We start from the raw sequence: 230,686 nt of genomic DNA, 5'->3' as shown, positions 1-230,686 counted from the left end.
TTTACTGTTGGTCTGGATTGGATTTGGAGTCATTGACATTTTATTTAAACAAATGGCAAAAACAGGCGAAGCATTTTCTTTAACCCTATTGATTACCTTTATTAGTGCAGGTTGTGTAATGTTTATTACTTTATTATTAAAGCGTACACAATGGCATATTCCTAGTGTGTTAGTTGGTTTGCTATTAGGAACATTGAACTTTGGTAATATTCTATTTTATTTAAAAGCACATCAAGCGATGAAAGATGACCCCACTCTTGTATTTACAGGAATGAATTTAGGAGTGATTTGTTTAGGAACGTTAGTTGGAGCATTGTTATTCAAAGAAAGAGTGCATAAAGCCAACTATATGGGGGTGTGTGTAGCGATTATCGCAATTATTTGTCTATTTTATTGGCGATAAATACAAATATATTCACCAACAAGCGGTAAGATTAGCCTAAAAAAATGTAATAGGCAGAGATTAATTTTATATAGAACGTCATACAAAGGGGCAGAGAAATGAAAAATCTGAAATATTATGGGCAGAATTATGTAAATTGGGTCTTGCGGTTAGGTAAGGTAAAGGCTGCATTATTTGGTTTTTTCATTCTTTCGTTATCTGCAATTATTTTACAATCTGTGTTAAGTTTACTATTTACAGGGGAAGTTCCGCATAGTGATATTTTTCGTTCTATCGTATTTGGTTTAATTTCTGCCCCTTTTACCCTCTATTTTTTTAATCTAGTTGTAGAAAAATTAGAACGCTCTCGTATTCGTTTAGAAACCTCATTAAAAGATCTTTCACTTTTGCGTGAACATGATGCACGACTGAATGTTGAATTGGATCAGACAGCCTCATTTTTACGCTCATTTTTTAATGCTTCCCCTGATTTAGTTTTTTATCGTGATGATAAGGGGCGATTTTTAGGCTGTAATAGAGCAATGGAATTATTAACAGGAAAATCCGAAACAGAGCTAATAAATTTAACTCCTCACGATATTTATTCACCTGAAACAGCTAATTTAATTTTATCAACGGACAGCGACACTTTCATTAGTAATACGGGTGTTACTTATGAGCAGTGGATTCGCTATCCAAATGGTAAATTAGCCTGTTTTGAAATTCGTAAAGTGCCGTATTACGATCAGATAAAAGATCTACACTGTATTATGGGCTTTGGACGAGATGTTACCGAACGCAAACGTTATCAATCTGTGATAGAGAAAAATAGTCGAGATAAAACAACATTAATGGCAACGATCAGCCACGAATTACGAACGCCGTTAAATGGAATTATTGGTTTAAGTCAGATTCTACTAGAAGGCGAAATATCCGAACAACAACGAGATTATTTAAAAACCATTAACATTAGTGCTGTGTCTTTAGGGCATATCTTTAGCGATATTATTGACTTAGAAAAAATAGACAGTCGGCGGATTGAGTTATTTCGTTCGGAAATAGAGTTTTCACAGGTGATTAGCAATATTAGTCATTTTGCGAATTTAATGGCGGGACAGAAGAATATCCATTTTCATATCCATTATGATCAAGACTTACCGCATTTTATTTATGTTGATAATGCCCGTTTAAGCCAAATCTTATGGAATTTGGTCAGTAATGCCGTCAAATTTACTCCCGCAGGGGGAGATATTTATCTAAATGTAAAACGTAAGGATAATGATCATTTCAGTTTTGAACTACGAGATACAGGCATTGGTATTCAAAAAAGTGAACAGCGTAAAATTTTTGCGATGTTCTACCAAGCAGAAAATAGTCAAGGTAAAAAAGCCGCAGGTAGTGGCATTGGGTTAGCCATTTCAAAGCGGATTGCTAAACTAATGGGGGGAGATTTAACGGTTGAGAGCGAATTAAACCAAGGCTCAACTTTTACTTTGACCATTCAAGCCAATGAAGTTGCACCACAAAATGTGGTAGCGTTAAATCGGCACGCATTGCGAGTGTTGTTAGTAGAAGATATTGAAGTCAATATAGTTGTTGCTAAGGCTATGTTGGCTAAATTTGGGTGTGAAGTTGATGTGGCAATGAGTGGTGCAAGGGCTTTTGAGCTATTTGAGGAAAATAGTTATGATTTAATTTTATTGGATATTCAATTACCTGATACAACAGGATTTGAAATTGCACAGCAACTACGAAAACGTTATGAAGAAGGAAAGGTCGATTATTTACCGCTATTGGTCGCATTGACCGCAAATATTATTCAAACTAAAGCTGAATATGAACAGCAAGGTATGGACGATGTATTACGTAAGCCTCTTTCACTAGAAGCATTAGCGAGATGCTTAAATTATTATTTTGATGAGGGATTTTTGGAAAATTCTTTTGAAAATCGACCGCTTGCTGAATTTATTTCCGAGCAGGATTTACCTTTTGACTGTTTAATGCTTGGTGAACTCGTAGATGTAATGGGGGTAAATGCCGTGTTAGCAAATTTAGAGCTTTTTGCGCAACTAATGCCTGATTATCTCAATAATTTGCAGGCTTATTTTCAGCAGTGGCAACAAGGAAACATAGATGATGAACGGCAGCGAAAAATCATTGTAGACGAGGCTCATAAAATTAAAGGTGCATTTGCTTCAGTTGGATTAAAACGATTGCAACAGATTGCTCAACTTGCTCAAACAGATAATGGCATTTTCTGGGCAGAGAATATTGAACATTGGGTAGCACAATTACATCATTGGCAGGAAGATTTACAACAGGCAACTTTATGGATAAAAGAGGTAAAAAATGACAAATAATCGTGTTAATCTCACCGCTTGTAATCCTTCGCTTTATATTGGTGTAATGTCTGGAACGAGCCTTGATGGAGTCGATATTGCGTTAATGGATTTTAGCCAATCACCAAAATTATTGAAGGCAGAAGTGATGCCAATACCAGAAGATCTACGAGGTGAACTCTCCCAATTAGTTAAATCAGGTGAAGTAACTTTACAAAAATTAGGTGAGCTTGATCATCGTTTAGGTCTTCTCTACGCTAATAGCATTAACCAGTTTCTTAAAAAGCATAATGTGCTACCCGAGAACATTCGAGCTATTGGTTGCCACGGACAAACAATTTGGCACGCACCACAGGGATATTTTCCTTTTACAATGCAATTAGGTGATATGAATCTGGTTGCGGCAAAAACGAGAATTACCGTTGTTGGCGATTTTCGTCGTAAAGATATGGCATTTGGCGGTCAAGGAGCTCCGCTTGTACCTGCTTTTCATCAAGCATTATTCGCTGATCCAAAACGGATTGTTGCAGTGGTAAATATTGGTGGGATAAGTAATGTATCATTATTGATCCCTAACCAAAATGTAATTGGCTATGATATTGGGGCTGGCAATACGTTATTAGACAGTTGGATCGAAAAGCATCAGGGAAAGCCGTTTGATAAAGATGCAGAATGGGCAAAGCAGGGCAATATGAAACGTGAATTATTAGCGGAACTGTTAGATGATCCTTTTTTCACACTGTTACCACCTAAAAGTACAGGACGTGAGCAGTTTAATTTGTCGTGGCTCGAAAAAAAACTTGCTAAAGTTACCGCTTGTAATGGCGAAGTGTTACAGGCCGTTGATGTACAAACTACTTTAGTGGAATTTACTGCTCAAAGTATTGCAAATGATTTAACAAAAATAGTTAGTCAGCTGAATTTACCTTGTTTATTGCTTGTTTGTGGTGGAGGGGCAAGAAATCCGTTATTGATGGAACGAATAAAAGCGTTGATGCCAAATTGGTCTGTTAGTACAACTACTCAATATGGTATAAATGCAGATGATGTGGAATCTGCAGCGTTTGCGTGGTTAGCTTATCAACGTATGAATAGCTTAGCAGGGAATGTGCCAAGTGTTACAGGTGCGACACAAGCGGTCAGTTTAGGGGCAATTTTTCCTTACCCTTAATTTCCTTTGATTTCAAATTTTTCAAATATAGCGAGATATAAAAATGGCAGAGCAGAACCTACTTGATAGTTTAGCCCAATTAATTACAGAGCAGAGAAATCCAAGTTCAATGCAGATAGATAAAATGTCAGCATTAGAATTGGTTACGTTAATAAATCGTGAAGATAAGCACGTTGCTGTGGCTGTTGAAAAATGTTTGCCGTATATTGCCCAAGCTGTTGAGAAAATTGTTCAGGCATTTCAGACTGGTGGACGGTTAATTTATATTGGCGCAGGGACAAGTGGCCGTCTTGGCGTGTTAGATGCATCAGAATGTCCACCGACTTTTGGGGTTTCTTCTGATATGGTAAAAGGTATTATCGCAGGTGGAGAAAGTGCCTTGCGTAACCCTGTTGAAGGTGCTGAAGATAATAGAAATGCAGGCGTTTTAGATTTACAAGCGGTGAGTTTTTCAGAGAAAGATGTATTAGTTGGTATAGCGGCTAGTGGGCGTACGCCCTATGTAATTGGGGCATTGGAATATGCAAATCAGATTGGAGCAGTGACTGTTTCGATTGCGAGCAATCCAAATTCTGAAATGAGCCAAATTGCAAGTATTGCAATTGAAACCGTAGTTGGCGCAGAAGTATTAACTGGATCAAGTCGCTTAAAATCAGGAACAGCACAAAAATTGGTGTTAAATATGCTCACTACGGCAAGTATGATTTTAATGGGTAAATGCTATCAAAATTTAATGGTTGATGTACAAGCAAGTAATCAAAAATTAGTTGCTCGAGCAATCAGTATTGTGATGCAAGCAACTGATTGCTCTAGAGAAACGGCAGAAATGGCCCTTAATGAAGCGAATAATAGTGCAAAACTGGCGATTTTGATGATTTTAGCTGGTTTAGATAAATCTTCAGCACAACAACTATTAGCTGAAAAACAGGGACATTTACAACGAGCTCTCTAGTTTTTCGCTCTTTTCTTATTAAGATAAGGGTTAAAGGGTTTGCTTTAACCCTTTTTCAACAGCCGAGAGCATTCCTCGTAGTAAATTAAGCTCATTGGTTTCTAGTTCAGCGCGCTGATATAAACGGCGGAGTTTAAGCATTACAGCATCATTGCGGATAAAGCCAAGCTCTCTATATAATTTTTCAGTATGTTGAAAAAAATATTCTACGGACTCAGCGGTTGGATAATCGACAAGTGGTGAGTCTAGCTCATTTTTGTGCATTGCTTGCAGATTAAGCCACGCCATTCTCAGCTCATAGCTTACTAATTGTACGGCCATTGCTAAGTTGAGTGAACCATATTCAGGATTGGTTGGTATATGTAGGTGATAATGGCATTTCAATAATTCTTCATTCGTTAGCCCAACTCTCTCTCGTCCAAAAACAATAGCAACTTTTCCTTGTTTAGCTCGTGTAATGGATAATTCCCCACACTGTCTAGGTTCTATTAAAGTGCTTTGTAAGTGGCGATGCCTAGCACTTGTGCCAATAACTAGCTGGCAATCGGCAATGGCACTATCAAAATCAGCAAAAATGGGAAGATTTTCTAAGAGATCTTTGGCTCCTGCTGATAGTGCTATTGCTTGTTCATCAACAGTTTGTTTAGGAGCAACTAATCGTAAATTATGTAATCCCATTGTTTTCATTGCCCGAGCAGTTGAACCTATATTGCCACTGTGTGAGGTTTCAATAAGGATAATTTGAATGTTATCAAGTATATTCATTTTTAGTGAGATTATGCCTATTCAGTATTAAGAAATTGGGTAGAAGTTTAGCATAGATTTATATAAGTTATTATTTGAAGACTGTAAACGAGGGTGATAAACTGAATTTCATTTTTATGGGGGAAAGCAATGCAATTTAAGAAATTAAGTACGGTCGCAATGTGTTGTTTAACAACACTATTTGCAACTCATACAGTACAGGCTGAAGGTAAATTGACCGTTTATTGCACGGTACAAAAAAATGTATGTGAACATATTACTAAAAAGTTTTCGGAAAAATATAATGTAGAGACCCAGTTTATTCACGGTGGAACGGGAACGATTTTTGGAAGAATTAAAGCCGAAAGCGCAAATCCACAGGCTGATTTTTGGTATGGCGGCACGTTAGAGCCTCATTTGCAGGCAGGGCAGTTAGGGTTATTAGAGCCATATCGGTCCCCTAAACAAGCGGAAACTTTAGCCCAATTTAAGCCATTAATTGATAGCCAGAAAGGAGAATTTACTTCCCTTGTCTATTTACTTGTGCTTGGTTTTGGTGTGAATACTGAAAAATTAAAAACATTAGGTGTCGATATGCCTAAAAAATGGGAAGATTTACTTAATCCTCGTTTAAAAGGAGAAGTACAGTTACCTGATCCTCGTAGCTCTGGCACAACATATACGATTATGGCAACGTTAATTCAATTGTGGGGAGAAGAAAAGGCATTTGCTTTTTTAAAACAGCTTGATAAAAATGTTTCACAGTATGTTAAAAGCAATTTAGTAACAGCAAATTTATCTCGTGGTGAGAGTGCGGTAACCGTTGGATTTGTGCATAGCTATGCCACCGAAAAAGAGAAAGGTGCATCGGTTGAAGCTGTATTGCCTGAAGATGGAGTAGGTTATGCTTTAGGTGGCGCAAGTATTTTAAAGGGGGCTCGCCATTTAGATAATGCAAAATTGTTTATGGATTGGGTGCTATCTAAAGAAGCTCAAGAAATTCCGTGGCGAGAATATGGCGTTTATCAAATTCCAACAAATAGCACCGCAGAGGTTTCTGATAAATCAGTTGTACTCAATAAAGTAAAATTAATTGATTGGGACTATGATCGTTTTGGTAATAGTGATGAAGGTAAGCGATTAATTGATAAATGGTTACTTGAGATAAAACTTGCTAAGTAGTCTATAAGTAATAGCACGATAAAAATCCCCTAAATGGGGATTTTTATTTTTTAGTTATTAGGCTATTTTTTCAAAAGCTTGGCGGATATCTGTAAGGATATCTTTAATATCTTCAATGCCACAAGAAATACGGATTACCCCTGCTGAAATACCTACATTATCCAATTCATCATCAGAAAGCTGGCGATGAGTTGAAGTGGCAGGGTGTAAAGCGCAGGTACGAATATCGGCAACGTGAACTTCACGAGAAATTAATGTCAGTGAATCTAACCATTTAGCAGCTTGTTCTTTTCCTCCTTTAATTTCAAAAGCAATCACGCCACATAACCCTTTTGGTAAATATTTTTGTTTTAAATCATAATCGGGTGAAGTGGTTAGCCCTGGATAATCTACTCTAATGACTTGTGGTTGAGTTGCTAAAAATTCAGCAACTTGCTGCCCATTGCTGTAGTGGCGATCCATTCTTACTGGTAGGGTTTCGATACCAAGGTTAAGTAAAAAGCTATTTTGAGGAGATGGTGTTGCTCCTAAGTCTCGCATTAGTTGTACTCGAGCTTTAACAAGATATGCGATTTTTCCAAAGGTTTCGGTGTAAATTAAGCCGTGGTAGCTAGCATCTGGGGTGCTTAGCTGTGGAAATTTACCATTTTCCCAATTAAAGTTTCCACCATCAATAATTACGCCTCCCATTGCAACGGCGTGTCCATCTAAATATTTTGATGTGCTATGAATGACAATATTTGCACCAAATTCAAGTGGACGGCAGAAATAAGGCGTGGCGAAAGTATTATCAATAATCAGTGGTGCTTGTGCTAGTTTGGCAAATTGAGCAAACTTTTCAATATCTAAAACACGCAGAGCAGGGTTTGCAATAGTTTCGGCAAATATAGCTTTTGTATTTGGGCGAATTGCTTTTTTTAGTTCATCTAAGGGAAGTGTCTGATCGACAAAAGTCACTTCGATTCCCATTTTTTTAAAGGTGTTAGCAAATAAATTGTAAGAGCCACCATAAATATAGCTTGATGAGATAAAATGATCGCCTGTTTCTAAAATATTGAGCAGAGCATAGAATACCGCAGATTGACCTGATGCCGTACACATTGCGGCTATTCCGCCCTCAATCATTGCTAATTTTTCTTCTACTGCATTCGTTGTAGGATTTGATAAGCGAGTATAAAAATAGCCCGTAGATTTTAAGTCAAATAATTGTCCAATCTCTTCTGATGAGTCATAAGTGAACGTCGTGCTTTGTACAATGGGTTGAACTCGAGGTTCACCATTTTTCGGTTTATAGCCTGCGTGTAAGCATTGTGTCGCGAACTCCATTGTTATTTCCTTATAATAATTTTAGGTTAAAGATGATAATAAGCGGTTAGAACTAAGCATTTTTTGCAAAAAATGTAAGTAACTCACCGCTTATCAGATGATTATTTCACGTTATTTTGTGAGATAAAGATTTCGGATAAAGTAGGTGCCTTGTGGGCTTTTTCCTTCGTATCCTTGTAATTTCGGGTTTTTAATGAAAAGCCCTGCATAATGATAAATAGCCACAAAAGGGTGATGTTTGCCTAGTTCTTCTTCTGCTTGAGCATAAAGATCAGCTCGTTCTTCTTCTGTTTTCGCATAGTAGGAATCATTGATAAGCTTATCAAATTTTTCACTTTTAAAGCCAATTTTGTTCTGTTCGCTGTTAGAAAGATAGTAAGTTAAAAACGTGGTTGCTTCATTATAATCAGCACTCCAGGCGGCAAAAGCGAGTTGGTAATTTTTCTGCGATTTGGTATCTAAGAATGTTTTCCATTCCATATTTTTTATAGAAATATCTACCATACCATCTAAATTTTTCTTCCAAATTGAAGTCGCGGCAATAGCGATGCTTTTTAGTCCTTCATTTGTATTATAAAGAAGCTCAGTTTTTAGTGGATTTGCTTTGCTATATCCAGCTTCACGTAGTAATTTTTTAGCTTCTTCATTGCGTTGGGCTTGTGTCCACTGTGCATATTCAGGTTGTTTAATCTTTTCACCTCCCCGAATGTAGCTTGGCGTGAAGCGGTAGGTTGGCATTTGGCCAAAATTAAGTACTTTATTAGTGATGATTTCTCGTTCCATTCCTAGATCGAGAGCTTTTCTTACTCTAATATCATTTAGTGGTGGTTTAGATAAATTCATCTCATAGGTAAAAGTGCTTAATTTACGGGTATTATAAATTTGAGAATCGTACTCTTTGCGGAATTTTGGATCTTTATAAAGCGTTGACGGAATGAAAGCTATGTCCAAATCACCTGAACGATAGCGTGCGATACCCGATGTTTCATTAAGGATCAAGAAGGTCGCTTTATCAATTACTGTTTCTGTATTGTTCCAATAAGTCGGGTTACGCTCAAGTTCAAGTTTTTCATTTAAGACTCGATGAGCAATTTTATATGCCCCATTTCCGATAAAATGTTCAGGAAGCGTCCAATTTTCTCCGTATTTCTCAACAGTTGCACGGTGAACAGGATAGAGAGAGGCGTGTTGTGTGAGCTCTGCAGCATAAGGAACTGGAGCGGTAAGGGTTAATTGAAGCGTGTAATCATCAACTGCTTTAACACCAAGCTCCGTAGGCGATTTTTTTCCAGCAACCACATCAGCTACATTTTCTAGTTTCATAAATTCAAGGTAAGTTGCATAAGGTGATGCTGTTTTTGGATCAGCAAGCCGTTGCCACGCATAGACAAAATCGTGAGCAGTAACAGGATCACCATTTGACCATTTTGCATTATGGCGCAAATAAAATGTTAGGGTTTTAAAATCAGGAGAGAATTCCCATCGTTCAGCAACTCCGGGAATAATATTATCAAGGTCATCTGTATTTACTAAACCTTCAAGCAGTTGGCGGGCGATTAAACTTTCTCCTGTTCCTTCCATTTTTTGCGGATCAAGGGTTGAGGCCTCTGCTGTAACTTGAATATTCACTTCTTGCTTATCGGCAAGGGGTACATTATTTGGAACTTTTGCACTAAATGCATTAGGAATGAGTGTCAATAAAATTGTACTACTGAATAGGGCACGTTTCATAAAACGCTGAGGTGTGGTGATGAGATGTTGCATAAATTTTTCCTATAATATGTTGTTATTGGACGCTTTTTATACATACAGAAATTAAAGAGTGTTGTAAAGTTTTCGTCCTGTTTTATAGAATATTTTTGTAGAGTTTGAGAGGTAGTTAACATTTTTGCAAAAAATCGGGGAAAACTACCGCTTGTTATTCCCCCGATTTAATACGTTGTTTAATTTAGAATAAGTAATTATTCAAAGAATTAACAAATTTCTCTTGCGCCTCGATTATCAACTTTACAGATATGAATAAACCCTTCATTCGTTTGTAAATAGTGGTTTTCAAGGTAGGTTGAAAGTTTTTGAGCTTGCTCCAAATTCGGCGCAATAGCAAAAATAGTTGGCCCTGAACCTGAAATACCAACAGCTAGTGCGCCGAGATCCTTACAGCCTTGACGAATTTCAGGGAAATTAGGGAGCAGAGCTTCACGGTATGGCTCGGCGACTAAATCTTTCATCATTAGCGCTGCCAGCTGTGCTTGTTGTGAATGGCAGGCGTGTACAAAACTACCTAAATAGCGTGCTTGAGAAATAACATCTTGACGAGTATAGCTTTTCGGCAAAATTGCACGAGCTTCAGCGGTTGAAACTTCAATACCAGGGTAGGCAAGTACCCAATACCAGTTATCAAAAAATGGTAAAGGCTGACTAATATTACCAAGAGATTGAGTCATAAGTTGCAATCCACCTAAATAACAAGGCGCAACATTATCATAGTGAATTGAGCCGGAGATACGTCCTTCTAATTCTCCCATCATTTCAAGTAATTCCATCGTTGAGAAAGGGGTTTGATGAAATTGATTTAATGCGACAAGAGTTGCAACAATGGAACAAGCACTTGAGCCAAGCCCCGAGCCGATAGGCATATTTTTCTCAAGGGTTAAACGTAGGTTTTTGACTGTTTTGCCTTGTAGTGTTAAACGTTCACTAAATAAGACATAGGCTTGGTAAACAATATTCTTATGGGGTTCTTTCGGTAATTTACGCACGAAATACCCCGCATTTTCTAATTCAAATGGTGTAGAGCAATCTTCAATTTGAACGACATCACCGAGTAATGACCCGTCTATTGGAGAAATTGCAACGCCTAATGAATCAAATCCAACACTTAAGTTAGCGCTTGACGCTGGAGCATAAATACGGAGTACCATTAGTTTGTTCCTCCGTGTAATGTACGGAGAATATCTGCGAAAATACCTGCTGCTGTAACGTTGTTACCCGCTCCGTAACCCCGTAATAGAAGTGGAATAGGCGTATAATAGCGAGTATAAAACGCTAACGCATTTTCACCATTTTTGACTTTATACAGTGGATCATCACCACCTACGGATTTTATTGAAACTGTACATTTACCATTTTCGATAGTGCCAACATAGCGTAAAACCTGATTACAAGCGGTGGCTTCTTGTACTTTTTTTGCAAATTCACTATCTAGCTCTGGCAACATTGCGAGAAATTCTTCTGTCGTTTTTCCGTTTGCAAAGTCTATTGGTAGAATACCTTCAACATTGATATCGTTAAGCTCTAAAGGTAAACCAATCTCACGAGCAAGGATCAATAATTTTCGAGCAACATCTTGCCCCGATAAATCATCTCGAGGATCTGGCTCAGTAAATCCTTTTTCTTTCGCAATGAGCGTTGCTTCTGATAGGCTTAAACCTTCTTCTAATTTACCAAAAATGAATGAGAGAGAACCTGAAAGAATACCTTCAAATTTTTCAACTTCATCACCTGCGGCTAATAAATTTTGTAAGTTTTCAATTACAGGTAACCCAGCACCAACATTAGTTTCATAGAGAAATTTATGTTGGCTTTGACGGGCGTATTCTCGCATTTCTTGGTAATAATCATAGCTTGAGGTATTGGCTTTTTTATTCGGAGTAACAACATGAAACCCCTCTCTTAATGCTCTTGCATATAAATTGGCAACGGATTGCGCTGTTGTACAATCTACAAAAACAGGGTTTACAACATGGTGTAATTTAATAAAAGAGAGTAATACGTCAAAGTCAGATGGCTGGGTTGCATTATCTAGATCGACACGCCAATTTTCTAGGGATAGCCCTTGTGCATTGAGCAACATTTTGTTGGAATTGGCTAATGCACAAACACGGATCTCAATATCTTTTTTAGCCAAATATTCTTTCTGATGTTTAATTTGTTCGATAAGTTCTCCGCCAACACCACCAACACCAACGAGAAAAACATCAACGAATTTTTTATTATTAAATAATGTGTTATGTGTTGATTTCACAGCTTCAATCGCTTTATTTAATGGTACTACAGCAGAAATAGAACGTTCAGATGAACCTTGTGCAATCGCAATAATACTGATATTTGCTTGTGCTAGTGCTGAGAAAAAGCGAGCAGCAATACCTTTAGAGGTTTTCATTCCATCACCGACTACGGAAATAACAGAAAGATCTTTCATTACACCGATAGGGTCTAATTGATTATCTTTTAATTCTTGTGAAAATTCGGTATTTAATGCTAAGAGAGCTTTATCCGCAGATTTGACTGGCACACAAAAGCTAATACTGTATTCTGAAGAAGATTGGGTAATTAAAATGACGGAAATACCCGCTTGCGACATTGTTGAAAATACTCGAGCAGCCATTCCAACCATACCTTGCATACCTGATCCTGATACATTAAACATTGCAATATTATCTAGGTTAGTAATCCCCTTTACTTTTAAATTATCGGTAGCAAGGTTGCCATCAATAATAGTGCCTTTGGCATCTGGATTATGGGTGTTTTTGATTAAACAAGGAATGTTTAAGGGAACAAGTGGGCCGATAGTACGAGGGTGAATAACTTTTGCACCGAAATAGGACAGTTCCATTGCTTCTTGGTAACTCATTGATTCTAAACAGAGCGCATCGGGAACTAAACGGGGATCGCAGGTATAAACACCATCAACATCTGTCCAGATTTCACATACCTCAGCATTTAAACAAGCGGCTAAACAAGCGGCTGAATAGTCTGAACCATTACGCCCAAGTAAAACTAATTCTCCCTGTTCATTACCTGCAGTAAATCCTGCCATCAGTATAATATTTGTTTTGGGAATAGATTGGGCATCAATACGTTTGGTTGATTCTGCAATATCAACAGAAGATTCTAAATAATGCCCGTGGGCTAATAATTTTTCAACAGGATTAATCTGAGTAACCTCATAGCCTTTTGCTTCAAACCACGCTTTCATTAGTGCAATAGAGAGTTTTTCTCCACGGCTATGCACGGTTGCACCAATATTATCAGGGCAGAATTGTTTGATTGAGGCATCGTTGGCAATTTCACAGATTTGTTGAAGTTCATTGTTAATAAATTGAGTAATATTTTCTCGATCAAACTTAGGGTTTTCATTATATAACCCCGTAATAATTTGATTAAAAATAGCGGTGGCTTCGTCTAAATTAGCTTGATATGGCTCGCCAGCTTTGGCTTTATCCACAATCGCAACTAGATGGTTAGTAATTTTGGCTGGAGCAGATAGTACACCTGCGGCTTGAGAGCTTAAATGGGCTTTTTCAATAATGTTTGCCGCTTGAATAAAACGTTCTGCATTGGCTAAAGATGTTCCGCCAAATTTGAGTACTCGCATAAGGTTCTCCTGAAAATTTGTGATAATTTGTAAAAAATGTATAAAAAAACCCGCTTGTATAAGCGGGTTTGTATCAGTTCTGTTTTTTAGCTACGAACACCCGCATTATGTGGCAACATAATGGTCATCATCGTAGTAATAATTTTAGTTGAGTAGGGCATTCACGTTCTCTTTTTATATTAAGGTTGAGCTAAAAACGTTCAGAAGAATGTGCGAAAATGATTTTTTTGTCAATGAATTTTTAGCAAAAATTTACAAAATTAGTTAAAGAATTTATATTATCTTTAACAATATAGAGTAAAAGCAAATTATATTGAGATAGATCAAAAAAAAGTATATTCATTCTTGATTTTTTGATAGGATAACGCTGAGTTTTTACTCAAATTCTACATATTATTTTTGAGGATTTAAAAAATGGCATACACATTACCTGAATTAGGTTACGCATACGATGCGTTAGAACCGCATTTTGATGCAAAAACAATGGAAATTCATTATACAAAGCATCACCAAGCCTATATTAATAATGCAAATGCAGCGTTAGAAGCCTATCCTGAATTACTTGCAAAATGCCCAGGCGCATTATTAAAAGATTTATCACAAGTGCCTGAAGATAAGCGAGTTGCGGTACGTAATAACTTAGGTGGTCACGTTAATCATACTTTTTTCTGGAAAAGTTTAAAGAAAGGAACAACTTTAAAAGGTGAGTTAAAATCAGCAATTGAGCGTGATTTTGGTTCATTCGAAGCTTTCCAAGCCGAATTTGAGAAAGCAGCAACAAGCCGTTTTGGCTCTGGTTGGGCGTGGCTTGTATTAGAAAATGGTAAATTATCTATTGTTTCAACCGCTAACCAAGACAATCCTATGATGGGTAAAGATGTTGCTGGTGTATCAGGCTATCCAATTATTGGATTAGATGTGTGGGAACATTCTTATTACTTAAACTACCAGAACCGTCGTCCAGATTATATTAAAGCCTATTGGAATGTTGTGGACTGGGACGAAGCAGAACGCCGTTATGAAAGTAAATTAGCGGATTGTGGTTGCCAAAAATAAGCATTAAGCGATAAATAATTGTAATAAAATGGTGGCCTGTCCACCATTTTTTATACGTAAAATTTTTGTCAAAATAACCGCTTGATGTTAATCATCATAGCCTAATTCACTAGAAACTAATTCATCTTCACTGCCTGCAATCACTTTCTTTTCATCGGCCCATTCCCCTAGATCAATGAGCTGGCAACGTTTACTACAAAACGGGCGATAATGGCTTTCTGGTGACCAAATAACCTCTTTTTCACACGTTGGACAATTTACAATAGTCATTTTATTTCCTTTCTATTTTTTGTTGAGCAAATGTTAGATAACGTTGGTGTAGCTCTGCAACTTGCTGGGTAAGATGTTTGAGATTTTGTTCAAGCGGTAAGTTATTTTCGATAATATCATCGGCAAATTGTAACCGAGTATGGCGATCGACTTGAGAATTCATTATGTTTTGAATAATTTCAATATTGCTATGATCTCGTTTACTTGCTCGAGCAAGTTGAATATCTGGGGTAACGTCAATAACTAAAACACGATCACATAATGGCGTGAGCTTATTTTCAATTAACAAGGGAACAACCCAAAGTGCATAAGGGCTAGAAATTTCAGCCAGCTGTTGTTGCATTTCAGAACGAATAGCAGGATGAAGTAAATTATTTAGCCACGCTTTTTCCTGCTCGGACTGAAAAATAATTTGGCGTAACGCTGATCTGTCCAATTCCCCTTCTGTGGTGAGTATGTTGTTATCAAAATGTTCCACAATTTGTTGCAAAAGTGGTGAGCCTTTTTCAACGACTTGGCGAGCAACAATATCTGCATCAACTATTGGCACACCAAGTTCTGCAAAGAGATCGGCGATAGTGCTTTTTCCGCTACCAATACCGCCAGTTAAACCAACTATATAACTCATAAATTTCCTTCTATTTTTTGTATTTTCATCGGTGAGTTATTTTACGCTATTTATAAAAAATGAAAAAATCTCACCACGAGTTTTCCGCTTTCTCTATGAGCGTGTTAAAATTCCTACAATTTTGAATAAAATATAAGGGAATCTTATGGCTAAACAAAATCTTCTCAATGCACAAGGTGAGCGAATTGCAATTGTGTCTGGATTAAGAACGCCTTTTGTACAATGTGATTCACAATTTAAATCATCTTATGCAACAGATTTAGGAACAATGGTAACTAATGAATTGTTAAGTCGATTAGCACTTGAACGGGATCAAATTGATCAGCTTGTATTTGGACAAGTTATTCAACAACCCGATATTCCAAACCCTGCTAGGGAAATTGCATTGGCACTAAATATGCCTTATTTACAGGCGTATACGTTAAGTAGCTCTTGCCTTTCAGGATTGCAAGCATTGGTAAATGTGGCAGGCAGTATTATTAGTGGCTCTATTTCAGCAGGTATTGCTGGGGGAACAGATTCTATCTCTAATGCGCCTTTTAGTATTAGTCCAAGAGTTATTCATAAACTTCGTACTATTTTCAGTACATCGAGTTTTGAGAAAAAATTTGAGTTGCTTCGGCAATTATCGTGGCGTGATTTGAAGCCACAAGGTATTGATTTAAAAGATTATATGACTCAAATGTCGGTTGCTGATATCTCTGAACAAACGGCACAAAAATATCATATTACCCGAGAGGAACAAGATGAATTTGCTCGTTATTCTAATCAGAAAGCCTCAGATGCGTGGAAATTAGGGTTATTAAAAGCGGAGGTAATGCAATCTTTCCCTCGTCCTTATACGGATTTTGTTGTTTGTGATACGTTAATTGAAAAAGCAACGCATAAACCTTACTACGAACAGTTTTCCCCATTAAGCAATAAAGGTTATGCAACGGTAACAGAGGCAAATATTTCTCGTCCAGTTGATGGTGCAGCAGCAGTGTTACTAATGCGTGAAAATAAAGTGAAAGAGCTTGGGCTAGAACCTTTAGGTTATATTCGAAGTTATGCGATTACGGGGAACGATATTTGGCAAAATATGTTTATGGGATCTGCGATTTCTAGCCATTTAGCCCTTGAACGTGCTAATGTAAGTTTACAAGATATAGATTTAATTGATATTCACGAAACTTCAGCAAGCCAAATGTTAATGAATATGCGTTTGTTTGAAAGTGAGGAATTTGCAAAAAATGAGCTAAATCGTACCGCTTGTATTGGTGAAATCGATCCAGATAAGCTCAACCACTTGGGTGGGTCAATTGCTTTTGGTAATCCTAGAGCGGTAACCAGTTTACGGATTGTTATTCAATCTTTAAATGCCTTGAAACGTAAAGGCGGTGGGTTATCTTTAGTTGCCTCAAGTGGTTTAGGTGGGCTAGGTTCAGCAATGGTATTAGAAAGTGAATAAGGAAAGCATAATGACAGAACAACAACTCTCTTCATTTACCGTAGAAATTGATGAAAATCGGATTGCGATTGTGCGGATCAATGTAACTGATGAGCCGACTAACACGCTGTCTGAGCAGTTTTTTTCTGATTTGCGTGATGTGCTTGGTACGATTTTGTATCAACAGGCACGGGGCGTTATCTTTATGTCTAGCAAATCTAAATGTTTTATCAATGGCTATAAATTAAGTACATTGCGTAGTAAAACTGATGCTCAGCTAAAAGCAATTTCTCAAGACGCACAAGCAGTAATGCGTGAAATTAATGCGCTTAAAATGCCTGTAATCGCTGCGATTGATGGGGCTTGTTTTGGCTTTGGTTTAGAGTTAATTCTAGCGTGTGATTATCGTATTGCGAGTGAAGAAAGCCATACTGTTTTTGCAATGCCACAAGTTCGTTCAGGAATATTACCTTTTGCGGGAGGAACACAACGTTTGCCTCGTTTAGTTGGCTTGCCAAATGCGATCACAATGTTGGTTTCTGGCGATAAAATGACGGTAGAAAATGCATTAAAGCAAGGGTTAATTGATAATCTTGTGCCAGCAAGTAATCTCTTTGAAACAGCATATCAGCTTTTAATCAATAATGGCGTGCAAAAAATAAACTATAAACAACCGCTTACGCTGTCAAATAAATGGCGGAAAAATTTATGGGGGAATACTTTTTTCCGCCAACGCTATCTTGATTATGTAGAAAATCAAGTATGGAGTAAAACGTTTGGAAACTATCCTGCAGTCATCAAATTATTGGAATTACTGAAAGAGCCTCATTTCAAAGTAGGGCTTACAATGGAGCAAGAAGCATTAGTTGAGCTAATGGCGACAGAACAAGCTCAAGTGCTAATGAATTTGAAACAGACAGAACAAGAAATGAAGCAGAGTTATCAACACCGTGCTCAAGTGCGTGATGTGATGCAAGTGAGTGTGTTAGGTAGTGGCTATATGGGAGCAGGGATTGCTTATCTTACAGCAAATAATGCACAGGTACTGGTGCGTATTAAAGATATTCACCCTAAAGGTATTCAAAAAGCGTTACAAACTTGTTACGGTTTGATGCAAAAAGAGGTGAGTAAAGGAAAACTTTCGCACGGCGAGATGATTCAGCGAATGAATTTAATTACAGGCGGAGATCGCTTAGTCGCAGCGAAAACAACAGATTTAATTATTGAAGCGGTTTATGAAGATCTGGAATTAAAACAGCAGATGGTGAGAGAAAGTGAGCAATATTATCGTCCAGATACTATTTTTGCTACGAATACCTCTACCTTTTCTATCCGAGATATTGCTTCTGTTGCACAGCGACCTGAAAATATTATTGGTTTACATTACTTTAGCCCTGTAACTAAGTGCAAAATGGTAGAAATTATTCCGCACGAAAAAACGTGTGAGAATACCATTGCAACGGCAATTCATTTCGCTATTCAGCAAGGAAAAGTACCACTTCTAGTGGCAGATCGAGAAGGTTTTTTCATCAACCGTATTTTAACGCCATTTTTACTGGAAGCTATTCAATGTATTGTAGATGGTGAGGGGATTGAATTTATTGATCGCTCTTTGCAGGAGTTTGGCTTTAAACTCGGGCCTTTAGCGATGATTGATGATATAGGACTTGATGTAATTGTGAAATCTAATGCTGCAATGGTAAGAGAATTAGGTAATCGTTTTACTCTGCCTGAAAGCGTACAATTATTGATTGATAATGATCGTCAAGGTAGTAAAAATAATCGTGGTTTTTATCTCTACGATTCCGCAGGACAGCGTACTCAGGAAGATAAAAGTATTTATCATGTGATGGAAACGATTATGCATAATGAAATGGAAGCAGAAGATATTGCCCGCCGCTGTGTATTAAGAATGATCAATGAAGCCTGTTGGTGTCTGCAAGATAATGTGATTCAATCAAAAGATGAAGGTAATGTAGCATCGGTATTAGGTTTTGACTTCCCAGATTTCCGAGGTGGTATTTATGCCTATATTGATAAGGTAGGGGCAAAAGCGATTGTCGCCCAGTTAAATAAACATCGCCAGCTTTATGGTGATCGTTTTACACCTTGTGAGTGGTTGATTGAACGAGCAAAAGCAGAGTAATTATTTAGCTAACATTGTGAATAACAATGTTAGCTATTTGAAATAAGAGGAAAAAATAGATGAAATTATCAACAATAGCTGTTTCTGTCATTGTTGGGCTTGGCGTTGTAGTAACGGGTGGAAGTTGGTACAGTGGTAAACAATTTGAACAGTACTCTAGCAAGTTGCCCGCAGAAATTAATGAACAATTAGCCTTGTTAAAGTCTATCTATGATATAGATGCAAAGGTAAAAAATATTAAATTAGATCGCCATTTGTTTAGTTCTGATATTAGTTATGAGATTGAAACCATAACAATGGATAAAACGGATGTTTTTCAAGGGAAAGGCACGGTTTATCACGGACCATTACCATTAAATCAGGTTGTAAAAGGCAATTTGATTCCAACGGCAGTGAGTATTGAAACCAATGTTATCGCACCTGAACGGTTGAAAGAGATATTTAGCTCGTTAGATTTTCTTTCTACAACATTCAATATTGGTTATCAAGAGTCCATTTCTGGAAATATCGTGGTTAAACCCTATCACATAACCAATGCGTTAAATATAGAGCAAAAAGCTGATGGCATAACAAGTGATTTTAAGATTGATAAATCGGGCAATGGGTATGCCGAAATTCATACGCCGTTATTAAATTCCAGTAATTCAAAATCAAATCAACGTATTGATCTTGAACAGGCTAATATCCATTTGAATTGGGAGAAAAAATCGGATTATCCTTATTTGGCAAATTTTGATGTAGGGGTTAAGGCTAAATCCTATAAGGTTTCACCGATTAACCCAATGGAAAATAGTATTAAGGTTGGTTTTAGTGATGTGAATTACACGGCAGATTCAAAATTAAATAAGAATGTTTATGACAGTACGGGTAAGATGTCTGCAAAATTAGATATTGCATCCCAAAATAGCCAGCAATCTTTTGGACTGTTGAAATTAGATACATTCTCTTCATTTGATGCAAAAGCAATTAATGAATTAGTTGCTTATATAATAGGGAATAAAACGCTAGCACCTGAAAATATGTTAGTTCTTAGTAAAACAGTAATGGAACGCCCTCTGAAAATTCATATCAATAATTTCTCTCTTGAAAATGAGAAAGGTAAAAATGAGCTGGCTTTGATTCTCAATAGTGATAATTTAGAGAGCGATGTTCAGAAGTTCAATCAAATTATAAAGTTATTTAAACAATCGTCATTTTCCATGAAATTGAATATTTCGGCATTGGAGCAGCTTCTTACACAGCTATATTCCCTTCATCCAAAATCAAATGGTACCCCAGAGATTATAGCAAAAGAGAAGCTCAATGAATTGCTTTATAATGCGAAAGCCAGTGAATTGGCGGTGGTTGATCCTGAAAATATTCAAGTAACGTTGGAAATTGATGGCGGTAAAGTCAAATTAAATGGCAAAGAAGTACCTGAGAAAAAAGTTGAAATGGCTATCGTGATGATAATGTTTGGGCTAAGTGGAATGGGTAAATAATAAAAAAGCTGATGAAGAGATTCATCAGCTTTTTTATCGTTACCAACCAAGTGCTTGATGAGCGGTTTGATTACGCAAAAATCTGTTTTGATTAAGCATAGCGAGCCCTAAATTACGTCCAATTTGTAACGGTAGCAGATCGCAACTAAATAACGAGATTAAACCGCTTGTAGCGGTGATAATTCGTTGTTGATCGGCTTGTCGTTGTTGTTCGAATTGGCTTAATAGAGCGTAGTTACCAATATCTTGTTGTTGATTAAACACATTGCTAACGAGCTGAGTTAGCTGATAAATATCCCGCATTCCGAGATTAAATCCTTGCCCTGCTACGGGGTGTAATAATTGGGCAGCATTACCGACAATCGCTAGCCGATGATGAATATGAGATTCTGCCTTTTGCAAAGAAAGTGGATAAACAAACCGCTTGCTAGCCTGTAAAAAACGTCCTAATTTCCAGCCAAACTGACGTTGTAATGCTGATAAAAACTGTTCATCAGATAATGCAATGATTTCATTTGGATCTTTCACACACCATACTAATGACATTACATTTTCCTGTAACGGCAATAAGGCAAAAGGGCCTTCTGCGGTAAAACGTTCAAAAGCACGGCTATTATGTGCTTCACTTACCCTTACATTGGCAGTGATCGCCGACTGAGCGTAGGATTTTTCCGTCAGTGTAGCGATGCCACATTGCTCTGCAAGTTGTGAATGAATGCCGTCTGCGGCAATCATCAATGAACAATCAAGGCAAATTTTACTTGCAAGGGTGAGTGAGCATTTTTGTTGAGAGCGTTCAATTTTAACCACTTGATCAGGGCAGAATAGTGTAATATTGGGTTGTTGAGAAATTAAGCTAGCGAGGGTTTTGCCAAGCGTGGCGAGTTCAACCACAGCCCCAAGTTGAGGGATATTCAGTTCATCGGCAGAAAGTACAGTTTTACCAAAATGGTGTTGATCAGACACATAAATTTGTTGAATAGGCGTAGCTAATTGGCAAATTATTTCCTTTAAATGACCGCTTGATGTGGTTGCAAGCGGTCGGATATTAGCAAGTTTTTGTAAACTACCTTGGGCTAATGCGATTGCTCTTGCATCAAATCCACCCTGTTTTTCATAATTAGGTATGTTTTTTTCTACAATAGCGATTTGCATTTTGTGATGAGTAGCAGAACTGAGTGCCAAAGCTAAAATTGAGCCAGTTACCGCTCCGCCGACAATCACAACATCAACTTGTTTTCGCATAAATTTCTCTTTTGCACCTATTTCACGTCAATTAGGGCTTTATTGGCATCGGCAACACATAATCGACCTACGGGGAATAATTCTGTATTAGCATTTTTTGCAATTTGTTTCACTAATTCAACCGCTTGTGGTTGTACGGCAATTAACAATCCGCCGGAGGTTTGTGGATCGCACAAAATGGCTTTTTGTTCATCATTTAAAGGAGAAATTAAATGGCCATAGCTGTCAAAATTGCGTTCAGTTCCACCGGGTACAGCCCCTTGTTTAATATAGTCTTTTACATTATTTAAGGTTTTAATTTGGCTAAAATCAACTTCAGCTCGTAAATGAGAACCTTGGCAAATTTCGCTTAAATGCCCCAATAAACCAAACCCGGTAACGTCTGTCATTGCGGTAATTTCAGGGATTTTTGCAAATTCAGCACCGACCAAATTCATTTGACACATTACATCACGGGCGAGATTTTTATCTTCAGGACGTAATTTTCCTTGTTTTTCAGCGGTCGTCAAAATTCCAATACCGAGCGGTTTAGTTAAAAATAATTCACAGCCATCAACGGCAGAAGCATTTTTTTTCACATTTTCCGTTGGAACAATGCCTGTTACCGCAAGCCCAAAAATTGGCTCTGGGGAATCAATAGAGTGTCCGCCAGCTAGAGCAATACCCGCTTGTTGGCAAGCAAATCGTCCACCTTCCACAATTTTTTGAGCAACTTCGGCTGGTAATTTGTTGATTGGAAAACCTAAAATAGCGATCGCCATAATTGGTTTTCCTCCCATTGCGAAAATATCGCTAATGGCATTTGTAGCGGCGATGCGTCCAAAATCAAAGGGATCATCAACAATAGGCATAAAAAAATCAGTAGTGCTAACAATTCCAACCCCGCCACCAATATCATAGACCGCAGCATCATCTTTGGTTTCATTACCTACTAATAAATTTGGATCAATAAATTTTGCTTGTTCTGTATGCAAAATTTGTTCTAGTATCTTTGGTGAAATTTTACAACCACAGCCAGCACCGTGGCTGTATTGTGTTAAGCGAATAGACGTTTCCATTGTTATCCTTAAGCGTAAAACTAAATAAATATAAAATTAGGGAGATTTTACTCCGATTTTTGAATATCAGCATTATTTCTATTAAAGATAATTAGTTGATTAGCAAAAAATTTGTAGAAATTAGCGCTTGTACTTTCTAATTTAGCCTACTTATGGAATATGCTATAATTTATTCTCTTTTTATCTTGAAGATGTTATGCCAGTAATCAATCAATCTAGCCTTGTGCCATATAGTGCTGAACAGATGTATCGGCTTGTTAATAATTATGAATCATACCCGCAATTTCTTTCTGGGTGCATTGGAGCAAAAACGTTAAGCCTTGGGGAAAATCAATTAAACGCTGAATTAGTTATTCAAAAATTGGGCATTAGCCAGCGATTTAGCACTCACAATACAATGCTTCCAAATGAAAAAATTACAATGGAGTTGATTGATGGGCCATTTCGTTATTTAAAAGGCGCTTGGACATTTCAACCATTTGATGAACAAAGTTGTAAAATTGCATTACAGCTTGAATTTGAATTTTCTAGCCCAATGATTGCGATGGTGTTTGGTAAAATTTTTAATGAATTAACGCTAAAAATGGTTAATGCGTTTAAACAGCGAGCAAAGGAAATTTATGGAAACGAATATTGATAAAAAAATTGTGGTAGAAGTTGTTTATGCCTATCCAGAAAAATATTTTCTAAAAAAAGTGTATTTAGATGAAGTAACGTCTATTCAAAATGTGATTGTACAGTCAGGTGTGCTTGAAAAATATACAGAGATAGACCTGCGACAAAATAAAATTGGTATATTTAGCCGCCCGATCAAATTGACCGATTTGGTTGAAAATGGCGATAGAATTGAGATTTATCGCCCGTTAATAGCAGATCCGAAAGAAATTCGCCGTCAGCGGGCAGAACAGCAGAAAAAAGCATCATAAGTTATGATGAATGGTAGCCTTGTAACAAAGCCACCCAATGTTCATCGTTAAATAGAATACCCAAACGTGCTTTTTCTTTATTGAAAGAGCGAAGCAGACGATCTAAATTCTGTTGTTTCCACTCATCACCTGCTTGAATTTTACATTTGTCAAAATCGATCAACCAAAAAGAATGTTGTTTATCCAATAAAATATTATGAATATTGAGATCGGCGTGATGGACTTGCCGTTGATGTAATTGGCGGATTAATTTGCCGAGTTGTTGATATTGTGTAAGAGAGAGCGTTTGTGTTTGTAATATTTGGCTAAGATCCCGAGTGTTTTCAATTTTTTCAATTAAAATATCAGCCTGATAACAGCCATATTTTCGAGTAATTTTAAATGCAATGGGGCGAGGCACAGGCAATTCCCATTCACGTAGCTGTTGTAACAGTGCAAATTCTTGAGCTGCTCGAGTTTGTGTAAATGAGCGGAAGAGATAGTGATCTTTAATGAATTTCCCAAATAATCCGCCACGATAGTAGTGGCGAAGTACACTATTTACCCCTAATTCTGTTTGGGTATCAAGAAACCAAGTAGTTCCTCTACCAATCGAAGATCCTAACAAGCGGTCAGATTTTGCAAAATCTTTGCAATTCAAGAGCTGTTCAACAAAATGTTGTTGTGCCTGTGGTACAAATTGAGCGTTAAATTGATAGTATGCCATTGTTTATTTCCTAAATATAATCAGCAAATTTTACACGATTTTAGAGAGTGAATCAGTAAAATTGAGAAGACATAAATCGAACTTTAGGAAATAACAATCTAAATTTGACCGCCTGTTTTTTATTTTTTAATCAAACACTCACAATGCTCATTTTAGGACCAAAAGGCTCAAAGTGGATTTGGTTTTCTGTCCAACCATTTTCTTTTAATTTCTCGATGATAGTTTCCATAAAATTAATTGAACCACACAGGTAGATATCTGCATTTTGAGGTAAATGTTGTTTGATAAAACTACTATCTATACGATCCATTTTCTCAGTATAAATAATGTGAGAAACCGCATTTTCTGCTTGTTGTAGTAGAGCTTCAGATTCTAGTTTAAAGGCGTGGTTTTCTTCATTAAAACAAGAGTGTACCCAATAAATTGGACGAGCAGGGTTTTGTTTCACTTGCTGTTCTAACATTGAGATAATAGGAGTTACGCCCACCCCGCCACTGAATAAAACTAATGGCTTATTATTTTCAGTTAATAAAAAATCGCCAGCGGGCGCTGTAAAATGTAGTGTATCGCCGATCTGAATATGATCGTGTAAATAGTGTGAAACAAGGCCTTTTTGATCGCCTTCTCCTTCTCGTTTTACCGCAAATTTTAAACCATTAGTTGTATCTATTGAACAAATTGAGTAATGGCGTAAAGCAAGGTTTTCTTCACCTTCTGGCTGCACTTGTACAGTAATATATTGGCCAGCCTCGATTTTTGGTAGGGAGAAATCACTTTTAACGGTAAATTCTACAATATTATCTGATACTGCTCTTTTGTTAATTACCTCAAAAGGTTTGAATCCTTCCCAGCCAGCAGCATCATACATAGATTGTTCGACTTGAATAAACACATCAGCAATTACCCCATAGGCTTTTGCCCACGCATCAATAATAGCAGGTGTAGCCGCATCTCCAAGCACTTCTTTAATTGCTCTTAATAAGTTTTCTCCTACGATAGGGTAGTGCTCTGCTTTAATTTCTAGCGCTCGGTGTTTATGCCCAATTTGAATAACATGAGGCAGAATATCCGCTAAGTTATCAATATGTTTAGCGGCAGCAAGTACTGTGCTTGCTAACGCTAGCGGTTGTCGTCCCTGTTTTTGGTTGGTTTTATTAAAAATATTCAATAGTTCTGGATGAGCGGCAAACATATTTTTATAAAATACTTGAGTGATGGTCGAACCGTGTTGTTCTAAAACGGGAATGGTTGCTTTAATAATATCTTTCGTTTGTTGATCTAACATAATGACCTCAATTTAATAAAAATGTAAACGGAATGCTTATTTTCTGCTATTAAAGCGTTAAATAACAGTTTAACTTTACTATGGCTTGATCTATATCAATAGTACACAGATCTGGGAAAAAGCGTGCCAAATTTGGGTTAAGATATATTTATTTAATTTTGTGATCCGTTTCATATTTTCTTTATGCTGTTTTAGTTATACTTTTATCAGATTGAATAATGAAAAGGAAGCTATTATGTCCCAATCTTTGCCCCATAGTGAATTACCTCACCGTCGTTTTAACCCATTGAAAAATCAGTGGGTTTTAGTTTCCCCTCATCGAGCAAAACGTCCGTGGCAAGGACAACAAGAAATACTTACACAGGATGAGAAACCCAGCTATGATCCGGATTGTTATCTTTGCCCGAGTAATAAACGGATTACAGGGGAAAATAACCCGAATTATGTTGAGCCTTTTGTATTTAAAAACGATTTTTCTGCTCTCTTACCAGAGATATCTTGCTTACCGCAATCAGACGAGCCACTTTTCAAGTTGGATTCAGTGCAGGGAGAAAGCTATGTTATCTGCTTTTCGCCTGATCATAGCAAAACGTTACCTTTGCTAACGTCTTACGAGATTGAAAAAATTATTCAAACTTGGCAAGGGTATGTGGAAAAATTAGGGAAAAACTATCAATGGGTGCAACTATTTGAAAATAAAGGGGAGATGATGGGCTGTTCTAACCCTCACCCTCACGGTCAAATTTGGGCCAGTGATTTTATTCCGAATGAAATTCTAACTGAAGATCAATGTCAAAAAGACTATTTTGAACAGTATGGTTCGCCTCTATTGATTGATTATGCCCAGAAAGAGCTGAAATTTAAAGAGAGAATAGTAGTAGAAACCGAAGATTGGCTTGCCGTTGTGCCTTTTTGGGCGAGTTGGCCATTTGAAACATTATTATTACCGAAAGAGAAACGATTTACCAATATTACGCAATTAAATCAAGCAGAGCGATCTGACTTGGCGTTAGCGTTAAAACAGCTGACAACTCGCTATGATAATTTGTTTAATATCAGTTTTCCTTATTCAATGGGGTTTCATTTTGCACCATTACATCAAGAAGATAATACGCATTGGCAGTTGCACGCTCATTTTTATCCGCCATTATTACGCTCAGCGACTGTTCGTAAGTTTATGGTTGGCTATGAAATGTTAGCAGAAGCACAGCGAGATTTAACCCCCGAGCAAGCTGCTGAGAGATTACGAGTGGTAAGCGGTGAGATCCACTATAAATTTGCAAAGGATAAATAATGACCCCAATTCAACATTCTCAAACACAATTTGAACAGCACTTCGGCTATGCTTCGCAACAAACGGTTTTTGCTCCAGGTCGTGTGAATATTATTGGTGAACATACGGATTACAATGATGGATTTGTAATGCCTTGTGCGATTAACTATGGAATGGCTGTGAGTTTTAGTCCTCGTTCAGATTCCATTTGGCGAGTGTGTGCGATAGATATTGGGCAGACGGACGCTTTTGATCTTAAAAGACCGATCATAAAAAGTGAAGATAAATGGAAAAATTATGTTCGGGGTGTTGTTAAGTTACTTCAAGAACGTTGCCCTGAATTTACTCACGGAGCAGATATAGCAATGAGTAGTGATGTGCCAATGTCAGCAGGGTTAAGTTCGTCAGCTGCACTTGAGGTCGCAATTGCGAAAACTTGCCAAGCACTTGGTAATTTATCGTTAAATTTAAAAGATCTAGCCTTGATTGGACAAGAAGCCGAGAACAAATTTGTTGGAGCTAATTGTGGCAATATGGATCAGCTTACGTCGGCATTAGGGCAAGAAGATCATTTTATTATGATTGATTGTCGAACACTTGAAATAAAGCCAACGCTTGTGCCACAAGGTTATTCTATTGTGGTTATCAATTCAAATGTTAAGCATGATTTGGTCAGTGGTGAATATAATGACCGCAGGCAAGAGTGCGAAAGAGCTGCAAAATTCTTTGGAGTCAGGGCATTGAGAGATGTTAGTTTCGAACAATTTATGGAACGAGCAACAGAATTACAACAAGCGGATAGATTAGCGTATAAACGTGCAAAACATGTAATAAGTGAAAACAAAAGAGTGCTGGAAGCTGTAACAGCGTTGAATAGTGGAGATATACAAACATTAGGGGATTTAATGGCAAATTCCCATCATTCAATGCGTGATGATTTCGAGATTACTACCCCTGAAATTGACTATTTAGTAGAACTCGCACAAAGTGTCATTGGTAAAAACGGTGGGGCAAGAATGACTGGTGGCGGTTTTGGTGGCTGTGTTGTTTGTTTTGTTGAAAATGAAAAAGTAGAAAGGTTACGTAATTTAGTTGCTAAAAATTATCAGAAGCAGACGGGCATTCAAGAAACATTCTATATTTGTACGGCAAATAATGGTGTTCATCTCGTTGAATAAGTTATGAATATTTATACGCTTGAGAACGATTTTTTACGAATTAAACTAATAGATTTCGGGGCGAGCTGGCTTTCTTGTCAAGTTAAATTTGCGAATGAAGAACGTGAAGTATTAGTGACGACAAACGTAGAAAATTGGCATAAACAGACCGCTTACTTTGGGGCAACCATTGGGCGTTATGCTAATCGCATTGAAAATGGGCGATACTACCTAAATGGTGAGATGTTTAATTTAACCCCAAATAATGGAAAACATACCTTACATGGTGGGGTTATTGGAGCAGATAAGCAGGTATGGGCGGTGGATTTTTTCGATACACAAGCGGTCAGATTTGCCAAAATATTTGCTGATGGTGAGGAAGGTTTTGGCGGAGAAGTTACTGCTACGGTTGAATACCGTTTAAATGGTAATCAAGTGGAGATAGAGTTTAATGCGGTTAGCCAGCAAGATACGCCTTTGTGTTTAACGAACCACGCTTATTTTAATCTTTCGGGTGAAAAGACCATTCATCAACACTTTTTACAGCTCAATGCCAACTATTTTTTACCTGTAACGGCGGAAGCTATTCCAACGGGGCAAATAAAATCCGTTGAAAAAACGAGCTTTGATTTTCGAGTTGGAAAATTGATCGGACGTGATCTCTTAGCCGATCACGAACAAAAACAAGTGAAAGGCTATGATCACGCTTTTTTACTTCATTCTTCAAAACCGTCTTTAGGGCAAATTAAGAGCAAAAAAGATTTTAATCTTACCGCTTGTGACCCAAATGCAATAGTTCAAGCGGGTAATCTTCGTTTATCGTTATATACGACTAAACCTGCTTTGCAACTATATACAGGGAATTGGCTAGGCGGGCAACCTGATTTACAGGGAAATGCTTATGTTGATTATGCAGGGATTGCTTTAGAACCTGAATATTTGCCCGATACGCCAAATCGTTCTCAATGGTGGAAATTTGGCGGAATATCAAGAGCTAATGAGCCTTATTATGCTTTAACGTATTATAAGTTTGACGTAGTAGAATAGTCCGCAGATTAAATAAGAGAATAAATTGAATTGCCTTTCATTTTAACGGGAAAGGCAATATTTATTAGTTAATCAAGTAAAAATGGGTCGTCCCAGATTTCTTCCATAAATTCCATAAACTTATTACGTTCTTCATTACGGAAACCGCTTATTTCCATTCCTGATGAGCTAGAAAAGCGAACTTTAACATACACATCAGCAAATTTTTCTTCAATTCTCTCTGGTAGAACTTTGGCTAACCGTTCCATCATTTGAGCTTGTTCGGCTAATTTTTTACTGTCTCGCTCTTTAACAAAGCGAATATCAACTGTTCTCATAGTTATCCCCTTTTATGAACTGGTTTTAAATACAGTGTATAAAAACCTACGATAACTGTCAATAAACACAGTATTTTCATACAAAAAAATCCCCCTAAGAAGTTTTAGGGGGATTGTAAGCGGGGAGTTTAAACAAATTATTGTTGTTCGAGTTGGTGAATAATACTATGTGGATTAGAGAGTAGCCCTGTTTTGCTATAAATACCTAATTTTGAACGAGTATCGGTAATATCTAGATTCCGCATTGTGAGCTGACCAATACGGTCGGCAGGTGAGAATGGGGCATTTTCAACTTTTTCCATACTTAAACGTTCTGCTTCATAAGTGAGATTTGGTGATTCTGTATTGAGAATTGAAAAATCATTACCTCGGCGTAGTTCAAGGGTAACTGTTCCTGTAATCGCTTTTGCTACCCAGCGTTGTGCGGTTTCTCGCAACATTAAGGCCTGCGGATCGAACCAACGTCCTTGATAAAGCAATCTGCCTAAGCGTAATCCGTTAATGCGATATTGCTCGATGGTGTCTTCATTATGAATACCTGTTATGAGACGTTCGTAGCCAATGTGTAGTAGAGCCATTCCCGGTGCTTCATAAATTCCACGGCTTTTAGCTTCAATAATACGATTTTCAATTTGATCGCTCATTCCTAAGCCGTGTCGTCCGCCAATTTGATTTGCTTCTAATATTAAATCAACTAATGAATCAAACCGTTTGTGATTAAGTGCAACGGGAACTCCTTCTTCAAAGGTGATTGAAACAGTTTCAGGTTTGATCTCAAGAGATTGATCCCAAAAGGCAACGCCCATAATTGGCTTGACAATATTGATGCCTGTACTGAGTGATTCTAGATCTTTTGCTTCGTGAGTTGCACCTAGCATATTTGAATCGGTTGAATAGGCTTTTTCGACCGACATTTTATATTCAAAACCATTGGCGATAAGGAATTCTGACATTTCATAGCGACCGCCCAATTCGTCAATAAAGGCTTGATCTAACCACGGCTTGTAGATTTTTAGTTGTGGGTTCGTTAATAAACCGTAGCGGTAAAAGCGTTCAATATCATTTCCTTTAAAAGTTGAGCCATCGCCCCAAATATTGACATCATCTTCTTTCATCGCAGAAACTAACATTGTTCCTGTTACAGCACGCCCAAGAGGTGTTGTATTGAAATAGGGAATGCCTCCAGTTGAAATATGAAATGCACCACATTGAATAGCGACAACGCCTTCGTGGGCAAGTTGTGTTCGACAGTCAATTAAACGAGCATTTTCTGCCCCATATTCAAGGGCTTTTTTGGGAATAGCAGTATAATCATCTTCATCAGGTTGCCCTAAATTAGCAGTATAGGCGTAGGGTACAGCACCTTTTTGACGCATCCAAAGTAAAGCTGCACTGGTGTCTAATCCTCCTGAAAAAGCGATTCCAACTTTTTGTCCGATGGGAAGTGTTTCTAAAATTGTTGTTGACATAAGGTATTCCTGAAATTGAGTAGTTGAATTGAAATGATAAAAGAATAAACGAAAACAGTTATTTTTGAAAAGGATTGTAGTGAAATTTTTATAAATTTAAAGCCTAAATTCCTAGAGAATTAAGATATTACCCCTTAAAATAAGAAAATTTTGAATAAATATGGGCTAGAAATGGAAAAAATTCTTGTAGTTCGCAACGATAAAATTGGGGATTTTATGGTTGCGTGGCCAGCGTTTGCAATGTTAAGACAATCGCTCCCACAAACAAAAATTGTAGCGTTAGTGCCGACATATACTGCACCATTGGCAGAGATTTGTCCCTATATTGATGAAATTATTATAGATAGTGAGAACCGAGCAGATAAAGATGAAAATCAGCGTGTGTTACAAGCGGTAAGATCCGAGCATTTTTTTGCCATAATCAGTTTCGTATCTGATTGGTATAATGCTAAATTGGCGTGGCAAAGTGGGATTAGCTATCGGCTTGCACCAGCCACTAAGCTATTCCAATTTTTATATAATCATCGTTTGACGCAACGGCGTTCTCGTTCAGAAAAAGCGGAATCAGAATATAATTTAGATCTTGTTCGTCAGTTTTTGCGAGATAACCATATTCCGATTGTTGAGCCTAAAGCACCGTTTTTAGTTATTCCGCCAGAAATAAAAATAGAGCAAAAGCAAAAATTGGTAGAGCAATTAGGGCTTGAACTCACTAAAAAATGGGTGTTTGTACATAGTAGTACAGGTGGATCGGCAACAAATTTATCGTTAGCCCAATATGCAGATTTAATAAAAGGAATTTTGACAAATTTTGATTGTCAAGTCGTTTTAACCGCAGGGAAAAATGAAGAAGAACGGGCTAGAGAATTAGCGAAGTTAGTTGATGATAATAATGTGATTATCTATGATAAAAATCAGGGCTTAACTGATTTTAGCTATTCATTAGCGTGTGCCGATCTGTTTATTTCAGGTTCAACAGGACCATTACATATTTGTGGGGCATTGAATATCCCGACAGTCGGGTTTTACCCAAGCCGTCTATCTGCAATTCCTCGTCGTTGGAAACCCATTAACGAAGTCGATAAGCATATTGCTTTTTGTCCGCCAACGGGTAAAGCAACAGAAAAAAATCTCACGCTGATTTCGATTGAAAATGCGTTAGGTGAGATTATTCCTTTTATTGAGCGTATGTGGAGCAAAAATTAAGGCTTGCGTGTTCTGTTCCATAAATCGGCATATTTTACGAATGTAGAATGTGCCGATAAAATTGCTAAAAGAAAACCTTGTTTACCATCAAGAAAGCCTGCTTTGAGCAGATACATTTTACTAAAAGTTGCGATAGCGTGTGTTACACCTTGAAAGAGTGTGGCCGTTTTACCTGCATTGGCTCGTTGAATTGCCCATGCTTGAGCGTAACTGGCTGATTTGACTAAATAGTGATGAATATTTTTATAAGTGAAATGCTGTAAATCACCCGTTAATTTTTTCACTTTGGTATCTTTAGAATAGTGAACTTTCTCATGAACTAATTCATCGCCATAGTTTGCCAAATTAGTGGGGTATAATCGTACAACATAATCAGGATACCAGCCTGAGTGTCGTATTTCCCGCCCAAAGACTTCGCTTAATCGCCCAATTTTATAAACAGTGTTATTTTCGTTGGAACGAACCGCTTCTAAAATAGATGTTTTAAGTTCTGGGGTAACCCGTTCATCAGCATCTAGCCATAAAACATAGTCACTGGTTACATAGCGTTGTGCGAGTTGGCGTTGTTTCCCAAAACCTTGCCAATCAGTATTTTGATACCATTTTGCACCATAGCCTAAAGCAATCTGTTGTGTGTCATCTTGACTGCCACTATCTAGAATTATAATTTCATCGACCCAGTCTTTGACGCAATCTAAGCATTGAGCGAGATCTTGTGCTTCATTTTTAACAATCATTGCGACACTTAATGTTGGCATAGAAATTCCTTGGTTAGTTTCGGTAAATAAAGGCGATTAGAAATTGTAGAATAAAATAAGGGTTATTTTAGCATACTCAAATGTTACTTTAAAAATTTGCCTATTTATGCTATTTTCCACCGCAAATTTATTATTATTTTTTATTTAACGAAGGCAAATTGAATGTCGATTACATTAACAACCAAACAAAAACAATATCTTAAAAGTTTAGCGCATCATTTAAGCCCAGTAGTAATGCTTGGTGCAAATGGCTTAACGGAAGGTGTATTAGCGGAAATTGATGGGGCATTAACCCATCACGAACTTATCAAAGTAAAAATTGCTGGGGCAGATCGTGAAGTAAAACAGCTTATTATTGATGCGATTGTTCGTGAAACAAAGGCAACAGCAGTTCAAGCGATTGGCCATATTTTAGTGCTTTATCGCCCAAGCGATGATAAGAAAATTAGCTTACCAAAAGCCACTAAATCTATCTAAAATACGTTTTAAAATCCCCTTCTATTTAGAAGGGGAACTTTTATCTATGCAAATAATTTCTAATAAGTGAGCAGATTATGCTAAAAAAACTCTCTTTTTTCACGTTTTTAATGTTACTTGTGCCATTGATTACTTGGATTAGCCAGTGGAAATGGACAGTAGCAATGAATTATCATCTTTTTGATGGCGATTATTATTTATGGCTTTTAACTGAAACAGGCTCAACTCCTTATGCGTTAATTACCTGCGTACTTTTTATGCTTTGGATTATGTGGCTTACTCGTAAACGTTATTCGTGGCTATTAGTTGGCTTTATTTGTGCTACATCTGTGGTGGGGACACAAATTATCAAAGAAGGGGCAAAAGCTATCTTTAAAGAACCTCGACCATTTGTAACAGAAATGTTTCAAGGACAGACAGAACAATTTTATCAATTACCAAAAGCAATGCAGTATCAACAAGTTATGAAAAATATAACAGTTGATAATGCACCTATTATTGCACATCAAGCCGATGAATTAGGCTATTCTTTCCCGTCGGGGCATACTATTTTTGCCGTTTCTTGGTTATTAGTTTTTGCTGGTTTCTTATTTGGTTTGCGTGGACAAGCGGTTGTTTTCGCACAACTTTTTGCTATCCTGTGGGCTAGTTTAGTGTTAATCAGTCGTTTACGCTTAGGAATGCACTATCCGATTGATCTATTTGTTAGCTCGCTCATTGCGTGGGCGTTCCACCTTGTACTGTTTGGATGGGTTGTTCCGTATTTAGCAAATTGGGCGTTGTTTAACAAACGGAGAGCGTAATGAACTATTATTATGGCTTAGATATTGGTGGCACAAAAATTGAGTTGGCAGTATTTAACGATCGGCTCGAAAAATTATATAGTGAACGTGTACCTACGCCTCAAACCAGCTATGAGGCGTGGTTAGATACGATTGAAATGTTGGTGTGTAAGGCAGATACAAAATTTAACACTAAAGGTTATGTTGGGCTAGGCATACCTGGTTTTGTTAATCGAGAAACTGGCGTCGCTGAAATTAGTAATATCCGAGTCTCAGATGGCAAAACGATTATCCAGGATTTGAATGAGCGTTTAGGGCGAGAAATACGAGTAGAAAACGATGCAAATTGTTTTGCACTATCGGAGGCGTGGGATGAAAGCAACCAACAGTATCCAACGGTATTGGGCTTAATTCTTGGTACAGGTTTTGGTGGAGGAATTGTCTTTAATGGCAAAATTCATTCGGGTAAAATTGGAATGGCAGGCGAAGTGGGGCATATTCAGCTCAATTATCATGCATTGAAATTATTAGGTTGGGATAAAGCCCCAATTTACCCGTGTGGTTGTGGTAATCAAGCTTGTTTAGATACTTATCTTTCTGGCAGAGGTTTTGAGCTACTTTATCGGGATTTGGTTGGTGAAGAAATCGATGCAAAAACGATTATTACTCGGTTTTATCAAGGCGAGCCACAAGCAGTTAAATTTGTAGAACTTTTTGTTGAATTGATGGCAATTAGTATTGGTAATCTCATTACTATTTTTGATCCAGATATGATTGTTTTTGGTGGCGGTTTGTCAAATTTTGAGCATATTTATAAGGCTCTGCCTATGGCATTGCCAAAACATTTAATGAATTCAGCAAAAGTACCAGTAATTAAACAGGCAATTTATGGGGATTCAGGCGGTGTGCGTGGTGCAGCGGCGTTATTTTTGAACTAAATAAGTTTTAAACTAAATCAATGGGCGTTTGTCCATTTTTTATGGAGTTAAAATGATTAAAATTACCCCTATTTCGGCGTTAGCGGATAACTATATTTGGCTATTACAGCAAGGCACAAAGGCAATAATTTTTGATCCATCAGAAAGTGAGCCAGTGTTAGATTTTATTACCAAAAATCAGTTGGAACTCACCGCTTGTTTACTTACTCATAATCATTCCGATCATACGAATGGGGTAGAAGGGTTACGAGCAAAATTTCCTGAACTAACCGTAATTGGGCCGCAGGAAACAGCGGTATTTAATACCCAATGTGTTGAACCGAAACAACAATTTTATCTACTTGATTTACGCTTTGAGGTAATCAAAAGTGCAGGACATACCGCTGGGCATATTAGTTATTTAGTGGATAACCAATGGCTATTTTGTGGCGATTCTTTATTTTCTGGTGGTTGTGGACGGGTATTTACAGGCGATTATCAAGCCCAATATGAGGCTTTACAACAATTTAAACAGCTACCCGATGAAATTCAAGTTTTTCCTGCTCACGAATATACGCAAAGCAATCTCAAATTTGCTGCAACTGTAATACTAGATCAGCCGATATTATTGGCGTACCAAGCACGAGTGGATCTATTGCGTGAACAAGGGAAAGTAACACTTCCAACAACGATTGGATTAGAAAAGCAAGTAAATCCATTTATTCAAGCGGGCAGTTTATCGGAGTTTATTACATTACGTCAGCAGAAAGATATTTTTTAAAATCTACCGTAAACCATTTTTCTATTCTATTTCACTCTAGTTGCCATTATGGTATAGTTCATCTATTTTGCATTACGCATTATTAATTAAGTGAGAGCCTGTGAATTTTGATCCGAACAATATGCCTGAACACGTTGCGATAATTATGGACGGTAACGGTCGCTGGGCGAAACAGCAGGGAAAATTGCGTATATTTGGACACCAAAACGGTGTAAAAGCGGTGAGATCTGCAGTTAATTTTGCTGCAAAACATCACATTAAGGTTTTAACCTTGTATGCTTTTAGTAGTGAGAATTGGAATCGCCCAGAAGCAGAAGTTTCTGCATTAATGGCATTATTTATGAAAGCCTTAGATTCTGAAGTAAAAAAATTACATAAAAATAATATTCGCTTGAATATCATTGGCAATAAATCCCTTTTTAGTGATCGTTTGCAACAGAAGATTAAAGAATCAGAAATGCTTACGGCAAATAATACAGGACTGATATTAAATATCGCTGCAAATTATGGTGGTTATTGGGATATTGTGAATGCCGCCCAAACCCTTGCTAGGCAGGTAAAACAGAGCGAAATTACTGTAGAAGATATAGATCCTGAACGTTTTCAACAAGCATTAGCAACAGGTATGCAACCGCAGGTAGATCTGCTGATTCGAACGAGTGGCGAACAGCGGATCAGTAATTTTTTATTATGGCAAATTGCCTATGCAGAGCTATTTTTTAGCCCTGTTTTATGGCCTGAGTTTGATGAAAAAAGTTTTAGTGAAGCCATTGTTGCTTATCAACAACGTGATCGCCGTTTTGGTGGTTGTTAAAAAGGAAAATTAAATGCTTAAACAACGAATTTTATCTGCGGTTGTGATGATTGCCGTTACTTTGATTGCTTTATTCTGGCTTTCTCCCTTACCATTTACTTTAGCCTTAGCTGCAATTATTGTGTTAGGAATGTGGGAATGGGCGCAATTTGTCGGTTTTAAACGTCCGATAGCAAGAGTAATTGTTGCTCTAGTTACTTTAGCATTATTAATTTTTCCGATTATGGCGAGTACAGATTATATTCAATCTACCCGTTTTTTGACTGATGAAACTATTCCTTTACTATTTTTAGGCGGAGTTTGGTGGCTTATTGCGATTGTGTTGGTGGTGAGTTATCCAAAATCAGCCTCTATTTGGAGTAAATCAAGTTCAACGAAATTTATTTTTGGATTTTGTACATTAATTCCATTTTTTATTAGCACATTAGCCTTACGTTTCTATCACTATAATTTTGACCCTTATCAAGGGACTTATTTGTTGCTTTATGTGTTTTTATTGGTTTGGGGGGCAGATTCTGGTGCATTTTTTGTTGGAAGAACAATTGGCAAACATAAACTAGCACCGAAAGTTTCCCCTGGTAAATCGTGGGAAGGGGCAATTGGCGGAGTGATTACTTCAGCTCTTATTGCTGTTATCTTTTTAAGTGTAACGCCAGATAATGTGTTTGGTAGAACAGTTGAAACTGTGCCTTTTATTATTTTATCAATGGTGACTGTTATTATTTCTGCGTTGGGTGATCTCTCTGAAAGTATGTTTAAGCGTCAAGCAGGGATTAAAGATAGTAGTAATTTAATTCCTGGGCACGGTGGTATTCTTGATCGTATTGATAGTTTGACGGCGGCATTGCCAATATTTGCAATTGGATTCTTCTTTCTATTATAAGGGATATTGATGACTTCAATTTTAGCGTTTTTTCTGCTTATTTGCGTGCTAGTTTTTGTACACGAATATGGGCATTTTTGGGCAGCTCGCCGTTGTAATGTGAAGGTTATTCGCTTTTCAATTGGCTTTGGCAAGGTGCTATGGCAGAAAAAAGATAAGCAAGGTACAGAATTTGCCTTTTCCTTAATTCCATTAGGTGGATACGTGCAAATGTACAATGGCGAGACTGAATTTCAGTTTCCACCAGAGCAGTCACTTAATAATAAAACGGTATTACAGCGTGCTTTTATTGTTTTAGCTGGACCTATGGCAAATTTTTTATTTGCCATAGTGGCATATTGGGTTGTTTTTGTTGCAGGAATTTCAACGATTAAACCTGTTATAAGTTCCGTTATACCAAATACTATTGCAGCACAAGCAGGCTTTGAGCCTGAATTTCAAATTACTGAGGTATCAGGAAAAACAGTAAGGAATTGGGAAGAAGTTACGCTTGCCTTGATTGGTCATATTGGCGAAAAACAAGTTGAGATAGCAGGGCATTTAGTTGATAAAAATGTTATTCATTCACGCTTTGTAAATTTAGCTGGTTGGGATATTGATGCTAATCGAGAAAATCCGATTACAGCATTAGGCATTCGTCCTAAAATGTTTGAGATTGAACCTCAAGTTAAGCAAGTTGTTGAAGGATCACCCGCAGAAAAAGCGGGAATATTAGCTGATGATAAAATTATATCTATCAATTCAGAGCCTTTTGATTGGTATTTTTTACTGCAACAAGTGAAAAAAGGCGAATTTTTAGAATTAGTTGTTGAACGTTCTGGGGCGCAAAAAAGTTTTAACATTCAACCAGTAAAATCAGAAGACGGTAAACGTTATGTTATTGGTATCGTACCAAGCTATCAGCCGATGATGGATAAGTATCGAACCGAATTAAAGTATGATATGCTAACTGCTATTGGCAAGAGTCTCGAAAAAGTTGGCTCGTTAATTCACTCAATTTTACAATTTATCGGAAAATTATTAACGGGTGGACTTTCTTTAGATAATATGGGTGGCCCCATTTCAATGGCGAAAGGGGCTGGTGCAACTGCAGAAATTGGTTGGGTTTACTATATTGGGTTTATGGCACTCATTAGTGTCAATTTAGGAGTAATGAATTTATTTCCTATTTTACCCCTTGATGGCGGTTTGTTGCTTTTATTAGCTGGAGAAGCAATTTTAGGTAAGCCATTACCAGAAAAAATGCGTATGGTATTTCAGCAATTAGGCTTTGTTTTTATCGTTGGTTTAATGGCATTTGCCTTGCTAAATGATTTAATTCACTTTTAATCTGACGACAAGCGGTCAGATATTCCGAATAATTTGACAAATAGGATTATTTCAAATGAAAAAATTTTTACTTTCAACCTTATTGATTGCCAACGGTGTTGTGGCAGCCCCATTTGTGGTGAAAGATATCCGTATTGATGGTGTTCAAGCTGATGTTGGCTCAACAATTATTCCAACATTACCTGTGAAGGTTGGGCAAAAAGCAACTGATAATGATGTAGCAAATGTTGTTCGTCAGCTTTTCTTACAAAACCGCTTTGAAGATGTAAGAGCGGAGCGTGAAGGAAATACGCTAGTTATTAAAGTAAAAGAGTTGCCGATTATCAATAATGTTACGATTGAAGGTAATTCAGCTATTCCTAAAGATCCCCTTGAGCAGAATTTGAAGGCGAATTTAATTACGCGTGGCGAATTGTATGATGCTGCAAAATTAGAGGGGTTTAAACAAGGTCTCTTAGAGCATTATCGTTCTATTGGTCGCTATAATGCACAAATTGAAACTTCAGCAACACAAGCAGAAAATGGTAGTGTTAATATTAAATTAGCGATTAAAGAAAATGATGTTGCTTATGTGAAAAGTACTGATTTTGTAGGTAATCAAGTGTTTAGTTCGAAAGAATTAACAAAACAACTTGATATTCAACCAAATACTGCGTGGTGGAATATTTTCCAAAGTAGCCGTTTTGAACAACCAGTTTATAATCAAGATCAAGAGAATTTACGCAATTTTTATATGAATCGAGGTTACGCTAAATTTAATATTGAAGATGCAATAGTTAAATTTAGTGAGGATAAAAAAGATGTGGCGCTCACTTATAAATTGCACGAGGGCGAGCAGTATAATATTAGTGAGATCCGAATTGTAGGGAATACTGCTAGAATGGATACACAACTGAATGCCTTACTAAAAGACTTCAAACCGGGGCAACAATTCCGCCGTGATGATTTAGTTAAAATTGAAGAAGGTATTAAAGATGTGCTTGGAGACAGTGGATACGCTTCAGCTAAGGTAGATATTCACCCAATTTTTGATGATGCGAATAAAACTGTACGCATTAATTACGTTGTTGATGCAGGCTCAAGAATTTATGTGCGTAAAATCCGTTTTGAGGGGAATGATGTTACTGCAGATTCAACTTTACGCCGTGAAATGCGTCAACAAGAGGCTACTTGGTTATCAACCAGTTTAGCGAATTTAGGTAAGGCTCGTTTAGAACGTACGGGGTTCTTTGACACAGTCGAATTAACGTTTCCTCCAGTGCAAAATGTGTCTGATCAAGTTGATTTATTATATAAAATCAAAGAGCGTAATACAGGAAGTATCAACTTCGGGATTGGTTATGGCTCGGAGCAAGGCTTTAGCTATCAAGCAGGTATTAAACAAGATAACTTCTTGGGTATGGGATCATCAATTAGCTTAAATGGAACTCGTAATGACTATGGTAATACAATTAACTTAGGCTATACCGAACCTTATTTTACTAAAGATGGCGTAAGCCTTGGTGGGAATGTATTCTATGAAGATTACGATAACTCAAAAAGTGATACCGCTTCAAGCTATAAACGACGCACTTATGGATTAAATGGCACGTTAGGTTTCCCTGTTGATGAAAATAACTCTTATTATTTAGGATTGGGTTATGTGCATGATGTGATTAAAAATGCACAACGGGAATTTAACCGTGAGTTATATGTGAAATCAATGAATATTCCGATTGATCCAGCAACTAATTATTACAGTAAAATCAAAGCAGATGATTTTGATTTCTCTTTTGGTTGGAATTTTAATAGTTTAAACCGTGGATTTTTACCAACAGAAGGTTCATCTGCTAATATCGGTGGGCGTGTAACTATTCCTGGTTCAGATAATAAATATTATAAATTGAGTGCAGATTTTAGAAATTATCTCCCACTTAATCGTGAACATAAATGGATTATTTCAACCCGAGCTGGTGTTGCTTATGCAAATGGGTTTGGTGGAAAAGGTTTACCGTTCTATCAAAATTATACAGCAGGTGGCATCGGCTCTTTACGTGGTTTCTCTTATGGTGCTATTGGTCCAAAAGCAATTTATTTAAGGGACAATAAAGACGGAAGTAAAGAGTTCTTAGGTGCAAGTAATGATGTTGTTGGTGGTAACGCAATGGCAACGGCGAGCTTAGAATTGATTACACCAACCCCGTTTGTGAGCGAGAAACATCAAAACAATGTTAGAACGTCACTCTTTGTTGATGCAGCAACGGTTTGGAATACTAAGTGGAAAGCGAAACCTATATTAGATAATAAACAGTACGATTACTCATCTTTAGAGAATTTTAAAGATTACAAACGAGTACGTGCATCAGCGGGTGTGGCTTTCCAATGGAATTCACCAATTGGCCCATTATTATTCTCTTATGCTAAACCACTTAAAAAATATCAAGGTGATGAAATTGAACAATTCCAATTTAGTATTGGTGGTTCTTTCTAATCTAATTGATTAACTTATCTAAGCGGTGAGATAAGCAAAAAATTTGTCAATCTGACCGCTTGTAATTCACTAATTATTTATTAAAGGATATTCAATGAAAAATGTATTCAAATTAGCTGCGGTAGCTGCTGCATTTACATTCTCTGCAAACTTAGCTAATGCTGATGATAAAATTGCTTTTGCAGATCCGGGTTATTTATTACAAAACCACCCTGCAATGGTTGCAGCTGCTGAGAAAATTGAAAAAACTATGGCAGACGCTAGAGGTAAATTTGCTGATGAAGAAAAGAAATTATCAGCGGAAGATAAAGCATTAAATGATGAATATAAAAAAATTGAAACAGATGCGAAAAAATTACAGCAAGAGCAATCAAGCGTAGAAGCATCAATCAAGAAAAAAATCGCAGCATTAGAAAAAGATGCACCGAGGCTTCGCTCAAAAGAGATCCAAGCACGTCAAACAGCTATTCAAAATGAGCAAAAAGCATTCCAAGGAAAAGTAGCAGCAATTCAAAAACGTGAAGCGGCATTTAAGAAGAAAGCTGAAACGTTCCAGAAAAAAGTAGCTGAGTTGCAAGCAAAAATGCAAAAAGCAGCACAAGCTGAAAATGCAGTAGATACCGTTGAAATTCAGAAAAAAGCAGTTGATGATATTAATGCAGCAATTAAAACCGTTGCAGATTCAAAAGGTTATACCATTGTATTACCTGCTGCGGCACTTTATGTGAAGGATGAAAATGCAAATATTACAGAAGCGATCTTAGCAGAAGTAAAAGCAAAACAGCCTACGGTAGAAACTAAACCAGCAAATGAAAAAGCTGCGGATACGCCAAAAATAGAAGATGCAGCGAAATCTGCAACGACAGAGCAAAAATAATAATGAACTCTTTCCGTCTAAAACAATTAGCGGAGCAAATCGGCGGTACTCTGCGGGGTAACGCCGATTTAGTTATTTCAAGTATCGCTCCGTTAGAGAAAGCTGAAAGTGAGCAGATCACTTTTATCTCAAATGCAAAATATCGCTCACAATTAGCCGCTTGTAAAGCAGGAGCAGTTATTGTAAGTGAGTCAGATGTCGAATTTTGTCGTGCAGATCAAAATTTGATTATTACATCTAATCCTTATTTAGCCTATGCATTATTATCACAGTATATGGATACAACCCCAAAGCCTGCTGAAAATATTGCTCCAACGGCGGTTATTTCACCTGATGCGGTAATTGGGCAAAATGTATCTATTGGACCAAATGCTGTGATCGAAAGCGGTGTGGAACTTGCCGATGATGTCATCATTGGTGCAGGCTGTTTCATTGGAAAGAATAGCAAAATTGGGGCGAGGACTAAAATTTGGGCAAATGTAGCTATTTACCATAATGTTCAAATAGGTATGGATTGTTTAATTCAGTCTTCAGCTGTTATTGGCAGTGATGGCTTTGGTTATGCAAATGATAAAGGGCAGTGGATTAAGATCCCACAAACAGGTGGCGTAATTATTGGAAATCGGGTTGAAATTGGCGCTTGTACTTGTATTGATAGAGGTGCACTTGATCCAACCGTTATTGAAGATAATGTGATTATTGATAACCTTTGCCAAATTGCTCACAATGTTCATATCGGTTTTGGTACAGCTGTAGCAGGTGGTGTGATTATGGCAGGGAGTTTGAAAATTGGACGATTCTGTCAAATCGGTGGGGCAAGTGTCATTAATGGTCATATGGAAATTTGTGATGGAGCTATCATTACTGGAATGGGAATGGTAATGCGTCCAATTACGGAGAAAGGGATTTATTCATCGGGTATTCCACTCCAAACAAATAAAGAATGGCGTAAAACAGCCACATTGACAATGAATATTGATAAGATCAATGAGCGTTTAAAAGCCGTTGAAAAACAGTTAAAAAGTTAAATTATAGTTGATTGAAGAGGGACTTACTGTGTCAGAACTTAGTGAAGTAAGCAAAATAGTTGAGATTGAAGAAATTATGCGTTTATTGCCACATCGTTATCCATTTTTAATGGTTGATCGTGTGCTGGATTTTGAAGAAGGGAAATGGCTTACTGCTATCAAAAATGTGAGTGTCAATGAACCTTGCTTTACAGGACACTTTCCTGAAAAACCGATTTTCCCTGGCGTTTTAATTTTAGAATCATTAGCACAGGCAATGGGCATTTTAGCATTTAAAACTCAGGAATTAGAAAAAGGTTCACTTTTCTATTTTGCGGGTATTGATAATGCTCGTTTTAAAAAACCAGTTGTACCGGGTGATCAAATGGAGTTGCGTGTTGAAGTTCTAAAGGAAGTGCGAGGTGTTACACGTTTTACTGGTATTGCATCAGTAGATGGTAAGGTGGTATGTGAAGCGGAGCTGATGTGTGCCCGTAAATAATCTTATTTATAAGGAAAATTACTATGCAACTTATTGATCCTTCAGCAAAAATTAGCCCACTTGCAGTGATTGAAGAGGGAGTTATTGTTGGTAAAAATGTTGAGATAGGTCCGTTTTGTGTGATCGGTAAAGGTGTTAAAATTGGGGCTGGCACAAAAATTCATTCTCATGTTGTGATCCAAGGTGATACTGAAATTGGGGAAGATAATCAGATTTTCCAATTTGCAAGTATTGGTGAAATTAACCAAGATCTTAAATACCGTGGTGAGCCAACTAAAACGATTATTGGTGATCGAAATCGTATTCGTGAAAGTGTTACTATTCACCGTGGAACAGTACAAGGCGGGGGAATAACTAAAATTGGCAATGATAATTTATTTATGATTAATTGTCATATCGCTCACGATTGTTCTATTGGTAATCATTGTATTATTGCAAATAATGGTACGCTTGCAGGGCATGTTACGTTAGATGATTTTGTGATTGTAGGTGGAATGTCAGCTATTCACCAATTTGTTGTTATTGGTTCTCACGTTATGTTAGGCGGTGGTTCAATGGTGAGTCAAGATGTTCCGCCTTATGTTGTAGCACAAGGTAATCACGCACAGCCATTTGGGGTTAATTTAGAAGGGTTAAAACGCCGAGGTTTTGAAAAAGCCACAATGCACGCTATTCGTAATGTATATAAACTTATTTACCGCAGTGGCAAAACATTGGAAGAGGCGATTGTTGAAATTGAGCAGTACGCTAAAACAGAAGCAGCAATTAGCCTGTTTTTAGATTTCTTCAAGCGTTCTACTCGGGGTATTATCCGTTAGAATAAGAAACAATAATTACATTAGTTACGTTGAACAAGCGGTTAGTTTTCTCCTAAAATTTACATTTGTAAAATAGGAGAAGATCTGACCGCTTGCGTTTATAAAATTCCAGAAAGGAGGAAGAATTGTCGATAGGCTTCTACTTTTTTAGAAAAACTGAGTGGGTAAGCTCTTGACGTTGATGGTAAACGATACAGTTTGAGTTGAAAATTATTGTAGTGATAGTCAATCCATTCATTAGTTTTGGGCGCTTTCGTTTTAGTAGGGAGCATATTTAGCAGAATATCCGTTGCTTTTCCACCTGTGGTAAATAGCCATTGGCAATTTGGGATTTGTGGTAATATAGTATTCAAATTAACTGCTTCTACAACCTTTAAATATTTATCAGACGCATTGTTATGTTCTCTAATGGCTTTATTTACCGTAGGGCAAAGAGCAATGCCTTTCTGTTGTATAAATTGTGATATTTTTGCAGAGTCGAACTGCTTTTCATCTTTTATTTGGAAATGTAGTGGATTACTGAAAAAAATTTCACCATAGATTCGCCACATATCATTTTGGAAATTAGGATAATAAAAATTCATACATCGTTTTTCTGCAGCAGGCGGGAAAGTTCCCATCATCATTACGGTTGTATTCGGTGGGAGTAAGGGGGGAAATGGGTGCTCTTCGATAAATTCAGACATACAATAAAGTAAGCGATAAAATAAAGCCGTATTTTACACTGAAAATACGGCTTTTATATAGGCTAAACGTTAAATTACGTTATATTTAAAGAGCTTTTAAAATATCATCAACACGTTCTTTTGCATCACCAAATAGCATTTGTGTATTTTCTTTAAAGAACAGTGGATTTTGTACCCCTGCATAGCCTACTGCCATTGAGCGTTTAAAGACAATTACATTGTCAGCATTCCAAACTTCTAACACAGGCATTCCCGCAATAGGACTATTAGGATCGTCCATTGCGGCTGGATTGACGGTATCATTTGCACCGATAACTAGCACTACATCAGTATTGGAAAAATCATCATTGATTTCGTCCATTTCTAGCACAATGTCATAAGGCACTTTTGCTTCAGCGAGGAGTACATTCATATGCCCAGGTAAGCGACCAGCTACGGGGTGAATACCAAAACGTACATTGATCCCACGTTCACGCAATTTTTGTGTGATTTCTGCCACAGGATATTGAGCTTGAGCAACCGCCATTCCGTAGCCTGGAGTGATAATAACTGAGCTGGCATTTTTTAACATTTCAGCGACTTCTTCTGCCGTTGTTTCTCGGTGTTCACCTTGTTCTGTTTCACTGCTCACAACCACATCATTACCAAATCCACCTGCAATTACGCTGATAAATGAGCGGTTCATTGCTTTACACATAATGTAAGAGAGGATTGCACCTGATGAACCAACTAATGCCCCTGTTACGATGAGTAGGTCATTATTGAGCATAAAACCAGCCGCCGCTGCCGCCCAACCTGAATAAGAATTTAGCATTGAAACTACTACGGGCATATCAGCTCCACCAATTGAGGCAACTAAATGCCAGCCAAAAGCAAGAGCAATTATCGTCATCACTAATACGGGGAAGATATTGTCTGGATGATTGATAAAAACAATCATCAATAACGCTGAAATAATAATAGCAATTAAATTTAATTTATGACGGTGAGGTAGCATTAAGGCTTTGGAATTTATTTTACCACTGAGTTTTCCAAAGGCAACAATAGACCCCGTGAAGGTTACTGCACCAATAAAGATCCCTAAAAAGACTTCAACATTGTGAATTGTTTGTAAAGTTGTATTATCAATGTGATGTAATCCATAGCTGTTAAAACCAACGAGAACTGCAGCAAGCCCGACAAAACTATGCAAAATTGCAACAAGCTCTGGCATTTCTGTCATCTCTACTTTGAGTGCTTTACGAACGCCAATAAATCCGCCAATTGCCATTGCAATTAAGATCCAAATTGTTCCTTGTGATTCAGGGCCAAAAATGGTGGTAATAAGAGCGATGGTCATACCAGAAATACCGTACCAACACCCAGCTTTTGCAGTTTCATGTTTGGATAATCCTGCCAAACTCATAATAAATAGAAGGGCTGCAATAATGTATGCAGCTTGTACTAAACCTAAAGACATTTTTTACTCCTTAACCTTTTCTGAACATAGCAAGCATACGTTGAGTAACTTTAAAGCCACCGAAAATATTGATACTCGCCACTAAAATTGCAATGAAAGCAAGTAGGCTGATAAATAAGCCTCCCTGAGCAATTTGTAGTAATGCACCGACAATAATAATACCAGAAATAGCGTTAGTTACTGCCATAAGTGGGGTATGCAGAGCGTGGCTTACATTCCAAACAACATAATAGCCAACAACACACGAGAGTACAAATACCGTGAAATGAGATAAAAATTCAGATGGAGCAACAGACATAATAAGTAAGAATAGTAAGCCAATCGTTGCCATTACGCCGTATTTAATACGAGGATCAGCAATTTTTTCTTCTTTTTTAACCGCTTGCGTTGCTTTTATCGTTTGTTGTGGCTGAGCCGATACTTGAATTGGTGGGGCTGGGAAGGTGATTTCCCCTTGGCGAATGACGGTAACGCCACGCAATACCACATCATCAAAATTAATATCAATGTTGCCGTCTTTCTCTTTGGTAAGAAGTTTAAGAAGATTTACTAAATTTGTGCCGTAAAGTTGAGAGGATTGGGCAGGTAAACGGCTTGGTAAGTCAGTATAACCGATAATTTTTACTTGATTATCGGTAATAACAACTTCTCCCGCTTTAGTTAGCTCACAATTACCTCCTGTGGCGGCAGCAAGATCAACAATGACTGAGCCAGGCTTCATTGACTCAACCATTTCTTTAGTAATAAGTCGAGGGGCTGGCTTTCCAGGAATGAGAGCGGTTGTAATAATAATATCAACATCTTTTGCTTGTTCAGCGTATAACGCTAAAGCACGTTTGTTGAATTCTTCAGACATTACTTTGGCATAGCCATCACCACTTCCGCCTTCTTCTTTGAAATCGATTTCTAAAAATTCAGCACCCATACTTTGTACTTGTTCTTTTACTTCTGGACGAGAGTCAAAAGATCGTACAATCGCACCTAAGCTATTTGCTGCTCCAATTGCAGCTAACCCCGCAACGCCTGCACCGATTACAAGGACTTTAGCTGGAGGAACTTTACCCGCAGCAGTAATTTGTCCTGTAAAAAAGCGGCCAAATTCGTGGGCTGCTTCAACAACCGCACGATACCCCGCAATGTTTGCCATTGAGCTAAGAGCATCAAGAGATTGAGCCCGTGAAATACGGGGAACACAATCCATTGCAAGTACGTTAATATTTTTTGCCGATAATTTTTCCATTAACGTTGGATTTTGTGCAGGCCAAACAAAGCTAATTAAGGTAGCCCCTTCTTTTAATAGCGTAATTTCATCATCAGTTGGGGGATTGACTTTGAATATAATATCAGCATTCCAAACCGCTTGTTGATTACCAATAGTTGCTCCAGCCTGAGCATAAGCAGTATCTTCAAAGCTAGCGTTAAACCCTGCATTATGTTCAACAATAACATCGAAACCTAATTTAAGAATTTGCTCAACAGTCTTGGGCGTTGCCGCCACTCTACTTTCGTTAGCGAGCAGTTCTTTAGGAATACCAATTAGCATAAAGACTCCTTTAAAATAGTATGATAATAAAATATGGGAAAAGAAAATATTTCTTGTTACATATAGTTATAACTTTATCATTTATTGTTATTTATGGGAAAAGAATTTCTAATGATGAGCAAGATTATTATTTATGAGAAGTAATTTGACAAAATTTATTGTCAATTCACCGCTTAACCTTGATTTATTGAAATAAATCTTTGTTGTTTCAGGCTTTTTTGCTATATTTACGCACAATTTTCTCAGTTATCACTGAACATGTCATAAAGACATTATTGAATTTTATTTTTCTTACGGATTTTAGCTATGTTTAAAAAATTTCTAGGGCTTTTTTCAAATGATCTTTCTATTGATCTCGGTACAGCAAATACGCTTATTTATGTAAAAGGGCAAGGTATTGTGCTTGATGAACCTTCGGTAGTTGCTGTTCGTCAAGATCGTATGGGGACATCAAAAAGTATTGCCGCAGTTGGAATTAACGCCAAATCGATGTTAGGGCGTACGCCAAAAAGTATTACAGCAATTCGCCCAATGAAAGATGGTGTGATTGCTGATTTCCATGTGACAGAAAAAATGTTGCAACATTTTATTAAGCAGGTACATAGTAATAATTTTATGCGTCCTAGCCCTCGAGTACTCATTTGTGTACCAGCAGGTGCTACCCAAGTAGAACGTAAAGCGATTAAAGAGTCTGCAATGCGAGCAGGAGCTAGAGAGGTTCACTTAATTGAAGAACCGATGGCAGCTGCGATTGGGGCAGGACTACCTGTTGCTGAGGCTGCTGGTTCAATGGTAATTGATATTGGTGGTGGCACAACGGAAGTGGCTGTATTATCACTGAATGGCATTGTGCATTCGTCATCAGTACGGATTGGTGGTGATAAATTTGATGAAGCGATTATTGCTTATGTTCGCCGTCATTACGGTTCAGCGATTGGTGAAACAACGGCAGAACGTATTAAACAAGAAATTGCCACGGCTTATCTGCAAAATGAAGATGAAATACGAACAATGGAAGTACATGGACATAACCTTGCAGAAGGTGCACCAAGAACTTTCACATTAACGTCTAAAGAAGTATTGGAAGCAATTGAACAGCCGTTAACTGGCATTGTTGAAGCGGTAAAAGCGGTATTAGAACAATGCCCACCTGAATTAGCCGCAGATATTTTTGAACGAGGAATGGTATTAACAGGCGGCGGTGCTTTAATGCAAAACCTTGATGTATTACTTTCAAATGCAACAGGGGTACCTGTGATTGTTGCAGAAGACCCACTTACTTGTGTTGCTCGTGGTGGTGGTAAGGCACTTGATATGATTGATATGCACGGTGGTGATGTATTTAGTGATGATATTTAATTATCATATAATTTATTGAGATAGCTTGAAATGGACAATCTGAATTAGAGTTGTCCATTTTACTTTTTCATTAATCTCTTTTTTCAGCTAGTTTCCAGATAAAAAATGAAACCAATTTTTGCTAAAGTCCCTTCCCTTGGTGTCCGTCTTTTTGCAGCAATGACACTTTCTATTGCCTGCATCTTTTTAGATGGGCGAAGCTCTGCAATGTTACAAGTGCGTAATGTACTTGAGACAGCGGTCAGTGGCTTATACTATTTTGCAAATACACCGAGAGTCGTGTTAGATGGTGTCAGTAATAATTTTATTGATAGCCAAAAATTGAAAATCGAAAATCAAGCATTACGCCAGCAATTACGTGAACAAAGTGCAGATTTATTACTGCTTAATCAGTTAAAAGTGGAAAATCAGCGTTTACGCTTATTACTTAGCTCACCCTTAAGACAAGATGAATATAAAAAAGTAGCGGAAGTGCTTACTGCAGAAATGGATGCATATCGCCAACAAATTGTAATCAATCAAGGAAAAGCTGATGGTGCTTTTGTTGGCCAGCCTGTTATTGATGAGCGAGGGGTCGTTGGGCAAGTTATTTCAGTGGGTGAAAATAGTAGCCGAGTGTTAATGCTAACAGATGTGACTCATGCTATTCCTGTACAAGTATTACGCAATGATGTTCGAGGTATTGCAAGTGGGACAGGGCATAATGAAGAATTAATTTTAGATCATCTTCCTCGTACTGTAGATATTGCAAAAGGTGATGTTTTGGTTACCTCTGGGTTAGGGGGGAATTTCCCTGAAGGTTATCCGGTTGCTGTGGTTGAAACAGTTGTGAATAATGGGGCGAGCCATTTTGCTCGAGCAACTGCACGTCCACTTGCTTCATTAGAACGTTTGCGTTATTTATTACTATTGTGGCCAACGGGGGAAGACTCTCGTAAAACGCAGAAAATCTCTCCACAAGATGTTCGTAATGTGGTAGAAGAGCGTCGTCAAAGTTTAAACCGATTAGACCGCTTGAAATCAATTAAAAAAGTAAAAATAAATGAAGAACAAGAAAAGCAGCCACCAGTAGAAGCGGTTGATGAAATACCAGAAACTGAAAATCAAATGGGAGTAGAGCAGTGAAACAAAATACCATTTTTCAATTTCTTATATTAGTGCTGATTTTTATTGTTGCATTTGTATTAGAAATTATGCCTTGGCCCGCAGGTTTTCAAGCATTACGCCCAGCTTGGGTTGTATTAGTACTTATTTATTGGGCGTTAGCGTTACCGAGCAAAATTAGTGTTGGCACAGCATTTGTTGCAGGGATTGTTTGGGATGTTATTTTAGGGTCAATTTTAGGGGTGCACGCCTTAGTTTTATCTATTGCAATTTACTTTGTAGCAAAACATCATCTAATTTTACGCAATCTATCACTTTGGTTACAAGGAATATTGGTTGTTTTTTATGTTAGCTTAATTCGTTTCTCAATTTTCTTCGTTGAATTGATCTTACACGGTGCTGAATTCAATTCACAAGAACTTTTTGGAGCATTAATTAGCGGTATTTTATGGCCTTGGGTCTTTTTATTAATGCGTCATATTCGCCGAGGTTTACAACTACGTTAATGAGCACATTTTCTTTTGATTTTTCAACCGATTTTCGACCGCTTTCTGCCAAAATGCGTCCACGGCACTTAGATGAATATATTGGGCAATCTCATCTTATTGGTATTGGAAAGCCCTTACGCCGTGCAATAGAATCAGGGCATAGCCATTCAATGATTCTTTGGGGGCCCCCTGGCACAGGTAAAACAACTTTAGCAGAAATTATTGCCTCAGAATTAGAGGCAGAAGTTGAGCGGCTTTCTGCGGTAACTAGTGGAATAAAAGAGATCAGAGAAGCGATTGAACGGGCAAAAATAAATTACCAAACAGGGAGACGAACTCTACTTTTTGTTGATGAAGCTCACCGTTTTAATAAAAGCCAGCAAGATGCGTTTTTACCCTATATTGAAGACGGGACAATTATTTTTGTTGGAGCGACAACAGAAAATCCTTCATTTGAATTAAATAACGCTTTGCTTTCACGCACTCGAATTTATATTCTCAAGCCTTTACAAGCGGTCGATATCATAAAAGTTTTGCAAAATGCTTTAACAGATAAAACACGGGGTTTAGGCAATGAAACGATTATTTTACAAGATGATGTATTAGCTCTATTAGCCGATTATGTGAATGGCGATGCTCGTTTTGCCTTAAACTGTTTAGAACTGATGTCAGATATGGCAGAGCTCCTTCCCGAAGGAAAAGTATTTAATCGACAGCTTTTAACAGAAGTGCTAGGTGAACGGCAAGCTCGCTTTGATAAAGGGGGCGATCGCTATTATGATCTTATTTCGGCATTGCATAAATCTGTGCGAGGATCATCTCCTGATGGAGCATTATATTGGTATGCTCGAATTTTAACGGCAGGGGGAGACCCATTATATGTTGCAAGACGATTATTGGCGATTGCTTCTGAAGATGTGGGGAATGCAGATCCTAGAGGTATGCAAATTGCCTTATCTGCGTGGGATTGTTATACCCGAGTTGGGGCGGCTGAAGGGGAAAGAGCGATTGCCCAAGCGATTGTTTATCTTGCCGTTGCGCCGAAAAGTAATGCAGTTTATACAGCGTTTAATATGGCAAAAGAGCTAGTAAAAGAAGCAAAAGATTATGATGTGCCAGAGCATTTACGCAATGCCCCAACGAAATTGATGGAATCATTAGGGTATGGTAAAGAGTATCGTTATGCACATAATGAACTGAATGCTTATGCTGCTGGGGAAAATTATTTTCCACCAGAGTTGAAAGATACACAATTTTATTTCCCAACGGAGAGGGGAATGGAAAAACAGATTAAAGAAAAATTAGCGTGGTTAAAAGAACAAGATCAAGCCAGTGATTTGAAACGATATTCATAATTTGACTTATCATTGATAAATGTAACAAACGGTGTCTATCAATAATCTATTTAAATAAACCGATGTAAATCAGTGAGTAATCAGAAAACAGGGTTTTACGCACAGTAATTTATGACATTAAAGAATAAAATTGAGCAGACATTTAGCCCAACAGGTACATTGAGCCAAAATATTCGTGGTTTTTTGCCACGTCAAGCTCAAATTGAAATGGCACAAGCGGTTGGTCGAGCCGTAAAATTTTCCAAAAGTGCCGTTGTTGAAGCGGGGACTGGGACGGGGAAGACATTTGCTTATCTTGTGCCTGCACTGCTTTCGGGGAAAAAAACAATTATTTCTACTGGATCTAAAAACCTACAAGATCAGCTTTTTAGCCGAGATCTGCCAACAATTCAAAAGGCTTTAAAATATAAGGGAAATGTTGCATTATTGAAAGGGCGAGCCAATTATCTCTGTTTAGAACGATTAGATAAACTGATTGCATTGGGGGTTTTAGGCGATAAATCGGTGTTGTCAGATTTGGGTAAGGTGCGTAAATGGCAGACATCAACAGCAAGCGGTGATTTAAGCGAATGTATTACGATTGCAGAAGATAGCCCACTTCTTCCGCAGTTAGTGAGTACCACTGAAAACTGTTTAGGAGTAGATTGCCCAAGTTACAAGGAATGCTATGTGGTTCAGGCTCGTAGGCGAGCAATGGAGGCTGATCTTGTTGTGGTTAATCACCATTTATTTTGTGCGGATATGGCCGTAAAAGAAAGTGGTTTTGGTGAATTGATCCCTGAAGCAGAGCTGGTTATTTTTGATGAAGCTCATCAGCTTCCTGATATTGCAAGCCAATATTTTGGGCAGTCGCTAACCTCTCGCCAGTTATTTGATCTTAGTAAAGACTGTACACTTGTTTACCGTTCAGAACTTAAAGATCTCGCTCAATTAGGCAAAGCGGCAGATTTATTGCAAAAAGTTGTACAAGATTTTCGTTTACTCTTAGGTGAAAATTCACAGCGAGGTAATTTGCGTGAATTATTTCAAAATATAAATGTTGTAGAAGGCTTGCAGAAACTGAATGAAACGCTTGATTTCCTAAAAGACGTGATTAAAAAATCCCTTGGGCGATCGGAAACATTAGATAAAATTTTTGAACGAGTCACAGAAATTAAAGACTTGCTAAAAAAATTAAGTGATACGACTGTTGTTGGATTTTGCTACTGGTTTGAAGCAAATGGGCGTTCTTTTGGCTTACATATAACCCCATTAACTGTTGCTGATAAATTTGGGGAGCAACTCAAACATCAGCAAATCGGTTGGGTTTTTACTTCAGCAACATTGGAAGTAAATGGAAAGTTTGATCATTTTTGCCAACGGCTTGGTATTGAAAATGCAGAACAGATGGTGCTACAAAGTCCTTTTGATTATCAAAAGCAGTCTTTACTTTGCGTTCCTCGTTATTTACCTGATAGCAATCGGGCATATACGGTTACCGAGTTAGGAAAGCGCCTTCAGCCCGTAATTGAAGCGAATAAAGGGCGTTGTTTTCTTCTCTGCACCTCTTATTTTATGATGCGTGGATTAGCAGATTTTTTACGAGAACATAGCTCGCTAAGTGTTCTCTTACAAGGTGAAACGAGCAAGACTCGCTTACTTGAAAAATTTGTATCTGAACCGAATAGTGTGTTAGTTGCTACTCAAAGTTTTTGGGAAGGAATTGATGTAAGAGGAGATAAGCTATCGCTAGTCATTATTGATAAGCTCCCTTTCGCAGCGCCAGATGATCCACTATTAAAAGCGAGAATGGAAGATTGTCGTTTACAAGGCGGCGATCCTTTTAATGACATTCAAATCCCTGAAGCCGTGATTACTTTAAAACAAGGCGTTGGGCGGTTAATTCGTGATGTAACGGATAGAGGTGTGGTTATTATTTGTGATTCTCGTTTAGTGATGAGAAATTATGGTGCAACATTTTTGAAAAGCCTTCCCCCTTCATCTCGAACGAGAGACTTAAATAAAGTGATGAATTTTTTACAAACAAGCGGTTAGATTAGTATAAATTTTTGCAAAAATATTTGTTATTTAACCGCTTGTTATTGTCTGATATCTAACTTAGATAAATTTTGAATAGTGGCAATTATCTTTAAAATTGCCAATCTTACTTGATGGATACCTAAAATATGGCAAAACATTCTTTTTCTATTGATGAGCTGACAAAAGATCAGTCCACAATGCAGACATTTAAACGATTATGGCCAATGATCTCGCCGTTTAAATTAGGAATTTTAGTGGCGATGGTTGCAATGATATTGAATGCTGCATCAGACGCTTATTTAATTACGATGCTAAAACCACTTATTGATGAGGGGTTCGGAGGGAATTCTGATCGCCATTTTCTAAAAATAATGGCATTTGTCGTGATTGGATTGATTTTTGCTAGAGGTATAACGAGTTTTATTTCGAGTTATTGCTTGGCGTGGGTGTCGGGCAAGGTTGTAATGACAATGCGTCAAAAGGTATTTAAACATTTGATGTTTATGCCAGTTACCTTTTTTGACCAAAATTCATCAGGAAAATTGCTCTCTCGTATTACCTATGATTCAGAACAAGTTGCGTCTTCTTCTGCAAGCGCATTGCAAAGTGTTGTGAGGGAAGGGGTCTATATTCTCTTTTTAATTACTACAATGTTTTATTATAGCTGGCGTTTATCTCTTGTTCTTTTTTTAGTCGGTCCAGTTATTGCAGTATTAATTCGCTTGGTTTCTAAACGTTTTCGTATGCTAAGTCGTAATATGCAGGAATCAATGGGAAGTATGACAGAAAGTGCAGAGCAAATGTTAAGAGGGCATAAAGTTGTACTCTCATTTGGTGGGCAAGAGGTGGAAGAGACCCGTTTTAATCGTACGAGTAATGATATGCGCCGTAAAGGAATGAAAATGGTGGCGGCATCTGCAATTTCTGATCCTATTATTCAAATTATTGCGTCTTTTGCGTTAGCGGTGGTACTTTTTGTGGCAGGATCGCCAGATATTATTGGTGATAGTTTAACCGCAGGGGAGTTCGCAGCTGTGATTGGTGCGCTAATGGGGATTTTACGCCCACTGAAAACACTCACAAATGTGAATGCGCAATTTCAACGAGGAATGGCTGCTTGCCAAACGTTATTCACACTCTTTGATGTACCAACGGAAAAAAATACGGGAGCGTATCAAGTCAAACGAGCAAAAGGTGATATTCGTTTTGATAATGTTACTTTTACCTATTTTGGTAAAGATACCCCTGCGTTAAAACATCTCTCTTTTGAGCTACCAGCAGGTAAAACATTAGCATTAGTTGGGCGTTCGGGTTCAGGTAAATCAACAATTGCTAATCTTATTACCCGTTTTTATGATGTAGATTCAGGTAATATCTATCTTGATGATATATCAATTTCAGACTATACCCTAAATAATTTACGTGAACAGTGTGCGATTGTATCGCAACAGGTGCATTTATTTAATGATACAATTGCGAATAATATTGCGTATGCTGCACAAGAAAAATATAGTCGAGAACAGATTATCAATGCAGCAAAAGCTGCTTATGCAATGGAATTTATTGAGAAAATGCCACTGGGCTTAGATACGATCATTGGAGAAAATGGCGTGAGCCTTTCTGGTGGTCAGCGTCAGCGATTAGCAATTGCTCGAGCGTTATTACGAAATTCACCTGTATTGGTGCTTGATGAAGCAACTTCAGCGTTAGATACGGAATCAGAACGAGCTATTCAGTCTGCATTAGAGGAATTACAAAAAGATCGTACTGTTTTAGTGATTGCCCATCGTCTATCAACCATTGAAAAAGCTGATGAAATTTTAGTTATTGAGCAAGGTGAAATTGTAGAGCGAGGAGCCCATTTAGAGTTGCTTGAGAAATGCGGGGCTTATAAGCAGTTATATAGCTTGCAATTTGGGGAATAATTATTAGTAAAAGACCGCTTATAAGCGGTCTTTTTTATATTATTTTTTGTAATAGGTTACCAACCTTTTACCATTCCACCTTTGAAGACTTCATCAGCTTTATTGAAAACTTCATCAGATTGATAGGCGTTGATAAAATCTTTTATTGCTGGATTGTCTTTGTTATCAATACGAGAAACAATTAAATTCACATAAGGCGAATCTTTATCTTCAACGAAAATTCCATCTTTATTTGGGGTTAAGCCAATTTGACCTGCATAGGTCGTATTGATAATAGAGAAAGTTACATCATCTAATGTTCGTGGTAATAATGGTGCTTCGATCTCTTGTATCTCTAAATTTTTAGGATTTTCAATAATATCTACCGTAGTAGAAAGCAGATTATTGCTATCTTTAAGTTTAATTAACCCTTGTTTTTCTAATAAAAGTAGTGAACGTCCCAAGTTTGTTGGATCATTTGGCAGAGCAATTTTATCACCGTCTTTTAATTCAGAAATAGATTTAATTTTCTTTGAGTAAGCGGCAATCGGATAAACAAAGGTATTACCAACAGGCGTAAGTTTATAGCCTTTATCTGCAATTTGTTTATCTAAATACGGTTTATGTTGAAAAACATTGATGTCTAAATCGCCTTTATTCAATGCTTCATTAGGGGTTGCATAATCAGTAAAAATAACCAGTTCGACATTACGATGATATTTTTCTTTTGCAACTTTTGCTGCAACTTCCATTACTTCGTGTTCAGGCCCCGAAATAACACCTACTTTAAGTTTGTCTTGTTTTTCATTACAAGCAGTAAGCGCAAGAGTAGAAAGGGTAATAATCCCAAAGAGTTGTTTTAGTTTCATTTTTTGTACCTTTTTTGTGTGAATTTAAATTGCCAACTTCTCTAGCTGGCAAAATCAGGGTGAAATCTGCCCGCTTGTATTACTAGCTTTTGTCTTATCTCAAACATTACTCGTTAAGCTCTGTAAGTTTTATTTTTCGCTTACTAATGGCTCTATATTAAGTAACTCATCAAAGTAAAATTTACATCTATCTATATGTGCCTTATTTTTGATTGAATAGTTCTTGTTGTGTTTATGTAATTAAAATAATTATGAGCTAACGATGATCGTAACGTTTAGCTAGATTATCACCAATTTTTTGGCTAATCATCACAATGGCAACGATGATGATCGTTGCGATCCATTTTACATAGATCATATTGCGATGTTCGCCATAGCTGATAGCAAGATTACCTAAACCACCGCCACCTACAGCACCAGCCATTGCAGAATAGCCAATAAGGGAAACGAGAGTGAGCGTAATACTGTTAATTAAAATGGGTAGAGATTCAGGTAGATAAAATTTCGTTACAACTTGCCAGTTTGTTGCCCCCATTGATTTAGCAGCTTCAGTTAAGCCGTTAGGGATTTCTAATAGTGCATTAGCGGTTAAACGAGCAAAAAAAGGAATAGCGGTAATGCTAAGAGGCACAATTGCTGCAGTTGTACCTAGTGTTGTTCCCACAATTAAGCGTGTAACGGGTAACAGCACAACAAGTAAAATAATGAAAGGTACAGATCGTCCAATATTGATAATGACATCAAGGACTTGGTGTAGTGGTTTATTCTCTAAAATCTCTCCTTTACCTGTTAAAAATGCAACAAAGCCAATAGGCAGACCAATGACAACAGCCATTAACGTAGCAATAAATCCCATATAGAGTGTTTCTAATGTGGAAAGGCCGACTAGCTCCCACATTTTTGGTGTTAATTCATTAAGAAAATCAGCCCACATAACCTAGTACCTCAACTTTTACATTATTATCAATTAAATAAAATTTTGCTTCAGCAATGCTATCTGTATTACCTTCTACTTCAGCGATAACAAAGCCGAATTTTACTCCTCCAGCGTAATCAATTTGCGACATCAAAATACTAAAATCAATATTAAATTTTTTCGCTACATAGGAAAGTAGTGGTGCATCAACTGAACGTCCAGTAAATTCAAATTTAATGATTGGATAGCTATTTTCCGTAGGAATTGAAGATAGTTGGCTTGTATATTCTTCAGGCAATTCAAAATGAAAAGTAGATTGAATAAAGCGTTGTGCTAATTCCGTCTTTGGATTTGAAAAAATTTCACTGACTGAACCGCTTTCAACTAAACGCCCTTGATCAATAACAGCCACACGATCACAAATGCGTTTGACTACGTCCATTTCGTGGGTGATCAGTAAAATAGTTAAACCTAATCGCTGATTGATCTCTTTAAGTAATTGCAGGATCGATTGTGTTGTTGCAGGATCAAGTGCACTGGTGGCTTCATCACAGAGTAGTACTTTTGGATTGCTTGCTAAAGCACGGGCAATTGCAACACGTTGTTTTTGTCCTCCAGAAAGATTACTTGGGTAGGCATTACGTTTATCGGCTAATCCAACTAACTCTAATAATTCATTTACTTTTTTCTCGATAACTGCTTTATTTGTGTTGCTTAACTCTAAAGCTAGGGCAACATTATCAAACACGGTACGAGAAGAGAGTAAATTAAAGTGTTGGAAAATCATCGTAATACTGCGGCGAGCTAAAATTAGCTCTTTTTCAGACATTGTTGTGAGATCTTTTCCATCAACAATAACTTGCCCGATAGTTGGGCGTTCTAATAAATTTACGCAACGAATTAGGGTGCTTTTCCCTGCTCCTGATGAGCCTATTACCCCATATATTGTGCCTTTTGGAACATCTAGGGTTACATTATCAAGTGCAGTAATTTTCTGCCCTTTAACCTCAAATTGTTTGCTGATTTGCTTGAGTTGAATCATCACGCTATCCATATCTTTAAAAATTATCGTCTTATTTTAGACGTCTAGATTGCTGTGTCAATCATATAAATCTGTTTTTTTGAATAAATTAGCCATAGTGAATCGTATAAAGCAAAACAAGCGGTGTTTTCTTATAAAAAAGTGTAAAATTACGATAGCTTGACTTTTCGTACTTGCTCTCTATCATTGCTACTTTATTATTTTCTTACTCACTAAAGGTAAGAATAGGAGAGTAAATGAACGCAGAAATTCATCAATATTTAACGGCATTAGAAAATGCAATGAAAGAACATAATGTATGGGAAGCAGCCGCGCCTAGTGCAGAAGCGTTAGAAAGCACCGAACCATTTAGTGTTAATACGCTTTCGCCAACACAATGGCTACAATGGATTTTTATTCCACGAATGAAAGCATTATTAGAGGCAGGTAGTGAACTACCTCGTAATTTTACGGTTACCCACTATTTGGAAGAGTCTTTAAAAGATGAAAAATATTTAGCTGCGTTACATTCCCCGTTAGCGAAATTAGAACAACTATTAAAAGATGCCTAATGCTTGATATTTTATACCGAGATGATGAATTAGTCGCAATCAATAAACCTGCAGGAATGTTGGTTCATCGCAGTTGGCTTGATAAGCACGAGACCGTATTTGCAATGCAAACATTGCGAGATCAGATCGGTCAGCATGTTTTCCCTATTCATCGGCTAGATCGTCCAACCTCTGGTGTGCTACTTTTTGCTTTAAATAGTGAAACTGCTCGTGTAATGAGCCAGCAATTTGAACAACATCAAATTCAAAAGCAGTATTTGGCTGTGGTTCGAGGTTATTTATTAGGAAGTGGGCGAGTGGATTATCCTCTCAAGGTGCAATTAGATAAAATTGCAGATAAATTTGCCCAAGAAAAAGAAGCTCAATCGGCCGTAACGGATTATCAATTTTTAGCGAATGTTGAAATGCCTTACTCATCGGGAAAATTTACAACAGCTCGTTATTCATTGGTTCAGCTTTCACCTTTAACAGGGCGAAAGCATCAACTTCGCCGTCATTTAAAACACCTTTTTCACCCTATTATGGGGGATACAAAATATGGTGATTTACATCAAAATCGGGCATTAACTGAAAATGTTGGGGTAACACGACTATTTTTGCACGCTAATCAGCTGCAGTTTATTCACCCGAAGCGGTTGCAAAAAATGGAGATAAAAGCACCGCTTGATCTACAATGGCAAATACTTTTTAAACAATTTAATTGGCATTTCCCACAATTTATAAATGGATAGGTACAGGTATGGATGAGAGGTTATTAACACTCACACACGAACAGCAACAACAAGCCGTAGAAAAAATTCAACAGTTAATGCAACAGGGTATGAGTAGCGGAGAAGCGATTGCAACTGTAACAAAAGCTTTGCGAGAAGCTCATCAGCTAAATAACGATAAAATTAAAGGTCAAAAATAGGGTGTATACCCTATTTTATATTTAGCGATAAAATTCATTTAGCTGTTTAATATTTTTTAATAAATAATTACTGCTTAAAAGATAATTTTCGCCTAATTCTGATAATGATTGCTGGGTTATTTGTTGATATTTTTTGATTAAAATATCATTTGGATATAAACGAATGAAGTCAGCAAGGATCTGGCTAAATTGATATTGTTCAATCATACTTAATTTCTTCGGATTGCAAGCGGTTAATTTTTCAATTTCTTTGTCAATTTTTTCAGCGTTACCAATAAAATATCCTCGCTGTGCTTTACTTAAACTACTTAACCACATACCATCTTTTTTAGGCATTTCATTTAATAATTGAAAGAGCTGGTGAATATTACCTTTTTTTAATTCAAATTCTATTTCACAAATAGTATCTTCACAATATTTATTTTTAACTAAGCCTTGATCTAAGGCAATTTCAATTTCTGCATTTTGATAATGAATTAGCCATTTATACCTGAGAAAATTCGTACTAAATAACGGAAATAGTGGTGTATTAATAATAGATTGATCTGCAAATTGTAAATTATAGTGAGAAACTAACCGCTTGAAGTCAGGTTTATTATCCGCCAATGTTAAATTATATTCTGGGCGAATATGTAGCCCACCGACAATATCCCCTTTCATTTTTAATGTTAATTGATGGTGGTTATTCTTAGTGCGAACACGCAACCCCATTTGATGTTTTTCAAAATACATATTTTGTGAATCAAAATAGGTATTTTCTAAATTTTCTTCATCATAGTGAATAATATTTTGATTTTGTATCCATTGTGTAATAATTGGAATGTTCTTAGGTGATAACATTATTTTTAATTCAATTTCATCTTGCATTTTGTACTCGTTATTATTATGTTTTAATACCTTAAATAACAAAACACCTATTTTGTAAATAGGCTTTATGTTATTCTATGAACAATTCTATATTAGGTCAAATTTAATATGTTTACTCATATACAAAATAAGCTTCATAAATTTGTACAGCGTGGTTTGGATAACCATTTACGTTTGGCTGTAACAGGGCTAAGTCGTAGTGGTAAAACAGCATTTATTACCAGTTTGGTTGATCAATTATTGCATATTAATGCAAGTAGCAATAATAGCCATTTAAGTTTGTTTATGGCTGCAAGGAATGGGCAGATTTTATCGGTAAAACGGGTTGAACAATATGATTTAACTGTTCCTCGCTTTGAATATGATAAAAATCGAGCAGGCTTTGAAAATGATCCACCTGAATGGTCTGCTTCAACCACTGGGATCAGCGAAATCCGTTTGGCAATTCGTTATCAACGGCAACATAGCCTGTTAAGACATCTCAAAGAAACTGCAACGCTTTATTTAGATATTTTTGATTACCCCGGTGAATGGTTGTTAGATTTGCCCTTGTTGTCACAATCTTTTAAAGAGTGGTCAAAAGCACAAGAGCTTGTGCATAAAGGCGAGCGAGCAGAACTAGCGAAAAAATGGTTTGAACAGGTGAAAAATCTGGATTTAACTGCTAAAGCAGATGCAAACCAATTAGCAAAATTAAGTGAAGATTACACCGCTTATCTGTTTGAGTGTAAAGCTATGGGAATGCAATATATTCAACCTGGGCGGTTTGTATTGCCGAATAGTGAACGTGGTGCACCTGTTTACCAATTTTTTCCATTGCTGTGGTTAAATGAAGAAGAATGGGAGCGTCTTGAAAAAAGTGATAAAGAGAGTATTTTCCATACATTAAAAACACGTTATCAGCATTATCAACAAAAAATTGTGAAACCTTTTTATGAAGATTATTTTTCACAATTTGATCGTCAGGTGATTTTAGCAGATTGTTTAACACCACTAAATCATAGCCAGCAAGCGTTTATTGAGATGAAAATTGGCTTACAGCAACTATTTAAACATTTTCATTATGGTAATCGTTCTTTATTTAGTCGTTTATTTTCATCTAATATTGATAAATTGTTATTTATAGCAACTAAAGCGGATCACATTACAACAGATCAATTACCGAATTTAGAAAGTTTAATGCGTCAATTAGTGCAGGAAGGCGGACGTTATGCAGATTTTGAGGGGATAAATACAAATTATCAGGCGATTGCTGCGGTAAGAGCTACCGATTCAGTAATTGCTACCCAAGATGGACAATCATTTAAAGCTATTCAAGGTGTGCGTTCTTCTGATAAAAAGCGAGTTACGCTTTATCCTGGTAGCGTGCCAAGTCGATTACCTGATTCAAATTATTGGCAACATAATAAATTTGAATTTGACCAATTTGAACCCAAAAAAATTGAATTTGGTGAAAGTATTCCACATTTGAGAATGGATTCTGTTTTACAATTTCTATTGGCAGATATGTTTGATTAACCATTTGAATAAATGGAAAATAGCTAACAATAAAATTGTCTGATTACACCGTTTGTATGGTTCAAAATCACGCTTATTTAAGGTACAATCCCTACAATTATAAAAAAATAAATTAGAATTATGAGTAAAAAACCAAAAGTTGCCGCAAATACAATTGCGCTGAATAAACGTGCAAGGCACGAATATTTCATTGAAGATGAAGTTGAAGCAGGGTTAGAATTGCAAGGCTGGGAAGTTAAAGCATTGCGTGCAGGTAAAGCAAATATTGGTGATAGCTATGTAATTTTTCGTAATGGTGAAGCCTATTTATTTGGGGCAATGATTACCCCTTTAAATGTGGCATCAACTCATATTATTGCTGATCCTACTCGTACCCGTAAATTATTATTGAATAAACGTGAATTAGATTCGTTATTTGGTAAAGTAAACCGTGATGGGTTTACGGTTGTTGCTCTTTCTTTATATTGGAAACAGGCATGGGCAAAAGTAAAAATTGGATTAGCGAAAGGCAAAAAATTACACGATAAGCGTGAAGATGTAAAAGAGCGTGAATGGCAAGTTGCAAAACAGCGCATTATGAAACATTCAAACCGATAACAAGCGGGCTGATTTTATATATTTTTGTAAAAGGATAATAACAAATGATTGATCAAAATCTACTGCGTACAGATTTAGCGGAAATTGCGGAAATTCTAAGCACAAAACGTAAATTTATGTTAGATGTAGAGCGAGTAACTGCATTGGAAGAACAGCGTAAAGTGCTACAAGTAAAAACAGAAACATTACAAGCAGAACGTAATAGCCGTTCTAAAAATATTGGAGCAGCTAAAGCCCGTGGAGAAGATATTTCTGCTTTATTAGCTGAAGTTGATTCAATGGGCAATGAATTAGAAATGGCTAAAGTTGAGCTAGATAAAGTACAAGCACAAATTCGTGAATTATTGCTTTCTGTACCGAATCTACCAGCGAGTGAAGTTCCTATTGGGAAAGATGATAGTGAAAATGTAGAAATTTCTCGTTGGGGAACGCCTCGTCAGTTTGATTTTGAAGTAAAAGATCACGTCGCGTTAGGCGAACAGTTATCAGGCTTAGATTTTGCTGCTGGGGTAAAATTAGCAGGTAGCCGTTTTGTGGTAATGAAAGATAAAATTGCCCGTTTACACCGTGCGTTATCACAATTTATGTTAGATTTACATACAGAACAGCACGGTTATGTTGAAACCTATGTACCGTATTTAGTAAATCACGATACTCTTTATGGAACAGGGCAGTTACCGAAATTTGGCGAAGATCTTTTCCATACTAAGCCATTAGAAGGGCAAGATCCAAATGCAGTTCAGAAACCTTTTGCATTAATTCCAACTGCAGAAGTTCCCGTTACTAATTTAGTTCGTGATGAAATTTTAGATGAAGAATCCTTACCATTAAAATTAACTGCACATACCCCATGTTTTCGTGCAGAAGCAGGATCTTATGGCCGTGATACCCGTGGGCTAATTCGTATGCATCAATTTGATAAAGTTGAGTTAGTACAAATCGTTGAGCCAGAGAAATCAATGGAAGCGTTAGAAGAATTAACCCAGCATGCAGAAAAAGTATTACAATTATTGAACCTACCGTATCGTAAAATGTTACTTTGTTCAGGAGATATGGGATTTAGTGCAGCAAAAACTTATGATTTAGAAGTTTGGTTGCCAGCTCAAAATACTTATCGTGAAATTTCCTCTTGTTCAAATATGTGGGATTTCCAAGCTCGTAGAATGTCTGCCCGTTATAAGGCGAAGGGGGATAAAAAAACACGTTTAGTCCATACTTTAAATGGGTCAGGTTTAGCTGTTGGGCGTACTTTAGTCGCAATTTTAGAAAATTATCAGAATGCAGACGGCTCAATTACTATTCCAGAAGTGCTTAGACCTTATATGGCAGGACTTGAGGTTATTAAGTAATATTATACTGTCTGGTAATTGATTAGTTTTAAAAGCTGAATGGAAACATTCAGCTTTTTTATTGATTATTCAGAATTTGGTTAGATTATAGCTAAATAAATTTAGAAGATATAAAAATGTGATCTAGCTAACTTTTTTTACTTTTATTGTAAGTTATACTAATTTAATTGATATATCTCTTAGTAGTACAATTTTAAGGAATAGTTATGGCAGTATTTAAAGAAGCACCCGATCTTCCTGTTACTAAAACACCAGAAGAAATAGATAAAAGTTACCGCTATTGGCGATTGCATTTGATGATTGTGAGCTATGTAGGCTACGCTGTTTTCTATTTTACCCGTAAAGGATTTAATTTTGTAATGCCGACAATGTTGGCAGATTTAGGTCTACAAAAAGCAGACATTGGTATAATGGGAACGGCTTTTTATTTAACTTATGGGCTTTCAAAATTTTTGTCTGGAGTTATTGGTGATCGTTCTAACCCACGCTATTTTATGGGATTAGGTTTAATGGCAACTGGTGTCGTTAATATTCTGTTTGGTATGAGTTCATCTATTTTTGTTTTTGTAACGCTTTGGATGATCAATGCATTCTTTCAAGGCTGGGGTTGGCCACCGTGTTCAAAAATTTTAAATACCTGGTATTCACGTAATGAACGGGGCTTGTGGTGGGCAATTTGGAATACTTCCCACAATTTAGGAGGAGCATTGATCCCACTGATAGCAGGAGCAGTTACGCTAGCTTGGGGCTGGCGATATGGAATGATTATTCCAGGTATTATTGCGATTGTAATTGGTTTAGGGTTATGCATTTTACTAAGAGATAAACCATCATCAATGGGGCTTCCAACAGTTGGTGAATGGCGTAATGATGTGGCAGAGAAAGCTCACGAAAGTGAAGGTGTTGGCTTATCTACCTTAGAAATTTTAAAAACCTATGTATTTAAAAATAAAATTATCTGGGCATTAGCAATTTCATACGCACTGGTTTACATTATTCGAACAGGGATTAACGACTGGGGCAATTTATACTTAACAGAAATGCACGGTTATAATTTACTAGAAGCGAATGCGACGGTAAGTTTTTTTGAAGTAGGCGGATTTCTTGGTGCCTTATTTGCAGGCTGGGGATCGGACAAATTTTTCAAAGGTAACCGTACACAAATGAACATTATCTATGTGGTAGGAATTATTGCAGTTGCATTAGCACTTTGGGTCTTGCCAAGCCATAGTAGTGTATTGATGTCTTGTTTATTCTTCTTAATGGGTTTTTTCATTTTTGGGCCACAATTTTTAATTGCAATGGCAGCCGCAGAAAATTCTCATAAATATGCTTCAGGAGCTTCAACAGGTTTTGTAAGTTTATTTGCTTATATCGGAGCAGCTGTTGCAGGACTACCACTTTCATTAGTGATCGAACACTTTAAATGGAATGGCTTTTTTGGCACATTGTTTGCAATTTCACTCAGCTGTGCATTGTTACTTGCTTTAGTTTATGTAATGCAATTTAGGAAGAACCGTTTGAAATAATCTGGATTAACTAAGAGGACGGAGAATTTGGTCTCCGTTCTCTTAGGAAATTGAATGATGATTTATAAATACAAGCGGTTAGTTCTTAACAAAATTTACTGTAAGTGTTATAAACCAGCTTTCAGGCTTGCTTCAATGAATCGGTCTAAATCACCGTCTAGTACAGCTTGAGTATTTCGATTTTCAACGCCTGTGCGTAAATCTTTGATACGTGAATCATCTAAAACATAAGAGCGAATTTGGCTTCCCCAACCTATATCTGATTTTGTATCTTCAAGAGCTTGTTTATCCGCATTTTTCTTTTGTAATTCAAGTTCATAGAGTTTAGCTCGAAGCTGTTTCATTGCCTGATCTTTATTTTTATGTTGAGAACGTTCATTTTGGCATTGTACGACAATGCCTGATGGCATATGTGTGATTCGTACTGCAGATTCCGTTGTATTAACGTGTTGTCCGCCTGCACCTGATGCACGATAAACATCAATCCGTAGATCGGCAGGGTTGATCTCAATATCAATATTGTCATCAATTTCAGGGTAAACAAAAGCTGCACTAAAAGAGGTATGTCGTCTATTGTTTGAATCAAAAGGGCTTTTTCGAACTAAACGGTGAATACCTGTTTCTGTACGTAACCAACCGAAAGCGTAGTTTCCAGAAACTTTCACAGTTGCTGATTTTATTCCTGCGACATCGCCATCAGATACTTCCATTAATTCTGCTTTAAAGCCTTTGCTTTCAGCCCAACGAAGGTACATTCGTAGTAGCATTTCTGTCCAGTCTTGTGCTTCTGTTCCTCCAGAACCTGATTGTAAATCAATATAGCAATCAGAGGCATCGTGTTGTCCGCTGAACATTCGTTGAAATTCTAATGAAGCCAGTTTTTCTTCTAGTTGATTGGCTTCTTGTTGAGCTTCTAAAAAAGTTTCTTCATCTTCTGCTTCAACGGCAAGCTCAATTAAGCCTTCGACATCTTCAATGCCTTGTTCAAGGCTTTTAATGGTATTTACGATATTTTCTAATGCAACTCGTTCTTTGCCAAAGGCCTGGGCTTTTTCAGGATCGTTCCAAATATCAGGTTGTTCTAATTCTGCATTGACTTCTTCTAAGCGTTCAACTTTAGTATTAAAGTCAAAGATACCCCCGAAGGGTGGCTGTGCGTTCTAAAATATCGGCTAATTGGGTTTTAAGTGGATTAAGTTCAAACATTATTATTCCTTATTTAATAAAGTGGGCAGATAATTTGGATTATTATAGCTAACTTAGATTTAAATCTAAAAGAAAATAGCGGTTATATTAAGGTTTAGTATCTTAAAGAAGATAAGAGATTTGTTTTTTTCTTCAAGTAACGTAAAATCAATATGCTTTAACTTGTGTTAGTGAGGAAAATCATGAAAAAAATGTATCGTCGTTTGTTCGGAATGGGATTACTTTGTTTGGGAGTAGCTGGATGTAGTTCAAGTAATCCTGATGTATTACGTCATATTGTGATGGATAAATGTGTACCAAATTCAATGAATACAAATTCACCAAAACCGTGTGCAGAGGTGAATACAGAAAAAGGTTATGTGGTATTAAAAGATTTAAATGGACCATTACAATATTTAATTATGCCAACGGCTAAATTAGATGGCATGGAAAGCCCGGAATTACTTAATAAAACAACTACAAACTTTTTGTGGAAAGCGTGGCAATCTCGCCATTTTATGAGTGAAAAATTAGGAAAGCCAATTCCTGAAAATGTAGTGTCATTAACCATAAATTCAGCTTATGCAAGGACTCAAAATCACCTACATATTCATCTTTCTTGTACTGCTTCAGACGTTCAAACTACGTTATTACAGCAAGAGAAGCAGATTGGTACGCAGTGGAAGGAATTGTCCACCAAATTAAAAGGAGAATACTATATGGCTCGCCGTATTACAGCTAAGGAATTTGAGCAGAAAAGCCCTTTCTTGTGGCTAACGGATATACCTAATGCAAGCGGTGAGATGGGCAAATATTCTGTAGCGGTAACACCTGCAAGTAATGGTGATTTTATTTTACTTGCAACTAAGCACCAATGGTTGCCGTTCAATAAAGCAGCAAGCGAAGATCTACAAGATCATAGCTGTAAATTGTTAGGACTGTAATTAAAATATAAAAAATATCCACCTGATAATTTTTCAAGGTGGATATTTTTATTAGATTAATGTTTTTTTGCCCATTCTAAAAAACGTTTTTGTGTTTCTTTATCTGCTTGTTGAAACCAGTATTGGAGTTGCTGTTCAACAATATTTTCACCTTGTACCACGACTTTCCCTTTTGCGGTATTGCCTACTTGTAATGGCATTACTGCTGGCATTGTTGTTGTAGCAAATTGTTTTACCGCTGCAGCACCGTCTCCTGAATTGTAAGCGGTAAGATTGCCTAAAATATTTGCATTTGGCATAAAGCCTTCGCCTTTTAAGTAATCCTGTTTATAGGATAATTCTTTGCCAGAGACCGTTTTTACGGTAAATGTTGGATTTTCTTTAAATTTTTCAATATCAAAACGGTTATGGAAAGTTGGAGTTGAAATTTGAATATTTTCTTGGCTACCATTAAAGGTTAGCACGATAGGCGAAGACTCAAAGAATGCAGTGTCAGAGCCTGATTGGTAAATATTTGATACAGTCAGTACGATTTGATGAGTTTTTTCATCAGTAATTTGCATTGTACTTTTCTTTTTGAATTTTTGGCCGTCAAAGGCAAGGATATCAATATTTGATGAATGGGTAACTGTGCCAGCTAATGCAGAATTTGCGAGAGCAAATGGGATAATTGCTAATGCAATTTTTGCTAATTTCATAAATAACTCCAGAGAATAGTCATAGTAATTGCGTATATCCTATGCTAAATTTTTGTAAATAGAAAGCAACGAATAAGTTGTGATGTCGATTTTTTATCTATTTTGTGATAATTTCAGCGAGATTTAATTTTTGTGGAGTGTTTGAGTAGATTATGAGTGATGATCAGCAGAGTATAAATTCGCCAGAAAGAAAATCCTTTCTGAAATCCTTATTTAGTGGCGTGTTTCAGCAAGAGCCCAAAAATCGTGAAGATTTGGTCGAGGTTATTCGAGATTCAGCTGAAAATGAATTGATTGATAGTGATACTAAGGAAATGATTGAAGGGGTAATGGAAATTTCCGAATTACGTGTGCGTGATATTATGATTCCCCGCCCACAAATTGTGTTTATTGACGCAAGCCAACCGTTAGATACCTGTGTGGACATTATTGTCGATTCTGCCCATTCTCGTTTCCCTGTGATTTGTGATGGAAAAGATACCATTGAGGGAATTTTGCTTGCTAAAGATTTATTAAAATATCTCCGTTCAGATTCAGAGCCATTTGAAATGGCAGAAATCTTACGTCCCGCCGTAATTGTCCCAGAGAGTAAGCGGGTGGATAGAATGTTAAAAGAGTTTCGTTCTGAGCGTTTTCATATGGCGATTGTAGTTGATGAATTTGGGGCTGTTTCTGGGTTAGTTACAATTGAGGATATTTTAGAGCAGATAGTTGGTGATATTGAAGATGAGTTTGATGAAGCAGAAGTTGAACCTATTCGCCAACTATCACGGCATACCTATGCGGTTTTAGCATTAACCGATATTGAACGTTTTAACCAGCAATTTGCGACTCATTTTGATGATGAAGAAGTGGATACCGTTGGCGGTTTAGTGATGCAAGCCTTTGGGTATTTACCAACTAGAGGCGAGCAAATTGAATTAGATGGTGTTGTGTTTAAAATTACTTCAGCAGATAGTCGTCGCTTAATTCAATTGCGAGTTACCTTTAGTGATGAGCAATTAAGCCGAATGGAAAGAAAAGAGCATAAAGAAACAATGAGCGAATAATGGAAAATGTAAAAAAATCAACGCATCTCACCGCTTGTGTTTGTTATACCATAGCCTTAATTTCAGGGGGAATCGGGATTTTTGCGTATTCTCCATTTGATTATTGGATTGTTGCTTTTCTCTCTGCGAGTGGATTAATTTGGTTATCAACGTTTCCAATAAAAAGAATTGCGTTAGTTGGGACGTTTTTATGGGCAGTGAGCTATTTTGCTATTGGGGTAAATTGGGTTCACGTTAGTATGATCCAATTTGGTGGTGTACCAGAAATTGCCAGTTATTTTATTGTATTAGCATTAGCGATTTATTTAGCCTTATACCCGTTACTTTTTACCTATCTTGCTCAACGTTTTAAGGTAAAAAATCCATGGTTATTAGCCTCAATTTTTACCTTAACAGAATATCTGCGAGGCGTTGTCTTTACAGGCTTTCCGTGGTTGCAATTTGGATATTCACAAATAGATTCACCTTTTTTCAATTTGGCTACGCTATTTGGTGTGGAAGGGCTAACGTTCTTTGTGATCGTGGTAAGCGGTTATTTGGTGCAAATATTTTACCAATTAGCAAAAAAACACTGTGATCGCACCGCTTGTATTATATGTCTTGTAGTGTTAATTGGCGCTTTTACCACTCGTTATTTCCAATCAGTTCAGATTGATAGTGATAAAACACCAATTAAAATAACACTCATTCAAGGCAATATTGAGCAAAAAATTAAATGGAATCCTGAATATTTGTCTTCAATAATTATGGGTTATTACGATCTACTACAACAAAGCCTAGGAAAAAGTGATGTGGTGATTTTACCGGAATCGGCTATTCCTGCCATTGAAGAAAATATTGAAATGCCATTAAGTATGTTTGATAAATTGGCAAAAGAGAAGGGAAGTAAAATTATTATTGGAACGTTGTTTCAATCTCATCAGAGAGAGCTTTATAATAGCGCTGTATTATTAGGGGAAACATTGAAATATTCTGCGGAGCATTCTCCCCGTTATTATAAACATCACCTTGTCCCTTTTGGCGAATATGTGCCATTTGGTCATTTACTTGATTGGCTAAGAGAAGTTTTTATCTTACCCATTAATTTATCTCAAGGCTCATTTATTCAGCCAGCACTGAAAGTAAATGATAGAAAATTTAATTTAGCGATTTGCTATGAAATTATTTTTGGCGATCAAGTACAGCAGAACCAGAAAATTCAACAATCCGATTATTTATTAACAATTTCAAATGATGCGTGGTTTGGAGAAAGTAGTGGTCCTTGGCAGCATTTCCAAATGGCACGAATGAGAGCTTTAGAGTTAGGAAAGCCATTGGTAAGAGCAACAAATACAGGTGTCACCGCATTTGTTAATTTTGATGGGAAGGTTATTTCAATGCTACCACAATTTGAAGTAGGAACGCTAACCGAACAAATTTTGACAACAAAAGGTGAAACAGTGTATGGACAATTTGGTCGTAGCTTACTTTATGGGTTGTGTTGGCTAATTAGTATTTTTGCGATAGCGTGGAAGGGAATTAGAAAAGATCTCAATAATAAATAATTATGATTGTATGAAATTTATTCTCTTATGTATTAAAGCTGAACTTTTTCAAAAATTTAAACACTAAAGAGACGTGTATTGAGGAAGATACCGTGTTAAAGAAGTTAGGAGAACTCAAATAGATGAGTGAACAGATAACCGATCAAGCATTGGTTGAACGTGCACAACAAGGCGATAAAAAAGCATTTAATTTACTAGTCGTTCGTTATCAAAATAGAGTAGCTGGTTTGCTTACTCGTTATGTCGCCCGAGATGATATTCCTGATATTGTACAAGAATCTTTTATTAAGGCATATCGTTCGTTAGCATCATTTCGTGGGGAAAGTGCGTTTTATACATGGTTATACCGTATTGCAGTAAATACTGCAAAAAACCACTTAACTGCATTAGGTCGAAGACCGCCGAAAGAAGATATTCTTGCTGAAGATGCTGAAAGTTATGATAGTGGAATACATTTACGTGAGACAGATACACCTGAAAATATGATGTTATCTGAAGAATTAAGGCGTATTGTATTTGATACAATCGAAAGTTTACCCGATGAATTAAAAAGTGCTATTACCTTACGAGAAATTGAAGGGTTGAGCTATGAAGAAATTGCAGAGGTTATGCAATGTCCTGTAGGAACAGTACGTTCACGTATTTTTCGGGCTAGGGAAGCAATAGATTTGAAAATTAATCCATTGATACAACAGGATTAAATTTATAATACAGAATCATAAAATTGGAGTAATTTATGCAACATAAAGAAGCACTCTCTGCCTATATGGACGGATATAATATCAATGGAGAGTTTACCGATACATTGTGTAAGAGTGATGAGTTAAAGCAGGCTTGGGGAAATTATCATACTATTCGTAGTGTAATGCGTAATGAAGCATTGTTATTAGGGAATGATTTCTCAGCTAAAATGGAAATGTTGCTTGAAAATGAACAGATTGAACAAGTAACGCAACCAGAAAAACGGGGTATGTTACTCAAATTGAAAAAATGGAGTACGCCATTAATGCAAGCAGGTATTGCTGCTTCTGTTTGTTTGGTTGCTGTGATTGGTGTTAATGTTATGCAAGGCAGTGCTGATGAAGTAGCACAAACAGAACAACCTGTTTTGCAAACCTTGCCATTTAGTAATTCAGTTCAGCAGGTAAGTTATAATGTGCCAGAGAAAGAGCAGCCAACCGCTGAGCAATTAGAGTATCAACAACATCGAATTAATGCGTTGTTGCAAAATCATGGGTTACAACTGCGTGCAGTTGAAAAAACTGAAGAAACAGTAAATCCAAAACAAGAACCAATATCAGAAGTAAAAGAGAATCAACAGCCTAATCTTCAGTAAGATATAATGAATAGTTGAGATAAATTTTCAAAATCCCATTATGCTTTTTAGCATAATGGGATTTATACTATATGGGGGAGTATAATTTAGAATGGGAGAAAGTAATTACGAGCTGGACAACATTATTTTATATATTATTTGTTATTAATACGACTTGTCTGTTTATTCGTCACATTTTTAATGTGGAATGTTCATTTTCATCGGCTACACCATCACATTTAATTGCAAATGCCTTATTGCCTTTTATTAGGGTATGTATGAGTTGCGTCATTATTATATATACAAAAATAGAGAAAAAATTAAATAAGATTGGATAAAAATACCCATTACGTTACTGAGTGTAATGGGTATTGTTTTTTGAGGGGGATTATTCAGCCGTTGTTTCGCTTTCTACGACTTCATCATTTTCTATTTCGCAGATACGTTCAAGGCTTACCACTTTTTCATTGTCAGCGGTACGAATAATTCTCACCCCTTGGGTATTACGCCCTACAAGGCTTACTTCATTCACCCGAGTTCTAACGAGCGTGCCAGCATCGGTAATCAGCATAATTTGATCGTTATCTTCTACCTGAACTGCCGCAACAACTTTACCATTACGTTCATTGACTTTAATTGATACAACGCCTTTGGTATTGCGGGATTTTGCAGGATATTCCACTAATTTAGTCCGTTTGCCGTAACCATTTTGAGTAATTGTTAGAATTTCTCCTTCATTATTTGGAATAACCAATGAAACAACTTTGTCTGTATTAAGATCGATATTAGCTTCTTCATTTTCTTCAGTTTCAATAATATCAGCTTCAATATCTTCAACTTGTTCAGGCATTTCAGTGGTAGCAAGTTTCATACCTCGCACCCCTGTTGCGATACGCCCCATTCCACGCACTCCTGCTTCGCTAAAGCGAACGACTCGACCTTGTGCAGAGAATAGCATTATTTCACTTTCTCCATTGGTAATATCAACCCCAATAAGTTCATCACCTTCACGAAGTTTTAACGCAATCAGACCGCTTGATCGTACATTACTAAACGCATCTAACGAGACTTTTTTCACAACACCGCTTGCGGTTGCCATAAAAATAAATTTATCGGCAGAAAACTCTCCTTTAGGTATAGGTAGAATAGCGGTAATACGCTCATTTTCTTCCTTAACTAACGGTAAAATATTCACAATTGGCGTGCCTCTTGCACCACGGCTAGCAAGCGGTAGTTGATATACTCTTAGCTGATATAATCGACCACGGGTTGAAAAGCATAAAATCGTATCGTGGGTATTCGCAACTAATAAGCGCTCAATGAAATCGTCCTCTTTCATTTTCGTTGCTGATTTACCTTTACCACCACGGCGTTGGGCTTCATATTCAGTTAATGGCTGATATTTTACATAGCCTGAGTGAGAAAGGGTAACAACCACATCTTCTTGGGCAATTAAATCTTCTAAATTGATATCACCTGATGCTGATGTAATTTCAGTTCGGCGTTCATCACCAAATTCGGCTTTCACTTTTTCTAATTCTTCACGAATTACTGCCATCAAGCGGTCAGGATCGTTTAAAATATATAAAAGCCCACCAATGGTAACTAAAATTTCTTGATATTCTGATAAGATTTTTTCGTGTTCTAAACCCGTTAAGCGATGTAAGCGAAGCTCCAAAATAGCTCGAGCTTGTGCTTCCGATAAATAATATTCATTGTTATGCACGCCACACTCAGCAGGCAGCTCATCAGGTCGTGCTGTATCAACCCCTGCTGCTTCAAGCATTGGTGCAACATTGCCTAATGCCCACGCACGAGCGAGTAAACCTTCACGAGCTTCATCGGCAGTTTTTGATTGACGGATTAGCTCAATAACTGGATCAATATTGGCTAACGCAATGGCTAAACCTTCTAAAATATGAGCACGTTCTCGTGCTTTTCTTAATTCAAAAATAGTACGGCGAGTAACAACTTCACGGCGGTGTAACACAAATGCTTTAATCACTTGTTTTAAATTGAGCAATTTGGGCTGGCCGTGATCAAGTGCAACCATATTGATCCCAAAAGTAACTTGCATTTGGGTAAGTGAGTACAGGTTATTTAGTACCACTTCGCCAACGGCATCACGTTTTAGTTCAATGACAATGCGTAGCCCGTCTTTATCAGACTCATCACGCAATTCACTAATACCTTCAATTTTTTTATCTTTAACTAATTCTGCAATTTTCTCAATTAAACGAGCTTTATTTACCTGATAAGGAATTTCCGTAACAATAATTTGCTCACGTCCGTTTGCTTTTGTTTCTACACTGGCTTTAGCACGTACATAAACTTTGCCACGCCCTGTTCGGTAAGCATCTTCAATACCTTTACGCCCATTGATTATAGCGGCAGTGGGGAAATCAGGGCCGGGAATATAATGCATAAGTTCATCAATCGTGATTTGATCGTTTTCAATATATGCCAAGCAGCCATCTAATACTTCATTTAAATTATGTGGAGGGATGTTCGTTGCCATACCAACGGCAATACCTGATGAGCCATTGACAAGCAAGGCAGGAATTTTAGTTGGAAGTACGTCTGGGATCATCTCTTTGCCATCATAGTTTGGCGAGAAATCAACGGTTTCTTTATCTAAATCTGTGAGTAATTCCTGCGTGATTTTCCGCATTCTAACTTCGGTATAACGCATTGCTGCTGGAGCATCGCCATCAATTGAACCAAAGTTTCCTTGCCCATCAACTAACATATAGCGTAGCGAAAATGGCTGTGCCATACGCACGATAGTGTCATAAACGGCAGCATCACCGTGGGGGTGATATTTACCAATTACATCACCGACAACACGAGCAGATTTGACATAAGGCTTATTTGAAGTATTTCCGCTTTGATCCATTGAGAATAACACACGGCGGTGGACAGGTTTTAACCCATCACGAACATCAGGCAAGGCACGTCCTACAATAACTGACATTGCATAGTCGAGATAAGAAGTCTTCAGTTCTTCTTCAATACTGATGGGGGTAATATCTTTGGCTAATTCGCTCATTGAAATTTCCTAATCACGTTGGCAAAATTCCCGCTTTTTTTCGGGAGAAAATATAGAGTGAGTATAGCATAAAAGGCTTAACTTCGGGGGAATTTATCAAAACAAGCGGTCTGTTTTACTGATCATTTTGCAAATCACTTGGCGTTTGATTTTTCGTTGGGTTTATTCGAAAGGCTAGCTTAAAATAGTAAAACGACTCTAAATAAGCAAAAAATCATAGAATTTAACCGCTTGTACTGTAATAATCTATGTGATTGTGGTTGATATAATGGGAGAGAAAGTGAAAAAAATTGAAGAGCTAACCGAAAGGCAACGTGAAATTTGCTTAAATAGCGGAACCGAATATCCCTTTACAGGGAAATTTTTAGATGAACATCGTATTGGTACTTACCGTTGTGTACGTTGTCATAACCCGTTATTTCGTTCCGATACGAAATTTGATGCGGGTTGTGGTTGGCCGAGTTTTTATCAAACGATTTCAGAAAATTCGTTACGCTATTTAGATGATTATAGTTTAGGACGACACCGTACTGAAATTCGTTGTGGGCATTGTGATGCACATATGGGGCACGTTTTTCCAGATGGACCTCCACCAACGGGCTTACGTTTTTGTCTCAATTCAGTCGCATTAAATTTTAAATGGGACGAAACGGGCGAAGAGATTGACGGATAGATAGACAGCTGTTACATAAAATGCCTTTATAACGAGATCAAGTATTAAAGGCATTTTATGTATTTCACTGCAAAAAATAAGCTAAATTAACCGCTTGTTGTTAGAAACTTGAATTAGGTTGAGCTAAAAATTCAATTTCTTCTGGGGTTGATGTGCGGTTTAAAATAGCGTTACGGTGAGGATATCGCCCAAAACGATCAATAATTTCTTTATGACGAATTTCATAATCAAAGGTGTAATCATCTTCTAATGTACTGAATAATTCTACTGCTTGGGCGTGAATTTTAGCCGATTCCGAGTGCATATACGGCATAAGTAAAAATTTGCGTTTGATAAGTGGTAGGCTTTCATACTCAGGCTGTTTCAAGGCTTCTTGGGCGAGGGCAAGTGCTATAGGATCTTGAGCAAAAGCACGAGGCGTATCTCGCCATAAATTGCGTGAAAATTGGTCAAGTACGATGATTTCAGCTAAACGTCCTTCAATTGTTTTTCTCCAATCAACTAATTCCCCTTTCGCTGCAGATTCTGCTAAGTTTTCAAAACGTTTATGAATTAAATTATCTAATTCATCACTTTTTCCAAACCAGTCTTTATTTGTCAGTTCTTCAAACCAAAAGTGGATAATATCTTGTGGGCTAATCATTATTGTTCCTGTTTAAATTGTGTGATAGCAGATTGGCGGCGTTTTGTTAGCTCTTTGCGTATGGCAGCGCCTGTAAAGCCGTCGTGAATAATATCTTGTACTTGAATATTGCGAGCAATACGATACAAGTTTTTTGCATAATCTGCTTGTGGATATAAGCAATGTTCAAAACCTAAACGTCCTTTGGCATCGGCTTCGCAGGCAAGTAAAAAATCAAAGAAGCGTTCAGGCTTACGCCAAACATCTAGTTTATCAAATAATTTAATGACAGTTTCTGGGCGTAGCTCGGTAATTCTATGACAATGGGTATGAAATTCTGTAACTAATTTTGCAAATTCTTTAGTATGAGAAGGTACTTTTAGTCGCTGGGCTAACATTTCCGTAGGGTGAATACCTTTTTGTTCGTGTCCATAATGATGAGGTAAAATATCTGTTGGTGTTAAGGCTTTTCCAAGATCATGACATAACGCCGCAAACAATAAACTTTCAGGATCACTCGCTTGTGGTGCTAATTTTTTGGCTTGCTCCACAACCATTAGGGTATGCAATCCCGAATCAATTTCAGGGTGATGCTTTGCTGGCTGAGGTATGCCAAAAAGCGCATCAATTTCGGGAAAAAGTACTTGTAATGCACCAACGTTGCGTAATACTTGGAAATAGATATGGGGGGAATCAGTTGCAAAGGCTTTTTGTGTCTCCAACCAAACCCGTTCAGCGGTGAGATGTTTCAGTTCTCCACAAGCGGTCATTTCCTGCATCAATTTTACGGTCTCAGGAGCAATATGAAAGCCAAGCGTATGAAAACGAGCGGCAAAGCGAGCGACTCTCAATACTCTTAACGGATCTTCGCTAAATGCAGGAGAAATATGGCGTAAAAGTCGTTGGTCGATATCTGCTTGTCCGCCATAAAAATCGTGAATTTTCCCGTCTTGGCTTTGAGCGAGAGCATTGATGGTAAGATCACGGCGACGTAAATCTTGTTCTAGGGTAACATCGGGTGAAAATTCACAAATAAATCCGTTATAACCAGATCCTTGTTTACGTTCCGTACGAGCCAACGCATATTCTGCTTTTGTTTCTGGGTGAAGAAAAACAGGAAAATCGCTTCCAACCTGTTGATAGCCTTGAGCCAGCATTGCTTGGGGAGTTGAGCCAACGACTAGCCAATCTTGATCTTTCACGGGAAGTCCGAGTAGTTTATCTCGAACTGCACCGCCCACTAAATAAACTTCTATTTTGGGGAAGGCTGTGTTGTTATTCATTATGCAATTCTCTCTTTAAATCCACCTAACTCTTCACTTAATTTTTCAGTGAATAGCTTTAATTCTTCGATCATTAGTAGAAAGTCGGCATCAAATCGTTGGGCAATATCTTCTTTGAGAATATCGTCATTTTTTTCACGAATATCATCGGCAAATTTTAAGCGAGAGAGCGTTCCGTCTTCGTTTAAAATAAAAGAAAAGTGATTTTCCCAATCCAATGCTAATTTAGTCACTACTTTTCCAGCGTCTAAGTGGGTAGTAATTTCATCACTTTCTAAATCTTGGCGTTTACAGCGAATAATGCTATCTGTTTCAAAAGATTTAAGTTCAGCCTCTTCTAATAGGGTAAGCCAGTGCGGTATTTGATTGCCATTTAACCATTGTGTCATCGCTTCAAACGGTGGTTTTGCAAAGGAAACTGGCACAACAGGTAATGAGCCAAGTGTTTTACGTAATAAAGCTAGGGCATCTTCTGCTCGTTTGCTGGAGCTGGTATCAATATAGATTAACTGATTTTCAAGATCGAGCCAAAGAGCAGTAAATTGGTGTTTGCTAAATGCTCGGGGAAGTAGGGTTGCAACCACTTCATCTTTAATTGCCTGTTTTTCTGTTTTACGTAATTTTCGTTGCTCTTTTTGTTCTAAAAGTTCAATGCGGGAGTCAGTCTCTTTTTTGATGACGGGCGCAGGTAGTATTTTTTCTTCTTTATGGGAAACTAATAGAAATTGTTGTCCGAGGGTAAAATGGTGCAAATCACTGCTAGTGAGTGGGTTAGACCAGCCAAATTTACTGAGATCACCTTGTTGGCAAGGGGTAAATTTATTTTGTACTAATTGTTGTTCAAATTCGCTACTGGATAAATTAAGTGGCGTAGTTAAACGGTAGATCATTATATTTTTGAACCAAAACATTGGGTAATCCTTTTTGATGGCGTAGAATAGGGTATATTTTACGCTATTTATGCCGAGGGCTAAAGTCGTGTAATCTGTAAGATATTATCGTAATTTAAACGTTAAATGATTGGGAGAAACTATGCAACATAAAAAAATCGCCTTTATTGGAGCAGGAAATATGGCATTTGCAATTATTTCTGGTTTGGTTAAAAGTGGGTATCCTACCAATTTAATCAGTGCGAATAATAAAAGTAACCAAATTCGCCGTGAACAATTAGGTTCAATGGGAATCATTGTTGATCTTAGTCAGCGTGAAGCGGTGGAACAAGCTGATTTAATTATTTTAGCAGTTAAGCCACAACTAATGGCAGAAGTGTGTGCAGAATTTAGTGATATTGATTTGAGCAAAAAATGGGTGCTATCTGTCGCAGCAGGTATTTCGGTTACACGTTTAGAACAGTTGTTGCCGAGTGCAAAAAATATTATACGGGCAATGCCTAATACGCCTTCATTGATTGGACAGGGAATTTCAGGATTATTTGCAAAAAAATCGGTGGATCGAACCGCTTGTGAGTTTATTGAAAGCTTGATGACTTTTGTGGGTGAATGTTATTGGGTGGATACCGAAGAAAGAATGAATGCCATTATTGCGATAACAGGTAGTAGCCCTGCTTATTTTTTTAAATTTATGGAAGCAATGCAGCAAACAGCAATAAAAATGGGGTTGAGTGAAAAAGATGCTCGCTTTTTAGTACAAAATGTAGCAGCAGGGGCAACACAAATGGTTGTGGCAAATCCTAATGTATCGTTAGCAACATTGAGAGAAAATGTTACCTCCAAAGGAGGAACAACCGCACAGGCATTGGCAGTTTTCGATCATTATCAGCTAGATAAAGTTGTTGATGAGGCAATGTATGCGGTAATACAACGAGCAAAAGAGATGGAACAGTCATTATGATGAAATTAACCCCTTTTCAATGGTCATCATTTAATTTTTTCGGCTTTTATTGTGCTTTTGGGGTGTTGTTGCCATTCCTGCCTGTTTGGTTGAAGTATCACGGATATGATACCGAACAAATTGGGCTATTGATTGCATTGGGCTATTTATTTCGTTTTGTAGGAGCAATGTTTTTTTCTCGCCGAGTAAATAACCCTAATCAACTCATTCCATTAAACCGTTTTTTAACGTGGGCAACAGTGGGGGCGGTTTTGTTGATGATGTGGGCTGTTCCTTCGATTTGGCTGTTTTTACCCGTGATTGCCCTTTTCCATATCTTTAATGGTGGATCAATGCCAATAGCGGATACCATTGCAGCAACTTGGCATCAACAAATTGGTTTGGATTATGGCAGAACACGGTTATTTGGTTCTATTGCCTTTGTTGTTGGTTCTATTTCAACGGGGTATTTAGTTGGTTGGCTCGGGCAAAATGCGATTATCGGTATTTTAATGGGATGGCTTGTTTTTCTTGGCACAGGTATTTTATTTAGCCCAACACAAAAATTTAAGTATGTCGAAAAGCCGTTGAATAATAATCGTGATGAAATGGGCTATTGGCAGTTATTGCGTGTGCTTACTACATTGAGAATGTTAGTTGCAATTTCTCTTATTCAAGCCTCTCACGCTGTTTATTATGCTTATAGCACACTTTATTGGACAAGTAATGGCATCTCAACAGAAAATACCAGTTTATTATGGGCTGTAGCAGTTGCGGGTGAAATTACCTTTTTCTTTTTTGCTAATAAATTGTGCAAGGCGTGGCGTACTCACTATTTAATTATGTTATCTGCGCTAGGTGCAGTTATTCGATGGTCTTTATTGGCATCAACTAACTCTTTTATAATTTTAGTTTTGGCTCAATTACTACATGCCATTTCTTATGGAATGGGGCATTATGCAATGATTCGTTATATTGCAACACAGCCCGTTGCTTATACAGCTAAATTACAAGCCCTTTATTTTAGCATAGCAAGTTGTGTGGTAATGGCATTGTTTACGTTTATGGCTGGACAATTGTACCAATTCTCACCAGTTTGGAGTTTTGGTCTTATGGCAATTTTAGCTTTCCCCGCACTATTTATTGTGCCAAAACGGTTTGAAAGTAGAATTGAATAATATGGACGTAGTGATAGACAAGCGGTGGGTTTCCACCGCTTTTTTGTTTCGTATAAATTTAAAATGAAAGCTATAGAAATGATTCGTTAAATCGCATAGCCTAAAGCATAGAATGCAACAAGAACGATGGCAATAATGACTGTACCGATATTTAATTTTCTAAATTCACCCGCAAGAATACGTCCAATAACAAGCACTGCAAAACCTAACATAATGCCTGTTACGATATTTGCAGTAAGCACAATAAAGACTGCACAAACTAGCCCTGCCATTGCACCAACAAAATCATTAAAATCTAATTTAGAGACATTGCTCAACATCAATAACCCAACATACATTAGTGCTGGTGCAGTGGCATAATTCGGTACAAGGAAAGCAAGTGGTTGGAAAAAGAGCATAAGGAGAAACAGTGCTCCAACTACCACAGCAGTTAAGCCCGTTTTACCTCCAACGGCTGTACCTGCTGCGGATTCTATATAAACTGCTGCAGGTGCAGTGCCGAATAATCCTGAAAGTAAGCTACTTAAAGAATCAGAAGTTAAAGCCCGTCCGCCATTGATAATTTGCCCGTGTTGATCGAGTAAATTTGCTTGTCCAGCAACGGCACGAATTGTCCCTGTGGCATCAAAAATTGCAGTCATTACTAAAGCAAAGACAACGGGTAATATGGACGTATTTAATGCTCCCATAATATCTAAATTTAAGAATTGGGAATGCTCACCAAAAGTTGGTAACTTAAATAAAGAGCCATTAAAGGTTACTTGGGGATCAAAAGTTAAGCCTAATAAGGTGATTGTAATAATAACCCATAAAATAGAGCCTTTTATTTTTAGCCGTTCTAACCCGATAATAGCGGCTAAACCAAGTAGCGACATTATGGTGGGAAAAGAGATAAATTCCCCCATTTTTATTGGTATTCCAGATGAATTCCCCACAACTAATCCAATTCCATTTGTTGCAATAAGCAGTAAAAATAAACCGATTCCAATACCCGCTCCGTGAGCAATGCTGGCTGGTAAGTTGCGTAAAATCCAGCTACGAATTCCTGTGATAGAAACAAGAGTAAAAACAATACCCATTAAGAAGATTGCTCCGAGTGCAATAGGAATACTAATTCCTTGTCCCAATACTAGGCTAAATGCGGTAAACGCTGTTAAAGAAATAGCACAACCGATTGCCATTGGAACGTTTGCCCAAAGACCAATGAGTATAGAGCCAAGCCCTGCAACTAAACAGGTAGCGATAAAAACAGAATCAGAGGGAAAACCTGCGGTGCTGAGCATATTAGGGACAACAATCACGGAATAGACCATTGCAAGAAAAGTGGTTAAACCAGCAATGATTTCTTGTTTAATTGTTGAGTTACGCTGTTTGATTTGAAAGAAAGCGGATAGAGCCATTATCAAAAACCTCAGATAAGTTATAGGTGATGTGAGAATAGAAATTGTATCGAAGTCAATGATGATAAGCAAACGTTTGCGTAATTGTTTTTCACATTAGTGTAGGGGGAATTTAAGCCTCCGTATTACCATTTTTTATATTTAGGGTTCACAAATTCAATGCCTTGGTTTTTGTAATGGATTTTTTCAAGTTGGAGTAAAAAACGTTTAGCGGGTAAACCGCCTCCAAAGCCAGTTAATGTTTGATTTTTTCCCAGTACTCGATGACAGGGAATTAAAATTGAAATAGGGTTACGACCTACCGCATTACCAACAGCTCGCATTGCATTAGGTTTACCGAGTTGGCTAGCGATTTCACCATAGCTAGTTGTTGCACCGTAGGGAATTTGGCGGAGAATTGCCCAGACTGAATGTTGAAAAGCAGTTCCTTTTGGCGTAAGGAAATCTAATGTTTTAAAATCAATTTGTTCACCCGCAAAATAGCGGTCTAATACATCGGCTGTTTTGCAAAAAATTTGCCAAATCTGACCGCTTGTTATTTCGGCTTTTTGCCAATCTTTTAAATCAGTTGTGGCTTGTTCTGGTTCAAATTCAATGCCTATTAGCCCTGTTAGATCGGCGATACATAGTAGTTTTCCGATAGGCGATGAATAAAAATGATAGTAAATATTTGACATTAGTTGTATTCCTTAGAAGTAAATTAGAAATAAAAAAGGCGTATAAATGGAAGTTTACACGCCTTTTTTATAAAGTTAAGCCTTAGAATTTATAATTTAAATTTAAACCATAAAGGTTTGCTTTTGATTTGACTTTAAATTCGGCTAATCCGTCTTCGTTAAACGTATTTTTGCTACCTCGAAGATGTGAATAACCTAAATCAGCAGAGAAATTTTGGGTAAAACGTACAGTTGCTCCCACAGAATACCAGGTACGATCTGTATCTGGGATAGAAATAGATGGGCTGACAGTACTTGCACTTTCATCAAAAGAGATACCTGAACGCAATGTTAGCTTTTCATTAACATCGTATGAAGCACCAATAGCAATGCGTGAAGCATCATTAAAGTTTTCGTGTTTAGCAAAGAGTGGGTTATTATCTGAGCCATAAGCATTTAAACTTTTGAATTTACTCCAATCGGTACGTTTATAACTATAATTTACGGCAAATTTATCAGTCAGTTTATGATAACCAGAAATTTCCCAGTAAGCAGGAAGAATTAGGGATAATTGACCTGGAATAGATGCACCACCTGTAATGGTATCAACAACACCAGGGATTGTGATTGGTAAAGTGTTTGAATATTTACCATTGAAATTCAGTTTGATTTGTGAATGGTAAGCAAAGCCTAAACGGTGATTTTCATTGATTTCATAGAGTAAGCCTGCATTCCAGCCAAATGCCCATTTATCACCTTTGAGTTTATGAAGCATTTCACTTTCTTCTAATGAGGCATAAGTACGAGCTAAATTACCCGCTTGTGTCGCTAATTGAGCTAATTGTTGGGCTTTTTCACCCGCTGCTTTAGCTTGAGTTAATTGACCGTTAGCCGCTAATTTTTGAGCAGCTAAACCAGCTTCTTGTGCAGCAGCTTTGGCTTGTAATGCTTTTTGTTGGGCTTGAAGAGCTGCACCTTTACCAATTAAACCTAAGCGACGCTCTAATGTAGCTTTAGCGTGAACGGCATCTATTCCAGCACCAATGCTGAAACCGTATCCTAAATTATAAGCCCCACTTAAATTAAGATTGACAGCAGAAAGCTCAGTTCTTCCACCAAAAAAGCCCGCACTATAATTTGGGGAGAATTCAGATTTTAATCCATAATTTACATTAACGCCTCCACCGATGACAAAGCGATCATTTACAGGCGCAACAATGTATGCATTAGGGATAATGATATTTGGCACGATATTTTTTTGTGAAGCATCAATACCATTTTTTAATTTACCATCAATATCAATATCAGTATCAACTAAAATACCGCCTGCTGAGATTTCAACTTGTTTAAATTTTGTCATTAAGGCTGGATTTGTTGCGACAACGGTTGCATCATCAGCAGTGGCAGCAGCGCCTGCAAATGCCATACCTAAACCAGATGTTGAATTTTCAGCAAGCTGGAAGGCAGCGGCAAAACTACCAGCAGATGAGAAGGTAACTATAGATGCAATTAGCGTTTTAGTAAATTTTGTCATAAGATAATCCTTAATAAATAATAGGGAAGCAAGCGGTCAGATTATTGTAAGTTTTGTACTGCCGAATGAATTATTAGCAAACATAAGTAAAGATTTTACGAACCAAACTCCATTGGTGCAATGAAATTTAAAGTGTTCCGACCAGTTCGATAACCAAATGTAAGCGAGGTTTGCGGTTAGTGTTTAAGGGGAGTACAATAGACAACGATATATTTCATATAAGCTATTTTTTAATTAAATAATACGCATTTATGTTAGATTTAGATGAGAACTATTTTTAATAAGATAGTTTTTGACGATAAAAACTATCTTATTTATTTGTTAAACCTTTTGAAAATAGTTGGAAAATACTTGACTGAATTAGTCGGGTACAGCAAAATTCATTATACTTTTTTAGTAGTCAGGTTTGGCATTTTTAACCAGCATATTTTTAGCAAAGGTTGGGGTATGAAATTAACGTCAAGAGGACGCTATGCAGTTACAGCAATTCTAGACATTGCCTTACACGGTAAATCTTTACCTGTTAGTTTAATGGATATTTCTGAGCGTCAAGCAATTTCTCTCTCTTATTTAGAGCAACTTTTTGCACAATTACGTAGAGAAGGTATTGTTCAAAGTGTCAGAGGTCCCGGCGGTGGTTATCAATTAGGCAAAGCCGTAGATGAAATTACCGTGGGAATGATTGTTTCTGCTGTAAATGAAAGTGTGGATCTTTCTAAGTGCAAGGGAAGTGGGAATTGCACAAATAATAGTCAGTGTTTGACTCATTCGTTATGGGAACGATTAGAAACACAAATAGAAGGTTTTTTACATAACATCACGTTAGCAGATTTAGTTGAAGAGCATCGTGATCATGATTGTGATAAATCCCATTGTCACGATCACCAACACTAAATTAAAACGCATTTTGCGTTAATTATTTGCCTTAATTTTAGGAGTAACAATGAAATTACCAATTTATTTGGATTATGCAGCAACTTGCCCAGTTGATGAGCGTGTTGCAAAAAAAATGATGGATTATATGACTAAGGACGGTATCTTTGGTAATCCAGCTTCTCGTTCACATAAATTTGGTTGGGAAGCAGAAGAAGCAGTTGATATTGCTCGTAACCAAATTGCAGAATTAATCGGTGCAGACGCTCGTGAAATCGTATTTACGTCAGGTGCAACAGAGTCTGATAACCTTGCAATTAAAGGGGCTGCACATTTTTATCAAACTAAAGGTAAACATATTATTACCGTTAAGACTGAGCATAAAGCTGTTTTAGATACTTGCCGTCAATTAGAGCGTGAAGGGTTTGAAATTACTTATTTAGAACCAGAAGATAATGGCTTAATTGATTTAGCAAAATTTGAAGCTGCTATCCGTCCAGATACGATTTTAGTATCAGTTATGCACGTTAATAACGAAATTGGTGTTATCCAACCTATTGCGGAAATTGGTAAAATCTGCCGTAGCAAAAAAATTATTTTCCACGTTGATGCAACTCAATCAGTCGGTAAAGTGCCTGTAAATGTTCACGAATTAAATGTGGATTTAATGTCTTTCTCAAGCCATAAATTATACGGACCAAAAGGTATTGGTGGTTTATATGTATGTCGTAAACCACGTGTACGTTTAGAAGCGATTATTCACGGTGGTGGTCATGAGCGTGGTATGCGTTCAGGTACATTACCTGTTCATCAAATTGTGGGTATGGGTGAAGCCTATCGTATTGCTAAAGAAGAGATGGCAAGTGAAATGGCTCGTATTAAAACGTTGCGTGATCGTTTGTATAATGGCTTCAAAGATATGGAAGAAGTATATGTAAATGGTACGATGGAAGAAGGTAAACGTGTAGATAACAATTTAAACATTAGTTTTAACTTTGTTGAAGGTGAGTCTATGATGATGTCATTACGTGATATTGCGGTATCATCAGGTTCTGCTTGTACTTCTGCAAGTTTAGAGCCATCTTATGTACTACGTTCAATTGGTCGTAATGATGAATTAGCTCATAGCTCAATTCGTTTTTCATTAGGTCGTTGGACGACCGAAGAAGAAATTGATCATACGATTGAAATTGTGAAAAAAGCGGTTGAAAAATTACGTGAACTTTCACCACTTTGGGAAATGTTCAAAGATGGCGTTGATTTAGATGCAATCGAGTGGAATCATCATTAATCAATCAGTGAATGTACATTGGTCTTTAACATTAAAACCAAGTACGTTCTTATTAAAAATAAGAGGAATTTAACAATGGCATATAGCGATAAAGTAATTGATCACTACGAAAATCCACGTAATGTGGGAACTTTTGATAAAGAAGCAGGTGATATTGGTACGGGAATGGTTGGTGCACCTGCATGTGGTGATATCTTACGTTTACAAATTAAAGTAAACGATGCAGGTATTATTGAAGATGCACGTTTTAAAGCATACGGTTGTGGTTCTGCGATCGCATCAAGTTCTTTAATTACTGAATGGGTAAAAGGTAAATCTCTTGATGAAGCAGCACAAATTAAAAATAGTGATATTGCTGAAGAACTTGAACTTCCGCCAGTAAAAGTTCACTGTTCAATTCTTGCAGAAGATGCAATTAAAGCAGCAATCGCAGATTACAAAGAGAAAAACGCTAAATAATCTATGATAAGCGATGAGCTTGATTCAATATATTGCAACTGTAATACTGAAGAAAGCTTATCGCTTAATTATAATCATTTTTAAAGTATATAATAACGGTATATTTTAAAAATGGTTATTCATTGAAGAATAAGATGTAAGGAGAAAAAATGAGTATAACCCTAACAGAAACCGCAGCAGATAGAGTGCGTACTTTTTTAGATAATCGTGGTAAAGGAATTGGTTTGCGTTTAGGTGTTAAAACATCAGGCTGTTCTGGGTTAGCTTACGTACTTGAATTTGTTGATATTCTAAATGAAGATGATCGAGTGTTTGAGCAACATGGTGTTAAAATTATTGTAGATGAAAAAAGTTTAGTTTATTTAGCTGGTACGGAATTAGACTATGTAAAAGAAGGGTTAAATGAAGGTTTTAAATATACCAACCCAAATGTAAAAAATGAATGTGGTTGTGGCGAAAGCTTCAATGTTTAGGAGAGAAAATGTCAAATCCATTTGCCCTGTTTGATTTACCCGTTCAATTTAAACTTGATATCAATTTATTGTCTGAACGTTATTTAGCCTTACAAAAATCTCTTCATCCTGATAATTTTTCAGCGCATTCAGCTCAAGAGCAACGTTTAGCGGTTCAGAAATCAGCAGAAATAAATGATGCGTTACATATTTTGAAAGATCCTTTACTAAGGACTGAAGCGATTATTCAATATCATACAAATGAACAACAAGATATTGAGAAAAAAAGTACTCGAGATATGGCTTTTCTAATGCAACAACTCGAATGGCGTGAAGCGTTAGAAAATATTGAAAATACAAAAAATGAAACTAAACTTACCGCTTTTATTCAAGAAATAGAACAACAGCAAAAAATAATTTTACAGCAACTCGAACAAGCGTTAGAACAACAACAATGGGAGGAAGCTCTTGTTATTAACGATCAGTTTCGTTTTATTAAGAAATTATTCGTAGAAATTGAGCGAGTAGAAGAAAAATTATTTGCTTTTTAACAGAAGGCAATAGATAAAATTTATATTTTGAATATACATTTCTTAGATCAAATATTAACATCTCTAGTTTCTGTTAAACATACTATTAAAAATAGATATAATAAATTTATTTTCATACTAAAATATATTTTCTTATATTATTAGTTTTATAATCATTTAGATTGGAATAACATTATTACACAGCACAAATAATATAAATGAAAACATTAGATGAATTAGTTGAGAAAAATAGTCCCGCTTGGAATGTAATTAAAACGTGGTTTAAAACGGCTAAAAACCAGTATGAAATTTTATCACCTGATGTTGAGAATGCGGGTAAAGAATTAGTTGGAATGCAACTTTCTACCGCAACACCATTAGGAACAATGATCTTTTATACGGGAGGAGTGTTAATAGACTATGGTTGGTTACGCATTTTAGGATCAGGTAATGAACAGCTTCCACGAGGTTTTTTTGATTGGAATTTTGGTAAAACCTTCGAAGAATCAGGAGAACGTCCATTTCATTTATTGATTGCAGATGATGTTATTGGGGGTTATTTTGCTATCAATGGGGGTGGTTTAGGTGATCAGGTTGGTCTAGTTTATTATTATCATCCTAAAAAATTAAAATGGGAAAGTATTGGGTTAAATTACTCTCAATTTCTTGGTTGGGCGTTAAATACAGATTTAGAAAGCTTTTATCAAAATTTACGTTGGAATGGTTGGCAAAATGATATTAAACAGATAAAAGGCCATCAGGTTATTCAACTAGAAACAAAAGCAATTCAGCCGATAGAACGGCATTATCAAAATATATTTGCACCAGAGAACTTAGGCTATTCAGTAAATTAAATTTTAAATGTAATTTAAGGTTTAACGATATATTAATAACAATTATTATTTTCTTCCTATTTATTTAGTGGTTTTAGGTGGAAATTGATAAATAGAGAGATAAATTAAATGGCATTACTTCAAATTGCAGAGCCGGGACAAACAGCCGCACCACATCAACATAAATTAGCAGTGGGAATTGATTTAGGGACAACAAATTCGTTAGTGGCAACAGTGCGTAGTGGTCAAGCACAAGTATTGTGTGATGAACAAAATCGAGCGTTAGTACCGTCAGTAGTGCATTACACAAAAACACAAAAAAATGTAGGTGTTGAAGCTTTTGCACAGGCAAAGCAAGATCCACATAATACGGTTGTTTCAGTCAAACGTTTGATCGGACGTAGCTTAGATGATGTTAAACAACGTTACCCAAATTTACCGTATCAATTTATTGCGAGTGAAAATAATTTACCCCTAATTCAAACGATACAAGGGAATAAAAGCCCTGTTGAAATTTCGGCAGATATATTGAGCCATTTGAATGAATTAGCTGAAAAAAGCTTAGGTGGCGAACTTTCAGGTGTGGTGATTACTGTGCCTGCTTATTTTGATGATGCTCAACGTCAAAGCACTAAAGATGCAGCTCGTCTTGCGGGGCTTACTGTTCTACGTTTATTAAATGAGCCAACGGCAGCGGCGATTGCTTACGGGTTAGATAGTCAGCAAGAAGGTATTATTGCGGTTTATGACTTAGGTGGCGGAACGTTTGATATTTCTATTTTACGTTTAAGCCGAGGTGTATTTGAAGTTTTAGCAACAGGTGGTGATACAGCGTTAGGTGGTGATGATTTCGACCATTTAATCGCAGATTGGATTATTCAGCAATCGGGCGCAAAAATTGAAAATGCCAGCCAACAGCGTGAGTTGCTTACCCTTGCAAGCCAGATAAAAATTAATCTTTCGCAAGCGGTTAGTTTACCAATTAATTTTGCGGGTTGGTCTGGCGAAATTAACCGAGTGCAATTTAATGAGCTAATCCAACCGCTTGTAAAACGTTCATTGATGACTTGTCGCCGTACATTAAAAGATGCTGGCGTTGAGCTTAATGATGTGCAAGAAGTTGTGATGGTGGGTGGTTCAACTCGTGTACCTTTAGTGCGTGAACAAGTGGGTGAGTTTTTTGGTAGAACACCATTAACATCTATTGATCCTGATCGAGTTGTTGCACTTGGAGCGGCTATTCAAGCTGATATTTTAGCTGGGAATAAACCTGATTCAGAAATGTTATTGCTCGATGTTGTGCCATTATCTTTAGGAATTGAAACAATGGGAGGCTTAGTTGAGAAAATTATTCCTCGAAATACTACAATTCCAGTGGCCAAAGCCCAAGAATTTACTACCTTCAAAGATGGGCAAACTGCAATGACAGTACATGTTGTGCAGGGCGAGCGTGAATTAGTTGATGATTGTCGTTCACTTGGGCGTTTTACCTTACGGGGTATTCCACCAATGGTTGCAGGAGCAGCACATATTCGTGTTACTTATCAAGTTGATGCAGACGGTTTATTAAGTGTTACCGCAATGGAAAAATCAACTAAAGTTCAAGCCTCGATTCAAATTAAACCGTCTTATGGATTAACTGATGAAGAAGTTACTGAAATGATTCGTTCATCAATGAATAATGCTCAACAAGATATAAAAGCTCGTCAATTAGCAGAAGCTCGAGTTGATGCTGATAGAGTGATTGATAGTGTAATTATTGCATTGCAAGAGCATGGTGAAGAATTATTGTCTGACAGTGAGTTTAAACAGATTGAAGCAGAGCTTGCAAGACTAATTGAATTGAAAAAAACAACAGACTATCAAGCTATCTTGCAGGGAATTAAAAATGTAGATGTTGCAACCCAGAATTTTGCAGCAAAACGAATGAATTTGTCTATTCAAAAAGCATTAGCGGGTAAAGCCGTTGATGAAATTATTAACTAAGAGGATGTTATGCCAAAAATAGTTTTTCTTCCGAATGAAGAATTTTGCCCAGAGGGTATGGTTATTGAAGCAGAAACTGGAGCGAATTTACTTGAAGTTGCTCATGATGCAGGGGTAGAGATTCACCATGCCTGTGATTGTTCTTGTGCTTGTACGACTTGCCACGTTGTTATTCGTGAAGGCTATGATTCACTTAATGAGAGTTCAGAGCAAGAAGAAGATATGCTTGATAAGGCTTGGGGTTTAGAAATTGATAGCCGTCTTTCTTGCCAGTGTATTGTTGGAACGGAAGATTTAATTGTTGAAATTCCAAAATATAATTTAAACCACGCAAATGAGGCAGCACACTAATGAAATGGACAGATGTGAGAATGATTGCAGAGAATCTGTATGATATGAATCCAGAGTTAGATCCAACCACGGTTCGTTTTACAGATATGCACCAATGGATTGTTGAAATGGAAGATTTTGATGATGATCCAGAAGCATCAAATGAACATATTTTAGAAGCAATTTTAACAATTTGGTTAGAAGAATATGAATAAAAAATGGGCGGAAGCCCATTTTTTACCTCTTAATATGGCTGATATTCGTTATTTTATTTCAGCAATAGCATTTAAAATCCGTTTATCTGAAATAGGGTATTTTGTACCAAGTTGTTGAGCAAAAAGGCTTACCCGTAGTTCTTCAATCATATAACGAATATTTGTTATATCATCAGAAATAGGTTTAGATTTTGGCAGTTTTGCTAACAGCTGTTGATAGGTCTGTTGAACGTGTTCAACCCTTAGCATTTTTGCTCGATCTGTATTTGTATCGACAACTAATTTATCTAGTCGCTTATCAATAGCGGTTAGATAACGCAATAAATCTGCTAAACGAGCTGATCCTGTTTGTACCACAAAATTTGGATAAATTAGCCCATTTAATTGTGCTTTTATATCAGACAATGCAAATGCCATTGTGAAATCAAGTTTGCCTTTAATGCGTTTATTGATTTCAAAGGCAAGGGTTAAGATTTTTTCAACTTGTAGGGCAATTTGTACGGTTTTTTCGTTAAGATGTTGGCGAACGAACTCTCTTAATTCGTTGAACTTTTCTTCGTCCCAGACAAATCCACCAAATTCTTGAATTAACTCATCAACGGAACAGGCAATGCAATCATCAATTAAATCTAACACTTTGCCAAATGGAGCGAAATATAGCCCAAGTTTTGCTTTGTTTGGTAGTTTTTCGTGTAAATATTTAATGGGGGAGGGAACATTTAACAGGATTAAGCGGCGTAAGCCTGCTTGCATTGCTCGTTGTTGTTCAAATTCTGTTTCATACAATTTAATACCAACAGATTCTTTTTCATCGGTAATTGCAGGATAGGCTTTAACACTAAAGTGGCGTTTTTTCTGCTCAAATACTTGTGGTAATTCAGAAAAATTCCACAAATGTACGCCTGTTTGTTCAATTCCATCATCAGCAACTGCAGATAATGTAGTTTGAACTTGATCTTTTAAGTTAAATTTTAATTCATCAAGGTTATCACTTTCGGCAATTTTCTCCCCTTTTTCACCAATAACTCGGAAAACCATTTTTAAGTGTGTGGGTAGCTGTGTTATATCCCATTGTTCGGGTTCAACTAATACACCTGTCATTCGGCGAAGTTCATAACTTAAACTGTCTAACAAAGGTTTAGAGAGTGGTTCAACTTTTGCTAAAAACGCATCAGCATAGTTTGGAGCAGGTACAAAATTTCGGCGAAGTTGTTTTGGTAACATTTTAATAAGGCTAACGACTAACTCGTGGCGTAGTCCTGGAATTTGCCAATCAAATCCTTCGGGTTCAACTTGATTGAGTAGTGGCAGGGGAATATGCACCGTTACACCATCAGCTTCCTTTCCGATTTCAAATTGATAGCTTAATTTTAGTTTTAGATCTCGCTGATACCAAAAGTTTGGGAAATCCAGCTCGCTGACTTGATGAGCATTTTCATTGATTAAGAATGATTTTTCAAGGTTGAGTATATCTGGATTTTGCTGGCTAGCTATTTTCCACCAACTATCAAAATGTTTGCTTGAAACAACATCAGTTCCAATCCTTTGATCGTAAAATTCAAATAGAACTTGCTCATCGACCAAAATATCACGGCGACGAGATTTATGTTCCAGTTCTTCAACTTCTTTAATCAAGCGGTTGTTTTCTTTGAAAAATTTGTAATGAGCGTGCCATTCCCCTTCAACTAATGCTGAACGAATAAAAATTTCACGGCTAATCAGAGGATCGATTTTGCCATAATTTTGTAAACGATTAACCACAATCGGAATACCGTAAAGTGATACTTTTTCATATGCCATTACCGCCCCTTTTGATTTCGCCCAGTGCGGTTCGCTGTAGCTGGCTTTAGTTAGATGTGTGGCAATAGGTTCAATCCATTCAGGCTCAATTCTAGCAACCATTCTGCCCCAAAGTTTGCTGGTTTCCACTAATTCTGCTGCCATTACCCATTTGGGCTGTTTCTTGAAAAGCACAGAATTTGGAAAAATGGCAAAATGGGCATTTCTAGCACCTAAATAGACCATTTTTTCGTTATCTTTTAGACCGATATGAGATAGTAATCCTGTTAATAAAGCAGTATGAATTTGCTGATAATTTGCATTTTCAGTATTGATTCGTAGCCCCATTTCTCGTACGGTTAGTCTGAGTTGATAGTAAACATCTTGCCATTCTCGAATTCGTAAATAATTTAGAAAGTCTTTTTGGCAGAGGCGGCGGAACTGATTTTTAGTTAAATTTTTCTGTTCAGTTTGGATAAATTGCCATAAATTAACAAAAGCTAAGAAATCAGAATCTTTATCGGCAAAACGGCGATGTTTTTCATCTGAGGCTTGCTGTTTATCTTGCGGACGTTCACGAGGATCCTGAATTGAAAGTGCCGACACTATCATCATCACTTCGTGTAAGCAACCATTGTGGTGTGCCTCAATGACCATTCGGGCTAAACGTGGATCAACAGGCAATTGAGCAAGTTGTCGCCCAATATCGGTGAGTATTTTACGAGAAGTTGTTTTGTCTTTATTGCTAACAGTTCTTATTGCTTCTAATTCTTCTAATAATTTAATACCGTCTTGAATATGTTTATGATCTGGTGCATCGACAAATGGAAAAGCGGAAATATCACTTAAGCCAAGCGCAGTCATTTGCAAAATGACTGAAGCTAAATTGGTGCGTAAAATTTCAGGATCAGTAAATTTAGGGCGACCGTTGAAGTCTTCTTCGGAATACAAGCGAATACAGATCCCTTCTGAAATTCGCCCACAGCGTCCTTTTCGTTGATTGGCGGACGCTTGTGAAATAGGTTCTATTGGTAGCCGTTGTACTTTCGTTCGGTAACTGTAACGAGAAATTCGGGCTGTTCCTGTATCAATTACATATTTAATATTTGGGATCGTTAAGGACGTTTCTGCTACATTGGTTGCTAAAATAATCCGATTGAGATTACTTGGATGAAATATACGTTGCTGTTCTTGAGCAGATAAGCGGGCGTAAAGAGGAAGAATTTCAGTATGACGAAGTTCTTGTTTTTCAAGTATTTCGGCAGTATCACGAATTTCTCGTTCACCATTCATAAAGATCAAAATATCGCCTCGCCCTTCTGCTTGTAGTTCGTTTACAGCATTGAGAATACCTTGAAGCTGATCTTGATCCTCATCTTCAATAATTGGACGATAACGTACTTCCACAGGGTAAGTTCTACCAGAGACTTCAATAATTGGCGCATTATTGAAATGTTTGGAAAAACGTTCTACATCAATCGTTGCAGAGGTAATAATAACTTTTAAATCAGGACGTTTGGGTAAAATTTGTTTGAGATAACCGAGAATAAAATCGTTATTAAGGCTACGTTCGTGAGCTTCATCAATAATGATAGTATCGTACTGATTGAGATAACGATCGTGCTGAATTTCAGCAAGTAAAATCCCGTCTGTCATCAATTTAACTAAGGTATTATCGTTGATTTGATCGTTAAAGCGAACTTTGTAACCAATCGTTGATCCTAGCTCACAATGGAGCTCTTCAGCAATACGAGTAGAGACTGAACGAGCTGCAATTCGGCGAGGTTGTGTATGCCCAATCAATCCTTTTACGCCCCGCCCCAGTTCCAAGCACATTTTGGGTAACTGAGTTGTCTTACCTGAACCAGTTTCTCCTGCAATGATAACAACTTGATTTTCTTCAATTAATTTTAAAATTTCACCACGGCGTATAGAAACAGGGAGATCTGGATATTCAATATCTAGCTGAGCTAATTGTTGTTGGCGTGTAAAATAATAGGCTTGGCAAGCGGTGAGATCTTGCTCAATTTCTGCTATCACTTTTTGACGATTATTCTCATTTTTAATATGAGAAAGCCCTCGAATACGTCCATTTAAACGGCGATTATCAAGGATTGTGAGATTTTGTAGTTGGCTGAGTAAAACTTGTTGTTCCGCAGTAAGCGGTGTGTTTTTATGATTTTTTTGTATTTTTTTCATCAAACTTTTCCTATCAGTAAGGATAAAATTCCTGCAGCAATCAATGGACCGACTGGCACACCTTTTAAGAATGCAACACCGAAAATTGTGCCGAGTAGTAAACCTGTAACTAATACAGGCTGAGAGGTCATTAGGCTAATGCCTCGTCCTCCTAGCCAAGCCACAGCAACGCCTGCAATAATTGCAATGAACATTTTCCAATTCAAAAAAGTAGTGAGAGAAGGCATTGCAATTTTTCCTGAAACTAAAGGGCTGAGTACGCCTATGGTTAGGATAATAATGCCAATCTTTAGGCCATATTTGTCGATAACGGGTAAATATTGTGAAAGCAGAGTTTGTTGCATTATGAGTAAAATTGCCGCAGAAATAGTAATAGCACTGTTTTGGCTAAATAAGCCAAGAAGAATTAAAATGACAAGTAAAAGGGCAATTGTATTAAATTGTAAAGACATAAGCGATTAGTTTTGAATGAATTTTGCAAAAGCATATGGAAGGAAAAAGGAAAGCAGGGCTTTCCTTTTATAATCGAAATTGTGTAAATTATGCTGATACCATAACCATTGCAGGGCGAATGACTCGACCGTGCAGAGTGTAGCCTTTTTGTAAAACGCTACTAATGTGATTTGCCTCAATTCCTTCTGCTGGCTGCATTGAAATTGCTTGGTGGAGTTCTGGATCAAAAACTTCTCCCACATTGCCAACAGCATCAATACTAAAATTAGCTAATGTTGAAACTAGCCCTTTATGGGTAAGTTCAACACCTTCTGCTAGGGCTTTGACGCTTTCATCAGCGCCTTCAAGGGTCTGTAAGCCTCGCTCAAGATTATCAACAACATTCAGCAACTCTTTAGCAAATTTTTCGAGTGCAAATTTATGAGCTTTTTCGATATCTTGTTCAGTACGTCGGCGAATATTCTCAATTTCTGCTCTTGCTCGCAATGCAATTTCTTGCTCACGTTTATCTGCTTCAGCGATATAGTTTTCTAACTCTTGAATACGAGCAAGGGCATCAGCAAGCGGGTCGTTTTCATTATTTTTTGCTAAATCGTCTTGAGTTTGCTCTGTTACGATCTCTTCTGCAGGGGCTTGATTTATCTCTTGTTCCGCTTGTTCTTTTTCTACTTGATTGGTCATTTTTAATCCTTCTAAATATTGTCAAAAATTATGAGCAAAATTTTGCTAAAAAGCCCGACTAATATAGCGACAAATTGGGGGATTTCAAGGTATAAATCGTGATTTTCCTGCAAAATCTATTTTATTCAGGTGAGTTTTCGTTATAATCAACAACAAATATTTTAAATATATAAAAGGATAATTTTTTATGATGCGTTCTCATTATTGCGGAAGTTTAAACCGTTCTAACGTTGGTGAGCAAGTTACATTAAGTGGCTGGGTTCATCGTGTGCGAAATCTTGGTCGTTTTATTTTTATGCAAATTCGAGATCGTGAAGGTATTATTCAGGTATTTGTTGATGAAAAAGATGAAGCCGTGTTTGCTATTGCATCTGCTTTACGTGCAGAAGCCTGTGTGCAGATTAAAGGCGAAGTTATTGCTCGTGATGAACAGCAGATCAATACTGAAATGGCTACAGGTGAAATTGAAGTCTTAGTAAAAGATATTTTGGTATATAACAATGCAGAAGTACTACCATTAGATTTCAACCAAAATAATACAGAAGAACAACGTTTGAAATACCGTTATTTAGATCTTCGCCGTCCTGAAATGGCAGAACGCTTAAAAACTCGGGCTAAAATTACCAGTTTTGTTCGTCGTTATATGGACGAAAATGGCTTTTTAGATATTGAAACCCCAATGCTAACAAAAGCAACACCTGAAGGTGCTAGAGATTATCTTGTGCCGAGCCGTGTTCATAAAGGAAAATTTTATGCTCTCCCACAATCCCCACAACTCTTTAAACAGTTATTGATGATGTCGGGATTTGATCGTTATTATCAAATTGTGAAATGTTTCCGTGATGAAGATTTGAGAGCTGATCGTCAGCCTGAATTTACTCAAATTGATGTGGAGACAACATTTATGACAGCTCCTGAGGTGCGAGGGTTGATGGAAAAAATGATTCGTGGGTTGTGGCAAGATCGTTTAAACGTGGATTTAGGTGAATTTCCACAAATGACGTTTGCTGAAGCAATGCGTCGTTTTGGTTCGGATAAACCTGATTTACGAAATCCATTGGAATTAGTTGATGTAGCTGATCTATTAAAAACGGTAGAGTTTAAAGTATTTAGTGATCCTGCTAATAGCCCAGAAGGACGTGTAGCCGTACTTCGTGTGCCAAATGGTGCAGTCCTTACTCGTAAACAAATTGATGAATATACCCAATTTGTTGGAATTTATGGAGCAAAAGGTTTAGCTTGGCTGAAAGTTAATGATCTTAATGCAGGTTTAGAGGGGATTCAAAGCCCTGTGGCAAAATTCTTAAATGAGGCGATTATTACAGCATTACTTGAGCGTGTGCAGGCACAAACAGGTGATATTATTTTCTTTGGAGCAGATAGTGAGAAAGTGGTTACCGATGCAATGGGAGCATTACGTTTGAAAGTAGGGCGTGATCTTAATTTAACAGATCTGACCGCTTGGAAACCGCTTTGGGTGGTAGATTTCCCAATGTTTGAAAAAGATGACGAGGGGAATTGGTCGGCAATGCATCACCCATTTACTGCACCGAAAGATCTTAGCCCAGAAGAGTTGTTAGCTGATCCAAAAGGGGCGGTAGCGAATGCTTATGATATGGTCATTAATGGCTATGAAGTAGGTGGAGGATCTGTGCGAATTTTTGATCCTAAAATGCAACAAACGGTATTTAATATTTTAGGAATAAATGAAGAGGAGCAAAAAGAAAAATTTGGGTTCCTGCTTGATGCGTTAAAATTTGGCACACCACCGCACGCAGGTTTAGCCTTTGGATTAGACCGCTTAACGATGCTGATTACAGGAACGGAAAATATCCGTGATGTGATTGCCTTCCCGAAAACAACGGCGGCAGCTTGTTTAATGACTGAAGCACCAAGTTTTGGTAATCCTAAAGCCTTAGCGGAATTAGCGATTAAAGTGACTACGCCAGAATAGTATGAAATAATAAAAATGCCAGCAATGCTGGCATTTTTATTGGCTTCAAGCGGTTGGATTTTGGGAATATTTGCAACTGATTAGAACGTTACATTTAACCCTGCCATAAAGTTGCGGCCCATTTGCGGTAAGTCTGCTAAGAATGAGGCATGTGAATAGATCTTTTGATTCAAGATATTATCAACCTTTAAGAATACTTTCCAATCAGTATTACCTACAGGTTTCTGATAGCCCATACCTAGATTAAGCATATGATGTCCTTTTGTTGGATTCTCAAAATCAGATGTTTTATTTTGTTTGAATACACGATAGTATTCTAAGGAAGCAGAGTAATTTGCGGTAAAGTCAGCGTTAATTCTTGTTCCTAAGCGAGCTGGTGGAACACGAGGAGCATTACGATCTGCTTGTGGAATCAGTTCATTCGGACCTTTAAAATACGCTGCTGGACCAGGAATATCTGGAATATTGACCAGTTTTCCTCTTACATAATCACCAAAGAGTGAAAGGCGATAAATTGGTGTCGCTTGGTAATTTATTTCGCCTTCGATACCATAGAATTTTGCCCCAGACTGCATATAACGATTTAAACGTACGTCTTTGAAAGATTCAATTGATTTTCCACCTCGGCCTGCATTTAAGGTTTTTGCATAAATATAATTTTTAAAATCATTGCGGTAAACGCTTATTTTATAATCAACTTCATTCCCCGTATAACCTAATGCAAGCTCAATGTTATTTGAACGTTCTTTACGCAAATTTTTATTCCCAATTTCAAAAGCATTAGTTGCTAAATGTTTACCATGAGCATAAAGTTCTTGGGTTGTTGGTAATCGCTCTTGGTGAGATGCGATAATTGAGAATGTATGATCGGGTGCAAAATTCCATGTGGCAGAACCTGAGTAGGAATGTGCTGTTTCACGATGTGGCGCAAGTGAGGGTAATGGTGTATCCATATAATTACGTTCGTTGATCAGATCCATATCATATTTAATTTTGGCGACTTGTCGTTCAATACGACTGCCAATTTCAAAACTAAGATCTTTCCATTTCCATTGTTCAATCGCAAAGGCGCTCATACGGTTAGCCTTATTATTGATCAATAATTCTTGGTGTAATAATTCAGGTTTTGCTCCTGTAGCACTACTTTTTTGTGAAAGATATTGTACTCCCCAAACTCCTTTTATATTGTAAATTGGTTTATGTACCAGTTCGATTCTAGCGTTTTCTCCATTATTTTTAAAAAATCCAGATACAAAGTTTCCATCTTTTTCAGAGTGTTTATAATCAACGTGGCTTAAGGTTGTTCTTAGCGTATCAAAACCCACAAAAGGTTGGTCAATTTCCGCTCTGAAATCATAGCGTTTAGAATGGAGGTCAATCCACGGATTACCATGTTCATGTTCGGCATGTTGATGTCCACGATGAATGCCACAACCTAAACCAGGATTGTTGTAATCGACGTCAGCCTCATCAAGAAGATGTGGATAGAGTTGTAAATAGTTATGGGTGATTAATTTACTTGGTGTAATAATATCCGCATGGCAATGTTCATATTCATGATTATGTGCAGGTAAGCCATATTTATCTTGTCTATCTGTAAAGGCGAAGCCCACATAGCTATTATCTTTTATCCACGAAAGCCCTATACTCCCTACATTAGAATCTGCCCAACTATCATTGATCCGATTAAGCTCTGTAGATTTTGGTACTTTATAGTCCGTTGATTTCCGGTTTAGTCCTTCTAGATGCACTGCAAATTGTTGCCCGAGTGCGAATGTTACGCCACTTGAGATAATTTTTTCTCGGTTATTTGTTCCATAGCGAATGCCGACTTCCCCTTCATAACCATTTTCGGGAATAGTAGTTGGAATTTTATCATCGATTACATTAACAATACCTGCAATGTTACCAGAGCTATATAACAGTGTTGGCGCACCACGAATAATTTCTATTTGCTTTGATAAAATACTATCGACAGTGATCGCATGGTCAGGCGACATCGTAGACATATCGATAGTTTCAGCATTATTTTGTAGAACCTTAATCCGATTTCCTTCTTGACCACGAATAACTGGTGCACTTGCACCACCACCAAATTGGTTAGAGTGAATGCCAATTTGATTAGATAGTGCTTCTCCAAGTGTACTCGAACGGCTTTTTAAGGTTTTTCCATCAATAATCTGATCGCTTGCTTTTAAATTAGTATTGAGTAAATCAGAGCTAGTTTTTAGTGGGCTAACGATGACATTAATCGTATCTAATTGTACGCTCTGTTCTGCAAAAACTAGGGTAGGAAAAGCGACTAATGTTGCTAGTATAGACTTCTTTGTACGAAACATTTTTACCTCTTTAAATAACCATAATATGTTTATGGTTAAATAGCATAAAGCAAAATTCACATAGCCACAATAAAAATATGGATTTTTATTAAATTATAGGGAAATAGATGATATTTATCTGCTTTTTACTTATAATATCTTCCTTAAAAAGAATATTTAGGAATTATGTCGTATAAGAATAATCAGTCAGTGCTAGTCATCATCTATGCGAAATCTACGCAACGAGTGCTGATGTTACAGCGGGTAGATGATCCAGAATTTTGGCAATCAGTTACGGGGACAATTGAAAAGGGAGAACGCCCTTTTGAAACAGCGCTTAGGGAGGTGAAAGAAGAGACAGGGATTGATGTATTTGCTCAGAATTTATCACTTTATGATTGTAAGAAAAGCGTTGAGTTTGAGATTTTTGCTCAATTCCGCTATAAATACGCCCCGAATATTCGTTATGCTACAGAGCATTGGTTTTTGCTCCCATTAGAGCAAGAGATTATACCCGTGTTAAGCGAACACCTCGCTTTTCAATGGCTAAACGTAGAACAAGCGGTGAGATTAACAAAATCACCTAATAATGCACTGGCGATTCAACAATATTTAGCAGAGACAAATTAATAAATAATTTACATTGTTTATGATAGCGGTGTAAATTTAGTAATTTTAACTTTTAGATTAGATAGGAAATAAAAATGGCAGGTCATAGTAAGTGGGCTAATATTAAGCACCGTAAAGCAGCGCAAGATGCACAGCGTGGTAAAATTTTTACTAAATTAATTCGTGAGTTAGTTACCGCAGCAAAATTAGGTGGAGCAGATGTTAATGCAAATCCTCGTTTGCGTACTGCTGTTGATAAGGCTCTAGCTAGTAATATGACACGTGATACAATCAACCGTGCGATTGAGCGTGGTGTTGGCGGTGGTGATGATACTAACATGGAAACCAAAGTTTATGAAGGCTATGGTCCAGGTGGTACAGCCGTAATGGTTGAATGTTTGAGTGATAATGCAAACCGTACTATTTCACAAGTTCGTCCAAGTTTTACTAAATGTGGTGGTAACTTAGGCACAGAAGGATCGGTTGGCTACTTGTTTAGTAAAAAAGGGCTAATTCTTATTGCAAATGCAGATGAAGATAGTCTAATGGAAGCCGCAATTGATGCGGGAGCAGATGATATTCAGCCACAAGAAGACGGTAGTTTTGAAATTTATACCGCTTGGGAAGATCTTGGTCGTGTTCGTGATGGTATTGAGCAGGCAGGATTTAAAATTGAATCAGCGGATGTTACAATGATTCCATCAACAACAGTCGATCTAGATGCAGAGACTGCGCCTAAGTTATTGAAATTAATTGATATGTTAGAAGATTGTGATGATGTACAAAATGTTTATCACAACGGTGAAATTAGTGACGAAATCGCTGCAATGTTATAAATTTTTTCATACAAATGAGAACTTCTTTATTTGTATGAAGTCAAAGTAGTGCAATATAAATTGCATATTATTATTTTCATTATTAAAAATTAAGGTAATCTATGAAATTAACTAAAATTTTTGCAGCTTTAGTGGTTGCTGGAGCATTAGCAGCGTGTAACGAAACATCAAACCCTGTAACAAGTGCGGTAAATGGTGTTAAAGATGTAGCAAGTTCAGCAGCTAATGGCGTAAAAGAAGCAGCGACTAGTGCAACTAATGCAGTAACTACTGCAGTTGAGAATACAGCAAATAGTGCAAAACAAATGGTTTCATCTCAACCTACATTTGAAACAGCTGCATATTACTGTGATGTTGAAGGTAAGAAAAACCAAGTAGTTTCAGTAACATATGCATTTGTTGATGGAAAAGTAGATTCAGCAACAGTAAGCATTCACAAAAAAGTAGTTGGTCAAGAAATGAAATTTGACAGTGCTTATAAAGATGGTACTCGTTTTGTTGAAGGTAACAAAGTTTGGAGTTTAGACTACGGTTTCTCTGCTGCAACAGTAGGTAAAACTGTACCAGTGATGTTTACAGACAATAATAAAATTTTAGCGAAAAGCTGCCAAGTTATTGCAAGATAATTAGTTTTTCGGTTGATAAACAAAATGGATCTGCGTTTATGTAGATCCATTTCTTTTTTGAGAAAATGAATGCCAATTATTTTAGGAATAGATCCTGGCTCACGAGTTACGGGTTATGGTGTTATTCGCCAAACAGGACGGCAGTTAGAATATCTTGGTAGTGGGGCAATTCGAACTGCCGTTGATGATTTACCTACTAGACTAAAGCGTATTTATGCAGGTGTTACAGAAATCATTATACAGTTTCAGCCAGATATGTTTGCCATTGAACAAGTTTTTATGGCGAAGAACCCTGATTCAGCTTTAAAGTTGGGGCAAGCTAGGGGAACAGCGATTGTATCTGCGGTAAATCACAATTTACCCGTTTTTGAATATGCTGCTCGTTTAGTAAAACAGACAGTGGTAGGCATAGGCTCTGCGGATAAAATCCAAGTGCAAGATATGGTTACTCGTATTTTACAGCTTTCAGCGAAACCGCAGGCTGATGCGGCTGATGCACTCGCTATTGCGATTACTCACGCCCATTCTATTCAACATTCGTTGAGTGTAGCAAAACAGAGTGCTCAGGCTGTCAGTAGCGAGAAAGAGCAGACATTGGCACTGCTGAAAACACGTTATAGCCGTGGACGTTTTCGGTTAAAAGGCTAAAAAATTGTCTAAATTGCAGCGGTTACGATAATTTCTACTTTCCAATTTGGATTAGCAAGTCTAGCCTCTACTGCTGCACGGGGTGGTGCATTATCTTTTGCGACCCATTCGTCCCAGGCCCTATTCATTTCGTCAAACTCTAACATATTAGCCACAAAAATCTGTGCCATCAGAATACGGCTTTTATCTGTACCTGCTTGTGCTAGCCATTTGTCTATTTCAGCTAATACTTGTTTGGTTTGTCCATACATATCTTGTGAATCATCTTCAGGGATTTGCCCTGCGAGGTAGGCAACATTATTGTAAATTGCCATTTCGGATAAGCGATCGCCAACTTGAAAGCGTTTAATCATAACAATTTTCTCTAGTAATAGATAAATAAATAAAAAGACAAGCGGTTAGAAAAGCAAAATTTTTACAAATTTTATGAGAAACTAACCGCTTGTATTATAACTTTGATAGCCTATTCGACTTTTACAATCCAACCTTCTGGTGCAGGAATTTCACCAAATTGAATACCAACAAGTTCATCATATAAACGTCTAGTGATTGGGCCGACTTCTTTTTCTGAGTAAAAAATGTGGAAGTTATCGCCATACTGAATACCGCCAATAGGGGTAATAACAGCAGCCGTTCCACAAGCTCCTGCTTCAGTAAATTTATCAAGCTGATTGATATAAACATCGCCTTCAATGGTTTCTAATCCTAAACGTTCTTTGGCAAGGTAGAGTAAAGAATATTTAGTAATACTCGGTAAAATAGAAGGGGAAAGTGGAGTGATAAATTGATTATTAGCGGTAATCCCAAAGAAGTTTGCAGCACCGACTTCTTCAATTTTTGTATGAGTTGTTGGATCAAGGTAGATGCAGTCAGCAAAATGACGATCGTGAGCAATTTTTCCAGGATAAAGGCTTGCGGCATAATTTCCACCGACTTTAGCAGCACCTGTACCAGCAGGCGCTGCACGGTCAAATTCAGAGACAAGGAAATTAGATGGAGCTAGCCCCCCTTTAAAATAAGCCCCAACGGGACAGCAAAATACACAGAAAATAAATTCTGGTGCGGATCGTACACCAATGTTTTCACCAACGCCAATGACAAAAGGGCGTAAATAGAGTGCTGCACCTGTTCCATAAGGGGCAAGCCATTCATTATTAGCTTTTACAACTTCTTTACAAGCTCGGATAAAAAGTTCTGTAGGAACTTGGGGCATCAACAGGCGATCGCAACTACGTTGCATTCTTTCTGCGTTTTGATCTGGTCGAAATAGGTTGATTGAGCCGTCTTTACAGCGGTAGGCTTTTAAGCCTTCAAAGCATTGTTGTCCATAGTGAAGGGCTGTTGAACCTTCGTGAATAGTAAGATGATTATCGGTAGAAAGTTCCCCCTCGTTCCATTGCCCATCTTTCCAACGTGCAATAAAACGGTAATCGGTTTTAATATAGCTAAATCCAAGATTTTGCCAATCAATATCTTTTGCCATTGTTGTGTTCCTTTTTATTTTATAATAGTAAATTAATAAATTTTTAATAAAAGTATCAAAACTTTACCTAAACTAATATAGATTGAAAAGGGGAAAAGTAAAAAAATTCGATAAAAAGTGGGTTTTATTGGCGAGAAAATAGGAGTTCTGATAGTATAATAGGTATCGAATGTAAAAAAACCGCCCAAGTGGGCGGCGTTAAACCAAATGGTTCAAAATATACAGGAAGTGAAACGAATAACTTACGTTATTCTAGCCTAGTTACCTAGACTAATATGCAAACACAACATCATACTTAAATTCACATAATTGCAGAGCAACTACGCACTATCCATCTAAGTACGAGCAAAATTCTAAAGATGTTTGACCAGTTTCACAAACGATATTTTTTAATTTTATTTATCAAAAAAAATAATGTTGTTAATATGTTAATAGCATTTTACAGAGATTATGAGTCATAAAAAATTACCCCCACTTAATGCATTAAAAGCATTTGAATCTGCAGCTCGCCATTTAAATTTTACTAAAGCGGCGGAAGAGTTATTTGTTACACAAGCGGCTGTTAGTCATCAAATTAAATTATTGGAAGATTTTCTTAATGTACAGTTATTCCATCGCCGTAATCGATTGTTGGAATTAACTGAACTAGGATCGCAATATTTTGATGAGATCCGACCGCTATTAGGGCAAATGGCAACGGCAACTGAACGGATTCGTTTAAAAAATGGGCGTCAAATTTTAACAATTAGTGTGCCACAAACATTTGGAATGCACTGGCTTGTTCCACGTTTGAACGATTTTCATAAAAAATTTCCTGATATTGAAGTTCGAATTAAAGGTGTGGATCAAGATGAAGGGTTGTTAGGAAAAGAGATAGATGTTGCAATTTATTATGGATCAGGAAATTGGCAGAATGTAGAATCGGTTCGTTTAACGGAATCACCTTTAGTTATTTTGGCATCGCCTAAATTTTTAGAAAAAAATCCATTAAATAAGCCTGAAGATCTGATCGGTAAAACACTATTGCACGTTTTTAGTCGTAATAAATGGAAAAGAGTCGTAGAAAATTTTGGTTTACAAGAGCAAATAGATGTTGATGAAATAGGATCGCTATTTAGCCATACATTTATGGCATTGCAAGCAACGATGCATCAGCAGGGAGTTGCAGTTGCTAATAAATTGATTGCACAGCACGAATTAGAGCAGGGTAATCTTGTTGAACCTTTCCCTACAGGGCTAAACGATGAAAAATCGTTCTATGTGGTTTATCCGCCTAAAGCAATAGATGAGAGTGAAAAAGTAAAATATTTCGTACAATGGATTATTGAAGAAATGCAGAAAAATCATTAATTTGTTTAGCAAAATAAAAAAGCATTTTGATTAAAATGCTTTTTTAATTTAATCGGTTTAAGTGCAATGAAATCGGCTGACAAGCGGTCGCTTTAGATAATTTTTTCGCATTTACTTGAGAATAAACAGGAGAGGTAAATGAAATATCAATGGGTGTTATTTGATGCAGATGAAACATTATTTTCCTTTAATTCGTATTTAGGGTTAAAAGCGATATTTTCTCGAGAAAATATAGATTTTAGTATTGAAGATTATAATGCTTTTCAAGCGGTAAACCAGCCTCTTTGGGTACAGTATCAAAATAAAGAAATTACGGCTGAAGAATTGCAACGTATAAGGTTTGAGAAATTATCGCAAAAAACGGGAAAAGATCCGAGGGTATTAAATCAAGAGTTAATGGAAGAAATGGCGGTAGTTAGCCAACCCCTTGAACATGTTCAAACAATGTTAGAAGCATTATCTCATAAGGTAAAAATGGCGATTATTTCAAATGGGTTTGAGTCATTACAGCACAAGCGGTTAGTTAATACGAATACCTTGCATTTTTTTGATATTGTAATGACATCTGAACGAGCGGGTATAGCTAAGCCCGATCCTCTTATTTTTGAAGCGGTATTTGATCAAATGGGTAAGGTTGATCTGAATCGTGTATTGATGGTGGGGGATACGTTGAGTTCAGATATTCAAGGAGGGATTAATGTTGGAATTGATACTTGTTGGTATAATCCTGAAGAAAAGTTGAATGAATTAAATATAAAGCCAACGTATGAAATTCGTTCAATGCTAGAGCTGATTGATATTGTTGATAATAAAGTTAAACCATAATGCAACCAAATGCGAAATATAGAGTCCAATTAATGGCTATCTATTCAGGCCTCGTTTAATGATATCTATAAAGGAAAAGTAATGAAGTTTTTACATAAAATTGCCGTATTAGTCGCAATATCTTTTGGTTCTTTAGCTAACGTATGGGCTGAAGATTTTAATATAAAATACAATACTAATTATTTAATGCCGTCTTATGTTCATTTTAAGAATGATGGTAAGCAGTACTCCATTCAATCAAAAATTAATGTGCCGTTTTATAACATTGTATTTACAGCAAAAGGTTATGAAAAAGACAATCAATTTCATCTATTAAGCTATCGGGATACTAGAAATGGTAAAAATTATGCACTAGCAGAGATTGACTCAAAACGTATTCAATATGGAAAAGTTAAAGAGCCATTGAAACAAGAAACATTGGTATTACCAACCTTTGACTTATTTAGTTTAGCGTTCCAATTAAGTTATTATGATAAATTGCCATTAAATTTTCAAACGACCAATGGTAAAAAATTATATCCAGCAAAAAATGTTGTGCTAAATCGAACGAAAAAGATAGTGAAATTAAAAGGAAACAGCGTAGAAGAAGTGACCTATAAATTTAAAACAGATAATAAAAATATTATCGTAAAAAAATGGGTAGGTGAGAAATTTCCTCGTTATATTTCATATAGTCGTGATGGCGATAATTATGAATTAACATTTGATGAATTTGTTAAATAATTGAGTGTTCTGTAAAACTTTTGCTGGGGTGCTTTGTAAATAAATATCTTTTTTATGTAAAAATAACTTGTTTTTTTGCTGGCATTAAATGATAATAGTTATTATTTAATGATAGTAAGGATGAGTTATGTTTCAAAAGAATTACTTAGCAGTGGTTATTGCATCAGTATGCTCTGTCGCTACAGTTTCAGCAGAAAGTGAAGTAATATTACCTGAAATTAAAGTAGTTGTTTCATCGGATGATATACAAGTAGATTCGATGAAAGTTACTAAAACAGAGATTGAACGTAAGCAGCCTCGTGATTTAAAAGCATTATTTGCCGATCAATTAGATGTGCAAGTAAATGATTTACAAGGTTCTCGTTCTGGTAATGCCGGTATTAATATTCGTGGTCTAGAGGGTAACCGTGTTGGAATGACGATTGATGGTGTACCGTTACCTGAAGCACAAGACAACAAATTATTCGTTACATTTGGACAAGATGTTGGTTCTGGTAATACTATTGAACCAATGGCATTACGTTCAGCGACTGTAACATACAGTGGTTCAAATAATTCTCTTTCAGGTAGTGTGGGCTTTGCAACCCTTGAACCTAGTGATTTGATCAAAAATGGCAATGTTGGTGGCTTTGTTGCAACAGGTTATGATAGTGTTGATAATTCGGTATATGGCTCAGTAGGTGGAGCAGCGAAAAATGATCGTTATGAGGGGCTTGTTGTTGCCACAGGGCGTTTTGGCCATGAAACAGAAAATAAAGGTACCGTAGGTGGTGAAGGTCCTGCTCGTACTAAAGCAGACCCTGCAGATTATAAAAATAACTATGTATTAGTTAAAAATGCTTATCAAGTTAATGATGAAAATAAGTTAAAATTAACCTTTGAACATCAACAAAAAATAAAAGATTCGGATGTCCTTTCTAGTGCTGTTTTAAATAGTAGAACTGGTCCTGTTCCTGCTATGTTTAATACCGATGAAAGTCGCCGTGCGCGTGTTTCTTTAGAACATGAATATATCAGCGATACAGGTATTGTACAAGAAGCTAATACGCATATTTATTATCAAAATGCGAATACATTAGGCTATCGTAATAAACCAACAAAACGTACAGAGAATAGTGCTGTTAAAGATCAGTCTATTGGGGTTAGCTCTGATTTAGTTTCAAAAATTGATACAGCTATTCCTCAATCATTACATTATGGTTTTTCTTACCAGTATAGTCGTTTAAAAAATGATATTAATTGTCCAGAATGTAGTCATCCTCCATATTCTACGTTTATCATTGATCCATCAGCAGACATTAAACAACATAAGACACACCTTTATTTAGAAGATGAAATTACGCTAGGGGATGTTGTTATCACCCCACATGTTGGTGTATTAAACTATCGTTCAAATCCATCTAAATCAGGTCATCAACAAGCTGCTTCTGAGCTTATTGAAGTTAAAAACCAAAATCATACAGTTTTCTTACCAAAATTTGCGATTAACTGGAAAGTTTTAGACGCTTTCGAACCTTACTTCCAATATTCTCGTGGCGTTAAAACACCATCTTCACAAGAATTAACATCATCATTTGGACACTCAGGCTCCTACTTCCTTCCGAATGGACAAGCTGGGCAGTATAAATATGCGTTAGTTGGTAACCCGAATTTACGTCCAGAGCTAGCTGATAATTTTAGCTTAGGGATTAAAGGTAGAAATGATGCTGTCCAGTATAATGTGTCAGGTTATTACAACAAATATCGTAATTTTATTACAACAGTAAATGAAAATACGGCTGGATATAGCCCACTAATGCAATATGCTAATTTAGAAAAAGCTAAAATTTATGGTGTAACCGCAGATGCTAAAGTGCGTGTTTACGGTGATTTCTTTGTTTCTGGTGGCGTTGCGTATAGTAAAGGTACTTCACAAAATAGTGGTGAAAAGGCTCCGATCAATACTATTCAACCATTAAAACTTAAAGCAGGTTTAGGTTATGAAGGTGAGACATTTGGTGCAGACATTCGCTTGACTCATGTTAGTGTGAAGAAAGATAAGGATATTAACATTCCAGCTCAAGAAACGAATCCTCATAGTTCAGCGTTCTATAATCCAACTCGCACAGTTAATTTGGTTGATTTAGGCGTTTATTGGAAACCAGTGACGAACTTAATGTTTACCGCAAATTTGAATAATGTATTTAATAAAAAATACTGGAATTGGGCAGACGTATCTCGCTTTGCTGTACAAAAATCTTCTGGCGGTGCTGGTGATACTAGTATGATCTTAAATAAAGATAATGCAGATAGATATTCTGCACCAGGACGTAATTTCAATGTTGGTTTACGTTATGAGTTTTAATTAATCCTCACTTAATATAAAAGGCTTTCAACTAGAAATTGAAAGCCTTTTTATTTTACGGGACACTTGTGCAAGCGATTAGTTTATAAAAATTTTTGCTAGCTATACTTCTATTGCTTAACTTGCATATTTTCATAAAAATAAACCGCTTGTTCTATTCATTCCTAGATAACTAATTCACCAACAATACTACGAGTTTCGATCCGTACTTCTTTTAATTTAACTTTAACAGCTTGTCCTATCTGATACCGCTTTTCACCATTGATAAATAAGGCAATATGTTCAGGGTTAAATTGCATTTCATCTTTATTTGGGTGTATCGTTGAAAATGGCACAAAGAGCGATGCCCCATTTTCTAAGATCTTGACTCGAATACCGCCTCGAGAAACATCGTGAATTTCACCTTCAAATTCGATATTCTCTGCAACTTTTGGCGATAAATAGCAAGCATAGAGCCAGTCAGCAATATCTCGTTCGACCATTCTATTTTGTTTACGAGCTTCTTGTAAACGGTCCAAAATGTTTTCTTCTACGGGGGTAATCTGCTGATTGAGTAAAATCTGTTTAATCAGGCGATGATTGACCATATCACCATATTTACGAATAGGCGAAGTCCACGTTGCATAATGGCTAATACCAAGCCCTAAATGTGGAGCCGAACTATTTTTAAATTCCGCAAAAGTGAGATAACGGCGTAACCGCATTTCTAAGAAATTTTCACTAAATTGGTCAATATCTCTACGCATTTCGCAATAGCCTTCTAACGTTGCTAAGCGTTCTGGGGCGTAGCGTTCGCTAAGTTCTGAACGATTTTGATCGGTCGCAAGGGTATCTAATAGAAAAGTTTTTGCATTTTCTAAGTTTTTCGGATCAAAGCCTAAATGCGTATTAAAAATACCTGTTTGAGCATATTTTTCTAAATATTGTGCAGCACAAATGTTGGATAAAATCATTGATTCTTCAATGATCTGATTAGCTATACGGCGGTATTCAACATGAATATTTTTGACTGAGCCGTCTTCATTGAGCTCAAAGGAATAGTCCCCTTGTTCTTTAAATAACAAGGCATTTTTTTTACGCCAATCAATGCGAGCGAGAGTAAATTGATGTAGCCAATCAATCTGCTGTTTTTCATTTTGGTTGGTTGGTTGCCACGCATTAGGTTGCTGTTCAAGATAGTCAGAAACAGCGTTATAAGCAAGTTTTGCTTTTGATTCTACCCAAGCAGAGCTGAATGTTGCTTCTTTTAATACATTTCCTGCAAGATCTGTTTCAATATAAGCAACGAGTGCAGGGCGTTTTTCATTTGGTACGAGAGAGCAGAGTTCATCAGATAATTCTCTTGGCAACATTGGAATGTTAAATCCAGGTAGATAATTAGTAAAGCAACGTTGGCGTGCTGACTTTTCAATCTCAGAATTAATAGGAATATAAGCGGTTGGATCAGCAATAGCGACAACTAAACGCCAACCTGTTTGATCCCCATTTTGCTCAACTGGCTCAATATAAAGCGCATCGTCCATATCTTGCGTACTCGGTGAATCAATAGTTGTGAAGTAGAGAGATGAAAGATCTTCTCGTTCTAGTTCATCGTGAAGTTGATAGCTTTCTTCACTTTTTACAGGCTCACGAGGTTGCTCGTGGCGAGCTAATGTTACCCACCACGGAGCAAAATTATCCTCAGCTTTACAAATTAATTGGGTTACTTGTGCAAATAAAAAACGATCATCTCGAAGTGGATGAGTTTTTAATTTTGCCACAACCCAATCATTTTCAGATAATGGATCAGTGATACTTTTGTGGGTATTAGCAGAAATCAAATTTTTAATATTTGGGTGATCGACCGCTAATAGAAGTTTTCCATCTTTATTGAATTTTACTCGAGCAATAAAACGTTCAAGCATTGGCTCAATTAGTGAGTCAATTTCAACTTGAGCTTTATCACCTTCTCGTTTTACTACTGCTTTTACTTTATCGCCGTGCATTACTTTTTTCATCTCGGGAGGCGAAATAAAAAAGCTCTCTTTATCGCACTCTAAAAAACCATAACTTTTATCAGAGGCTTTAACGACACCTTCTACATATTCTTTATTTGCTTCAATTTGTTGTTTAAGTTGAGCTAAAAGAGGATTATTTTGAAACATCTAGTTTATCCAAATTGGAATGAGTAAAAAATAATAAAATCCAACCGCTTGTAAAATATAGCTATTATATTTTTGCTAAATCTTACAAAATGTTGGATCTATTATCGAAATAAAACAGAACATATTGTAATGTTCTGTTGTGATTAACATTATTCAGCGTCAATATCGCCCATAGCTACAACACTAAAGCCTGCATCAACGTGTACAATTTCCCCTGTAATTCCACCTGCAAGATCAGAACATAGGAAAGCCGCTGAATTACCGACATCTTCGATGGTTACCGTACGGCGTAATGGGGCAGTTTTTTCAAAATTAGATAACATTTTTTTGAAATCTTTAATACCAGAAGCTGCTAATGTACGGATTGGACCAGCAGAAATCGCATTAACACGGATATCTTCTTTACCTAAGTCTGCTGCCATTACACGAGTACTCGCCTCAAGAGAAGCTTTTGCTAAGCACATCACATTGTAATTAGGAATGGCTCTTTCAGCCCCTAAATAAGTTAATGTTAAAAGTGCAGATTTAGGATTTAACATTGGACGAGCGGCTTGAGCCATTGCGACAAAACTATATGCACTAATATCGTGAGCAATACGGAAGCCCTCACGAGTTGCTGCATTGACATAATCGCCTTCAAGTTGATCGGCTGGCGCAAAACCGATTGAATGAACAAAGCCGTCAAATTTTTCCCAAGATTTAGCGAGTTCTGTAAAACAGTTTGTAATACTTTCATCGGTTGCAACATCCATTGGTATTACAATATCGGAACCAAATTCTTTTGCAAATTCTTCTACGCGTCCTTTTAATTTGTCATTTAAATAGGTGAAAGCTAATTCTGCACCTTCACGTTTCATTGCCATTGCAATGCCATAAGCGATTGAACGGTTGCTAGCTAATCCGGTAATTAAAATACGTTTACCCGTTAAAAATCCCATAATTGTTCCTTATACTTTTAAAAATTGATGCCCACGATGAGCCAAATGAGAGAATTATAGCGAAATTTTGATAAAGCGTGAAATACAAGCGGTCTGATCAGTGCAATTTTTTGCAAATTTCAGTTTTTTAGTGAAAAATTTTATTTTTTCCTTGAAATCAAGCATTTCAGACTTATTATACTGAAGCAAAATAAGAGGAATAGATAATGGGTAAAAAACGCAGTGCGAGTTCATCGAGGTGGCTTGCAGAACATTTTAAAGATCAGTTTGTGCAGAAGGCACATAAACAGAAATTGCGTTCTCGAGCATATTTCAAATTAGATGAAATTCAACAAAGTGATCGATTGTTTAAACACGGAATGACGGTGGTAGATCTGGGGGCAGCTCCAGGTGGTTGGTCGCAATATGTTGTAACCCAAATTGGGAATAAAGGGCGAGTGATTGCGTGTGATATTTTAGAAATGAACCCAATTGCAGGGGTTGATTTTTTACAGGGTGATTTTCGTGAAGAAAATGTCTTGAACGCCTTACTTGAGCGAGTAGGGGAAGAGAAGGTTGATGTTGTGATGTCTGATATGGCGCCTAATTTTAGTGGAATGCCATCAGTAGATATTCCCCGAGCGATGTATTTAGTGGAATTAGCGTTAGATATGTGTCGCCAAGTATTAGCACTAAAAGGCAGTTTTGTTGTCAAAGTGTTCCAAGGAGAAGGATTTGATGATTATTTACGAGAAATTCGTTCGCTGTTTAATGTAGTGAAAGTGCGTAAACCAGAGGCTTCTCGTGGGCGTTCTCGTGAAGTTTATATTGTTGCTACGGGTTATAAAGGATAATTAGCAAAAGAGTGCAATTTGTAGTACTCTTTCACTCTGTAATCTTAAATGAGATTTTAGTTAATAAAAAGAGGTAGAACCTTGAACGATATGTTTAAAAATATTTTGCTTTGGGTGGTTGTTGGCATCGTGTTAATCACCGCTTTCCAAGGCTTTAATGGAAGTTTCAGTAGCGCAAATAATGTTGAATACTCCACATTTATCAATGATTTAAAAGAAAATCGCTTAAAAGAAGTGAATTTTCAAAGCAACAGTGAGGTTATTTCGGTTGTCAAAACAAATGGCACAGAATACCAAACGATAATGCCAATTTATGATAAAAATCTATTAGATGATTTACTGAATAAAAATGTTACAGTTGCGGGACAGCCTGCAGAGCATCGTGGATTATTATCACAGATTTTCATATCTTGGTTTCCAATGGTTCTGCTTATTGGTTTTTGGCTATTTTATATGCGTCAAATGCAAGGTGGCGGACGTGGTGGTGCGATGAGCTTTGGTAAAAGCAAAGCAAAAATGCTTGCACCAGACCAAATTAAAACAAGATTTTCTGATGTAGCTGGGTGTGATGAAGCAAAAGAAGAAGTAGAAGAAGTTGTTGATTTTTTGCGTGATCCTACAAAATTCCAAAAACTAGGCGGGCGTATTCCAAAAGGAATTTTAATGGTAGGTCCACCGGGAACAGGGAAAACTTTATTAGCTAAAGCGATTGCAGGTGAAGCAAAAGTACCATTTTTTACGATGGCAGGTTCAGATTTTGTTGAAATGTTTGTGGGGGTTGGAGCATCTCGTGTGCGGGATCTCTTTGAGCAGGCAAAGAAAAATGCACCTTGTATTATTTTTATTGATGAAATTGATGCAGTTGGACGTAAACGTGGTGGTGCAGGCTTTAGCGGAGGACATGATGAGCGTGAGCAAACATTAAACCAAATGCTCGTTGAAATGGACGGTTTTGAAGGATCTGAAGGGGTAATTATTATTGCTGCGACAAACCGTGCAGATGTATTAGATAATGCTTTAACTCGTCCAGGGCGTTTTGACCGCCAAGTTATGGTTGGATTACCTGATGTAAAAGGGCGTGAGCAAATTTTGAAAGTGCATATGCGTAAAGTTCCTCTTGCGCCAGATGTTGATCCAATGATTATTGCTCGTGGTACACCAGGCTATTCTGGCGCTCAGTTGGCAAATTTAGTGAACGAAGCGGCTCTATTTTCCGCACGATCGAATCAGCGTGTAGTAACAATGAATGATTTTGAAAAGGCAAAAGATAAAATCAATATGGGGCCAGAGCGTCGTTCAATGATTATGACGGAAGAACAGAAAATTTCGACCGCATATCACGAGGCAGGACATGCAATTATTGGTTATTTAATGCCAGAACATGATCCTGTTCATAAAGTAACAATTATTCCTCGTGGACGAGCATTAGGCGTAACCTTCTTCTTACCAGAAGGAGATAAAGTGAGTATCAGTCAGAAGCAGTTAGAAGGCAAATTGGCAAGTACTTACGGTGGGCGTTTAGCTGAAGAGTTGATTTATGGTAAAGAAAATATTTCGACAGGTGCATCAAGTGATATTCAAGTTGCCTCCAGCATTGCACGTAGAATGGTAACTGAATGGGGCTTTTCTGAAAATCTTGGTCCAATCTTATATAAAGAAGAAGAAGGATTTGGTGCGCCAAAAGTTGTTTCAGAAGCAACGGCAGAGAAAATTGATGAAGAAGTTCGTAAAATTATTGACCGTAATTATGAACGGGCAAGAAAAGTTTTAACGGATAATATTGATATTTTGCATGCAATGAAAGATGCGTTGATGAAATATGAAACGATTGATATGCCACAGATTAAAAATTTAATGGAGCGTAAGCCTGTTGGAGAGCCAGCTGGCTGGAAAGAGGGAGATGATACACCACCTTCAGGAAAGCCAACAGAAATGCAAGATTCTGAGGGCAACCAGGAGAAAGAAGAGAAAGATTTAGATACTTCTGTAGCAGATAATCAGGCTGATATTAAGTAATCTGTCTATATTCCTAATATTGAAAACCGAGCAAATGCTCGGTTTTTTATTACCTAAAATTGCAAAAATTTATAAATCTATCCGCTTGGTAATGTTTACAATACAAACATGTAATATTATATTTGCACTACGTGTAATAATAAATTTACAATGAGTTTTGTTATTATTATAATAAACGAAATTTGATTGATAGAGGTCTGTATGAAAAATAAAACGTTAGGCAGTACGCTGATTGTTGCAGGAACGACTATTGGTGGTGGAATGCTAGCAATGCCACTTACTTCAGCGGGGATTGGATTCGGTTTTACAATGATTCTACTTGTTGGGCTTTGGTTATTATTATGTTTTAGTGCTTTATTATTTGTAGAACTGTATCAAAATGCTGACAGTGATGCGGGAATTGGTACTTTGGCAGAAAAATATTATGGTACATTTGGACGGGTAATTTCCACGGCTGTATTGATTGTTTTTCTCTATGCAATTTTATCGGCTTATGTTTCTGGCGGTAGCTCATTATTGAGCGCATTTTTACCAACAATTGTTGATGAACAAACTACGGTGCGAGTTGCAGGTATCCTGTTTACCCTTGTTTTTGGCGCTTTCATTATTAGTGGAACGACAAGCGTTGATGCGATTAACCGTATTTTGTTTGCTACAAAAATTTTAATGTTTTTGGCGGTACTTGGGTTATTGCTACCAAAAGTTTCTGTGGAAAATTTACTTGAAATTCCAATTGATAATTTCTTATTGATTTCAGCAAGCCCGATTTTTTTCACTGCATTTGGCTTTCACGGTTCAATTCCGAGTTTGAATAAATATTTAGAGGGAAATGTTAAAGCCTTGCGGATCTCAATTTTAGCTGGAACAGCTATTCCACTGATTGCTTATATTTTATGGCAGTTAGCTACTCACGGAGTGTTAAATCAAACAGAATTTTTGCAAATTATTGAGAAAAACCCAACGCTTAATGGATTAGCTGAAGCAATGGGACAAGCCACAGGTAGTGCGGTTATTAGTGTAGCTATACGTATTTTCTCCGCATTGGCTTTAATTACTTCATTTTTAGGGGTGGCATTAGGTTTGTTTGAGGCGCTAGAAGATCTCTTTAAGCGGGTGAATATCAACGCAAATAGAATGACATTTGGTATGCTAACATTTCTCCCCCCAATGTTGTTTGCATTTTTCTACCCGCAAGGCTTCATTACGGCTTTAGGCTATGCAGGGCAAATGTTTGCGTTTTATGCTATTGTTTTACCGATTGCAATGGTTTACAAAATGCGTCGTCAATTACCTAATTTACCTTACCGAGTAAAAGGCGGTATGCTTTCATTATGGGGGGCGTTAATTATTGGTATATTGATTGTAATTGTGCCATTTTTAGTTGAACGAGGAATTTTGCCACAAGTTATTGGCTAATTTGTAAAAATTGATAAAAACTAACCGCTTGAGGCAACTTCAAGCGGTTTTTATATTCTAATGAAAGAACAGATTTTTTAAAGATAAGAGAAAAATAGTATGTGGAAAAAAACGGTGTTTGCTACGTTGTTTATTCATACGGTTGTATTTGCGGAAGAAACAATATCAAATGATGTAATGCAGTCTAGTATGAATATAGAACAAGCGAAACAGCAATGGCAGTTACAGCAAAAACTTGCTTATAAAACATTACTGAAACAGCGAGAGAATTTTTTGCAGTTAGAATCGCTGTTGGCTGAAGCCGAGCGTCAAAATAAAGTAACACCAGATTTACTTGAATTAGCTGAGCAACTTTATGATCCAAATTATCCGCTGATTGCAGAAAGTGATTGGGCAATATTAAAAGCGAAATTAGCCAGTGAGGCAGGAAAAAATCCTGAGAAGGTTAAAGAATGGATTACTACATTTTCCACTAAATACCCTGATATTGCTAAGCGTAATAAATTAGCTCAGCGGTTATTTCCTTTGTATTACGAACAACAACAATTTGCAGCATTGATTGATTATGCAAAACAGGTTACTCCTGATGTAAATAATCAGTGCCGTTTATTCTCTGCTCAATTTCAGCTTTTAGCGGAACAGCTTGAAATTAACCCTGAAGTAGAACAAATAGAGCATTCGGCACAAAATATAGAACAATCAGAACAAATGAGTGATTTATTGATGCAATTCGATAAATTTTGGTTGCAGAATGGGAAATTATCACAGGAATGTCAAAATATCGAAGCTTACTGGCGAGATAAAGGATTTAAAACTGATGAAAAAGTACGAGCTAAAGCGGTCAGATTATTTGAAAAAAATGCAAAAGCTGATTTAGAAGCATTGATCGTTAATGCAAATCCAGCTATGGCAGAATGGCTTAATGGCGTGAAAGGATTATTACTTTCTGTGAAAGAATTGCAAAATTTTGCTGAAAATCAACCGCTAGAGCCACAAAATAAAGCAATTTTGTTAATTGCATTCCCTCGTTTTGTCAAAACCTTATCAGAGCAGACAGAAAATGCTAATTTTTCTCTATATCAACAATGGGCAGAGCGTTGGCAGTTATCAAATGAGGAAATAAAAGTATGGAAAACAGCCTTTATTAGCCGATTATTTGATAATGAAAATCCAATTTTTCAGCTTTGGCGTGATGAGCAAATTAAGCAGTTAAAAATAGATAATTTAACAGAACGCCGTTTAAGAATGGCGATTTGGCAAAAAACAAGCTTACAAGAATGGCTACCACTACTTTCAGATGAGAGTAAAGCAAAACCAGAATGGCGTTATTGGCAGGCGAAATCAGATCCAAAATTAGAAAAAAAATTATTGGAGAATTTAAGCCAAGAGCGAGGTTTTTATGCAATGTTGGCAGCAAGTAGGTTAAATAAGCCTTATCTACCCAAAATACCTGATATTCAGCCATTATCCCCATCGCAAAAAATTCAGTTTAAACAACCGCTTGAGCGTATTACTGAATTACGAACGCTATCCCGATTTGATTCTGCTAAATTAGTCTGGATTTCATTGTTACAAGCGGTTAGTTTTGAGGAAAAATTAGCATTAGCAAGTTATGCGGTAGAGCAAGACTGGTTTGATTTAGCTGTAGAGGCAACTATTCAGGCAAAAGCATGGGATTATTTACCTTTGCGTTTACCCAATGCTTATGCAGATTGGTTTATGATAAATTTACGCAATAAGCCTATTTCTCAGAGCTTTGCGATGGCTATTGCACGCCAAGAAAGTGCTTGGAATCCGAAAGCCCGTTCATCGGCTAATGCGTTAGGCTTAATGCAAATGTTACCTACAACTGCATCATTAACCGCTAAAAATAGCCAATTACCTTATCATAATGAGCGAGATTTATTGGCTCCATTTAAAAATATTATGCTAGGAACGGCACATTTGGCAGAGTTAAATCAGAAATATCCTAATAATCGTATTTTAATATCGGCTGCATATAATGCAGGAGCGAGCCGAGTTGAAAAATGGTTAGCTCGGGCGAATGGGCAGCTTGCGATGGACGAATTTATTGCCTCAATTCCTTTTTATGAAACTCGAGGCTATGTGCAGAATGTGCTGGCATACGATTATTACTATCAGATGTTATATGGCAATCCTTCAGTTTTATTTTATCCTGAAGAGCAAAAGCCATACTGATAGTGAAGGAAACAAGCGGTAAGATATATTTACTTTTTTGTTAAAAATAAAAAAGAGGTTGGCTTTTCTGCGTTTTTTCTTTAGAATTAGCGTTCGGTTTTTTACCGAAATAGTTCTTGGGGAATAGCTGGGTCGCCTGCTATTTTTTATTTATCAGAGCAATATTGCTCTATTTTATGAGATTTAAACAATGTCATTTACATTTGAAGCTGAAGTTCGTTTAGCGCAAGGTAAGGGTGCGAGCCGCCGCCTGCGTCATAATGGTCAAGTTCCTGCAATTATCTACGGTGGTAACGCAGAGCCTGTATCAATCATCTTAGACCACGATAAAGTAAACAATGCACAAGTACATGATTCGTTTTATAGCGAAGTATTAACGCTTGTTATTGGTGGTAAAGAAGAAAAAGTTAAAGTACAAGCAATTCAACGTCACCCAACTAAACCAAAATTAGTTCACTTAGACTTTAAACGTGCTTAATAGATAGAGGAAATCTTTCCTTTAGGTTAGTTAAAACTGAATTTTCTATTACAGGAAATTCAGTTTTTTATTGGGAAAAATAAAGCCCTAAGTTAAAACTTAAGGCTAAAAATTAATGCAAAACGATGTTTAAACTTGCCATTTGTTAATGAATAACCGCAATAAGCATCATTAACATAAAACTTACTACAGCAAGTAAGAAATGTTTAAGTGAAAATGGTTGCTGTTTTTTGAAGGCTTTTGCGGCAAAAATAATATAAAGCACTAAAAAGAGTAATTTTGACCAAATCCAGCTCTCATTCCAATTAAAACTAAATCCAAAGAAGATAGTTATCCCTGAAATCAAGAGTAGAGTATCAATAATATGTGGGGCGATTTTTAAGATTTTGTATTGTCGCCAATCTACCATTTTAGCTGAGAGAACGCCTCTTAGGAGTAATAATCCTAAGCTAATATAGGCTAGACTGATATGTGATAAATATATTATGTTCATTGTGATTTTCCTACTTTCGGTTTATAGCTCTACAATCATTGATTTTAAATATTGATATATTTCACGGTAATTTTTTGCGAGCTTGTTAGCTTGACGTTCCTTTTGGGCAGCACGAATAAGATTACGCAAATGTTGGCGATCTAATTGTGGGTAATCTTCTAGGAGAGGGTTTAACGCCATATCGCCTTGTTCAACTAATTGTTCCCGTATAATTTCTAATTTTTGCAATAGGGCAAGTTGTTGATTATGCCGATTTTGCACTTTATCTAAGGCTTCTTGTATTGGCTCAGGATCACGGTTGCGTAATAATTTGCCAATATACTGAATTTGACGGCGGCGAGCTTCCAAGCGTAAACGCTGTGCTAATTCAATCGCCTCACGGAGACTATCATCTAAAGGCATTTTTGCTAAATTAGCAGGTGTTAAGTTTATTAAATTCTCACCAAGTTTTTTAAGCTGTTCCGAATCTCGTTTAATTTCACTCTTACTTACCCAAATAATTTCTTCTTCATTATCTGTCCAGTCCATTTCATTATTGCGTGCTTTGCGAGCCATCATTCCCCCTTTTGAGCTAAAAAGCCTATCGCAATGGATAGGCTTTTCTGATAAGATTTTTACTTTTACATTCTATGTGGAAAAGCACGTCTGGTCAATGATAAACCACATTGTACTGCCCTATCATTGCAATACTCACGGCTTTCACTTAAATAAACGGTGAGCCATTTATAAGATAAAACATTATGAGCTTAGTAACCCAAACTGAATTACAACATCAAGAACACATTTTACGAGATGCGGTGCAAACAGCATTATCTTTAGCAGAGAAGGCTGGTGCAACAGCAGAAGTCGGTGTAACTAAAGTTGCAGGGCTTTCTGTTTCCACCCGTTTAGAGCAGATTGAAAATATTGAATTTAATAACGATGGATCTCTTGGTATTTCTGTCTATTTAGGAAAAAGAAAAGGTAATGCTTCTACATCAGATTTACAGCCAAAATCAATTCAACAAGCGGTTGAATCTGCATTAGCTATTGCAAAATATACTTCTGAAGATGAGTGTGCTGGGCTTGCTGATAAGGAAATGATGGCGTTTAATGCTCCTAATTTAGACCTTTATCATCAAGCTGAAATTGATGTAGATAAAGCAGTGGCTTTGGCTTTAGAAACGGAACATTACGGCATACATAGTGATGAAAAGATTGTAAATAGTGAAGGTGCAACCTTTAATTCTCATAGTGGTATTCGAGTATATGGCAATACACACGGAATGTTGCAGAGCTATTTATCGAGCCGTTATTCACTTTCTTGTAGTTTGATTTCAGCTTATAAAGAGCAACTAGAACGGGATTATGAATATACGATTTCTCGCCAGTTTGATCAGCTAGCAGATCCTGAATGGGTTGGGAAACAAGCAGCGATGAAAGCAGTAAAACGGCTAAATCCGCAACAGTTAGCAACAGGTGAGTTTCCAGTTATTTTCTATAATGATGTGGCAACGGGGCTTATAGGGCATTTAGCAGGAGCTATTAGTGGTGGGGCTTTATATCGTAAATCTAGCTTTTTACAAGATAAATTAGGTGAGCAAATTTTACCTGATTGGTTTGCAATTTCAGAACGTCCTCATTTATTACAACAGCTTGCGTCATCGCCATTTGATAGTGAAGGCGTTATCACACAAGATAGAGAAATTATTACTGATGGCGTATTGCAATCTTACCTTTTAACCAGTTATAGCGGACGTAAATTAGGAAGACAAACAACAGGACACGCTGGGGGAATTCATAATTGGTTAGTACAACCTAATCGAACAGGTGGTCTGGAAACGTTGCTAAAAGAGATGGGCAGAGGTTTATTGGTTACAGAAATGTTAGGTGGCGCAATTAATGGCGTTACAGGTGAATATTCTCGAGGTGCGGCAGGGTTTTGGGTAGAAAATGGTGAAATTGCCTATCCTGTGGCTGAAATTACAATAGCAGGAAAATTACAAGATATGTATCAAAATATGGTTGCCGTAGGTGATGATATTGAACATCGATCTAACATTCAAACAGGGTCGATTTTGCTGGATAAACTAAAAATCTCAGGGCAATAAATAGTATAGGAAAGTGAGTAAAAAGCGACAAGAGTCGCTTTTTCTTTTTGGGCAATAAAAATTGTCGTATTTCTCTCATTTTTGTGTAAAGGTTCTTTTAAAGAGGCTAATTCTATAGAAAACGCTAGAGTATAAGCGGTTGTTTTTGTAAAATATTTGTCAGTTTTTACCCTTGGAGAATTAATAATGATGAATAGAAGACGCTTTATCCAAATTGGTGCAACCACATTTTTAGCTTTGAGTGCAAATCGTTTTGCCTTTGCAGAATCAAAAAATAAAGTGGCATTGCGTATTGTTGGAACAACGGATGTCCACAGTTTTCTAACTGATTTTGACTACTATAAAGACGCACCTACTCCTAAATTTGGTTTTACACGCACGGCAACATTGATTGAACAGGCTCGCAAAGAAGCAAAAAATAGTGTGTTGGTGGATAACGGCGATTTAATTCAAGGGAATCCTATTGCAGATTATCAAGCCGCTGTGGGCTATAAAGAAGGTAAGTCGAACCCTGCTATTGATGCGTTAAATTTTATGAATTACGACGTAGGAACATTAGGAAATCACGAATTTAACTATGGACTAACCTATTTAGATGATGCCATTAAACAAGCCAAATTCCCGATTATAAATGCGAATGTAGTAAAAGCTGGTACGGAAGATCCCGCTTTTCAGCCTTATTTCATTCAAGAAAAAGAGGTCATCGATGAAAATGGGCATAAGCATACTGTAAAAATTGGTTACGTTGGTTTTGTTACGCCACAAATTGTTGTGTGGGATAAGGCAAATTTAGATGGAAAAGTGGAAACACGAGATATTGTAAAAACTGCAGAAAAATATGTGCCAATTCTAAAACAGAAAGGAGCAGATATTATTGTTGCTTTGGCACATACAGGTCCATCAGATGAACCTTATAAAGAAGGTGCAGAAAATTCAGCATTTTATTTAGCTGATGTAAAAGGCATTGATGCGGTAATTTTCGGGCATTCTCACCGCTTGTTCCCAAATAAAGAATTTGCAAAATCACCAAATGTAAATTTAGAGAAAGGAACTGTAAAAAATATGCCTGAAAGTATGGCGGGATATTGGGGTAATAATATCAGTGTCGTTGATCTCACACTAACAGAAGAAAATGGTAAATGGGTGGTGATTGATGGATCCGCAGTATTACGTCCGATTTATGATACAGAAAAGAAAGTGGCAACGGTAGAAAATCACCCAGGCGTTACGGCATTGTTAAAACCTGTACATGAAGCAACACGTACTTTTGTTTCTCAGCCAATAGGAAAAGCAACGGATAATATGTATAGCTATTTAGCTTTAGTACAAGATGATCCAACTATTCAAATTGTGAATCAGGCACAACGGGCTTATGTTGAAAATATTGTGAAAGGTTTGCCTGATTTAGTAGGATTACCGATATTAAGCGCAGGTGCACCATTTAAAGCTGGTGGACGTAAAAATGACCCTACGGGTTATACTGAAGTGGATAAAGGCGATTTAACTTTCCGTAATGCCGCAGATTTATACCTTTACCCAAATACATTGGTGGTATTAAAAGTTACGGGCGATGAATTAAAAGAATGGTTAGAATGTAGTGCAGGAATGTTTAACCAAATCGATCCTAATAGTGAAAAACCACAAAGCCTCTTAAATTGGACGGGGTTCCGTACTTATAATTTTGATGTAATTGATGGGGTAGAATATCAGTATGATCTCACACAGCCTGCCCGTTATGATGGTGATTGTAATTTAATTAATCCAAATTCTCATCGGGTGCTTAATTTAACGTATAATGGTAAAGCAGTTGATCCGAAAGCTGAGTTTTTGATTGCGACTAATAATTATCGTGCTTATAGTGGTAAGTTCCCGGGAACTGGCGATAGCCATATTGTATTTGCTGGTCCTGATGAAAATCGTCAAATTGTGGCAAATTATATCAGTGCAGAAAGTAAAACTAACGGTACAGTTAGTCCAACGGCAGATAAAAATTGGCGATTTGCACCAATTAACAGCAAAGTGAAGTTAGATATTCGTTTTGAAACTTCGCCAACAGATAAAGCAAAATCATTTATTAAAGAGAAAGGGCAATATCCAATGACGTTCTTAGAAACGGACGAAACAGGGTTTGCTGTGTACCAGATAGATTTATCTAAATAAGTTAATAGTAAAATCCGCTTTAATATTTTAAAGCGGATTTTTTATATTTAATAAGCCCATAATGATAATGAGCGGTTACATCTGCCGATGATGTTCAACTCGAATATGGCGATGTTCGTTTCCGTCTTGGTATTCATAATCATATTTAAACCCTTTTAGGCTAACTCTGATATTATGTTCTTGGGCATATACATTGGTAAAATCTTCTAGAAGTTCTAAAATATCGCTCGCAATATAGATTGCTTTTTCTGCGTTAATAATAATATGAGCATCAGATGGAATATTTTTTAATGTTTTCTTTAATGCTGCTTTATTTAAAAAAGAGACTTCTTCACCTAATTCCAAAATAATTGTCCCCGCATTTGCTAATTCTTCTCGGCTGAGATAATAAGTTCGTTTCATATTGCTATGTAAAATAAATAGTAAGCTGATAATTAAACCAATTCCAACACCTTTAAGTAGATCTAGGCATACAACAGCAATCATTGTGGCAATAAAGGGAATAAATTGATAAATTCCTTTGCGCCAAAAATGAAGATAAGTAGATGGAGCGGTTAATTTATATCCTACTATAATTAAAACAGCGGCTAAACTTGCAAGCGGAATTTTATTAAGTAAATGGGGTACTGAAAGTACACACAATAGCAATAATATACCGTGAATAATGGTCGATATTTTGTGATTAGCACCAGCATTGGCATTAGCAGAAGAGCGAATAATCACAGAAGTTATTGGTAGCCCACCAATAAATGAGGCAACAATATTACCAATACCTTGAGCTCGAAGTTCTTGGTTTGTATCTGTTATTCTGCGGTGTTTATCTAAACGATCGGCAGCTTCAATAGAGAGCAGAGTCTCAATAGAAGCGACTAATGCGATAGTTATGCCTGTTATCCAAACGATTGGGAGAGTAAAACCTGAAAATTGGGGAAAACGAATAAGTTGTTGTATATCAGATATATTATGTATATCAGGTAATTGGACGAGCTGACTGCTAGGGACAGCAAGTGGGCTATATAGTTGAATAAAAAGTTGATTGATGATAATTCCAGCAATAACTGCAATAAGGGCTGTAGGTAGTGATTTTATCTGATTTAAACGTGGGCAATACTGCCAACCGATTAAAATAATGAAAGAAATAGTCGCAATAATTAGTGAGCCTAAATGAATACTTAACGTAGGAAGAGAGTTAAGAGTAGGAAAGTTTTCGTACCCGAAAATACTCGGAATTTGTTTAATTATGATGATAATACCAATACCAGCAAGCATTCCTTCAATGACTGCAATAGGAATATAATTAGTAATACTACCTGCGCGCATAAAGCCCAATGAAAGTTGTATCGCTCCAGCAATAACGCCAGCACAGAGAAACAGGTCAAAACTACCGAGTTCAGTGATTGCACTTAAGACAATGGCCGTTAGCCCTGCGGCTGGGCCTGCTACGCTAATTGGTGAGCTACTGAGAGTGCCAATTAAAATTCCGCCGATAACACCTGACAAAATCCCCGCTAATGGTGGAGCTCCTGATGCGAGGGCAATTCCTAAACACAGAGGAAGGGCAATTAAAAATACAACTAGCCCTGATGAAAAATTTTGTCTAAATACCTGTCCTTTGGTGTGCTGTTGCATAGACTATTCCAGAATTGAAAAGAGTCGTTATTTTACTGGTTTATCACGATAAAAAAGTGGTTAGAGTTCACAAAATGGAGAAAATTTTTAATAAAGTAACCGCTTGTACTAGTTTAGTGCCAAAATTTGTTCTTTTAATCCACTTTGTCGTTGCGTTTGGCTTTTTATCCCTTGTTTCCATACTTTTTCGTTACTAAAGAGAGTAAATTTTTTCTTTGCTCGTGTTACAGCAGTATAGAGCAACTCTTTCGTTAAAATTGGGGTAGCATTTAACGGCATAATCAACACGGTATGTTCAAATTCAGAGCCTTGAGATTTATGAACAGTCATCACATAGGCGGGTTCATTGCTTGGCAAGCGACTTGGGGTAACTTTAATCATTTTATCTATGGTTTCCCCTTCAAAATAAATTTTAGGTTTTCCTTGTGTATCAGCTAAAACTAACCCAATATCCCCACTTGAGAGATTTAAGATGGGTGCATTTTCCGTAATCAAAATGGGCTTACCTAGGTAGTTTTCCCGGCTATAACGAAAATGGATTAACCCAGCTTGCTGTAATCCTTCAGCAATTCGTTGATTGAGCCGTTCAACACCAAATTCACTTACTCGTAAAGCGGTTAATAAACGTACTTTTTTGAAAGCATTAAAAACCTCAATAATAATTTGAATGTTATCTGGATTTTGTTCTTGTTTTTTTACCAATGTTAAATAATCTCGATAGTGTTCAATTGCATAGGTAATAACCAATTTAATACACTGTTGTTGGTAGTGTGAAGTATCCGCAAATTCTAATGGGGAAGGGTATTCCATTAATGCAAGATCGCTTAAAGGCGAAGGTGTAGCAAAAAGTTGCCAAGAATTGGCCACTTGTTGTTTATTGATTGCTTTTGCTAGTTTTCCAATACCTGAATTATCGTCAAATCGATAGCTTTTGCGTAAATGGCAGAGTGAATTACAAATATCAGGGACTTGAGAAGATTGAGGCTCTAGGGTATAGCCAGTGGTTTGAGCCAAGTAATCAAGGTGTGTTTGGCTGTATCCATAGTGTAAAAATTGCCCAAGTTCGCTCATAATATTACCAGCTTCAACGGAGGCAAGTTGATCTTTATCTCCTAACATAATCACACGAGTATGTGGCTTCAGAGCGTTAAATAGCTTCTCCATCACGAAAAGATCGATCATTGAAGCCTCATCGACAACAATTAGGTCAAAATTTAATGGATTACGATCATTATAACGAGGTTTATCTCGATGTGGGGTAATACCAATTAGGCTATGAATGGTAGTTGCATTGATTGGAATTGCATTTCTTTGTTCCTGAGAGAGTGGAAGCTGTAATAAACTGCCTGAAATCGATTCTTTAAGACGAGCTGCTGCTTTTCCCGTTGGGGCAACTAATGCAATATTGAGTGGATTTAGCTCCAGTTCTTCTTGCTTTTGTTGTAAAGCCGCCAGCAAAATAGCGACTGTACGTGTTTTACCTGTACCTGGCCCGCCTGAAATAATACTAAATTTTTGTTGTAATGCAGTAGCAACGGCAATTTTTTGCCAATTAGTTTCAGTTTCTTCGGGGAAGTATGGCGCTAATATACGTTGGTACAGGGGAATATGAGTAAAATCTGGTGTGAAACTGACCGCTTGTTGTAAATAAGTCGCGACCCGATTTTCAGCTTGCCAATAACGGTAGAAGTAAAGCCGTTCTTGCTGAAATAGCATTGGGGCTATTTGTTCTGGATTTTGACTGAAAGCAATGTGGTTTTGTAAAATAAATTGCCAATCAAGCGGTGAGATTCCGCCAATTTTTTGCGATATAGCTTCAACAAAATGAGCATATTTGTGAGTAAGATCAAAAGGATTTTGTGCTAAAGAGGAGGTTAAATGTAAACAACTATTTCCTTCTAGTGCGGTATAAGACATTAAGGCGCTTAATAAAACCGCTAAATTTTGTTGTTGCTGTGTGTAGTGATGAGATTTCTGTTGATGATCAATCAATTTGGCAAATTGATAATTGAGTTCAGAAATCAAATTTTCTTCTTTAAGTTGTTCAAGTATATGGAGCATCACGATCGCAAAAAAGTTATTTAATATGGCTAGTGTAACGTAATTTGTTGTGGGTAAGAAGTGTTGTAATAGAACAAATTAAGTAAGTATTTTGTAAAATAAAAATCCACGCAAAAGCGTGGATTTTAGCGTAAAAAGTTATTCTACACGCAATAAACGGCAGGTGTTTGTTCCGCCAAGTTTAGATTCATCACCGTGGGTGAGAAGGACTAAGTCATTGGTTGCTAAGTAGCCCTGCTCTTTTAGCAATGCAATCGCTTTTTTTGCTCCATCAATAGTACGGCTATCGTGTGTATAATATACAGGGGTAACACCACGATATAATGCTGAGCGATTTAATGCTTGCTCATTACGAGAAAGTGCATAAATTGGTAAGCCTGAACTGATACGGCTCATCAATTTTGCCGTTTCGCCTGATTGGGTTAAGGCGATAATAGCACTTACCCCTTCCATATGGTTTGCAGTGTACATTGCAGACATCGCTACGGCTTCTTCAATATCAGAGAATTTATAATCCATACGATGACGAGAAACATTGATACTTGGCATTGTTTCTGCTCCTAAGCAGACTTCTGCCATTGATTTGACCGTTTCTTCAGGGTAGTCGCCGTTGGCAGTTTCACCTGAAAGCATTACGGCATCAGTACCATCTAACACAGCATTCGCTACGTCCATTACTTCGGCACGGGTTGGCATTGGTTTTTTGATCATTGATTCCATCATTTGTGTTGCTGTGATAACAACACGGTTTAAACGGCGAGAACGGCGGATTAGCTTTTTCTGTACGCCAACTAATGCTGCATCACCGATTTCAACTCCTAAATCACCACGAGCCACCATAATTACGTCTGCACCTAAAATGATGTCGTTCATTGCTTCTTCAGTTGCGACAGTTTCTGCACGTTCTACTTTGGCAACAATTTTAGTATCTAACCCCGCTTCTAAGGCTAATTGACGAGCGTATTTTAAATCTGCACTTGATTGTGGGAAAGATACAGCTAAATAATCAACACCAATTTTTGCTGCTAATTTAATATCTTCTTTATCTTTATCAGTCAATGCTGGTGCAGAAAGACCACCACCTAATTTATTGATCCCTTTATTATTAGAAAGTGGACCACCTACAGTAACTTCGGTAAATACTTTCGCCCCGTCAATAGAAAGCACTTTTAATTGAACATTACCATCATCTAATAATAAAATATCACCAGTTACTACGTCATTAGGTAAGTTTTTATAATCTAAGCCAACAGACTCTTGAGTACCTTCGCCTTTTGGCAAGTTTGCATCAAGAGTAAATTTATCACCAATATTTAAGAATATTTTACCTTCTTTAAAGGTTGAAACTCGAATTTTAGGGCCTTGCAAATCACCTAGAATAGCAACATGTTTGCCTAAACGTTTGGCAATTTCTCGTACTTGAGCCGCTCGTCCGATGTGATCTTCGGGTACACCATGTGAGAAGTTCATACGAATCATATTTGCCCCAGCAGCAATGATTTTTTCGAGCATGTTGTCACGATCAGTTGCTGGCCCGACAGTACAAACAATTTTGGTTCTTCTAAGTTTATGAGACATTATTGAGTTTCTCCGATTTATTTTGATAATGTTAAAATGAATTGAAATAGTTATGGGGTTTGATTAATTTATCATCTAATGATATTCATATCCAAAAAATTAGGGGTATTATACGCTGAAATCAGCTTAGATAAAATATAAGAAAAGGAACAATTATGCAGATTTGGATAATGCGTCATGGAGAAGCTGGATTTAATTCCACAATAGATAGTCAGAGAAGCTTAACAGATAAAGGAAAAAATATGGCGTATAAACAGGGAAAATGGCTGGCAAATCGGCTTATTTTTCAAGGAAGATCGCTTAATAAAATTATTGTAAGTCCATATTTGAGAGCTAAGCAGACATTAGAGATGCTATTACAAGGAATTGAAGAGGTTAGTTGTGAAGAAAATTTTGTAGTATTAAATGAACGCATAGAGCAATGGGAAGGAATTACTCCTGGTGGCTCTGTAGAAAATGTAGTGAATTATCTTGATGTTTTGCAACAAGATGGGGTTGATAATGTATTAATTATTTCTCATTTACCTTTAGTTTATGATTTAGTACAAATGCTAACACTCTCTCAGCAAAGTGTTCATTTTTATCCAGCAGTGATTGCCGAAATTAGTAAAAAGGGAAATATAGGAGAATTGAAATGGGCTGAATTTCCTTAATATTTAAGAGAAAATAGTTCGATTATTTTTTATGCTTTTGGTTGTTAACTAACCTTTTGTAAATTATAAAATAATTACTTGTATTAAAATGGATTCAGTGTTTTAATACACCTCAAGCTAAAAGCTCGATTTATCAGTTTGTTATTTTTTGCACTTCCTGTTGTACAAGTTTTAAATTTGTTTATTGAAAGTCTTTTAATATCTATCTCGTAATTCAAATCTTAGCGTCATCGCTTGTTTCAAGCACAAATTTAAAATGTAACATAAAAGGAAGACAATATGTCTAAATTACAAGGCACAGTAAAATGGTTCAACTCTGATAAAGGTTTCGGTTTTATCACTCCAGCAGATAACGGTAAAGATTTATTCGTTCACTTCTCTGGTATCATTGGTACAAATTTCCGTACTTTAAATGAAGGTGATAAAGTTGAATACAGCTTACAAAATTCAGATCGTGGTCCATCTGCGATTGATGTAACAGTAATTCGTTAATATTTAGTTAGATAATTGAATAAATTATTTATAAATTAACTAGATAAAGAAAGGCTGAAAACGATTATTCGGGTTCAGCCTTTTCTATTGCATAAAATTATGCAAATAAGTAAATAGTCAGCGATTTTTTTAGAAATTTCTGTATAATGACTAAGTTTTATTTCTAAGTATTTATAGGCGGCTATCAAAAGTAATCTTAGTCTCTCAGTGAGCAGAAGTAGGTAAAACACCTAAGAGATGATTTTTGCTAGTCGCAATTTTTAAGAAATAAAACAAAATTAATAATTTCAATATTATTAAGACTAATCTTAAAAAATGTAGTAGAAGGACATTAAAATGACTCCAATTGTCAAACAATTTAAATATGGTCAGCACACTGTTACCTTAGAAACAGGAGCAATTGCTCGCCAAGCAACAGCAGCTGTAATGGCTAGTATGGACGATACTTCAGTACTTGTAACTGTTGTAGCTAAAAAAGAAGTAAGAGAAGGGCAAGATTTCTTCCCTTTAACTGTTGATTATCAAGAGCGTACCTATGCAGCGGGACGTATCCCAGGTGGTTTTTTCAAGCGTGAAGGGCGTCCATCTGAAGGTGAAACCTTAGTTGCTCGTTTAATTGATCGCCCTGTTCGTCCACTTTTCCCAGAAGGTTTTTTCAACGAAATTCAAGTAATTGCTACCGTTGTATCAGTTAATCCACAAATTAGCCCTGATTTAGTGGCAATGATTGGAGCATCAGCGGCACTTTCTCTTTCAGGTGTACCTTTTAATGGACCTATTGGTGCGGCTCGTGTAGGTTTAATCAATGATCAGTTTGTACTAAATCCAACAATTTCTGAACAAAAAATGAGTCGTTTAGATTTGATGGTTGCAGGCACAGACAAAGCCGTGTTAATGGTTGAATCTGAAGCTGATATTTTGTCAGAAGAGCAGATGTTAGCGGCTGTTGTTTTTGGTCATGAACAACAACAGGTTGTTATTGAAAATATTAAAGCATTAGTTAAAGAAGCTGGTAAACCACGCTGGGATTGGGTTGCTCCACCAGTAGATACTACATTGATTGATAAAGTGAAAGCATTAGCCGAAGTACGTTTAGGAGATGCTTACCGAGTAGTAGAAAAGCAAACTCGTTATGCTCAAATTGATGAAATTAAAGCGGAAGTTATTGCAAAATTAACAGCGGAAGATGAGACGGTATCAGAAGGTAAAATTATTGATATTCTAACCGCTTTAGAGAGCCAAATCGTGCGTAGTCGTATTATTGCAGGTGAACCACGAATTGATGGACGTACAGTGGATACGGTGCGTGCGTTAGACATTTGCACAGGTGTATTACCTCGCACTCACGGTTCTGCAATTTTTACTCGTGGTGAAACACAAGCACTTGCAGTTGCAACATTAGGCACAGAGCGTGATGCACAGGTTATTGATGAATTAACGGGTGAAAAATCAGATCGTTTCTTATTTCATTATAATTTTCCTCCATACTCTGTGGGCGAAACAGGCCGTATTGGTTCACCAAAACGTCGTGAAATTGGACACGGCCGTTTAGCAAAACGTGGTGTATTAGCGGTAATGCCTACAGCAGAAGAATTCCCATATGTCGTGCGTGTAGTTTCAGAAATTACAGAATCAAATGGTTCGTCTTCAATGGCTTCTGTATGTGGAGCTTCCCTTGCTTTGATGGACGCAGGTGTGCCAATTAAAGCAGCGGTTGCTGGTATTGCGATGGGCTTAGTGAAAGAAGATGAGAAATTTGTTGTTCTTTCAGATATTTTAGGTGATGAAGATCACTTAGGTGATATGGATTTTAAAGTAGCTGGAACTCGTGATGGAGTTACTGCACTACAAATGGATATTAAAATTGAAGGTATTACACCTGAAATTATGCGTATTGCACTAAATCAAGCAAAAGGTGCTCGTATGCATATTTTAGGGGTAATGGAACAAGCAATTCCTTCACCTCGCTCAGATATTTCTGATTTTGCTCCTCGTATTCATACTATGAAAATTGATCCGAAGAAAATCAAAGATGTTATTGGTAAAGGCGGAGCAACTATTCGATCATTAACAGAAGAGACTGGTACATCAATTGATATTGATGATGATGGCACAGTAAAAATTGCTGCAACAGATAATGCAGCTGCAAGTCGTGTAATGGAACGTATTGAAGAAATTGTTGCTGAAGTTGAAGTGAATACAATTTATAAAGGTAAAGTTACTCGTGTTGTTGATTTCGGTGCATTTGTTGCTATTCTTGGTGGAAAAGAAGGCTTAGTTCATATTTCACAGATTACAGATGCTCGGGTTGAGCGTGTAGCAGACTACTTAAGCGTTGGACAAGAAGTTCAAGTTAAAGTTGTTGAGATTGATCGCCAAGGACGTATCCGTTTAACAATGAAAGATATTGCTGTTGAACCAGCGGCAGAAGATACTGCATCTGAGCAACAAGAAATCACTGAATAATTGTTATTATCTGCCCTTATCATTGTTGATGAGGGTAGAATTAAATATTTAGCCTAAGGTTCTATAAATGTTACAACGTCTTAAGTTGTTCAGTCTACGTTTGATATTACCCGTATTTACGGTATTAATGATCGCTGGTTGTGTAAATCGAGCTTCTGAGATTATTTCTCAGAAAAATTTGCCATTAGCAGAGCTTTCTCCGCAACTTCGTTTTGAGCAAGAAGTAATGCTTGTTCGTTTAAATCAAGTATTACGAGAAGCAAAGCTAGGTAAATCAGAACGGGCAGAACTTTATTTTGAGCGTGGTGTTATTTACGATAGTTTAGGGCTTTGGTCTTTAGCCTATAAAGATTTTTCACGAGCAGTTGAATTATCGCCTAAAATGGCAGCGGCATATAATTACTTAGGCTTATATCTTTTACTGGAAGATGATTATGATAGTGCGATTGATGCATTCAATGCTGTACTAGAATTAGATCCCAATTATGATTATACCCGTTTAAATAGAGGGTTAGCATTTTATTATAGTGGACGTTATGCGGAAGCAGAGCGTGATCTTACTTACTTTTATGAAGCGGATAAAACCGATCCTTATCGTGTTTTATGGCTCTATTTTAATGAATTGGAATCATCACCGAGTAAAGCAAAAAACAATTTAGTTGAACGTTCAAAAAGTTTATCTAAAGAGTTTTGGGGAACGAATATTGTTTCCTATTTCTTAGGCAAAATGACCTTAGAGCAGCTTCGATTAAAAATGAATGCACAGGCTGATGTTAATACACCACAGTATGCAGAAATTTTAACTGAAACATATTTTTATCTTGCAAAACAAACACTCAAATTAAATCAAGTCGCAGAAGCAATCAGTCTTTTTCGTCTTGCAAATGCAAATCAAGTTTATAACTTTGTTGAGTATCGTTTTGCTCTGTTTGAGCTATCTCGTTTACGAGCGAGCCAAACAACTCCCGTTATTGTTGGGAAAAATTAGGACGATAATAAGCGGTTCAAGACTAAATTTTTTGCAGTAAGCAAAAAATAGTGAAAACTAACCGCTTGTGGTGTGCGACAAGTTATACAACGTATTTATTTTCTTACCTATCAGGCTCAACAATATAATTTTTATAAGCTATTTTCTTTAATTTTTTAAGGAAATGGTGTAATTTATTTTGGAATTTTATGACAATTAACACTTTAACTTTTGCCGATTTAGGCTTACCTCAAACAATTCTTGACGCTGTAACTCAAATGGGCTTTGTGAATCCATCGCCAATTCAGCAAGCCTGTATTCCTTACTTACTTGATGGACGTGATGTATTAGGCATGGCACAAACAGGAAGTGGTAAAACAGCGGCATTCTCTTTACCGACTTTAGCAAAAATCGATCCAGAACAGCGTTATCCACAAATGTTAGTGATGGCACCTACTCGTGAGCTGGCTATTCAAGTTGCAGATGCTTGCGAACAATTTACAAAAAATATGAAAGGCGTGCGCGTTGTAACTATTTATGGTGGCCAGCGTTATGATATTCAAATTAGAGCGTTAAAAAATGGCGCTCAAGTTGTTGTAGGAACTCCTGGGCGTATTTTAGATCATATTCGTCGAGGCACTTTAGATCTTTCTGCTTTGAAAACTATCGTGCTTGATGAAGCAGATGAAATGTTGCGTATGGGCTTTATTGAAGATGTTGAAACCGTAATGGCAGAATTACCTGAAAATCATCAGACAGCGCTTTTCTCTGCTACAATGCCAGAGCCAATCCGCCGTATTACTCGCCGTTTTATGAAAGATCCACAAGAAGTAAAAATTCAAGGAACACAGCGTTCTGCACCAGATATTACTCAAAGCTATTGGTTAGTAAATGGTTTCCGTAAAAATGATGCGTTATTGCGTTTCCTGGAAGTTGAAGAGTTCGATGCTGCGATTATTTTTACTCGTACTAAAACAGGTACAACAGATATCACTGAATTACTTGAACGTAATGGTTACCGAGCAGCTGCCTTAAATGGTGATATGACTCAGCAAGCTCGTGAGCAAACATTAGATCGTTTACGTTCTGGCCGTTTAGACATTTTAGTGGCAACAGATGTTGCAGCCCGTGGTTTAGATGTTGAGCGTATTAGCTTAGTTGTAAACTATGATATTCCACTTGATTCTGAAAGTTATGTTCACCGCATTGGTCGTACAGGGCGTGCTGGACGTTCAGGTAGAGCATTATTATTTGTTGAACCTCGTGAACGTCGTCTATTGAAAAATATTGAGCATTTAATGAAAAAACCAATTGACGAAGTACCTGTACCAAATCACAAAATTTTAATGGAAAAACGCCGTGAAAAATTTAAAGCGAAAATTTCATTACAATTAGAACACCACGATTTAGAGCTATATCGTGAATTATTGGAAGATTTGTTTACTGCAGATCAAGATCACGAAGAATTAGCTGCAGCTATGATGATGTTGTTGCAAGAAAAACAGAAATTAATTCTTCCACCAGATCAAGAAATTCGTGCCGTTCGTGCTGATCGTGGTAGAGGACGTGAAGGGCGAGATAATCCTCGTTCAGCGGAACGTCGTGGCGGACGTGAACAGCGTGATAATAATGGTGTTTCAATGGATCTTTATCGCATTGAATTAGGTCGTGAAGATGGAGTAGAAGTTCGCCATATTGTTGGAGCAATCGCTAATGAAGGTGATATTAGTAGCCGTTACATTGGACATATTAAATTACACGATAGCTACTCCACGATTGAATTACCACAAGGAATGCCAAACCACTTAATTCAGCATTTTGCTCAAAAAGCACGCGTATTAAGTAAGCCTATGCAAATGTCTCTATTAGGACCAGCAAGCAGTGCAAGTAATAGTAACCCGTCAAATCCTTATGAAAATAAAGGACGTGGACGTGGTGGAGAACGTCGTGGCGGGCGTGATCGTGATGATCGTAAAGGCGGTTTTAAAGAAAAACGTTTTAATGACCGTGGTCGCCGTTAATTAACTTAATTTTCCCTATTAACTATGGGGAATTCTCTCAAAATAGGGTTACAAGCGGTCAGTTTACTGACAAATCTTGTAACCCTTTTTTATAGCTTAAATTATTAATATCAATATTATTGGTAGAGAGTTGTAAATGTTCATTCAGTCTAATCAAGATTATTGTGATTTAACGTTTTCGGAACAAGATCGTTATTTTATGACTTATGCGTTGAAATTAGCGGATAACGCCGAAATGGAAGGTGAAATTCCAGTTGGAGCAGTGCTAGTTTCTTCTCAAGGTGAGATTATCGGTGAAGGGTGGAATCGGTCGATTATGTTATCTGATCCAACTGCTCACGCAGAAATTCAGGCGATCCGAATGGCAGGTAATAAGCTTAATAATTATCGCTTATTAGATACAACCCTCTATGTTACTCTTGAGCCTTGTACAATGTGTGCGGGAGCGATTTTACATAGTCGAATTGGGCGTTTAGTTTTTGGAGCGAAAGATTATAAAACAGGTGCAGTTGGTTCTAGGTTTCATTTCTTTGAAGACTATAAAATGAACCATTTATTGCAGGTTAGAGGGGGAGTAATGGCAAGGGATTGCAGTGAAAAAATTAGCCAATTTTTTCAAAAACGCCGAGCCGAACAAAAACGGCTCAAAGCGTTACAAGCGGTAATTTTAGACTAATTTTTTGCTAATTTAGCCTAAAAATTTTTGAATTGCTCGAATAACTGCATCTGGTTTTTCAGTATGCACCAAGTGATAGGCATTACTGACAATAAATAGTTTTGCATTAGGAAATTGGTCTAGCACAATTTTTGTATCTTTTTCTTGTAAATAATCTGATAACTCCCCTTTAATAAATAAGGTAGGCGTTTCAACATAGACTTTTTTCCAATCCATAATGTGATGATAATTATGGTATAAGCCAGACAGATTAAATTTAAAATATTCAGGACGTTGTGGATCGAAAGATTTGAGCATAAATTGCTGCACACCTGGATCGTGAATTCCTTTAGCAATTTCAATTTTTGCTTGTTGGCGGTTTTCTGGCTTTGCATTTTTAACAGCAAACAGTCCTTTAAAAATATCATCATGTCGATTGAGATGATATGGTACGGGCGCAATATCAATAACCACTAATTTACTAACTAATTTGGGAGCAAGTGCAGTTAAAGCCATTGCAGTTTTCCCCCCCATTGAATGCCCAATAACGATGGCATTACAGATTTCCAACTGCTCTAATAACTGTTTTATATCTTGTGCCATTAAGGCGTAGGTCATTTCATTAGAATGAAATGATTGCCCGTGATTACGTAGATCAATCTGTAAAATTGAGTAGTTTTCGTGAAAAGCACGGGTAATCACCCCGAGATTATTCAAATCGCCAAATAATCCGTGTAAAAAGATCATTGTAGGGGCGTTATCTGAAAGTTTTTGATAATGATAATGAAGTTGTTGTTCTGGGTTAGTCATATTCATAAAAAATTCGTTAAATTTCCAATAATTTAGCCTGTAAAAAGCATTTGAAATGCGTATAATGTTTAGGATTTTTCTGTAATCACGTATTTTAGGGGAAATAGATGAAAACGATCGAAATTGATGATGAATTATACCACTATATTGCTAGTCGTACTCAAGCTATTGGCGAAAATGCATCAGACATTTTACGGCGGTTATTGCGTTTACCTGCTTCTCCCCAGCCATTTGTGCTTGTGCAAGAACCAATGTCAAATGAAATAAAAACTCTTTCTAAAATATCTAAAAGTAAAAAGACAGTTTCTCAACAAGAAAAAACAATTAAGCGGGTTGAATCTGTGTTGAAATCTTCACTATTTACCAATGAAAAAAAGGTGGTTAATCGTTTTTTACAACTGCTCTCTGCTTTATATACCACAAATCCAGATGGTTTCTCCAGTGCAACAGGAAATGTACAAGGTAGTGAGCGTATTTATTTTGCTAGAGATAAGGAAGTAATTCTTGCCAAGGGGAGTAATCCAAAAGCGAAGCAAATTCCTCATTCACCATTTTGGGTTATTACTAATAATAATACGGAGCGCAAAGGAATTATTTTATCAGCGTTAATGACAACGATGGAACTTCCTGATGAGTTGATTGAGCGAGTAAAAGGGGCATTAGTTTAAATTTATTGTGAAACGAAAATGATAGACTTTCCTGTATTTCCAACGGCATATTGGGCAGACAAAGATGCTCATAAGACAGCTATTGTATGGAAAAAAGGAAATTCCGATCTTTTCCCTTTTCTTTCTGAACATATTTCTTGGCAAAATTGGCACTGTTTATTAGAACAAGCGGTTTTTTTATTAAAAAATAAGGGTGTTTCTGCACAAAGTTTAATTGCTTATTCAGGATCTCACCGTCTAGCAGGGCTTATCTGTTATTTATCAGCATTATTATTAGGGGCTAGAGTGTTAATGCTCAACCCTGCAATATCAATTAATCAGAAACGAGAGATCCTTAAAAATAATGGCGTACATTATTGTTTTGATGATATAGATTTTACACATTTTCAATTGGAGCTTACCGCTTGTCAGCTTCATCGTATTAATCTTCAAGCACCCGCAACATTCACTCTTACATCGGGATCATCAGGCTTTCCCAAAGCTGTGGTACATACAATTCATCAGCATTTAGAAAATGCTCAAGGCGTATGTGAATTAATGAATTTTCAACAGGGCAATTCGTGGCTATTAAGCTTGCCGTTATTTCACGTTTCAGGTCAGGGAATTATTTGGCGTTGGCTTTCAGTTGGTGCAACTTTGTGGATAAATGAAGAAAAAAACGATTTTTTTGTGTCATTAGCTCAAGTTAGCCACGCATCATTAGTGCCAACCCAGTTACAACGTTATTTACAGCAGACGGAAGTTAGTGTGGGCAATCATCAGAAAATTTTATTAGGTGGCGCATTTATTCCAGCCGAACTTATTATTCAAGCACAAACTCGACAGATTGAAACCTATGCAGGTTATGGAATGACTGAAATGGCATCAACTATCTGTGCTGTTAAAAATGAACGTCATCACGTTGGTAAGCCATTACAAGGAAGACGACTAAAAATTGATGAGCAAGGAGAAATTTGGGTTAGAGGGGCTGGGCTAGGTTTGGGATATTGGATTGATCAAACAATTATCCCATTTACCAATCAACAAGGTTGGTTTGCGACTAAAGATAAGGGGGAATTACGCTATGGCAATCTTGTGGTAATAGGACGGCGTGATAACTTATTTATTTCGGGGGGAGAAAATATTCAGCCCGAAGAAATTGAGCGTGTACTATTTCAGTCAGGTTTGGTTAAACAAGCTTTTATTGTACCGGTTGATGATCGTGAATTTGGACAGCGACCTGTTGCAGTTGTTGAGTTTCTTGAACCTTTTTCGCCACAAGCGGTCTTTTCCTTAGAAAATTTTGCTCGTCAGCATTTAGAAAAATTTAAATTACCTATAGCTTATTTCCCGTTAGAAACGTTATCACACACGGGGTTTAAAATTTCACGTAAATATCTTCAACAGCAAGTCGCATTGAAATTAAGAGAGAAAAATAATGTTTAAGCAATTATTCCTGTTATTTTTAGCGTTAAGCTATTTTGTACAGCCTCTTCAAGCAAAAGGCGTGGAAGATTTTGTATCTGTTGATGATATTCGTCTGCAATTAGAAGCATTAAAAAATAATACAAATTATTCAGCTGATGAAGCAACACGGCTATCTCAGAATTTAGAAGGTGCATTGGCGTTTGCAGAAAAAGCTAAAAAACAGCAGGAAGATATTGAACGGCTTGAACAAAAAATTAAAGATGGCCCTAAAATATTAAATGAATATAAAGAGCGAATTTCTCAGCTTAAAGAATCGTTAAATATTGGCGAAGATTTTAGCGTTTTAGGCATTAAAGTGCTTGAAAACCGTCAAGATCATATTCGCCAAAACTTACAACAGGTACAAGGGAACTTAACTGAAACTAGTTCAAGCCTCGCAAATTTACGTATTGCGTTGGATCAAAGCCGTCATCAAGTCATTGAAAATAATAGTAAGGCTGAAAAGCTCAATAAATGGAAATACAACCGTCAGGCGAGTAAATCTCTGATCGATAAATATAATGCAGAACTGAAATATTTAGAAAGTAATAATCGCTATAACTTAATGTTGGAGCAGAATATTGATCTGTTAATTTCAATTGATGAAGCGAAAAAAACAGAATTAAGTATTAAACAGCAAGTTTTGCAAAATAAATTAAATCAGTTACAAGAAATTTTAAATGCAAACCGCTTGAAAGAGTTTCAAGAACAGGCAAAACAGGCTGAACAGCTTAAGGCTTATCATAAAACTGAAAACCCGATTATTCAAGATGAGCTAAGCTACAACACAGATTTGAGCCAATATTTGGTAGAGCAAACAGAAAAAGCCAATAAATTATCCAAAGATAGTTTAAGAGCTAAAAATGTATTAGATGCCTTAACTCAAACTAAACGTAATATTGAGGAACAGATTAGTGCATTACAAGGAACGTTGGTACTTTCTCGAGTTATTTATCAACAAAAACAAAATTTACCGACAGAAAGTGTCATTAAAGATTTAGCAAAGGATATTGCAAAATTACGGGTAGAACTATTTGAATTTACGCAAACTCGTGATGAACTTTACAATATTTCAAACGTAATTGACCGCTTGCAAGCAGAGCATAAAGTGCTGTTTGATGATGAAGAACGACAAACGCTTGATAATTTATTGAAAGAGCGTGAAAAAATTGTCATTGATCTAGTAAAAATTTTAAATGCTCAGTTAAATCAATCTAATGAAATTGAAGTAACACAACGTCAGATCACTGAATTAAGCGATAAATTACAGCGAGATTTACAACAGCAGAGCTTTTGGGTGCCAAGTAATAACTCGATGGATCTTTCATGGTTAGAAAATTTTCCTCGTTTAGCTTTAGTCGAAGCAAGTAGCCTTGCAAAATATATCGGATTTGAAAATATTCAGCAGAATTTACCATCTAAATTTGCCTTTTTAGCGATACTTTTTTTACTCTACGGTTTAATTTTATGGAAAAAACCAGCGATCAAGAAACGGCTTTCAACTTTATCAAGTCAAGTAAATACTTTGAAAAGTGATAGCCATTGGCATACGCCAGAAGCAATGATATGGACGGTTGTTTTGGCTTTACCGAGTACATTGTTATTTTTGATTATTGCGACAATGGTATTGGGATTATTGTTTAATAATCCTTTTGTAACAACGGCTTGGCTAACGGAAATGACCGCTTATTGGCTATTTTTCGCAACAGTTTTAGCATTATTGCGCCCTAATGGATTAGCTTACCGCCACTTCGGTATGCCACAAGCAAGTAATGAGATTTTTCAGCGGATTGTGCGTCATTCAATTTGGATCATTATTTTATTACTCTCAGTAACATCTGTTTTCTCACAAGTTGATAGTATTGATTTTAGCGATGATGTAATTGGGCAAGTATTAATGATTGTTGCGTTAGCGCTTTGTTTATTTGTTGTGCGTCCGCTACTTGCCCGAGGTATTCAAGAATATCAAAATGCAATTTTAGAAGATGGTACTAAACGTGGTGTTGGATTATTTAAATTATTACGTCTAGTGTTGGTTATTATCCCTGTATTACTGATTGTGTTAATGGTATTCGGATATTATTACACCACGATTTATATCATCGAACATATTATTAAAAGTTATATTATTGCGTTGATCTGGGTTTTTGGGCGTTATTTTGCCTACCGCTTTTTAACTATTTCATCACGTAGAATGGCATATCGCCGTTTACAAACACAGCGTGAAAAAATTCGTGAACAGATTTTAGAACAGGGTAAAACTGATAGTACAAAGGAAACATTAAAAGAAGAAACCCGAGAAAATAAAATTAAAATTTCAACGGTAAATCAGCAGATTTTCCGAATGGCAGATCTTATTGCTTGGGTACTTCTGTTTATTTCACTTTATGCAATTTGGTCAGATCTCATTAGTGTTGCCTACTATTTGAATGGTATGGTTCTGTGGGAACAAGTCGAAACAACCTCAAAAGGTACGGTGGTTGAATCTGTCACATTGCTTAATATGTTGCGTTCTGTTGTTTATGTCACAGCGACTTATATGTTGGTTAAAAATATTGCAGGAATTTTAGAGGTAACCTTATTCTCTCGAGTAAAATTTTCGAAAGGAACACCTCATACTATTACGGCGGTATTAACTTACCTTATTGTAACCGTCGGTGGAATTTCCGCATTTTCTTCTCTTGGAATCTCGTGGAGTAAAATTCAATGGATATTTACCGCACTTTCAGTGGGTCTTGGTTTTGGTGTTAGGGAAATTTTTGGTAGTTTTGTTTCGGGAACCATTCTATTATTTGAACGTCCTATCCGTGTTGGTGATAAAGTAACCGTAGGGAACTTTTCAGGTGTGATCAGTAGAATAAGGTTACGCTCAACTACTCTATTAAATGATGAAAATAAAGAAGTCGTATTGCCTAACCAAGTGTTTGTAACGGATCGCTTTATAAACTGGACGCTTAATAATACTATTACGCGTTTACAAGTAGAGATGAAAATTAGCAATAGTAGTGATCTCAATCAGGTGCGTGAATTGTTATTCCAAGCAGCGGAAGATGCGCCTAAAATTCTAAAAGAGCCAGCGCCAAACGTGAATTTAGTCGCATTTGGAGAAGGTTGGATTGAACATCAGTTGAATGTGTATGTGGCTGAACTTGATGATCGTTCGGAAACACTAAATTTCTTGTATCAACGTATTGATGAATTATTTAAGCAGTATCAAATTAAAATCGCCTTCAAACAAGTTGATGTACATTTATATAATGCGTAGTTTCAGAATTTACAGCAACAAGCGGTGAGATTGCGTCATTTTTTAAAATAAGAAACAAGGAATTTTTATGGCAGGAAATAGTATTGGGCAGCTTTTTAAAGTAACAACATTTGGCGAATCACACGGGATTGCATTAGGGTGTATTATTGATGGCATTCCACCGAATATGACATTAAGTGAAGCGGATATTCAGCCTGATTTAGATCGCCGTAAACCGGGAACTTCCCGTTATACTACGCCACGTCGTGAAGATGATGAAGTTCAAATTTTATCGGGCGTGTTTGAAGGTAAAACAACGGGAACGAGTATCGGGTTAATTATTAAAAACAGTGATCAGCGTTCTAAAGATTATGGCGATATTATGGATAAATTTCGCCCTGGACACGCTGATTATACTTATCAGCAAAAATATGGTATTCGTGATTACCGTGGTGGGGGGCGTTCATCAGCACGAGAAACTGCAATGCGAGTTGCCGCAGGAGCTATCGCTAAAAAATATTTGCGAGAACAGTTTGGTATTGAAATTAGGGGCTATCTTTCTCAAATTGGACAGGTGAAGATTAACCCGCAATCAATCGAAAAAATTGATTGGGCACAAGTCAATAATAATCCTTTTTTTTGCCCGGATCCGTATGCTGTGGAGCAGTTTGATGAGCTAATTCGTGAATTGAAGAAAGAGGGAAATTCAATTGGTGCGAAACTGACTGTTATTGCTGAAAATGTGCCAGTGGGATTAGGTGAACCTGTATTTGATCGGCTTGATGCAGATTTGGCCCATGCATTGATGTCAATTAATGCAGTAAAAGGAGTTGAAATTGGAGATGGTTTTGACGTAGTTGAACAAAAAGGTTCAGAACATCGTGATGAAATGACCCCTGAAGGATTTTGTTCAAATCACGCAGGCGGAATTTTAGGTGGAATTAGTTCAGGACAGCCGATTATTGCTCATATAGCATTAAAACCTACATCGAGTATTACAGTTGTTGGGAAAAGTGTAAATATCAATAATGAAGCAGTAGAGGTAATTACAAAAGGAAGGCACGATCCCTGTGTTGGTATCCGGGCGGTTCCAATTGCGGAAGCAATGATGGCAATTGTGTTACTCGATCATCTTTTACGTTTTAAAGCACAGTGCCGTTAATTTTGATAAATATAAGCAGATTAAAAAGACGGTATTTAAACCGTCTTTTACTTTTTTAGATTGAATTATTTATTTGTTTTCTTATTTTTTGCGTGTTCAGCCATTTTTTGGCGAATACCACGGCGTTGCTGGGAGAGTTCAGCATTACGAATCATATAATCATCAACACGAGCTTCGTAATCTTCACGCATACTAGCGATAATAGCTTGAACTTCTTCAATGGACATCTCATTTGTGATGTATTGTGTTAAATTGTCCAATAATAAAACCCGTTTTTGGTTATCTCGAATTTTACGATCATTATCGGCTGTTTCTCTTAACAATTTGTTTTTTAAGCGATAAAGATGAACATATTCCAACATATCTTGGAATGATTGTTTTTTATTTTCCATAGTGATTTCCTTGAGTGAAAAATTTCTGTTAAATGCTAGACCTTTTATTCCAGTTCGTCAAAAGGTTTATCAGTGAATAGCCTAACAAAAATAAGGCTGTTATTTTATACCGCATTTATGATAAAATTCACAGGTTAATAGATAGTAAAAATTTAATTGGGAGCGAATAATGACGAGTGCGAATAAACGTTCTGTGCCAACACTATTTTCTGAAAAAACAGATATTTACAGCCATCAGGTCCGTATCGTTTTAGCTGAAAAAGGTGTTGCATATGAGATAGAAAATATCCAACCAGATATGATTTCTGAAGATCTAATGGAATTGAATCCACGAGGTACAATTCCAACTTTAGTTGATCGTGATTTAGTCTTATCTAATGCTCGCATTATTATGGAATACCTTGATGAACGTTTTCCACACCCGCCATTGATGCCTGTTTATCCAGTGTTGCGTGCACAATGTCGGTTAAATATGCACCGTATTCAAAATGATTGGTACTCATTGATTGATTTTGTGAATAAAGATCCATCAACTGATGAAGCGAAAAAAGTGCTAAAACAGTTGCGTGATGAAATATTAGCGCTTGCACCAGTATTTGCAGAAACACAATATTTTTTAAGTGAAGATTTTAGCTTAGTTGATTGCTATGTTGTACCGTTATTATGGCGTATGCACAATTTAGGCGTTGAATTTACGGGAGCAGGCAGCAAAGCAGTAAGAGATTACATGAGTAGATCATTTAAACGTGAAAGTTTTATACAGTCTGTCGGTGGCAGTGCGCCTAAGAATTTAATGGATGATAAAGATTAATGAAGCCGTTACGCCCTTATCTCTATCACGCTTATTATCATTGGCTGATAGATAATGATTTAACGCCATATTTGTTGGTTAATGTAGATTACCCGAATGTTGATGTTCCCACTGAATTTATTCGTGATGGTAAAATTATTTTAAACATTTCACCAAGATCTATCGGGCAATATGTGGTAACTGATGAAACTATTAGTTTTAATGCACGTTTTCAAGGAATGTTAAGGGATATTTATATTCCATTTGGAGCGTTAGAAGCGATTTATGCTCAAGAAACGGGTGATGGAGTAATGTTCCAAGAAGAAAGTTATTATGACAGCGAACGTTATTTAGAGAGAACCCAACAATCAGTAACGATTGAAAAGAGCAAACCGAAAAAAGATCTACCAAAACGTAAATCTACTCATCTAAAGTTAGTAAAATAGCTTTTCTACAAGCGGTGTGATTTCTATATAATTTGTAATATTTAGGTATCTGCAAAATCGTATAGAAATTACGTCGCTTTTTATTTAGCCCTTCTTTTTTATTTATTCTCAAAGTAAAAGTTACTTTTTATCTATATCTACCATATTTATATTTGTACTACCTTAATAGTTTTTTCCTTATATCTTAATAAGATACAAAAATTGATAAATTCACCGCTTGTTGCTCAGCTGTATCAGTAAATTTCACAAAATCGTACTGTATTTTTTACAGTGAAAATAAAATTTTACAATTTGTTTTTTTATTTGCTAGAATAGTTCTAAATTGATTTTTGGAGGTATGATGAAACATAGAATTTTAGGAAGCGCTTTGTTGATTGCGGGCACAACAATTGGGGCAGGTATGTTGGCAATGCCACTCACTTCTGCGGGAATGGGATTTGGAATGACCGTCGTATTATTAGTGGGATTATGTGCCTTGCTAACTTATACTGGCTTGCTGTTTATGGAAGTGTATCAAACTGCAGAAAAACAAGATGTGGGAGTGGCAAGCCTTGCTGAACAATATTTTGGAATGATGGGGCGAGTGTTAGCGACATTGAGCTTACTTGTCTTGCTTTATGCGCTATTAGCTGCCTATATTTCAGGTGGTGGTTCACTATTTTCTGGTGTTTTACCTATGATAGATTCGCCAGAAACAACCTCTAAAATTGGCATTTTACTATTTACGCTCATTTTGGGTAGTTTTGTTGCTATGGGTATCAAAGGAGTCGATGGTTTAACCAGGGTGCTTTTCTTAGGGAAAATTGTTGCTTTCATATTTGTGTTATTAATGATGTTACCTAAAGCCAAATTAGAGAATTTAACTGCTGTACCATTAGATAATTTACTGGTTATTTCTGCTGTACCTATTTTCTTTACCTCTTTTGGGTTTCACGTCATTATGGGCAGTATTAATAGCTATCTTGATGCAGATATTCGTAAAATTCGAGTTGCAATTTTAATTGGAATAATGATTCCGTTAAGTGCTTATCTCTTATGGCAACTTGCCACACACGGAATGTTAAGCCAAAATGAATTTTCAGAATTAGTGAAACAAGATCCAAGTTTAAATGGATTAGTCAAAGCTATTTCACAAATTACAGGCAGTACATTATTAGGTGAAGTAGTACGTATTTTCTCAACATTAGCGTTGATTACTTCATTTTTAGGGGTTGCGATGGGAATTTTTGAAGGGGTTGGGGATCTGCTTAAGCGCTTTAACTTACCAAGTAATCGTGCTGTGTTGTCGTTCTTAACCTTTATCCCACCACTGATTTTTGCTCTATTCTATCCAAATGGGTTTATTGCAGCATTAGGTTATGCAGGATTACTTTTCGCTTTCTATGGTTTAATTTTACCAATCGGATTAGCGTGGAAAGCTCGCCAACAGCATCCTAATTTGCCTTATCGTGTTGCAGGTGGAAACACTGGTTTAGTTATTACATTGATATTAGGAATTATGATTATCATTATTCCCGTGTTAATTCAAAATGGCATTTTACCTTCAGTAGTTGGTTAAGTTTTAGAAAAAGAATATTTAGTTAGAATAATAAAGAGCGCCTTTTAGGCGCTCTTTGAACAAATAACAAGCGGTTAGATAGCCCTTAAATTTTACTCCTTAACGTAATTTTTTATTACCATTGATAGACAAAGTATTTCAATTCAGTAGAATAGCTAAATAGAACAAACTGCTAAAAAGGTTTAAAAATGGAAAATAAAAAACTACCAAAAGCGTTAGATGCTATTGATTTTAAAATCTTAAATGAATTGCAACGCAACGGGAAAATTTCAAATATTGAGTTATCAAAACGGGTGGGATTATCTCCTACACCTTGTTTAGAACGTGTAAAACGATTAGAAAAACAAAATGTAATAATGGGCTATCGTGCATTGCTTAACCCTGAATTATTAGAAGCACCATTATTGATTTTAGTTGAAATTACCTTGGTGCGTGGTAAACCTGATGTTTTTGAAGAGTTTAACAAAGCCATTCAGCAATTAGATGAAATTCAAGAATGCCATCTTGTTTCAGGAGATTTTGACTATTTGCTTAAAACTCGAGTAGCGGATATGGCTGAATATCGTAAATTGCTTGGTACAACATTATTGCGTCTGCCAGGCGTGAACGACACACGAACCTATGTAGTAATGGAAGAAGTGAAGCAAACAAATTATTTATTATTGAAATAATTTGTTTGAATGATGCAAATTTCTGCTGTTGAAAGAAAATAGGTAATTTATTTTAGTATAGTGAGTGGTAATAAGGATCTTGTGTGATTGAAGGATTAAAAGGAAAAGCAAATATCGTCAAATTTATGTTGATTGCCATTGCAATGTGCGGGGTCTATTTGGTTGTTGCTTGGGCAAGTTACAGCCCGCTAGACAATGGGTGGTCAGTTGCAAGTAGTGTAACAGAGAGGGTGTTAAATAAAGCTGGAGGATTAGGCGCTTGGCTTATTGATTTGCTATTTTCAATGTTTGGACATCTTGCTTTTTTTGTCCCTTTTGTATTCGTATTTGTGCCAACTTATTTAGTATTTCAAGGCTATGAGAAGCTAACGTGGCGGCAAGCATTTTTTTGGGTACTAAGTTTTGTCATTTTGATGATTGGGCTTTCGGGCTTAGCCAGTGTATTGTTCTCTAATTCAGTTGCTTACCTTGCTGGTGGATTTGTTGGTGCGATATTAGCAAATTTAGCAGGGGGGATATTGGGTGTATTTGGCACGTTATTCTGCTCAATGATTTTAACAACTATTGGGTTTTATTTTTGTTCAGGGCAAATTATTTTACAACTATTTAACCGCCTATATGATTGGATTTTAGAAGAAAAAATTCCGCTTAAATCAGTTAGTGAAGAACTTGACATTACACAGCAAGCGGTTAGTCCTATAGAAAAAAATGTGGTTGAAACCGATGAATGTAAAACGACTGAATTACAAGCGGACAAAAGAAATACTAACCCTATTAAATTAGAGCAGAAACAATCTAACACAGAACAACCAATAGAGGCACAACTTACTGATGTGTCTGTTTTTACTCGTCCAAATATTACAGGATTAAAGGCTGAACCTGCATCAGTCCCTCCCTCTTCTCATAAAGCATCTACCATGTTTATGGTTGAAAATGATACGGTATTGCCTAATGTGAGAGTACCTGAGTTTACACGACAAACAAAAATCCCCCCAGTTTTTGAAAATAAGCAGTCGGCGGATATTACTTCTGAACCGATGTTAGAAAATAATGAATTAGCGTTTCCCACTATTCGCCTTAAACCGAGTGTGGCCCAACCAGAGCAAGTAATAGCAAATGAGGATAATAAAATGATGATTCACAAAAAAGAAGAAAATTTACTAAAATCTAAAGAAGTAATCAGAGAAGTTGGTAGAGAGCGATCCTCAAAAACTAGAGCTATTGAAGTTGAAAATATAGCAGAGTTGGAAGGAACTAAAGAACTCGAACAAGATCCTTTCATTGAAATGCCAAAAGTCAGTGTGATCAACTCACCTAATTTTTTAAAATCAACGAATGAAATAGCTATTCCTGAACCTGTTAAAGAGGAAGAAGCTGAACAAGCGGTTAGTTCTCCAGCAAAAACAGCTTATCCGAAAGGCTATGGTGAGAGTTTAATTCACCCATTATTAGATCGTAAAAAGCAGATTGAAAAACCAACAACTCCGTTGCCAACGTTAGATCTATTAAGTGAAAGCACTCACGAACCTCAGCAAATTACGGAAAATGAGATTATTGAAACCTCTGCACGGATTGAACAAGAACTGGCTAATTTTGGGGTAAAAGCGACTGTTGAAGATGTGCTAGTTGGACCAGTGGTAACACGCTATGAAATTAAACCTGCGGCGGGAGTGAAAGCGAGTAAAATTACGAATTTAGATAGTGATTTAGCTCGAGCGTTAATTTTTAAAGCTATTCGGATAACCGATGTCGTTCCAGGTAAGCCATTTATGGGGATTGAAACACCAAATCGCCACCGCCAAACGGTATGGCTGCGAGATGTATTAGATAGCCCTGAATTTCATCATAGCAAAGCGATTTTACCAATGGCGTTAGGTAAAGATATTAGTGGCAATCCTGTGGTCGTAGATATGGCGAAAATGCCTCATCTATTAGTTGCAGGGCAAACAGGGGGAGGTAAATCTGTCGGAGTAAACTCAATGATTTTAAGCCTATTATTTAAATTAAGCCCTGAACAAGTTCGATTTATTATGATAGATCCTAAAGTTGTTGAACTTTCTATTTATAACGATATTCCACATTTATTGACTCCAGTGGTAACTGATACTAAAAAAGCGGAAAATGCGTTACGCTGGGCAGTAGAAGAGATGGAAAGGCGCTATCTATTGGTAAGTAGCTTGGGGGTAAGAAGTATTGAGGGCTATAACCACAAAATTGATCAGGCAGCAGAAATGGATTTACCTATTCCAAATCCATTATGGCGACCGGGAGATACAATGGATAGTCTGCCACCACCATTGAAAAAAATGAGCTATATTGTATTAATTGTTGATGAGTTTGCTGATTTAATGATGTCCGTGGGTAAACAGGTTGAAGATCATATTATGCGAATTGCACAAAAAGCCCGAGCTGTTGGAATTCATCTTATTCTAGCGACACAACGCCCTTCTGCCGATGTGATTACTGGGGTAATTAAGGCAAATATTCCGAGCCGAATAGCTTTTACCGTTGCAAGTCAAATTGACTCACGCACAATTTTGGATAAAGGTGGGGCAGAAAGTTTACTTGGTCGGGGGGATATGCTCTATTCAGGTGCAGGTAGCCCTGAAATTATTCGTATTCACGGGGCATTTATGACAGATGATGATGTTCAGCGTGTGGCAGATAATTGGCGAGCAAGAGGGAAACCTGAGTATATTGAAAGTATTACAGAATCTTCAGAAGAAGGTGAAAGTTCAGAGCGTACTGTGGGGAATGATGTCGATCCATTGTTTGATGAAATTACACAATATGTTATTGACAGTAACGTAACGTCTATTAGCGGTATTCAACGACGTTTTTCAATCGGTTTTAACCGTGCAGCACGTATTATTGATCAAATGGAAGAACAACGAATTATTTCATCGCCTGATAATCGTGGTAAGCGAGAAGTATTGGCTCGTTAGTGATAATCGTAAATACAAGCGGTGATTTTAACGTAAAATTTTGCGATAAACAGACCGCTTGTTAAGTAAAAATGTGAGAAAGGAACGATATGCGTTTAGATGATGAAAGAGAAAGCCGTAATGTTGAAGATCGTAGAGGGGCTTCAAATAGTGGCGGGAGAAGAATGCCAATCGGTAAAGGTAAAGGCGGAATTCTTAGCATTATAATTTTACTGGTTGGGGCTTATTATGGCGTAGATTTATCGGGTATTGTAGGCTTAGGGCAAGAAACTACCCAATCACAGCAATCGACTATTTCTGCTAATGAAGAAACTGAATTAAATACATTATCTCGTAAAGTCTTAACCACAACGGAACGTGTTTGGGGTAATTATTTCCGCCAAAATGGAATGAATTATCGTGAGCCAACACTGGTGTTATATCGTGGTACAACACAAACTGCGTGTGGAACTGGGCAGTCAGTTATGGGGCCGTTTTATTGCCCTATTGATGAAAAAATTTATCTCGATTTATCTTTTTATGAAGATATGAAACATCAGCTACGGGCGTCGGGAGATTTTGCTTTTGCGTATGTTATTGCTCACGAAGTTGGACATCATATTCAACAACAATTGGGCATTACTAAACAAACTCAACGGTTACAACAGAATGCGACTAGTCAAAAAATAGCAAATAAAATTTCTGTGAATGTTGAATTGCAGGCGGACTGCTTTGCTGGTGTATGGGGGCATCAAATTCAGCGAGAAGGTCGATTAGAGTCGGGTGATGTTGAGGAAGCTTTTTTAGCGGCTGAAGCTGTGGGCGATGATCGCCTACAAAAGCAGAGACAAGGGCGAGTTATTCCAGATAGCTTTACTCACGGGTCATCAGCACAACGTTTAGCGTGGTTTAGAAAAGGTTTAGCATCAGGCGATCCTAATGTGTGTAATACTTTTTCACAATAGGGTTGAAAGCGTAACAGATTTTTGATGAGCGAAAAAGTGTAGCCTACTTTCCATACTTATAAATAAAATGGGCTTTCTATACTAATAATTTAAGAGGCAAATATGACATATAAAAACGACGATCTTCGGATCAATAATATAGAAGAATTACTTCCCCCAGTCGCATTATTAGAGCGTTTTCCTGCTAGTGATGTGGCAGCTGAAACGGTTGCTAAAGCACGTTTGGCGGTACATCGTATTTTAAAAGGCGAAGATGACCGCTTGTTAGTCGTGATTGGCCCTTGTTCTATCCACGATCCAAAAGCAGCGTTGGAGTATGCACATAAAATTCAACAAATGCGGGCGAATCCTAAAATTAACCAGAATTTAGAAGTGATTATGCGTGTCTATTTTGAAAAGCCACGTACTACAGTCGGTTGGAAAGGGCTTATTAACGATCCTTATTTGAATGAAACTTTTGCATTAAATGATGGGCTTCGTATTGCTCGTAAAGTTCTTTCTGATATTAATGATTTAACAGTACCTACGGCAGGTGAATTTTTAGATATGATCACCCCACAATATATGGCTGATTTTATGAGTTGGGGTGCCATTGGGGCGAGAACGACAGAATCACAAGTTCACCGAGAATTAGCATCGGGATTGTCTTGTGCCGTTGGTTTTAAAAACGCAACCAATGGGAATGTAAAAATTGCTCTTGATGCTATTGGTACCGCAGAAGCTCCTCACCATTTCTTATCGGTAACAAAATTTGGACATTCAGCGATTGTTTCTACTAAAGGTAATCCTGATTGCCATATTATTTTACGAGGGGGAGATAGTGGTACAAATTATGATGAGAATGCTATCAATTTAGTGTGTGAAGATATTGCTAAGGCAGGGCGTCGTCCTCATGTAATGGTTGATTTTAGCCATGCTAATAGTCAAAAACAGTTCAAACGCCAGTTAAATGTGTGCGATGATGTCTGCCAACAAATAGCCAATGGCTCTCATAAAATTTCAGGTGTAATGATCGAAAGCCATTTAGTTGAGGGACGACAAGATCTAACAGGCAATAAAGCATTAACTTATGGGCAGAGTATTACTGATGGCTGTATTGGTTGGGAAGATAGTGAAAAAGTATTATTCCAATTAGCTAAAGCCATCGAACAACGTCGTACTAAAAGCTAAGCCTTAAAAAATTATACTTATTAAGATAACAACTTTATGGGCGGTAATATGCCCACTATTATTTATAAAATCCAATGAAAACAATTTTAGTTTTAGATACCGCAACCGAAGCTTGTTCTGTTGCATTATTACATCAAGGAATAATAACCTCTTTAGATGAATTAAGTCCACGCACCCATACACAACGTATTTTACCTATGGTTGATGAACTACTTGATAAAGCAGGTATTTCAATTAAGCAGGTTGAATTATTAGGGTTTGGACGAGGACCAGGAAGTTTTACTGGTGTTCGAGTTGGTGTTGGTATAGCCCAAGGGTTAGCAATGGGCGCTGAATTGCCTGTTGTACCTGTATCAAATTTATTAGCAATGGCAGAAGCGGTTTACCAAAAGTCAGGTAATGCAGATGTTGTTGCTTTAATTGATGCTCGAATGAGTGAAGTATATTTCGCACAATTTAGCCGTTCAGATTTAGGTTGGCAAGAAATTGTACCAGAGCAAGTATGTTCAGCAGAAAAAGCTATTGAGCAAATTCAGTTAGAGCGTAATCCCATTGTGGTTGGTACTGGTTGGCAGGCGTATTCGGCATTTTCTGAAGCGGACTTACCGCTTGTTGTGAGTGATATTACACTTCCTTCTGCCAAATTTATGTTGCCTTTGGTGATAAAATCTTATGAACTGGGTAAAACAAAATCAGCAATGGAAATTGAGCCTGTGTATCTTCGCAATGAAGTAACTTGGCAGAAATTACCTCACAAGCGGTAAGATTAGGATAATTTTTTACAGCCGATAAGCATTATACTTATCGGCATTTTTATTATTGATAACACAGTGATTAAAATAATGCTTTATGCAATGCGCGTATAATTTCGTCAGCGTCTTGATTTCTTACTAATGTGCAGACATTATTTGTGCTTGCGCCATAACCAATAAGCCGTATGCTATAAGGTGATAATGTCTCAAATAGCTGCTTAGCAATCCCTGCTTGTAAGTGTAAATTGTTGCCAATAATGGCAACTAATGAAAGATCTTGCTCTACCTGTACTTTACATAGTGTGCGTAATTCATCTAATAAAGCGTCAGATAAAATATCTGATCCTGAAGAAGCCGAACCTGTTTTATCTAAAGTAATCGCAATACTCACCTCTGATGTAGTAACAACATCAACCGAGATTTGATGTTTGGCCAAAATACCAAATACATTCGCTAAAAAACCGTGAGAGTGGAGCATACTGAGGCTTGAAAGTGTTAGTAAAATTTGGTTTCGGCGTAGAGCTAATGCCCTAACTGTTGGGCGTAGAGTTGGATTTTGAGTTACCCAAGTTCCGCCTTGTTCTGGAGTCTTACTTGAGCCAACAAATACGGGAATATTACTGCGTACAGCAGGAAGTAATGTTGCTGGGTGAAGCACCTTTGCACCAAATGTTGCCATTTCTGAGGCTTCATTAAAACTAATTGAATCAATACGTTTTGCATCAGCAACGATGCGAGGATCCGTTGTGTAGATACCAGGTACATCTGTCCAAATCAGAACGTCATTTGCATTTAATACTTCAGCAAGTAAGGCAGCGGAATAATCACTACCACCACGCCCGAGTGTTGTGGTTTTTCCATCATCATCACGCCCAATAAAACCTTGAGTAATTACAATATTACCATTATCTAATAATGGTTTGAGCTTTATTGAGGCTTGCTGGATAGTTTTTTCATCATTCGGAATAGCTTTACCATAATGGCTATTTGTTGCGATGACGTCTCTAACATCAAACCAAGTAGCTGGAATATTTTTTTCTTTGAGTAGTTGAGTAAAAATATGAGTAGACATCATTTCTCCTTGGCAGATAATTTCATCTGCTAATGCCATTGATGTCGAAAGGCTTGCAGATTCTGCAAGGTTGGCAATATGCTGTAAAATAGCTTTAATTTTTTCGGTAACACTTTCTGGTTGAGCAAGTTTTTCAATGATATTGAATTGGATATTGTGAATGGTGTTTAAAATTTCGGCACGTCGTTCATTGTTACATCCGTTAGCTAATTCTACTAAATAATTAGTAACGCCAGCTGAAGCAGAAAGGACGATGACTTTAATATTGGAATCAGCGGTTACAATATTGGCACAAGCGGTCATTGAGTCAAAATTAGCAACGCTAGTTCCACCAAATTTTGCAACAGACATAACGGACAGAGATGACATAATGGCATTTCCTATAAACATAATCAGTTAGGTAAAGTTTAAGTGTAGAAATAACTTTTTTTTATTTTTGTGTCAAATAAAATTTATTCCATTATTACTCAATAGGTAATGTAGGCACGCAAGTGGTTAGATTGTGCTTTGCTTTTGTAAATTGATTACTCTAAAATGCGATACTAATTTTAGATAGCAATGTTATTGGAAAGTAAATGAAATCAGTTAAAATTATTTTTTTCTCAAGTCTTATCGTTTTATCAACTAATGTATTAGCAAGTTCTTGGGAATCTATCCGTGTGCCAGTGCCAGGAAAATCACAGTCCATTGGTGGATATAGCAATGGTTGTATTATTGGAGCACAACCGTTAGCACTCAAAGGCGAAGGCTATCAAGTTATTCGTTCTGTTAAAAATCGTTATTATGGACATCCTCAATTATTGAGCTATTTACAGAATTTAGGTTCTCGAGCAAAAGCATCAGGACTTCCACCGATTTTAATTGGGGATATGGGAATGCCGGCAGGAGGACGTTTTTCATCAGGGCATGCAAGTCATCAAACAGGGCTTGATGCAGATATTTGGTTGAGATTTGGTCCCATGGACGATGAGACTGCTCGAAATCCAGCAGGACTTGCCACTATTATGGTTGATCATTCAACTAAAACTGTTGATGAACGTGTTTGGACACCAAAGCATACTACGCTAATTAAATTAGCCGCTTCAGACGCACGAGTTGATCGTATTTTTGTTAATCCAGCAATTAAAGTGAAATTATGTAATACCGCAGGTACAGATCGAGCTTGGTTACGTAAAATTCGTCCATGGTATGCTCACGATTCTCATTTCCATGTGCGTTTAACCTGTCCTGCAGATGCTCCTTCTTGTGAAAATCAAGCCCCTGTTCCTGCTGGTGATGGGTGTGGAGCAGAGCTTTATTCGTGGTTTGAGCCGCTAAAACCATCAAGTAAGCCAAAATCGAAAACATTACCACAACCACCGCGGATGTGTCAGATGATTTTATCTAGCCAAGGACTAAATTAACTTATTAGACGCTGAAAAGCGTCTATTTTCTCGTTTAACCGATCTTATTTATGCGTCTATTTATTGCTGAAAAACCAAGTTTAGGCCGAGCAATTGCTCAAGTATTGCCAAAGCCACATAATAATAAAGAAGGGTTTATTGAATGTGGTGATGGAAATATTGTAACTTGGTGTATTGGACATTTATTAGAACAAGCTGAGCCAGATGCTTATAATGAAGCGTTTAAGCTATGGCGAATGGAACATTTGCCGATTATTCCTGAACAGTGGAAATTGATTCCTAAAAAATCAACTTTAAAGCAATTTAAGGTAGTTGAGCGATTAATTAAGCAAGCCGATATTTTAGTCAATGCGGGAGACCCTGATAGGGAAGGACAACTATTGGTTGATGAAGTGTTTGGCTATTTGAATTTATCATCAGAAAAAAAAGCAACGATCCAGCGTTGTTTAATTAGTGATTTGAACCCGAGTGCGGTTAAAAAAGCGGTGGATAGATTGCAATTAAACCGAGACTTCATACCGCTTGCAACTTCAGCCTTGGCAAGGGCTAGAGCTGATTGGCTATATGGGATAAATATGACCAGAGCTTATACCTTACAAGGGCGATGGGCAGGTTATAAAGGTGTGCTTTCTGTTGGACGAGTACAAACTCCCGTTCTTGGACTGATTGTTCATCGAGATTTAGAAATAGAAAATTTTACTCCAAAAGACTATTTTGAAGTGTTGGCACATATTATTGTGCCAGAAACGCAAGAACACTTTACTGCTCAATGGCAACCGAGTAAAGCGTGTGAAGATTATCAAGATGATGAAGGGCGAGTGCTGTCTAACGCATTGGCACAAAATGTGGCAAAACGTATTGAAAATCAACCCGCTTGCGTAACAGATTATCAAGATAAAATTGAAACAGAAACTGCACCGTTACCATATTCACTTTCGGCATTACAAATTGATGCGGCTCGCCGATTTGGGCTTTCAGCACAAGCTGTGTTAGATATTTGTCAGAAACTTTATGAAACCCATAAGTTGATTACTTACCCTCGGTCGGATAATCGCTATTTACCTAAGGAGCATTTTTCTGAGCGTTTAAAAGTTATGGAAGCAATAGCTCGACATATTCCTGAATATACACAAAAACCTGAAGTTGTTGATCCAAATAGAAAAAATAGATGTTGGAATGATAGTAAAGTTGAGGCACATCACGCAATTATTCCGACAGCCCGTCAAAGTAATGTACATTTAACTGAAAATGAACAGAGAATTTATCAGCTGATCGCTCGCCAATATTTATTCCAATTTTGCCCCGATGCCGAATATCGTAAAGGAAAAATAGTCTTAAATATTGCGGGCGGAACTTTTGTTGCACAAGCCCGTAATTTAATTGTTGCGGGCTGGAAAAGTTTGCTCGGCAAAGAAGATAATGATGAAATTGTTGAACCATTATTACCATTAGTGAAAAAAGGGCAACAATTACAGTGTGAAAAAGGGGAGATTTTAAGTAAAAAAACGCAACCACCACGCTATTTTACTGATGCTACTTTACTGTCTGCGATGACAGGGATTGCTCGTTTTGTAAAAGATAAGCAATTGAAAAAAGTGTTAAGAGAAACAGATGGAATTGGTACTGAAGCAACAAGGGCGGGTATTATTGAGCTATTATTTAAACGAGGATTTTTGATTAAAAAAGGGCGACATATTCAAAGCACAGAAGCGGGAAAAACGTTGATTGCAGCATTGCCTGAGATAGCTATACAGCCCGATATGACCGCTCATTGGGAAATGCAATTAACCGACATAAGTAAAAAACAAGCGACTTATCAACAATTTATGCAAGATTTATACCAGCGATTACCTGAGTTATTACGTTCGCCTAATCAACAAGTCTTACAAAATTTAGCGAAATTAACACCGCTTGTGTCAAGTAAATCGCCATTGAATAGAAAGGGATCATAAAAAATATCAGTAGATGATGAAAAATAAATCGAATAACTCAAATTTCAAAAAATCATCTTGCAACTAAAAACAGAAAACTATATGATTCTTATATCAGAACGTTTTTATACGTAGTTTGAACAGAATTACAGAATTTTAAAATTAAAGAGAAAATAATGCTGTTAAATATCTTGACTTTTGCTTATCTTATTGTTGCAATTTTTCTTATTGGATTTATCTTAATTCAGCAAGGAAAAGGGGCTGATGCTGGAGCTTCATTTGGTTCTGGTGCAGCTGGAACAGTATTTGGTTCAGCTGGTTCAGCAAATTTTCTATCTAGAACAACAGCTATTCTAGCTATTATCTTTTTTACAGTAAGTTTGGTTATTGGGAATTTAAATACTCATTCAAGAGCACCTCAAAGTCAGTTTGAAGATTTGAGTAAAGTTCAACAAAAAATTGAGCAGCCTACTAAGACTGAAAATAGTGATATTCCTCAGTAAATAGATATTAAAGCTCTGGTGGTGGAATTGGTAGACACGCTATCTTGAGGGGGTAGTGTCCATAGGATGTGCGAGTTCGAGTCTCGCCCAGAGCACCATTAAAATAAACGCTAATCGAAAGGTTAGCGTTTTTTATTTGTCTAAAGCCTTGTGAGACAAGGGATTTCCTAATATATATGGTTTTATAACCATTGTTTTTCTATATAGTTGTTTGTTGTTAATCTATTCTATTTTATTCTTTTTTATTCTAGTTTATACTTTGAGTGCACCAAAATTGCACCACAAAGTGCACCATTAAAGGAGATAAAAAGAATGGCAACGATTACTAAACGGGGTGAAAAATGGCGAGTTCATATCCGAAAGAAAGGGATTGTGAAAACAGCAACGTTTTCTACTAAAACTGAAGCAAGTCGTTGGGCTCAATCTATTGAATCGCAGATTGATGCAGGGGAATATAGCCCTGTTCCTCAAATGACCTTTGCAGAGCTGATAAATAAATATGTAGAAGAAGTAACAATACATAAAGGTGGAGCAAGGCCTGAAGCATTGCGATTAAATCGGATTGCTAAGACGCCATTAGGTTCAGTTTATCTTGCTGAATTAAGTAAGCAAGATTTTGAGAAATGGCAAGAACAACGTCTATCAGAAGTTTCTGTTTTGAGTGTATTGAGAGAACGAGTGAGCTTGTCTGCTGTTATTTCTCAAGCTATTAAATGGGAGTTTTTGAAGAATAACCCGTTATCTCTTGTTGATAAACCGAAAGAGCCACCAGCACGAACTCGCCGTTATTCTCAAGATGAAATTGACCGTTTGATCTTCGTTTCAGGATTTGATTTTGAGATTGAGCCAGTAACGTTAATTAGTCGAGTAGGTGCTTCCGTTCTGTTTGCTATTGAAACAGCAATGCGTGCTGGGGAAATTTGTAATATGAGATGGGAAGATGTGAATTTTACAAGTGCAACTGTTTTATTGCCAAAAACCAAAAATGGATTTGCAAGAACCGTTCCTTTATCTTCCTTTGCATTAAAAATTTTGAAACATCTTGAAAAAGTGAAAGTAGATGATGGTAGTGTTTTTCAAATGAAGTCGGCATCTCATGATGCGGTTTTTCGTAAGATGAAAGCATTGGCAGGTCTTGATGAAGCAGATTTACATTTTCATGATACTCGCCGAGAAGCATTATCTCGCCTTGCAAAAAAAGTAGATGTGATGACTTTGGCAAAAATTAGTGGGCATAGGGATATTAAAATTCTACTTAATACTTATTATGCCCCAGATATGCAAGAAGTGGCGAGTTTACTTGGTTAAGCACGATTTTTCTTCTTTTTGTATTTCGTAAAGAAGGTGATTACTTCTTCTCTTACGAATAATCGTTTTGCTTTTCCCCCATCTTTCCCTTGAATATCAACGGGTGCAGGAAATCTAGGGTCGGAAACAATATTTGTGTAAGTATGATTATAAGATAATCCGCAATAGTCAGCGACATCGTGAATATCCCATAATCCTTTTTCTACTTTAGGATTTTCTAACATTGATTGCACTTCACAGATTTTGTGGAAGAGCAGTTCGGGTGTAATAGAAAGTTGAGTTTTTTCCATAATTTCTCTCCAAAAAATAAACCCTAGCGTGGGCTAGGGTATAGTCAAATAAAAAACCGCCTGTAACTTTCGCTACAAGCGGTGGGTTTCATTGTCGGTTGAAGTCGTCGAAGTCATCTAATTCGTAAAAATAGCGGTATTACACCGCTATTCTTGTATCTATTTCATTGAAAGAGCTTTATGTTCTATTCATTACAATGCTTTCTACAACACTCTTATTTACACTCTAATAAATTAATAAGATCTTCTACAAGATAAACTATTTTGGTAGAAGGATTATCCGTAGAACCTCTTTGAGCTGATTCATTTGCTTTTTTGGCATTTGTTATTGCAAATGATGTAGAACCTTTTATCATATCAAAAATATTAACATTTTTCTCATAATGGGGAATATATTTTTTTAATTCACTAATAACACTATCAGCTGCAGACTTTCTATGTGTCGCAACATAAGGTCTTGTTGTATAAGAGAAATGTAATAAAATCCAATATTCAAAACAAGGAATAGATGTAATAGCAAAAAATGTGTTTTTAGGTGCTAGGCTTTCTAAGGTTTTGATTGCGGGCTTGTAATTGGCATGTTGATCTTTATCAAAAACACAATACACTCTATCAAAAGAGTTTCTTTCGTTTTTAGCTTCCCTGTATCGTATCTTAGCATGATTTACAATACTTATAGGGTCTGAACCTGACGAGTTACAAATTTCTATATTTGCAGTATGTAACTGATATTCTTCTCTCAATGCCTTGAAGTATAAAGGCTCTGTTTTGGAACCTTCACATACAATTAAAACTCGGTCATAAGGTTTTTTTGTTCCTATTTTTCGTTGCTTTTGTTTTAACGTCTGGGATTTTCTTTTTTTATGCAAATCATCACTTCCCATTATTTTACTCCCATAAATGTACTAATAAAGGGTAATGCGCCATATTTACCTGAAAGATAGCCTAATTCTAAATTCTCTTTCCCTTTTTTAGGGCTAAAATCTGATAATGGATATAATACTGATGAATGTTCTTTTGAGCGTTCACAAAACCAAATTTGATCTCTACGAAAAATATATTGAGTTAAAATAGACGTTTCATGCGTAGTAAAAATTAATTGAGCATTTTTAGGATTGCTTTCTTGATTATGAAATAGCTCAACTAGAAACTGAACAAGTTTAGGATGTAGATTCACATTCAATTCATCAATACACAACACATAACCATTTTCTAGAACATCTAAGATTGGACCTGCAAAACCAAAAAATTTTTGAGTACCATCTGATTCATCATGGAAATTTAATGGAACTAGATCTCCATTATTGTCAACATGAATAGTCTCTAACCTTAATTTTTTTTTACCTTTAAGGCTTTGGGTTAAAAAATCTTTTAATGGTTCTAGCATATCGGCGGGTAATTCAGAAACATTAAATTCAGTTTTTTCAACCTTGATGTCTGAAATATGAAAATCTGCAGTTTTTAGAAATTTTAGAATATCATTTTTCCTATTATCTTCACATAAATTTGCGGTAAACATAGGATCAAATCCACCCGAGCTAGCAAAGCGCAAGGTATCATTAAACCAATCAAAAATAGGCCTTAATTGTTCATTGTTTAATTGCACTGCAGTTGCTAAGAATAAAGCATTTTCTCTTGTTGATTGAGCCCACATTTGCTTTGAACCTAATAAGAATGAGCCAAATCTCCAATCGTATGATTTGTTTTGTTTATTCCAACTTCTCTCAAACCATTTTTGAGCGTGATTTTTAGGATATACAAATAGCCATTCATCATAAATTTGGGTTGTTGAAGCACTAAAACCATATTGATAACGTACGTTATCAACAATAAATGTAACTTCAAATTCTGTTGGTTGGTTGATTGTACAATTATTCAACTTAAACGGAACAACAGGAAGTTTATCTCCACGCTGATAATTTGCTGTGACCATAAGTTTCATCGTCAATAATGCCTTTAGAAAATTAGATTTTCCACTAGCATTAGCACCATAGATGGCTGCAGTTTTTAGTAAACTAAAGTTCGAGTTATCACTAATGCTAAAAGTATTACTAGGTAGCTCACTACTTTTACTTTTAATTAAACTAAAGGTTTGCAATTCATTAAATGAACGGAAATTTTTCGTACTAAAGTCAATAAGCATAGCAAGTCCTTTTTTAATGTTATTTTTGGAAATTATTTCCAAAAATAACATTAAAGATAGATTTCTTCAAGGGTATCAATCATTTTCTCTTTGGAAATAAGTAAAATAGCAATGTTTGTTTACTATTTTTGTATTCATTGCTAATATACTTCTCTACGACTAACTTCCGTCCCTGTAATCTGGACATGCTGACGGAACTCATTTAATTTGCGCACCTAGTCAAGTACTTCTCTATTAGCTATAATTTTAACTTTTTACGGCTTCTAGTTACACAAAGTTTACCTGCTAATGCCTTTCCTAAATTAAATGGTTTCATCTTTTCTCTCCGTAACATTCAATCGTCCGCCTAATGTTGCATAGCCTGCAATATCTCGCCAATGATCGGGTTCAAAGGCATTACCTTCTAAAATACGAGTGATTTTCCCCATTATCATTGTTAATGCGTAGCGGTGTGAGACGTTTAAATTTTCTTCGTGGTTTTTGACTATTTCCATTAAGGAATCAAAAATAATAGCGCCTTGATAAAAATCACCGTGTGTTTTTTCTCGTTCTGATAAGGTTTCGTTAATGTTCATTTTCACTTTCCTTTCTGATTTGTGATCAATTCAACAGCAATTTCACTGGCTTTAATTTGGTTATTGGCAATTTCAAGGTCTTTTTCTAATCGCTGAATGAGCTTGGTTTTATGATTGCTTTCATCAATCAGTTGAGCGATGTGTTCATTGGCATTCACAATGTCTTGACCTTGTGCATTGCAAAGCGAGATGTAGTATTTTAGTTGCCGCCGTAGGGTAAAGGGGTTATAGGGGAGTTTCATATAGTCTCCTTAATACCGTGAAATTCAATAGTAAGTTTGTCGATCAAATCGGCTAATTCGTGAGTCATTAAGAAAAAGTCCGCATCAAATCGTTGTGCTATATCTTCTTTGAGAATATCGTCATTTTTCTCAAGAATATCATCAGCGAATTTAATACGAGAGAGTGAGCCATCTTCCTTAAGAACAAAAGATAAATGGTTTTCCCAGTCTAACGCTAATTTAGTGATATATTTTCCCGCTTCGAGATGGTTGGTAATTTCATCACTTTCTAAATCTTGTCGTTTACAGCGGATCACGCTTTCATCATTAAATGATTTCAGTTCTGCTTCTTCAAGTAATGTGAGCCATTGAGGCAGATCGTTGTGTGTGATCCATTCGGTTATTACTTCAAGCGGTAGTTTAATGAAAGAAAGTGGTACAACAGGCAGTGAGCCGAGCGTTTTCCGCAATAAAGCAAGCGTATCTTCGGCACGTTTAGATGAGCTGGTATCAATAAAAATTAGCTGGCGTTTAATGTCAATCCAGATTGCAGTAAATAGATGTTTGCTAAAAGCACGGGGAAGTAGGGTTGTTACTACATCGTTTTTAATTGCTTGCTTTTCTGTTTTGCGTAATTTCCGTTCTTCTTTCTTTTCAAGGGCTTCAATGCGAGTGTTCGTTTCTTTTTGGATAACCTCGGCGGGAATAATTTTTTCTTCTTTGTGTGCCACAAGTAAAAGCTGATTATTTGATTCAAAATGTAATTGATCACTGGTTATGAGTGGCGAATCCCAACCAAATTTACTCCAATCTAAGGGCTGGCAATCAGAGAATTTGGATTGTTGCAATGCGTTTTCAATATTTGAGAAATCAATTGCAGATGTTAAGCGGTAGATAATGATATTTTTGAACCAGAACATATTTAGTCTCCGATAATAAGGTAATAAAAAAGCCACTAGGTGGCTTTGTAGGCGTTTAATGTTTCGTTAATTCCGCAATCAGTTCATCATAGTAATCTTGAGCTGCCTGAACTCGCTCTTGAATACGTTGTATCATTTTGTCATCACGTTTAATCGTAATGGTGGTGATACGCTGTGATTGTGGGATTTGTTCAACGAGATCAATGTATCGTTCACTGTCTTCATAGGGCGAAAGTAAATCAAAAGGGGTGGGTAAGAGAACAAAGTCTATTTGAGCTTGCTCGCATTCCCATAGCCACATATAGCCTTGCATTTGAATATCGTAGCCCTGTTTTTTGGCTTTTTCTTCGGCTTCATCACGAAAGAACGGGTGTGATCCAATATCCCACGAGCATTTTGTATCAATAATCAGCTTGCGAGTTGGCACATAAATATCGCATTCGCCACTGATAAAGTCATTTTCTCGCCGTTCGGTATTCTTTTTGAGAGCGAGCCCTCGAGTTAATCCACTGAGTTTGATCGCTTGGTCTTCAAGTTGATTGCCTTTTTGGGTCTGTTTATTCCCTTCAAACGATTGATAGCCAAACAAATCTAACTTTATTTTGTCACGCACGGCAGATTTAGCTGTATTAGTGAGTTTGCCCGCTTCTTTATCGGCTTTTGATTTAGGTTCACCAATAAATTGAGACAGTGATGAACACCTTGCTTTGAGTTTGAATAGGTTATTCATTTGCTACTCCAAAGCCTGTACAGCAAAAACCATATTAAAATGCTTGTTTTGATCAATTAAGTCGCAAGATCTGCCTTTCTCTACAATGTCGAAACTGTTCCATTTATCTTTTGTAGCTGAGTATTCTAACGCTTGCCTAATCGCATTTTTATTTCTAAATACCGTTATACTTTGTAGGCTTTCGATATGATCGATCCAGTCTTGATCGTAATAGTCGGAATAGATGTAATATATTTTCATTATTTAACCTCTAATTTCTCCAATTCTTCGTATTGTTCTGGTGAGAACTCAAAACCACTATCACACAGGTCTTGTAATGTGGTTTCGCCATTGATGATGTTTTGTTTGCATTTCTGAAATACTTCATCGCTTACGATAGTTGAAAACTCTGCTTCAAAAATATCATTATCTTTTGAGTGCTGATTCTCAGTCATTTGTTTTTTATCGACTTCATTTTCTATTTCAACTGCTCTTGCTATTTGTTCTTGCATAGGCATTTTACTCAATACATATTTAGTTGCCTTACCCATATACATTTCCAAATTCCACAATGAGTAAGGAGAATAGCTCCCTTTTTTCTTGCTTGGGCTGACCCCCGCAATTTGCTGAATTTTTCCAATACTCACAAATTTATGAGAAATCTCACCGTCTTCTTTAGTAGAAACCAGTACGCCTTTAAGGTGTGATTCAACCCATTCTGGCAAATGATCTTGTTGAGCATCTAAATTTGGAATATGTTTGATTGTAGTATCAAACCCATCACTTGAGATTTCAAATTCATCACAATCATAGATTGGGGTAACATTCAATCGAATACCTGCACGTTTGGCTAATAATTGCCAGCCTTTATAGCCTATTTGGAATTCGGCATCTTTTTGATAACGAACGATATAAGCTAGTCCCATATTTTTATTGAGTGATAAATCCAATTCAGCTGCCTGCAATCCTGATTTCACAATACTGGCTGGTGAGCAGGTTGAAAGAGAACCGTCTAAAGCAATATTAATGAGAGTTGCAGAAAATTTTTCCATCTTTGCACTATCACCAAGCAACTGCATAATTCGTGTTTGGGTAGCCTTCCCATTGATCAGTGCTTTTATTGTTGATTGACGTGTTACAGCAGGTTTATTTTCCTCTTTATTTTGTTGTTGATTATTCATAACCATTCCTTTTACGAGTTTAAGCAGTTAATTCATTGCTTGTTAGTTAAATAACTGTGGAAATCTTGCTTTGGCTTCTTCTTTCAAGGCATTTTCAAAGGCTTCTGTGCCTGTTAATGCGTAGTAGAAATCACCAAAGCCGTTATTTTCTAATAGGCTTTCGAGTTCATCAGAGAGAGCAATTTCAGCTTCGTGTTGTTGATCTTGCTTATCGTAATGTGCTTCAATTTCTATCCGTCTTTGTTCATTGAGGCAGTCAGGCATTTTGTTGCTCCTTAACATAACGAGGTATGTTTACGTTCTTTTGGTTGTTGTGGTAATCCACTCGTTGATTGAGGTAGGTAATGCAGTTTAATTCGCTCATATAGCCTGTTTTTCCGCCGACTTTTTCAATTTCTTTGCCATCAAGGTAGATATATCCCCAGAACATTCCATTTTTGCCTTTGATTACTTTGGTTTTAGCTTGGGGCAGAGTTGCGTTGGTTTGTGGTTTCATTGTGCCACCTCACACTGTTTTTGGCGTTGTTCATATTCCACACTGCGGTAAATGTGCAAGAAAGGGTCTTTGCAGGGGTTGTAGGGTGGTTCGATATAGCTATCATCGAAGTAGCTTTCGGGTGTTGCGATGGGCTGTTCTTCGATGGGGCTAGATTTTGCTTGGGTGAGTGTTGTGCCAACTACTAGGCAGAAAGCAATGATAAATAAGGCGCTGAGAAGTATGTTTTTCATTTTGTGTTCCTTTTTTAGTCGATTTAGTGAATTTAGGGTGCAAAAATCCCCCGCTGGTGAACTGTTCGGAAAAACCGAACAATTCAAGCGGTCGGATTTGGGGAAATTTAGCGTCTAGTTAGTCTTGGACGTTGTGGATTTCCGCTATTGAAATTGCGGATTTTGGGTAGCACTCGGGAAAGGCTTGTGTCTTCCCACGGGGTTACGTTGAGTGTTTGGCTCAGGTTGAGCAATATTTTTCTTGCTCGCTCGATTGAGAACTTATATTCCGTTGCGTGGCTTTCTGCGGTAGGTGCAAAATGTGAGCCAATTGATCGAAGTGCGGGGGCAAGGTTGTCAATTAAATCACGCTCTTTTTCTGCGATAAACCAAAGCCAGAGTAGGGTAGAAATTTCGTCTTGAGTTAATTCAAACGTGAATTTCTTTTCTTCCACAAGCGGTAGGTTAGGTTGTGAATTTTGTACATTGCCGACTTCTTTATCGAGAATATCAAGTACCCAGCGTCTGAACTCTTTTGCGACTTTGGTGTGTGAGAGCATTCCGATAAGGTGGCAGCCACGCAATGAGAAGATACGGACTTTTTGCATTCCGCCTGCGGTTTGCATTTCGACAAGTTGTGTCATACAAGGGGTAAATTCATCTTGGTGGCGATCATAAAGGTTTTTAACAGACTTAAATGGATCTGAATAACCTAATGCTTTTCCAATTTCTGTAACAGTTAGCCAAATTTGATTTTGCTGATTAATAGCCGAAAGTGTTTTATTTTGAAATGTTAATGTAGTCATTTTGACTGCTCCTAGTACAAGTTTTAAAACTCATCACTAGCCACTGCAATAACTGGTGATGAACTGATCAAGGTTTGCAGTGCCGTTGTACTAGGTAAACGGTGGATCTTTCGATCCCCTTAATCAGTTCATCATTGACTACTTATGAAGGGGGGTATCAATTTGATGTACCCCTTTAAAAGGTTTGATTTACTGATTTTCGGCTATAAAAAAAGCCACCATTTAGGCGACTAATTATCTCTACCGCCTAGTACTAATTCAGGGCTGCAAATCCCGACTTTCTGTTGAAAGTGAGATTATCTTAATCCGAAGTAGGGGCGGTGTCAAATAAAAAAAGCCCCATTGAATGCAACAGGGCTTGAGTGTGATTATCGGTAACTTTTATTTCCACCTGAGGTAATGCAGTAACGCCCACCTCTTGGGCCGTAACAATATCCATATCCGCAAGGGCAGCCACTACTGTAATAGATTTTGCGCTTTTTAGCGGTTTTTATTGGCTGATTTACCGATGCAGACTTTTGGATTTTATTCGCTTTAGGTGTCGAAGAATGGCGATGATTTGATTTCGGATTAGCATTCTTGACCGTTGTAGTCGCTTTATTTTTCGGTAGTTGATAGCTAGATTCTAATAATTGGCTTTCTAGTACGCCTTTTTTACCTATATCATCGCTGACTTCTTGTAATTTATTTTCTGCGAATAACAGATCTATTTTAACTTCTTGCCAAATAAATTTTAAAGAGTTAGGCAATAAATTTACGGTTAAAACGCTAGGCTTTCTTCCTGCAAATCCCTCAATTCTATGTTTCCCTGCAGGTAGATTTACTAAAATATAGGTTTGAGGACCTGTTCTCGCTATTCTCTTTTCATCAATATAGATATCCATACCGACATCACCGCCGAGTATTTCATTTCTATATATATACAGGTTTGATGTGCCATCACTAGGCACATTAAACATTTTAGCTACATAATCTTGTTGGCGAGGGGCTTTAGTCCCACCTGCACAACCAACCAATACTAATGCCAATAATCCAATTAATAATTTTTTCATTGAAAACCGCCCCCCAGAAGATACAAAAAAAGCCACTTAATTGTGGCTTATGACTTTCTGTTGAAAGTGGGGATAGTCTAGAACAAAGAGCAGTGGGTTGTCAATTAGATTTATATAAGTGGTTCAGTGTTATTGACCATATAATCGTAAAGGCAAAGTAATCGTCTATAGTCAGTGCTATCTTTATTTTGATATGTACTAAGATATTCTTTACATTCATTTAAGGAAATATTTCCTTGGAAAATTTCAAAGAATATAGCCCCTTCTTTAGCAGAAGGTACTATTTCATCACTATTAATAATATCTTGTATAGAATAGTTGCTGCTAATATGTTTTTCTTTAATTCTGTTTATATGTGATTTTAGTTTTTTGATTTGAATTTCTTTGTATTCTTCAACTTTATCTAATGTATGGGATATTTTATTAAATCCAAAAATAGGAAAGAAATCTCTAGATCTTATTTTTTGGTGATTTAATAAATTTATTAATGGAACATTTTCTTCTTCAATAATAGTAAAGTAGTTTTTCATCATTTCTGACAAGTTCTGATATTTATATTCAACTGTTTTAGTTGAACCAATAGCGAGAATTTTTTCATCATTTCTTAATGAGTCAATGTCCTCAGTAATACTTACCTTAATATTACCACCGCCACTAACTATTTCAGCCATTACATTTTGGACTTTTCTTATATCCATAGCGGTTACGGGTAATACTAAATGTGAGATGGCTTGGTAAATTTGAGCATAGTTATCTGTTTTTATTTTATTAATTCTAATAAGCTCATAGCCTTCTAGGTCAATATCATGTTCACACACTTCACTAGATTGAGAGCCTGCCTCATATTCTACAAGTAGGAAGTTATCTTTTATTTTTTTAGCTTGTTCTGAGTTTGGTTGAACATAAGTAAAAATGGTTTTTAACAGGGATTTAATATTGTTATCACCAATACTATAACCAATAAAAATAATAGGGTTATGAATAAACAATGATAATAATTGAGCTCGAATTAGTTCGTGTCTTTTATCAAAATTAGTATAATCTTCTTTCGTAATTATCATGCTTTCTGGCGCGGAAACGCAGCCGTGGATCTTATAAAGAGAACCATAAGGATTGCTTAATAGAATATTATTTCCAATTAGAGGGTTAAATTCAAATATATCTTCAATTAATTTATCATAATTTGTTGTAATAATTGAGCCTATGTTTTTTCTAGCTTTTTTAAGTAGTGAAATTTCTTCATTTAAACTTTGTTCATTTTTTTTATTGAGATTATTTAATATTTCAGCGATAAATATTTTTAACCTAGATACTGTTTTATTTTGTTTAGCTAGTTCAAAAAATTTATCATTTACACTTTTAAAGTCAGGGTGGTCTCTGTTTTGCTGAAGAAAATCTGTAAATCTTTGTTCTAAGATAGAGGCTATTTGGTCAAAATTTTTATGGTTATGTTGTACTTTTAATTCCAGATACTTTTCATCGTTATTATCCATTTTTTCTGCAATATGTTGTAATAGTCCATCCCAACTAAATGAATTTTCTAGATAGCGTAAACTAAATCCTGTACCGATAAAAAGCACTGGGTGATTTTGATAATTTTTAATAAAGTCATCAATGTTCATTTTTCTTGTCTCGAGCATCATAAATTATCCTTAGTGTACCAGTTAGTTAAAGAGAGATCGATTACGATTTTTGATAAAAATCCCACATCTTAGGTGGGAGAGCGGAGTGTTTATACCATTCAGAACCGCACTCTCTTAGGTGAACAAAAACACTTAAAAACCTAAAGGGGGATAGAATGCGGTTTTGAATAGTGCCTATTTTTAAACGAGAATAGGCAAACTCGTCCTTGGGTTCACCACAAACACACAAAGGAACTTGTCGTCTATTTTGTGTTGATGTATATTATTTATACCACAAACACAAAATAAGGAATGATGATGAAAACGGCGAAACGAGAAACATCAAAAGAACGGGCTCACGTCCCACCTAAACCAACGCCTAAACCCAAATGAGGATATATGAATGGAAAATAGCAAACGAAGTGATTTAGTATTTAAACTATATTACAGCTATAATTTAGAACGTTTGTTTTACTGCCTTAACTCTCGTCTTAATAATCTCTTTACGATTATTCAATTATTACTTTCATCCGCTATTATTGGTGATTTAAGCCGATACTCTTCAGATTTTAATCTTAACATTGCTATTGGTATTATTTTAGCCGTATTAAGTGCGTTATCTTTTGTTTACCGTTTGGGTGAAAAAGCGGTCGCCTCACAAATTACAATGAACAGATATTCAGCGTTGATTCATCGTTATTCAATGATGAGTGATGATGAAATTTCTGAGGCGTTGTTAGAGATCAATTCGATTGATAACCCTATTACAGGCGTTCTTGTAGAGATTGCCTATAAGCGTTCGGCTATTCAGCTTGAATTACAAGATGATACCAAGCTCAACTGTTACCAGAAATTTATTGCTAAATTTTGTGGCGAAAAGTTCTAATCTACGACCATCTTGATGATCTTTAAATCAATTCCCGACAGCCACAGGTTCTTTTTTCTTTTGCTCGAACGGTGTGGGGCGTTTTCTTGCCTTTATTGAAATTGTAGTTTGCTACATCAATTAAAGGCTTGGTTTTTACGGGAACACTACAAGCCCGTTCAACTTTAGATAAGGTGGATTTAGGCTTTCGGTTTTTTGCAAAACGCCGAACTTTTCGACCTGCTGCACCGAGTTCTCTCACCTCAGTTTTTTCACAGTATTTTTGCCCTGCTTGGCGTTGAATAATCATTGTCATTTCAGACTCCCTTTTATGCCATTCAAAACTGCACTTGCTAAAACTCGTCTTTCGCTAGTGATTAAGATTGAAAACAATCTCGCTCAGTGTTGATGTGATGTTGTTTGAATGCAGTTTTGAATAGTGCCTATTAAGGCAATAGCGTGTTTACCTCAGCCACCCTCGTACACGTTTACGAACCATTAAGGCTTTAGGGTGTTATTCGTTTTGTTAAAGAACATTGCAGGGTTACTGCGTTTTGATGTGTGTATTAAACTACAAGTTGATAAACAAATCAACATAAAGTTTATATTAAAATTTATGTCTGTTTATTTATGTTGTTTAATTTGTTGATTTTCAAGGGAAATAAATTTTAGGAAAGGTGTTTGATTGGTTGTTTTTTGAGCTGGTGAAAATGGGGGAAGAGTAGAAGTAGTAAAAATCTATGAGAAATAGCCGCTTGTGGAAGGAAAAGTGTGAAAAATTAGGGGAATTTTCCCTTTTTCCCCTGGATGTTGTGATAGGCATGGTGGATTTTAGACAAAGAAAAACAGCCTGGGTGTTTTGATGATTACTCTGTTTTATTGAGATGGTTGAACAAGTCTTGTTCGTTATGAATAGAAACTCCAATTAAAGATTCTGAATCAATATGGCGAGCTAATCGTGTTTTCAACTTTTTAAGCTCTTTCTCTGACAAAAGATTTTCATTTTCTTGGATTTGTTTTTTTAAGCTTTTAATACTGTATTTGATATTTTTTCGCATTCTTAATATCGCAGGTGTTGTAAAGAATCGACCTACGACAAGTGATACCAACCAACTTAATATAGGCGTAAGTACTGGTGCAAAAAGAGTTGTAATTTCAGCAAATTCAGGGTAATTAGGTGTGATATAATAATGAATGATTAGAGATAGTATTGTTCCAATGCCTGCTGTGTAAGAGCTGTACTCCAACATTGAAAAAGGTTTAGCCACACTGCTATTTTCTGACATTAGCAACCTCGTCTTTTTTAATAGCATCAATTTGGTCAATAATAGATGATTTCATTGAAATTTTGATTTGTTTTGTGCTTTGTAGTTTGCCATTATGGTAATGTACAATTTCAATAATATGCACTGGGTGTCGCCATTCATTCACATAGAAAGCGATAATTTTGATAAGGCGTGAGAAAATGGGGGTACATAAAATGACCCCTAAAAAGAGCATAATACTGTTGATATGCTCAAGGAATAAGTTACTGAGATTCCCCATGTTCTGAGACAAGCCTTCTTTCTGATCGTGCAAGATGATGCTTCACTTTGAGAATAGTGTAGCTCTCTTTTGTCTGTTCGCCAAATTGATTTACGGTTTTTTGTATAGTTACTGTGAAGAGATCTCCTTTTTGAAAGCTGGCAATGTCATTGTTGATCTTAGTAATAAAAGCTTCATCCATAATTTCAACAGGTATGTATTTATTTTGATAATACATTTCCCAACCTTTGTTTCCTCTAAAGCTAATTGTTGTAAGGGAAATTGTCGTATCAAATGGTGGTTCAGGCTCTTGATTTGAACTCGTCTCCATTTTTCTTACTATTTCGATCTGCGGTGCTTTCAGTAAGGTAAGTGATTTGCGAGTTTCTTTTCCTTCTGGTTTTTCTCCATCACCTTCAAAAATACGGAATGTTGGGTTAGGTTTTTCAAGAACGGGGGAGAGAAGTTGTTGAACAGTCTCACGAATTTCTTTATTCCCAAGTAATTTGGCTACATTTTTATCTTTTGTGATTTCTTGCCCATCGACACGCAAGGTAATGTTATCAGATTTATCTTTAGTGTGTACGGCGATTACAGTTTTACCTTTGGTCTCTTCAATTGCGTTAAATAGTGAGTCTTTAATTTTGGTAGCACCATATCCTATACCGATGTAAGGGAGAACATCAATTACTTGACTAGCCATATTGTAGTAATCAATCCCAAAAACGACTTCGAGTGATCCTGCTTGCGCTGGGGTTTTTACGAAAACGCCGATACTTTTACGACGACCAGGGTTTAATAATCTATCGGATCTTTCAATTAGTTCTTGCATAGCTATGATTGCTTGCCCAAGTTCTTTGGCGTTGAGTTTATGTTCTTTCAGTTTAGGGTCGTTTGCATCATAAGAAATAGTAATATACTCCGTTCGAGTGATTTTACGTTCTCTCTTTTTACTCATTCTATCTTCCTTTTATAATTTGGTTATTTTCACCCAATAAAATTCAGCTTTTGGCTTTGGTGCTTAGCCACCACGCCAGACTTTTCTTCCGATAATTTGTAGATTTTCTAAATCTTCGTCATCAATGTTAATTGGTTCGTAATCCGTGTTAAAGCTGATTAATTGCAAGCCTTTCCCCGTTCGTATAACTTGCTTAATGTAGAAATTATTGTGGTAAATGAGGGCATATATTTCCCCATCTGCAATTTCAACATCAGTAATATCTACTATCACAGTATCCCAATCTTCTAAAACAGGGGTCATACTATGACCTCGAACATACATTGCCTTACAACTCTTCGGAGATAGACGTTTGGCTCTGAACCACGCTTCTCTAAATAATAGAGGTTCGTCTGATTTTCTTGGAATCCATTCAATCATTGGTTTACCTGTGCCTGCTGAGAGTTTTATGTCGTAGAGGTCAATTTCAATATGTGTATCGGAATAATCCATATCATCATCTATTGACTCTACATCATCTGTCATTTTCTCTGTATCAGCACCTAGAATCCAATTTACAGAGTAGCCAAGCTTCTGCCCAATCAATCTTGCTGATTTTGGGCTAATCTGTCCTCTTTTTATCCAATTAGTTACCGCTTGAGCTGATACGCCAGCTATTTCAGCTAATTCATTTTTTTGTAGATTTTTTTCCGAAAGAATTCTTTTAAGCCTTTCTGAAATAAGGTTTGAGATTACATCTGTCATAATTTTCCTTTTATATATCTATGTAATATAAACGTTCTGTTTATATTTTCAAATCAATCTTTAGTTTACTTTTGTTTTGTTGTGGTTTAACATTGGGTTTATTTAACTAAACAAAAGGAAACTGTATGACACCGCTAGAGAAAGCCATTCGTGCAGCTGGTTCACAAACTAACTTAGCGAAGGCTATTGGTCAAAGCCCGCAATTTATTTTCCAAATGAAAAAACGTGGGGGGCAAATATCTACTCGAGTTGTATCTCCTGATGAATGGGTAAAAGCAACAGGATTGAGTAAAAAGGAATTATTTCCTGAATACCACGTTTAATTTACCACTTCCCCTTAAATAAATATTCAAGAAAAAAGGACAAATTTTCATGAACAGCAAAGATATTCAGCGATTACTTCTCATAGATTGTAAAAATTCGTCTGGTGGAATTACTTCTTTAGCTCATGCATTAAGTAAATGCCCCAAAATATTCAGCAATAAAATCAATGTGGAATGTGAATCAAATCACTTATCGTTTCAAGAAGCGATTGATTTGATTGTAATGACGAACAGTATTCGAACGTTATCCGCAATGGCTTCATCGGTCGATCATATTCTTGTGCCTATGCCAAATTGCAATGTCAGCAATGCTGATGTTGTGCAACGGTTTGTGGATTTATCTATCCAGTGTGGGCAATTAGGACAAAAAATGAAAAAAGCGATGGCAGAAGATTCTGAACTTGGCGTTGCTCTTTCAATAAAAGAAAAACGAGAGATGGCAAATGTGGTTAAGCAAATGACCGCTATTTGCTTGTGTTTGGAATTGGAATTAGATGAGAAATAAAAAAATGCCACCGTGTGTGGTGGCAAGTTTTAATCAACCTAACGGAGGTTTATTTTGAATACGAGTCAATTATTACCGATACAGAATAAAAATGCAAGCCTTACGATGAGCAGTCGTGAAATTGCAGAGTTAGTAGAGTCTAGACACGATTCAGTTAAAAGAACGATTGAGCGTTTACAGGAAAAGAAACTAATTCAACTTACACCAATGGTGGAAGTTAAAAATCATTTAGGTCAGTCAGTATTTGAATATCAACTTATTAAACGTGATACCTATATTGTGGTTGCTCAATTATCACCAGAATTTACGGCTCGTTTAGTTGATCGCTGGCAAGAATTAGAAAACCAACAAGCGGTTAAATTGCCACAAAGTTTTTCAGAAGCGTTGTTGTTAGCAGCAGAGTTACAGGCGGAGAAAGAGCGTAATGCGCCGAAGGTGGCTTTCGTTAATCACTATGTTGAAGTAGGAACAAGTAAATCGTTTCGTGAAGTGGCGAAGATTTTAAAAATGCCTGAAAAGGCACTTATTAGCCGTTTGATTGAAGACAAATGCTTATATCGTCAATCGGGCAATTTATTGCCTTATCGAACAGCTCATTCAAAGGAATTGTTTACTGTGAAAACGGGGACAGCCGAACACGGACATAATTACACACAAACAAGAGTAACAGCTAAAGGGATTGAGTGGATTGCTCAACGCTATGCTTCGGAGTTAATGCTATGAGCAAATTATTGATAGATGATCAACCACTGCAAGTTTTGCCTGCGTTAGCAGAGGCAATTGGGTTAAATGAAGCCCTTGTATTGCAACAGATCCATTGGTTGTTAGAGCGAAGCCGTAATCAAGCAGAAGGTAAATCTTGGGTATATAACACTTACGAACAATGGAGAGAAAATCACTTTAGGTTTTTTTCCTTATCAACGGTTCGTAGAACAATTGATAACCTTGAGAAATTAGGGTTACTTATTTCCACGACAAAATTTAACAAAATGAAAGTGGATAAAACAAAGTGGTATTCCATTGATTATCAGGCGTTAAATGCCCTTGAAATTACGACTGCTAAAAATGACAGACCATCTGCTCAAAATGAGCAGTCGAACGGTTCAAATTGGACAGATGTGTCTGTTCAATTTGAGCAGACCAATAACCAAGAGAATATCCAAGAGACTCCTACAAGAGATATTAAAAAAACTACGCAAAAAAAATCTGCGGATTTGGACTTGTTGGAGGAATTCGGTATCACTGGGCAACTGGCAGAAGATTTTATTCGGCTTCGCAAAAGTAAAAACGCCCCGATTTCTAAAACGGCGTTATCCCGATTGGAAAAACAAGCTGACTTAGCAAAACTACCACTTCGGGAGGTGGTGGAAATTATGATTGAGCGAAATTGGCAAGGCTTTAAAGCCGATTGGGATTGGCAGAATGGAAAACCTCGTGCTTCAAACGGGACAACGGCTAAAGACTCGTTCAGTGATGAAAATACCGATTGGTGGGTCGGCAAAACGATTGAAATTAGAGGTCAGCGATGAAATCAGTAGAACAACTTGCACAACCGAGCTTAATTGGGCGTGAGCCGCACTATCAAGCACCGACAAAGCAAGAAATTCCCTCTCAAGTTGCTCGATTTGTGGATAGATTGTTTACCCGACTAAAAGCGATTTTCCCCGCGTGGAAATCAGCATTTGCCTCAGAAAATGATTACAACGAGGCAAAAGTTATTTGGCTTGAAGCCTTGGTGAATAATGGGATTACTACGGCAGAGCAGTTTAAACAGGGCATTGTTCAAGCAGAAAAATCGGAAAGCCCATTTTTCCCTAGTGTGGGGCAGTTTATCGCTTGGTGCAAATTGGTTGATTATTCTGTTTTAGGACTACCCGATGAAGAGCAATTATACCGCCGTATTCAAGCATTTATGGGCTACGGAATGGAGAATTTGCACGAGTTTAAGTTTCATTCACACGCTGAATACTGGCTGATTACGGGGCTGTATTGTCGTAATAAGACAGGGGAATGGACGGAGAAACAATTACGAGAATCCATTAGCAAAGAGCTAGTAAAAATGGCGAAGCGGTTGAAGTCGGGTGAGGTTATTCCAGCACCTAAAATCACCTTGCCAAGACAGGAAAAACCGAGATTGAGTAGAGAAGAAATTTGCCAGCGTTGGCAGCAATTACGTTCAAGTTTGGAGGCTAAACAATGAGCTTTGACAAAGATACTTACCGTACCCCTCGTTATGTGTTTAATTGGTTAGAACAACGTTTTGCGTGGTTTGATTTAGACGGCTGTGCGACAGCACAAAATACTCTGTGTCATCGTTGGATTGGCAAGGGAAGCGATATTATGGAAGATTTTCTCGCAGAGGATTTTGTCGAGTGTTTGCTCGATGAAGTCGCAGAGCAATGCGGTATGTTACGCATTTTCGTCAATCCGCCGTATAGCAATCCAATGCCATTTGTGAAGCGTGCCGTAGCGTTAGTTGAAGCGGGTCATTTGGTTGTGATGTTACTTCCAGCGGATAAATCCACAAAGTGGTATCAAGTTATTCAAGAGAATGCGAGTGAAGTGATAGACATCATCGGTGGTCGGATTAACTTTATCAATCCAGCTACAAACCAAGAGGCGAAAGGCAATAACAAAGGCTCAATGGTCGTGGTGTTTGATCCCTTTATGCAAGGGTTCGTTACTCGCCAAGTAACGTTAGATTTTGTGAAAGCGAGTGGTGGGTATGGCAAGTAAAGTGAAACGAAAAACGGTTATCTGTGCGGTGAAATACCCGAATGGTGAAGTGATTGCAGAAACAGAATACGACCGTAATTTATTAAAAAGCCTTCCGATTGGTTCGGCTGTAAAGATTATTCCTTTTTCAAATAATCGCAATTACCAACATCACAAGAAATTATTTTCGTTACTCGAGATAGGCTTTGAGTATTGGCAGCCTGAACTAAAAGTCATTTCAGATAGCGAAGAATGGGCATTTTATACCCCACTAAAAATGTTAGCTCAGTCAAGCAATATTGATTTTGATGCGATTAAAGTTTTTGCAGATCAATGCCGTAATGAGTTGAAGCAACGCCGAGAAAATAAGCTTGATTATGAGGGAATGAAAACCCTTGAAGGCTACTTAAATCACGTAATGCTCAAAGCAGGTTTTTACGATATTAAGCCCGCAATAAGTGGTGGCACATTTAAAGAACGATGGTCGATAGCCTTTGACAATATGTCTCAAGAACTTTTTAACGAAGTTTATAAAGGCGTATATGGCGTGATTTGGAATGAAACGTTATGCGGTGTCTATGAAAATGAGTGGCAGTTAGACAACAAAATTAATCAATTAGTTGGGTTTTATTAAGAAAGAAATGAAAAAGTATAAAGACGATATTTTAGGTTACTTCACACTGATTTTTATCGCTGTGGGGATTTACTGGTTGCATTGGGGGTAGGTATGGCAAAGAGACCGAAAGAGCAGAAATGCCGAGCCTGTGGTAATTATTTCATTAAGACGTGGAGTACTACGCAAGTGGTTTGTTCGGTGAAGTGTGCAATAGTGATAGGTAAGAAGAAAGCCGAAGAGAAACGTAAAAAACAGGATAAAGCAGACCGCTTGCAACGGAAAGAACGGTTACAAGCATTAAAAAACCGTGCGGATTGGTTAAAGGATTTACAAACGGTATTCAATAAATTTATTCGCCTACGGGATAAAGATTTGCCGTGTATTTCTTGTGGTCGCCATCACTCGGGGCAATATCACGCTGGGCATTATCGCAGTGTTGGGGCTTGTCCTGAACTCCGTTTTGATGAGTTAAATGTTCATAAGCAATGTTCAGTGTGTAATAACCATAAGAGCGGAAACATTACAGACTATCGAATTAACTTAGTGCGAAAAATTGGGACAGAAGAGGTTGAACGGTTAGATCAACACAATCACCCGCCTTTAAAGCTAACGATTGATGAGATTAAGGATTTGATAAAGGTTTATAAGGCGAAAGTAAAGGAGTTGGAACGTGGCTGAGAAATTATTGGAGCAACCAAAACAAGAGTGGATTGAGAACCATTTGGAAAAGTGGGGAGCTTGGGTATTCAGTGGGTTAGATTTTGAAAGCCGTATGAATATGATTGCGAAGTTAATGCTTTCAGCCGACCCCGACCGAATTGCGGTACCTGAACGTGAGATGTGTGGTGATGAATTGGGATTAGTGATTAGTTCAGTGGTCGGATATTGCATTAAGAACCCGTGTCCGTTGGATTACAAGTACCTTGAAGCGAAGTATGTTTACGGACGTTCGGTCTATGCGATTGCGAAGTATATGTGGGCGAAAGATAAGTCAATATCAGTAAATGCGTGGTATAAAAGAGTTACACAAAGCTTAAAATCATCAGAATGGATTGTCGCTAAGTTTCTCGATCTTGCGCTTAAAAATCATAAAAATGCGGACAAGTTGAAGAAATTTGCTTTTAGCGTGTAAAAAACTATTGAATTTGGTGGTGGTTTCATATACTATATCAGCAATGTTGGTCGTGTTGTAAGCGGTTTCAACGAAAAGAATTTTATCAGCCCTGAAACAGAAATGTTTCGGGGCTTTATTTATTCTGTTGTTCTGCAAATTGTTGTACAGCTTGGGTAACCAGTTGCGTTTGAGAGATGTTCAGTTCTTTGCTTAGTTGTTCAATTAAAGCGATAGTATCGAGATGAAGTTTAAAGCCTTTTACTTTAACGCCTCGTTTTATATCGCTACGTTTTTGAATTTCAGCTATTGACATTGCCATAGTATTTTCCTTATTATTGGCTTTGAAGAACGAGAGAGGTTTCCCCCTCTCGTTGAATTATCATCAAATTAGTAGGCTGGGGAGCTCATCACTAATAAGATGATAACTAGGATAATGTATTTAAACATTTGGTTATCCTCTTCAAAGTTGGTGGGATTAAAGGTCGCCACCAGCTCGTTTTAGCGAGATTGCTAAAACAATTTGATTGTAGGTTAAACTACAATATATTGCAAATACTTTTTACAGCCCTGATCGGAAACGGTCGGGGCTTTTTGTTTTTAATAATTAAGGAGTTCTTATGGATTTAATAAAATGGATTGAAAGTCAAGGTTACAAAGTTACTAGTTTAGGTGCTCAGCCTCCTATTTTTGAACGTTATAAGCCAATTAATAATAAGATTAATAATGGGATAGTTACACCATTAAATCATAAAGAAATGGTGAAAGCATTATTAGATAATGCAAAGAAGAATAATGTAAAGTGCCCTGTATGCAATAAAGAGAATTGCCCTATTTTTTTGAGAGATTTAATGGTATTGAATAAATCAAAAACAGATAGTGATGTTCTTAGGAATATGCTGTTAAAACATTCGCAAAATAAGTCAGATGAGATTACAAAATCTAATGAAATTAAATCTCAATTTAATAAGATTGAACAAGATATTTCCGAACAACTGGGAAAATTAGGTATTCCTTATTCTAAAGAAGTTCAGTCCCAAGCCTTTATCAATTATTATAATGCAATGCATTATTTAGATATATCGAAGACCAATAACCCCACAAGATATAAAGATGTATATCGTGGTTATTCTCCTTTATATGGTTATACAAAAGATGAGATAGCTCGTATTGCAATTTGGGGCTTCAATGATATTGGACAGCGAATTTCGGCAGGGGCAAATTATGCAACTGTGATTAGTATCAAAGAGATGATCATGCCATATGTTTTAGCAGAAGGTGTTGGTGGAACTGCATCGGGAGGAGTTTATGGTTATTTCTCATTGAAGAATAATGTTTTCTCTGCAAATTTAGGTATTAATAGTAGTAATAAGGAAGTTTTGAATAATAGTAGTTTTCATCCATCAACTGTAAGCATTTATTCAAATGATGGCCATTTAATTTTGAAAAAAGGCATCAGACAGTACCAAAATGTAGTTCATCATCCTAATGAGCGAAATATTGGTGGTATTGAGGCAGTTATTCCAGAGCATTATCGAGGCACAAAGTTAACGATTGTAGCGAACTTAGCCTTTCAGTATAATTCAGGAAGTGGGATTGTGCCAGCTGGAGAGTTTACTGATGTTAAAAAAGAGGTTTTATTTAAGTAACAGAATTATTTCTATCATAGTGATAATTAGTGTTTTATTTTTTTGTTGGTTTACTTATGTTCAAGCTGAACAAAGGAATGAAATTCGGGCGAGAAATATTATTATTATAAAAGCTAAGGCTGAAAATGATACGCAGACTTTATTAGATATAGAACGTTACCTTGAGAAAAAAATGCAGTCAGAATTTTTTCAAGATCATAGGGTACAGTATATGCAAGTTCTTCTTGTATTGAGAAAATTTGACAAGATTATTGATGTTTTTGATAAAGATATTCATAGTCGTAAGAATCTGCGAACAGACATACCTTATATTGTTTGTGTCTCTAAATATAAGCTTAATCTTAATGGCAAGGAATGTGCTGAGGAATATTTAAATACATTAAAAAAAGATCCTTTATATTATAATAATTTTATGTATTGGTTGTTTGCTATCTTAGCAGGTAAAAAATCTGTTGAATTAGAACAAGATGTTCATAAATCTACAATGGATAAAGAATTTTTAAGAAGATTCTTAGAGTTAGAAGTGACAGAGGATACTATTATAAATTCTTTCTAGGTAATATATTACATAATCTAACCGCTTGCATAGCAATATGTAGGCGGTTTTTTATTAGGAGAAAGGAAAGTAATGAAGAGATACAACTTTCTATTTACGTTTACGCATAACGGTAAAGAACAGGGTATTCCTATTCAAGCTGAAAGCGTGAGTGATGCAAAGGCTTTAGCGAAGAGTATTACGGATGGTTTACATTATGCAAATGATTACGAGGAAGTCGTAGAGCAAGCTGATTCATTTAAAGAGCAGAAGATAGCTTGGATTTGTGCTAAACCCGTTGAAGAACTTCCCTTTCCATTTAAGCAGCTAAAACAGGCTGCTTTATTTTTTGCTTATGGCACTGACTGCCAATGCTGTTTGGGTTATCGCATTATGGGTGCGTTAGTTCTTGGTAGTATTGCAGGTTATTTGGTGGGGTAAGGGTAATGGCGAAGAAATCTTATGACTGGGTCGCAATTAAAGTTCAGTTCATCAATTCTTCGCTAACCATCTCTGAATTTTCAGAAAAATATAGTATACCGTTTGGTACTCTGAAGAAGCAAGTGGCACAAGGCTCTTGGCTAGATGAACGATCCCAAGTTGGTACTGAAACGGTACGGAAAAGCGTAGAAGTATCTTCTGATATACGGGCGTACCAATTAACGGAACTGGATAATAAAACATTAGCATTAATTGGTAAGGCTCAAGATAAATTAGCAAGAATGATTGAACAGTCGGCTGAAGCAAAAGAGCTGAAAAGTATTTCAAGTGCGATTGTGGATTTGCAAAAAGGTTATCGATTGGCTCTTGGCGCAAGTACAGAAAACCAATCTAAACAAGATGTCAGTGAGTTTGCAGATTGGGTTAAGGAGATAAGTCGTGAATGATGAAGAATTTGAGCTTCTACGGCGAGAGTTTCGGATTAACTTTCCTTTCTATACGGCGAAATGTTTAAAAATTAGAACGAAAACAGAAGGGGTGCAACCATTCTTGTTAAATTCGGTTCAGCGTGATTTAAACGATCGCATTGATAATGAACTGGCAATGAAAGGACGAGTTCGCCTTATTATTTTAAAGGCGCGTCAGATGGGGATTAGTACCTTTGTGAATGCAAAGTTCTTTCATCGTTCTACTTTTTATCCAGGTGTTAAATCAATGGTGCTAACGCATTTAGACAGTGCGACAAAAGAGCTGTTTGAGATGACACGCCGTTATTATGATTATTGCCCTGATGAGTTTAAGCCTAAAGCGAGCAAAGACAATACAAATGAACTGGCATTTAATGATTTAGACAGTGCAATGAAAACAGCGACAGCGGGTAGTAAGAATGTGGGACACGGTTCAACAATTCAGTGTTTACATTGGTCTGAGGTTTCTCGTTCTAAGCATCAAGCAGAAATGACAACAGGGGTAATGCAGGCAGTGCCAAGTGGTGATGGTTCTATGATTATTCTCGAATCTACTGCAAATGGTATTGGTGAGTATTTTCAGCAGACGTGGGAAGAAGCCATTCGAGGTGAAAATGAGTTTACGCCAATTTTTTATCCGTGGACGGCAATGTCTGAGTATCGCCAATCTGCGGAGGGGGTTGAGTTTAGCCAAGATGAGCGAGATTACCAAGCATTGTATGGGGTTGATGATGAGCAGTTAGCTTGGCGACAGAATAAAATGCGGCAATTTAAAGGCTCACCTGAGGAAAAGTTAGCGCAATTTCGAGAGCAATATCCTATCACGCCTGAAGAAGCCTTTCAGTCTAGCGAAAATGCGTTCATTCATAGTGCTGCTGTTAAAGAGGCTCGCAAAGCAAATCTTGAACCTTATGGTGCAATAGTTTGTGGGGTCGATCCTGCTGCAGGTGGTAAAGACAGCACGGCGATTGTTATACGACAGGGTAAAAAAGTTTTAAAAGCCTATCGCTTCAAGCACCCAGATTTAATGGCGATTGTTGGTCGCTGTGTTGATGTTTTGCATACTTATAAAGTCGATATGATGTTTGTTGATGCCGTCGGCCTAGGGTTGGGCGTACATGCTCGTTTGGTTGAACTTGGGTATGCTGACAGAGTTCTTGATGTTAAAGCAAGCAGAAGAGCTGATGAACCTGATGCCTATGTGAATAAGCGAGCAGAAATGTGGGACAGGATGTCGCAATGGTTTGATAACGGTGCGGATATTCCTGATAACGATATTTTTGAAAGTGATTTATTAAGTTTAACCGCAGACTATGATTCGAGCCGAAGATTAAAAATGCAGAGTAAACAGGCATTGAAGTTTTCACCTGATTTAGCTGATGCTCTTTCATTTACGTTTGCATTAAACCATGTAATGCCTAAATCGGAACAACCTGAAGAGTATGAAGGGTTGAGTAGAGCACCAACTTATGGAGGGAGTATGTTAAATGGAAAAGTTTAACGATGATGAAATTGATTTGCCTGATGATGAAGATGAATTAGAAGACGTCTACGATGAATTAGCTGAAAAAGTGGTGGAATGTTTTCGGCAGGCTAAACGTTATCGTACATCCTTAATGGTTCAAGGAAGAAGCATTGAAGATTGGTTGGTCAGATTAGATGATGCGTATCATAAAATTCACGCCCCGGAAGAATTAGAAGCAAGACCCAATATGCGGTCGTATTTTGGGCTAATTCAATTAAAAGTGAATATGATTAGTAGCTATATGCGTTCTAAATATGCTAACCCGACTAATCCACCCTTTAATATTACGCCTACACCGATCGTTGAATTACCTGAAAATAAACAAGAGCAAGGATTAGAGCGTGTAAAAGCTCAATTACTCAATAAATTGATTGAGGCAAATTTACCCCCTGAAGCGATTATGGGTGAAGATGGATTCTTTCTTCCTGAAGTGGCGAAATTTATTGCGGAACAAGCAAAACAAGCTAAAGAGTTATTACGGCAAGAAGAGTCTCAAATCGCAGCAGATGCGACTTCTAAGATGGTGAGGCTAATTAAAGATCAACTTGTTGAAAGTAATTTTACTCGTACATTGAGTGAAGCGTTATTTGATGTTGCATTACAACCTGTAATGGTCGTGGCTTATGAGAATGAAGCGGTCATTGATTATCAATGGAAGAAAAACAAGTATGCAAAAGAAACGGTAATTCGCCCCACCTTTAGACGGGTTAATCCTGTGAACGCATTTTTTGCCCCTGATGCAACCAATGCACAAGATGGCTCGTTCTTTATTGAATTAGCAAAGCGGACAAAAGCCCAGTTATCCTCATTTATTGGTAAGGAAGAGTTGGGTTATAACGATGATGTCCTCAAGGATATTATTGAAAATGGCGATACAAGTTGGCTTGGCTTAGAGACCGATAAACAGAGCCTTTTAGATTACCCATTAATCGAAGATGAAATTCATACCTTACGTTGTCAGATGTTAATTCAAGGACAAGAACTCATTGATTATGGTGTTAAGTTAAAAGAAAGTGAAGCATTAGATTATTTCAATGCAGATATTGAAGTGTGCGATGGTAGAGTTATTCGATGTCAAATAGTCGCTCACCCTAAAGGTGAACGCACTTATTTTAGTGCCAGCTATAAACGTATTGCAGGGGAAGCCTATGGCATTTCGGTTGGAATGATGATTTATGACCGACAACAATCGATTAATCGGACACAGTACTCAATGCTACTTAATGCGATGTACGCTGCAGGACCAATGATTGAAGTTGATGCGGATAAATTTAGTGAACCATCAAAGGTTACTTTTGAGCCATTTGTAAGAATTTATTCTAATCCAACCCGAGAAAACAATGGGCGAGGTATTACGCAACATTCTATCCCAATGACATTCCAGCCGTTGTTCAAATTTCTAACTGATGAAATACGTCTTGCCGACGATGAATGTGGATTGCCTTCTTTTTTGAATGGTAATGTGGGTTTACAAGGTGCAGGGCAAACATTGGGTGGATTAGCAATGATGCAAGATAATGCCGTATTAGGTTTAGAAGATTGTGCATTTCAAATTGATGAGTACTTTATTCGTCCAGCGATTACATTGATGTACGCTCGCAATCTTTTAGGTGATGATGACAGCGTCAAAGCAGATGCAGAGATTATTCCAACTGGGCTTTTAGGGCTAAAAACCGAGTTGAATAAAGCAAAAGAGTTAGCAGGGCTTGTGCCACAAGCGAGCCAACTTTCACAACAAGGGCTTGTACCGCAACAAATGGTTGCAGATATGGTCCGAGATTATTTTAATTCAGCAGGGATAAATACTGACCGCTATATGCCAAGTAATGGGGTGCAGTCTGACCTGAACAACGCTCAACTGGCATCGCAGGAGAGTAAATTAGACGGAAGGAGTTTAAGGGTGATGTAATGAAAATTGATTTAGACCCAGTGCATCAAGGTGATCAAGTTTGGCACGATAGATACGGTTACGGTATCGTTCAGCGTGTTCAATCAGGCACTTGTGATGTGAAATTTAATGAATCCACTAAAGTGCTGACTTTTACAGAAGGCGGTTACGCCGGTGGATTTAAAGTTTTATGGTGGCAACGACCGATCGCCTTTACACCACGAAAAGGGCAAGATTACGGCAAGTTTCACGATTTAGTGGCGGTGTTGTTTGATAATTTATATGGGGGGAAACAATGAGCTGTGATCCAACTATACTCACGGTAATTTCCCCAGAAATTGTAGATATTAAGGGCTTTTCTGTACAAAGTGCGGTTAGAGTTACGGCTTATGGCTTAACCAATGAACAAACAGTTACCTTTCAACGTGTGCATTATTGTAGTTCACAACCACGCTTTGAACGTAACGGTTGTGTATTGATTAGCCCAAGTAAACGGGAGCTGAGTTCTGCAATTGACTATCAAATTGGCACTTGTTCTCCAAGTCTTACGCCCAATCGTAACAGTTTAATTATCCCTTACGCTGGCAATTACATTCCTGTTGTGAATGGAAACCCAGTAGATTTAGTTGTGGAAATTGAACCTGTAACAAGCCGTGAGTTCAGTCATCAAGAATTAGGAATTGACCCTTGCGGGTTTTGTGTTGATACAACGTGGGAAACAACAGGAGCAGAACGATGTAATCAGCATTTTATTGAACAAGAAGAAATCAGTAATTGCGGTAACTTGCGTTGGGTGCGAACAGAAAGGCGGTGTGGTTATTACGCTAGTGTGCCTTTACCTATTACTTTAGATGAAGGCGATTGTTGCGGTTCAGTTTTTATGGGCTATTTATTTCACCCTGATGAAACGCGTGATCCTGATGCAACGGTGGCAATCCGAGATTGTGAAAAAATCGTTGGTTATGCGTATCCAACGGCTGGTGATGGGCATACGTTACCGATTGAAGAATGTGGCGGAAATATTGTGGGTTATGCTGTAAATAATTCTGCAACTGCCCCACAGATGATTAATTGTAATTAAAAGGAGAGAAAAATGGCAGTAAAAGCAGTTTATGTTGAGTTATTAGAAGAGCAAATGTGCCCTTGTCAAAAACGTAAGTTAGAGCAAGCATTAGATAATGCAAAAGCAGAAATAGCGACATTGAACACTCAAATTGAGACATTAAATGCAACTGTTGTGGAAAAAGACAACCGCATTACTGAATTAGAAAACCAAGTAGCTAATTCAGAGCAACCTAATGAAAACCAAGTAACTAATCCAGAACAGCCTAATGAAAAGAGCGAAGGGGAAACAACACAACTACCCGATGAGCGTGTGTTTATACATGTGGATTTAGCTGATTTACCAGGTAATCTTAGACAAGGTCGGGCATTTGAACGAACTGCCACACTTAATGCCTCATCAGGTAGCCCGGGTCATTTTTACTCATTTAAGTTTGCTATCTTGAATGACCCACAGTACTTCAATTATAGTTTAGAGAGTGTTGAGAACAGCAATGATTTCCAAGATTTAGCAATGACGCCAGAGGGAGTGATAACTGGTAAAATCCGTGGTAATTCTGGTAACCATTCTTTGAACGTAATTGGTACCCCATTACAATCAGGGGAAGATATACATACTACAATAAGTGGGTGGAGTTTATCATATACTACCAATTTAGCGAGTGGGGTACAAAGCAATGAGCATGGTACGGAAATGGAGGACGAGATTACAATTGCTCCAGAGTCTTAGTATTGGCATTAAACAAAGATGGTATAAGATCAATAGGAGTAGAAAATGGCATTTGTAACGTGTGAGAAGTTTAACCGCTCTCAGGAAGAGCAGGATGATAAAATGATTTCTGCCGAAGATGGCTTACTGGATAAGTCTAGTGGAGTGGGCGGTGGAAAGCTTACTGTTGAGAAACTCAAAGAAAATTTGGCGGGTGATGTTAGAATTTCTATAGTAAAAAACTCAGGCATCAAAGGGAGTGGGACTAAGCGTGATCCGTTATCACTTAACAAAATTCGCTTAGTAGATGCGAGTGGTAAGCATGCTTTAGGGTATATAATAGGAGAATAAAATGGTAGACATTCATCAAAAAGGGGATGGCACGGAAACAACCAATAATGATGTGCCAGTCGTTGCTCCTATCAATATGGGTAAAGGGTTGAAATGGGACTCATCAACAGGTAAGTACAATCTGAATATTGACTCAAGTAACTTAAAAATTAGCACAGGCTTACATTTTACGAAAGATGAAGCATTAGCTTTGAAGTTAAGTGAGCAAAATGGTAATTTGTTACAACTACTTAACGATGGGTTGTATTACGGTACGAAAGCACCAGCTGATCTTGCAAATTTATATGTTGATGCGGTGAATGGAGTCGATCAACATCCAGACGATGTGGATGGTGCGGGTTCGGAGGCAAACCCTTTAAGAACATTCGCTTATGCTAATCGTATAGCTCAACTTGGCACTTATCGTACAATTAGACTGCATACAGAGCAAGAACATAATTGTACGCCAAGTAATTATTTCTCATTTAAGGCGGGTAAAGTTACCGTATTTCCTTATGGCCCAGCCTTTGATGAAGAATTGAAAAAGGCAGGCGGTGATAACACAATAGCCTTTAGTGCCATCACAAAAAATGGCAAGGCTCCAGTGCTACGTTTTAGCGAACTAATCATGGTTGCTGGACCTTCATTAACAAAAGAATATTCATATCCACAGTTGTCTTGTTTTAGAGTAACATCAGGTACAAATGTGCAATTCAATGGCGTGATTTTACGAAATGATTTATCCATCAATATTATGAAAAATGCTGAAGCAACGACGGATAGCCTAAAACTAGGTGAATTATCTCGTATTACCAGTGATATAGGTGGGCAGGTGCTATTCTTCCGTTGTAAGTTTGAAAGCATTGGGACGCCCACTATTGGTACTTTCTCGGATCAATCGTCCGATGTGTTTTTTAACACTGTAGATGGAGTAAAAGCCACGGTTTTAGGATTTATTAGCCCAGGTGGGGGAGAGTACAACTTACTTAATACAAATATCCAAGATAACATGCCCTGCATGCTAGTGTCTCACCCTGGTTGGGGTCAGCCAATTAATAGCTCATTATTGGTGTCATTGGCTGCCACAAACAACCCAGAAAAATTTGCAAAGCGTGTATACGGAGCAAAGATTGATAACCAAAATGGGGTTAAGATTTTACTTGCACCACGCTCTGATGTATCAGCAACATTATTTAAGTAAGGAGAAAAAATGCAATTTTTTAAATTAATGGACTATTTGAAGTCGTGGTCTGTATGGGTGTTAGCATTATTAGCGGTATTGCCCCAACTAAATGAACAGTTACAGCTTATATCACATAATGCCACAGCGACTTACACATCTGTTTTAGCCTTAATTGGATTGTTGGTACGAGCAATTAGACAGAAAAAATAGGGGGAATATGAATAATATTCAAACCCACACTCACATTCAATTCTCACCGTCTCAATCTTCCCCTAAACCTCGTTTCAACCTGGATGAACTGTTCCCAACATCAAGTAATATTGATGTACGCCAATACCCTAAACGGGTGATTGTCTGGGGGCTTGTTGGTGATGAAACGGTAACGGTACATATTGCAAGAGTACAATCATTAGGGAATCCCCATTGGACACTAACCGATGATTGTTGTCCTTGCCCGATTGAGCCGAGTATATTAGCGAATGTGCAGCATATGCCGTATAAAAAGTGTAAGCAAGCGGTTGTTTTAACTGCAAACGAGCCAGCTATTCATATTGATGATGCAGGCACTTACTATTTTGAATATCACGGCACAAATAGCGTGATTATCGATCATTATGATGATCCCGTTATACCTAAAAACCGATATTGCGACTGCGGCTTATAGTTTCAGTCGCTTTTTTTATCCATAAATATAAGGAGTAAACAATGGCAGGTTATACCCCATTAAAAGGACGTGAAGACGTTAAAAAACTTAATCAAGGTAATAACGGTGTACGTTTTACGGATTCTACGGCAAAAGTCGCAGGCATTATTAACGGTGGCGTAATGCCAGCAGCAAGCAAGGGTAGCAATCGTGGCTGTACTGGTTGTACAAAATAATGAAGCTCAGTGAATTGCCATTATGGGTGCAAATGTGTTTGCCCAATTATCCTGATGATGAATTGCGTGAACTACGTTTTGAACTCTCACAGAATGAACATCTGAAAACAGTTTTAGAACAGTTTCTACATTCACAATGGTGCTACTGGAATAGTAAAGCCAGAACAGAGTTAAATGAAGAGATGCGAAAAGAGTATCAACATTCTGCTCACACCATTGCTGAATTAACAGGGCTGATTTTTAGACCTGATAAACCACAACAGACAACGGAAAGTCTACCGTTCGTGTAGTCTTTAACGCTCATAACAAGCGGTTAGATGATGCAAATTATTGCTGATTCTAACCGTTTTTTTATCCACTCTTTAAGGAAAAGACAAATGGAACATAATAATCAACCGAAGCTAGGTGATCATCTTCCAGTACATGTGCGTGAAAAACTGATGAAAATGTATCAAAAGCAACAAGATGAAACACCTGAGTCTTCAGAAGAAAACCCGATTGATGACGTTGCAAAAAAAACGGAGATTGCCCCTGATGCTGAGCCATCAACAACGGCAAGTAATATCGATGAACAAACTGAACCACAGGACGGAGCGACCGAGCCAACTGTGCCTCATTCAGGTGAAGATAATGATGTGAAAGCGTGGAAAGGACGTCTTAGAAAAGAGCAATTAGAACGGCAAAAAATTAATGCTCGTCTTATTGAAGAAGCAGAAGCCAGAGAAAAGGCTGAAGCTAAATTGCGTGAATTGCAACAGTTGCAACAAAAGCAGGAACAAGCAACCGATCAATCAAAATCTACGATTACATCTGAAGCCCCCTCGAATTTTTCTGATGCAGAATTAGCCGAATTGCGGATACTTGATCCCGTTTTATACGCTCAGCTTACCGCACAGAAAAAGCAACCGCCTTCGGTTCATCTTCCTGTGGCAGAAGTTCCTCCGCAGACCAAAGCAGAACGTCCATCTGTAACTGAGCAAGCCCCTCAGATGTCGGAACGTGAAAAGATTTGGTATGCCGAAGTGCAACGAGAACTTCCTGAAATTCAAGGATTACTTGGCGACTCGAATTTTGTGGAGTTTGCAAAAAGCAAAACGGATTGGACTGGGGCTACGGGTTTAGATTTTATTCAACGAGCAGGGAGTCAAAAAGATGTCCGAAATATCCCAGCCATTCGAGCATTGCTTGATGAATATCAGCAATCAAAAGAACAACTGCCTGAGAAAATTACGGTTGCACCTCAAAAAGCGACAACCGTAAAAACGAAGGTAACGACCCCTAAAACAATGACCAAGAAAGATGAAGCAAAAGCTGAAATGCTGGCCCGACAAGGGAAAACAGCTGAGCTAAAAGCATTCTTGGCAACATTTAAACAATAAGGAAATTTTATGGCAAAAAACATGCGCGCTGCCGATTTAGGCGGTGCAACGGAAGGATTGTACATTCCTGAGTATGCCACAACGATTGTCATTTCTGAAATGCACAACTGTTCAGCACTCTCTCGTATTGTGAATCCTAAACATAATATTGTAGAGCTAGGGTTAAATTGCGCCCCTGTGGCCCATTACACCATTTTAGATAATATTGAAGTGGGCGATTTTACCGATGGTTCTTGGAATGGTGAAACGTGGTCGCCAGATAATCCATTCCGGAGCGGTGAAATTCGTTTATGCCACAGTGTGCCGATCAAAACCAAATTCTCTCGTGAAGAAGCGACCTTGATGTGTAACCGTTGGGAGCAATTTCAAGACGGTTATGAAACAGCCATTGGGCGAGCGTTGCGTGATTTAACCGAACGCTATGGCTTTACTGTTTTGGCTGCTTCTGCAAACCCGCTATTGCGAGGGGGACGAGCAGGGGCATTAAGTGGCAATATCAATCTAGGTGATACCGAAAATCCGCTTACCGTTGGGAAATCCACAGGCATTAGTGCAATGAGTGTATTACAAGCAATGGAACAAGCCTTACAAGAAGGTGGGGTAACCTGTGGTGGTAATGCGTTAAAAATTGTCGCAAGCCCAGCGTTTTATTCTCGTCTGCGTGCGGAACAATCCAATTTAGGTGCAGGTTGTTGCTTGCCTGATAACCCGATTGTAACGGGAATGGTTCATCCAATGTTAGGTATGGAAGTTTATTCTTCATTACATATGCCACGTTATCGCCGTCCAGATGGTAAAGTGGTGGAGTATGTGTTAATGGTCGATCCTGAAAATATTGCAGCACCAAGCCGTTTAGACTACCTTGAGTGGCAAACCGTCTTAAATGATATTTACCTTGTTGGTAATTACCGTTTTGATGTGGCTGCATTAAGTAACAAATCTATTGCCGTTGCGGCAGTGGTTGTGGAGGCATAATTATGGCGATTTATAATTTATTTCGTGGCGGTTATGCCGTTGAAATGGGGAAACCGTGTCGTGATTGCGGTATGTTAGATGACCATCAGTTACCCGTTACGGCACAGCCTGATAACCGTGTTGATGGTGCTTATGGCTACCGTGATAAAGTTGAATGGAAAAGTTTACTTCGTTTGCTTTTCCAACGTTACGCAAAAACGGTAGAGGATTTGGAAGTGGGCGATAAGTTACGTGTCTTTCTCAACCCAAATCACGCTAATGTGAAAGCCATCTTCTTTGATTTCCGTAAACCTGTTGCCGGTTTTCAGTTCGATCTCACTACCGTTAATGGTACAGATTTGAGCGGTAAAGTCCGTAAGGCGACGTATGCGGAACACGGTGGCATTGAAACAACTTCAACGGCTGAAGCATTTGACACGGCAGAAACCGCGCAAGTGGAAGAACGCACCCAATGGGTTGTTCATCCCACTGATGGCTACAATGCCAAAGTAGATGTTATTGAGTTGGAGATCAAGGCGCTGCCTCAAGACAAAACAGCGTTGAATAGCCTTGTTATGTTAATTGCTCGCCGCTTTGAGCAAGACGGCTATATGATGTAAACCATCGCCCCTGTGAATGCAGGGGCTTTTTTTATAAGGAATTTATATGCAAAAAACGACCTTTGTTTCAGCGATTAATGGGGCAAAATTTGATGTAACCAACCCGCTTACCACAAGTTTACTCTCGAAAAATGAGAAAAAAGAGATCATTCATCAAGTCAAGCCTCAAACAGGGAACGGCAAACGTGGGAAAGCAAGCCAAGCTGAGAATGAACAGGAAATTAGCTAATGAATATAAATGACTTCATTGTTCGGGTTCGGTTTGATTTCAATGATATTGATCACGACCGTATAGACGACCCACTGATTATTGATTATCTCAATGAAGGCATTGGCGAAATATTCAAATTAAACCCAAGCAAATTCCTCAAAACGATTGTAGCGAAACTAGACGATAGCGATTTACAACAGCCTTGTTGTTGTGATTTGCTTTATTCCGTTGATGCGATTACTGATGCACATGGCAATTTTATTGCGGAGCTAAAAGAAGTAGATAATTCAGCTCAAACGGCATTTGGTAAACGTAATTGTGGTAATAGAACAACCGATACACGCAGTTACAGCAAAGTGGAAAATACTGATAATCAATTTACCGTCAAACCACCAATTAGCCCAAATGAGAGTGTGTATGCTCGAATGACCTGTGCGGTTTTACCAAAAATCAACGAAAACGCACCGCTGGATAAGGCGATTGTTGAAAACTATGCCAGCCTAGTGGATTATGTCTTATACCGTCTATTTGGTGCTGAAACCGAAAGTGCGACTTCACAACAGAAATCCGCCTTTCATTATAAGCAATTTTTAGACAGTATTTTACTCAAAGAACAAGTGCGACAAGCCTTTATTCGTCAAGGTTCAGCGAGTGTGAAAGGAGCGAAAAAATGAGTTGTGGTTGTCTAAAGCCCAAATGTGGCACTCAGCCAGCTAATCAATTTTGGTGTGAGAATGAAGGGCGAGATGTAGAATTTGTTTCACTGACAGAATTTCTACCTCGCATCACCTTAATTGCAAAAGGCGTGTCAGATGATATTGCATTGGAATATATTCGCCAAGCTTGCCAAACATTGGCTCGAGATGCGTTGTTGTTACAGCGAGAGTTATATCTTGATATACAAGCACAGGTGAGGGATTACTATTTAACGCAGGGTGATTTTGAGCAGGTACATTATGTGAGTGATATTCATCTCAGAAAAGAGAAGAAAACTTGTTTTGCACCCCATAAGAGATTAGGTCGCATTGAGTGCCGAGATTTTGTCTTTGAGCCTAATGATAAAATTATTCTCACTAAAACGCCTAAAAGTGATGCAGAAAATCAGCTCTTTGTGCGTTATTTTGCGATACCGACACAGACCGCTTGTGAAGTGGATAAACTATTATTTGATCGCTATCACGATGTGATTGTCAATGGGGCATTATCTTATCTCCTGTTAATGCGACAATATCAATTTGCTGACCCACAAATGGCAATGATCTACGAACAACGTTTCAAGCAGGGTATTGCTCAAGCCAAAATTGATGTGGCAAAACAGTTTGAAACAACAACACAAACGCTAAATCATTGGGGGAGAATTTGAGATGGCTAAATGTAAAGTGATCGAAAAATGTTGCCAGTGTCAATGCAATCAAACACAAGCGGTCGGTTTAGCGGATAAATTAGCCCATTATCGCCCACCAGACCGAATTATTGAACGAAATATCGTAGAGCTTGCAACACGTTGTGAGACGTGCGATTGTCAAACAAGGGAGGCAGAAGATGCCCGAGAAGAACCCTGATATCTATGCCCAAATTTGGGCTTTTTTTATTTCTAAATTACCGAAAGATTATTCATTGACCTGTGCGGTCGTGATTACTTTCTTTGTCTCTTTCCTACGCTCATTTCTGTATGACCCGAAAGATACCGTGAAAAGAGTCTTCGCTGAAGCTTGTTTGTGCAGTGTGATCGTCTATTCGGCAGATCCAGCTTTGCAATATTTAGGGTTTGAAAAGCCCCTTATTATACCCGTCGGCACGGTGATTGGGTTATTTGGGACAAGTGCTGTACGCCAAGCCATTTTCAAGTACTTAAAATCAAGGAGGAAATGATGACCTACCAATTTAGCCAATCAAGTAAAGATAAATTACGGGGGGTACACCCTGATTTAGTCAAGGTTGTCAGCCTTGCGCTGTCCATCAGTGAAGTCGATTTTAAAGTGATTGAGGGTTTGCGAACGAAAGAGCGACAAGCCTATCTGTTTAAAATCCACGCCACAAAAACAATGCAAAGCCGACATTTAACAGGACATGCTATTGATATTGTTCCCTTGCCTGTGGATTGGAATAATTTAGCCGCATTTGGCAAGGTTGCAAAAGCAATGTTCAAAGCAAGTGAACAGCTAAAAATCCCTATTCGTTGGGGCGGTGATTGGAATCGTAATGGGCGTTCTGATGATGAGAAATTCTATGACGGCCCGCATTTTGAATTACTCAAAGCGATTTATCCGTAGTGTAAATGTTGAATTTAAAACCCCGATCAGAAATGGTTGGATTTTTATACTTAAAGGAGCGTTATGCCTTCACTTAAGATTACCAAGTTCGGTGGATTAGCCCCTCGTTATCAACCGCAGAATTTACATCAAGTAATGGCACAAGTGGCAGAAGATGTTGATTTATCTCGAGGGACACTACGACCGTGGCGAACGGATAAGAAAGTCAGTAATAAAACAGGTCAATCCATTTTTGTCGATCACTGCTGTTACCTTGCGAGTGAAAACTGTCGTGCTTCTTTTTCTCGTATAGATACCGATTGCCGTTTTATTATTGCCAGCGGCATAAAAAATTACCCCGTTATTCAGAAAAAAGACAACGCCTGCAATGATGAATGGCAAAGGTTAGGTTTTCCGATTGAACTGCCTGCCCCAAATGCACAATTTTTAGGGACATTGAGTAACGATTTCAACCAAGAATTACGCCAATATATTTATACACTGGTTGATGAATTGGGGTTTGAATCTGCCCCGAGCTTACCGAGTGAACCTATGTATGTGCATAACGATCAAGCGGTTGTTTTAAGTGGGTTACCTGCAAATTTTCCGACTTATGCGATAAGCAAAGTCAGAGTATATTGTGCGGTAACGACACTCGATTATGGTGAGCAAATCAAAGATCAAAATGCCGAAGCTCCTTTTTTGTTGGTTGATGAACTTGATTTTGGTACAACGAGTTATGTTCATCAACCCCATACAATTTATGGTGAAGAGTGTTTAACGGAAGAATATGAGCCTCCATCAGATGAGATAACCGATCTTCAATATTGTGGAAATGGACAAATCGGTGGGCTAGTTCGCAATGAATTATGGCTTTCTGAACCGTTGAAACCACACGCTTTCCCAGAAGCCTATCGATATGGACGTTTTAATGGTAAGCCCATTCGATTTTTATGTAGTGAACGAGCAGGCTATATTCTTACCGATGAATATCCTGCGGTTATTGAAATGGAAAGTCCGTGCCAATCTCAGGGCTGTCGCAGTATTTCTATATTGGAAGAGCCACACCCGATTATTTCATATCAATCTGCTTGCCTTTACAGCGGTGCGTGTTTTTATGCAACCAAAGATGGCATTGTGATGTTGGCAGGTAATCAATCTAAAGTAATTACAACAGCCCTTTATACCCAAGACCAGTGGCAATCCCTTGCCCCTTGGACAATGCTTGGCGTGGTTCACGATGGCTATTATTTTGGATTTACTGAAACAGGCAGTATCCGTTTTAAAGTCCCAGACACTATTCACGAGGAAGTACAAATTGAAAGTCTTACAACCTTATCAATTAAGCCTATGGCTATTTATCGCAGTGATCAAGACAACCTTTATTTCGCCACCCAAGACGGTATTTACCAATGGAATGCAGGCGAAACGTGGAAACAATTCAAATGGGTAGGTAGGCTTAATACTTTACCTGGTTATACAGCAATGACGGCTTACAAGCTGGTGCAAGATTTTGCAAATACCCAAGTGAAACACACCGCTTACAAACGTCATCGTAATGAACTGGTTCGAGAACCTGTGATTTTAGGGGACAAAACGGTTATAGATAGCCGACCACATCGCTTAAAAGCGGGCTATTCCACTTTGCAATTTGATGTAGAAATATCGGGTACAGGCGAAGTATTGGAATACCATACTGCAACGTCTATTGCTGAATTAGGAGTTGAATAATGATTAAGAAAATTCATGTTATTCCACTGAATGATTATCGTGATCATATTGAGAGTGAGCAATGCTGGTGTAAGCCAATAGAGATAGATGGGGTAGTTGTTCATAATGCAATGGATCAACGTGAAGCATATGAAACAGGAAAATTGAAATATCACTAAGGAAAATGATGAATTACCAAACAGAACATATTGAAAACGTTGCTCAATCGCAAACCTTACTGGCGGAGTTATTTACCTATGTCGGTGAAAATTTTGAGCTTGATGCTCAACTGAGAACAGATTGGCAACATTTCTTCCAAATCTGGGCGGGTCAATCGCCATATACCAAGCTCAAAGTATTCACTGCCAGAGAGAATGAAAAAATTCAAGGTTGTGTAATGGCATTGGTCATTGATAACCCACTATTTGTTACGAAGCCCTTTATTCAACGGTTTATTGATTTAACCAATAATGATAAAGCCTTTAATGATTATGTGAATGTAGTATTAGCGAGTATTTGAAGAAAATGCTATAATTATATAGCAATTTATAGGACCTAATATATGAAAAATCTTAAAATAAGCTGTGTACTAGCGGTTATTTGTTTTAGTTTTTTTGCGTCAACGGCAATGTCAAAACCTATTAAAACCTTTGATCAAGCGATTGAAAAAGTAATGCAGTCAGTTGTGAAAAATAAACTTACCTATTTACCCTTATCGTGTTTATCCTTTATAGCAAGTGATGAAAATGCTCAGTCTTATAGTGTAGATGTGTTAGAAAAGCATAATGCTAAATGTGGCGGCGATCCTACTGTTGCCCCGAGATTGATGAGCTATGAAGTCAATAAAAAAGCAGGAACGTTATGTACAGACAGCATTGAATGGGCAAAGCATTTAAATGCAACAGACCCTTACGATTTTTCGTGTAGAGCGATTAAATAAGAGTACGAATGTAAGTAAAAACGAAGAGTTAAACTAGGATTATCCTATTAAAATAAAATGATTATATTAAGCCTGTTGGAAACAACGGGCTTTTTTATTGGAGTAAATATGGCAAATAGACAACTGGTTGAAGAGTATTTGCAACACCCTAATATGAGACATTTCCTAGATGTGCTTGCTTTTACTGAAGGTACTCAAAAGCATGGTTACCATACTACATTTGGTGGTGGGAGAATTGATGATTTATCTCAGCATCCAAATAAAATTTGGGGGAGAACGGGAGATGGTGCGACAACAGCCACGGGGCGTTACCAATTTTTAGGCAGTACATGGAATGAACAAGCAAAGAAATTAGGATTAAAGGATTTTTCTGGTCCTAGTCAAGATTTGGCGGCGGTTTCTTTAATTGCTGATCGAGGGGCAGCGAAAGATATTATCAATGGTGATATTAATTCAGCACTAAAAAAACTCAGTTCAACATGGGCTAGCCTTCCTTATAACAACAGCCCACATCAATCTCAAAGAAAATTGAGTGAAGTAATGAACTATTGGAATAATTTAAAAAATGGGAAAGAGCAGGGTTTAGTTATGGTTGAGGGGAATGCCAATGGTCAGCCCCGTGAAGAAGTGAGTATGGGGCAGCCGACAACACCATCTGATTATGGCTTTACTCCCCCCGTTAATATGCAAAATACAACACCATCAAAAACCGAAAATGGGACTGATTTTGCCGGGTTTAACCAACTGAATAATATCATAAATGATTTTGTTGAGCCACAACCTCCAAAAGTAGATTATCGCCAACAGTTCCAGCAACAGCTGGCAAGTGCATTTGGCATAGAGCCTAAAGCCAGTAATGGAATACCTGATTACATAGGGGATTTAGTCCGTAGTATTTATGATGAAACCGCATAGGAGCAACAATGGCAATTTCAGATATTACAAAAATGATGGCAATGTATAATCCACCATCAGATTTCGATAAAGACGGTTGGAAAAAAGCCTTTGATATTTCAAACGCCTTTGCTGACACGTCAGAAAAGCACCGAGCGAATCGTGAAAATTTGGCAACGTCTGATTGGCGAGTGCAAAATATGAATAATGGTTATCAAACAGGCATTGAGAAAAACAACCTCAGTATTGCGGAGCTACAACGGCAATATGGCAACGCCTTAGCGACTGACCCGAGTGCAATTCAAGCGACGATAGCAAAGAATAATCATGCGGTAACAGGCTATGATATGGGGCGAGATAGTTTACAAGGTCAGCAAGAATACATACAGCTCAAACAAAAATATGCATTTAATGCAGATGGTTCCCCCCGAACCGAACCAGAAATGTACCAAGCAATGGTAGCAGATGGTGTTACACCACAAAGTCCTTATGCGGTTTCAAATTTTTGGCAAGCGAGTAATCAAGCTAGAGGTAATAAACAAGCCTTGTTAGATAAGCTTTTACAAGGTGCAGAAGAAGTTGTTATCGATCCCGCAACAGGGGAAAGAAAAAGAACGGGGAGAATTAGTCAAGATATGTTACAGCATGGATTAAATAATTACATTGCCACAGGTCTTTTAACCAAAGGCGATGCCGAGCAACTGACTAACCAGTTATTCCCTTTTTCGCCTACCCATTCTCTTTTACCTGCGGGATTAAGTATTGGAGGCGGATTGGCTCCACAATTAGAGAAACTAAATCACGCTCAGCCAACTCAAGTTGTACCTTATGCTGAAGGGTTCTCGCCACCAGATCAAGCTATTCCTTATAAGTGGGGATATTCACCAATCGCACATTCTCATACCCCAATTAAAGCGACACCAGAAGAAGAATATGCTGCAACGGTGGAAAATCTTCGTAATTGGGAAAATGGTGGTGCAAATAAATTCTGGAATGATTGGAGAGAAGAAATAGATCAAAACAATGCAGCAAGGCGTGAAGCACTTCAAAGAGCTATAGAAAATTCAAGAAAAATTCCAAATGGTGCTTATCCGATATTTTTACAACGGTGAAAACAATCAATATTAATGAAACCGCACATTGAGTAATCAGGTGCGGTTTTTTTATTTCCTAAGTAACAGGTAGCTATTATGCAAAATGTCGTTCAATTAGATCCGCAAGTATTAAAACAACTTCAACAACAATTTGTCAGACCCAAAGATGAATTTACAGGCACTTGGTCGCCTGAACAGCTTGCACAATTACAAAAAGCCTATGGTGGTGGATATGCGGAACCTAAACCTCTTTCTGCTCAACAACGTGAAGCAAATTTAGAAGCATTTAATACAAATTTACAGCAACAGGGGCAGGCAATTGGAGAGGCTTTTGCCCAGAACACAAAAGACCAACCAATTGAGCATCAATATCAAGCGTATCAACACGCCAAAGAGGCATTAAAAAATAATTATGCTCACTTATCGGAAGATCAACAACAAATGCTACTCAGCGCATTTGATGAGCAAGCTGATGTATTTAAAAAAGCAGACAAAGAGGCGGGATTTTTTGCTAGAACAGGAGATGCATTAAGCTATATTCCAACCACTGCAACTAAATTAGGCGAGCAATTTACGGGATTATTTAGTCCAGATGGTGAGGTACGCCAATGGTTGCATAATGCCACAGAAGCGGTAGAAGATTGGCGTAGTGATGAATCGAAGTTACGTCAATTTATTGCGGCACGAAAAATGGCGGAAGCAAAAGCTAATGGCGAATCTGGTTTTACTCAGTTTTTTGCAAATGCAGCAGAAAACCCATTAGAAACCGTAGGGCAATTTGCAGAAAGTGCTTTACCAACAGTGGTGGCAACAGGGGCGGGCGTTGCTGCTGCGCCTATTACTGGTGGTGCGAGTTTGGCTTTACCATTTCTAGTAGGTGGGGTACAAGGTGCAGGTGAAACTCGTAATAATATTTACGACCATATTATGGCAATGCCAGAAGAACAATTATCCCAAAATCCACAATATCAGGCGTTATTAGCCAAAGGGTTATCTCCTGCTCACGCTAGAACTGAATTGGCTAGCTCATTCATTGAACACGGCGGAGAAGTTTTGGCAACGGGAGTAAGCAGTGCAGTTTTGAGTGGTGTGGGTGGATTAGGTCGCATTGGACAAGTTGGCAAAGGAATGTTGGGTTCAACGGCTGGTAAGTTTGTTTCTGAGGCAGTTACTGAGCCAGCTGATGAAGTTTTTCAACAGTTTATGGGTAATAAAGCCATTCATGACATTGATCCAACCCATTCTTTAACTGATGGTTTGGGTGAGGCTGCCGCAGGTGGTTTGCTGTTCGGTGTGGCAGGAGGTGGTGTTGCGGCGGCGGATTCCGCTTACCGGACCTCTCAGCAACAGGCAAAGCAATCCGAAGCCTCAGATGACACAATAGATGAAGTTATTTCTTCTACGAAGACATCGGAACAAGCTAATCAACCCAACCAAACAACAAACACCGTACAGGAGCAAGCATTAGAAAAAGTCTTATCCAGTGTTGAAGATGAAACCTTACGCAATGACTATTTTGATGAGCTGAAACAAGATATTGCAGATGGGCTATTGGAAAAACGTGTTGCAGAAGGCGGAGAGTACGGAAAACTGGCTCAAGCCTATTTAAATTCAGTTTCTGAATTTTTAGACACAGTCCAACCAAACACGGTGCAACAAGAAAACCAATCTGAACAAGAGTTTCAGACTGAGCCTACGACACAAAATAGCATTGATGAAGAACGTTTTTCGCAATACAGCAATGAAGTCAATCAACTATTAGACGGTTATCAACAGGGGCAATTGTCCGATACAGACGTATCGAATAGATATCACGATATTGCACAACGTTTCCCAGATCATCATACGCTAGCGGCAGAACATTATCGCCGTCAGCAAGAAGATGAACAGCAACAAGCGCTTTATTCACGTTCACCGATGAAATCCGTTGAAGCAAATATTGCTCGTGGTCGAGAAGCAATGGTAAAAGCGATTTTAGACAAAGCTGATGTTAAGCGTGGAATGTACAATAACGAGTTCGGCTGGGTGGACTTTGTCTGGGGTGATGATGGATTAACAAAACCACGCAATAAAAGAGGTGAGCCTGTTGGTAAAGGTATTTCACATATTATTGAAGCTCGTATGCGTAAGAATAATATGAGTGAACCTGAAGTAGTCGAGATGCTAACTAATGATATTGTGGAAACAATCGCAAAAGGGACGGTAGTTAATGAAAACCCACAATCTAAACTAGAATTAGATTACCTATCACCAAAAAATGGAAGAGTTTATCGGGCAACACTTGTACGGAATAAAGGTAACAATGCTTGGGTTTTAACTGCATTTGATAATAGTGCGAAGTATGTGAATGAAGGTGCGATCAGAAAGGGGAAAGACAAGTCTAATCCTACTACTATCGACCCTACACTCACCCGTGTCGATAGAGGAGCTTCATTCTCGGCTTCTGGTTCAGAACAGCTCGCTAATAATAATGGCTTGTCGAATAACACCGCCGTTGAACTCGGGCGACCGATAAATATTAGCCAACTGAACGATACGCACGCTCACTCACAAAGAGGCAGGGGCGTGGTTGCAGAGAACGGGCCAAATTTAACCGATTCTCAGAACGCCGTCAATAACAAAAGCCAAATTATCCAAGACCAACAAGCCCTATCACGGATTTTAGGGGAAGAAACAGCGAGCCATATCGAAGTGGTTGATCGCAATACCGTTAAACCGCCTAAAGGTGAGTCGGTTGAAAGTTTAGCGAGCAAAAATGTTGAAGGTTGGTTTGATGTAGGAACACAGAAGCTGTATTTATACAGCGATAATATTACTGCAACAGAGAATATGACCCGTGAAGAACGGCTTGCTTGGGTAGCGTGGCACGAGTTGGCACACGCAGGTATGCGTGTCAAACTAGGCTATTCTTTCCATAATATCTTAAAGGGAGCAAGTGAGCACGTTGTGGTTAAAGTCATTGCCCGTAAGATTAGAGATAAATTCGGGTATGATGAAGAAGTTGCCGTAGAAGAAGCAATGGCAGAACTGTATGCGGCGTATGAAACGGGGAGATGGGACGAATTAGGCAAGCGCTATAACACAAGTGTTCATCGATATTGGCATAAGAGTGTTGGTGATTGGCTGATTAAACTCGCAAATTACTTCCGCCGTATTATGGGAGCGATTGTGGGTAAAGATTTCACTCAAACAATGACGACCCGTGAAGTTTTTGACACCTTGCGAGGTATCAAAGAAGGCGTTAATGCACTTGGCAAGAAATCAGTGAATCAGACCGCTAACCAGTAGTCAATAAATGAAAACACAAGTGAAGATACCCGTTATAGTCTAAACGAAGATCCAAATTCTGAGTTTGCTCAGGCAATTGATACAGTTAATCAGGGCGGAAATGTTGCTGGTTATGTTAATGTAGGTACAACGCCTGATGTATTAAAAATGCTGGGGTTGCCAGATGTGAATGTAACTATTCACGGTTCAACCTTTAAAAAAGTAATGCAGGATAAACATAATGTAACGGCAGAAACATTGAAGCAATTACCTAGCCAAATCAACGATCCTGTTGCCGTGATGAAGTCTATAACTCACGATAAAAGTTATATTGTTTTAACTGAATTAGTAGAGCAAGAGAATGGTTGGAATAAGCCAATTATTGCAGCACTACACCTAAAACAAGATAAAAATGGATTAGAGTTAGTCAATATTGCGAGTGTTTATGGACGCAGTAAATCTCAAATTCAAAAAGGATTGAATGATGATTTGCTTTATTGGAATGATAAAAAAGGGACTGATTTTGCGAATACCTTTGGGCTTCAATTGCCCGCATATGCATCACTAAAACAGTCCACTGGTAGTGATATTAAAACAGAAGCCGACTTACGTCAATACCAATCTGATAACTCAGCTAATGTAAATCAGCGTGGAGAGCATACTTTTGCTGAAGCTATACCAAGACGTACAGCAAATAGTTTTGATGAGGTAAGAAATATTGTTTCTGAATTATTAGGTGAGCCCTTGGTAAATCAAAAAACAGGAATGATTGCAACTCTGTCTAAACGTTCTTTAGATAAATTATTAAGTGGTAAAGCAACAGGAAAATCAACTAACGTACACGATCACTTAATGGCAGTGGCGAATATCGATCAGCTTTTTGAAAATGCGGTACAAGGTTGGGTTGAACCACATAAAAATAATGATCCAAATATTGCAGGTGTACATAGAATGTTTGCACCATTAAATATTGATGGAGAAGTTAAATTAGCGAAGCTTACGATTAAGGCGATGAATTTTGATCAAGGTAATAAGATTTATTCAGTTGAAACTATTGAAGTTGAAAATGAAAACGGCATTTTGGGTAACTTGGAAGCCACAGCTAATCAAGATGATAAACTGACTTCCCCACAAAATGCCGATGTTGATAGTCTAGTACAACGCATCAAAGATTTCAATGACAGGAGTAGAAATATTACTCAAAATTCAGCCAACGAAATCCGCTATTCTCGTCAATCCGTTGAAGATTTAGCGGCAACGGGGAAAGCGAAAGATGATCACACGAGTTTATTCCAAGATTTAATTTCTCGAGATGTTACTCGATTGACGGAAAGATGGGGTAAGGCAACGGCGAAATTAGATGAAATCTTTGCAGACTCATTGCGGCCTATTTCTGATTGGATAGACAACTTGCCAGCCTTGGAAGAGAACGGTAAAGCGCTTATCAAGGGAAGAATGTATCGTGCGAAGAACTTGAGAGATGTGGCCCGTTCTGAACTGGAAGCTAAATTTATGCAACCTTTACAAAAAGAGTTGAGTGAATTAGCGAAAAAATATCAGAAAGACCCGTTAAGTACCAAGCGTATTGTCGGGTTTTGGGCATCATTACGTTATTCGGTGATCCGAAACCAACGGTTATTAGAGACGGATAAAAAAGCCGTTGATGACGCTCAATTAGCACTGGAAGAGGCACAACAAAGTGGTAAGCAATCTGCAATTGATAAGGCGGCTCGTGCGTATCGTGCAGCAGAAAGGCAGTACCGCTATCGTCAGGAAGATGTGAATAGCACTCAATTTGGCAAAGGGGCGGAAGATGTACCGTTTAAAGTAGGGACAGCAGGCGGCTGGTCTATTCCAGAAGCACAGGCATATATGGCAGGATTGGAAAAACATATTGCGAAAGCTGATATGGAAAAAGTGTTAGCTAATCTCTATGCGATGCAAAAATATATGCTACTGCTTGACTCAAAAAGTGGACGTTACACGCCCGAACAAATTAAGGAATATATGGCTGACCAATATTATGTTCCTTTAACGGGCGATCCAAATATGAGTGAGGACACGGGCTTTATCGGGGGCGTGGGTTCTCGTTCACTCAACATTTCTCGAGACAAAGCGTTAAAAGGACGAACCGCGTCAGAAGCAGAAGATGCGTTTGATGCCGTATGGAAAGCGGTCGGTAAAACAACGACGTTTTATGGCTGGCAACCGTTTAAGCAATCGTTATTTGATAGCTATAATGCGAGAGTGGACGAACTCACCGAAAAAGGAATGGCAGAAAAGTCAGCGAAAGAACAGGCGAGTGCTGAGTTAGGTATATCTGTTCAAAAGCTGATGGGATTAACACGTCCTAATGATAATGTGCTTATTCACAAAGATTTAGGTGAGTATTATGAAATTCATCTACCGGATAATGTTGTGAAGAATCTTAAAGAGGACAACGTAGAAGTGGCTAATCGTTGGACGACTTGGGTTTCAAAACCAACGAGAATGATGGCCCGAGGGGTAACGCAACTGACCTACGATTTTGCCCCGAAAAATATGTTTAGGGATACGTGGGATAAGTCCGATTTAATTCGAGATCAAAAAATCTATGATAAAAACGGTAAAGCATTATCGCAAGCAGCCAAAAACAAAATTGGACGGGCGGTGTGGTTTAATGCGTTAAACCCTAATAAAGGGATTTGGAAAGCCACCAATAAATTTGCACGAGGTCAATCGCTGGATATCAATTCAGACAATGAGGCTGAACGAGCAATGGCACAATTAGTGCAATATGGTGGCTTATCCTCCTTCACCCAAATGATTGCTAAAACGGAAGAAGATTTTATCCAGCAGGTTCGCAGAAAAGGCACAGCCAAAGGTGTTTTTGTTGAACAGTTGGCAGGTTATGTTGAGGCATACAATGGCACGTTTGATTATGTTTCTTCTTTAGCGACCTTTAAAGCATTAGTGGATAATAATGTCGATCCTGAACAAGCGGCGAGTTTAACCTTAGATTTGTCAAACTTCAGAAAAACAGGGACAGCAACGAAAAGTCTGAAAGGATTTTTTATGTTCTTACAACCAAAAATGATGGGAGCTTCTGTCTTATTAAAGAGTTTGAATACCCCGAGCGGTAAACTGCGTTTTGCAAGGCAAGTTACGGCAAGTATGCTGATTTACAATGCACTGGCTCTAGCATTTGCCTCAATGTTTGGTGATGATGAAGCAGGTAATAAATTGGATATGCTGGGTGATATTACAGGCTTTATTCCGATTCCAATCCCTTGGGCAGATGAAAACAGTGAACATAAATTCTGGAAATTACCGCTTGGATTTGGTTCAGCCCAATTAGCGTGGAATATGGCCGTGAATGTGAGCCGTGCAGCTCGTGGTTCAATTTCAGCAACGGATGCCAGTGTGAATGTTGTAACAAACTTCGGTAAGGTCTTTGCTCCTGTATCGCCTTCGGATATTTCGGCATCAAAAGACCCCGTCGCAAAATTGGTACTCACGCTTACCCCAAGTATTGCCTTGCCTGTTATACAACTTGGTTTTAATCGAGATGCGTTCGGACGTCCAATTCATACTACCTTTGAACGTGGCGAGAAAATCAAAGCAGAACAGGGCAAAGCGAACACGGCAGATGCGTGGGAACATATTGCCTTATCGTTGTATGATATGACGGGGGGCGTGATCGATATGTACCCAGAGTCGGTTAAGCATTTAATCAATGGCTATGCGTTGCCGTTAGGCTCATTTAGAGAAGCCACTAATATTCTGATTGAAAACCCGAATCGAGAAAAGTTAGGGAAAACACAGAGACCAGTGCTATTACGTTCTTTGGTCGGTAATGTGAATGAATTTGCTGTTCAAACCACATTCTATGAAGCGATGGAAGAAGCACAAGCTACGCATAAAGCCTATACACGCTTCAAAGAAACAGGGCAATTATCAGACTGGGTTACGCCTGAGAAAATGCAAGAAGTCCGTTTTTATGAATTAGCCCAAAAAAGAACAGGTGAATTACGTTCGCTTAAGGCAAAACGTACAAAGGCACTCAATAAAGGCACACTTTCACAAGATGCCTACGACAAATGGATTAGAGAGGTCTATGTTCCACATACCGATAAAGTCCAACGAGCCTTTGTGAATAAATGGCGAAGAGAACACGGCTTGGATACCACACTCCAATCAGGCACGCCGAAGTTGTAAAATAACAGACCGCACTTTTGGGTGCGGTTTGCTACTTAGTTCAAATTATGTAACAATAAAGGCTTGTGATAGGGGGAAATTATGTCTTCATTAGGATTAGTCAGTTCAGCCATAGCGTCTGCTGTTGCTATTGCACAACCTATTAACTCAAACACTGTTGCACAATATGAAAGTATTCGTCATATTCTTACTACGGAAGAACTAGCCTCAGATGTTGATATTACGGAATTAACTAGCCGTGTATTTATGGCAGAAAGAGCCTTATTTGCCTTGTATCAACTTGCCTCTCGTTATAATGAAATTTTTAAACGATCTCAACATATAGAATGGATGAGTATGTTTAAAGACTCGGCGACATTATTATTTCAGAGCAAGCCGTATGCGGAAGAGAAAAGCGAGCTATCAGAAATATTAGCGGCATTTGAATCTACATTAAATAAAATTACTTATTTATTTAAAGCCTGCGAATATCAAAAACGAGCCGAAGATGTTTTAAATGGCAGATTGTACACAGGTAATCCAGATACAGGTCTAGTTTTTGATGGGAGATTTTCTCGTGAGGAAAAACGTAAGCAACTCTTAGCAAACAGGAGAGTATAATGAAAGTTATACTTTCTCCGCAATTTCAATCAGGTGAGTTAGATGAGGAATATTTTAGGGATCTGCCCTATTTTGATGACCCTCAAATTGAGATGTTGCTTGATTTTATTGAATGCGTGGAGAAAGACTTACCGTTGAAAGGTAAAAATAAAACCTCTTGGCAAGATAATAAGGGTAATGAAATTCCTGATGCAGCGTGGTATAAAATTCATCACTGTTGGCATTACCATTCTGGGCCATATAGAGCTAATAACCACGCTATATATACTTGCCATTTAGAGTGGAATATTAAAGGCTTAACTTCATCTGCGGTTATTCATTATCAAAAATTAAGTGATGATGAGATCTATATTTTGGCTTATTCACCAAAGCATATTCCATTTCCTGATGTAGATATACAAACTAATCCAATGCGAGATAGAGTTTAAGACCACACCAACCGCCCATAACATTAGGCGGTTTTCTTTTGTCTAAATTTTGGATAGAATAAAAGCAGTTTGGTATGAGGGTTGGATCATTGGGGAGATAATAAGTGAAACCTGTATTCTATCGTTGGTTTTATAGGATTTGGGCATATTTTTTACTTCCTATAAATTTTTTGGGGTTGATGTATGTTATTTATGAAGGTGGAAGAGGTGATATAAAATTTCATTTATTTTTAGCACTTATTTTCTTTATTATTTATTTAACTGTTATAAAAAACAAAATAGCATTTTGGATTAATTTTTTATCTATATTCTTTCTGAGTGCTGCAATAATACAATTTCTTCCTCAAATTATAGTATATAAAATGAAGTATTTCTCATTAAATTATTTCCATTCATATAAAGAAATAAAAGATTTTTCTAGCATTGTGGGTTTTGTTTTTTTACTATTATTTTGGTATCTCTGGACTGGAACAGAGAATATTTTTTTGAGTTATAAAGTTCTAAAACCAACGTGGTATGCAAAAAATAACAAGGTAAATCTTACTAATTTATATGATAGGATTAAAGCAATGAAATGCTCTGAAATATTAATAAACCCAATAGTGATTAGTGTTCTTATCGTTATTATTGGTGTAATTATAGCTATTTGGTATTATAGATATTCAGATCCTTATAATCAATGTCAGAGAGAGCTGCGGGCAATGAAACCCAATGCAACTAACATTTACATAATACAGAGCTGTAATAAAATTATGAGAGGTAAATAGATAAATTTTAAGTCCCTATATTTAGGGGCTTTATTTCAATATATTCAGTCGCACATTGTTTTGCTTGTGTTGTTGATGGCATTTTAAATGAAGCCACTACGCCAAATTACTTTTCCAATAATCTCAATGCGTTGATGAGATATTTCAAATGATTGATACATATTATTGGATGCATAGATAATAAAGTTATTTTTATCTCCTACAGCGATATGTCTAGTATAGACATTATCATCGGTCATAACTAAAAAAATATCTTTATTAAAACAGTTATCATTCATGTCATACGTTGTGTTTACAATAAGCGTATCTCCATGTTGTAGTATAGGCTCCATTGAATTACCTTGATATTTATAAGCAAGGAAATTAGAAGGGCTGACATTATTTGGTAATAGAGTATTTGGGATATATAAAAATTCATCTTCATCGAATTCTGTTAGGTAGAATGGAATTTTAGTTAGGTAAACCTCTTCTTGTGTTAAAGACTCAATGAGTGTGGTTAGGTCAATTTTAAGCAGTTCAGCGATTCGCTTTGCTGTCTCAATACGTGGCTTTGCAAGTCCTTTTTCATATTTAGAAATGAGCGTAGGGCTAGTATTCGTTCTCTCGGCAACGTCTTTCTGTGTATAACCTAATTCAGTCCGCTTTTGCTTAAATAGAATTTTAAATGGTAAAGTTTCTTCTTTTTTCATAAAAATCACTTGTAATAAACTTTTAACTTGTATAATATCACTCTTGTTCATTAGATGAACAAGTTTTATAAGCTGATATTATCACAATTTTATAAAGAGGACAAAATTATGAATATCCAAGAAAGAAAACACGTTTCTGCTCAATTACCAATAGAATTGGTTGAATGGGTTAAAGCGAAGGGAAAAGAAAACTACCGCAGTTTTACAAAAGAATTACAGTATTTATTGGAAGAGAGCATGCAAAAGGACCAAGCTAATACTCAATAATGGAAAAGCCTCACCAGCGGCAACTGTTGAGGCTTAGAATGAAAAATCCAACCTTAGAAAGGAAATTTCTATGAATAATCATACTATACAAACTCAAAAAACTCAAATTCAGGCTGAATTTTCAACTTTCAAATTTGATAAAAGTGAAATTCGTACTTTAGTTATCAATAGGGAGCCTTGGTTTGTCGCTAGGGATCTCTGTGATGCTCTTGGTTTAAGTAACTCAAGAATGTCCTTACTAGCCTTAGATGATGATGAGAAGGGAGTAAGTTTAATTTACACCCATGGCGGACAGCAAGAAATGAGCATAGTTTCCGAAAGTGGAATGTACACTTTGATCTTACGTTGCCGTGATGCAGTTAAAAAAGGTTCTATCCCACACAGTTTTAGAAAATGGGTAACAGCAGAAGTTTTACCAACAATTCGCAAAACAGGCAAATATGAAAATAAAACCACAGTAGATGAAAGAACGGGGTTACGAGATGCCGTAAATATGCTTGTAAGTAAAAAAGGGCTAATTTATTCTGAAGCCTATCATTTAGTACATCAGCGTTTTAATGTGCAATCAATCGAAGAACTTACATCAGAGCAGTTGCCAATGGCAGTAGAGTATGTTCATAAACTTTGTTTAGAAGGTGAGTTGATTATTGATGAACCTAAACAACTAAATAATTGCACGATAAAAGAAGAAGAAGCATTGCATATTATCGTTAATCTCTTTCATTCTCTTAATGGAGCTTACGATATGGGTGAAAAGATACGGAATAACGCTCCACATATCGGACGAGAAATTGACAAAGAGCTAGGAGGTTATCATATCTACAACTTGAACGAACCTACTCACCAAGCTTTGGCAAAAGCTCGCAAATACATTCAAGCCAAAAGCGAACGAATTATGTTCGTCAAAGGAATGTTGAGCTTACTTGAAGAACCAAAACGAATTGCAAATTAAATAGATTAACCCACCGCTTGTAGCGAAAGTTACAGGCGGTTTTTTTATACCTAAAATAAGGAGAATTATGGCAAACCCCTATGAAAAAGAAATTGAAGAACTACGAGATAAATCAGATAAAGAGAGTAATAAACAAGCCCTCTATCAAAAGTATAAATCGCTTTACAATCCTTATTCTACTAAACAGCAAGATGACTTTGTTAAAGAGTTGATCAACCAGTTTGGAGAATATATTTAGAAAGCTCATTACTTGTACTTACATTATTTGAATGAGGAGATTTAATTATGGCAGATGAAGGACTAATTGCAGCGGCAGGAACAGTCGCAGCAGGTGCTGCTATTCTGTATGCAACAGCAGGTGAAGTTGATTGTAACAAAATAAAAGAGGAGATTGAGAAACTTCCAGCGTCTAAGGAAAAATTAACAGATGCTTCTGCAAAAGCAAGAGCATTGGCCATGTCCGATTATGCGTGTAAATACTTTAATGCGGTGAAAGAAAATGCTCGTATGAATATGATAATCGCACTAATTCAACAGGCTGCTTCATTTTACATTGCCGATAAACAGCACGATATTGCTAAACAAGCACAACGTCGTTTTGATGAAATATGGCATAACCAACGAGATAAAGCCGATAAATTATTTGATCATTGGGAGCAGAATGGAAAACCAGTTGAAGCAAGCATGTTGGCAGATTTGAGTTCAAGGCAGTATGTCGTAGATTATGAAACGGCAAAAAATCGAGCTATTGTCAATGCACGCAGTGAATTTGCTCGAGCAAGAGATAAAGTACGCCGTGAAAGTAATATTCATTGTGTTGGGGCAACTCGCACGGCATTACGCCAGTTGCAAATTGCAGAAGCAAAAGCAGCAGTGCTAGCTACTAATTCAGCTATTCGTTTTGAAGAAGAACGTAAACATCAACGTGAATCACAATATCGTGAAGAGTCCTTTAAGTGGGCTTCATTAATTCAAGGTGCATTAACTGGAAGCAGTAATGCAATTAGAACAGCACAGCAAGCAGCTGCAGCAGCAGGAAGTATCAATCCTTATGAAGGGTGGAGTAATTCCGTATCGAGTTTAAGTGCTATTGGAGGTGCATTAGGAAATATGAATGGAGCTACATTTGGGGCATTAAATGCGGGCGTATCAGGAATGTCATCAGCAGGATTTTGGGGAAGTGCTTAAGGAGGCAAAATGAGACCAATTCAAATTGATCGCAAGGTCGCAAAAACAACATTTCAAATTGAAAATTGTAGTAATACAAAAGAGGCAACAATTGAAATCACTCGAGTAGGCGGGGGAGATACGATTATTTATCCCGCTTTTGAAATGGACGCAAATACCGTTACGTTTATGTGGGATAACGCATTGTATAGGGCAAGAGAAGGACGGTATCAAGGCATTATTCGTATTGATGGCTGTAAACCTTTTTGTGTACCCATTCATATAGGTTGTGCGTGCAATATGGGGAACAATGAAAATGGTTACTTTACTTCTAATGAATGTTTGGGGTGTTAAATGAAATACAAATGGTTAAATGGTTATTCAACTAGTTTAAGTGGAAAACTAAATGCAACAGATGGTATCTTGCCTATCACAAATGCGAGAGAGCTTGCCGAAAAGTTGGGGGAAGATCACACTTACTTGGTAATCAATGACGGAACAGGAGCAGAAATAGTTAAAGCCTATGCTTTTGGTAATGAAGTCAAAATTGAGCGTGGGAAAGATGGTTCATCAGCCAAAGCATTCCCGATGGGAAGTTGTGTAAAGTGGGAATTTACTCAATCAGCTTTTAACGATTTAGGTTGCCCGAGCAACGAAAACAGTGAGTGCTGTAAATGTTGCGAGCATTGATTTATTGTTAAAAATTCAGTATGATTCTTCTAAGTAAAAGCTGGTCGATGAAATAAGAGTTTAAAAATACTTGATACCAAATTTGCACCATATAAGTGATAAAGCATTGATTTACAATGTATTAAGTTGCTCGCCCAGAGCACCATTAAAATAAACGCTAATCGAAAGGTTAGCGTTTTTTATTTGTCTAAAGCCTTGTGAGACAAGGGATTTCCTAATATATATGGTTTTATAACCATTGTTTTTCTATATAGTTGTTTGTTGTTAATCTATTCTATTTTATTCTTTTTTATTCTAGTTTATACTTTGAGTGCACCAAAATTGCACCACAAAGTGCACCATTAAAGGAGATAAAAAGAATGGCAACGATTACTAAACGGGGTGAAAAATGGCGAGTTCATATCCGAAAGAAAGGGATTGTGAAAACAGCAACGTTTTCTACTAAAACTGAAGCAAGTCGTTGGGCTCAATCTATTGAATCGCAGATTGATGCAGGGGAATATAGCCCTGTTCCTCAAATGACCTTTGCAGAGCTGATAAATAAATATGTAGAAGAAGTAACAATACATAAAGGTGGAGCAAGGCCTGAAGCATTGCGATTAAATCGGATTGCTAAGACGCCATTAGGTTCAGTTTATCTTGCTGAATTAAGTAAGCAAGATTTTGAGAAATGGCAAGAACAACGTCTATCAGAAGTTTCTGTTTTGAGTGTATTGAGAGAACGAGTGAGCTTGTCTGCTGTTATTTCTCAAGCTATTAAATGGGAGTTTTTGAAGAATAACCCGTTATCTCTTGTTGATAAACCGAAAGAGCCACCAGCACGAACTCGCCGTTATTCTCAAGATGAAATTGACCGTTTGATCTTCGTTTCAGGATTTGATTTTGAGATTGAGCCAGTAACGTTAATTAGTCGAGTAGGTGCTTCCGTTCTGTTTGCTATTGAAACAGCAATGCGTGCTGGGGAAATTTGTAATATGAGATGGGAAGATGTGAATTTTACAAGTGCAACTGTTTTATTGCCAAAAACCAAAAATGGATTTGCAAGAACCGTTCCTTTATCTTCCTTTGCATTAAAAATTTTGAAACATCTTGAAAAAGTGAAAGTAGATGATGGTAGTGTTTTTCAAATGAAGTCGGCATCTCATGATGCGGTTTTTCGTAAGATGAAAGCATTGGCAGGTCTTGATGAAGCAGATTTACATTTTCATGATACTCGCCGAGAAGCATTATCTCGCCTTGCAAAAAAAGTAGATGTGATGACTTTGGCAAAAATTAGTGGGCATAGGGATATTAAAATTCTACTTAATACTTATTATGCCCCAGATATGCAAGAAGTGGCGAGTTTACTTGGTTAAGCACGATTTTTCTTCTTTTTGTATTTCGTAAAGAAGGTGATTACTTCTTCTCTTACGAATAATCGTTTTGCTTTTCCCCCATCTTTCCCTTGAATATCAACGGGTGCAGGAAATCTAGGGTCGGAAACAATATTTGTGTAAGTATGATTATAAGATAATCCGCAATAGTCAGCGACATCGTGAATATCCCATAATCCTTTTTCTACTTTAGGATTTTCTAACATTGATTGCACTTCACAGATTTTGTGGAAGAGCAGTTCGGGTGTAATAGAAAGTTGAGTTTTTTCCATAATTTCTCTCCAAAAAATAAACCCTAGCGTGGGCTAGGGTATAGTCAAATAAAAAACCGCCTGTAACTTTCGCTACAAGCGGTGGGTTTCATTGTCGGTTGAAGTCGTCGAAGTCATCTAATTCGTAAAAATAGCGGTATTACACCGCTATTCTTGTATCTATTTCATTGAAAGAGCTTTATGTTCTATTCATTACAATGCTTTCTACAACACTCTTATTTACACTCTAATAAATTAATAAGATCTTCTACAAGATAAACTATTTTGGTAGAAGGATTATCCGTAGAACCTCTTTGAGCTGATTCATTTGCTTTTTTGGCATTTGTTATTGCAAATGATGTAGAACCTTTTATCATATCAAAAATATTAACATTTTTCTCATAATGGGGAATATATTTTTTTAATTCACTAATAACACTATCAGCTGCAGACTTTCTATGTGTCGCAACATAAGGTCTTGTTGTATAAGAGAAATGTAATAAAATCCAATATTCAAAACAAGGAATAGATGTAATAGCAAAAAATGTGTTTTTAGGTGCTAGGCTTTCTAAGGTTTTGATTGCGGGCTTGTAATTGGCATGTTGATCTTTATCAAAAACACAATACACTCTATCAAAAGAGTTTCTTTCGTTTTTAGCTTCCCTGTATCGTATCTTAGCATGATTTACAATACTTATAGGGTCTGAACCTGACGAGTTACAAATTTCTATATTTGCAGTATGTAACTGATATTCTTCTCTCAATGCCTTGAAGTATAAAGGCTCTGTTTTGGAACCTTCACATACAATTAAAACTCGGTCATAAGGTTTTTTTGTTCCTATTTTTCGTTGCTTTTGTTTTAACGTCTGGGATTTTCTTTTTTTATGCAAATCATCACTTCCCATTATTTTACTCCCATAAATGTACTAATAAAGGGTAATGCGCCATATTTACCTGAAAGATAGCCTAATTCTAAATTCTCTTTCCCTTTTTTAGGGCTAAAATCTGATAATGGATATAATACTGATGAATGTTCTTTTGAGCGTTCACAAAACCAAATTTGATCTCTACGAAAAATATATTGAGTTAAAATAGACGTTTCATGCGTAGTAAAAATTAATTGAGCATTTTTAGGATTGCTTTCTTGATTATGAAATAGCTCAACTAGAAACTGAACAAGTTTAGGATGTAGATTCACATTCAATTCATCAATACACAACACATAACCATTTTCTAGAACATCTAAGATTGGACCTGCAAAACCAAAAAATTTTTGAGTACCATCTGATTCATCATGGAAATTTAATGGAACTAGATCTCCATTATTGTCAACATGAATAGTCTCTAACCTTAATTTTTTTTTACCTTTAAGGCTTTGGGTTAAAAAATCTTTTAATGGTTCTAGCATATCGGCGGGTAATTCAGAAACATTAAATTCAGTTTTTTCAACCTTGATGTCTGAAATATGAAAATCTGCAGTTTTTAGAAATTTTAGAATATCATTTTTCCTATTATCTTCACATAAATTTGCGGTAAACATAGGATCAAATCCACCCGAGCTAGCAAAGCGCAAGGTATCATTAAACCAATCAAAAATAGGCCTTAATTGTTCATTGTTTAATTGCACTGCAGTTGCTAAGAATAAAGCATTTTCTCTTGTTGATTGAGCCCACATTTGCTTTGAACCTAATAAGAATGAGCCAAATCTCCAATCGTATGATTTGTTTTGTTTATTCCAACTTCTCTCAAACCATTTTTGAGCGTGATTTTTAGGATATACAAATAGCCATTCATCATAAATTTGGGTTGTTGAAGCACTAAAACCATATTGATAACGTACGTTATCAACAATAAATGTAACTTCAAATTCTGTTGGTTGGTTGATTGTACAATTATTCAACTTAAACGGAACAACAGGAAGTTTATCTCCACGCTGATAATTTGCTGTGACCATAAGTTTCATCGTCAATAATGCCTTTAGAAAATTAGATTTTCCACTAGCATTAGCACCATAGATGGCTGCAGTTTTTAGTAAACTAAAGTTCGAGTTATCACTAATGCTAAAAGTATTACTAGGTAGCTCACTACTTTTACTTTTAATTAAACTAAAGGTTTGCAATTCATTAAATGAACGGAAATTTTTCGTACTAAAGTCAATAAGCATAGCAAGTCCTTTTTTAATGTTATTTTTGGAAATTATTTCCAAAAATAACATTAAAGATAGATTTCTTCAAGGGTATCAATCATTTTCTCTTTGGAAATAAGTAAAATAGCAATGTTTGTTTACTATTTTTGTATTCATTGCTAATATACTTCTCTACGACTAACTTCCGTCCCTGTAATCTGGACATGCTGACGGAACTCATTTAATTTGCGCACCTAGTCAAGTACTTCTCTATTAGCTATAATTTTAACTTTTTACGGCTTCTAGTTACACAAAGTTTACCTGCTAATGCCTTTCCTAAATTAAATGGTTTCATCTTTTCTCTCCGTAACATTCAATCGTCCGCCTAATGTTGCATAGCCTGCAATATCTCGCCAATGATCGGGTTCAAAGGCATTACCTTCTAAAATACGAGTGATTTTCCCCATTATCATTGTTAATGCGTAGCGGTGTGAGACGTTTAAATTTTCTTCGTGGTTTTTGACTATTTCCATTAAGGAATCAAAAATAATAGCGCCTTGATAAAAATCACCGTGTGTTTTTTCTCGTTCTGATAAGGTTTCGTTAATGTTCATTTTCACTTTCCTTTCTGATTTGTGATCAATTCAACAGCAATTTCACTGGCTTTAATTTGGTTATTGGCAATTTCAAGGTCTTTTTCTAATCGCTGAATGAGCTTGGTTTTATGATTGCTTTCATCAATCAGTTGAGCGATGTGTTCATTGGCATTCACAATGTCTTGACCTTGTGCATTGCAAAGCGAGATGTAGTATTTTAGTTGCCGCCGTAGGGTAAAGGGGTTATAGGGGAGTTTCATATAGTCTCCTTAATACCGTGAAATTCAATAGTAAGTTTGTCGATCAAATCGGCTAATTCGTGAGTCATTAAGAAAAAGTCCGCATCAAATCGTTGTGCTATATCTTCTTTGAGAATATCGTCATTTTTCTCAAGAATATCATCAGCGAATTTAATACGAGAGAGTGAGCCATCTTCCTTAAGAACAAAAGATAAATGGTTTTCCCAGTCTAACGCTAATTTAGTGATATATTTTCCCGCTTCGAGATGGTTGGTAATTTCATCACTTTCTAAATCTTGTCGTTTACAGCGGATCACGCTTTCATCATTAAATGATTTCAGTTCTGCTTCTTCAAGTAATGTGAGCCATTGAGGCAGATCGTTGTGTGTGATCCATTCGGTTATTACTTCAAGCGGTAGTTTAATGAAAGAAAGTGGTACAACAGGCAGTGAGCCGAGCGTTTTCCGCAATAAAGCAAGCGTATCTTCGGCACGTTTAGATGAGCTGGTATCAATAAAAATTAGCTGGCGTTTAATGTCAATCCAGATTGCAGTAAATAGATGTTTGCTAAAAGCACGGGGAAGTAGGGTTGTTACTACATCGTTTTTAATTGCTTGCTTTTCTGTTTTGCGTAATTTCCGTTCTTCTTTCTTTTCAAGGGCTTCAATGCGAGTGTTCGTTTCTTTTTGGATAACCTCGGCGGGAATAATTTTTTCTTCTTTGTGTGCCACAAGTAAAAGCTGATTATTTGATTCAAAATGTAATTGATCACTGGTTATGAGTGGCGAATCCCAACCAAATTTACTCCAATCTAAGGGCTGGCAATCAGAGAATTTGGATTGTTGCAATGCGTTTTCAATATTTGAGAAATCAATTGCAGATGTTAAGCGGTAGATAATGATATTTTTGAACCAGAACATATTTAGTCTCCGATAATAAGGTAATAAAAAAGCCACTAGGTGGCTTTGTAGGCGTTTAATGTTTCGTTAATTCCGCAATCAGTTCATCATAGTAATCTTGAGCTGCCTGAACTCGCTCTTGAATACGTTGTATCATTTTGTCATCACGTTTAATCGTAATGGTGGTGATACGCTGTGATTGTGGGATTTGTTCAACGAGATCAATGTATCGTTCACTGTCTTCATAGGGCGAAAGTAAATCAAAAGGGGTGGGTAAGAGAACAAAGTCTATTTGAGCTTGCTCGCATTCCCATAGCCACATATAGCCTTGCATTTGAATATCGTAGCCCTGTTTTTTGGCTTTTTCTTCGGCTTCATCACGAAAGAACGGGTGTGATCCAATATCCCACGAGCATTTTGTATCAATAATCAGCTTGCGAGTTGGCACATAAATATCGCATTCGCCACTGATAAAGTCATTTTCTCGCCGTTCGGTATTCTTTTTGAGAGCGAGCCCTCGAGTTAATCCACTGAGTTTGATCGCTTGGTCTTCAAGTTGATTGCCTTTTTGGGTCTGTTTATTCCCTTCAAACGATTGATAGCCAAACAAATCTAACTTTATTTTGTCACGCACGGCAGATTTAGCTGTATTAGTGAGTTTGCCCGCTTCTTTATCGGCTTTTGATTTAGGTTCACCAATAAATTGAGACAGTGATGAACACCTTGCTTTGAGTTTGAATAGGTTATTCATTTGCTACTCCAAAGCCTGTACAGCAAAAACCATATTAAAATGCTTGTTTTGATCAATTAAGTCGCAAGATCTGCCTTTCTCTACAATGTCGAAACTGTTCCATTTATCTTTTGTAGCTGAGTATTCTAACGCTTGCCTAATCGCATTTTTATTTCTAAATACCGTTATACTTTGTAGGCTTTCGATATGATCGATCCAGTCTTGATCGTAATAGTCGGAATAGATGTAATATATTTTCATTATTTAACCTCTAATTTCTCCAATTCTTCGTATTGTTCTGGTGAGAACTCAAAACCACTATCACACAGGTCTTGTAATGTGGTTTCGCCATTGATGATGTTTTGTTTGCATTTCTGAAATACTTCATCGCTTACGATAGTTGAAAACTCTGCTTCAAAAATATCATTATCTTTTGAGTGCTGATTCTCAGTCATTTGTTTTTTATCGACTTCATTTTCTATTTCAACTGCTCTTGCTATTTGTTCTTGCATAGGCATTTTACTCAATACATATTTAGTTGCCTTACCCATATACATTTCCAAATTCCACAATGAGTAAGGAGAATAGCTCCCTTTTTTCTTGCTTGGGCTGACCCCCGCAATTTGCTGAATTTTTCCAATACTCACAAATTTATGAGAAATCTCACCGTCTTCTTTAGTAGAAACCAGTACGCCTTTAAGGTGTGATTCAACCCATTCTGGCAAATGATCTTGTTGAGCATCTAAATTTGGAATATGTTTGATTGTAGTATCAAACCCATCACTTGAGATTTCAAATTCATCACAATCATAGATTGGGGTAACATTCAATCGAATACCTGCACGTTTGGCTAATAATTGCCAGCCTTTATAGCCTATTTGGAATTCGGCATCTTTTTGATAACGAACGATATAAGCTAGTCCCATATTTTTATTGAGTGATAAATCCAATTCAGCTGCCTGCAATCCTGATTTCACAATACTGGCTGGTGAGCAGGTTGAAAGAGAACCGTCTAAAGCAATATTAATGAGAGTTGCAGAAAATTTTTCCATCTTTGCACTATCACCAAGCAACTGCATAATTCGTGTTTGGGTAGCCTTCCCATTGATCAGTGCTTTTATTGTTGATTGACGTGTTACAGCAGGTTTATTTTCCTCTTTATTTTGTTGTTGATTATTCATAACCATTCCTTTTACGAGTTTAAGCAGTTAATTCATTGCTTGTTAGTTAAATAACTGTGGAAATCTTGCTTTGGCTTCTTCTTTCAAGGCATTTTCAAAGGCTTCTGTGCCTGTTAATGCGTAGTAGAAATCACCAAAGCCGTTATTTTCTAATAGGCTTTCGAGTTCATCAGAGAGAGCAATTTCAGCTTCGTGTTGTTGATCTTGCTTATCGTAATGTGCTTCAATTTCTATCCGTCTTTGTTCATTGAGGCAGTCAGGCATTTTGTTGCTCCTTAACATAACGAGGTATGTTTACGTTCTTTTGGTTGTTGTGGTAATCCACTCGTTGATTGAGGTAGGTAATGCAGTTTAATTCGCTCATATAGCCTGTTTTTCCGCCGACTTTTTCAATTTCTTTGCCATCAAGGTAGATATATCCCCAGAACATTCCATTTTTGCCTTTGATTACTTTGGTTTTAGCTTGGGGCAGAGTTGCGTTGGTTTGTGGTTTCATTGTGCCACCTCACACTGTTTTTGGCGTTGTTCATATTCCACACTGCGGTAAATGTGCAAGAAAGGGTCTTTGCAGGGGTTGTAGGGTGGTTCGATATAGCTATCATCGAAGTAGCTTTCGGGTGTTGCGATGGGCTGTTCTTCGATGGGGCTAGATTTTGCTTGGGTGAGTGTTGTGCCAACTACTAGGCAGAAAGCAATGATAAATAAGGCGCTGAGAAGTATGTTTTTCATTTTGTGTTCCTTTTTTAGTCGATTTAGTGAATTTAGGGTGCAAAAATCCCCCGCTGGTGAACTGTTCGGAAAAACCGAACAATTCAAGCGGTCGGATTTGGGGAAATTTAGCGTCTAGTTAGTCTTGGACGTTGTGGATTTCCGCTATTGAAATTGCGGATTTTGGGTAGCACTCGGGAAAGGCTTGTGTCTTCCCACGGGGTTACGTTGAGTGTTTGGCTCAGGTTGAGCAATATTTTTCTTGCTCGCTCGATTGAGAACTTATATTCCGTTGCGTGGCTTTCTGCGGTAGGTGCAAAATGTGAGCCAATTGATCGAAGTGCGGGGGCAAGGTTGTCAATTAAATCACGCTCTTTTTCTGCGATAAACCAAAGCCAGAGTAGGGTAGAAATTTCGTCTTGAGTTAATTCAAACGTGAATTTCTTTTCTTCCACAAGCGGTAGGTTAGGTTGTGAATTTTGTACATTGCCGACTTCTTTATCGAGAATATCAAGTACCCAGCGTCTGAACTCTTTTGCGACTTTGGTGTGTGAGAGCATTCCGATAAGGTGGCAGCCACGCAATGAGAAGATACGGACTTTTTGCATTCCGCCTGCGGTTTGCATTTCGACAAGTTGTGTCATACAAGGGGTAAATTCATCTTGGTGGCGATCATAAAGGTTTTTAACAGACTTAAATGGATCTGAATAACCTAATGCTTTTCCAATTTCTGTAACAGTTAGCCAAATTTGATTTTGCTGATTAATAGCCGAAAGTGTTTTATTTTGAAATGTTAATGTAGTCATTTTGACTGCTCCTAGTACAAGTTTTAAAACTCATCACTAGCCACTGCAATAACTGGTGATGAACTGATCAAGGTTTGCAGTGCCGTTGTACTAGGTAAACGGTGGATCTTTCGATCCCCTTAATCAGTTCATCATTGACTACTTATGAAGGGGGGTATCAATTTGATGTACCCCTTTAAAAGGTTTGATTTACTGATTTTCGGCTATAAAAAAAGCCACCATTTAGGCGACTAATTATCTCTACCGCCTAGTACTAATTCAGGGCTGCAAATCCCGACTTTCTGTTGAAAGTGAGATTATCTTAATCCGAAGTAGGGGCGGTGTCAAATAAAAAAAGCCCCATTGAATGCAACAGGGCTTGAGTGTGATTATCGGTAACTTTTATTTCCACCTGAGGTAATGCAGTAACGCCCACCTCTTGGGCCGTAACAATATCCATATCCGCAAGGGCAGCCACTACTGTAATAGATTTTGCGCTTTTTAGCGGTTTTTATTGGCTGATTTACCGATGCAGACTTTTGGATTTTATTCGCTTTAGGTGTCGAAGAATGGCGATGATTTGATTTCGGATTAGCATTCTTGACCGTTGTAGTCGCTTTATTTTTCGGTAGTTGATAGCTAGATTCTAATAATTGGCTTTCTAGTACGCCTTTTTTACCTATATCATCGCTGACTTCTTGTAATTTATTTTCTGCGAATAACAGATCTATTTTAACTTCTTGCCAAATAAATTTTAAAGAGTTAGGCAATAAATTTACGGTTAAAACGCTAGGCTTTCTTCCTGCAAATCCCTCAATTCTATGTTTCCCTGCAGGTAGATTTACTAAAATATAGGTTTGAGGACCTGTTCTCGCTATTCTCTTTTCATCAATATAGATATCCATACCGACATCACCGCCGAGTATTTCATTTCTATATATATACAGGTTTGATGTGCCATCACTAGGCACATTAAACATTTTAGCTACATAATCTTGTTGGCGAGGGGCTTTAGTCCCACCTGCACAACCAACCAATACTAATGCCAATAATCCAATTAATAATTTTTTCATTGAAAACCGCCCCCCAGAAGATACAAAAAAAGCCACTTAATTGTGGCTTATGACTTTCTGTTGAAAGTGGGGATAGTCTAGAACAAAGAGCAGTGGGTTGTCAATTAGATTTATATAAGTGGTTCAGTGTTATTGACCATATAATCGTAAAGGCAAAGTAATCGTCTATAGTCAGTGCTATCTTTATTTTGATATGTACTAAGATATTCTTTACATTCATTTAAGGAAATATTTCCTTGGAAAATTTCAAAGAATATAGCCCCTTCTTTAGCAGAAGGTACTATTTCATCACTATTAATAATATCTTGTATAGAATAGTTGCTGCTAATATGTTTTTCTTTAATTCTGTTTATATGTGATTTTAGTTTTTTGATTTGAATTTCTTTGTATTCTTCAACTTTATCTAATGTATGGGATATTTTATTAAATCCAAAAATAGGAAAGAAATCTCTAGATCTTATTTTTTGGTGATTTAATAAATTTATTAATGGAACATTTTCTTCTTCAATAATAGTAAAGTAGTTTTTCATCATTTCTGACAAGTTCTGATATTTATATTCAACTGTTTTAGTTGAACCAATAGCGAGAATTTTTTCATCATTTCTTAATGAGTCAATGTCCTCAGTAATACTTACCTTAATATTACCACCGCCACTAACTATTTCAGCCATTACATTTTGGACTTTTCTTATATCCATAGCGGTTACGGGTAATACTAAATGTGAGATGGCTTGGTAAATTTGAGCATAGTTATCTGTTTTTATTTTATTAATTCTAATAAGCTCATAGCCTTCTAGGTCAATATCATGTTCACACACTTCACTAGATTGAGAGCCTGCCTCATATTCTACAAGTAGGAAGTTATCTTTTATTTTTTTAGCTTGTTCTGAGTTTGGTTGAACATAAGTAAAAATGGTTTTTAACAGGGATTTAATATTGTTATCACCAATACTATAACCAATAAAAATAATAGGGTTATGAATAAACAATGATAATAATTGAGCTCGAATTAGTTCGTGTCTTTTATCAAAATTAGTATAATCTTCTTTCGTAATTATCATGCTTTCTGGCGCGGAAACGCAGCCGTGGATCTTATAAAGAGAACCATAAGGATTGCTTAATAGAATATTATTTCCAATTAGAGGGTTAAATTCAAATATATCTTCAATTAATTTATCATAATTTGTTGTAATAATTGAGCCTATGTTTTTTCTAGCTTTTTTAAGTAGTGAAATTTCTTCATTTAAACTTTGTTCATTTTTTTTATTGAGATTATTTAATATTTCAGCGATAAATATTTTTAACCTAGATACTGTTTTATTTTGTTTAGCTAGTTCAAAAAATTTATCATTTACACTTTTAAAGTCAGGGTGGTCTCTGTTTTGCTGAAGAAAATCTGTAAATCTTTTGTTCTAAGATAGAGGCTATTTGGTCAAAATTTTTATGGTTATGTTGTACTTTTAATTCCAGATACTTTTCATCGTTATTATCCATTTTTTCTGCAATATGTTGTAATAGTCCATCCCAACTAAATGAATTTTCTAGATAGCGTAAACTAAATCCTGTACCGATAAAAAGCACTGGGTGATTTTGATAATTTTTAATAAAGTCATCAATGTTCATTTTTCTTGTCTCGAGCATCATAAATTATCCTTAGTGTACCAGTTAGTTAAAGAGAGATCGATTACGATTTTTGATAAAAATCCCACATCTTAGGTGGGAGAGCGGAGTGTTTATACCATTCAGAACCGCACTCTCTTAGGTGAACAAAAACACTTAAAAACCTAAAGGGGGATAGAATGCGGTTTTGAATAGTGCCTATTTTTAAACGAGAATAGGCAAACTCGTCCTTGGGTTCACCACAACACACAAAGGAACTTGTCGTCTATTTTGTGTTGATGTATATTATTTATACCACAAACACAAAATAAGGAATGATGATGAAAACGGCGAAACGAGAAACATCAAAAGAACGGGCTCACGTCCCACCTAAACCAACGCCTAAACCCAAATGAGGATATATGAATGGAAATAGCAAACGAAGTGATTTAGTATTTAAACTATATTACAGCTATAATTTAGAACGTTTGTTTTACTGCCTTAACTCTCGTCTTAATAATCTCTTTACGATTATTCAATTATTACTTTTCATCCGCTATTATTGGTGATTTAAGCCGATACTCTTCAGATTTTAATCTTAACATTGCTATTGGTATTATTTTAGCCGTATTAAGTGCGTTATCTTTGTTTACCGTTTGGGTGAAAAAGCGGTCGCCTCACAAATTACAATGAACAGATATTCAGCGTTGATTCATCGTTATTCAATGATGAGTGATGATGAAATTTCTGAGGCGTTGTTAGAGATCAATTCGATTGATAACCCTATTACAGGCGTTCTTGTAGAGATTGCCTATAAGCGTTCGGCTATTCAGCTTGAATTACAAGATGATACCAAGCTCACTGTTACCAGAAATTTATTGCTAAATTTTGTGGCGAAAAGTTCTAATCTACGACCATCTTGATGATCTTTAAATCAATTCCCGACAGCCACAGGTTCTTTTTTCTTTTGCTCGAACGGTGTGGGGCGTTTTCTTGCCTTTATTGAAATTGTAGTTTGCTACATCAATTAAAGGCTTGGTTTTTACGGGAACACTACAAGCCCGTTCAACTTTAGATAAGGTGGATTTAGGCTTTCGGTTTTTTGCAAAACGCCGAACTTTTCGACCTGCTGCACCGAGTTCTCTCACCTCAGTTTTTTCACAGTATTTTTGCCCTGCTTGGCGTTGAATAATCATTGTCATTTCAGACTCCCTTTTATGCCATTCAAAACTGCACTTGCTAAAACTCGTCTTTCGCTAGTGATTAAGATTGAAAACAATCTCGCTCAGTGTTGATGTGATGTTGTTTGAATGCAGTTTTGAATAGTGCCTATTAAGGCAATAGCGTGTTTACCTCAGCCACCTCGTACACGTTTACGAACCATTAAGGCTTTAGGGTGTTATTCGTTTTGTTAAAGAACATTGCAGGGTTACTGCGTTTTGATGTGTGTATTAAACTACAAGTTGATAAACAAATCAACATAAAGTTTATATTAAAATTTATGTCTGTTTATTTATGTTGTTTAATTTGTTGATTTTCAAGGGAAATAAATTTTAGGAAAGGTGTTTGATTGGTTGTTTTTTGAGCTGGTGAAAATGGGGGAAGAGTAGAAGTAGTAAAAATCTATGAGAAATAGCCGCTTGTGGAAGGAAAAGTGTGAAAAATTAGGGGAATTTTCCCTTTTTCCCCTGGATGTTGTGTGGGCATGGTGGATTTTAGACAAAGAAAAACAGCCTGGGTGTTTTGATGATTACTCTGTTTTATTGAGATGGTTGAACAAGTCTTGTTCGTTATGAATAGAAACTCCAATTAAAGATTCTGAATCAATATGGCGAGCTAATCGTGTTTTCAACTTTTTAAGCTCTTTCTCTGACAAAAGATTTTCATTTTCTTGGATTTGTTTTTTTAAGCTTTTAATACTGTATTTGATATTTTTTCGCATTCTTAATATCGCAGGTGTTGTAAAGAATCGACCTACGACAAGTGATACCAACCAACTTAATATAGGCGTAAGTACTGGTGCAAAAAGAGTTGTAATTTCAGCAAATTCAGGGTAATTAGGTGTGATATAATAATGAATGATTAGAGATAGTATTGTTCCAATGCCTGCTGTGTAAGAGCTGTACTCCAACATTGAAAAAGGTTTAGCCACACTGCTATTTTCTGACATTTAGCAACCTCGTCTTTTTTAATAGCATCAATTTGGTCAATAATAGATGATTTCATTGAAATTTTGATTTGTTTTGTGCTTTGTAGTTTGCCATTATGGTAATGTACAATTTCAATAATATGCACTGGGTGTCGCCATTCATTCACATAGAAAGCGATAATTTTGATAAGGCGTGAGAAAATGGGGGTACATAAAATGACCCCTAAAAAGAGCATAATACTGTTGATATGCTCAAGGAATAAGTTACTGAGATTCCCCATGTTCTGAGACAAGCCTTCTTTCTGATCGTGCAAGATGATGCTTCACTTTGAGAATAGTGTAGCTCTCTTTTGTCTGTTCGCCAAATTGATTTACGGTTTTTTGTATAGTTACTGTGAAGAGATCTCCTTTTTGAAAGCTGGCAATGTCATTGTTGATCTTAGTAATAAAAGCTTCATCCATAATTTCAACAGGTATGTATTTATTTTGATAATACATTTCCCAACCTTTGTTTCCTCTAAAGCTAATTGTTGTAAGGGAAATTGTCGTATCAAATGGTGGTTCAGGCTCTTGATTTGAACTCGTCTCCATTTTTCTTACTATTTCGATCTGCGGTGCTTTCAGTAAGGTAAGTGATTTGCGAGTTTCTTTTCCTTCTGGTTTTTCTCCATCACCTTCAAAAATACGGAATGTTGGGTTAGGTTTTTCAAGAACGGGGGAGAGAAGTTGTTGAACAGTCTCACGAATTTCTTTATTCCCAAGTAATTTGGCTACATTTTTATCTTTTGTGATTTCTTGCCCATCGACACGCAAGGTAATGTTATCAGATTTATCTTTAGTGTGTACGGCGATTACAGTTTTACCTTTGGTCTCTTCAATTGCGTTAAATAGTGAGTCTTTAATTTTGGTAGCACCATATCCTATACCGATGTAAGGGAGAACATCAATTACTTGACTAGCCATATTGTAGTAATCAATCCCAAAAACGACTTCGAGTGATCTGCTTGCGCTGGGGTTTTTACGAAAACGCCGATACTTTTACGACGACCAGGGTTTAATAATCTATCGGATCTTTCAATTAGTTCTTGCATAGCTATGATTGCTTGCCCAAGTTCTTTGGTTGAGTTTATGTTCTTTCAGTTTAGGGTCGTTTGCATCATAAGAAATAGTAATATACTCCGTTCGAGTGATTTTACGTTCTCTCTTTTTACTCATTCTATCTTCCTTTTATAATTTGGTTATTTTCACCCAATAAAATTCAGCTTTTGGCTTTGGTGCTTAGCCACCACGCCAGACTTTTCTTCCGATAATTTGTAGATTTTCTAAATCTTCGTCATCAATGTTAATTGGTTCGTAATCCGTGTTAAAGCTGATTAATTGCAAGCCTTTCCCCGTTCGTATAACTTGCTTAATGTAGAAATTATTGTGGTAAATGAGGGCATATATTTCCCCATCTGCAATTTCAACATCAGTAATATCTACTATCACAGTATCCCAATCTTCTAAAACAGGGGTCATACTATGACCTCGAACATACATTGCCTTACAACTCTTCGGAGATAGACGTTTGGCTCTGAACCACGCTTCTCTAAATAATAGAGGTTCGTCTGATTTTCTTGGAATCCATTCAATCATTGGTTTACCTGTGCCTGCTGAGAGTTTTATGTCGTAGAGGTCAATTTCAATATGTGTATCGGAATAATCCATATCATCATCTATTGACTCTACATC

235 protein-coding genes, 1 tRNA gene and 1 pseudogene (1 of these 237 cut by a window edge) are annotated in these 230,686 nt (G+C 37.2%); 149 read left to right on the top strand and 88 right to left on the bottom strand.

What is annotated here, in order from left to right; genetic code table 11:
• From A6B43_RS01180 to murQ, 4 genes are all read left to right on the top strand, one after another.
• Positions 1 to 403, top strand: partial view of an EamA/RhaT family transporter gene (locus tag A6B43_RS01180; protein ID WP_124210771.1) — the 3' end only. The gene continues 461 nt to the left of window position 1, outside the view; only the last 403 of its 864 coding nucleotides appear in the window; the start codon falls outside the window, past its left edge; its stop codon occupies positions 401 to 403.
• 98 nt (positions 404 to 501) lie between these two features.
• Positions 502 to 2,742: an ATP-binding protein gene (locus A6B43_RS01175; protein WP_124210770.1), complete on the top strand. Its 2,241-nt coding sequence runs from the start codon at positions 502 to 504 to the stop codon at positions 2,740 to 2,742.
• Complete coding sequence (locus A6B43_RS01170; protein ID WP_124210769.1) at positions 2,732 to 3,892, top strand: anhydro-N-acetylmuramic acid kinase; 1,161 nt, start codon at positions 2,732 to 2,734, stop codon at positions 3,890 to 3,892. The genes A6B43_RS01175 and A6B43_RS01170 overlap by 11 nt, the downstream gene beginning before the upstream one ends.
• Positions 3,893 to 3,935: 43 nt before the next feature.
• Positions 3,936 to 4,844: an N-acetylmuramic acid 6-phosphate etherase gene (gene murQ, locus A6B43_RS01165; protein WP_124210768.1), complete on the top strand. Its 909-nt coding sequence runs from the start codon at positions 3,936 to 3,938 to the stop codon at positions 4,842 to 4,844.
• A gap of 30 nt (positions 4,845 to 4,874) precedes the next feature.
• On the opposite strand, the gene trmJ is transcribed toward murQ, so the two are convergent.
• A complete protein-coding gene (gene trmJ / locus A6B43_RS01160; RefSeq protein ID WP_124210767.1) occupies positions 4,875 to 5,609 on the bottom strand; it encodes a tRNA (cytosine(32)/uridine(32)-2'-O)-methyltransferase TrmJ in 735 nt (244 codons plus the stop codon).
• A 129-nt stretch (positions 5,610 to 5,738) separates the two neighbouring features.
• Between trmJ and A6B43_RS01155 the strand changes: the two genes are divergently transcribed.
• Positions 5,739 to 6,770: an ABC transporter substrate-binding protein gene (locus tag A6B43_RS01155; protein ID WP_124210766.1), complete on the top strand. Its 1,032-nt coding sequence runs from the start codon at positions 5,739 to 5,741 to the stop codon at positions 6,768 to 6,770.
• 57 nt (positions 6,771 to 6,827) lie between these two features.
• Here the strand turns inward: A6B43_RS01155 and A6B43_RS01150 are convergent, their stop codons facing one another.
• From A6B43_RS01150 to thrA, 4 genes are all read right to left on the bottom strand, one after another.
• On the bottom strand, positions 6,828 to 8,096 hold the full coding sequence (locus A6B43_RS01150) for an O-acetylhomoserine aminocarboxypropyltransferase/cysteine synthase family protein (RefSeq protein WP_124210765.1): 1,269 nt from the start codon (positions 8,094 to 8,096) through the stop codon (positions 6,828 to 6,830).
• Between the two features lie 111 nt (positions 8,097 to 8,207).
• On the bottom strand, positions 8,208 to 9,827 hold the full coding sequence (locus A6B43_RS01145) for an ABC transporter substrate-binding protein (protein WP_170152428.1): 1,620 nt from the start codon (positions 9,825 to 9,827) through the stop codon (positions 8,208 to 8,210).
• A 242-nt stretch (positions 9,828 to 10,069) separates the two neighbouring features.
• Positions 10,070 to 11,017: a homoserine kinase gene (gene thrB / locus A6B43_RS01140; protein WP_124210763.1), complete on the bottom strand. Its 948-nt coding sequence runs from the start codon at positions 11,015 to 11,017 to the stop codon at positions 10,070 to 10,072.
• Positions 11,017 to 13,473, bottom strand: coding sequence for a bifunctional aspartate kinase/homoserine dehydrogenase I (gene thrA, locus A6B43_RS01135; RefSeq protein WP_124210762.1), 2,457 nt, complete (start codon positions 13,471 to 13,473; stop codon positions 11,017 to 11,019). The genes thrB and thrA overlap by 1 nt, the downstream gene beginning before the upstream one ends.
• A gap of 414 nt (positions 13,474 to 13,887) precedes the next feature.
• Between thrA and A6B43_RS01130 the strand changes: the two genes are divergently transcribed.
• Entirely contained in the window at positions 13,888 to 14,529 is a 642-nt protein-coding gene (locus A6B43_RS01130) for a Fe-Mn family superoxide dismutase (protein ID WP_124210761.1), read from the top strand.
• Positions 14,530 to 14,616: 87 nt separating this feature from the next.
• On the opposite strand, the gene yacG is transcribed toward A6B43_RS01130, so the two are convergent.
• Positions 14,617 to 14,799, bottom strand: a complete 183-nt coding sequence (gene yacG, locus A6B43_RS01125; RefSeq protein ID WP_124210760.1) for a DNA gyrase inhibitor YacG — start codon at positions 14,797 to 14,799, stop codon at positions 14,617 to 14,619.
• A 1-nt stretch (position 14,800) separates the two neighbouring features.
• Complete coding sequence (gene coaE, locus A6B43_RS01120) at positions 14,801 to 15,427, bottom strand: dephospho-CoA kinase (RefSeq protein ID WP_124210759.1); 627 nt, start codon at positions 15,425 to 15,427, stop codon at positions 14,801 to 14,803.
• 145 nt (positions 15,428 to 15,572) lie between these two features.
• Between coaE and A6B43_RS01115 the strand changes: the two genes are divergently transcribed.
• Genes A6B43_RS01115 through A6B43_RS01105 form a run of 3 tightly spaced genes read left to right on the top strand, consistent with a single transcriptional unit; the run spans position 15,573 to position 20,483 of the window.
• Positions 15,573 to 16,877 carry an acetyl-CoA C-acyltransferase gene (locus A6B43_RS01115; protein WP_124210758.1) on the top strand — a complete coding sequence of 435 codons (1,305 nt, stop codon included), beginning with the start codon at positions 15,573 to 15,575 and terminating at the stop codon, positions 16,875 to 16,877.
• Positions 16,878 to 16,887: 10 nt separating this feature from the next.
• On the top strand, positions 16,888 to 19,002 hold the full coding sequence (locus tag A6B43_RS01110) for a 3-hydroxyacyl-CoA dehydrogenase NAD-binding domain-containing protein (protein ID WP_124210757.1): 2,115 nt from the start codon (positions 16,888 to 16,890) through the stop codon (positions 19,000 to 19,002).
• A 59-nt stretch (positions 19,003 to 19,061) separates the two neighbouring features.
• Positions 19,062 to 20,483, top strand: a complete 1,422-nt coding sequence (locus A6B43_RS01105; protein WP_124210756.1) for a DUF945 family protein — start codon at positions 19,062 to 19,064, stop codon at positions 20,481 to 20,483.
• 39 nt (positions 20,484 to 20,522) lie between these two features.
• Here A6B43_RS01105 and ubiH read toward each other — a convergent pair whose 3' ends face one another.
• On the bottom strand, positions 20,523 to 21,728 hold the full coding sequence (gene ubiH, locus A6B43_RS01100; RefSeq protein WP_124210755.1) for a 2-octaprenyl-6-methoxyphenyl hydroxylase: 1,206 nt from the start codon (positions 21,726 to 21,728) through the stop codon (positions 20,523 to 20,525).
• A 17-nt stretch (positions 21,729 to 21,745) separates the two neighbouring features.
• Positions 21,746 to 22,786, bottom strand: coding sequence for a selenide, water dikinase SelD (gene selD, locus A6B43_RS01095; RefSeq protein ID WP_124210754.1), 1,041 nt, complete (start codon positions 22,784 to 22,786; stop codon positions 21,746 to 21,748).
• 196 nt (positions 22,787 to 22,982) lie between these two features.
• Here selD and A6B43_RS01090 point away from each other — a divergent pair, with 196 nt between their 5' ends.
• Together A6B43_RS01090 and A6B43_RS01085 are read left to right on the top strand one after the other, a co-directional pair.
• Positions 22,983 to 23,423 (top strand): type II toxin-antitoxin system RatA family toxin, encoded by a 441-nt coding sequence (locus A6B43_RS01090; protein ID WP_124210753.1) that lies wholly within the window; start codon positions 22,983 to 22,985, stop codon positions 23,421 to 23,423.
• On the top strand, positions 23,407 to 23,712 hold the full coding sequence (locus A6B43_RS01085) for an RnfH family protein (RefSeq protein ID WP_237306912.1): 306 nt from the start codon (positions 23,407 to 23,409) through the stop codon (positions 23,710 to 23,712). Before A6B43_RS01090 ends, A6B43_RS01085 begins: the two co-directional genes overlap by 17 nt.
• Position 23,713: 1 nt before the next feature.
• Here the strand turns inward: A6B43_RS01085 and A6B43_RS01080 are convergent, their stop codons facing one another.
• Together A6B43_RS01080 and hmpA are read right to left on the bottom strand one after the other, a co-directional pair.
• Positions 23,714 to 24,418, bottom strand: coding sequence for a 3-deoxy-D-manno-octulosonic acid kinase (locus tag A6B43_RS01080; protein ID WP_124210751.1), 705 nt, complete (start codon positions 24,416 to 24,418; stop codon positions 23,714 to 23,716).
• Positions 24,419 to 24,548: 130 nt separating this feature from the next.
• Positions 24,549 to 25,703 carry an NO-inducible flavohemoprotein gene (gene hmpA, locus A6B43_RS01075; protein ID WP_124210750.1) on the bottom strand — a complete coding sequence of 385 codons (1,155 nt, stop codon included), beginning with the start codon at positions 25,701 to 25,703 and terminating at the stop codon, positions 24,549 to 24,551.
• Positions 25,704 to 25,938: 235 nt separating this feature from the next.
• Between hmpA and galT the strand changes: the two genes are divergently transcribed.
• Genes galT through A6B43_RS01060 form a run of 3 tightly spaced genes read left to right on the top strand, consistent with a single transcriptional unit; the run spans position 25,939 to position 29,180 of the window.
• Entirely contained in the window at positions 25,939 to 26,997 is a 1,059-nt protein-coding gene (gene galT, locus A6B43_RS01070) for a galactose-1-phosphate uridylyltransferase (RefSeq protein ID WP_124210749.1), read from the top strand.
• The gene (galK, locus tag A6B43_RS01065; RefSeq protein WP_124210748.1) at positions 26,997 to 28,154 is read left to right on the top strand and encodes a galactokinase; all 1,158 of its coding nucleotides are present in this window, start codon (positions 26,997 to 26,999) and stop codon (positions 28,152 to 28,154) included. The genes galT and galK overlap by 1 nt, the downstream gene beginning before the upstream one ends.
• Positions 28,155 to 28,157: 3 nt before the next feature.
• Entirely contained in the window at positions 28,158 to 29,180 is a 1,023-nt protein-coding gene (locus tag A6B43_RS01060) for a galactose-1-epimerase (protein WP_124210747.1), read from the top strand.
• A 68-nt stretch (positions 29,181 to 29,248) separates the two neighbouring features.
• Here the strand turns inward: A6B43_RS01060 and A6B43_RS01055 are convergent, their stop codons facing one another.
• Together A6B43_RS01055 and argG are read right to left on the bottom strand one after the other, a co-directional pair.
• Positions 29,249 to 29,497, bottom strand: a complete 249-nt coding sequence (locus tag A6B43_RS01055; RefSeq protein ID WP_124210746.1) for a DinI-like family protein — start codon at positions 29,495 to 29,497, stop codon at positions 29,249 to 29,251.
• A gap of 137 nt (positions 29,498 to 29,634) precedes the next feature.
• Positions 29,635 to 30,966: an argininosuccinate synthase gene (gene argG / locus A6B43_RS01050; RefSeq protein WP_124210745.1), complete on the bottom strand. Its 1,332-nt coding sequence runs from the start codon at positions 30,964 to 30,966 to the stop codon at positions 29,635 to 29,637.
• Between the two features lie 171 nt (positions 30,967 to 31,137).
• Here argG and A6B43_RS01045 point away from each other — a divergent pair, with 171 nt between their 5' ends.
• Positions 31,138 to 32,172 carry a glycosyltransferase family 9 protein gene (locus tag A6B43_RS01045; protein WP_124210744.1) on the top strand — a complete coding sequence of 345 codons (1,035 nt, stop codon included), beginning with the start codon at positions 31,138 to 31,140 and terminating at the stop codon, positions 32,170 to 32,172.
• Here the strand turns inward: A6B43_RS01045 and A6B43_RS01040 are convergent.
• Positions 32,169 to 32,930, bottom strand: a complete 762-nt coding sequence (locus tag A6B43_RS01040; protein WP_124210743.1) for a glycosyltransferase family 2 protein — start codon at positions 32,928 to 32,930, stop codon at positions 32,169 to 32,171. The genes A6B43_RS01045 and A6B43_RS01040 overlap by 4 nt on opposite strands.
• Before the next feature lie 162 nt (positions 32,931 to 33,092).
• Here A6B43_RS01040 and yhbY point away from each other — a divergent pair, with 162 nt between their 5' ends.
• The 12 genes from yhbY (at position 33,093) to lpxA (ending at position 44,587) form a co-directional block, all read left to right on the top strand.
• Positions 33,093 to 33,407 carry a ribosome assembly RNA-binding protein YhbY gene (gene yhbY / locus A6B43_RS01035; RefSeq protein WP_124210742.1) on the top strand — a complete coding sequence of 105 codons (315 nt, stop codon included), beginning with the start codon at positions 33,093 to 33,095 and terminating at the stop codon, positions 33,405 to 33,407.
• A gap of 77 nt (positions 33,408 to 33,484) precedes the next feature.
• Positions 33,485 to 34,210 (top strand): phosphatase PAP2 family protein, encoded by a 726-nt coding sequence (locus tag A6B43_RS01030; protein WP_124210741.1) that lies wholly within the window; start codon positions 33,485 to 33,487, stop codon positions 34,208 to 34,210.
• Positions 34,210 to 35,127 (top strand): N-acetylglucosamine kinase, encoded by a 918-nt coding sequence (gene nagK / locus A6B43_RS01025; protein ID WP_124210740.1) that lies wholly within the window; start codon positions 34,210 to 34,212, stop codon positions 35,125 to 35,127. The genes A6B43_RS01030 and nagK overlap by 1 nt, the downstream gene beginning before the upstream one ends.
• Positions 35,128 to 35,179: 52 nt before the next feature.
• Positions 35,180 to 35,887, top strand: coding sequence for a hydroxyacylglutathione hydrolase (gene gloB / locus A6B43_RS01020; protein WP_124210739.1), 708 nt, complete (start codon positions 35,180 to 35,182; stop codon positions 35,885 to 35,887).
• A gap of 100 nt (positions 35,888 to 35,987) precedes the next feature.
• Complete coding sequence (uppS, locus tag A6B43_RS01015) at positions 35,988 to 36,701, top strand: polyprenyl diphosphate synthase (protein WP_257792855.1); 714 nt, start codon at positions 35,988 to 35,990, stop codon at positions 36,699 to 36,701.
• A gap of 13 nt (positions 36,702 to 36,714) precedes the next feature.
• Positions 36,715 to 37,584 (top strand): phosphatidate cytidylyltransferase, encoded by an 870-nt coding sequence (locus tag A6B43_RS01010; RefSeq protein ID WP_124210738.1) that lies wholly within the window; start codon positions 36,715 to 36,717, stop codon positions 37,582 to 37,584.
• 9 nt (positions 37,585 to 37,593) lie between these two features.
• The gene (gene rseP / locus A6B43_RS01005; protein WP_124210737.1) at positions 37,594 to 38,913 is read left to right on the top strand and encodes an RIP metalloprotease RseP; all 1,320 of its coding nucleotides are present in this window, start codon (positions 37,594 to 37,596) and stop codon (positions 38,911 to 38,913) included.
• A 55-nt stretch (positions 38,914 to 38,968) separates the two neighbouring features.
• On the top strand, positions 38,969 to 41,383 hold the full coding sequence (gene bamA, locus A6B43_RS01000; protein ID WP_124210736.1) for an outer membrane protein assembly factor BamA: 2,415 nt from the start codon (positions 38,969 to 38,971) through the stop codon (positions 41,381 to 41,383).
• Positions 41,384 to 41,477: 94 nt separating this feature from the next.
• Positions 41,478 to 42,260: an OmpH/Skp family outer membrane protein gene (locus A6B43_RS00995; protein WP_124210735.1), complete on the top strand. Its 783-nt coding sequence runs from the start codon at positions 41,478 to 41,480 to the stop codon at positions 42,258 to 42,260.
• 2 nt (positions 42,261 to 42,262) lie between these two features.
• On the top strand, positions 42,263 to 43,288 hold the full coding sequence (gene lpxD / locus A6B43_RS00990; protein WP_124210734.1) for a UDP-3-O-(3-hydroxymyristoyl)glucosamine N-acyltransferase: 1,026 nt from the start codon (positions 42,263 to 42,265) through the stop codon (positions 43,286 to 43,288).
• Positions 43,289 to 43,316: 28 nt separating this feature from the next.
• Complete coding sequence (gene fabZ, locus A6B43_RS00985; protein ID WP_124210733.1) at positions 43,317 to 43,769, top strand: 3-hydroxyacyl-ACP dehydratase FabZ; 453 nt, start codon at positions 43,317 to 43,319, stop codon at positions 43,767 to 43,769.
• Between the two features lie 23 nt (positions 43,770 to 43,792).
• Positions 43,793 to 44,587 carry an acyl-ACP--UDP-N-acetylglucosamine O-acyltransferase gene (gene lpxA / locus A6B43_RS00980; protein WP_124210732.1) on the top strand — a complete coding sequence of 265 codons (795 nt, stop codon included), beginning with the start codon at positions 43,793 to 43,795 and terminating at the stop codon, positions 44,585 to 44,587.
• 98 nt (positions 44,588 to 44,685) lie between these two features.
• Here lpxA and A6B43_RS00975 read toward each other — a convergent pair whose 3' ends face one another.
• The 3 genes from A6B43_RS00975 to pntA all read right to left on the bottom strand — a co-directional run bounded on the left by A6B43_RS00975 (position 44,686) and on the right by pntA (position 48,275).
• Positions 44,686 to 45,273, bottom strand: a complete 588-nt coding sequence (locus tag A6B43_RS00975; RefSeq protein WP_124210731.1) for a DNA glycosylase — start codon at positions 45,271 to 45,273, stop codon at positions 44,686 to 44,688.
• Between the two features lie 85 nt (positions 45,274 to 45,358).
• Positions 45,359 to 46,732: a Re/Si-specific NAD(P)(+) transhydrogenase subunit beta gene (gene pntB / locus A6B43_RS00970; RefSeq protein ID WP_124210730.1), complete on the bottom strand. Its 1,374-nt coding sequence runs from the start codon at positions 46,730 to 46,732 to the stop codon at positions 45,359 to 45,361.
• A 10-nt stretch (positions 46,733 to 46,742) separates the two neighbouring features.
• Positions 46,743 to 48,275, bottom strand: coding sequence for a Re/Si-specific NAD(P)(+) transhydrogenase subunit alpha (gene pntA / locus A6B43_RS00965; RefSeq protein WP_124210729.1), 1,533 nt, complete (start codon positions 48,273 to 48,275; stop codon positions 46,743 to 46,745).
• Between the two features lie 306 nt (positions 48,276 to 48,581).
• Here pntA and A6B43_RS00960 point away from each other — a divergent pair, with 306 nt between their 5' ends.
• The 6 genes from A6B43_RS00960 to msbA all read left to right on the top strand — a co-directional run bounded on the left by A6B43_RS00960 (position 48,582) and on the right by msbA (position 56,525).
• Positions 48,582 to 49,634 carry a rod shape-determining protein gene (locus A6B43_RS00960; protein ID WP_124210728.1) on the top strand — a complete coding sequence of 351 codons (1,053 nt, stop codon included), beginning with the start codon at positions 48,582 to 48,584 and terminating at the stop codon, positions 49,632 to 49,634.
• Between the two features lie 105 nt (positions 49,635 to 49,739).
• Positions 49,740 to 50,759 carry a rod shape-determining protein MreC gene (gene mreC / locus A6B43_RS00955; protein ID WP_124210727.1) on the top strand — a complete coding sequence of 340 codons (1,020 nt, stop codon included), beginning with the start codon at positions 49,740 to 49,742 and terminating at the stop codon, positions 50,757 to 50,759.
• On the top strand, positions 50,756 to 51,244 hold the full coding sequence (mreD, locus tag A6B43_RS00950) for a rod shape-determining protein MreD (RefSeq protein ID WP_124210726.1): 489 nt from the start codon (positions 50,756 to 50,758) through the stop codon (positions 51,242 to 51,244). The genes mreC and mreD overlap by 4 nt, the downstream gene beginning before the upstream one ends.
• Complete coding sequence (locus tag A6B43_RS00945; protein ID WP_124210725.1) at positions 51,244 to 52,581, top strand: replication-associated recombination protein A; 1,338 nt, start codon at positions 51,244 to 51,246, stop codon at positions 52,579 to 52,581. Before mreD ends, A6B43_RS00945 begins: the two co-directional genes overlap by 1 nt.
• Before the next feature lie 111 nt (positions 52,582 to 52,692).
• Positions 52,693 to 54,615 carry an ATP-dependent DNA helicase gene (locus tag A6B43_RS00940; protein WP_124210724.1) on the top strand — a complete coding sequence of 641 codons (1,923 nt, stop codon included), beginning with the start codon at positions 52,693 to 52,695 and terminating at the stop codon, positions 54,613 to 54,615.
• 131 nt (positions 54,616 to 54,746) lie between these two features.
• Positions 54,747 to 56,525: a lipid A ABC transporter ATP-binding protein/permease MsbA gene (gene msbA / locus A6B43_RS00935; RefSeq protein WP_124210723.1), complete on the top strand. Its 1,779-nt coding sequence runs from the start codon at positions 54,747 to 54,749 to the stop codon at positions 56,523 to 56,525.
• Between the two features lie 56 nt (positions 56,526 to 56,581).
• On the opposite strand, the gene metQ is transcribed toward msbA, so the two are convergent.
• The 3 genes from metQ to metN form a co-directional block, all read right to left on the bottom strand.
• Positions 56,582 to 57,373 carry a methionine ABC transporter substrate-binding lipoprotein MetQ gene (gene metQ, locus A6B43_RS00930; RefSeq protein ID WP_124210722.1) on the bottom strand — a complete coding sequence of 264 codons (792 nt, stop codon included), beginning with the start codon at positions 57,371 to 57,373 and terminating at the stop codon, positions 56,582 to 56,584.
• A gap of 256 nt (positions 57,374 to 57,629) precedes the next feature.
• Positions 57,630 to 58,307: a methionine ABC transporter permease gene (locus A6B43_RS00925; protein WP_124210721.1), complete on the bottom strand. Its 678-nt coding sequence runs from the start codon at positions 58,305 to 58,307 to the stop codon at positions 57,630 to 57,632.
• Positions 58,297 to 59,331, bottom strand: coding sequence for a methionine ABC transporter ATP-binding protein MetN (metN, locus tag A6B43_RS00920; protein ID WP_124210720.1), 1,035 nt, complete (start codon positions 59,329 to 59,331; stop codon positions 58,297 to 58,299). The genes A6B43_RS00925 and metN overlap by 11 nt, the downstream gene beginning before the upstream one ends.
• 236 nt (positions 59,332 to 59,567) lie before the next feature.
• On the opposite strand from metN, the gene A6B43_RS00915 reads away from it, so the two are divergent.
• Genes A6B43_RS00915 through A6B43_RS00905 form a run of 3 tightly spaced genes read left to right on the top strand, consistent with a single transcriptional unit; the run spans position 59,568 to position 60,792 of the window.
• A complete protein-coding gene (locus tag A6B43_RS00915; protein WP_124210719.1) occupies positions 59,568 to 59,882 on the top strand; it encodes a YqcC family protein in 315 nt (104 codons plus the stop codon).
• Positions 59,882 to 60,613, top strand: coding sequence for a tRNA pseudouridine(65) synthase TruC (gene truC / locus A6B43_RS00910; RefSeq protein WP_124210718.1), 732 nt, complete (start codon positions 59,882 to 59,884; stop codon positions 60,611 to 60,613). Before A6B43_RS00915 ends, truC begins: the two co-directional genes overlap by 1 nt.
• Before the next feature lie 8 nt (positions 60,614 to 60,621).
• Entirely contained in the window at positions 60,622 to 60,792 is a 171-nt protein-coding gene (locus A6B43_RS00905) for a YoaH family protein (protein ID WP_124210717.1), read from the top strand.
• A gap of 21 nt (positions 60,793 to 60,813) precedes the next feature.
• Here the strand turns inward: A6B43_RS00905 and A6B43_RS00900 are convergent, their stop codons facing one another.
• Positions 60,814 to 61,659 (bottom strand): CYTH domain-containing protein, encoded by an 846-nt coding sequence (locus A6B43_RS00900; RefSeq protein ID WP_124210716.1) that lies wholly within the window; start codon positions 61,657 to 61,659, stop codon positions 60,814 to 60,816.
• A 108-nt stretch (positions 61,660 to 61,767) separates the two neighbouring features.
• On the opposite strand from A6B43_RS00900, the gene A6B43_RS00895 reads away from it, so the two are divergent.
• From A6B43_RS00895 to uhpC, 4 genes are all read left to right on the top strand, one after another.
• The gene (locus A6B43_RS00895) at positions 61,768 to 63,177 is read left to right on the top strand and encodes a YcjX family GTP-binding protein (protein WP_124210715.1); all 1,410 of its coding nucleotides are present in this window, start codon (positions 61,768 to 61,770) and stop codon (positions 63,175 to 63,177) included.
• A 120-nt stretch (positions 63,178 to 63,297) separates the two neighbouring features.
• Positions 63,298 to 63,774, top strand: coding sequence for an SsrA-binding protein SmpB (gene smpB, locus A6B43_RS00890; RefSeq protein WP_124210714.1), 477 nt, complete (start codon positions 63,298 to 63,300; stop codon positions 63,772 to 63,774).
• Between the two features lie 44 nt (positions 63,775 to 63,818).
• Positions 63,819 to 65,123: a serine--tRNA ligase gene (serS, locus tag A6B43_RS00885; protein WP_124210713.1), complete on the top strand. Its 1,305-nt coding sequence runs from the start codon at positions 63,819 to 63,821 to the stop codon at positions 65,121 to 65,123.
• 206 nt (positions 65,124 to 65,329) lie between these two features.
• Positions 65,330 to 66,652, top strand: coding sequence for an MFS transporter family glucose-6-phosphate receptor UhpC (uhpC, locus tag A6B43_RS00880; protein WP_124210712.1), 1,323 nt, complete (start codon positions 65,330 to 65,332; stop codon positions 66,650 to 66,652).
• Between the two features lie 107 nt (positions 66,653 to 66,759).
• On the opposite strand, the gene prfB is transcribed toward uhpC, so the two are convergent.
• Positions 66,760 to 67,858, bottom strand: a protein-coding gene (gene prfB, locus A6B43_RS00875) for a peptide chain release factor 2 (protein WP_124210711.1) whose coding sequence is annotated in 2 segments (ribosomal slippage) — positions 66,760 to 67,782 and positions 67,784 to 67,858 — 1,098 coding nt in all. Because the reading frame shifts where the segments join, the coding sequence is not laid out codon by codon here.
• A gap of 182 nt (positions 67,859 to 68,040) precedes the next feature.
• Between prfB and A6B43_RS00870 the strand changes: the two genes are divergently transcribed.
• Positions 68,041 to 68,781, top strand: coding sequence for a CDP-diacylglycerol diphosphatase (locus A6B43_RS00870; RefSeq protein ID WP_124210710.1), 741 nt, complete (start codon positions 68,041 to 68,043; stop codon positions 68,779 to 68,781).
• A 56-nt stretch (positions 68,782 to 68,837) separates the two neighbouring features.
• On the opposite strand, the gene A6B43_RS00865 is transcribed toward A6B43_RS00870, so the two are convergent.
• Complete coding sequence (locus A6B43_RS00865) at positions 68,838 to 69,479, bottom strand: curli polymerization inhibitor CsgI-related protein (protein ID WP_124210709.1); 642 nt, start codon at positions 69,477 to 69,479, stop codon at positions 68,838 to 68,840.
• Positions 69,480 to 69,631: 152 nt separating this feature from the next.
• On the opposite strand from A6B43_RS00865, the gene corC reads away from it, so the two are divergent.
• The 4 genes from corC to A6B43_RS00845 all read left to right on the top strand — a co-directional run bounded on the left by corC (position 69,632) and on the right by A6B43_RS00845 (position 73,408).
• Positions 69,632 to 70,528, top strand: a complete 897-nt coding sequence (gene corC / locus A6B43_RS00860; protein ID WP_124210708.1) for a CNNM family magnesium/cobalt transport protein CorC — start codon at positions 69,632 to 69,634, stop codon at positions 70,526 to 70,528.
• Complete coding sequence (gene lnt, locus A6B43_RS00855; RefSeq protein ID WP_124210707.1) at positions 70,528 to 72,072, top strand: apolipoprotein N-acyltransferase; 1,545 nt, start codon at positions 70,528 to 70,530, stop codon at positions 72,070 to 72,072. Before corC ends, lnt begins: the two co-directional genes overlap by 1 nt.
• A 122-nt stretch (positions 72,073 to 72,194) precedes the next feature.
• Complete coding sequence (rpoE, locus tag A6B43_RS00850; protein WP_124210706.1) at positions 72,195 to 72,773, top strand: RNA polymerase sigma factor RpoE; 579 nt, start codon at positions 72,195 to 72,197, stop codon at positions 72,771 to 72,773.
• Positions 72,774 to 72,808: 35 nt separating this feature from the next.
• On the top strand, positions 72,809 to 73,408 hold the full coding sequence (locus tag A6B43_RS00845; protein ID WP_124210705.1) for a sigma-E factor negative regulatory protein: 600 nt from the start codon (positions 72,809 to 72,811) through the stop codon (positions 73,406 to 73,408).
• 367 nt (positions 73,409 to 73,775) lie between these two features.
• Here the strand turns inward: A6B43_RS00845 and gyrA are convergent, their stop codons facing one another.
• Positions 73,776 to 76,436: a DNA topoisomerase (ATP-hydrolyzing) subunit A gene (gyrA, locus tag A6B43_RS00840; RefSeq protein WP_124210704.1), complete on the bottom strand. Its 2,661-nt coding sequence runs from the start codon at positions 76,434 to 76,436 to the stop codon at positions 73,776 to 73,778.
• Between the two features lie 280 nt (positions 76,437 to 76,716).
• On the opposite strand from gyrA, the gene msrB reads away from it, so the two are divergent.
• A complete protein-coding gene (gene msrB / locus A6B43_RS00835; RefSeq protein ID WP_418902969.1) occupies positions 76,717 to 77,109 on the top strand; it encodes a peptide-methionine (R)-S-oxide reductase MsrB in 393 nt (130 codons plus the stop codon).
• Positions 77,110 to 77,209: 100 nt separating this feature from the next.
• On the opposite strand, the gene A6B43_RS00830 is transcribed toward msrB, so the two are convergent.
• The 3 genes from A6B43_RS00830 to rdgC (A6B43_RS00820) are packed head-to-tail and all read right to left on the bottom strand — an operon-like array spanning position 77,210 to position 79,925.
• The gene (locus A6B43_RS00830) at positions 77,210 to 77,752 is read right to left on the bottom strand and encodes a DUF924 family protein (RefSeq protein WP_124210702.1); all 543 of its coding nucleotides are present in this window, start codon (positions 77,750 to 77,752) and stop codon (positions 77,210 to 77,212) included.
• Positions 77,752 to 78,987 carry a multifunctional CCA addition/repair protein gene (locus tag A6B43_RS00825; protein WP_124211026.1) on the bottom strand — a complete coding sequence of 412 codons (1,236 nt, stop codon included), beginning with the start codon at positions 78,985 to 78,987 and terminating at the stop codon, positions 77,752 to 77,754. Before A6B43_RS00825 ends, A6B43_RS00830 begins: the two co-directional genes overlap by 1 nt.
• Before the next feature lie 26 nt (positions 78,988 to 79,013).
• Positions 79,014 to 79,925 carry a recombination-associated protein RdgC gene (gene rdgC / locus A6B43_RS00820; protein ID WP_124210701.1) on the bottom strand — a complete coding sequence of 304 codons (912 nt, stop codon included), beginning with the start codon at positions 79,923 to 79,925 and terminating at the stop codon, positions 79,014 to 79,016.
• A gap of 121 nt (positions 79,926 to 80,046) precedes the next feature.
• On the opposite strand from rdgC (A6B43_RS00820), the gene proC reads away from it, so the two are divergent.
• Together proC and A6B43_RS00810 are read left to right on the top strand one after the other, a co-directional pair.
• Positions 80,047 to 80,865, top strand: a complete 819-nt coding sequence (gene proC / locus A6B43_RS00815; protein ID WP_124210700.1) for a pyrroline-5-carboxylate reductase — start codon at positions 80,047 to 80,049, stop codon at positions 80,863 to 80,865.
• Positions 80,862 to 82,022, top strand: coding sequence for a 3-phenylpropionate MFS transporter (locus A6B43_RS00810; RefSeq protein WP_124210699.1), 1,161 nt, complete (start codon positions 80,862 to 80,864; stop codon positions 82,020 to 82,022). The genes proC and A6B43_RS00810 overlap by 4 nt, the downstream gene beginning before the upstream one ends.
• An 86-nt stretch (positions 82,023 to 82,108) precedes the next feature.
• Here A6B43_RS00810 and A6B43_RS00805 read toward each other — a convergent pair whose 3' ends face one another.
• The 3 genes from A6B43_RS00805 to A6B43_RS00795 all read right to left on the bottom strand — a co-directional run bounded on the left by A6B43_RS00805 (position 82,109) and on the right by A6B43_RS00795 (position 85,612).
• On the bottom strand, positions 82,109 to 83,422 hold the full coding sequence (locus A6B43_RS00805) for an NCS2 family permease (RefSeq protein WP_124210698.1): 1,314 nt from the start codon (positions 83,420 to 83,422) through the stop codon (positions 82,109 to 82,111).
• A gap of 125 nt (positions 83,423 to 83,547) precedes the next feature.
• On the bottom strand, positions 83,548 to 84,099 hold the full coding sequence (locus A6B43_RS00800; RefSeq protein ID WP_124210697.1) for a methylated-DNA--[protein]-cysteine S-methyltransferase: 552 nt from the start codon (positions 84,097 to 84,099) through the stop codon (positions 83,548 to 83,550).
• A gap of 82 nt (positions 84,100 to 84,181) precedes the next feature.
• Positions 84,182 to 85,612, bottom strand: coding sequence for an outer membrane protein transport protein (locus tag A6B43_RS00795; protein ID WP_124210696.1), 1,431 nt, complete (start codon positions 85,610 to 85,612; stop codon positions 84,182 to 84,184).
• A 447-nt stretch (positions 85,613 to 86,059) separates the two neighbouring features.
• On the opposite strand from A6B43_RS00795, the gene A6B43_RS00790 reads away from it, so the two are divergent.
• The 9 genes from A6B43_RS00790 (at position 86,060) to iscX (ending at position 92,581) form a co-directional block, all read left to right on the top strand.
• Positions 86,060 to 86,506 carry an Rrf2 family transcriptional regulator gene (locus A6B43_RS00790; RefSeq protein ID WP_124210695.1) on the top strand — a complete coding sequence of 149 codons (447 nt, stop codon included), beginning with the start codon at positions 86,060 to 86,062 and terminating at the stop codon, positions 86,504 to 86,506.
• A 49-nt stretch (positions 86,507 to 86,555) separates the two neighbouring features.
• Entirely contained in the window at positions 86,556 to 87,776 is a 1,221-nt protein-coding gene (locus A6B43_RS00785) for an IscS subfamily cysteine desulfurase (protein ID WP_124210694.1), read from the top strand.
• A 75-nt stretch (positions 87,777 to 87,851) separates the two neighbouring features.
• Positions 87,852 to 88,235 carry a Fe-S cluster assembly scaffold IscU gene (gene iscU, locus A6B43_RS00780; protein WP_124210693.1) on the top strand — a complete coding sequence of 128 codons (384 nt, stop codon included), beginning with the start codon at positions 87,852 to 87,854 and terminating at the stop codon, positions 88,233 to 88,235.
• A gap of 149 nt (positions 88,236 to 88,384) precedes the next feature.
• Positions 88,385 to 88,708 (top strand): iron-sulfur cluster assembly protein IscA, encoded by a 324-nt coding sequence (iscA, locus tag A6B43_RS00775; protein WP_124210692.1) that lies wholly within the window; start codon positions 88,385 to 88,387, stop codon positions 88,706 to 88,708.
• Between the two features lie 8 nt (positions 88,709 to 88,716).
• A complete protein-coding gene (gene hscB, locus A6B43_RS00770) occupies positions 88,717 to 89,238 on the top strand; it encodes a Fe-S protein assembly co-chaperone HscB (RefSeq protein ID WP_124210691.1) in 522 nt (173 codons plus the stop codon).
• A gap of 197 nt (positions 89,239 to 89,435) precedes the next feature.
• Complete coding sequence (locus A6B43_RS00765; RefSeq protein WP_124210690.1) at positions 89,436 to 90,071, top strand: DUF2625 family protein; 636 nt, start codon at positions 89,436 to 89,438, stop codon at positions 90,069 to 90,071.
• A 108-nt stretch (positions 90,072 to 90,179) separates the two neighbouring features.
• Positions 90,180 to 92,036: a Fe-S protein assembly chaperone HscA gene (hscA, locus tag A6B43_RS00760; RefSeq protein WP_170152424.1), complete on the top strand. Its 1,857-nt coding sequence runs from the start codon at positions 90,180 to 90,182 to the stop codon at positions 92,034 to 92,036.
• Between the two features lie 9 nt (positions 92,037 to 92,045).
• Positions 92,046 to 92,387, top strand: coding sequence for an ISC system 2Fe-2S type ferredoxin (fdx, locus tag A6B43_RS00755; RefSeq protein WP_170152423.1), 342 nt, complete (start codon positions 92,046 to 92,048; stop codon positions 92,385 to 92,387).
• Positions 92,387 to 92,581 carry a Fe-S cluster assembly protein IscX gene (iscX, locus tag A6B43_RS00750; RefSeq protein ID WP_124210689.1) on the top strand — a complete coding sequence of 65 codons (195 nt, stop codon included), beginning with the start codon at positions 92,387 to 92,389 and terminating at the stop codon, positions 92,579 to 92,581. Before fdx ends, iscX begins: the two co-directional genes overlap by 1 nt.
• Positions 92,582 to 92,629: 48 nt before the next feature.
• On the opposite strand, the gene hrpA is transcribed toward iscX, so the two are convergent.
• The 3 genes from hrpA to grpE all read right to left on the bottom strand — a co-directional run bounded on the left by hrpA (position 92,630) and on the right by grpE (position 97,693).
• Positions 92,630 to 96,559, bottom strand: a complete 3,930-nt coding sequence (hrpA, locus tag A6B43_RS00745) for an ATP-dependent RNA helicase HrpA (RefSeq protein ID WP_124210688.1) — start codon at positions 96,557 to 96,559, stop codon at positions 92,630 to 92,632.
• Positions 96,559 to 97,011 carry a DUF441 domain-containing protein gene (locus A6B43_RS00740; RefSeq protein WP_124210687.1) on the bottom strand — a complete coding sequence of 151 codons (453 nt, stop codon included), beginning with the start codon at positions 97,009 to 97,011 and terminating at the stop codon, positions 96,559 to 96,561. Before A6B43_RS00740 ends, hrpA begins: the two co-directional genes overlap by 1 nt.
• Before the next feature lie 88 nt (positions 97,012 to 97,099).
• Positions 97,100 to 97,693, bottom strand: a complete 594-nt coding sequence (gene grpE / locus A6B43_RS00735) for a nucleotide exchange factor GrpE (protein ID WP_124210686.1) — start codon at positions 97,691 to 97,693, stop codon at positions 97,100 to 97,102.
• 187 nt (positions 97,694 to 97,880) lie between these two features.
• Here grpE and aspS point away from each other — a divergent pair, with 187 nt between their 5' ends.
• Positions 97,881 to 99,647 carry an aspartate--tRNA ligase gene (gene aspS / locus A6B43_RS00730; RefSeq protein WP_124210685.1) on the top strand — a complete coding sequence of 589 codons (1,767 nt, stop codon included), beginning with the start codon at positions 97,881 to 97,883 and terminating at the stop codon, positions 99,645 to 99,647.
• An 80-nt stretch (positions 99,648 to 99,727) separates the two neighbouring features.
• Here aspS and A6B43_RS00725 read toward each other — a convergent pair whose 3' ends face one another.
• Positions 99,728 to 101,986: a TonB-dependent receptor domain-containing protein gene (locus A6B43_RS00725; RefSeq protein ID WP_124210684.1), complete on the bottom strand. Its 2,259-nt coding sequence runs from the start codon at positions 101,984 to 101,986 to the stop codon at positions 99,728 to 99,730.
• A gap of 165 nt (positions 101,987 to 102,151) precedes the next feature.
• Between A6B43_RS00725 and nudB the strand changes: the two genes are divergently transcribed.
• The 4 genes from nudB (at position 102,152) to ruvC (ending at position 104,684) form a co-directional block, all read left to right on the top strand.
• Positions 102,152 to 102,595 (top strand): dihydroneopterin triphosphate diphosphatase, encoded by a 444-nt coding sequence (nudB, locus tag A6B43_RS00720; protein ID WP_124210683.1) that lies wholly within the window; start codon positions 102,152 to 102,154, stop codon positions 102,593 to 102,595.
• A 74-nt stretch (positions 102,596 to 102,669) separates the two neighbouring features.
• Entirely contained in the window at positions 102,670 to 103,410 is a 741-nt protein-coding gene (locus A6B43_RS00715) for a YebC/PmpR family DNA-binding transcriptional regulator (RefSeq protein WP_124210682.1), read from the top strand.
• A 101-nt stretch (positions 103,411 to 103,511) separates the two neighbouring features.
• On the top strand, positions 103,512 to 104,036 hold the full coding sequence (locus A6B43_RS00710) for a hypothetical protein (RefSeq protein WP_237306909.1): 525 nt from the start codon (positions 103,512 to 103,514) through the stop codon (positions 104,034 to 104,036).
• Between the two features lie 69 nt (positions 104,037 to 104,105).
• Positions 104,106 to 104,684: a crossover junction endodeoxyribonuclease RuvC gene (ruvC, locus tag A6B43_RS00705; RefSeq protein ID WP_124210681.1), complete on the top strand. Its 579-nt coding sequence runs from the start codon at positions 104,106 to 104,108 to the stop codon at positions 104,682 to 104,684.
• Between the two features lie 8 nt (positions 104,685 to 104,692).
• Here ruvC and A6B43_RS00700 read toward each other — a convergent pair whose 3' ends face one another.
• Positions 104,693 to 105,037, bottom strand: coding sequence for a RidA family protein (locus A6B43_RS00700; protein ID WP_124210680.1), 345 nt, complete (start codon positions 105,035 to 105,037; stop codon positions 104,693 to 104,695).
• A gap of 110 nt (positions 105,038 to 105,147) precedes the next feature.
• Positions 105,148 to 106,185, bottom strand: coding sequence for a branched-chain amino acid aminotransferase (locus A6B43_RS00695; RefSeq protein WP_257792868.1), 1,038 nt, complete (start codon positions 106,183 to 106,185; stop codon positions 105,148 to 105,150).
• A gap of 432 nt (positions 106,186 to 106,617) precedes the next feature.
• Between A6B43_RS00695 and A6B43_RS00690 the strand changes: the two genes are divergently transcribed.
• The 4 genes from A6B43_RS00690 to A6B43_RS00675 all read left to right on the top strand — a co-directional run bounded on the left by A6B43_RS00690 (position 106,618) and on the right by A6B43_RS00675 (position 111,409).
• Positions 106,618 to 107,517, top strand: a complete 900-nt coding sequence (locus A6B43_RS00690) for a transcriptional regulator GcvA (RefSeq protein WP_124210678.1) — start codon at positions 106,618 to 106,620, stop codon at positions 107,515 to 107,517.
• 138 nt (positions 107,518 to 107,655) lie between these two features.
• Positions 107,656 to 108,342, top strand: coding sequence for a pyrimidine 5'-nucleotidase (yjjG, locus tag A6B43_RS00685; protein WP_124210677.1), 687 nt, complete (start codon positions 107,656 to 107,658; stop codon positions 108,340 to 108,342).
• 81 nt (positions 108,343 to 108,423) lie between these two features.
• Positions 108,424 to 109,065 (top strand): hypothetical protein, encoded by a 642-nt coding sequence (locus A6B43_RS00680; RefSeq protein WP_124210676.1) that lies wholly within the window; start codon positions 108,424 to 108,426, stop codon positions 109,063 to 109,065.
• A 127-nt stretch (positions 109,066 to 109,192) separates the two neighbouring features.
• Positions 109,193 to 111,409, top strand: coding sequence for a TonB-dependent hemoglobin/transferrin/lactoferrin family receptor (locus A6B43_RS00675; protein WP_124210675.1), 2,217 nt, complete (start codon positions 109,193 to 109,195; stop codon positions 111,407 to 111,409).
• Between the two features lie 164 nt (positions 111,410 to 111,573).
• Here the strand turns inward: A6B43_RS00675 and A6B43_RS00670 are convergent, their stop codons facing one another.
• On the bottom strand, positions 111,574 to 113,553 hold the full coding sequence (locus tag A6B43_RS00670) for an exoribonuclease II (RefSeq protein ID WP_124210674.1): 1,980 nt from the start codon (positions 113,551 to 113,553) through the stop codon (positions 111,574 to 111,576).
• A 149-nt stretch (positions 113,554 to 113,702) separates the two neighbouring features.
• The gene (locus A6B43_RS00665; protein ID WP_124210673.1) at positions 113,703 to 114,491 is read right to left on the bottom strand and encodes an SDR family oxidoreductase; all 789 of its coding nucleotides are present in this window, start codon (positions 114,489 to 114,491) and stop codon (positions 113,703 to 113,705) included.
• A gap of 206 nt (positions 114,492 to 114,697) precedes the next feature.
• Here A6B43_RS00665 and rlmE point away from each other — a divergent pair, with 206 nt between their 5' ends.
• The 5 genes from rlmE (at position 114,698) to rplY (ending at position 121,433) form a co-directional block, all read left to right on the top strand.
• Positions 114,698 to 115,324, top strand: coding sequence for a 23S rRNA (uridine(2552)-2'-O)-methyltransferase RlmE (rlmE, locus tag A6B43_RS00660; protein WP_124210672.1), 627 nt, complete (start codon positions 114,698 to 114,700; stop codon positions 115,322 to 115,324).
• 90 nt (positions 115,325 to 115,414) lie between these two features.
• Entirely contained in the window at positions 115,415 to 117,340 is a 1,926-nt protein-coding gene (gene ftsH / locus A6B43_RS00655; RefSeq protein ID WP_124210671.1) for an ATP-dependent zinc metalloprotease FtsH, read from the top strand.
• Between the two features lie 201 nt (positions 117,341 to 117,541).
• Positions 117,542 to 118,756, top strand: a complete 1,215-nt coding sequence (locus A6B43_RS00650; RefSeq protein ID WP_124210670.1) for an aromatic amino acid transport family protein — start codon at positions 117,542 to 117,544, stop codon at positions 118,754 to 118,756.
• 99 nt (positions 118,757 to 118,855) lie between these two features.
• Positions 118,856 to 120,955, top strand: coding sequence for a transglycosylase SLT domain-containing protein (locus tag A6B43_RS00645; protein ID WP_124210669.1), 2,100 nt, complete (start codon positions 118,856 to 118,858; stop codon positions 120,953 to 120,955).
• A gap of 190 nt (positions 120,956 to 121,145) precedes the next feature.
• Positions 121,146 to 121,433, top strand: a complete 288-nt coding sequence (rplY, locus tag A6B43_RS00640) for a 50S ribosomal protein L25 (RefSeq protein WP_124210668.1) — start codon at positions 121,146 to 121,148, stop codon at positions 121,431 to 121,433.
• Between the two features lie 145 nt (positions 121,434 to 121,578).
• Here rplY and A6B43_RS00635 read toward each other — a convergent pair whose 3' ends face one another.
• Together A6B43_RS00635 and yjgA are read right to left on the bottom strand one after the other, a co-directional pair.
• Positions 121,579 to 121,926, bottom strand: coding sequence for a SirB2 family protein (locus tag A6B43_RS00635; RefSeq protein ID WP_124210667.1), 348 nt, complete (start codon positions 121,924 to 121,926; stop codon positions 121,579 to 121,581).
• Positions 121,927 to 121,947: 21 nt separating this feature from the next.
• Entirely contained in the window at positions 121,948 to 122,481 is a 534-nt protein-coding gene (gene yjgA / locus A6B43_RS00630; protein WP_124210666.1) for a ribosome biogenesis factor YjgA, read from the bottom strand.
• 185 nt (positions 122,482 to 122,666) lie between these two features.
• Here yjgA and pmbA point away from each other — a divergent pair, with 185 nt between their 5' ends.
• Positions 122,667 to 124,016: a metalloprotease PmbA gene (gene pmbA, locus A6B43_RS00625; RefSeq protein ID WP_124210665.1), complete on the top strand. Its 1,350-nt coding sequence runs from the start codon at positions 122,667 to 122,669 to the stop codon at positions 124,014 to 124,016.
• A gap of 186 nt (positions 124,017 to 124,202) precedes the next feature.
• Positions 124,203 to 126,176 carry a 2',3'-cyclic-nucleotide 2'-phosphodiesterase gene (cpdB, locus tag A6B43_RS00620; RefSeq protein WP_124210664.1) on the top strand — a complete coding sequence of 658 codons (1,974 nt, stop codon included), beginning with the start codon at positions 124,203 to 124,205 and terminating at the stop codon, positions 126,174 to 126,176.
• 75 nt (positions 126,177 to 126,251) lie between these two features.
• Here the strand turns inward: cpdB and A6B43_RS00615 are convergent, their stop codons facing one another.
• From A6B43_RS00615 to pyk, 3 genes are all read right to left on the bottom strand, one after another.
• Positions 126,252 to 127,805, bottom strand: coding sequence for a SulP family inorganic anion transporter (locus A6B43_RS00615; protein ID WP_124210663.1), 1,554 nt, complete (start codon positions 127,803 to 127,805; stop codon positions 126,252 to 126,254).
• A gap of 108 nt (positions 127,806 to 127,913) precedes the next feature.
• Entirely contained in the window at positions 127,914 to 129,866 is a 1,953-nt protein-coding gene (gene recD, locus A6B43_RS00610) for an exodeoxyribonuclease V subunit alpha (RefSeq protein ID WP_124210662.1), read from the bottom strand.
• A gap of 138 nt (positions 129,867 to 130,004) precedes the next feature.
• Positions 130,005 to 131,444, bottom strand: coding sequence for a pyruvate kinase (pyk, locus tag A6B43_RS00605; RefSeq protein ID WP_124210661.1), 1,440 nt, complete (start codon positions 131,442 to 131,444; stop codon positions 130,005 to 130,007).
• 155 nt (positions 131,445 to 131,599) lie between these two features.
• On the opposite strand from pyk, the gene sixA reads away from it, so the two are divergent.
• The 6 genes from sixA (at position 131,600) to tadA (ending at position 138,719) form a co-directional block, all read left to right on the top strand.
• The gene (sixA, locus tag A6B43_RS00600; protein ID WP_124210660.1) at positions 131,600 to 132,097 is read left to right on the top strand and encodes a phosphohistidine phosphatase SixA; all 498 of its coding nucleotides are present in this window, start codon (positions 131,600 to 131,602) and stop codon (positions 132,095 to 132,097) included.
• A 279-nt stretch (positions 132,098 to 132,376) separates the two neighbouring features.
• Positions 132,377 to 132,589, top strand: coding sequence for a cold-shock protein (locus tag A6B43_RS00595; RefSeq protein WP_124210659.1), 213 nt, complete (start codon positions 132,377 to 132,379; stop codon positions 132,587 to 132,589).
• Positions 132,590 to 132,925: 336 nt separating this feature from the next.
• The gene (pnp, locus tag A6B43_RS00590) at positions 132,926 to 135,055 is read left to right on the top strand and encodes a polyribonucleotide nucleotidyltransferase (protein WP_124210658.1); all 2,130 of its coding nucleotides are present in this window, start codon (positions 132,926 to 132,928) and stop codon (positions 135,053 to 135,055) included.
• A 67-nt stretch (positions 135,056 to 135,122) separates the two neighbouring features.
• Entirely contained in the window at positions 135,123 to 136,043 is a 921-nt protein-coding gene (nlpI, locus tag A6B43_RS00585; RefSeq protein WP_124210657.1) for a lipoprotein NlpI, read from the top strand.
• A 188-nt stretch (positions 136,044 to 136,231) separates the two neighbouring features.
• The gene (locus A6B43_RS00580) at positions 136,232 to 138,043 is read left to right on the top strand and encodes a DEAD/DEAH box helicase (RefSeq protein ID WP_124210656.1); all 1,812 of its coding nucleotides are present in this window, start codon (positions 136,232 to 136,234) and stop codon (positions 138,041 to 138,043) included.
• 136 nt (positions 138,044 to 138,179) lie between these two features.
• The gene (gene tadA, locus A6B43_RS00575; protein ID WP_124210655.1) at positions 138,180 to 138,719 is read left to right on the top strand and encodes a tRNA adenosine(34) deaminase TadA; all 540 of its coding nucleotides are present in this window, start codon (positions 138,180 to 138,182) and stop codon (positions 138,717 to 138,719) included.
• A 12-nt stretch (positions 138,720 to 138,731) separates the two neighbouring features.
• Here the strand turns inward: tadA and A6B43_RS00570 are convergent, their stop codons facing one another.
• Positions 138,732 to 139,508, bottom strand: coding sequence for an alpha/beta fold hydrolase (locus A6B43_RS00570; protein ID WP_124211025.1), 777 nt, complete (start codon positions 139,506 to 139,508; stop codon positions 138,732 to 138,734).
• A 107-nt stretch (positions 139,509 to 139,615) separates the two neighbouring features.
• Here A6B43_RS00570 and seqA point away from each other — a divergent pair, with 107 nt between their 5' ends.
• The 4 genes from seqA (at position 139,616) to aroC (ending at position 146,028) form a co-directional block, all read left to right on the top strand.
• Complete coding sequence (seqA, locus tag A6B43_RS00565; protein ID WP_124210654.1) at positions 139,616 to 140,176, top strand: replication initiation negative regulator SeqA; 561 nt, start codon at positions 139,616 to 139,618, stop codon at positions 140,174 to 140,176.
• Positions 140,177 to 140,194: 18 nt separating this feature from the next.
• Complete coding sequence (gene menE / locus A6B43_RS00560; RefSeq protein ID WP_124210653.1) at positions 140,195 to 141,601, top strand: o-succinylbenzoate--CoA ligase; 1,407 nt, start codon at positions 140,195 to 140,197, stop codon at positions 141,599 to 141,601.
• Complete coding sequence (gene mscK, locus A6B43_RS00555) at positions 141,594 to 144,887, top strand: mechanosensitive channel MscK (protein ID WP_124210652.1); 3,294 nt, start codon at positions 141,594 to 141,596, stop codon at positions 144,885 to 144,887. Before menE ends, mscK begins: the two co-directional genes overlap by 8 nt.
• Before the next feature lie 67 nt (positions 144,888 to 144,954).
• Entirely contained in the window at positions 144,955 to 146,028 is a 1,074-nt protein-coding gene (aroC, locus tag A6B43_RS00550; RefSeq protein ID WP_124210651.1) for a chorismate synthase, read from the top strand.
• A 65-nt stretch (positions 146,029 to 146,093) separates the two neighbouring features.
• Here the strand turns inward: aroC and A6B43_RS00545 are convergent, their stop codons facing one another.
• Entirely contained in the window at positions 146,094 to 146,420 is a 327-nt protein-coding gene (locus A6B43_RS00545; protein ID WP_124210650.1) for a DUF496 family protein, read from the bottom strand.
• A 166-nt stretch (positions 146,421 to 146,586) separates the two neighbouring features.
• Between A6B43_RS00545 and A6B43_RS00540 the strand changes: the two genes are divergently transcribed.
• The 8 genes from A6B43_RS00540 (at position 146,587) to tsaB (ending at position 155,708) form a co-directional block, all read left to right on the top strand.
• Entirely contained in the window at positions 146,587 to 147,231 is a 645-nt protein-coding gene (locus tag A6B43_RS00540; protein WP_124210649.1) for a glutathione S-transferase N-terminal domain-containing protein, read from the top strand.
• Positions 147,231 to 147,656: a ClpXP protease specificity-enhancing factor gene (locus A6B43_RS00535; RefSeq protein WP_124210648.1), complete on the top strand. Its 426-nt coding sequence runs from the start codon at positions 147,231 to 147,233 to the stop codon at positions 147,654 to 147,656. The genes A6B43_RS00540 and A6B43_RS00535 overlap by 1 nt, the downstream gene beginning before the upstream one ends.
• Positions 147,657 to 147,996: 340 nt before the next feature.
• Positions 147,997 to 149,214, top strand: coding sequence for an aromatic amino acid transport family protein (locus A6B43_RS00530; RefSeq protein ID WP_124211024.1), 1,218 nt, complete (start codon positions 147,997 to 147,999; stop codon positions 149,212 to 149,214).
• Positions 149,215 to 149,402: 188 nt separating this feature from the next.
• Positions 149,403 to 149,885: a leucine-responsive transcriptional regulator Lrp gene (lrp, locus tag A6B43_RS00525; protein WP_124210647.1), complete on the top strand. Its 483-nt coding sequence runs from the start codon at positions 149,403 to 149,405 to the stop codon at positions 149,883 to 149,885.
• Between the two features lie 125 nt (positions 149,886 to 150,010).
• Positions 150,011 to 152,830: a DNA translocase FtsK gene (locus A6B43_RS00520; RefSeq protein ID WP_124211023.1), complete on the top strand. Its 2,820-nt coding sequence runs from the start codon at positions 150,011 to 150,013 to the stop codon at positions 152,828 to 152,830.
• 89 nt (positions 152,831 to 152,919) lie between these two features.
• On the top strand, positions 152,920 to 153,774 hold the full coding sequence (ypfJ, locus tag A6B43_RS00515; protein WP_124210646.1) for a KPN_02809 family neutral zinc metallopeptidase: 855 nt from the start codon (positions 152,920 to 152,922) through the stop codon (positions 153,772 to 153,774).
• A gap of 102 nt (positions 153,775 to 153,876) precedes the next feature.
• Positions 153,877 to 154,944 (top strand): 3-deoxy-7-phosphoheptulonate synthase AroG, encoded by a 1,068-nt coding sequence (aroG, locus tag A6B43_RS00510; protein ID WP_124210645.1) that lies wholly within the window; start codon positions 153,877 to 153,879, stop codon positions 154,942 to 154,944.
• A 74-nt stretch (positions 154,945 to 155,018) separates the two neighbouring features.
• The gene (tsaB, locus tag A6B43_RS00505; RefSeq protein WP_124210644.1) at positions 155,019 to 155,708 is read left to right on the top strand and encodes a tRNA (adenosine(37)-N6)-threonylcarbamoyltransferase complex dimerization subunit type 1 TsaB; all 690 of its coding nucleotides are present in this window, start codon (positions 155,019 to 155,021) and stop codon (positions 155,706 to 155,708) included.
• A 70-nt stretch (positions 155,709 to 155,778) separates the two neighbouring features.
• Here the strand turns inward: tsaB and lysC are convergent, their stop codons facing one another.
• Entirely contained in the window at positions 155,779 to 157,128 is a 1,350-nt protein-coding gene (gene lysC / locus A6B43_RS00500; RefSeq protein ID WP_124211022.1) for a lysine-sensitive aspartokinase 3, read from the bottom strand.
• 215 nt (positions 157,129 to 157,343) lie between these two features.
• Here lysC and mepA point away from each other — a divergent pair, with 215 nt between their 5' ends.
• The 5 genes from mepA to A6B43_RS00475 all read left to right on the top strand — a co-directional run bounded on the left by mepA (position 157,344) and on the right by A6B43_RS00475 (position 161,913).
• Complete coding sequence (mepA, locus tag A6B43_RS00495; RefSeq protein ID WP_124210643.1) at positions 157,344 to 158,171, top strand: penicillin-insensitive murein endopeptidase; 828 nt, start codon at positions 157,344 to 157,346, stop codon at positions 158,169 to 158,171.
• 50 nt (positions 158,172 to 158,221) lie between these two features.
• Positions 158,222 to 160,123 (top strand): DNA topoisomerase III, encoded by a 1,902-nt coding sequence (locus A6B43_RS00490; RefSeq protein WP_124210642.1) that lies wholly within the window; start codon positions 158,222 to 158,224, stop codon positions 160,121 to 160,123.
• Between the two features lie 158 nt (positions 160,124 to 160,281).
• Positions 160,282 to 160,605, top strand: a complete 324-nt coding sequence (gene secG, locus A6B43_RS00485; protein WP_124211021.1) for a preprotein translocase subunit SecG — start codon at positions 160,282 to 160,284, stop codon at positions 160,603 to 160,605.
• A 12-nt stretch (positions 160,606 to 160,617) separates the two neighbouring features.
• Positions 160,618 to 160,703: transfer RNA gene (locus A6B43_RS00480), tRNA-Leu, on the top strand.
• Positions 160,704 to 160,917: 214 nt separating this feature from the next.
• The gene (locus tag A6B43_RS00475) at positions 160,918 to 161,913 is read left to right on the top strand and encodes a tyrosine-type recombinase/integrase (RefSeq protein WP_124210641.1); all 996 of its coding nucleotides are present in this window, start codon (positions 160,918 to 160,920) and stop codon (positions 161,911 to 161,913) included.
• On the opposite strand, the gene A6B43_RS00470 is transcribed toward A6B43_RS00475, so the two are convergent.
• From A6B43_RS00470 to A6B43_RS00405, 14 genes are all read right to left on the bottom strand, one after another.
• A complete protein-coding gene (locus A6B43_RS00470; protein ID WP_124210640.1) occupies positions 161,910 to 162,203 on the bottom strand; it encodes a hypothetical protein in 294 nt (97 codons plus the stop codon). The genes A6B43_RS00475 and A6B43_RS00470 overlap by 4 nt on opposite strands.
• Positions 162,204 to 162,418: 215 nt before the next feature.
• A complete protein-coding gene (locus A6B43_RS00465; protein ID WP_124210639.1) occupies positions 162,419 to 163,087 on the bottom strand; it encodes an RloB family protein in 669 nt (222 codons plus the stop codon).
• The gene (locus A6B43_RS00460; protein ID WP_124211020.1) at positions 163,087 to 164,346 is read right to left on the bottom strand and encodes an AAA family ATPase; all 1,260 of its coding nucleotides are present in this window, start codon (positions 164,344 to 164,346) and stop codon (positions 163,087 to 163,089) included. The genes A6B43_RS00465 and A6B43_RS00460 overlap by 1 nt, the downstream gene beginning before the upstream one ends.
• 302 nt (positions 164,347 to 164,648) lie before the next feature.
• Entirely contained in the window at positions 164,649 to 164,921 is a 273-nt protein-coding gene (locus A6B43_RS00455) for a DUF6378 domain-containing protein (protein WP_124210638.1), read from the bottom strand.
• A 2-nt stretch (positions 164,922 to 164,923) separates the two neighbouring features.
• Complete coding sequence (locus tag A6B43_RS00450) at positions 164,924 to 165,163, bottom strand: hypothetical protein (RefSeq protein ID WP_124210637.1); 240 nt, start codon at positions 165,161 to 165,163, stop codon at positions 164,924 to 164,926.
• Entirely contained in the window at positions 165,160 to 166,062 is a 903-nt protein-coding gene (gene rdgC, locus A6B43_RS00445; RefSeq protein WP_124210636.1) for a recombination-associated protein RdgC, read from the bottom strand. The genes A6B43_RS00450 and rdgC (A6B43_RS00445) overlap by 4 nt, the downstream gene beginning before the upstream one ends.
• A gap of 55 nt (positions 166,063 to 166,117) precedes the next feature.
• Positions 166,118 to 166,792 carry a translocation protein TolB precursor gene (locus A6B43_RS00440; RefSeq protein WP_124210635.1) on the bottom strand — a complete coding sequence of 225 codons (675 nt, stop codon included), beginning with the start codon at positions 166,790 to 166,792 and terminating at the stop codon, positions 166,118 to 166,120.
• A gap of 239 nt (positions 166,793 to 167,031) precedes the next feature.
• Positions 167,032 to 167,952 carry a recombinase RecT gene (locus A6B43_RS00435; protein ID WP_170152422.1) on the bottom strand — a complete coding sequence of 307 codons (921 nt, stop codon included), beginning with the start codon at positions 167,950 to 167,952 and terminating at the stop codon, positions 167,032 to 167,034.
• Between the two features lie 42 nt (positions 167,953 to 167,994).
• The gene (locus A6B43_RS00430; protein WP_124210633.1) at positions 167,995 to 168,216 is read right to left on the bottom strand and encodes a hypothetical protein; all 222 of its coding nucleotides are present in this window, start codon (positions 168,214 to 168,216) and stop codon (positions 167,995 to 167,997) included.
• Positions 168,209 to 168,448 carry a hypothetical protein gene (locus A6B43_RS00425; protein ID WP_124210632.1) on the bottom strand — a complete coding sequence of 80 codons (240 nt, stop codon included), beginning with the start codon at positions 168,446 to 168,448 and terminating at the stop codon, positions 168,209 to 168,211. Before A6B43_RS00425 ends, A6B43_RS00430 begins: the two co-directional genes overlap by 8 nt.
• Positions 168,445 to 168,681: a hypothetical protein gene (locus A6B43_RS00420; RefSeq protein WP_124210631.1), complete on the bottom strand. Its 237-nt coding sequence runs from the start codon at positions 168,679 to 168,681 to the stop codon at positions 168,445 to 168,447. Before A6B43_RS00420 ends, A6B43_RS00425 begins: the two co-directional genes overlap by 4 nt.
• 107 nt (positions 168,682 to 168,788) lie before the next feature.
• Positions 168,789 to 169,466 carry a P22AR C-terminal domain-containing protein gene (locus A6B43_RS00415; RefSeq protein ID WP_124210630.1) on the bottom strand — a complete coding sequence of 226 codons (678 nt, stop codon included), beginning with the start codon at positions 169,464 to 169,466 and terminating at the stop codon, positions 168,789 to 168,791.
• 368 nt (positions 169,467 to 169,834) lie between these two features.
• Positions 169,835 to 170,518, bottom strand: a complete 684-nt coding sequence (locus A6B43_RS00410) for a DUF2846 domain-containing protein (RefSeq protein WP_124210629.1) — start codon at positions 170,516 to 170,518, stop codon at positions 169,835 to 169,837.
• Between the two features lie 110 nt (positions 170,519 to 170,628).
• Positions 170,629 to 172,161 carry an SIR2 family protein gene (locus A6B43_RS00405; protein ID WP_237306907.1) on the bottom strand — a complete coding sequence of 511 codons (1,533 nt, stop codon included), beginning with the start codon at positions 172,159 to 172,161 and terminating at the stop codon, positions 170,629 to 170,631.
• A gap of 382 nt (positions 172,162 to 172,543) precedes the next feature.
• On the opposite strand from A6B43_RS00405, the gene A6B43_RS00400 reads away from it, so the two are divergent.
• The gene (locus A6B43_RS00400) at positions 172,544 to 173,026 is read left to right on the top strand and encodes a hypothetical protein (protein ID WP_124210628.1); all 483 of its coding nucleotides are present in this window, start codon (positions 172,544 to 172,546) and stop codon (positions 173,024 to 173,026) included.
• Between the two features lie 22 nt (positions 173,027 to 173,048).
• Here the strand turns inward: A6B43_RS00400 and A6B43_RS00395 are convergent, their stop codons facing one another.
• The 5 genes from A6B43_RS00395 to A6B43_RS00375 form a co-directional block, all read right to left on the bottom strand.
• Positions 173,049 to 173,321: a hypothetical protein gene (locus A6B43_RS00395; protein ID WP_124210627.1), complete on the bottom strand. Its 273-nt coding sequence runs from the start codon at positions 173,319 to 173,321 to the stop codon at positions 173,049 to 173,051.
• Between the two features lie 550 nt (positions 173,322 to 173,871).
• Positions 173,872 to 174,291 (bottom strand): hypothetical protein, encoded by a 420-nt coding sequence (locus A6B43_RS00390; protein ID WP_124210626.1) that lies wholly within the window; start codon positions 174,289 to 174,291, stop codon positions 173,872 to 173,874.
• Entirely contained in the window at positions 174,278 to 174,505 is a 228-nt protein-coding gene (locus A6B43_RS00385) for a hypothetical protein (RefSeq protein ID WP_176672517.1), read from the bottom strand. Before A6B43_RS00385 ends, A6B43_RS00390 begins: the two co-directional genes overlap by 14 nt.
• Positions 174,506 to 174,533: 28 nt before the next feature.
• Entirely contained in the window at positions 174,534 to 175,487 is a 954-nt protein-coding gene (locus A6B43_RS00380; RefSeq protein WP_124210624.1) for an LAPAL motif-containing putative phage structural protein, read from the bottom strand.
• Between the two features lie 63 nt (positions 175,488 to 175,550).
• The gene (locus A6B43_RS00375) at positions 175,551 to 176,231 is read right to left on the bottom strand and encodes an XRE family transcriptional regulator (RefSeq protein WP_124210623.1); all 681 of its coding nucleotides are present in this window, start codon (positions 176,229 to 176,231) and stop codon (positions 175,551 to 175,553) included.
• A 125-nt stretch (positions 176,232 to 176,356) separates the two neighbouring features.
• Here A6B43_RS00375 and A6B43_RS00370 point away from each other — a divergent pair, with 125 nt between their 5' ends.
• The 9 genes from A6B43_RS00370 (at position 176,357) to A6B43_RS00330 (ending at position 181,522) form a co-directional block, all read left to right on the top strand.
• Positions 176,357 to 176,554 (top strand): helix-turn-helix domain-containing protein, encoded by a 198-nt coding sequence (locus tag A6B43_RS00370; RefSeq protein WP_124210622.1) that lies wholly within the window; start codon positions 176,357 to 176,359, stop codon positions 176,552 to 176,554.
• Positions 176,555 to 176,603: 49 nt separating this feature from the next.
• Complete coding sequence (locus A6B43_RS00365; protein WP_124210621.1) at positions 176,604 to 177,059, top strand: phage regulatory CII family protein; 456 nt, start codon at positions 176,604 to 176,606, stop codon at positions 177,057 to 177,059.
• Between the two features lie 105 nt (positions 177,060 to 177,164).
• Positions 177,165 to 177,782 carry a phage antirepressor KilAC domain-containing protein gene (locus A6B43_RS00360; protein WP_124211018.1) on the top strand — a complete coding sequence of 206 codons (618 nt, stop codon included), beginning with the start codon at positions 177,165 to 177,167 and terminating at the stop codon, positions 177,780 to 177,782.
• On the top strand, positions 177,779 to 178,588 hold the full coding sequence (locus A6B43_RS00355; RefSeq protein ID WP_124210620.1) for a hypothetical protein: 810 nt from the start codon (positions 177,779 to 177,781) through the stop codon (positions 178,586 to 178,588). Before A6B43_RS00360 ends, A6B43_RS00355 begins: the two co-directional genes overlap by 4 nt.
• Complete coding sequence (locus A6B43_RS00350; RefSeq protein ID WP_124210619.1) at positions 178,585 to 179,259, top strand: replication protein P; 675 nt, start codon at positions 178,585 to 178,587, stop codon at positions 179,257 to 179,259. The genes A6B43_RS00355 and A6B43_RS00350 overlap by 4 nt, the downstream gene beginning before the upstream one ends.
• Positions 179,256 to 179,795, top strand: coding sequence for a phage N-6-adenine-methyltransferase (locus A6B43_RS00345; protein ID WP_124210618.1), 540 nt, complete (start codon positions 179,256 to 179,258; stop codon positions 179,793 to 179,795). The genes A6B43_RS00350 and A6B43_RS00345 overlap by 4 nt, the downstream gene beginning before the upstream one ends.
• Entirely contained in the window at positions 179,785 to 180,408 is a 624-nt protein-coding gene (locus A6B43_RS00340) for a DUF1367 family protein (protein WP_124210617.1), read from the top strand. Before A6B43_RS00345 ends, A6B43_RS00340 begins: the two co-directional genes overlap by 11 nt.
• Positions 180,409 to 180,501: 93 nt before the next feature.
• Entirely contained in the window at positions 180,502 to 181,068 is a 567-nt protein-coding gene (locus A6B43_RS00335) for a recombination protein NinG (RefSeq protein WP_124210616.1), read from the top strand.
• A complete protein-coding gene (locus tag A6B43_RS00330) occupies positions 181,061 to 181,522 on the top strand; it encodes an antiterminator Q family protein (protein ID WP_124210615.1) in 462 nt (153 codons plus the stop codon). Before A6B43_RS00335 ends, A6B43_RS00330 begins: the two co-directional genes overlap by 8 nt.
• Positions 181,523 to 181,637: 115 nt before the next feature.
• On the opposite strand, the gene A6B43_RS00325 is transcribed toward A6B43_RS00330, so the two are convergent.
• Positions 181,638 to 181,823, bottom strand: coding sequence for a ribbon-helix-helix protein, CopG family (locus A6B43_RS00325; protein WP_124210614.1), 186 nt, complete (start codon positions 181,821 to 181,823; stop codon positions 181,638 to 181,640).
• A gap of 298 nt (positions 181,824 to 182,121) precedes the next feature.
• Here A6B43_RS00325 and A6B43_RS00320 point away from each other — a divergent pair, with 298 nt between their 5' ends.
• The 35 genes from A6B43_RS00320 (at position 182,122) to A6B43_RS00150 (ending at position 211,482) form a co-directional block, all read left to right on the top strand.
• Positions 182,122 to 183,150, top strand: a complete 1,029-nt coding sequence (locus A6B43_RS00320) for a hypothetical protein (protein WP_124210613.1) — start codon at positions 182,122 to 182,124, stop codon at positions 183,148 to 183,150.
• Positions 183,122 to 183,706 carry a hypothetical protein gene (locus A6B43_RS00315; RefSeq protein WP_124210612.1) on the top strand — a complete coding sequence of 195 codons (585 nt, stop codon included), beginning with the start codon at positions 183,122 to 183,124 and terminating at the stop codon, positions 183,704 to 183,706. Before A6B43_RS00320 ends, A6B43_RS00315 begins: the two co-directional genes overlap by 29 nt.
• Before the next feature lie 72 nt (positions 183,707 to 183,778).
• The gene (locus tag A6B43_RS00310; RefSeq protein WP_124210611.1) at positions 183,779 to 184,126 is read left to right on the top strand and encodes a hypothetical protein; all 348 of its coding nucleotides are present in this window, start codon (positions 183,779 to 183,781) and stop codon (positions 184,124 to 184,126) included.
• 5 nt (positions 184,127 to 184,131) lie between these two features.
• Positions 184,132 to 184,572, top strand: coding sequence for a hypothetical protein (locus tag A6B43_RS00305; RefSeq protein ID WP_124210610.1), 441 nt, complete (start codon positions 184,132 to 184,134; stop codon positions 184,570 to 184,572).
• On the top strand, positions 184,565 to 186,094 hold the full coding sequence (locus A6B43_RS00300) for a hypothetical protein (protein ID WP_124210609.1): 1,530 nt from the start codon (positions 184,565 to 184,567) through the stop codon (positions 186,092 to 186,094). Before A6B43_RS00305 ends, A6B43_RS00300 begins: the two co-directional genes overlap by 8 nt.
• The gene (locus tag A6B43_RS00295; protein WP_124210608.1) at positions 186,081 to 188,027 is read left to right on the top strand and encodes a hypothetical protein; all 1,947 of its coding nucleotides are present in this window, start codon (positions 186,081 to 186,083) and stop codon (positions 188,025 to 188,027) included. The genes A6B43_RS00300 and A6B43_RS00295 overlap by 14 nt, the downstream gene beginning before the upstream one ends.
• Positions 188,027 to 188,305, top strand: a complete 279-nt coding sequence (locus A6B43_RS00290) for a hypothetical protein (protein ID WP_124210607.1) — start codon at positions 188,027 to 188,029, stop codon at positions 188,303 to 188,305. Before A6B43_RS00295 ends, A6B43_RS00290 begins: the two co-directional genes overlap by 1 nt.
• A complete protein-coding gene (locus tag A6B43_RS00285; RefSeq protein WP_124210606.1) occupies positions 188,302 to 189,087 on the top strand; it encodes a hypothetical protein in 786 nt (261 codons plus the stop codon). Before A6B43_RS00290 ends, A6B43_RS00285 begins: the two co-directional genes overlap by 4 nt.
• Before the next feature lie 12 nt (positions 189,088 to 189,099).
• Complete coding sequence (locus A6B43_RS00280) at positions 189,100 to 189,798, top strand: hypothetical protein (RefSeq protein WP_124210605.1); 699 nt, start codon at positions 189,100 to 189,102, stop codon at positions 189,796 to 189,798.
• Positions 189,799 to 189,843: 45 nt separating this feature from the next.
• Positions 189,844 to 190,128, top strand: a complete 285-nt coding sequence (locus tag A6B43_RS00275) for a hypothetical protein (protein WP_124210604.1) — start codon at positions 189,844 to 189,846, stop codon at positions 190,126 to 190,128.
• A gap of 1 nt (position 190,129) precedes the next feature.
• The gene (locus tag A6B43_RS00270; protein ID WP_124210603.1) at positions 190,130 to 191,308 is read left to right on the top strand and encodes a hypothetical protein; all 1,179 of its coding nucleotides are present in this window, start codon (positions 190,130 to 190,132) and stop codon (positions 191,306 to 191,308) included.
• 9 nt (positions 191,309 to 191,317) lie between these two features.
• A complete protein-coding gene (locus A6B43_RS00265; protein WP_124210602.1) occupies positions 191,318 to 191,500 on the top strand; it encodes a hypothetical protein in 183 nt (60 codons plus the stop codon).
• Positions 191,501 to 191,507: 7 nt separating this feature from the next.
• Positions 191,508 to 191,954 carry a hypothetical protein gene (locus A6B43_RS00260; RefSeq protein ID WP_124210601.1) on the top strand — a complete coding sequence of 149 codons (447 nt, stop codon included), beginning with the start codon at positions 191,508 to 191,510 and terminating at the stop codon, positions 191,952 to 191,954.
• 41 nt (positions 191,955 to 191,995) lie between these two features.
• The gene (locus A6B43_RS00255) at positions 191,996 to 192,169 is read left to right on the top strand and encodes a hypothetical protein (RefSeq protein WP_170152421.1); all 174 of its coding nucleotides are present in this window, start codon (positions 191,996 to 191,998) and stop codon (positions 192,167 to 192,169) included.
• On the top strand, positions 192,169 to 192,459 hold the full coding sequence (locus tag A6B43_RS00250) for a hypothetical protein (protein ID WP_124210600.1): 291 nt from the start codon (positions 192,169 to 192,171) through the stop codon (positions 192,457 to 192,459). The genes A6B43_RS00255 and A6B43_RS00250 overlap by 1 nt, the downstream gene beginning before the upstream one ends.
• Before the next feature lie 87 nt (positions 192,460 to 192,546).
• Complete coding sequence (locus tag A6B43_RS00245) at positions 192,547 to 193,548, top strand: hypothetical protein (protein WP_124210599.1); 1,002 nt, start codon at positions 192,547 to 192,549, stop codon at positions 193,546 to 193,548.
• A gap of 9 nt (positions 193,549 to 193,557) precedes the next feature.
• Complete coding sequence (locus tag A6B43_RS00240; RefSeq protein WP_124210598.1) at positions 193,558 to 194,523, top strand: hypothetical protein; 966 nt, start codon at positions 193,558 to 193,560, stop codon at positions 194,521 to 194,523.
• 2 nt (positions 194,524 to 194,525) lie between these two features.
• Positions 194,526 to 195,122: a hypothetical protein gene (locus tag A6B43_RS00235; protein ID WP_124210597.1), complete on the top strand. Its 597-nt coding sequence runs from the start codon at positions 194,526 to 194,528 to the stop codon at positions 195,120 to 195,122.
• A 46-nt stretch (positions 195,123 to 195,168) separates the two neighbouring features.
• Positions 195,169 to 195,351: a hypothetical protein gene (locus tag A6B43_RS00230; RefSeq protein WP_124210596.1), complete on the top strand. Its 183-nt coding sequence runs from the start codon at positions 195,169 to 195,171 to the stop codon at positions 195,349 to 195,351.
• The gene (locus tag A6B43_RS00225; RefSeq protein WP_124210595.1) at positions 195,351 to 196,007 is read left to right on the top strand and encodes a phage adaptor protein; all 657 of its coding nucleotides are present in this window, start codon (positions 195,351 to 195,353) and stop codon (positions 196,005 to 196,007) included. Before A6B43_RS00230 ends, A6B43_RS00225 begins: the two co-directional genes overlap by 1 nt.
• Positions 196,004 to 196,696 (top strand): phage adaptor protein, encoded by a 693-nt coding sequence (locus A6B43_RS00220; RefSeq protein WP_124210594.1) that lies wholly within the window; start codon positions 196,004 to 196,006, stop codon positions 196,694 to 196,696. Before A6B43_RS00225 ends, A6B43_RS00220 begins: the two co-directional genes overlap by 4 nt.
• A gap of 1 nt (position 196,697) precedes the next feature.
• Positions 196,698 to 196,895 carry a hypothetical protein gene (locus A6B43_RS00215; RefSeq protein ID WP_124210593.1) on the top strand — a complete coding sequence of 66 codons (198 nt, stop codon included), beginning with the start codon at positions 196,698 to 196,700 and terminating at the stop codon, positions 196,893 to 196,895.
• Positions 196,876 to 197,205 carry a phage holin, lambda family gene (locus A6B43_RS00210; protein ID WP_124210592.1) on the top strand — a complete coding sequence of 110 codons (330 nt, stop codon included), beginning with the start codon at positions 196,876 to 196,878 and terminating at the stop codon, positions 197,203 to 197,205. The genes A6B43_RS00215 and A6B43_RS00210 overlap by 20 nt, the downstream gene beginning before the upstream one ends.
• Positions 197,202 to 197,606, top strand: coding sequence for a M15 family metallopeptidase (locus A6B43_RS00205; protein ID WP_124210591.1), 405 nt, complete (start codon positions 197,202 to 197,204; stop codon positions 197,604 to 197,606). Before A6B43_RS00210 ends, A6B43_RS00205 begins: the two co-directional genes overlap by 4 nt.
• 63 nt (positions 197,607 to 197,669) lie before the next feature.
• Positions 197,670 to 199,316, top strand: coding sequence for a hypothetical protein (locus A6B43_RS00200; protein WP_124210590.1), 1,647 nt, complete (start codon positions 197,670 to 197,672; stop codon positions 199,314 to 199,316).
• Positions 199,316 to 199,474 carry a hypothetical protein gene (locus A6B43_RS00195; RefSeq protein ID WP_170152420.1) on the top strand — a complete coding sequence of 53 codons (159 nt, stop codon included), beginning with the start codon at positions 199,316 to 199,318 and terminating at the stop codon, positions 199,472 to 199,474. Before A6B43_RS00200 ends, A6B43_RS00195 begins: the two co-directional genes overlap by 1 nt.
• Positions 199,475 to 199,479: 5 nt before the next feature.
• Positions 199,480 to 199,815 carry a hypothetical protein gene (locus tag A6B43_RS00190; RefSeq protein ID WP_124210589.1) on the top strand — a complete coding sequence of 112 codons (336 nt, stop codon included), beginning with the start codon at positions 199,480 to 199,482 and terminating at the stop codon, positions 199,813 to 199,815.
• A gap of 42 nt (positions 199,816 to 199,857) precedes the next feature.
• Positions 199,858 to 200,235: a hypothetical protein gene (locus A6B43_RS00185; protein WP_124210588.1), complete on the top strand. Its 378-nt coding sequence runs from the start codon at positions 199,858 to 199,860 to the stop codon at positions 200,233 to 200,235.
• A gap of 108 nt (positions 200,236 to 200,343) precedes the next feature.
• Positions 200,344 to 201,150, top strand: coding sequence for a glycoside hydrolase family 24 protein (locus A6B43_RS00180; protein ID WP_170152419.1), 807 nt, complete (start codon positions 200,344 to 200,346; stop codon positions 201,148 to 201,150).
• An 8-nt stretch (positions 201,151 to 201,158) separates the two neighbouring features.
• Positions 201,159 to 202,241, top strand: a complete 1,083-nt coding sequence (locus A6B43_RS00175) for a hypothetical protein (protein WP_124210586.1) — start codon at positions 201,159 to 201,161, stop codon at positions 202,239 to 202,241.
• A gap of 78 nt (positions 202,242 to 202,319) precedes the next feature.
• Complete coding sequence (locus A6B43_RS00170) at positions 202,320 to 205,511, top strand: putative barnase/colicin E5 family endoribonuclease (protein ID WP_124210585.1); 3,192 nt, start codon at positions 202,320 to 202,322, stop codon at positions 205,509 to 205,511.
• Positions 205,512 to 205,658: 147 nt separating this feature from the next.
• Positions 205,659 to 209,687: a MuF-C-terminal domain-containing protein gene (locus A6B43_RS00165; protein ID WP_124210584.1), complete on the top strand. Its 4,029-nt coding sequence runs from the start codon at positions 205,659 to 205,661 to the stop codon at positions 209,685 to 209,687.
• Between the two features lie 81 nt (positions 209,688 to 209,768).
• On the top strand, positions 209,769 to 210,287 hold the full coding sequence (locus A6B43_RS00160; RefSeq protein WP_124210583.1) for a hypothetical protein: 519 nt from the start codon (positions 209,769 to 209,771) through the stop codon (positions 210,285 to 210,287).
• A complete protein-coding gene (locus tag A6B43_RS00155) occupies positions 210,287 to 210,715 on the top strand; it encodes a hypothetical protein (RefSeq protein WP_124210582.1) in 429 nt (142 codons plus the stop codon). The genes A6B43_RS00160 and A6B43_RS00155 overlap by 1 nt, the downstream gene beginning before the upstream one ends.
• A 104-nt stretch (positions 210,716 to 210,819) precedes the next feature.
• Entirely contained in the window at positions 210,820 to 211,482 is a 663-nt protein-coding gene (locus A6B43_RS00150; RefSeq protein WP_124210581.1) for a hypothetical protein, read from the top strand.
• 83 nt (positions 211,483 to 211,565) lie between these two features.
• Here A6B43_RS00150 and A6B43_RS00145 read toward each other — a convergent pair whose 3' ends face one another.
• On the bottom strand, positions 211,566 to 212,171 hold the full coding sequence (locus A6B43_RS00145) for an XRE family transcriptional regulator (RefSeq protein ID WP_170152418.1): 606 nt from the start codon (positions 212,169 to 212,171) through the stop codon (positions 211,566 to 211,568).
• Positions 212,172 to 212,279: 108 nt separating this feature from the next.
• On the opposite strand from A6B43_RS00145, the gene A6B43_RS00140 reads away from it, so the two are divergent.
• The 7 genes from A6B43_RS00140 (at position 212,280) to A6B43_RS00110 (ending at position 216,602) form a co-directional block, all read left to right on the top strand.
• Positions 212,280 to 212,438, top strand: a complete 159-nt coding sequence (locus A6B43_RS00140; protein WP_170152417.1) for a hypothetical protein — start codon at positions 212,280 to 212,282, stop codon at positions 212,436 to 212,438.
• A 70-nt stretch (positions 212,439 to 212,508) separates the two neighbouring features.
• Positions 212,509 to 213,390 (top strand): BRO-N domain-containing protein, encoded by an 882-nt coding sequence (locus A6B43_RS00135; RefSeq protein ID WP_237306904.1) that lies wholly within the window; start codon positions 212,509 to 212,511, stop codon positions 213,388 to 213,390.
• Positions 213,391 to 213,457: 67 nt separating this feature from the next.
• Positions 213,458 to 213,628, top strand: coding sequence for a hypothetical protein (locus A6B43_RS00130; RefSeq protein WP_170152416.1), 171 nt, complete (start codon positions 213,458 to 213,460; stop codon positions 213,626 to 213,628).
• A 47-nt stretch (positions 213,629 to 213,675) separates the two neighbouring features.
• A complete protein-coding gene (locus A6B43_RS00125; RefSeq protein ID WP_124210579.1) occupies positions 213,676 to 214,578 on the top strand; it encodes a hypothetical protein in 903 nt (300 codons plus the stop codon).
• A gap of 9 nt (positions 214,579 to 214,587) precedes the next feature.
• Positions 214,588 to 214,911 (top strand): hypothetical protein, encoded by a 324-nt coding sequence (locus tag A6B43_RS00120; RefSeq protein ID WP_124210578.1) that lies wholly within the window; start codon positions 214,588 to 214,590, stop codon positions 214,909 to 214,911.
• A complete protein-coding gene (locus A6B43_RS00115; RefSeq protein ID WP_124210577.1) occupies positions 214,912 to 215,247 on the top strand; it encodes a hypothetical protein in 336 nt (111 codons plus the stop codon).
• Between the two features lie 359 nt (positions 215,248 to 215,606).
• Positions 215,607 to 216,602 carry a tyrosine-type recombinase/integrase gene (locus A6B43_RS00110; protein WP_124210641.1) on the top strand — a complete coding sequence of 332 codons (996 nt, stop codon included), beginning with the start codon at positions 215,607 to 215,609 and terminating at the stop codon, positions 216,600 to 216,602.
• On the opposite strand, the gene A6B43_RS00105 is transcribed toward A6B43_RS00110, so the two are convergent.
• The 15 genes from A6B43_RS00105 to A6B43_RS08775 form a co-directional block, all read right to left on the bottom strand.
• Positions 216,599 to 216,892 (bottom strand): hypothetical protein, encoded by a 294-nt coding sequence (locus tag A6B43_RS00105; RefSeq protein ID WP_124210640.1) that lies wholly within the window; start codon positions 216,890 to 216,892, stop codon positions 216,599 to 216,601. The two genes, A6B43_RS00110 and A6B43_RS00105, sit on opposite strands and share 4 nt — an antisense overlap.
• A 215-nt stretch (positions 216,893 to 217,107) precedes the next feature.
• Complete coding sequence (locus A6B43_RS00100; RefSeq protein ID WP_124210639.1) at positions 217,108 to 217,776, bottom strand: RloB family protein; 669 nt, start codon at positions 217,774 to 217,776, stop codon at positions 217,108 to 217,110.
• The gene (locus A6B43_RS00095; protein WP_124211020.1) at positions 217,776 to 219,035 is read right to left on the bottom strand and encodes an AAA family ATPase; all 1,260 of its coding nucleotides are present in this window, start codon (positions 219,033 to 219,035) and stop codon (positions 217,776 to 217,778) included. Before A6B43_RS00095 ends, A6B43_RS00100 begins: the two co-directional genes overlap by 1 nt.
• A 302-nt stretch (positions 219,036 to 219,337) precedes the next feature.
• Positions 219,338 to 219,610 carry a DUF6378 domain-containing protein gene (locus tag A6B43_RS00090; protein WP_124210638.1) on the bottom strand — a complete coding sequence of 91 codons (273 nt, stop codon included), beginning with the start codon at positions 219,608 to 219,610 and terminating at the stop codon, positions 219,338 to 219,340.
• 2 nt (positions 219,611 to 219,612) lie between these two features.
• Positions 219,613 to 219,852, bottom strand: a complete 240-nt coding sequence (locus A6B43_RS00085) for a hypothetical protein (protein ID WP_124210637.1) — start codon at positions 219,850 to 219,852, stop codon at positions 219,613 to 219,615.
• On the bottom strand, positions 219,849 to 220,751 hold the full coding sequence (gene rdgC, locus A6B43_RS00080; protein WP_124210636.1) for a recombination-associated protein RdgC: 903 nt from the start codon (positions 220,749 to 220,751) through the stop codon (positions 219,849 to 219,851). Before rdgC (A6B43_RS00080) ends, A6B43_RS00085 begins: the two co-directional genes overlap by 4 nt.
• A 55-nt stretch (positions 220,752 to 220,806) precedes the next feature.
• The gene (locus tag A6B43_RS00075) at positions 220,807 to 221,481 is read right to left on the bottom strand and encodes a translocation protein TolB precursor (RefSeq protein WP_124210635.1); all 675 of its coding nucleotides are present in this window, start codon (positions 221,479 to 221,481) and stop codon (positions 220,807 to 220,809) included.
• 239 nt (positions 221,482 to 221,720) lie between these two features.
• Positions 221,721 to 222,641: a recombinase RecT gene (locus A6B43_RS00070; RefSeq protein WP_170152422.1), complete on the bottom strand. Its 921-nt coding sequence runs from the start codon at positions 222,639 to 222,641 to the stop codon at positions 221,721 to 221,723.
• Between the two features lie 42 nt (positions 222,642 to 222,683).
• The gene (locus A6B43_RS00065; RefSeq protein WP_124210633.1) at positions 222,684 to 222,905 is read right to left on the bottom strand and encodes a hypothetical protein; all 222 of its coding nucleotides are present in this window, start codon (positions 222,903 to 222,905) and stop codon (positions 222,684 to 222,686) included.
• The gene (locus A6B43_RS00060; RefSeq protein WP_124210632.1) at positions 222,898 to 223,137 is read right to left on the bottom strand and encodes a hypothetical protein; all 240 of its coding nucleotides are present in this window, start codon (positions 223,135 to 223,137) and stop codon (positions 222,898 to 222,900) included. Before A6B43_RS00060 ends, A6B43_RS00065 begins: the two co-directional genes overlap by 8 nt.
• Entirely contained in the window at positions 223,134 to 223,370 is a 237-nt protein-coding gene (locus A6B43_RS00055; protein ID WP_124210631.1) for a hypothetical protein, read from the bottom strand. The genes A6B43_RS00060 and A6B43_RS00055 overlap by 4 nt, the downstream gene beginning before the upstream one ends.
• A gap of 107 nt (positions 223,371 to 223,477) precedes the next feature.
• Positions 223,478 to 224,155: a P22AR C-terminal domain-containing protein gene (locus tag A6B43_RS00050; protein ID WP_124210630.1), complete on the bottom strand. Its 678-nt coding sequence runs from the start codon at positions 224,153 to 224,155 to the stop codon at positions 223,478 to 223,480.
• A gap of 368 nt (positions 224,156 to 224,523) precedes the next feature.
• The gene (locus A6B43_RS00045; protein WP_124210629.1) at positions 224,524 to 225,207 is read right to left on the bottom strand and encodes a DUF2846 domain-containing protein; all 684 of its coding nucleotides are present in this window, start codon (positions 225,205 to 225,207) and stop codon (positions 224,524 to 224,526) included.
• Positions 225,208 to 225,317: 110 nt separating this feature from the next.
• Entirely contained in the window at positions 225,318 to 226,400 is a 1,083-nt protein-coding gene (locus A6B43_RS00040) for an SIR2 family NAD-dependent protein deacylase (protein WP_257792867.1), read from the bottom strand.
• Between the two features lie 172 nt (positions 226,401 to 226,572).
• A complete protein-coding gene (locus A6B43_RS08775; protein WP_218061165.1) occupies positions 226,573 to 226,851 on the bottom strand; it encodes an SIR2 family protein in 279 nt (92 codons plus the stop codon).
• A gap of 644 nt (positions 226,852 to 227,495) precedes the next feature.
• On the opposite strand from A6B43_RS08775, the gene A6B43_RS00035 reads away from it, so the two are divergent.
• Entirely contained in the window at positions 227,496 to 227,729 is a 234-nt protein-coding gene (locus A6B43_RS00035) for a hypothetical protein (protein WP_176672516.1), read from the top strand.
• 6 nt (positions 227,730 to 227,735) lie between these two features.
• Here the strand turns inward: A6B43_RS00035 and A6B43_RS00030 are convergent, their stop codons facing one another.
• The 6 genes and pseudogenes from A6B43_RS00030 to A6B43_RS00005 all read right to left on the bottom strand — a co-directional run bounded on the left by A6B43_RS00030 (position 227,736) and on the right by A6B43_RS00005 (position 230,662).
• Positions 227,736 to 228,008, bottom strand: a complete 273-nt coding sequence (locus A6B43_RS00030) for a hypothetical protein (RefSeq protein ID WP_124210627.1) — start codon at positions 228,006 to 228,008, stop codon at positions 227,736 to 227,738.
• A gap of 548 nt (positions 228,009 to 228,556) precedes the next feature.
• Positions 228,557 to 228,976 carry a hypothetical protein gene (locus A6B43_RS00025; protein WP_124210626.1) on the bottom strand — a complete coding sequence of 140 codons (420 nt, stop codon included), beginning with the start codon at positions 228,974 to 228,976 and terminating at the stop codon, positions 228,557 to 228,559.
• Positions 228,889 to 229,191, bottom strand: coding sequence for a hypothetical protein (locus A6B43_RS00020; protein ID WP_176672515.1), 303 nt, complete (start codon positions 229,189 to 229,191; stop codon positions 228,889 to 228,891). Before A6B43_RS00020 ends, A6B43_RS00025 begins: the two co-directional genes overlap by 88 nt.
• A 28-nt stretch (positions 229,192 to 229,219) precedes the next feature.
• Positions 229,220 to 229,957 (bottom strand): annotated as a pseudogene (locus A6B43_RS00015) (LAPAL motif-containing putative phage structural protein); the annotation flags it as partial.
• Between the two features lie 72 nt (positions 229,958 to 230,029).
• On the bottom strand, positions 230,030 to 230,170 hold the full coding sequence (locus A6B43_RS00010) for a hypothetical protein (RefSeq protein WP_176672513.1): 141 nt from the start codon (positions 230,168 to 230,170) through the stop codon (positions 230,030 to 230,032).
• Between the two features lie 63 nt (positions 230,171 to 230,233).
• Entirely contained in the window at positions 230,234 to 230,662 is a 429-nt protein-coding gene (locus A6B43_RS00005) for a S24 family peptidase (RefSeq protein WP_257792866.1), read from the bottom strand.
• Between the last annotated feature and the right edge of the window lie 24 nt (positions 230,663 to 230,686).

This window comes from Vespertiliibacter pulmonis, from assembly GCF_013377275.1.
GTDB classification, from domain to species: Bacteria; Pseudomonadota; Gammaproteobacteria; order Enterobacterales; family Pasteurellaceae; genus Vespertiliibacter; species Vespertiliibacter pulmonis.
The sequence above is the reverse complement of the archived record's forward strand: the minus strand, read 5'-3'. Positions and strand labels throughout refer to the sequence as shown.

Coding starts and splice junctions, on each gene's coding strand:
- A6B43_RS00095 (WP_124211020.1), bottom strand. CDS start 219,035: ATGCTTATTGACTTTAGTACGAAAAATTTCCGTTCATTTAATGAATTG.
- A6B43_RS00810 (WP_124210699.1), top strand. CDS start 80,862: ATGATGAAATTAACCCCTTTTCAATGGTCATCATTTAATTTTTTCGGC.
- A6B43_RS00945 (WP_124210725.1), top strand. CDS start 51,244: ATGAGCACATTTTCTTTTGATTTTTCAACCGATTTTCGACCGCTTTCT.
- A6B43_RS00100 (WP_124210639.1), bottom strand. CDS start 217,776: ATGGGAAGTGATGATTTGCATAAAAAAAGAAAATCCCAGACGTTAAAA.
- aroG (WP_124210645.1), top strand. CDS start 153,877: ATGACATATAAAAACGACGATCTTCGGATCAATAATATAGAAGAATTA.
- A6B43_RS00490 (WP_124210642.1), top strand. CDS start 158,222: ATGCGTCTATTTATTGCTGAAAAACCAAGTTTAGGCCGAGCAATTGCT.
- iscX (WP_124210689.1), top strand. CDS start 92,387: ATGAAATGGACAGATGTGAGAATGATTGCAGAGAATCTGTATGATATG.
- A6B43_RS00220 (WP_124210594.1), top strand. CDS start 196,004: ATGAGTTGTGGTTGTCTAAAGCCCAAATGTGGCACTCAGCCAGCTAAT.
- A6B43_RS00960 (WP_124210728.1), top strand. CDS start 48,582: ATGTTTAAAAAATTTCTAGGGCTTTTTTCAAATGATCTTTCTATTGAT.
- A6B43_RS00210 (WP_124210592.1), top strand. CDS start 196,876: ATGCCCGAGAAGAACCCTGATATCTATGCCCAAATTTGGGCTTTTTTT.
- pntB (WP_124210730.1), bottom strand. CDS start 46,732: ATGTCTTTAGGTTTAGTACAAGCTGCATACATTATTGCAGCCCTTCTA.
- A6B43_RS00260 (WP_124210601.1), top strand. CDS start 191,508: ATGAATAATATTCAAACCCACACTCACATTCAATTCTCACCGTCTCAA.
- A6B43_RS00355 (WP_124210620.1), top strand. CDS start 177,779: ATGAGCAAATTATTGATAGATGATCAACCACTGCAAGTTTTGCCTGCG.
- A6B43_RS00680 (WP_124210676.1), top strand. CDS start 108,424: ATGAAGTTTTTACATAAAATTGCCGTATTAGTCGCAATATCTTTTGGT.
- proC (WP_124210700.1), top strand. CDS start 80,047: ATGCAACATAAAAAAATCGCCTTTATTGGAGCAGGAAATATGGCATTT.
- A6B43_RS00465 (WP_124210639.1), bottom strand. CDS start 163,087: ATGGGAAGTGATGATTTGCATAAAAAAAGAAAATCCCAGACGTTAAAA.
- rplY (WP_124210668.1), top strand. CDS start 121,146: ATGTCATTTACATTTGAAGCTGAAGTTCGTTTAGCGCAAGGTAAGGGT.
- yhbY (WP_124210742.1), top strand. CDS start 33,093: ATGTCGATTACATTAACAACCAAACAAAAACAATATCTTAAAAGTTTA.
- A6B43_RS00675 (WP_124210675.1), top strand. CDS start 109,193: ATGTTTCAAAAGAATTACTTAGCAGTGGTTATTGCATCAGTATGCTCT.
- A6B43_RS00360 (WP_124211018.1), top strand. CDS start 177,165: ATGAGCAGTCGTGAAATTGCAGAGTTAGTAGAGTCTAGACACGATTCA.
- aroC (WP_124210651.1), top strand. CDS start 144,955: ATGGCAGGAAATAGTATTGGGCAGCTTTTTAAAGTAACAACATTTGGC.
- murQ (WP_124210768.1), top strand. CDS start 3,936: ATGGCAGAGCAGAACCTACTTGATAGTTTAGCCCAATTAATTACAGAG.
- A6B43_RS00175 (WP_124210586.1), top strand. CDS start 201,159: ATGGCAATTTCAGATATTACAAAAATGATGGCAATGTATAATCCACCA.
- A6B43_RS00365 (WP_124210621.1), top strand. CDS start 176,604: ATGAACAGCAAAGATATTCAGCGATTACTTCTCATAGATTGTAAAAAT.
- A6B43_RS01130 (WP_124210761.1), top strand. CDS start 13,888: ATGGCATACACATTACCTGAATTAGGTTACGCATACGATGCGTTAGAA.
- A6B43_RS00670 (WP_124210674.1), bottom strand. CDS start 113,553: ATGTTTCAAAATAATCCTCTTTTAGCTCAACTTAAACAACAAATTGAA.
- A6B43_RS00800 (WP_124210697.1), bottom strand. CDS start 84,099: ATGTCAAATATTTACTATCATTTTTATTCATCGCCTATCGGAAAACTA.
- A6B43_RS00030 (WP_124210627.1), bottom strand. CDS start 228,008: ATGACAATGATTATTCAACGCCAAGCAGGGCAAAAATACTGTGAAAAA.
- rlmE (WP_124210672.1), top strand. CDS start 114,698: ATGGGTAAAAAACGCAGTGCGAGTTCATCGAGGTGGCTTGCAGAACAT.
- A6B43_RS01115 (WP_124210758.1), top strand. CDS start 15,573: ATGGCTAAACAAAATCTTCTCAATGCACAAGGTGAGCGAATTGCAATT.
- A6B43_RS00160 (WP_124210583.1), top strand. CDS start 209,769: ATGTCTTCATTAGGATTAGTCAGTTCAGCCATAGCGTCTGCTGTTGCT.
- hscA (WP_170152424.1), top strand. CDS start 90,180: ATGGCATTACTTCAAATTGCAGAGCCGGGACAAACAGCCGCACCACAT.
- A6B43_RS01150 (WP_124210765.1), bottom strand. CDS start 8,096: ATGGAGTTCGCGACACAATGCTTACACGCAGGCTATAAACCGAAAAAT.
- A6B43_RS00765 (WP_124210690.1), top strand. CDS start 89,436: ATGAAAACATTAGATGAATTAGTTGAGAAAAATAGTCCCGCTTGGAAT.
- A6B43_RS00195 (WP_170152420.1), top strand. CDS start 199,316: ATGATTAAGAAAATTCATGTTATTCCACTGAATGATTATCGTGATCAT.
- iscU (WP_124210693.1), top strand. CDS start 87,852: ATGGCATATAGCGATAAAGTAATTGATCACTACGAAAATCCACGTAAT.
- A6B43_RS00055 (WP_124210631.1), bottom strand. CDS start 223,370: ATGAAAAACATACTTCTCAGCGCCTTATTTATCATTGCTTTCTGCCTA.
- ypfJ (WP_124210646.1), top strand. CDS start 152,920: ATGCGTTTAGATGATGAAAGAGAAAGCCGTAATGTTGAAGATCGTAGA.
- A6B43_RS00715 (WP_124210682.1), top strand. CDS start 102,670: ATGGCAGGTCATAGTAAGTGGGCTAATATTAAGCACCGTAAAGCAGCG.
- serS (WP_124210713.1), top strand. CDS start 63,819: ATGATTGATCAAAATCTACTGCGTACAGATTTAGCGGAAATTGCGGAA.
- metN (WP_124210720.1), bottom strand. CDS start 59,331: ATGATTCAACTCAAGCAAATCAGCAAACAATTTGAGGTTAAAGGGCAG.
- A6B43_RS00325 (WP_124210614.1), bottom strand. CDS start 181,823: ATGGCAATGTCAATAGCTGAAATTCAAAAACGTAGCGATATAAAACGA.
- A6B43_RS01040 (WP_124210743.1), bottom strand. CDS start 32,930: ATGCCAACATTAAGTGTCGCAATGATTGTTAAAAATGAAGCACAAGAT.
- A6B43_RS00870 (WP_124210710.1), top strand. CDS start 68,041: ATGAAAAAAATGTATCGTCGTTTGTTCGGAATGGGATTACTTTGTTTG.
- A6B43_RS01145 (WP_170152428.1), bottom strand. CDS start 9,827: ATGAAACGTGCCCTATTCAGTAGTACAATTTTATTGACACTCATTCCT.
- A6B43_RS01105 (WP_124210756.1), top strand. CDS start 19,062: ATGAAATTATCAACAATAGCTGTTTCTGTCATTGTTGGGCTTGGCGTT.
- yacG (WP_124210760.1), bottom strand. CDS start 14,799: ATGACTATTGTAAATTGTCCAACGTGTGAAAAAGAGGTTATTTGGTCA.
- A6B43_RS00320 (WP_124210613.1), top strand. CDS start 182,122: ATGGATTTAATAAAATGGATTGAAAGTCAAGGTTACAAAGTTACTAGT.
- A6B43_RS00185 (WP_124210588.1), top strand. CDS start 199,858: ATGAAAAATCTTAAAATAAGCTGTGTACTAGCGGTTATTTGTTTTAGT.
- A6B43_RS00420 (WP_124210631.1), bottom strand. CDS start 168,681: ATGAAAAACATACTTCTCAGCGCCTTATTTATCATTGCTTTCTGCCTA.
- A6B43_RS00925 (WP_124210721.1), bottom strand. CDS start 58,307: ATGTGGGCTGATTTTCTTAATGAATTAACACCAAAAATGTGGGAGCTA.
- A6B43_RS00275 (WP_124210604.1), top strand. CDS start 189,844: ATGGCATTTGTAACGTGTGAGAAGTTTAACCGCTCTCAGGAAGAGCAG.
- A6B43_RS00105 (WP_124210640.1), bottom strand. CDS start 216,892: ATGGAAAAAACTCAACTTTCTATTACACCCGAACTGCTCTTCCACAAA.
- coaE (WP_124210759.1), bottom strand. CDS start 15,427: ATGAGTTATATAGTTGGTTTAACTGGCGGTATTGGTAGCGGAAAAAGC.
- A6B43_RS00115 (WP_124210577.1), top strand. CDS start 214,912: ATGAAATACAAATGGTTAAATGGTTATTCAACTAGTTTAAGTGGAAAA.
- rdgC (WP_124210636.1), bottom strand. CDS start 220,751: ATGTTCTGGTTCAAAAATATCATTATCTACCGCTTAACATCTGCAATT.
- A6B43_RS00315 (WP_124210612.1), top strand. CDS start 183,122: ATGTTAAAAAAGAGGTTTTATTTAAGTAACAGAATTATTTCTATCATA.
- A6B43_RS00225 (WP_124210595.1), top strand. CDS start 195,351: ATGAATATAAATGACTTCATTGTTCGGGTTCGGTTTGATTTCAATGAT.
- ruvC (WP_124210681.1), top strand. CDS start 104,106: ATGCCAATTATTTTAGGAATAGATCCTGGCTCACGAGTTACGGGTTAT.
- thrA (WP_124210762.1), bottom strand. CDS start 13,473: ATGCGAGTACTCAAATTTGGCGGAACATCTTTAGCCAATGCAGAACGT.
- A6B43_RS00430 (WP_124210633.1), bottom strand. CDS start 168,216: ATGCCTGACTGCCTCAATGAACAAAGACGGATAGAAATTGAAGCACAT.
- A6B43_RS00375 (WP_124210623.1), bottom strand. CDS start 176,231: ATGACAGATGTAATCTCAAACCTTATTTCAGAAAGGCTTAAAAGAATT.
- A6B43_RS00425 (WP_124210632.1), bottom strand. CDS start 168,448: ATGAAACCACAAACCAACGCAACTCTGCCCCAAGCTAAAACCAAAGTA.
- A6B43_RS00405 (WP_237306907.1), bottom strand. CDS start 172,161: ATGATGCTCGAGACAAGAAAAATGAACATTGATGACTTTATTAAAAAT.
- hmpA (WP_124210750.1), bottom strand. CDS start 25,703: ATGTTAGATCAACAAACGAAAGATATTATTAAAGCAACCATTCCCGTT.
- A6B43_RS00975 (WP_124210731.1), bottom strand. CDS start 45,273: ATGTCTGAATTTATCGAAGAGCACCCATTTCCCCCCTTACTCCCACCG.
- A6B43_RS00035 (WP_176672516.1), top strand. CDS start 227,496: ATGAACAGATATTCAGCGTTGATTCATCGTTATTCAATGATGAGTGAT.
- A6B43_RS00130 (WP_170152416.1), top strand. CDS start 213,458: ATGGCAAACCCCTATGAAAAAGAAATTGAAGAACTACGAGATAAATCA.
- smpB (WP_124210714.1), top strand. CDS start 63,298: ATGAGTAAAAAACCAAAAGTTGCCGCAAATACAATTGCGCTGAATAAA.
- A6B43_RS00140 (WP_170152417.1), top strand. CDS start 212,280: ATGAATATCCAAGAAAGAAAACACGTTTCTGCTCAATTACCAATAGAA.
- selD (WP_124210754.1), bottom strand. CDS start 22,786: ATGGAAACGTCTATTCGCTTAACACAATACAGCCACGGTGCTGGCTGT.
- A6B43_RS00690 (WP_124210678.1), top strand. CDS start 106,618: ATGAGTCATAAAAAATTACCCCCACTTAATGCATTAAAAGCATTTGAA.
- rpoE (WP_124210706.1), top strand. CDS start 72,195: ATGAGTGAACAGATAACCGATCAAGCATTGGTTGAACGTGCACAACAA.
- A6B43_RS00410 (WP_124210629.1), bottom strand. CDS start 170,518: ATGAAAAAATTATTAATTGGATTATTGGCATTAGTATTGGTTGGTTGT.
- yjjG (WP_124210677.1), top strand. CDS start 107,656: ATGAAATATCAATGGGTGTTATTTGATGCAGATGAAACATTATTTTCC.
- A6B43_RS00595 (WP_124210659.1), top strand. CDS start 132,377: ATGTCTAAATTACAAGGCACAGTAAAATGGTTCAACTCTGATAAAGGT.
- A6B43_RS00865 (WP_124210709.1), bottom strand. CDS start 69,479: ATGAAATTAGCAAAAATTGCATTAGCAATTATCCCATTTGCTCTCGCA.
- A6B43_RS00285 (WP_124210606.1), top strand. CDS start 188,302: ATGAGCTGTGATCCAACTATACTCACGGTAATTTCCCCAGAAATTGTA.
- A6B43_RS00395 (WP_124210627.1), bottom strand. CDS start 173,321: ATGACAATGATTATTCAACGCCAAGCAGGGCAAAAATACTGTGAAAAA.
- A6B43_RS00025 (WP_124210626.1), bottom strand. CDS start 228,976: ATGTCAGAAAATAGCAGTGTGGCTAAACCTTTTTCAATGTTGGAGTAC.
- lpxA (WP_124210732.1), top strand. CDS start 43,793: ATGCAACTTATTGATCCTTCAGCAAAAATTAGCCCACTTGCAGTGATT.
- metQ (WP_124210722.1), bottom strand. CDS start 57,373: ATGAAACTAAAACAACTCTTTGGGATTATTACCCTTTCTACTCTTGCG.
- msbA (WP_124210723.1), top strand. CDS start 54,747: ATGGCAAAACATTCTTTTTCTATTGATGAGCTGACAAAAGATCAGTCC.
- A6B43_RS00635 (WP_124210667.1), bottom strand. CDS start 121,926: ATGAACATAATATATTTATCACATATCAGTCTAGCCTATATTAGCTTA.
- pntA (WP_124210729.1), bottom strand. CDS start 48,275: ATGCTAATTGGTATTCCTAAAGAACTGCTCGCTAACGAAAGTAGAGTG.
- A6B43_RS00110 (WP_124210641.1), top strand. CDS start 215,607: ATGGCAACGATTACTAAACGGGGTGAAAAATGGCGAGTTCATATCCGA.
- A6B43_RS00205 (WP_124210591.1), top strand. CDS start 197,202: ATGATGACCTACCAATTTAGCCAATCAAGTAAAGATAAATTACGGGGG.
- A6B43_RS00305 (WP_124210610.1), top strand. CDS start 184,132: ATGGCGAAGAAATCTTATGACTGGGTCGCAATTAAAGTTCAGTTCATC.
- rdgC (WP_124210636.1), bottom strand. CDS start 166,062: ATGTTCTGGTTCAAAAATATCATTATCTACCGCTTAACATCTGCAATT.
- A6B43_RS00570 (WP_124211025.1), bottom strand. CDS start 139,508: ATGACTAACCCAGAACAACAACTTCATTATCATTATCAAAAACTTTCA.
- A6B43_RS00265 (WP_124210602.1), top strand. CDS start 191,318: ATGCAATTTTTTAAATTAATGGACTATTTGAAGTCGTGGTCTGTATGG.
- A6B43_RS00340 (WP_124210617.1), top strand. CDS start 179,785: ATGGCAAGTAAAGTGAAACGAAAAACGGTTATCTGTGCGGTGAAATAC.
- A6B43_RS00250 (WP_124210600.1), top strand. CDS start 192,169: ATGAAGCTCAGTGAATTGCCATTATGGGTGCAAATGTGTTTGCCCAAT.
- A6B43_RS00900 (WP_124210716.1), bottom strand. CDS start 61,659: ATGCAAGATGAAATTGAATTAAAAATAATGTTATCACCTAAGAACATT.
- uhpC (WP_124210712.1), top strand. CDS start 65,330: ATGGCAGTATTTAAAGAAGCACCCGATCTTCCTGTTACTAAAACACCA.
- pmbA (WP_124210665.1), top strand. CDS start 122,667: ATGAGCTTAGTAACCCAAACTGAATTACAACATCAAGAACACATTTTA.
- gloB (WP_124210739.1), top strand. CDS start 35,180: ATGATTAAAATTACCCCTATTTCGGCGTTAGCGGATAACTATATTTGG.
- nagK (WP_124210740.1), top strand. CDS start 34,210: ATGAACTATTATTATGGCTTAGATATTGGTGGCACAAAAATTGAGTTG.
- A6B43_RS00535 (WP_124210648.1), top strand. CDS start 147,231: ATGAAGCCGTTACGCCCTTATCTCTATCACGCTTATTATCATTGGCTG.
- A6B43_RS00790 (WP_124210695.1), top strand. CDS start 86,060: ATGAAATTAACGTCAAGAGGACGCTATGCAGTTACAGCAATTCTAGAC.
- galT (WP_124210749.1), top strand. CDS start 25,939: ATGTCCCAATCTTTGCCCCATAGTGAATTACCTCACCGTCGTTTTAAC.
- A6B43_RS00280 (WP_124210605.1), top strand. CDS start 189,100: ATGGCAGTAAAAGCAGTTTATGTTGAGTTATTAGAAGAGCAAATGTGC.
- A6B43_RS00155 (WP_124210582.1), top strand. CDS start 210,287: ATGAAAGTTATACTTTCTCCGCAATTTCAATCAGGTGAGTTAGATGAG.
- A6B43_RS01090 (WP_124210753.1), top strand. CDS start 22,983: ATGCCAGTAATCAATCAATCTAGCCTTGTGCCATATAGTGCTGAACAG.
- A6B43_RS00915 (WP_124210719.1), top strand. CDS start 59,568: ATGAACGCAGAAATTCATCAATATTTAACGGCATTAGAAAATGCAATG.
- menE (WP_124210653.1), top strand. CDS start 140,195: ATGATAGACTTTCCTGTATTTCCAACGGCATATTGGGCAGACAAAGAT.
- A6B43_RS00010 (WP_176672513.1), bottom strand. CDS start 230,170: ATGAGTAAAAAGAGAGAACGTAAAATCACTCGAACGGAGTATATTACT.
- A6B43_RS01055 (WP_124210746.1), bottom strand. CDS start 29,497: ATGAGAACAGTTGATATTCGCTTTGTTAAAGAGCGAGACAGTAAAAAA.
- A6B43_RS00045 (WP_124210629.1), bottom strand. CDS start 225,207: ATGAAAAAATTATTAATTGGATTATTGGCATTAGTATTGGTTGGTTGT.
- A6B43_RS01010 (WP_124210738.1), top strand. CDS start 36,715: ATGCTTAAACAACGAATTTTATCTGCGGTTGTGATGATTGCCGTTACT.
- A6B43_RS01170 (WP_124210769.1), top strand. CDS start 2,732: ATGACAAATAATCGTGTTAATCTCACCGCTTGTAATCCTTCGCTTTAT.
- A6B43_RS01060 (WP_124210747.1), top strand. CDS start 28,158: ATGAATATTTATACGCTTGAGAACGATTTTTTACGAATTAAACTAATA.
- A6B43_RS00065 (WP_124210633.1), bottom strand. CDS start 222,905: ATGCCTGACTGCCTCAATGAACAAAGACGGATAGAAATTGAAGCACAT.
- A6B43_RS00740 (WP_124210687.1), bottom strand. CDS start 97,011: ATGTCTTTACAATTTAATACAATTGCCCTTTTACTTGTCATTTTAATT.
- gyrA (WP_124210704.1), bottom strand. CDS start 76,436: ATGAGCGAATTAGCCAAAGATATTACCCCCATCAGTATTGAAGAAGAA.
- A6B43_RS00020 (WP_176672515.1), bottom strand. CDS start 229,191: ATGCTCTTTTTAGGGGTCATTTTATGTACCCCCATTTTCTCACGCCTT.
- pnp (WP_124210658.1), top strand. CDS start 132,926: ATGACTCCAATTGTCAAACAATTTAAATATGGTCAGCACACTGTTACC.
- A6B43_RS00075 (WP_124210635.1), bottom strand. CDS start 221,481: ATGAATAACCTATTCAAACTCAAAGCAAGGTGTTCATCACTGTCTCAA.
- A6B43_RS00665 (WP_124210673.1), bottom strand. CDS start 114,491: ATGGGATTTTTAACGGGTAAACGTATTTTAATTACCGGATTAGCTAGC.
- thrB (WP_124210763.1), bottom strand. CDS start 11,017: ATGGTACTCCGTATTTATGCTCCAGCGTCAAGCGCTAACTTAAGTGTT.
- A6B43_RS01085 (WP_237306912.1), top strand. CDS start 23,407: ATGGAAACGAATATTGATAAAAAAATTGTGGTAGAAGTTGTTTATGCC.
- A6B43_RS00270 (WP_124210603.1), top strand. CDS start 190,130: ATGGTAGACATTCATCAAAAAGGGGATGGCACGGAAACAACCAATAAT.
- A6B43_RS00290 (WP_124210607.1), top strand. CDS start 188,027: ATGAAAATTGATTTAGACCCAGTGCATCAAGGTGATCAAGTTTGGCAC.
- A6B43_RS00145 (WP_170152418.1), bottom strand. CDS start 212,171: ATGAAAAAAGAAGAAACTTTACCATTTAAAATTCTATTTAAGCAAAAG.
- galK (WP_124210748.1), top strand. CDS start 26,997: ATGACCCCAATTCAACATTCTCAAACACAATTTGAACAGCACTTCGGC.
- ftsH (WP_124210671.1), top strand. CDS start 115,415: ATGTTTAAAAATATTTTGCTTTGGGTGGTTGTTGGCATCGTGTTAATC.
- A6B43_RS00400 (WP_124210628.1), top strand. CDS start 172,544: ATGGAAAATAGCAAACGAAGTGATTTAGTATTTAAACTATATTACAGC.
- fdx (WP_170152423.1), top strand. CDS start 92,046: ATGCCAAAAATAGTTTTTCTTCCGAATGAAGAATTTTGCCCAGAGGGT.
- A6B43_RS00135 (WP_237306904.1), top strand. CDS start 212,509: ATGAATAATCATACTATACAAACTCAAAAAACTCAAATTCAGGCTGAA.
- A6B43_RS00350 (WP_124210619.1), top strand. CDS start 178,585: ATGAAATCAGTAGAACAACTTGCACAACCGAGCTTAATTGGGCGTGAG.
- A6B43_RS00710 (WP_237306909.1), top strand. CDS start 103,512: ATGAAATTAACTAAAATTTTTGCAGCTTTAGTGGTTGCTGGAGCATTA.
- ubiH (WP_124210755.1), bottom strand. CDS start 21,728: ATGCGAAAACAAGTTGATGTTGTGATTGTCGGCGGAGCGGTAACTGGC.
- A6B43_RS00805 (WP_124210698.1), bottom strand. CDS start 83,422: ATGGCTCTATCCGCTTTCTTTCAAATCAAACAGCGTAACTCAACAATT.
- A6B43_RS00460 (WP_124211020.1), bottom strand. CDS start 164,346: ATGCTTATTGACTTTAGTACGAAAAATTTCCGTTCATTTAATGAATTG.
- truC (WP_124210718.1), top strand. CDS start 59,882: ATGCTTGATATTTTATACCGAGATGATGAATTAGTCGCAATCAATAAA.
- A6B43_RS00415 (WP_124210630.1), bottom strand. CDS start 169,466: ATGACTACATTAACATTTCAAAATAAAACACTTTCGGCTATTAATCAG.
- A6B43_RS00120 (WP_124210578.1), top strand. CDS start 214,588: ATGAGACCAATTCAAATTGATCGCAAGGTCGCAAAAACAACATTTCAA.
- mscK (WP_124210652.1), top strand. CDS start 141,594: ATGTTTAAGCAATTATTCCTGTTATTTTTAGCGTTAAGCTATTTTGTA.
- A6B43_RS00785 (WP_124210694.1), top strand. CDS start 86,556: ATGAAATTACCAATTTATTTGGATTATGCAGCAACTTGCCCAGTTGAT.
- A6B43_RS00940 (WP_124210724.1), top strand. CDS start 52,693: ATGACATTAAAGAATAAAATTGAGCAGACATTTAGCCCAACAGGTACA.
- A6B43_RS00520 (WP_124211023.1), top strand. CDS start 150,011: ATGTTGATTGCCATTGCAATGTGCGGGGTCTATTTGGTTGTTGCTTGG.
- A6B43_RS00245 (WP_124210599.1), top strand. CDS start 192,547: ATGGAACATAATAATCAACCGAAGCTAGGTGATCATCTTCCAGTACAT.
- A6B43_RS00470 (WP_124210640.1), bottom strand. CDS start 162,203: ATGGAAAAAACTCAACTTTCTATTACACCCGAACTGCTCTTCCACAAA.
- A6B43_RS00545 (WP_124210650.1), bottom strand. CDS start 146,420: ATGGAAAATAAAAAACAATCATTCCAAGATATGTTGGAATATGTTCAT.
- grpE (WP_124210686.1), bottom strand. CDS start 97,693: ATGACCAATCAAGTAGAAAAAGAACAAGCGGAACAAGAGATAAATCAA.
- nudB (WP_124210683.1), top strand. CDS start 102,152: ATGTCGTATAAGAATAATCAGTCAGTGCTAGTCATCATCTATGCGAAA.
- A6B43_RS00455 (WP_124210638.1), bottom strand. CDS start 164,921: ATGAACATTAACGAAACCTTATCAGAACGAGAAAAAACACACGGTGAT.
- A6B43_RS00795 (WP_124210696.1), bottom strand. CDS start 85,612: ATGACAAAATTTACTAAAACGCTAATTGCATCTATAGTTACCTTCTCA.
- rdgC (WP_124210701.1), bottom strand. CDS start 79,925: ATGTTTTGGTTCAAAAATATAATGATCTACCGTTTAACTACGCCACTT.
- mepA (WP_124210643.1), top strand. CDS start 157,344: ATGAAATCAGTTAAAATTATTTTTTTCTCAAGTCTTATCGTTTTATCA.
- A6B43_RS00295 (WP_124210608.1), top strand. CDS start 186,081: ATGGAAAAGTTTAACGATGATGAAATTGATTTGCCTGATGATGAAGAT.
- aspS (WP_124210685.1), top strand. CDS start 97,881: ATGATGCGTTCTCATTATTGCGGAAGTTTAAACCGTTCTAACGTTGGT.
- A6B43_RS00435 (WP_170152422.1), bottom strand. CDS start 167,952: ATGAATAATCAACAACAAAATAAAGAGGAAAATAAACCTGCTGTAACA.
- A6B43_RS00390 (WP_124210626.1), bottom strand. CDS start 174,291: ATGTCAGAAAATAGCAGTGTGGCTAAACCTTTTTCAATGTTGGAGTAC.
- A6B43_RS00050 (WP_124210630.1), bottom strand. CDS start 224,155: ATGACTACATTAACATTTCAAAATAAAACACTTTCGGCTATTAATCAG.
- A6B43_RS01045 (WP_124210744.1), top strand. CDS start 31,138: ATGGAAAAAATTCTTGTAGTTCGCAACGATAAAATTGGGGATTTTATG.
- lrp (WP_124210647.1), top strand. CDS start 149,403: ATGGAAAATAAAAAACTACCAAAAGCGTTAGATGCTATTGATTTTAAA.
- pyk (WP_124210661.1), bottom strand. CDS start 131,444: ATGTCTCATAAACTTAGAAGAACCAAAATTGTTTGTACTGTCGGGCCA.
- A6B43_RS00700 (WP_124210680.1), bottom strand. CDS start 105,037: ATGATTAAACGCTTTCAAGTTGGCGATCGCTTATCCGAAATGGCAATT.
- A6B43_RS00235 (WP_124210597.1), top strand. CDS start 194,526: ATGGCGATTTATAATTTATTTCGTGGCGGTTATGCCGTTGAAATGGGG.
- A6B43_RS00310 (WP_124210611.1), top strand. CDS start 183,779: ATGAAGAGATACAACTTTCTATTTACGTTTACGCATAACGGTAAAGAA.
- recD (WP_124210662.1), bottom strand. CDS start 129,866: ATGCTCCATATACTTGAACAACTTAAAGAAGAAAATTTGATTTCTGAA.
- A6B43_RS08775 (WP_218061165.1), bottom strand. CDS start 226,851: ATGATGCTCGAGACAAGAAAAATGAACATTGATGACTTTATTAAAAAT.
- A6B43_RS01080 (WP_124210751.1), bottom strand. CDS start 24,418: ATGGCATACTATCAATTTAACGCTCAATTTGTACCACAGGCACAACAA.
- A6B43_RS00070 (WP_170152422.1), bottom strand. CDS start 222,641: ATGAATAATCAACAACAAAATAAAGAGGAAAATAAACCTGCTGTAACA.
- A6B43_RS00895 (WP_124210715.1), top strand. CDS start 61,768: ATGTTTACTCATATACAAAATAAGCTTCATAAATTTGTACAGCGTGGT.
- A6B43_RS00845 (WP_124210705.1), top strand. CDS start 72,809: ATGCAACATAAAGAAGCACTCTCTGCCTATATGGACGGATATAATATC.
- A6B43_RS01155 (WP_124210766.1), top strand. CDS start 5,739: ATGCAATTTAAGAAATTAAGTACGGTCGCAATGTGTTGTTTAACAACA.
- A6B43_RS00345 (WP_124210618.1), top strand. CDS start 179,256: ATGAGCTTTGACAAAGATACTTACCGTACCCCTCGTTATGTGTTTAAT.
- A6B43_RS00255 (WP_170152421.1), top strand. CDS start 191,996: ATGGCAGGTTATACCCCATTAAAAGGACGTGAAGACGTTAAAAAACTT.
- trmJ (WP_124210767.1), bottom strand. CDS start 5,609: ATGAATATACTTGATAACATTCAAATTATCCTTATTGAAACCTCACAC.
- yjgA (WP_124210666.1), bottom strand. CDS start 122,481: ATGGCTCGCAAAGCACGCAATAATGAAATGGACTGGACAGATAATGAA.
- A6B43_RS00385 (WP_176672517.1), bottom strand. CDS start 174,505: ATGCTCTTTTTAGGGGTCATTTTATGTACCCCCATTTTCTCACGCCTT.
- tadA (WP_124210655.1), top strand. CDS start 138,180: ATGTTCATTCAGTCTAATCAAGATTATTGTGATTTAACGTTTTCGGAA.
- A6B43_RS00380 (WP_124210624.1), bottom strand. CDS start 175,487: ATGAGTAAAAAGAGAGAACGTAAAATCACTCGAACGGAGTATATTACT.
- lnt (WP_124210707.1), top strand. CDS start 70,528: ATGGAAAATGTAAAAAAATCAACGCATCTCACCGCTTGTGTTTGTTAT.
- argG (WP_124210745.1), bottom strand. CDS start 30,966: ATGTCAACAACAATTTTAGAAACACTTCCCATCGGACAAAAAGTTGGA.
- hrpA (WP_124210688.1), bottom strand. CDS start 96,559: ATGAAAAAAATACAAAAAAATCATAAAAACACACCGCTTACTGCGGAA.
- A6B43_RS00830 (WP_124210702.1), bottom strand. CDS start 77,752: ATGATTAGCCCACAAGATATTATCCACTTTTGGTTTGAAGAACTGACA.
- A6B43_RS00580 (WP_124210656.1), top strand. CDS start 136,232: ATGACAATTAACACTTTAACTTTTGCCGATTTAGGCTTACCTCAAACA.
- iscA (WP_124210692.1), top strand. CDS start 88,385: ATGAGTATAACCCTAACAGAAACCGCAGCAGATAGAGTGCGTACTTTT.
- A6B43_RS00170 (WP_124210585.1), top strand. CDS start 202,320: ATGCAAAATGTCGTTCAATTAGATCCGCAAGTATTAAAACAACTTCAA.
- A6B43_RS00615 (WP_124210663.1), bottom strand. CDS start 127,805: ATGCAACAGCACACCAAAGGACAGGTATTTAGACAAAATTTTTCATCA.
- A6B43_RS00180 (WP_170152419.1), top strand. CDS start 200,344: ATGGCAAATAGACAACTGGTTGAAGAGTATTTGCAACACCCTAATATG.
- cpdB (WP_124210664.1), top strand. CDS start 124,203: ATGATGAATAGAAGACGCTTTATCCAAATTGGTGCAACCACATTTTTA.
- A6B43_RS00215 (WP_124210593.1), top strand. CDS start 196,698: ATGGCTAAATGTAAAGTGATCGAAAAATGTTGCCAGTGTCAATGCAAT.
- A6B43_RS00530 (WP_124211024.1), top strand. CDS start 147,997: ATGAAACATAGAATTTTAGGAAGCGCTTTGTTGATTGCGGGCACAACA.
- A6B43_RS01175 (WP_124210770.1), top strand. CDS start 502: ATGAAAAATCTGAAATATTATGGGCAGAATTATGTAAATTGGGTCTTG.
- A6B43_RS00650 (WP_124210670.1), top strand. CDS start 117,542: ATGAAAAATAAAACGTTAGGCAGTACGCTGATTGTTGCAGGAACGACT.
- A6B43_RS00370 (WP_124210622.1), top strand. CDS start 176,357: ATGACACCGCTAGAGAAAGCCATTCGTGCAGCTGGTTCACAAACTAAC.
- corC (WP_124210708.1), top strand. CDS start 69,632: ATGAGTGATGATCAGCAGAGTATAAATTCGCCAGAAAGAAAATCCTTT.
- A6B43_RS00240 (WP_124210598.1), top strand. CDS start 193,558: ATGGCAAAAAACATGCGCGCTGCCGATTTAGGCGGTGCAACGGAAGGA.
- A6B43_RS00475 (WP_124210641.1), top strand. CDS start 160,918: ATGGCAACGATTACTAAACGGGGTGAAAAATGGCGAGTTCATATCCGA.
- A6B43_RS00725 (WP_124210684.1), bottom strand. CDS start 101,986: ATGTTTCGTACAAAGAAGTCTATACTAGCAACATTAGTCGCTTTTCCT.
- A6B43_RS00060 (WP_124210632.1), bottom strand. CDS start 223,137: ATGAAACCACAAACCAACGCAACTCTGCCCCAAGCTAAAACCAAAGTA.
- A6B43_RS01030 (WP_124210741.1), top strand. CDS start 33,485: ATGCTAAAAAAACTCTCTTTTTTCACGTTTTTAATGTTACTTGTGCCA.
- A6B43_RS00165 (WP_124210584.1), top strand. CDS start 205,659: ATGCTGGGGTTGCCAGATGTGAATGTAACTATTCACGGTTCAACCTTT.
- A6B43_RS00905 (WP_124210717.1), top strand. CDS start 60,622: ATGGATGAGAGGTTATTAACACTCACACACGAACAGCAACAACAAGCC.
- A6B43_RS00995 (WP_124210735.1), top strand. CDS start 41,478: ATGAAAAATGTATTCAAATTAGCTGCGGTAGCTGCTGCATTTACATTC.
- A6B43_RS01110 (WP_124210757.1), top strand. CDS start 16,888: ATGACAGAACAACAACTCTCTTCATTTACCGTAGAAATTGATGAAAAT.
- bamA (WP_124210736.1), top strand. CDS start 38,969: ATGAAAAAATTTTTACTTTCAACCTTATTGATTGCCAACGGTGTTGTG.
- A6B43_RS00190 (WP_124210589.1), top strand. CDS start 199,480: ATGATGAATTACCAAACAGAACATATTGAAAACGTTGCTCAATCGCAA.
- seqA (WP_124210654.1), top strand. CDS start 139,616: ATGAAAACGATCGAAATTGATGATGAATTATACCACTATATTGCTAGT.
- A6B43_RS00645 (WP_124210669.1), top strand. CDS start 118,856: ATGTGGAAAAAAACGGTGTTTGCTACGTTGTTTATTCATACGGTTGTA.
- rseP (WP_124210737.1), top strand. CDS start 37,594: ATGACTTCAATTTTAGCGTTTTTTCTGCTTATTTGCGTGCTAGTTTTT.
- A6B43_RS00005 (WP_257792866.1), bottom strand. CDS start 230,662: ATGGATTATTCCGATACACATATTGAAATTGACCTCTACGACATAAAA.
- A6B43_RS00090 (WP_124210638.1), bottom strand. CDS start 219,610: ATGAACATTAACGAAACCTTATCAGAACGAGAAAAAACACACGGTGAT.
- A6B43_RS00335 (WP_124210616.1), top strand. CDS start 180,502: ATGGCAAAGAGACCGAAAGAGCAGAAATGCCGAGCCTGTGGTAATTAT.
- A6B43_RS00125 (WP_124210579.1), top strand. CDS start 213,676: ATGGCAGATGAAGGACTAATTGCAGCGGCAGGAACAGTCGCAGCAGGT.
- nlpI (WP_124210657.1), top strand. CDS start 135,123: ATGTTACAACGTCTTAAGTTGTTCAGTCTACGTTTGATATTACCCGTA.
- hscB (WP_124210691.1), top strand. CDS start 88,717: ATGTCAAATCCATTTGCCCTGTTTGATTTACCCGTTCAATTTAAACTT.
- lpxD (WP_124210734.1), top strand. CDS start 42,263: ATGAACTCTTTCCGTCTAAAACAATTAGCGGAGCAAATCGGCGGTACT.
- A6B43_RS00085 (WP_124210637.1), bottom strand. CDS start 219,852: ATGAAACTCCCCTATAACCCCTTTACCCTACGGCGGCAACTAAAATAC.
- mreC (WP_124210727.1), top strand. CDS start 49,740: ATGAAACCAATTTTTGCTAAAGTCCCTTCCCTTGGTGTCCGTCTTTTT.
- tsaB (WP_124210644.1), top strand. CDS start 155,019: ATGAAAACAATTTTAGTTTTAGATACCGCAACCGAAGCTTGTTCTGTT.
- A6B43_RS00230 (WP_124210596.1), top strand. CDS start 195,169: ATGCAAAAAACGACCTTTGTTTCAGCGATTAATGGGGCAAAATTTGAT.
- sixA (WP_124210660.1), top strand. CDS start 131,600: ATGCAGATTTGGATAATGCGTCATGGAGAAGCTGGATTTAATTCCACA.
- A6B43_RS00450 (WP_124210637.1), bottom strand. CDS start 165,163: ATGAAACTCCCCTATAACCCCTTTACCCTACGGCGGCAACTAAAATAC.
- A6B43_RS00200 (WP_124210590.1), top strand. CDS start 197,670: ATGCCTTCACTTAAGATTACCAAGTTCGGTGGATTAGCCCCTCGTTAT.
- A6B43_RS00440 (WP_124210635.1), bottom strand. CDS start 166,792: ATGAATAACCTATTCAAACTCAAAGCAAGGTGTTCATCACTGTCTCAA.